The sequence below is a fragment of the Cupriavidus phytorum genome (assembly GCF_003254285.1).
Classification (GTDB): Bacteria; Pseudomonadota; Gammaproteobacteria; order Burkholderiales; family Burkholderiaceae; genus Cupriavidus; species Cupriavidus phytorum.
On sequence record NZ_QKZN01000005.1, the window covers coordinates 338136 to 504727 of the forward strand.

Genomic DNA, 166592 nt, shown 5'->3' on the forward strand with positions numbered 1-166592 from the left:
GCCACCAGCCGGCGCGAGTCGTCATAGATGCCGGCGGCGATGCAGCGCACCCCCAGTTCCAGCTCTTCGTTGTCGCGGGCATAGCCGTTGGTGCGGACCCAGTTGAGTTCGCGTTCCAGCTTGGCCAGGTCGGTGATCGAGGTGCGGGTGTGGCCCGCCAGCCCGGTGCGGGTGGCGTAGTTGCGCACGCGCGCCGACTCGTCGGCGGCCAGGAACAGCTTGCCCACCGAGGTCAGGTGCAGCGGGGCGCGGCCGCCGATGGCGCGCACCACCTGCATGCCCGAGCGCTCGCTGTACGCGCGCTCGATATAGACGATCTCGTCGCCCTGGCGCACCGACAGGTTGACGGTCTGGCCGGTGACACGGTGCAGCGCGCGCATCGGCGCCAGCGCCGCGTCGCGCACCGACAGGCGCGCCTTGACCAGGTTGCCCAGCTCCAGCAGCCGCATGCCGAGGCGGTAGCTGCCGGGATCGGAACGGTCGACGAAGCGGCACGCGACCATGTCGTTGAGGATGCGGTGCGCGGTGGAAGGATGCAGGCCGGTGGCCAGCGACAGCTCTTTCAGGCTGACCGGGTCTGCATGCTGCGCGAGGGCGTCCAGCAGGGTCATCATGCGCTCGATGACCTGGATGGACGTCTTGCCGGGTGACTTGTCTGCGTCGGACATGGTTGGGAAAAGTAAAAATGTTGCCTTGCGGCATTTTTAAGCGTCTGCCTGATTCTATCTCGCATCGTGAAAATTTCAATAGGTGAAATGACATTACGGTAAGAATCTGTCCGTGATGTCGCACCGCCGAGTGCCGTGCATGGCACCGCATTCATGGCGCCGATGAACGCTTTGTGCGCCACCCGCGGCGCCGAACGCGCATAATTGCGGAGTTTCAGGGTCTGGGAGAAGTCAACAATGCGAGTCGGTCTGTTCCACACCTGCCTGGTGGACCTGATGCGCCCGGAGATCGGTTTTTCGGTGCTCAAGCTGCTGGAAGCCGCCGGCTACGAGGTCATGGTGCCCGAGGCGCAGACCTGCTGCGGCCAGCCGGCCTACAACTCGGGGGAGCGCGCGGTATCGCGCGACCTGGCCGAGAAATTCCTGCGCGAGTTCGAGATGTTCGACTACATCGTGGTGCCGTCGGGCAGCTGCGGCGGCATGATCCGGCATCATTACGCCGACCTGCTGCGCGACGATCCCGAGCTGAACGGCCGCTACGAGCGCCTGCGCGAGCGCGTGTTCGAGCTGACCGATTTCCTTGCCAACGTAGCCCGGATCGAGACCCTGCCGTCGACGTTCGCCGGCCAGGTCACCTACCACGATTCGTGTTCCGGCCTGCGCGAGCTGGGGGTCAAGCAGCAGCCGCGCGCGTTGCTGTCGCGCCTGCCCGGCGTGCAGCTGACCGAGATGAAGGACTGCGAGGCCTGCTGCGGTTTCGGCGGCACCTTCTCGGTCAAGTACGGCAATATCTCCACGGCCATCGTCGACGAGAAGTGCGCCAACATCCAGGCCACCGGCGCCGATGCCGTGGTGCTGGGCGACCTGGGCTGCATGCTCAATATCGAAGGCCGCCTGCGCCGCACCGGCGACAGCCGCACCCGCGTGCTGCATATCGCGCAGGTGCTGGCGGGCGACGCCTGACCGCGCCGACACCATCAGGAATTCGCCACGATGCAAGTTCACAGCATGGAATTCAAGGCGCGCGCCGGGCAGAAGCTGGCCGACCAGCGCCTGCAGCAGAACCTGAAGAAGCTTTCGACCAAGTTCGTCACGGCGCGCGCCGATGCGATCCGCGATATCGATTTCGACGCCACGCGCGAGGCCCTGAAAGAGCGCCGCAACCGCGCGCTGGAAAACCTCGACGTCTGGCTCGCCACGTTCGAAGAAAACGCCACCCGCCGCGGCGCCACCGTGCTGTTTGCCGAAACCACCGCCGATGCCGCGCGGCTGGTCGCCGAGATCGCGCAGAAGCACGGCGTGAAGAAGGTCATCAAGAGCAAGTCGATGGTGACCGAGGAAATGCGCCTGAACCAGGTGCTCGGCGAGATGGGCGTGCAGAGCATCGAGACCGACCTGGGCGAGTACATCCTGCAGATCAACGACTCGGAGCCGCCGTCGCACATCATTGCGCCGGTGGTGCACAAGGACAAGGACGAGATCGCCGACCTGTTCGCGAAGGTCCACCACAAGCCGCGGCTGACCGAGATCCCGGAAATGACGCGCGAAGCGCGCGAAGTGCTGCGCCCGGAATTCCTCAGCGCCGACATGGGCGTCACCGGCGGCAACTTCATCATCGCCGAGACCGGCTCGGTGGCGGTGGTCACCAACGAGGGCAATGAAGGCATGTGCACGGTGATGCCGCGCGTGCACGTGGCGGTGACCGGCATCGAGAAGGTGCTGCCGACGCTGGAAGACCTGGCCACGGTGATGCGCCTGCTGCCGCGCTCGGCCACCGGCCAGGCGATTTCCAACTACTTTTCGCTGCTGACCGGGCCGCGCGCCGAGGGCGAGCGCGACGGCCCCGAGCATATGTATTTCGTGCTGGTCGATGGCGGCCGCAGCGGACTGATCGGCGGCGACTTCCAGGAGATGCTGCGCTGCATCCGCTGCGGCGCCTGCATGAACCACTGCCCGGTCTACCAGAAGATCGGCGGCCATGCCTATGGCTGGGTCTATCCCGGCCCGATGGGCAGCGTGCTGACGCCCAGCTACGTCGGGCTGGCCAGCACGGTCGACCTGCCGCAGGCGGCCACCATGTGCGGCGAATGCAATCGCGTCTGCCCGGCGTCGATCCCGTTGTCCGACCTGCTGCGCAAGCTGCGCGAGAAACAGATGGAACGCGGCCTGCGGCCATGGCAGGAGCGCTTTGCGCTGAAGGCCTGGGGCTACGTGGCGAAGCGGCCCGAACTCTACGCGCTGATTGCACGCATCGGCGCCTGGTTGCTGGGCCGCATGGGCGGCAGCAACGGACTGATTGCCAGCCTGCCGCTGGCGGGCAAGGGCTGGACCGAAACACGCGACATGCCGGCGCCGTCGGGCCGCACGTTCCGCGAACTCTACAAGGAAAGGAGGGCGCGTTCATGAGCGCTGAGAATTCGGAAGCGCTGGCGCGCATGCGCGCCGCGCTGGAGCAGCACGTGGCCGGCGCAAAGCCGGCGCAGGAGCTGGTGCGCGAATGGCGCGATGCCGGCCGCGCGCTGGCCTTGCCGCCGGTCTACGGTCAGGCCATGGAAGAGCTGCTGCGCCGGCTGGAGATGGCGGCGGTGTTCGCGCAGGACAGCTGCTCGTTTTCCAGCACCGCGGTCACCGACCAGCTGGCGCGGTGGCTGGACAAGGCGGCAACGGCCTAACGCTTCATCATCCCCGTCAGCGTCTCCACGAATTCCAGCGACAGCCGCGACAGCGGCTCGGTCTGCACATGGAAGATCTGCACCGAGGCATTGACCTTGGTGCGGATCGGCACGGCGACGATATTGGGCCAGTTCGCGCCGAAGACCGTCATGGCATCGACCAGCGCGATGCCGGCGCCGGCCTGCGCCAGCGCGCGCGCCACATGGGCCTGCTCGACCTGCACCCGCACATCGGGCTGGTCGCCATCGTTGCCGAACATCTCGTGCACCAGCAGCGCGAAGGGCACTTCCGGACCATAGCCGATCAGGTCTTCGCCGAGCAGCTCGGCGGGACGCACCCATTTACGCGTGGCCAGCCGATGCTCCACCGGCACCAGCGCGACGATCTCGTTCTTCACCAGCAGCCGCGCCTCCAGATTGGGATGCACCAGCGGCATGTTCGATACCGCCAGGTCGACCTGTCCCGATAGCAGCGCGCGCAGCATGTTGCCGGGAATCTGCGTGCGCACCACCACCCGCACCGCCGGGTGCGCGGCGCGGAAGCTGGCGATGGCGCGCGGCAGCACGGTCTGCCCCAGGTTGGGGCTGCAGGTGATGCGCAGGCTGCCGGTGCGGTTGGCGGCGAGGTCCTCGGCGATCTCGTTGACGCGCTCGATCCCTTCATAGACCGCATTGACTTCGCCCAGCAGTCGCCGCGCTTCGGGGGTGGGGTAGAGCCGCCCCTTGGTGCGCCGGAACAGCTCGAGGCCGAGCCGCTGTTCGGTGTGCGACATCAGCCGGCTGATCGCCGGTTGCGACACATAAAGCAGCTTCGACGCGCCGCTGATCGAGCCGGTCAGCATCACCGCGCGGAACACCTCGATCTGGCGCAGGTTCATTTTCATGGCATTAACCTGATGTTAAGGCAGGCGGACATATAAGCATATGACAGTCAATGGCGCCAACCCTACACTGGATTTCATCGAGATACCACACACACTGATCTGGAGAGCGGGGACCGCATGGCTGACATTCATCTCACCTACCTCAACGGCCGGGACATCGCGCGGCTGGAATTGACCGATGCCGAAATCATCGCCGCGGTGGAGCTGGCACTGGTGGCGCAGGGCAACGGCCAGACCGTGATCGAGCCGCGCGTGCACCTGATGCCGGACCCCGCCTTCAACGGCCACTTCAACGTGCTGCGCGGCTACGTGGCGCCGCTGGGGCTCGCCGGGGTCAAGGTGGTCGGCGATTTCGTCGACAACTACAAGCTCGGCCTGCCGTCGGAGATGGCGATGCTGAACCTGTTCGATCCGCGCACCGGCATGCCGGTGGCGATGATCGACGCGACCTTTATCACCGATGCCCGCACCGGCGCGCTGACCGCGCTCGGCGCAAGGCACCTGGCGCGCCGCGACAGCAAGGTGCTGGGCCATATCGGCGCGCGCGGCACCTCGTACTGGAACGTGCGCCTGCTGAACAGCCTCTATGACTTCGACGAGATCCGCGTGCATTCGCGCCGGCCCGAAAGCCGCAATGCCTTTGCCGCGCGGCTGGAGCGCGATCTCGGCAAGAAGATCGTGGTGACGGAGGACTGGGAGTCGTGCGTGCGCGGCGCCGATATCGTGGTCGAGGCCTCGCGGCTGGAGCGTCCGACGCCGATGCTCAAGACCGAATGGATCAAGCCCGGTGCCTTCGTCGTGCCCTACGGCACCATGAGCGCGGTCGAGCTGTCGCTGACCGACATCATGACGCGGATGGTGGTGGACGACTGGGGGCAGTGCAAGGGCGGCATGTTCGGCTCGCTGCGCGCGCATGTCGAAGCGGGCAAGCTGTCGGAACGGACGCTTTACGGCGAACTCGGCGAGATCGCGGCCGGGCGCAAGCCGGGCCGACAGAGCGACGATGAGACCAACCTGTTCTGGCACCGCGGCCTGTCGCTCAGCGATATCGCGCTGGGACATGCGATCCTGAAGAAGGCCGGCGAGCGCGGGCTGGGCCACAAGCTGGTGTACGCATGATCGCCAACGCCCGCATGTACGCAGTCACGCCGCGGGCCGAAGCGGCCTGGCGCGCGCTGCTGGCGCGCGTGTCCGAGCGCGCCGGCGTGGCGTTGCCGTATGTCGAGCATGCCGCGCCCGCGCCGGTCAGCGCGCTGTGGGCGCGGCCCGACTGCGGCTGCGTGTTCATGTGCGGCTATCCGTATGCGAGCGCGCCGGACACGCCGCAGTTGCTGGCCGCGCCGGTTCCGGCGCAGGCGCGTTACGACGGCAGGCCGGTCTATTTCACCGAGTTCATCGTGCGCGCCGATGCGCCGGCGCAGTCGCTGGCGCAGACCTTCGGCGGGCGATTGGCATGCATGTTGCCTGAGTCGAACTCGGGCTATAACGCGCCGCGCCATTACCTGATGCGGCTGGCCCCGGCAAGTACGCAGGCGCTGTACCGGCCCGCGGCCATGGCGACGCCAACGCCGCGCGAGGTCATCGAAGCGGTGCTTGTTGGCGATGCCGAGGTGGGTGTCGTCGACAGCTATGTGATGGACCTGCTGCGCCGCTATGACCCCGCGCTGACCGCGCAACTGAAGACGCTGGCGCTGACGCCGCCGGCTCCGATCCCGGTGCTGGTCGCATCGGCCAATGCCGATCCGCGGCAGTGCATGCGCGTGCGTGCGGCCTTGCTGGGCATGCATCAGGATGCCGCCGGCACCGCGCTGATGGCGTCGCTGGAGCTGGCGCGCTTCGTCGCGGTGCAGCCTGCCGACTATGCATGCCTATCCGCGATGGCGGACGAAGCCGACCGACTGGGCTTTGCATTGACCGATGCCGCAGCCGGGGCACCATCGCCTCATCACTGCCAATTGGGGGAACCGTCATGAAATCCGCTGTGAATGCCGCTGCAAAGCCCTTATTGCATCCTGACATCCGGCGCCTTGCCGTGCATGGGCTGTTCGCCTGCGCGGCGGCGTGCGCGACATGGCTCGGTGCGGGGTCGGCCGATGCCCAGCCGCCGGCCTATCCGGCAAAGCCGGTACGCCTGATCGTGCCGTTTGCCGCGGGAGGGCCGGCCGACGTGCTGGCGCGCGCGGTCGGGGAAGGGCTGGCCAAGGCCACCGGCCAGAGCGTGCTGGTCGAGAACAAGGCCGGTGCGGCCGGCACCATCGGTGTCGACATGGTGGCCAAGGCCGCACCGGACGGCTACACCGTCGCGCTGGTGCCGGTCGGCAATATCGCGGTGAATCCCACGCTGATGCCTAATCTGCCTTACAAGCCGTCCGACCTGGCGCCGGTGGCGATGCTCGCTACTGCCGAGAACGTGCTGGTGGTCAACGCGGCCACGCCGGTGAGGACGGTGGCAGAACTGCTCAAGCTGGCCGCGCAGAAGCCGGGCGAGCTGAGCTTTGCCTCCCCCGGCGCCGGCAGCCAGGCACACCTCGCCGGCGAGCTGCTGCAGCTCGATGCCGGCGTCAAGCTGAACCACGTGCCGTACAAGGGCGTGAGCCCGGCCATGACCGATGTGGTGGGCGGGCAGGTGACGATGATGTTTGCGCAGCTGTCGGCGGCGCTGCCCTATATCAAGGCGGGCAAGCTGCGCGCGCTGGGCGTGGCCAGCGCCAAACGCTCGACGGCGCTGCCCGATGTGCCGACGATCGCCGAGCAGGGCTTCCCGAAGTTCGAGGCGGTGTCGTGGTATGCGTTGATGGTGCCGGCGGGCACGCCGCCCGAGATCGTGCGCAAGCTCAGCCAGCATGCCGACGCGGTGCTGGCGGATGCGGCGCTGAAGGAAAAGCTGGCGACGCTGGGGATGGAGGCGGCGGCTGGCACGCCGCAGCAGCTGGCGGCGACCATCCAGAAGGAAAGTACGCGATGGGCGGGGGTGATCAAGCAGCGGCGCATCACGATCGACTGATCATCGGCAACATCGGGACGCGCAAGCGCCAACGAGCAAGAAAACGGGGAGCCGAAGCTCCCCGTTTTTCTTGCCAGCGCTATCAGCCCAGCAACAGCGCATCGTCATCCAGCTGCTCATGCCGCGTCTGCTCGAACATCTTGAGCAGGTCCGGCACATCGAGCCCCTTGCGCTTGTCGCCCGAGACATCCAGCACCACCTGGCCCTGGTGCAGCATCACCGTGCGCTGCCCGTAGTCGAGCGCCTGGCGCATGCTGTGCGTGACCATCATCGTCGTCAGCTTGCTTTCCTCGACGATGCGCGCGGTCAGTTCGAGCACGAACGCGGCGGTCTTCGGGTCGAGCGCGGCGGTGTGCTCGTCCAGCAGCAGGATGCGCGACGGCTGCAGCGAGGCCATCAGCAGGCTGACCGCCTGGCGTTGGCCGCCGGAGAGCAGGCCGATGCGGTCGGTCAGGCGGTTTTCCAGGCCCAGGTTGAGCAGGCGCAGCTTCTCGCGGAACAGCTCGCGCGAGGCGCGGTTCAGCGCCGGGCGGAAGCCGCGGCGGCTGCCACGGGCCATCGCCAGCGCCATGTTCTCCTCGATCGTCAGCGCTTCGCAGGTGCCGGCCATGGGGTCCTGGAACACGCGTGCCACCAGGTGGGCGCGGTCCCACGCAGGCTTGCGCGTGACGTCGGTGTCATCGATGGTAATGCGCCCGGCGTCGACCATCTGGTCGCCGCTGATCGCATTCAGGAAGGTCGACTTGCCGGCGCCGTTGGAACCGATCACGGCCACGAACTGGCCGCTCGGGATTTCCAGGCTGAGGCCGCGCAGCGCGCGGGTCTCGATCGGGGTGCCCGGGTTGAAGGTGAGCTTCAGGTCTTGTGCGCGCAGCATCTCAGGCACCTCCGTTCTTGCGGGCAAACAGCTTCTTGCGCGTCGCCGGCAGCACCAGCGCGATCGTCACCAGCGCGGCGGTGACCAGGTTCAGGTCCTGTGCCTTGAGGCCGATGAAGTCGCTGTTCAGTGCCAGCGCGATGAAGAAGCGGTACAGGATGGCGCCCAGCACCACGGCCAGCGTGGTCCAGATCAGCCGGCGTGCCGGCAGGATGGTCTCGCCGATGATCACCGCGGCCAGGCCGATCACGATGGTGCCGATGCCCATCGAGATATCGGAGCCGCCCTGGGTCTGCGCGAACAGCGCCCCGGCCAGCGCCACCAGCGCGTTGGACAGCGCCATGCCAGCCAGCGTGGCCCGGCCGGTCGGGATGCCCTGCGCGCGCGCCATGCGCGGGTTGGCGCCGGTGGCGCGCATTGCCAGGCCCAGCTGCGAGCTGAAGAACCAGTCCAGGCCGACCTTGGCCACCACCACCACCACGAACAGCACCAGCGGGCGCAGCACGTAGTCGGGCAGCCACTCGGGCTGCAGCACGGTGAACAGCGTCGGTTCGGTGATCAGCGGCACATTGGGGCGGCCCATGATGCGCAGGTTGACCGAGTACAGCGCGATCATCATCAGGATACTGGCGAGCAGGTCCATGATCTTGAGGCGCACGTTGAGCCAGCCGGTGATCCAGCCGGCCAGCGCGCCGGCGGCGATGGCCACCATGGTGGCCAGGAACGGGTCCTGGCCCGCGGCGATCAGCGTCGCGGCCACGGCGCCGCCCAGCGGGAAGCTGCCGTCGACGGTCAGGTCGGGAAAGTTGAGGATGCGGAAGGAAATCAGCACCCCGAGCGCCACCAGGCTGAAGATCAGGCCGATCTCCAGGGCGCCCAGAAGGGAAAAGAGGGACATGGGGGAATCCTGTTGCGGGGTCCGGCGTCTGCCCTGGCGCCGGTTTCGGGGCGGTGCGCCCGGCACGCCCGGGTGGGGCCGCCGGTCGTCTCGCCCTGGTCGGTCCGGCCGGGCCGGGTAGGCCTGGCCGGCGCATCCGCCGCCTTGCGGCGGCGGCATGGCAGGGCGTGGCTGTGCTTACTTGATGACCGTCTTGGCTTCCTTGACCAGCTCCGGCGACAGCGTGACGCCTTGCTTGGCGGCCGCGCCGGTGTTGACGAACAGTTCCAGGTTGTCGCTGGTCTGCGAGGCGATCGTGCCCGGCTTCTCGCCCTTCAGGATGCGCACCACCACCTTGCCGGTCTGGTGGCCCAGGTCGCCGTAGTTGACGCCCAGTGCCGCCACGGCGCCGCGCTTGACGCTGTCGGTATCGGCCGCAACCAGCGGGATCTTCGATTCGTTGGCGACCTTGACCAGCGCCTCGTACGCCGACACCACGTTGTTGTCGGTGTTGGTGTAGATCACGTCGACCTTGCCGATCAGGCTCTTGGCGGCCGGGCCGATGTCGACGGTACGGGGTGCGGCGGCTTCCTTCAGCGTCAGGCCTTCCTTGGCCAGCAGCGCGGTCAGTTCCTTGACCACCACCACCGAGTTGGCTTCGCCCGGGTTGTAGACCATGCCCACGGTCTTGGCCTTGGGCACCACGCGCTTGATCAGGGCCACCTGCTTGTCCAGCGGCAGCTTGTCCGACACGCCGGTGACGTTGGTGCCCGACGCCGACCAGCTCTTGACCAGCTGTGCGGCGACCGGATCGGTCACGCCCGAGTACACCACCGGCACGGTCTTGGTGGCGGCGACCACGGCCTGCGCCGACGGCGTGGCGATGGCGACGATGGCGTTGGGGTTGTCGCCGACGAACTTGCGGGCGATCTGCGCGGCGGTGCCGGTGTTGCCCTGGGCGCTCTGGTATTCCCACTTCAGGCTCTTGTCGGCGTCATAGCCGGCCGCCTTCAGCTCTGCGCGCACGCCGTCGCGGATGGCGTCCAGCGCGGGATGGTCGACGATCGACAGCACCTTGACGGTCTGGGCCTGCACGGCGCCGCCGTACAGCAGTGCCAGCGCCACGGCGCCGCCCAGGATGGACTTGGATGCTGCGAGACCCTTGGTGGATTTCATTATGTGTGCTCCCCCGAAACTCGGTTCTGGATTGGATACGGCCGCGGATGGTTCGGTCCGCCGTCCTGGACCGTGCGCCGGCTGGCGCGCGGTGCCGGTCCGGGCGGGCGCGGCGGCTTCCTGCGGCGGGAGGGAGCGTGCGCGGACGCGTCGGATGCGACAGCGATAAGCCTGCGAGGATACCACTTCCCGCGCACGAAATGGACAGTCATCATGCGGAAGTGGGGCATCCGATGCTGTCAGACGCCCGCTATCCGCCATCGAGGCGCATTTAATTGCGCGGGAACCGGGATTTGCTTGTGGATTACCCTGATTGCGGTGGCCGCATCTTCATGCAATTGCGCGCCACCAGGGCGTCGAGGTTTTCCTCGACCCGGGCGGTGCGGGTGGCGCATCGGCCGGGTGGGATCGGGGGGCCTTTGGCTGGCCCCGCCGGGCTCAGCCGCGCAGCGCGGCGGCGCACTCGCGCACCAGCGCCGGGCCGCGATAGATCAGGCCGCTGTAGAGCTGCACCAGTTGGGCGCCGGCGTCGGTCTTGGCGCGCGCATCGGCGCCGCCGAAGATGCCGCCCACGCCGATGATCGGCACCGCGTCGCCGACCACGCCGTGCAGCGCACGGACCACGCGGGTCGAGGCTTCGAACACCGGGCGCCCCGACAGGCCGCCGGCTTCGTCGGCATGCGGCAGGCCCTTGACCGCGTCGCGCGAGATGGTGGTGTTGGTGGCGATCACGCCATCGATCCGGTGGCGCACCAGCGCGTCGCCGATATTGCCGATCTGGTCGGCGTCGAGATCCGGCGCGATCTTCAGCGCCAGGGGCACATAGCGCTTGTGCTGGTCGGCCAGGCGCTGCTGCGCGGCCTTCAGCGTCGACAGCAGGCTGTCGAGCTCGCTCGCGCCCTGCAGCTGGCGCAAGTTCTTGGTGTTGGGCGACGAGATATTGACCGTCACATAGCTGGCGTGCGGATAGACGCGCTCCAGGCAGTACAGGTAGTCGTCGTTGGCGCGCTCGATCGGGGTATCGGCGTTCTTGCCGATATTCAGCCCCAGCACGCCGCCCTCGGCCTTCCAGCGCGACGCCTGCACGTTCGCGACGAAGGCATCGACGCCGCCGTTGTTGAAGCCCATGCGGTTGATCAGCGCATCCGCCTGCGGCAGCCGGAACATGCGCGGGCGCGGGTTGCCCGGCTGCGCGCGCGGCGTGACCGTGCCCACCTCGATAAAGCCGAAGCCGAGCGCGGCGAGGCCGTCGATATAGGCGCCGTCCTTGTCCAGCCCCGCAGCCAGGCCGACCGGGTTGGGAAAGCGCACCCCCATGACCGTGCGCGGATCGTCGGCGATGCGGTTGCCGATGCAGCCGCCCAGGCCCATGCGATGGGCGCGCAGCAGGTTGTTCAGCGTGAAATGGTGGGCGTCCTCGGCATCCATCGAGAACAGGGCGGGACGAAACAGGGGGTAGAGCGCGTTGAGCACGTGGGCAGGCGGCCGGCGGGGCGGCGCGGAAGTCGGGACCAGGGCGGCATTGTAGCGGCTGGCCCGTCCGCGAGGGCGGTAGTGGCGGCGGCCTCGCGGCCTGATGGGGCTACGGCTTCGTCGCGGGCGGCACCGGCGCGGTGGCTTCCGCGGCCTCGGCGGCGACGTCCTCGAACGCATGCCAGTGGTTGCCGGTCAGCACCTGCAGCGGCCGGAAGCGCGCCTTGTACGCCATCTTGCGGCTGTCGGCGATCCAGTAGCCCAGGTACAGGTGCGGCAGGCCCAGCGCATGGGTCTGGCGGATCTGCCACAGGATGTTGTAGGTGCCGTAGCTGGCGTTGCGCTCGAGCGGATCGTAGAAGGTGTAGACCGACGACAGCCCGTCGTCGAGCACGTCGATCATGCTGACCATGCGCAGCCGCCCGGCCTCGGGCGAGCCGGGCGGATCGCGGAATTCGACCAGGCGCGAGTTGACGCGGCTCTGCAGCAGGAACTGCTCGTACTGGTCGCGGCTGTCCTGGTCCATGCCGCCGCCGGCATGGCGCATCGACTGGTACAGCAGGTACAGCGAATAGTGCTCTTCGACGTAGGTCAGCGGCGCCACCAGTGCCTGCAGGTGCTGGTGGCGGTTCCATGCGCGGCGCTGCGAGCGGTCCGGCGTGAACTGGTCGACCAGCACGCGGCACGGCGTGCAGGCGTGGCAATCGTCGCAATACGGCCGGTAGGTAAAGATGCCGCTGCGGCGGAAGCCCGCGCGCACCAGGCGCGAATAGACGTCGGCATTGATCAGGTGCGCCGGCGTGGCCACCTGGGAGCGCGCCATGCGGCCGTCGAGATAGCTGCAAGCGTAGGGCGCCGTGGCATAGAACTGCAGCGCGGACAGCGGTAGTTCCTTCAGCTTGCTCATGACTCAGGGGGCTCCGGGCGGGACGGCGCGGTTTGCACGGTGGTCCGCCGCGTCAGCGTCGGCACCCGTGCCGGGATTCAGCCTGCCGGCGCGGCGGGTGTCCCGGCCCAGCGCTCCAGCACCGATTTGTCGAACCGCCACGGACTGATCGCCGGCTGTGCCGTTGCCGCGCGCACATGTGCCACGAATTCGGCGCGGGGGATGGGGCGCGCACCCAGCGAGGCCAGGTGGTCGGTTTCCTGCTGGCAGTCTATCATCGCCACGCCGTGGTTGCCGAGGAACGCGCACAGCGCCGCCAGCGCGATCTTGGACGCGTCGGTGCGGTGCGCAAACATGGATTCGCCAAAGAACATCCGTCCCAGCGCCACGCCATACAGGCCGCCGACGCGCTCGCCGCGGTACCAGCTTTCGACCGAGTGGGCCAGGCCGTTGCGGTGCAGGGTGCCGTACGCGGCGATGATGGCATCGGTGATCCAGGTGCCGTCCTGGCCCTCGCGCGGCGTGGTCGCGCAGGCGCGCATCACCGCCAGGAAATCGTGGTCGACGCGGATTTCCCAGTCGGCATCGCGCAGCACGCGCCGCAGCGTCTTGCGCAGGTTGGCCGAAACGCGCAGCGCCGCCGGCGGCAGCACCATGCGCGGATCGGTGCTCCACCACAGCACCGGCTGGCCGCTCGAATACCACGGGAAGATGCCCTGGCGATACGCCAGCAGCAGCCGCTGCGGCGACAGCTCGCGGCTGGCGGCCAGCAATCCGGGGGCCTCGGAATTGGGCCCGAGCGCGTGCTCGACCGGGGGAAACGGATCTTGCGGGTCCAGCCAGGCGATCATGCGGGCTGCGCCGGAGGGCGGTGCGCGGCGGGCCCGCCGCTCAGGGAGTGACCGTGGCCCGGCTGGTCAGCGGGCGCATGGGCTTGTCGATATCCAGGCTGTGCAGCCGGAAGCTGCCGTCCTGCAGGCGGCCGGCGGCGCGGTCGGCAAAGAAGCAGCGCAGGGTATGGATCACGGTGGGGAAGGCCAGTTCATCCCAGGGCACATCGGCCTCTGCCACCAGCTTCACTTCCAGGCTTTCCTCGCCGGGCGCGATGTCGAGGTCGTCGAGCGTGGCGAGGTAGAACAGGTGCACCTGGTGCACATGCGGCACGTTCAGGATCGAAAACAGCTCGCCCACCTGCACGCGCGCGCCGGCTTCTTCCAGCGTTTCGCGCGAGGCCGCCTGGGCGGTGGTCTCGCCGATCTCCATGAAGCCCGCCGGCAGGGTCCAGAAGCCGTAGCGCGGCTCGATCGCGCGCTTGCACAGCAGGATCTTGTCTTCCCAGACCGGGATGGTGCCGACCACGTTGCGGGGATTGACGTAGTGGATGGTGCCGCAGTTGTCGCAAACACTGCGCGGGCGGTTGTCGCCGTCAGGCACGCGCAACACGACCGCATGACCACAGTTCGAGCAGAATTTCATGAGGGGCGTCCGGGAGAATGGCGAAAGTGTATCACCCTCGCGGAGCGCACCGGCGGGCGGTAGGAGTGCTGGTGCACCATGCACCGGCAGTGTCGCGGAGGCACTGCCGCGATACCGGTTGGCGACCAAAACAAAAAACCCGCCTGGGCGGGTTTGTCTGCGTTGACGGCGTCACAGATGTGCATCTGTGCGGTTGGTTGCGGGGGCAGGACTTGAACCTGCGACCTTCGGGTTATGAGCCCGACGAGCTGCCAACTGCTCCACCCCGCGTCCGTCGAAGAAAAGATTATATGGCATCCGGTTGCGCAATGCAACACCTGTTTAACAAAACCTGGCGGCGATGCGCATTGCCGCGTGCCATAACGATTAGATCGCCGCGGCGGGGCAGAGGTTCAGCCGGCCTCGGGGGTATCGCTTGTGCGCTGCCACAGCGCGGCCTCGAACTCGAAGCTGTCGCGCTGCTGCAGGTCGTCGCGCTGCCACATCACGCGGTCGCGGCGCACGGTCAGCATCCATGTGGTGGTGGCGAGCGGGGTCGGGTGCGAGAACGCGCGCGGCGTCAGCACCGCGCCGCAGGGCCCATGCTGCGGATCGCGCACCGAGGTGTAGCGGATCATGCCGAGGCCGGCTTCGCGCGCGATGCGGCCGAACGACTGGCAGGGTTCGTGGTTGTCCGGATCGGTCCAGGCGGCGCGGTCCCGGTCGAACGGCGGCTGGTCGAGCGCCACCCCGGAGGTCTCGACGCGTACTTCGAACAGCGTCTGCGCGCGCGCATCGATGCGGGGCAGCGCCGGGCTGTCGTTGAGGAAGCGCCAGCGCCAGTAGCCCAGCTCGGCACAGGCGGTGCGGATTTCGTTGGCGCCATAGAACACGCCCGGGTCCTGGCTGGCGCGAAAGCGCGAGCCCCAGGGCGAAGGTGGATAGCGGAACGGGGTGAACAGCAGATAGTGCAGATGGCGTGCCTCGACTGGCACCACCGGTTTGCCGGCGTCCAGCACGGCTTCCAGGACCGCCTGTTCCTCCAGGCTGTCGACCAGCGGCATGGTCGAGACCACATGCTGGGCTTCCACCGCCCGCCACAGCGTGAGCGCGAACTGCCGGCGCTCAGATGCGACCGCGGGTGGCGTCCAGGTAGTGAACGACACGGACCAGACCTTCGGTGGTGCGGATCAGCTCGAGCGGCTTGCCGCCCAGCGCGAGGTTGTCGTGGGTAAGCCAAAGCCGGGCCTGGTCGCCATGGCCCAGGATGGCATCGAGCGAGCGGAACAGGCGCACGAACAGGACGCCGAACTCCCACTCCTTGCGGTGCGCGTCGAGCACATAGCCGCCCGACGCCATGCGCGAGACCGAGGCCGTGCTGATGCCCAGCACGCTTGCCACCATGGCCTGGCTGATGCCCAGGAAGCCGGCGGCGCGCATGACCGCCTTGGTCAGCGTGGTGCCGGGGTCGGGGCCGCCGGCGGGATCGGTTTCCGGAATCCGCCTCGATTGCATCGCCTATGCTCCTGTTTCTTCAGAAAGATTATAGGCGATGAATTTCAGAAGGGAAGGGGCTGCTGAAGGATTCCGTGCCTATGACGCGCCGCGCCGGTTTTGCGGGGGGACGCGACTAATAGGTTTCGATATGCAGCCGTCCTTCGGCCTTCATGGTGGTTTCCAGCGCCTTCCAGTTAAGACCGGCGCCGGCGCAGACCGTTTCAAATGCGGCCAGCACGCCTTCCTCCATGCCTTTCAGGCCGCAGATATAGACATGGCCGTTGGCGTCGCCCAGCAGCGCCGCGACGCTGCCCGCGGCTTCGCGGATCGCGTCCTGGACATAGCGGCGCGGCGTAGCCGGGTCGCGCGAGAAGGCGAAATGGATGTCGAGGAAATCCCTGGGCAGCTTCAGCAGCGGGCCAAAGTAGGGCAGTTCGGCGGCATTGCGGGCGCCGAAGAACAGCAGCCGGCGCCCGCTGAATTGCGCCAGGTTGCGGCGCATGCGCTCGGTCATGGCGCGCATCGGTGCCGAGCCGGTGCCGGTGCAGATCATCATCACGCTGGCCTCGGCGTGGTTGGGCATCAGGAAGGTCGAGCCGAACGGGCCCACCACCTGCACCGTGTCGCCCTTGGCCAGGTCGCACAGGTAGTTCGACGCCACGCCGCGCACTGCCTTGCCGTCGTGGTCCTGCTCGACCCGCTTCACCGTCAGCGCGAGGTTGTTATAGCCGGGGCGCTCGCCGTCGCGCGGGCTGGCGACCGAATACATGCGGATGTAGTGCGGCTTGCCCGCGGCATCGGTGCCGGGCGGGACGATGCCGATCGACTGGCCTTCCAGGATCGGGAAGAAGTGGGTGCCGAGATCCAGCACGATATGGTGGATGTCGCTGGACGCGTCCGCGGCGGTGAGCCGGTAGTTGCCGGCCACGGTGGCGGTTACCGGTGCGCGCACGCCGTGCAGGTTCACATAGGGATGGGCGGCCGACCATGGCGCGCGCGGCGAGGTATGGCGGCTGGTCTCGACGGCCTGGATGGCGGCGTCGTCGGTTGCGGTGGTGCCGCTGCCGGCGTTGGCCGGCGCGGCCTGGTCCGCGCTGTCCAGCTCCGGCAACGGCACCTCGGCCGGCAGCTCGTCCCACAGCAGCTGTGCGTCGATCGAATAGGCCTGGCCGCGCAGCATGGTGCGCCAGTTGTCGATGGCGCCGGTCGGGCACGGCGACAGGCAGGCGTTGCAGCCGTTGCAAACGTCGGCCCGGACCACGTAGTTGCGGTCGTCATGGGTGATGGCGTCGATCGGGCAGGTGTCTTCGCAGGTGTTGCAGCGAATGCAGATTTCCGGATCGATCAGGTGCTGCTTGATGATGTCGGGGGCGCCCATGGCGTGTCTGGTTTCAGTTGAAGCGCACGTATTCGAAATCCATCGGCTGGCGGTTGATGCCCACCGCCGGCGGGGCGATCCAGTTGGCATACTTGCCAGGCTCCGTGACGCGGCCCATCAGCGAGGCGACGAAGGCGCGGTCTTCGTCGGTCGCGAGCCAGTCGCGTTCGTGAGCCTGCCATTCGGCTTCCGATATCAGCCTGCCGTCGGGCGAGACATGGACGTTGGCCAGCGTGCCGATCTTGCGGTTGAAGGCCTTGTGCGGCACCGTCAGGCGGAAGGCGATGCCGGCCTTCTCGATGACCTTGTTCCAGCGCGCTACCCCGCCCATGCTGTCCTTGATGTAGTCGTCGCGCAGCACTTCGTTGAGCGCGTTGAGCATCGGCACCTCGCGCTCGCCGAGGCGGCCGTCGCGCACTTCCGGCACGCGGTAGACATCGTTCTTGAGCACATGGTCGTCGGCGCGCTTGCCTTCCTCGAAGCGTCCCTTCAGCCCCGCGCTGTAGAAGGTGGCGGCGTTCGACGACTGGTCGGCGCCGAACAGGTCGATGGTGACGCTGTAGTGGAAGTTCAGGTAGCGCTGGATGGTCGGCAGGTCGATCACGCCGGCGGCGCGCACCTCGGCCGGGTCTTCGATGCCGCGCTCGCGCATGACCTCGCAGGTGCGCTGGATCACGCGCGACACGCCCGATTCGCCGACGAACATGTGGTGCGCTTCCTCGGTCAGCATGAAGCGCGTGGTGCGCGCGAGCGGATCGAAGCCGGACTCGGCCAGCGCGCACAGCTGGAACTTGCCGTCGCGGTCGGTGAAGTAGGTGAACATGAAGAACGACAGCCAGTCCGGCGTGCGTTCGTTGAAGGCGCCGAGGATGCGCGGGTTGTCCTGGTCGCCGGAGCGGCGCTCCAGCAGCGCCTCGGCTTCCTCGCGCCCGTCGCGGCCGAAATAGCGGTGCAGCAGGTACACCATCGCCCACAGGTGGCGGCCCTCTTCCACGTTGACCTGGAACAGGTTGCGCAGATCGTACAGGCTGGGCGCGGTCAGGCCGAGGTGGCGCTGCTGCTCGACCGAGGCGGGCTCGGTGTCGCCCTGGGTCACGATGATGCGGCGCAGGTTGGCGCGATGCTCGCCCGGCACCTCCTGCCACGCGGCCTCGCCCTTGTGCTCGCCGAAGTGGATGCGGCGCTCGGGATCGGCCGGCTGCAGAAAGATGCCCCAGCGGTAGTCCGGCATCCTGACGTGGTCGAAATGCGCCCAGCCGGATGGATCGACCGACACCGCGGTGCGCAGGTACACCTCGAACCCGTGCGAACCGTCGGGTCCCATGTCGCGCCACCAGTCGAGGAAGGCCGGCTGCCAGTGCTCCAGCGCACGCTGCAGCGCGCGGTCGTCGGACAGGTTGACGTTGTTGGGGATCTTCTGGCTGTAGTCGATGCTCACGTCTTGGTCTCCTGTGTCTTGCGGGCGCGCTAGACGCGGTCCCAGTCGAAGCGGGCCTTGTTGCCGCTGCCGAAGACCTTCAGCGCGCCGTTCTCGCCGACGGCGTTGGGGCGCTGGAAGATCCAGTTCTGCCAGGCGGTTAGCCGGCCGAAGATGCGGGTCTCCATGGTCTCGGTGCCGCCGAAGCGCAGGTTGGCTTCCATCCCTGTCAGCGCATCCGGCGACAGGCTGGCGCGTTCCTCCAGCGCGATGCGGATCTCGTCTTCCCAGTCGATATCGTCCGGCGCCGCGGTGATCAGGCCGAGCGAATCGGCGCTGAGCGCGTCCAGCGGCGCGCCGATGTGGTCGCGCACCGGGCCCAGCGCAGCTTCGTCGCCGTAGAAGCGCGCGGCCAGCCGGGTCTGGCCGTTGGGCATGGGGTAGTGGCCGAAATTGAGCGGCGAGACGAACACGCGCGGCGCGTCGTCGGGCGCGTCGGGCAGGTGCAGCATGTAGCTGCGGTCGGCCGCCAGCGCCAGTTCCAGCAGCGTGCCGGCAAAGCAGGAATCGGGCTCGATCAGCGCGATCAGGCTGCGCGATGACACGTCCAGCCGTGCCAGCGTGCGGCGCAGCATGCCCAAAGTCTCGCGCACGAACCAGTGGCCGGCGTGCGCCTGCAGCAGGGCATCGGCCGCCATCACCGCGGCCGGGTCGCCATCGGTCTTGAGCACCCAGATGCCGATGTCGAGATGGTTGGTGCGCAGCGTCAGGATGGCGTCGTCGAGTTCGCGCGCCATCTTCAGCGGCCACCATTGCGCGCCCGCTGCGACCACGCCGGCAAGGTCGGCGGGCTGGTGCTTGTCGGGCCCGAACACGGTCAGCGTGGCCTTGCGCGCGGCGGCATCGACGTGCACGCGAACGGTCTCGTAGCGATAGCCGTCCGGCTCGACGGTGCGCGACAGCGGCGTCAGCGTGATGCCGTGATGGCCTTGCGGACGGTCGCTGGTGGCCGCCAGCGCCGTGGCGCGCTCGGCCACGTATTCGGCGAAGCGCGCCGGCTTGACCACTTCGTCGACCAGCTTCCAGTCTTTGGCGCGCTGGCCGCGCACGCCTTCGGTGGTGGTGCAGAAGATGTCGGCGTGGTCGCGGCGCACATGGCGCTTGTCGGTCACGCGCGTGAGTCCTCCGGTGCCGGGCAGCACCCCAAGCAGCGGCACCTCGGGCAGGCTCACCGCCGACGAGCGGTCGTCGACCAGCACGATCTCGTCGCACGCCAGCGCCAGCTCGTAGCCGCCGCCCGCGGTGGTGCCGTTGCACGCGGCGATGAACTTCAGCCCCGAGTGCCGGCTGGCGTCCTCGATGGCATTGCGGGTCTCGTTGGTGAACTTGCAGAAGTTGACCTTCCACGCGTGCGACGACTGCCCCAGCATGAAGATGTTGGCGCCCGAGCAGAAGATGCGCTCGCGTGCGCTGGTGAGCACCACGGTGCGGACCTCGGGATGCTCGAAGCGGATGCGCTGCAGCGCGTCGTGCAGTTCGATGTCGACGCCGAGGTCGTAGGAATTGAGCTTGAGCGCATAGCCCGGACGCAGGCCGCCTTCCTCATCGACATCCATCGCCAGCGTGGCGATGGGGCCGTTGAAGCTCAGCTTCCAGTGGCGGTACTGGTCGGGATGGCGCTCGAACGTGACCGGCGCGGGGGCGTCGGCCGAGCCGGGGTGGTGCGGGGCGATTGCCGGCGTGGACATGGCTGTCTCCAGAGTGCACTATCGTGCCTTGCGGCTTTTGATGAAATATAGTGCATGGAGACGGGTGGTGCAACGTCTTTGTCGGCCGGCGCCGGGGCGGCTCAGGCGCCCGCGGCCTCCAGCCGGGCGCGCAGTTGCTGCAGCGAGGTCGCGGCATCCTGGCCGCTGGTGTCGATCGAGAGGTCGGCGCGGTCATACAGCGGCGCACGCGCCTCGAGGATGCGGCGCAGGTCGGCCATGGCCTCGCGGTTGCCTTCCATCGGCCGCATGTCGCCCTGGGCCACCACGCGCGCCATGTGCTCTTCGGGCGAGGTGCGCACCCAGATGGTGTAGCACTGCGCCAGCAGCAGGTTGAAGGTGGCCGGTTCCGACACCAGGCTGCCGGGGGTGGCCAGCACCATGCGGTCGTGTTCGCGCAGGGTCCGCTCCAGCGCGCGCATTTCGTAGCGGCGATAGGCGGCCTGGCCGTACAGCGAGTGGATTTCGGACAGGCTGGCGCCGGCTTCCTGCTCGATCACGGTATTCAGTTCGACAAAGGGCACGTCACGCACCGCGGCGAGCGCGCGCCCGAGCGTCGACTTGCCGGCGCCGCGCAGGCCGATCAGCGCGATGCGGCGGTGGCGCGCATCGCCGGCCTGTTCCGGCGCCACCGCATGGCGGCAGGCTTCGCGCACGCGCGCGAGGTCGCCGGCGGGCAGTTGCGCCAGCCACTGCACCATCTGCGCGAACTCGGACGCCTGCTGGCCGTTGAGGGTGTCCACCTCGGCCAGCACCACCGGCAGCGGCACATCGAGCGCGCGCGCCACCTGCCGCAGCAGCAGCACCGAGGCATTGCCGGTGCCGGTTTCGAGGTTGGCCAGATAGCGTTCGGACACGGCCGCGCCGCGCGCCAGGTCCTTGCGCGACATGCCGCGCGAGGCGCGCAGCGAACGGATGCGCTCGCCCAGTCGGGTCAGGTAGGGGTCGCGTTCGGCATTGGCAGCGGGCGCGGCAGGGGTGTCGGCCTCGGCGGCGCTGGCGGCGGGCAGCGGTGCGGAATCGCGGCGCATGGTGTCGGTCGGGTTTGGGGCGGCCACAAAAGGCTCGGGCAAAAGCAGGGGCGCATTATACGTTCAGCGGCTCGCGCCAAGTGGTGCCAGAGGCGGCTGCGACCGCGAGCCCTGTCCTATAGTGCATTCCCTTGGTTGCATAATAGTTGATGTGAAATAAAATGCATCAACAAGCGGATCCCCGGCTGCATTCCGGCCGGTCCCCATAACAGCGACTGGCCTGGCGCCGGCGCGCGCCCGCCGGGCAGTAGCGGGCCGCGGCGCGCGACGCCGAGGAGTGCAGACATGACGCCCCCCACCCTTGCCGCGGCCGCGGCCGGCACCGCTGGTGCCATTGCGGCGCTGCCGTCACGCTATAACGCCGCCGACGACCTGCTGTCGCGCAATCTCGCGGCCGGCCGCGGGGCCAAGACCGCTTATCGCGACGACAGCACCGCGCTGACCTACGCCGAGCTCGACGAGCGGGCCCGCCGCTTCGCCGGCGCGCTGCGTGCGGCAGGCTTGCGCCAGGAAGAGCGCCTGTTGCTGTGCGCGCTGGATACGGTCGACTTTCCGGTGGTGTTCCTGGGCTGCCTGCTGGCGGGCGTGGTGCCGGTGGCGGTCAATACCCTGCTGACGGCCGACGACTACGCCTACATGCTCGAACACAGCGGCGCGCGCGCGGTGGTGGTGTCCGAGCCGCTGCTGCCGGCGATGCAGGCCGCGATCGACAAGAGCGGGCTGTCGCCGACCGTGATCCAGGCCGCACCGCACGCGGGCGCCGCACCGTCGTGCAGTGTCGGCGCGATGCTCGCGCGCACGCGCACGCCGGCACAGACCGCGAGCACGGGGCCCGACGACATGGCGTTCTGGCTGTACTCGTCCGGATCGACCGGCCGGCCCAAGGGCACCGTGCATACCCACGCCAACCTGTTCCATACCGCCGACCTGTATGCGCGGCAAGTGCTGGGCATCCGCGAGGACGACGTGGTGTTCTCCGCGGCCAAGCTGTTCTTTGCCTACGGGCTGGGCAATGCGCTGACTTTCCCGATGTCGGTCGGCGCCACCACCGTGCTGATGGCCGAGCGCCCCACGCCCGCGGCCGTGTTCAAACGGCTGTGCGAGCACAAGCCGACGGTGTTCTGCGGCGTGCCGACGCTGTTCGCCGGCATGCTGGCCGCGCCCGAGCTGCCGGCACGCGCGCAGGTGGCCCTGCGCGTTTGCACCTCGGCCGGCGAGGCGCTGCCGCGCGATATCGGCGAACGCTTCCTGGCGCATTTCGGCTGCGACATCCTCGACGGCATCGGCTCCACCGAGATGCTGCATATCTTCCTGTCGAACCGGCCGGGCGCGGTGCGCTACGGCACCACCGGCGTGCCGGTCCCCGGCTACGAAATCCGGCTGCTCGACGAGCAGGGCCAGCCCTGCGCCGCGGGCGAGATCGGCGAGCTCTACATCAAGGGCCCGAGCGCCGCGCTGATGTACTGGTGCAACCGCGACAAGAGCCGCGAGACCTTCGTCGGCGCCTGGACCCGCAGCGGCGACAAGTACCTGCGCGATGCGGACGGCTACTACACCTACGCCGGCCGCAGCGACGACATGCTCAAGGTCGGCGGCATCTACGTCTCGCCGTTCGAGGTCGAGGCCGCGCTGGCGCAGCATCCGGCCGTGCTCGAAGCCGCGGTGATCGGCGTGACCGATGCCGACCAGCTGGTCAAGCCCAAGGCCTTCGTGGTGCTGCGCCCCGGCCAGCAATGGCACGACGGCATGGCGGCGGAACTGCAGGCCTTTATCAAGTCGCGCCTGGCGCCGTACAAATACCCGCGCCAGATCGAATGCGTGCCGGAGCTGCCCAAGACCGCGACCGGCAAGATCCAGCGTTTCCGCCTGCGCCAGCGCGAGCAGGCCGCGCGCGGCTGAACTTCCTTAACCGATGCAACCAATGTCCATGCCCGGAAGCCTGGTCGAGATCCCGTTCGACAACCGCCGTATCCAGATCGAGTACCAGTGGCTGCGCCCGGAGCGCGCGCAGCGCCCGCTGGTGGTGTTCCTGCACGAGGGCCTCGGCTCGGTCAGCATGTGGCGCGACTTTCCACTGGACTTCTGCGAGGCCGGCGATTACCGCGGGCTGGTGTTCTCCCGCTACGGCTACGGCCGCTCGACGCCACGGCCGCACGACGAGAAGTGGCGCCCCGATTTCATGCACCGGCAGGCGCGCGAGGCGTTGCCCGCGCTGTTCGATGCGCTCGAAATCGGACCCGGCCGCGCGCACGGCACGCCCTGGCTGCTCGGCCACAGCGACGGCGGTTCGATCGCGCTGATCCACGCCGCCAGCTTTCCGCGTGCCGTGGCGGGCATCACCGTGCTGGCGCCGCATATCGTGGTGGAAGACCTGTCGGTGCAAAGCATCGCGGCGACGCGCCAGGCCTACCTGGAAACCGACCTGCGCGAGCGGCTGGCACGCCACCATGCGGATGTCGATTCCGCGTTCTGGGGCTGGAACGACATCTGGCTCGACCCGGAATTCCGCCGCTGGGACCTGCGGCCGCTGCTGTCCGGCATCCGATGCCCGGTGCTGGCGGTGCAGGGCGAGGACGACGAGTACGGCACCATGGCGCAGATCGAGGGTATCCATCGATATGCCCCCCAGACCACCTTGCTTAAACTCGCGCGATGCGGACATTCGCCCCATCGCGACCAAAAAGATCCGTTGACGCTGGCCGCGGTTCGGCATATAAACGCATATACTTCAAACCTAAAATAATTCGGCTTCCCGCCGATTGCGCAGGGGTTCCCGGTGCCAGATGCGCCGACGGCCCGTGGCAAGGGCAGGGGTGACCGGCAACGGTCCAGCGAGCCAACCGGCTTGACCACCAGGAGACACCATGCGTCGCTTCCCATCGCGCAGGCTTGCGCCTGCCTGCCTTGCCGTCGCCACCGTCTTTGCCATGGCCGGCGCGTCCGCGCAGACCGCGGCCCCTGCGGCCGGCGCCCCCGCCGGCGGCAAGATCAAGGTCGGCTTCATGCTGCCGTACACCGGCACCTACGCCGCGCTGGGCAACGCCATCGAGAACGGCTTCCGCATGTACGTGCAGCAGCAGGGCGGCAAGCTGGGCGGGCGCGAGATCGAATACTTCAAGGTCGACGACGAGTCCGATCCGGCCAAGGCCCCGGAGAATGCCACCAAGCTGGTCAAGCGCGACCAGGTCGACGTGGTGGTCGGCACGGTGCATTCCGGCGTGCAGATGGGCATCGTCAAGGTGGCCAAGGAAAACAACACGCTGCTGATCATTCCCAACGCCGGCGTCGACGAGGCCACCGGGCCGCTGTGCGGGCCCAATATCTTCCGCACCTCGTTCTCGAACTGGCAGCCGGGCTATGCCATGGGCCAGGTGCTGGGCGAGCGCGGCCTGAAGAAGGTGGTGACGCTGACCTGGAAGTACGCCGCCGGGGAGCAATCGGTCAAGGGCTTCAAGGAAGCGTTCGAGGCCAAGGGCGGCAAGGTGGTGAAGGAGCTGAGCCTGCCGTTCCCCAATGTCGAGTTCCAGGCGCTGATCACCGAAGTGGCATCGCTCAAGCCCGATGCCGTGTTCGTGTTCTTTGCCGGCGGCGGCGCGGTCAAGTTCGTCAAGGACTGGGCCGCGGCCGGGCTGAAGGACAAGATCCCGCTGTACGGCTCGGGCTTCCTGACCGACGGCACGCTCGAGGCGCAGGGCAACGCCGCGCAGGGGCTGGAAACCACGCTGCATTACGCCGATGGCCTGACCAACGCGCGCGACAAGAACTTCCGCCTGGACTACGCCAAGACCTACAAGCTGCAGCCCGACGTGTACGCGGTGCAGGGCTACGATGCCGCGCAACTGCTGGCGGCCGGCGCGACCGCGGTGAAGGGCGACATGACGCGCAAGGCCGACCTGTACAAGGCCATGGGCGGCGCCCGGATCGACAGCCCGCGCGGCACCTTCACGCTGTCCAAGGCGCACAACCCGGTGCAGGACTTCTACCTGCGCAAGGTCGACGGGCGCGAGAACAAGGTCAGCTCCGTGGCGGTGAAGGCGCTGGCCGATCCGGCGCGCGGGTGCAGGCTGTAAGTCTTTTTTCATCCGCATGTTTGCTCCCCTCTCCCGCTTGCGGGAGAGGGGCAGGGGGTGAGGGCAGGCGGATCAACGGCTGAGCGCGCAGATTTATAGAACCATTGGCCCCGCTTGACGTGGTTCCTAGCTAAACCCCCCCTCACCCCGACCCTCTCCCCATGCGGGGAGAGGGAGAACACCTTGCTGAGGCAAGTTCGGGCGGCTTGGGTGCACCCAAAACCGTCATCCTGTCGTAGTTTGCAGAAGTGCCCCGATGGACATCGTCTCCTTCCTCATCCAGTGCCTGAACAGCGTCCAGTACGGCCTGCTGCTGTTCCTGGTCGCCAGCGGCCTGACGCTGATCTTCGGCATCATGGGCGTGATCAACCTGGCGCACGGCAGCTTCTACATGCTGGGCGCCTACCTGGCCTTCACGCTGGCCGGACTGACCGGCAACCTGTTCATCGCCATTCCGCTGGGCATCGTGCTGGCGGTGGCGTTCGGCTATGTGCTGGAGTGGGCCTTCTTCAGCTACCTGTACGAGCGCGACCACCTGCAGCAGGTGCTGATGACCTATGGCCTGATCCTGGTGTTCGAGGAACTGCGCAGCATCCTGGTCGGCGACGACGTGCACGGCGTGCAGGTGCCGGCGCTGCTCGACGGCGCGCTGCCGATCGGCAACGACATGACGTATCCGGTGTACCGCCTGTTCATCTCCGCCGTCTGCCTGGTGGTGGCGCTGGCGATGTACTACGTGATCCGGCGCACGCGGCTGGGCATGATGATCCGCGCCGGCGCCACCAACCGCGAGATGGTGCAGTCGCTCGGCATCAATATCACGGTGCTGTACCGCTTCGTGTTCGCGCTCGGCGTGGCGCTGGCGGTGCTGGCCGGCATGATCGCCGCGCCGGTGTCGTCGGTCTATCCGGGCATGGGCGCGCAGGTGCTGATCGTCTGTTTCGTCGTGGTGGTGATCGGCGGCATCGGCTCGGTCAAGGGCGCGCTGGTGGCGTCGCTGTTGCTGGGCTTTGTCGATACCTTCGGCAAGGTGTTCTGGCAGGAGGCAGCCGGCGTGCTGATCTACCTGCTGATGGCGGTGATCCTGCTGTGGAAGCCGCAGGGGCTGTTCAAGGCGGGATGACATGAATCCGACGACATTGCCGGCGCGCGGGCACGCTGCGCGCAACGCCACGCTGGCCACCGCGCTGGGCTGGGTAGTGGCCTTCGCGGTGCTGGCCGGGCTGCCGCTGCTACTGACCGCGGACAGCCACAAGTTCTATATCGAGCTGCTCAGCAAGGTGATGATCATGGCGATCTTCGCGCTGTCGCTGCAGCTGCTGATCGGCTACACCGGGCTGGTCAGCCTGGGCCATGCCGCCTACTTCGCCATGGCCGCCTATGCCACCGCCATGCTGGCGCCGCAGAGCGGGCCCGGCAACGGCTGGGTGCTGCTGGCCGGCGCGCTGGCGGCATCGGCCGCGCTGGCGCTGGTGGTGGGCGCGCTGGTGCTGCGCACGCGCGGCGTGTATTTCATCATGGTGACGCTGGCGTTCGCGCAGATGGTGTATTTCGTGTTCCACGACACCAAGGTCGCAGGCGGCAGCGACGGCACCTATATCTACTTCCGCCCGGAATTTCCCGTGCCCGGCGAGCACCTGCTGACGGTGAACGACCCGATGCACTTCTACTGGCTGGTGTGGCTCGGGCTGGTGGCGACCGTGGCGGTGCTGATGCTGGTGCTGCGCTCGCGCTTCGGCCACGCGCTGGTCGGCATCCGCCACAACGAGCAGCGCATGCGCGCGGCCGGCTATGCCACCTATCGCTACCAGCTTGGCGCCTTTGTCGCGGGGGGGCTGCTGGCGGGGCTGGCCGGATTCCTCTATGCGATCCAGTTCGGCTTCGTCAATCCGGAGATCGCGTCGTGGCACCAGTCCGGCAACGCCATGCTGATGGTGATCCTGGGCGGCGTCGGCAGCCTGGCCGGCGCGGTGCTGGGCGCGTTCTCGTTCGTGCTGCTGGCCGAGTGGTTCAGTACCCTGACCAAGCACTGGCAGCTGCTGATGGGCGGCTTCATCATTGTCGCGGTGGCGCTGCTGCCGCGCGGGCTGGTGAGCCTGCCATCGGTGCTGCGGCACGGGCGCCGGCGCCGCCGCAATGGCGATGCCGGCTCCGGCACCGGCGAGACCCCTGCAGAGCCGCGCAGCCATACGGAGGCCGCATGAATGCGCCCGCCACCCCCATCCTCGAGGCGCAGCAGCTGACCCGGCGCTTCGGCGGTCTGACCGCCGTGGCTGCAGTCGACCTGACGCTGGCGCTGCATGAGATCCACGCCGTGATCGGCACCAACGGCGCCGGCAAGTCGACCCTGATCAATATGCTGTCCGGCGAATTGCCGCCTTCGTCGGGCCGGCTGCGCCTGAAGGGCGAGGACGTGACCGGCTGGTCGCAGCCGCGGCTGGCGCGCCATGGGGTGGGGCGCAGCTACCAGCGCAACAACATCTTCCTGCCGCTGACGGTGCGCGAGAACTGCCGGCTGGCGGCGCAGTCGCGCGCCCAGCGCGCCTGGCGGCTATGGGAAAGCGCCCAGGGCTGCCGCACCGCCGCGACGCTGGCCGACGAGGCCATGGAGCGCGCCGGGCTGGAGCACCTGGCGGACCGGCGCGCCAGCGATCTCGCGCACGGGCAGAAGCGCCAGCTGGAGGTGGCGATGTGCCTGGCCACGCAGCCGGTCGCGCTGCTGCTGGACGAGCCGCTGGCCGGCATGGGCGCGGAAGAATCGGCCCGGATGCTGGCACTGCTGCGCGGCCTGCGCGAAGGCCACGCCATCCTGCTGGTGGAGCACGACATGGACGCGGTGTTCTCGGTTGCCGACCGCATCACCGTGATGGTCAACGGCGCCGTGATCGCCACCGGCAGCCCCGAGGCGATCCGCACCAACCATGAGGTCCAGGTCGCCTACCTGGGCGAGGAAGAGGACGAGGCCGCATGAACCTGCCCAACACCGCTGCGGCGCAGCCGACGCCGATGATCGAGGCCACCGGCATCAACGCCTGGTATGGCTCCAGCCACGTGCTGCGCGACATCGACTTCACCGTCGGCGCGGGCGAGACGGTCGGGCTGCTGGGGCGCAACGGCATGGGCAAGAGCACGCTGTTGCGCACGCTGCTGGGGCATGTGCGCCAGCGCCAGGGCCGCATCCGTGTGGCCGGCCGCGACGTCTCGCGCGCGCAGCCGTTCGAGGTGGCACGCCTGGGCGTGGCCTACGTGCCGGAAGGGCGCGGCATCTTCCCGAGCCTGTCGGTGCGCGAGAACCTGCTGATGGCGGCGCGCAAGGGCTGCCATGGCCGCAGCGACTGGGACGAGGCGCGCGTGCTCGACCTGTTCCCGCGCCTGAAGGAACGCCTGTCCCATGGCGGCCAGCAGCTGTCGGGCGGCGAGCAGCAGATGCTGTCGATCGGCCGCGCGCTGATGACCAATCCGGACTGTCTGGTGCTGGACGAGGCCACCGAAGGACTGGCGCCGCGCATCGTGCGCGAGATCTGGGCCGTCATCGCCACCGTACGGGCCACCGGCATCGCGTCGGTGGTGGTCGACCGCAACTTCCGTTCGGTGCTGGCGCACGCCGACCGTGCCGTGGTGCTGGAAAAGGGCCGGGTGGTGCTGTCCGGACCCGCCTCGGACCTGGCCGGCAAGCCGGAAGCGCTGGACCGTTACCTCGGCGTCTGAACTCGTTGAAGTGTCCGATAAGGCACTATTGTTGCCCTGCCGCAACGGCACTTGCGGGCGCAAGGTATCGCTGTTTTGCTCTCGCGGGGCTTGACCATCCGCCACTTCCCTCCCATCCTTCCCAAGTCACGAAAGCGGCATCCCTGTTTGCCGCAGTGGTCGATAGTCGACAGTTCAACTAGAATTGCGCGCGTTTGTGCAATGCAATAAGAACCGCAACCAGCACCGGCCCCGCGCGCAGCAAGCTGTTGCGCCGGATCGGACCGGCCCGCGGCAGAGCCAACAAACCTGCCGGCGCTCCGGTCGAGCAGACCCAACTTCATGACCCAATCCACAACCAGCCACTATTTTGTCGAGAGCCCCAGCACGCGCGCGCTGGTGCTCGGCGCGGTAGGCGTCGTCTTCGGCGACATCGGCACCAGCCCGCTCTACGCCCTCAAGGAATGCTTCAGCAAGGAGCACGGCATCGCCTTCAGCACGGACGCCGTGCTGGGCGTGATCTCCATGCTGTTCTGGGCCATGATCATCGTGGTCTCGATCAAGTACGTGGTGTTCGTGATGCGGGCCGACAACGACGGCGAGGGTGGCGTGCTGGCGCTGATGGCGCTGGTGCTGCGCACCGTGGCGCCGCGCTCCGGCAAGGCCAAAGTGCTGATGATGCTGGGCATCTTCGGCGCCTGCATGTTCTACGGCGATGCGGTGATCACGCCGGCGATCTCGGTGCTGTCGGCGGTGGAGGGGCTGGAGATCGCCGCGCCGCAGCTGTCGCAATTCGTGATACCGATCACGCTGGTGATCCTGGCCGCACTGTTTCTGATCCAGCGCCACGGCACCGCGGCGGTGGGCAAGCTGTTCGGGCCGGTGATGTTGGCGTGGTTCCTCGCGCTGGGCGCATTGGGCGTCTACAACCTGGTGCAGGCGCCGGAGATCCTGAAGGCGGTGAATCCCTACTACGGCATCACCTTCCTGGTCGAGCACTCGCTGCAGGCGTTCATCGTGCTCGGCTCGGTGTTCCTGGTGCTGACCGGGGCCGAGGCCCTGTACGTCGACATGGGCCACTTCGGCGCGCGCCCGATCCGCATCGGCTGGTTCATCCTGGTGATGCCGTGCCTGATGCTGAACTACTTCGGCCAGGGCGCGATGCTGCTGAACAATCCGGCCGGCGCCGAGAACCCGTTCTACCTGATGGTGCCGGAGCTGTTGCTGATCCCGATGGTGCTGCTGGCCACCTGCGCCACCGTGATTGCCTCGCAGGCGGTGATCTCGGGCGCGTACTCGCTGACCAGCCAGGCGATCCAGTTGGGCTTCCTGCCGCGCATGCGGGTGCGCTATACCTCGGCGGCGGAGATCGGCCAGATCTACCTGCCGGTGGTCAACTGGATGCTGCTGGCGCTGGTATTCGGCGTGGTGATCTCGTTCAAGAAGTCGGAGAACCTGGCGGCGGCCTATGGCATCGCGGTGACCACCACCATGGTCATCACCACCATCCTGGCGACGGTGTGCATGCGCAACGTCTGGAAATGGAACCCGGCGCTGGTCGCAGTGCTGGGCGCGGCCTTCCTGGTGGTCGACCTGTCGTTCTTCGCGGCCAACCTGCTCAAGGTCGCCGAGGGCGGCTGGTTCCCGCTGCTGCTGGGCAGCAGCGCGTTCTTCCTGCTGATGACGTGGTACAGCGGGCGCAAGCTGCTGCGCGCGCGCAGCCTGGAAGACGGCATCCCGCTCGAGCCCTTCATCGCCGGCCTGCTGGCGCACCCGCCGCACCGGGTCGAGGGCACCGCGGTGTTCCTGACCGGCAACACCGACTCGGTGCCGGTCTCGCTGCTGCACAACCTGAAGCACAACCGCGTGCTGCATGAGCGCGTGGTGTTCCTGAACTTCATCACGCGCGACGTGCCGTACGTCGATGACGACCAGCGCCTGAGCTGCAAGGACCTCGGCGGCGGCGTGTTCATCCTCAAGTCCGAATACGGCTTCAAGGAAACGCCGGACGTGCAGAAGGTGCTGGACCTGGCCGATCGCAAGCTGGACATGCATTTCGAGCTGATGGAGACCTCGTTCTTCATCGCCCGCGAATCGGTGATCCCGTCCAAGCTGCCGGGCATGCCGATGTGGCGCGAAAGCCTGTTCGCGTGGATGCACCAGAACGGCGCCAAGCCGTCGGACTTCTTCCAGATCCCGGCCAACCGGGTCGTCGAACTGGGCACCAAGGTCGAGATCTGAGCGAGCGGGGGCGGCGCCCGCCGCCCGCCGCCCGCTCCGCCAGCCCCCGGTCGGCGCCGCCAGGCGCCCCGGGGGGCTTTTGTTTTGGCGGCGCTCTGGTCACGCGTTGGCCGCAACACCCGGCGGCGGGGCACAGGTCCCGGAAAACGGCCATGCGGCAGCCCGAACCGGGACCGTGGCCTCATGCGGCCAGCCGGTCCGCATCCGACAATGCGTCCCTCAGCTTGTCTCAGCCCCGCGCCTTGCGGCAGTTCCCTCGTCGGCGCGGCGGCCTCCAGACTGCCCCAGCACACCCCCGGAACCACGGAGTCCGGCGCCACGCCGCTGCCCTGATGGGATGGCAGCCGGCCGGCGCCAGGCCATGGCTTGCACGGCACGGGCGATCCCGTGCAGCCACGCCGTTTCGCCGCCGATCGCCTGAATGACGGAGCCGCCGCGGCTGACCCTGCCGCCGGCTACCGCAGTTGGAGATTGCAATGCACAGGAATCTTGCCTACACCCTCGTTGCCGCTGCCGCACTTGCCGCCGGCCTGAGCCAGCCGGCCAGCGCCGGTGCCTATGGCGAAGCGCTGGCCGCTGCCATGCCGCGCCACGCCGCGCAGCGCGATGCGTTTACCGAGGGCGCGCGCAGTCCGGACGCAAAGACCGCGGTGCTGCCCGTGGTGGCGCGCGGCAACCTTTCCGTGTGCCGGGTGCGCGGCTTCGACGCGAGCCAGGACGGCATGAGCAAGCCGGACCCCTATACGGATGGCGCGCGCATGGGCCGCTTCGATGTCTTTACCGAGGGCGCGCGCGTCCCCGCTCGTGACCCGTATGTCGACGGCGCGCGCAGCGATGCGCGCGGCAGCGGGGAATGCCTGTCCTGAACCCACGGCGGCGCTTTTGCGCCGCTCCTCCTTTGCCTAAGCTAGGGAAGTCACGCGGCGCGCCCGCATGGCGGCCGCGGCCCGCGGCCGCCGGCCGGCAGCTCCTGCCCGCGCGGCCCCGACATGCCGATGTTCAAGCAGCAGATCCGCCTGTGCACCAGCCGCGATGGCGTGCGGCTGGCCTATGCCGTCACCGGCAGCGGCGCGCCGCTGGTCAAGGCGGCCAACTGGATGAGCCATCTGGAGTTCGACGTCGGCAGCCCGGTGTGGAGCCACATGATCACGGCGCTGTCCGACACGCATACGCTGATCCGCTATGACGAGCGCGGCTGCGGGCTGTCCGACCGCGACATCGAGGACCTGTCCTTCGATGCCTGGCTGCGCGATCTCGAAACCATCGTCGACGCCACCGGCGTCGACCATTTCCCGCTGCTGGGTATCTCGCAGGGCGCATCGATCGCCGTGGCCTACGCGGTCGCGCATCCGCAGCGGGTCAGCCACCTGGTGCTGCACGGCGGCTACGCGCGCGGGCGCCTGAAGCGCGACCACCTGAGCCAGCGCCTGCTGGAAGAGGCCGAGCTGATGAACAAGCTGGCCGAACTGGGCTGGGGCCAGGAGAACCCCGCCTTCCGCCAGTTCTTCACCACCCAGTTCATTCCCGGCGGCACCGCCGAGCAGCATGCCTGGTTCAACGAACTCGAGCGGGTGTCGACCTCGCCGCTGAATGCCGCGCGCTTCATGCGCGTGTTCAACGACATCGACGTGGTGGCGCTGCTGCCGCGCGTATCGTGCCCGACGCTGGTGCTGCACGCGGTGCGCGACGCGCGCGTGCCGTTCGACGAAGGCCGCCTGATTGCCAGCGAGATTCCCGGCGCGCGCTTCGTGCCGCTGGAAAGCGGCAACCACCTGCTGCTGGAGGACGAGCCGGCGTGGCGCCGCTGGCTCGACGAGGTGCGCGCGTTCCTGCCGTCGGCGCAGCCGGCACGCTCTCCCGCGTTCGCCGCGTTCACCGCGCTCACGCGCCGCGAGCGCGATATCGTCGAACTGATCGCGCAGGGGCGCGACAACGCGCAGATCGCTGCCCACCTGGACCTGTGCGAAAAGACCGTGCGCAACCATATCACCAGCATCTTCGCCAAGCTGGAAGTGGAAAACCGCGGCCAGGCCATCGTGCTGGCGCGCAAGGCCGGCTTCGATCGCGCCGGTGCCTGAGGCGCCGGCCAGCCTGCACCAGGCCCTCTTGAAATCCTCCGGCCCGGACACTAATTAAGGATTGCCCAGCCGCTGCAGCAACGCGCTGTGGCTTCCCCGCCAGCCGGCGTACCGGCGGCCGGGAAACAAGGCGTCCGTGCGCCTCCCCGCTGCACAGAAGGAGGATCCAACCATGAGTGACTTCATTTTCGGGACTGATCTGTTCAGTGAATTCGACCGGATGCAACGGCAGATGGCGAGCCTGTTCGGCGGCTTTCCGTCCAGCCTGCGCTCCGGGCGTTTCGGTGCGTTTCCGCCGCTCAATATCGGCACCACCGACGACTCCATCGAGATCGTGGTGTTTGCCCCGGGCCTGAAGGCGGAGCAGTTCGAGGTGTCGGTCGACAAGGGCCTGCTGACTATCAGCGGCGAGCGCGCCGCGACCCAACCCGAGGGCGACGCCGAGGCGCGGCCCTATGCGCAGGAGCGCTTTGCGGGCAGCTTCCGCCGTGTGATCGAGCTGCCGCAGGCGGCCGATCCCGACAAGGTGCAGGCACGCTACGCCAACGGCTGCCTGTCGATCAGCGTCGGCAAGCGCGAGGCCTCGCGCCCGCGTGCCATCACCGTCAGCTAATGTGAGGAGGTAGCCATGACCGATTCGAATCAAGTCGTCCAGCGCGACCAGGCCAATGCGGCCGGGCAGGGTGGTGCCGTGGCGCAACACCGCGAAGAGGCCCCGGCCCCGGCCATGACGCTGATCCCCGCCGTCGACATCTTCGAGACCGCCGCGGGCGTTACGCTTTGGGCGGACCTGCCGGGGGTGCCGCGCGAGAAGCTGGAGGTCAACGTGCACGACAGCAGCCTGCGCATCGAGGGCGAGGCGGTGCTGCCAATGCCGTCGGGCCTGCGCGTGCAGCATGCCGAGGTACGTCAGCCGCGCTATGCGCGCACGTTCACGCTCAGCCCGGACCTGGACGCGTCCGCGATCGAGGCCAACCTGCAGGATGGCGTGCTGAAGCTGACCATCCCGCGCCGCGATGAAGCGCGGCCGCGCCGGATCGAGGTCTCGGTGGGCTAAGCGCGCCCGATGTAAGACGGCGGTGCCATGGCACCGCCGTCTTGCTTTGCACGCGCCGCGCGCTCAGCCCTGGTTGACCAGCACGCGGGCGTCGCTCACGTGCCCGCGGTAGGCCTCGAAGATCCGCCGCAGCGACACCTCCATCCCTATCCTCGGCTCCCACCCCAGTTCCTCGATGGTGTTGTCGATCTTCGGCACGCGGTGCTGCACGTCCTGGTAGCCCTTGCCGTAGAAGTCGCCCGACGAGGTCTCGACGATCTGCGTGTGGCGCGCTTGCTGCGCGTATTCCGGGTAGCTGCCGGCCATCTCCAGCATCATCTCGGCGAGCTCGCGCACCGAGTGGATATTGCCCGGGTTGCCGATGTTGTAGATCTTGCCGCTGGCCACGCCGCCGGGATTCTCGATGATGCGCATCAGCGCGCTGATGCCGTCGGCGATGTCGGCGAAGGCGCGTTGCTGCGCGCCGCCGTCGACCAGCCTGATCGGTTCGCCGCGCACGATATGGCCGAGGAACTGCGTTACCACGCGCGACGAGCCTTCCTTCGATTCGAAGATCGAGTCCAGCCCCGCGCCGATCCAGTTGAACGGGCGGAACAGCGTGTAGTTCAGCCCTTGCTCCATGCCATAGGCATGGATCACGCGGTCCATCAGCTGCTTGGAGCAGGCGTAGATCCAGCGCGGCTTGTTGATCGGGCCGTAGACCAGCGGCGAGGCGTCAGGGTCGAATTCCTCGTCGCCGCACATGCCGTAGACCTCGGAGGTCGACGGGAACACCAGGTGCTTGCGGTACTTGACCGCGGCGCGCACGATCGGCAGGTTGGCCTCGAAGTCCAGCTCGAACACGCGCAGCGGCTGGCGCACGTAGGTGGCCGGGGTGGCGATGGCGACCAGCGGCAGCACCGCGTCGCACTTGCGGATGTTGTACTCGATCCACTCCTTGTTGATGGTGATGTCGCCCTCGAAGAAGTGCATGCGCGGGTGGTCGACGAGGTCGCCCAGGCGGTCCGTGTTCATGTCCATGCCATAGACTTCCCATGGCGTGGTTTCCAGGATGCGGCGCGTCAGGTGGTGGCCGATGAAGCCGTTGACGCCGAGAATCAGTACTTTCTTGACTTGCATGCGTTAAAGGGTGGCTAGGGGAGTTGCAGCGGGAGTGGCAGGAGGGGCTGAAACAAGCCGGCGCGTCGCGAGCTCGCCGGCGAAGGCAAAGTTGGACACCGCGACGCGGCGCCAGTCGCGCGCGATGACATGCATCGGCACGCGCGCGCTCAGTTCGGCATACGCTTGCGGCGACAGCAGCGCGACGGCGCGCGGACCATGCCGCCAGGCGTCGAGGAAGGCGTCGATGGTTGGCAGCCATTTTTGCGGCTCCTGCGCGGCGCCGAAGGCCAGCTCGTCGGCCTGCGCCACCATGGTGAGCGGATGGCGCAGGTAGAACGGCAGCGTGTGGTCGAGCATGCCGACACCGTACAGCGGCATGCCGGGCCGCAGCACGCGCCCGACCGGCGCGACCAGATCGATGCCGGAGGCGGACCGGCCGATCGCTTCGTGGCCGAGCAGCGCGGTGGAAAATGCCAGCAGCATGCCGAACGCATAGCCCGTGACACTGGCCATGCGGCCGTGGCGCCGAAGCAGCCATAAGGCCGCAGCGGCACTGGCCATCACCAGCGCGCAAGCCAGCGCTGCCCAGATCGCGTAGTGGCGGTACAGCGCATTGGGCGTGTTGTTGGCATCGAGCGTGGCCACCACCGGGCTCGCCAGCAGGCCGATGGCCCCCAGCGCCAGCATGGCGCGCACTTGCCGGGTCCAGGCATGCTCCTGCGCGTGCGCCAGCGCCACGCCGCCCAGGATGCCGAGCGCGGGGAACACCGGCACGATATAGCCCGGCAGCTTCGAACCCGACAGGCTGAAGAAGCCGAAGATGGCCAGCGCCCATACCGCCGCCATCAGCGCGGGCTGGAACGGCGTGTCGGGGCCGGCCGCGGGTGCCACGCCGGCGCGCCGCGTGACCGCGTGTACCATGCCCGGCAGCAGACCCAGCCATGGCAGGAAGCCGCCAACCAGCAGCGGCACGAAGTACCACGGCGCGCCGGTGCGCGCATGCACGGTCGAGGTATAGCGGTGCCAGTGCTCATGGATGAAGAAGAAGCGCAGGAATTCCGGGTTGCGCCGCGCCACCAGCCAGTACCACGGCATGGCCACCAGCAGCATCAGCGCGATCCCGGCCGGCGCATGCAGGCGCCGCCACAGGGCCAGGTCGCGCGTGACGGCGGTGTACAGCACCAGCACCAGCCCCGGCAGCGCCACGCCGACCAGCCCCTTGGTCAGCACCGCCACGCCCATGGCCGCCCAGCACGCCAGCATCCACCGGCGGCGCACGGCCGGCGTTGTCGCCGGATGTTGCGCCAGCAGCAGGCTGGCCAGCGCGCACGCCATGGCGCCGGACAGCGTCATGTCGAGCGTGTTGAAATGCGCCGCGATATTCCACATCGGCGCACCGGCCAGCACCAGCCCGGCCATCAGCCCGGCGCGCGCGCCGAACCAGCGGGCGGCCGCGAGCATCGATACCGCCGTCCCCACGGCCCCGGAAAGCGCCACGCACAGCCGCGCCTGCCAGTCGCCGATGCCGAACAGCGCATACGACACCGCCGTCATCCACATGTGGAACGGTGGTTTCTCGAAGTACTTCAGGCCGTCGTAGCGGATCGTGACCCAGTCGCCGCGGCTCAGCATCTCGCGCGCGATCTCGGCATAGCGGCCTTCGTCAGGGCCGAGCAGGTGGCGCATGCCGAGCGTGCCGAACCACAGCAGCGCAAAGGCCAGCACCACCAGCGCCGGTGCCAGTGCCGGCATGCCGTCCACGCGCGGGGCGGCCCTGGTGGCGATTAGCCCGGGCTCGGCGGCAAGGCGATCGGAACGGTGCGGCATGCGGGGCGGCTTGGAAGGTGCGGAAAATCTGGCGCGGCAAGCGCGGACGGGCCGGCGCGAGCGGAGCATGTCCACGCCGGCGCTGTGCGCCGCGTTGTACGGACAGGCGCCTGAAAGGTGTGCCGAGCATAATTCGCCAACCTTAACGGCACATTAAGCCGCCGCGCTTTTTGCGCACCGGCTGCCGTGATACCTCCAGGCCACTCCAGAGCATGAGACTCCTTATCGTTGAAGACGACCCGATGCTGGGCGACGGGCTGCGCCGCGGCCTGCAGCTGCTCGACTACGCGGTCGACTGGTTCCGCAACGGCACCGATGCCGACCACGCGCTCGCGCTGGCCCACTACGATGCCGTGGTGCTCGACCTGGGCCTGCCCGGCGACGACGGCATGACGCTGCTGGCGCGCTGGCGCGGGCGCGGCTGCCGCATCCCGGTGATCGTGCTGACCGCGCGCGATGCCGTCGACAGCCGCATCGGCGGGCTCGATGCCGGTGCCGACGACTACCTGGTCAAGCCGGTCGCGCTCGACGAGCTGGCGGCGCGGCTGCGCGCGGTCACGCGCCGCGCGGCGGGCATGTCCGCGCCGGTGTGGCAGCACGGCGCGCTGGCCTTCCACCCGGCCGCGCGCCAGGCGTACTGGCAGGGCCAGCCGGTGGAGCTGACCAGCCGCGAAGCCATGCTGCTGGAGCTGCTGCTGGCGCATCCCAACCGTCTGCTGACGCGCGAGGTGCTGCGCGACAAACTCTACGACTGGCAGGGCGGCATCGAGAGCAACGCGCTCGAAGTCCATATCCACCACCTGCGCCGCAAGATCCATCCGAAGATCGTGCGCACCTTCCGCGGCGCCGGCTACACGCTGGGCGCGGCCGAGGACTGCGCATGACGCTGCAGCGCAGGCTGGTGCTGGCGGTGCTGGTGGTCGCGCCGGTGGTATGGCTGCTTACGCTGGGCATGACCTACGTACGCGCCCGGCACGAGATCAACGAGCTCTATGACACCGACATGGTGCGCATGGCGCTGCAGATGCAGTCGGTGGTGCCGCTGGTCGACATCGGCGCCGGCCTGTCGCGTGCGCGCGTGCCGCGTCTGGATGAGGGTGACCTGGGCGATGCCGGCCTGGGCGACCTCGCCATCGCCGCGTGGCTGCCCGACGGCAAGCCGCTTCATATCGATCCCGACGGCGACAAGCTGCCGCGCGCCGAAGGCGTCAAGGGCTTTACCGACGTCACGCTCGAGCGCCAGCGCTGGCGGCTCTATTATCTCGACGATCCCGACACCGGCTGGCGCGTGTGCGTGGGCCAGCAGCTGGGCGAGCGCAATGAGCTGATCCTGTCCTACATCGCCGCACAGGTGCTGCCGTGGGCGGTGGGCCTGCCGCTGCTGATCGGCCTGCTGATCGGCTTCATGCGGCGCGCGATGGCGCCGGTGCGCACGCTGTCCGCGGATATCGAGGCGCGTGCCACCGACGATCGCCGTCCGCTCAGCCTCGCTGCCGTACCCGGCGAACTGGTGCCGCTGGTGCATGCGATGAACCGGCTGCTGGCGCGCGTTTCCGATTCGATCGAGCATGAGCGGCGCCTGACCGCCGATGCCGCGCACGAGATGCGCACGCCGCTGGCCGCGCTCAAGGCGCAGTGGGAAATCGCCGAGCGCTCGCCCGACCGCGACGAACGTGCGCTGGCGCGGGCCAATGTCGCCGCCGGCATCGACCGCATCGGCCGGCTGGTGTCGCAGCTGCTGACGCTGAGCCGGCTCGAGGACGCCGCCGGGCTGCCGTCGCGCCAGCCGGTCAACTGGGTGCCGGTGGCGCAGCAGGCGTTGTCCGACTGCCTGGCGCTGGCGCAGCAGAAGCAGGTCGACGTGGAACTGGCCTGGCCGCCGCAAGGCCAGTCGCCGTTGCCCGTGGCGGGCGATCCCGCGCTGCTGTCGCTGCTGCTGCGCAACCTGCTCGACAACGCCATCCGCTACAGCCCGCCGGGCGCGCTGGTGCTGGTCGAGTTCCGGCGCGACAGCATCACCGTGCGCGACCAGGGGCCCGGCGTCGCGCCGGAACTGCTGGCGCGCCTCGGCGACCGCTTCTTCCGCGGCGCCGGGCAGCGCGAGCAGGGCCACGGCCTGGGCATTTCCATCGCGCGGCGGGTGGCGCGGCTGCATGGGCTGGAGATGGCGTTTGCCAACCGTGTCGAGGGCGCCGAGGGCTCCGGCAAAGGCCTGGTCGTGCGCATCGTCCACGGCGCGTGAAAAGACAACGCCCCGCACGGCTTCCCGTGCGGGGCGTTGTGTCCCAAGCAGGCGCGTCAGCGCTTGAGCTTGGCGAAGGCGGCGGCCATGGCACCGGCCGGCTCGGGCTCGCGGCGGCCGCCGCCGAAGCCCTTGCCGCCGCCATTGCGCTGGCCGCTGCGGTCACCACCACCCGCACGCGCCGCGGCCTGGCCGGGCTCGTCGTCGAGCCGCATCGACAGGCCGATGCGGTTGCGCTTGACGTCAACCTCCATCACCTTGACCTTGACGATCTGCCCGGCCTTGACCACCTCATGCGCGTCCTTGACGAACTTGTTCGACAGCGCCGAGATATGGACCAGGCCGTCCTGGTGCACGCCGATATCGACAAACGCGCCGAACGCGGCCACGTTGGTGACCACGCCTTCGAGCACCATGCCGGGCTGCAGGTCCTTGACGTCCTCCACGCCTTCCTGGAAGGTCGCGGTCTTGAATTCGGGGCGCGGGTCGCGGCCCGGCTTTTCCAGTTCGGACAGGATGTCGCGCACCGTGGGCAGGCCGAACGCATCGTCGGTGAACTTTTCCGGCGCCAGCCCGCGCAGCGCCTCGCGGTTGCCCATCACATCGCGCAGGCCCTTCTTGACGTGGTCCAGGATGCGCTGCACCACCGGGTACGCTTCCGGGTGCACCGACGAGCGGTCGAGCGGATTGTCGCCGTCGTTGATGCGCAGGAAGCCGGCGGCCTGCTCGAAGGTCTTGTCGCCCAGGCGCGGCACCTGCTTCAGCGCATTGCGGTTGGCGAAGGCGCCGTTGGCGTCGCGGAACTCGACGATATTGCGCGCCAGCACCGAATTCAGGCCCGACACGCGCGCCAGCAGCGGCGCCGAGGCGGTGTTGACGTCGACGCCGACGGCGTTGACGCAGTCCTCGACCACCGCGTCGAGCGCGCGCGCCAGCTCGCGCTGGTTGACGTCGTGCTGGTACTGGCCCACGCCGATCGACTTGGGATCGATCTTGACCAGCTCGGCGAGCGGATCCTGCAGCCGGCGCGCGATCGACACCGCCCCGCGCAGCGACACATCCAGGTCAGGGAATTCCTTGGCGGCCAGTTCGGACGCCGAGTAAACCGAAGCGCCGGCTTCGCTGACGACGATCTTGGTCAGCTTGAGCTCGGGCATCTGCTTCATCAGGTCCTGCACCAGCTTGTCGGTCTCGCGGCTGGCGGTGCCGTTGCCGATCGAGACCAGCGCCACGCCGTGCTGCCTTGCCAGGCGCGCCAGCACCGCCAGCGAGCCGTTCCAGTCGCGGCGCGGCTCGTGCGGATAAATGGTGGCGGTCTCCAGCAGCTTGCCGGTGCTGTCGACCACCGCCACCTTGCAGCCGGTGCGGATGCCGGGGTCGATGCCCATCACCGCCTTGGGACCGGCCGGCGCCGCCAGCAGCAGCTCATGCAGGTTGCGGCCGAACACCTTGATGGCCTCGCTCTCGGCGGTTTCGCGCAGCTGCGTCAGCAGCTCGGTCTCCAGGTGCGGCTGCACCTTGACGCGCCAGCACCAGCGGCACACGTCGCCGAGCCACTTGTCGGCTGGGCGGCCCAGCTGCTGGATGCCGACATGGCGCGCGATCATGCCTTCGCACGGGTGCGGCACCAGCGCGTCCTGCTCTTCGCCCAGGCCCAGCTTGACCATCAGCACGCCGGCATTGCGGCCGCGGAACAGCGCCAGCGCGCGATGCGACGGCACCGTGCGCAGGGTCTCGCTGTAGTTGTAGTAGTCGCGGAATTTCTCTTCTTCCGCGGTTTCCTTGCCTTCCATCACCGTGGAGGCCACCACGCCGTGGTTCCACAGGTGCTCGCGCAGCTTGCCCAGCAGCTCGGCGGTTTCGCCGAACTGTTCCGACAGGATGTCGCGCGCGCCGTCGAGCGCGGCCTTGACGTCGGGCACGCCGCCGTCGGCGGTGGGGTTGCCGTTGACGTACTTCGCTGCCTCGGCCTGCGGGTCGAGCGTGGGATCGGCCAGCAACGCCAGCGCCAGCGGCTCCAGCCCGCATTCGCGCGCGATCTGGGCGCGGGTGCGGCGCTTGGGCTTGTAGGGCAGGTAGAGGTCTTCCAGCGCCTGCTTGGTCTGCGCGGCTTCGATCGCGGCCTGCAGCTCGGGCGTGAGCTTGCCTTGCTCCTCGATCGACGCCAGGATCGCGGCGCGGCGGTCTTCCATGTCGCGCAGGTACAGCAGGCGCTCTTCCAGGTTGCGCAGCTGCGTATCGTCGAGGTTGCCGGTCACTTCCTTGCGGTAGCGGGCGATGAAGGGGACGGTCGCGCCTTCATCGAGCAGCGCCACGGCCGCGGCCACCTGGCGGGGCTGCACGGACAGTTCGGCCGCGATGAGCGCGACGATCTTTTGCGAGACGGATGCGGGCAGGTTGGACATCGTGGAACGCAGCGTGAGACGCAGTCAGTCGAAAGCGGGGCATTTTGCCACAAGCGCGCGGGCCTCCGGCAGGGCCGGCGGCGCGGCGCCCGCGGGAGGCGTTGCGCGCACGTGCGCGGGTGCCCGCGGGTGCCATCAGGCAGGCCCCGGACCGGCCCGGATGCTAGAATCCGGACATGATCGTCAAGTCCCGCCCGGCCGCCGACCAGGCCACCCATCCGGCCATGCCAACCATCGCCAACGTGCCCGAATTCACCTTGTTCCGCCGCGGCGCCCTGGCTGCCGTAGCCGTGGCGGCCTGCGCCGCGCTGATGCCGCTGCGCGCGGCACAGGCGCAGGCTTCGGCGCCCGCCGCGGCGCCCGCATCGGCTGGCGCGCGCGACTTTGCCGCCGAGCGCAAGGCCATCGGCGATTCGCGCGCGTGGACCAACTACCGCTTCGCCGCCGCCGAACGCGAGTGCTACAGCAAGTTCTTCGTCACCCGCTGCATCGACAACGCCAAGGAAATCCAGCGCGAGGAGCTGCAGGTGCTGCGCAAGCGCGAGCTGGAAGTAGGCGAGGCCGAGCGCGCCCACCGCGCCGCCGAGCGCGACCGCGAACAGGCCCTGCGCCGCGCCGAGTTTGAGGCCAGCCAGCCGCAGCGCGCCGCCAGCGAACAGTCCAGCCGCGAGGCGTTCGAGAAGAAGCAGCAGGAACAGCAGCTGCGCGACGCACAGCGCCAGGCCGAGGCCCCGCAGCGTGCCGCCAACGCGCAGGCCTATGAGCAGAAGCAGTCCGACTTCGATGCCCGCATGCGCGAGGCGCAGCAGAAGGGCGCGGAACAGGCCCGCCAGCGCGAGGAGAACGTGAAGGCATACGAAGCCAAGCAGCGCGACCTCGAACAGCGCCAAAAGGCGCTGGAGGAGCGGCGCGCCAAGGCTCGGGAGCAGCAACAGGGTCCGGCGTCGGCGCCGCGTCCGTTCGGCTTCTGAGCCCCGGCACCGTGATGGCAGCGGAGGCATAGATGGACAGCAACCTGAATACCCTGGAACGGCGCATCATGGAGCTGCAGATCGAGCACCGCGATCTCGACTTCCTGATCGACCGGCTGGCCGGCGATGTAGTCCATGACGAATTGCAGCTGCGCCGGCTGAAGAAGCGCCGGCTCAAGCTGAAGGACGCCATCACGCTGCTGCAGCTCCAGCTCGAACCCGACGTGCCGGCCTGAGCGCCGACGCGCCCCGGGCGCGGCGATGGCCGGCAAGCGCTGCCGGTTTGCCGCAGCCCATACAACATTCCCCACCTTGTCCGATCTTCCCGATTCCCGCCAGTTGTCCCTGGACAGCGACCCCAGCGACCCCAGCGAGTCCGCCGCGCCTGGCCATGCCGCGCAGGCCGATGCTGCCGCCAGCCGCGGCGCCGAGCTTGCCACCATCTTTGCAGATACCGGCACGCTGGCCCAGGCCATTCCCGGCTACCGCCCGCGCGCGTCGCAGCACAAGATGGCCGAGGCCGTCGCCGGCGCGATCGCGCAGAACGATTCCGTCATCGTCGAGGCCGGCACCGGCACCGGCAAGACCTACGCCTACCTGGTGCCGGCGATGCTGTGGGGCGGCAAGGTGATCCTGTCGACCGGCACCAAGAACCTGCAGGACCAGCTGTTCCTGCGCGACATCCCGACCGTGCGCCATGCGCTCAACGTGCCGGTCTCGGTGGCGCTGCTCAAGGGGCGCGCCAACTACGTCTGCCACTACCACCTGGAGCGCGCGCAGGCCGGCGGGCGCCTGGCCTCGCGCCAGGATGCGGCGTGGCTGCGCGAGATCGGGCGCTTCATCAAGGAAACCGCGACCGGCGACAAGGCGGAACTGGCGTCGGTGCCGGAGAACGCCCCGGTGTGGCAGATGGTGACCTCCACGCGCGACAACTGCCTCGGCTCGGAATGCCCGTATTACAAGGACTGCTTCGTGATGCGCGCGCGCAAGGAAGCGCAGCAGGCAGACGTGGTGGTGGTCAACCACCACCTGTTCTTTGCCGACGTGGTGCTGCGCGACACCGGCATGGCCGAGCTGCTGCCCGCCGCCAACACCGTGATCTTCGACGAGGCGCACCAGCTGCCCGAAACCGCGACGCTGTTCTTCGGCGAGACCCTGTCGACCAGCCAGCTGCTCGAGATCGCGCGCGACACCGTGGCAGAAGGCCTGTCGCATGCGCGCGATGCGGTCGACTGGGTGGCGCTGGGCGCGCCGCTGGAACGCGCCGCGCGCGACCTGCGCCTGGCCTTCGGCAAGGACAACGCGCGCCTGGCGCTGGGGCAGATCGAGGCCGACCGCCGCATCGCCGAACCCTTCAACGAGACCCTCGATGCGCTGGATGCGGCGCTGTCCGACTTCGTCGAGATGCTCGAGAGCCAGGCCGAGCGCGCCGAATCGCTGCAGCAATGCCACCGCCGCGCGCTCGAGCTGGCCAACAAGCTGGCCGCCTGGCGCACCGATGCCCCCGCTGCACCGGCGCCGCAGCTACAGGAGGGCGAGGAGCAGGGAGAGGCCGCGGCGGCGACCGGCCCGGAGACCGTGCGCTGGGTCGAAGTGTTCTCGCACACCGTGCAGCTGCACCGCACGCCGCTGTCGATCGCGCCGATCTTCACGCGCCAGCGCGGCGGCCAGCCGCGCGCGTGGGTTTTCACCTCGGCGACGCTGTCGGTGAAGGGCAATTTCACCCACTACGCCGCGCAGCTGGGCCTCGACAAGGAGCGCTCGCTGACGCTGCCCAGCCCGTTCGATTACGCGAAGCAGGGTCTGCTGTACGTGCCGCGCGACATGCCCGCGCCGCAGTCGCCGCAGTTCACCGATGCGGTGGTGCAGGCCGCGCTGCCGCTGATCGAGGCCGCCGGCGGGCGCACCTTCCTGCTGTGCACCACGCTGCGCGCGGTGCAGCGGGCCTCGGACCTTCTCTATGACGCCTTTGCCGAACGCGGGCTGAACCTGCCGCTGCTGGTGCAGGGCCAGGCCAGCCGCACCGAGCTGCTGGACCGCTTCCGCGAGCTGGGCAATGCGGTGCTGGTGGGCAGCCAGAGTTTCTGGGAGGGCGTGGACGTGCGCGGCGAGGCGCTGTCGCTGGTGATCATCGACAAGCTGCCGTTCGCGCCGCCCGACGATCCGGTGCTGGCCGCGCGCATGGAAGTGCTGCAGAAGAAGGGCTTGAGCCCGTTTGCCGTGCACCAGCTGCCGCATGCGGTGATCACGCTCAAGCAGGGGGCGGGGCGGCTGATCCGTTCCGAGTCGGATCGCGGCGTGCTGGCGATCTTCGATACGCGCCTGGTCGAGAAGCCCTACGGGCGCCAGATCTGGCAGAGCCTGCCGCCGTTCACGCGCACGCGCGAGGCGGCCACGGTGGTGCGCTTCCTCGAGTCGCTGCGCGGTTCGCCCGCCGGGCAGCAGGACGAAACCGGTGACGGGGATGCCGCCGCCGACTGATCACGACGGAGGACGGCAATAACCGCGGCAAAAGAAAAACGGGACGGTCATCCGACACGTCCCGTTTCTTATTGCTGCCGGCGCGGCGGCGTCAGAACACTTCCCACCAGGACTTGTCCTTGCGGCGTGCGCCGTACTTGATGAAGTCGCTCTCCGGGAAGTTCTTCTCCATCACGCGCGCGGTGTCGTCGCGCAGGTCCTTCATGCCCATCGCGTCGTACGAGCGGATCATGATGTACAGCGCCTCTTCGTTGGCCGGCGCGCCGTCGTAGTCCTTCAGCGACTGCTGGGCGCGGTTGACCGCGGCAAGGTAGGCGCCGCGCCGGTAGTAGTAGCGCGCGGCGTGCACTTCATGCTGGGCCAGCGAGTTGACGATGTACTGCATGCGCAGCGTGGCGTCCGGCGTGTACTTGCTTTCCGGGTAGCGCGTGATCAGCGTATGGAAGGCATCGTAGGCGGCGCGCGCGGCCTTGGGATCGCGCTCGCTCAGGTCCTGGCCCGAGAAGCGGCCCAGCCAGCCGAGGTTGTCGTTGAAGTTGATCAGCCCCTTCAGGTAGTAGGCGTAATCGATGGTGGGATGGTTCGGGTGCAGCTGGATGAAGCGATCCACCGCCGCCAGCGCGGCATCGGTCTCGCCGTCCTTGTAGTTGGCGTAGGCGGTGTCGATCTGCGCCTGCTGCGCATAGCGCCCGAACGGATAGCGGCCCTCGAGCTTTTCATACAGCTTGACGGCGCGGGTGTAGTCGCCGCCATCGAGGGCATCCTTGGCTTCCGAATATAATTTGTTGGCCGACCAGCCAGCGGTCTCGTCGGGCTGGTCCGCGAGCAGGCCGCATGCCGACAGCATGACGCAGCCGCCTGCGAGCAGAACCGCTCCAATTGTCGTGCGCCAGCGCGCGCGTTTCATGCTCTGCAATTGCATGGGCAATCGTATCCCGGATGAAGAAAAATAGCGTCAAGCATTATAGCCCAAGCCCCCAGCCCAACCCGCAAGCCGGAGATGGCGTAGGAGGACTGCCGCCCGAACGGGTGCGCGCCGCCGCGGTGGTGGCCGATTTCGAGGCCGGCGTGGAGGAATTCGACGATGCCGCCGACGCGCCCGGCGCTGCAGCCGATGCGGCCGACGCGGCCATGACCCTGTCGCTGGAGGTGGACAGCGCCTCGCATGGCGAGCGTCTCGACAAATTGCTGGCGCGTCACTTCAGCGAGTTTTCGCGCAGCCGCCTGCAGCAATGGATCGAGAGCGGCGCGGTGCGCGTCGACGGGCAGGTGCGCCGTCCGCGCGACGCGGTGCAGATGGGCAACCGGATCGAGGTCCGGCCCCAGGCCGCGCCGGAATCGTCGGCCTTTGCGCCCGAAAACGTGCCGCTCGACGTCGTCTACGAGGACGACACGCTGCTGGTGATCAACAAGCCCGCCGGGCTTGTGGTGCATCCCGCCGCCGGCAACTGGAGCGGCACCGTGCTCAATGGCCTGCTGCATCGGGACCCGGGCGCCGCGTCGCTGCCGCGCGCGGGCATCGTGCACCGGCTCGACAAGGAGACCTCGGGTTTGATGGTGGTGGCGCGCACGCTGACCGCGCAGACCGACCTGGTGCGGCAACTGCAGGCGCGCACGGTCAAGCGCACCTATATCGCGCTGGTCTGGGGCCGCACCTATGACGAGGGCACCATCGATGCGCCCATCGGCCGCGACCCGCGCGAGCGCACCCGCATGGCGATCGTGCAGACCGCCAGCGGCAAGCCGTCGCGCACGCATTTCCGCACGCTGGCCACGGTGCCGCTGGGGCGGGGCTTCGTGTCGATGGTGATGTGCAAGCTCGAGACCGGCCGCACCCACCAGATCCGCGTGCATTTCGAATCGATCGGCCATCCGCTGGTGGGCGATCCGGTCTATTTCCGCGCCACCCAGCGCGGCCAGCGTCCCGCGATCCGCGTGCCGCTGCCGGTGCCGTACGAGCGCCAGGCGCTGCATGCGTACAAGCTCGGCCTGGTGCATCCGGCCACCGGCAAGCACATGTCGTGGACCGCGCAGCCGCCCCAGGACCTGAAGGCGCTGATCGATGCGCTCGACTTCGAGAGCGCGCAGGCCGACGACGAAGACGAGGCCTGGGACGAAGTGTGGGAGGGCGGCGAGGCCCACTGGGAATACGCCGGCGATGATGACGATGACGACGACGGCGACGGCGATGAGCGCGACGCCTGATCCCGCCTGGCTGGTGCCCGACTGGCCGGCGCCGGCGCGCGTGCGCGCGCTGTCGACCACGCGCCAGGGCGGGGTCAGCCAGGGCCCGTACGGGCTGGCCGGCGGCATGCCGGGCGGCCTGAACCTGGGCACCCATGTTGGCGACGATGCGGGCGACGTCGCGCGCAACCGCGCGCGGCTGGCCGCGTGCCTGCCGTCGATGCCGCAATGGCTGGAACAGGTGCATGGCTGCGCGGTCGCGACGGTCGACCATGTGGCCGCACCGGGCGATCCTGTGCCGCAGGCCGATGCGAGCCTGGCGGTCACGCCGGGCCACGTCTGCGCCGTGATGACGGCCGACTGCCTGCCGGTGCTGCTGTGCGATGCGCAGGGAACGGTAGTGGGCGCTGCGCATGCGGGCTGGCGCGGCCTGTGCAATGGCGTGATCGAGGCCACGCTGGCGCGGATGCAGGCGGCCGCCGGCGGCGTTGCCACGCGCTGGCTGGCATGGCTGGGTCCGGCGATCGGCCCCGATGCGTTCGAGGTCGGCGCCGAGGTGCGCGAGGCCTTTCTCGCGCAGGCACGCCCGCACGAACAGGCCGCGGTGGCCGCGGCGTTCCGCGCCGGCGCCCCGGGCAAGTATTTTGCCGACATCTATGCGCTGGCGCGCACGCGCCTGGCCCGCGCCGGCTGCGTCGATATCCACGGCGGCGCTGCCTGCACCGTTGCCGATGCCGAGCGCTTCTACTCCTACCGGCGCGACGGCGTGACCGGCCGCATGGCCAGCCTGGTCTGGCTGGCCGACTGAGCAGTCGCGGCCTTACTCGTCCGCGCGCTTCGCCGCCTCGCTCGCCGGGGCGCCTGGCTCCAGCGCGCGTTCGGCCTCGGCCTTGCGCCGGCGCCGGCCGGGTGTGCCCATGATGTAGAGCACCAGCGCCACCGGCGCGACCCCATACATCAGGAAGGTGGCGACCCCCGCCACCACGTTGTGCTCGGTGATCGCCATCATCAGCGCCACGTAGAGCCAGCCAATGGCCACGATGTACATCAGAATTTCATCCTTCTCGACTATGCTCGATGGCCTCGGCAGGTGCGTGTGCTGCATTACCGTCCGGTAGGTCGGGCAGCGCGCGGCGCCGGGGCGGATTTCCGCATTGACAGCGCGCGCGTTGCAAGGCAACAATGGCCTCGAATGTCTCGGAATCGCTGACGATTCCCAGGTTTTTCCGGCAAGCATAACGCATGGCGCTGGCAACCAAGGCGCCGCGCCCGCCGGATAAAAGGGAGCCGCTATCGGAATGGATCCAAGCCTTGGCCGCAGCTTGTGCGAGCCGGGGTTCCAGGCCAGTTCCAGGGCAGATGTGCCGGCTGACCCTCCCGCTAGGGAAGGGCTGGAGCCGGATCCATTCGGATAGCATCTCCCCATGCATAGTGCCGGCCAGGGCAATGCCCGGAGCCGGTTCGAATAGTGACGGCAGAGAGACAAAACTGATCATGGCGACCGGCAAAGGTGCGGCAGCTTCCACGCAGGAAGGCAAGTCCCAACCACCCAAGTTCACGCCGGGGCCATTCGATCCAGCCACCTGGCTGGAATGGTCCCGCCAGTGGCAGGGCACTGAAGGCAACGGCCACGCGGCCGCATCCGGCATGATGGCCGGCATCCCGGGCCTCGATTCGCTGGCAGGCGTCAAGATCGCGCCGGGCCAGCTGGCCGATATCCAGCAGCGCTACATGAAGGACTTCGCCGCGCTCTGGCAGGCGCTGGCCGAGGGCAAGCCCGACGGCACCGGCCCGCTGCACGACCGCCGCTTTGCCGGCGACGCCTGGCGCAACAACGTGCCGTACCGTTACGCCGCCGCTTTCTACCTGCTCAACGCCCGCGCGCTGACCGAACTCGCCGACGCGGTCGAGGCCGATGCCAAGACGCGCCAGCGCATTCGCTTCGCGATCTCGCAGTGGGTCGACGCGATGTCGCCCGCCAACTTCCTTGCCACCAATCCGGAAGCGCAGCGCCTGCTGATCGAATCGGGCGGCGAATCGCTGCGCGCCGGCGTGCGCAACATGATGGAAGACCTGACGCGGGGCAAGATCTCGCAGACCGACGAGACCGCGTTCGAAGTGGGCCGCAATGTCGCGGTGACCGAAGGCGCGGTGGTCTACGAGAACGAATACTTCCAGCTGCTGCAGTACAAGCCGCTCACCGCCAAGGTCCATGCGCGCCCGCTGCTGATGGTGCCGCCTTGCATCAACAAGTACTACATCCTTGACCTGCAGCCCGAAAGCTCGCTGGTGCGGCACACGGTGGAGCAGGGCCATACGGTGTTTCTGGTGTCGTGGCGCAATCCCGATGCCAGCATGGCGTCGCGCACCTGGGACGACTACATCGAGCATGCCGCCATCCGCGCCATCGAAGTCGCGCGCGACATCAGCGGCGAGGACCAGATCAACGTGCTCGGCTTCTGCGTCGGCGGCACCATCATTTCCACCGCGCTCGCGGTGCTGGCCGCGCGCGGCGAGCATCCGGCGGCGAGCCTGACGCTGCTGACCACGCTGCTGGACTTTGCCGACACCGGCATCCTCGACGTCTTCGTCGACGAAGGCCACGTGAAGCTGCGCGAAGCCACGCTGGGTGGCGGTGCCGGCGCGCCATGCGCGCTGCTGCGCGGGCTGGAGCTGGCCAACACCTTCTCGTTCCTGCGCCCGAACGACCTGGTGTGGAACTACGTGGTCGACAACTACCTGAAGGGCAATACCCCGGTGCCGTTCGACCTGCTGTTCTGGAACGGCGACGCGACCAACCTGCCGGGGCCCTGGTACTGCTGGTACCTGCGCCACACCTACCTGCAGAACGAGCTGAAGGTGCCCGGCAAGCTGACCGTATGCGACGCCCCGGTGGACCTGGGCAGCATCGACGTGCCGACCTATCTCTACGGCTCGCGCGAGGACCATATCGTGCCGTGGACCGCAGCCTATGCCTCGATCGCGCTGCTGAAGAACAAGCTGCGCTTCGTGCTGGGCGCCTCCGGCCATATCGCCGGCGTGATCAATCCGCCGGCAAAGAAAAAGCGCAGCCACTGGACCAATGACGCCTTGCCGGCGTCGCCGCAGCAATGGCTGGCCGGCGCCACCGAGCATCCCGGCAGCTGGTGGCCTGACTGGTCGGCATGGCTGGCCAGCCATGCCGGCGCCAAGCGCGCCGCGCCTGCCGAGTACGGCAACGCGCGCTACCCTGCAATCGAACCCGCGCCTGGGCGATACGTCAAAGCCAAGGCTTGATGCCCGCGCGTCCGCCGGCGTGCGCCCAGCGCGTGGCGCCGGCGGACTGCGGGTCCCTGTTTCCATTGAGAGGACTACACCATGACTGACGTTGTCATCGTATCCGCGGCCCGTACCGCGGTTGGCAAATTTGGCGGCTCGCTGGCGAAGATTCCGGCGCCGGAACTGGGTGCCGTGGTGATCAAGGCCGCGCTCGAGCGCGCCGGCATCCAGCCGGAGCAGGTCAGCGAAGTGATCATGGGCCAGGTGCTCACCGCCGGCTCGGGCCAGAACCCGGCGCGCCAGGCTTCGATCAAGGCCGGCCTGCCGGCGATGGTGCCGGCCATGACCATCAACAAGGTGTGCGGCTCGGGCCTGAAGGCAGTGATGATGGCCGCCAACGCCATCATGGCGGGCGATGCCGAGATCGTGGTGGCCGGCGGCCAGGAGAACATGAGCGCCGCGCCGCACGTGCTGCCGGGCTCGCGCGACGGCTTCCGCATGGGCGACACCAAGCTGGTCGACACCATGATCGTCGATGGCCTGTGGGACGTGTACAACCAGTACCACATGGGCATCACCGCCGAGAACGTGGCCAAGGAATACGGCATCACGCGCGAAGCCCAGGATGAATTCGCGGTGGGCTCGCAGAACAAGGCCGAAGCCGCGCAGAAGGCCGGCAAGTTCGACGAAGAAATCGTGCCGGTGCTGATTCCGCAGCGCAAGGGCGACCCGGTGGCGTTCAAGACCGACGAGTTCGTGCGCCACGGCGCCACGCTCGACAGCATGGCCGGTCTCAAGCCCGCCTTCGACAAGGCCGGCTCGGTGACCGCGGCCAACGCTTCGGGCCTGAACGACGGCGCCGCCGCGGTGGTGGTGATGTCGGCCGCCAAGGCCAAGGAACTGGGCCTGACCCCGCTCGCCACCATCAAGAGCTACGCCAACGCCGGCGTGGACCCGAAGGTGATGGGCATGGGCCCGGTGCCGGCGTCCAAGCGCGCGCTGTCGCGCGCCGGCTGGACCCCGCAGGACCTGGACCTGATGGAGATCAACGAGGCCTTCGCCGCGCAGGCGCTGGCGGTGCACCAGCAGATGGGCTGGGATACCTCCAAGGTCAACGTCAACGGCGGCGCCATCGCCATCGGCCACCCGATCGGCGCGTCGGGCTGCCGTATCCTGGTGACGCTGCTGCACGAAATGAAGCGCCGCGATGCCAGGAAGGGCCTGGCGTCGCTGTGCATCGGCGGCGGCATGGGCGTGGCGCTGGCGGTCGAGCGCAATTAAGAAGCGGTGCGCCGGGCGCGCGCATGGCGCGGCCCGGCGGCAAATAACGAAAAGCCAATCAAGGAGTGGACATGACTCAGCGCATTGCGTATGTGACCGGCGGCATGGGTGGTATCGGGACCGCCATCTGCCAGCGGCTGGCCAGGGATGGCTTTCGCGTGGTGGCCGGCTGCGGCCCCAACTCGCCGCGCCGTGAAAAGTGGCTGGAGCAGCAGAAGGCCCTGGGCTTCGACTTCGTCGCTTCCGAAGGCAACGTGGCGGACTGGGACTCGACCAAGGCGGCTTTCGACAAGGTCAAGGCCGAGGTCGGCGAAGTCGATGTGCTGATCAACAATGCCGGCATCACGCGCGACGTGGTGTTTCGCAAGATGACCCGCGCCGACTGGGATGCGGTGATCGACACCAACCTGACCTCGCTGTTCAACGTCACCAAGCAGGTGATCGACGGCATGGCCGACCGCGGCTGGGGCCGCATCGTCAATATCTCGTCGGTGAACGGGCAGAAGGGCCAGTTCGGCCAGACCAACTACTCTACCGCCAAGGCCGGCCTGCACGGCTTCACCATGGCGCTGGCGCAGGAAGTGGCGACCAAGGGCGTGACGGTGAACACGGTTTCGCCGGGCTATATCGCCACCGACATGGTCAAGGCCATCCGCCAGGACGTGCTCGACAAGATCGTTGGCACGATTCCGGTGAAGCGCCTGGGCGAGCCGGAAGAGATCGCCTCGATCTGCGCCTGGCTGGCGTCGGAGGAGTCCGGGTTCTCGACCGGCGCCGACTTCTCGCTCAACGGCGGCCTGCACATGGGCTGACCCGGCGCTGAACCCGCCCGCCGGCGGCCGCGTTTTGCGGTGCAGCCAGCGCGGCGCACAAGGTGGCGGAAGCCGAGTTCCGCCGCCGCTTTCGCGGGCCGTGATGGCCCGCGAATCATTTCCGGGCGTGCGGGATCGGCTCCGCGGCGCGCCGGTCTACCGGGTTTTCCTTAAGCCCGGTCGCTTTTCTTAGTGCTTTGTTGGGCATAGAATCAGGGCAGCGGCGCCGCCGGCACCATAGTCGTGCAGCATGGCCCTCGCGGGGGCGAGACGGCGAGCCGCGGCGCGCAGCCATGCGCGAACAGCCGCAAGACAGCCGGCACGATAACAGCAGATGGCGCGGGCGGTACCGATTTGCGCACTGCACCCCATGCGGTGCAGCAGCGCGCAAACAGCGACGACACAAGGACAGAGCACCGATGGCCACGACCAAAAAAGGCGCAGAGCGACTGATCAAAAAGTATCCCAACCGCAGGCTCTACGATACCCAGACCAGCACCTACATCACCCTGGCGGACGTCAAGCAGCTGGTGATGGAGTCCGAGGACTTCAAGGTCGTCGACGCCAAGTCCGGTGACGAACTGACGCGCAGCATCCTGCTGCAGATCATCCTGGAAGAAGAGACCGGCGGCGTGCCGATGTTCTCCAGCGCGATGCTGTCGCAGATCATCCGCTTCTACGGCCATGCCATGCAGGGCATGATGGGCACCTACCTGGAAAAGAATATCCAGGCCTTCATCGACATCCAGAACAAGCTGGCCGAGAACTCCAAGGGCCTGTATTCCGGCGAAGCGTTCAGCCCCGACATGTGGTCGCAGTTCATGAACATGCAGGGCCCGATGATGCAGGGCATGATGAGCAACTACATCGAGCAGAGCAAGAACCTGTTCGTGCAGATGCAGGAGCAGATGCAGAACCAGGCCAAGAACATGTTCGGCACGTTCCCGTTCAACCAGCCGGACAAGAAGTAGCAACACGCGGCGGCGGGCCGGTCACCCGCCGCGCATCTAACCCGGGCCGGCGCTCAGCCGGCGCTTGCGTGCAGGCGAATCCCCAGCGCCCGCATCACCTTCCAGATCGTCCCGAATTCCGGATTGCCTTCGCCCGACAGCGAACGGTAGAGGCTTTCGCGCGACAGGCCGGTTTCGCGGGCCAGCCGCGTCATGCCGCGCGCGCGCGCGACCACGCCGAGCGCGTAGGCAATGAAGCGATCGTCGTCGCCGGCCTCGGCCAGGCAGGCGTCCAGGTAGGCGGCGATTTGCTGCTGGCTGCGCAGTTGCGCCGGCGAATTCCACGGGCGGGTTGGTTCTTTCATTGGCACATTCTCAGGTTCTTCGCGAGGTAGCGTGCACAGTCTGCGGCAGCGTGCGCGATTGACTGCCTCCGTGGAATCACCGATTCCCGAAAAACCGCCCCATCGCAAAGCAGGTAGAATGCGCGCTTTGCCCCCTCCGGGGCTCTGTATCGCATTTTTCGGCGGCGGCTCAGTTTGGGACTCGCCTTGTTTGCGCGGCGTCCCATGTCCTGCCTTCTCCAACCTTTCTCTCCGGCGCCGGTGCCCGCGGCGCGGTGCCTGCCATGAGCCGGCTGTTCCTGGCCCCGATGGAAGGGCTTGCCGACTATGTGCTGCGCGATGTGCTGACCGATACCGGTGGCTACGACGGCTGCGTGTCGGAGTTCGTGCGGGTGACGGGGTCGCTGCTGCCGGCGCGGGTCTATGAGCGCGACACGCCCGAGATCCTGTCCGGCGGCTATACCCGCAGTGGCACGCCGATGGTGATCCAGTTGCTCGGCAGCGATCCCGAGTGGCTGGCGCGCAATGCCGCCTATGCCGCGACCTTGTCGCCGCATGGCATCGACCTGAACTTCGGCTGCCCCGCCAAGGTTGTCAACCGGCATGGCGGCGGCGCGATGCTGCTGACCAACCCGGCGCTGCTGAACCGGATCGTCGCGTCGGTGCGCGCCGCGGTACCCGCCAATATTCCGGTCACTGCCAAGATGCGGCTGGGCGTCTCGGATACCGCGCTGGCCATCGATTGCGCCACCGCGCTGGCCGAAGGCGGCGCGGCCTCGCTGGTGGTGCATGCCCGTACTCGCGACCACGGCTACCGGCCGCCGGCCCACTGGGACTGGATCGCGCGCATTGCGGCGGCCGTCGACATCCCCGTGATAGCGAATGGCGACGTCTGGACCGTCGCGGACTGGGCGCGGTGCCGCGAGGTCAGCGGCTGTGACGACGTCATGATCGGGCGCGGCGCGGTCTCGGATCCGTTCCTGGCCCTGCGCATTCGCGGCCGGATGGCCAGCACGCCGTCGGCCGAAGAGTGGCCGCTGGTGCTGGGCCAGATCGCGGCCTACCTGAACAAGCTGCATGCCCGCATCGCCTCTTGCCACGAGCATGGACGCGTCAAGCTCTGGCTCAGCTACCTGAAGCGGACCTGGCCGCAGGCGGGCGAATTGCATGCGGCGATCCGGCGCATGCAGGACTCGCTGCAGATCGCGCAGGTCCTGCAAGGCTTGCAAAGCGCGGAGTGACGTCTGCGTAACCGTCGTCCGGTGCAGCATGTCGTGCGTCAGGCGCCGGCAAATTCCGGCAAACGGTTAAAATGCGCGATTGCCTGTTTTGCGCCCGGCGGCCTCGTCGCCGTGACCCGACGGTCCGGCCGCCCCGCGCCTTGCCCCACATTCGGATTCCAACGTGAAAAACCCCTCAGAAGCAACGAACCAGAAAGACCATAGTCCGCGTGTGGGATTCGTTTCCCTTGGCTGCCCGAAAGCGTTGGTCGACTCCGAGCAGATCATCACCCAGCTGCGCGCCGAGGGCTACGCCATCAGCGGCACCTATGACGGCGCCGACCTGGTGGTGGTCAACACCTGCGGCTTTATCGACGAAGCGGTGCAGGAGAGCCTGGACGCGATCGGCGAAGCGTTGACCGAGAACGGCAAGGTCATCGTCACCGGCTGCCTGGGCGCGAAGAAGGATGCCGCTGGCCACGACATCGTGTCGTCGGTGCATCCCAAGGTGCTGGCCGTGACCGGCCCGCACGCGCTGGGCGAGGTGATGCAGGCGGTGCACACGCACCTGCCCAAGCCGCACGACCCGTTCACCGACCTGGTGCCCGCCGCCGGCATCAAGCTCACGCCCAAGCACTACGCCTACCTGAAGATCTCCGAGGGCTGCAACCACCGCTGCTCGTTCTGCATCATCCCGTCGATGCGCGGCGACCTGGTCTCGCGCCCGGTGGCCGAGGTCATGCTGGAGGCCGAGAACCTGTTCAAAGCCGGGGTCAAGGAACTGCTGGTGATCTCGCAGGACACCAGCGCCTACGGTGTCGACGTCAAGTACCGCACCGGATTCTGGAACGGCCGTCCGCTCAAGACCCGCATGACCGAGCTGGTGGCGGCGCTGGGCGAGCTGGCCGCGCAGTACGGCGCCTGGGTGCGCCTGCATTATGTGTACCCGTACCCGCACGTCGACGAGATCATCCCGCTGATGAACAATGGCCACGTGCTGCCGTACCTCGATGTGCCGCTGCAGCATGCTCATCCGGACGTGCTCAAGCGCATGAAGCGCCCGGCCAATGCCGAAAAGACCATGGACCGCATCCGCGCCTGGCGCGAGATCTGTCCGGAACTGACCATCCGCAGCACCTTTATCGCCGGCTTCCCGGGCGAGACCGAGGCCGAGTTCCAGACGCTGCTGGACTTCATTGCCGAGGCCGAGCTGGACCGCGTCGGCTGCTTCGCGTATTCGCCGGTGGAGGGCGCCACCGCCAACGACCTGCCGGGCGCGCTGCCCGATGAAGTGCGCGAGGAACGCCGAGCCCGCTTCATGGAAGTGGCCGAGGCGGTGTCGGCGCGCCGGCTGCAGCGCAAGGTCGGCCAGACCCTGCGCGTGCTGGTCGACGAGGTCAACCAGGATGGCGGCATCGGCCGTTCGTCGGCGGATGCGCCGGAAATCGACGGCCTGGTCTATATCGCGCCGCCGCAACGGACTTCGCAACGCTACCGCGCCGGCGAGTTCGTCGAAGTGAAGATCACCGGCGCCGACGGCCACGACCTGTGGGGCGAGGTCTGAGCTAGTCCCGCCGGACGATGCCGGCACGGCTGCCATTAGGTAAAAGTACGACCGTTCGCTTCGGCTGCGCTGCGGCTATACTGTGCGGTGCAACATAACCTGGATGGAGACAGTCATGACGCGTGAAGTCGTAGTAGTGAGCGGTGTCCGTACCGCGATCGGAACCTTTGGCGGCAGCCTGAAGGACGTGGCCCCGGCCGAGCTGGGCGCGCTGGTGGTGCGCGAGGCGCTGGCCCGTGCGCAGGTGTCGGGTGACGACGTCGGCCACGTGGTGTTCGGCAACGTGATCCAGACCGAGCCGCGCGACATGTACCTGGGCCGCGTCGCCGCCGTCAACGGCGGCGTGTCGATCAACGCCCCGGCGCTGACCGTCAACCGGCTGTGCGGCTCGGGCCTGCAGGCCATCGTCAGCGCCGCGCAGACCATCCTGCTGGGCGATGCCGACGTCGCCATCGGCGGCGGCGCCGAAAGCATGAGCCGCGCCCCGTACCTGGCTCCGGCGGCACGCTGGGGCGCGCGCATGGGCGATGCCGGCCTGGTCGACATGATGCTGGGCGCGCTGCACGACCCGTTCCACCGCATCCACATGGGCGTGACCGCTGAGAACGTCGCCAAGGAATACGAGATCTCGCGCACGCAGCAGGACGAGGCCGCGCTGGAATCGCACCGCCGCGCCTCGGCCGCGATCAAGGCCGGCTACTTCAAGGACCAGATCGTCCCGGTGGTGACCAAGGGCCGCAAGGGCGAAGTCACCTTCGACACCGACGAGCATGTGCGCCATGACGCCACCATGGACGATATGACCAAGCTCAAGCCGGTCTTCGTCAAGGAAAACGGCACCGTCACCGCCGGCAATGCCTCGGGCCTGAACGACGCCGCCGCCGCGGTGGTGATGATGGAGCGCGCCGAGGCCGAGCGCCGCGGCCTGAAGCCGCTGGCGCGCCTGGTGTCCTACGGCCATGCCGGCGTCGATCCCAAGACCATGGGCATCGGCCCGGTGCCGGCGACGAAGATTGCGCTCGAGCGTGCCGGCCTGCAGGTGTCCGACCTGGACGTGATCGAAGCCAACGAGGCCTTTGCCGCGCAGGCGTGCGCGGTCAGCAAGGCGCTTGGCCTGGACCCGGCCAAGGTCAACCCGAACGGCTCGGGCATCTCGCTCGGCCACCCGATCGGCGCCACCGGCGCGCTGATCACGGTCAAGGCGCTGCATGAGCTGAACCGCGTGCAAGGCCGCTACGCACTGGTGACGATGTGCATCGGCGGCGGGCAGGGCATTGCCGCCATCTTCGAACGGATCTGAGGATTGCCTTGCGCGTGGCCCGGCTGACCGACCTTTGCACGACCCTTGGCGCCGCCGCCGTGTTCGCCCTGGCGGGCGCGGCGCAGGCGGCGCCCGCCACCGAGCTGTCGACCGGCCCGGTGAATGGCGCCACCGCTGGCGCTGAAGCGCTGGGCCTGAACCAGGCCATCCGCGACGGCGAGGCCCGCCGTGGCGCGGCGCTGTCGACCGGCGCCGCGCGGCCGCTGGCACCGCGGCCGGAGTATGCGTCACTGCCGGTGTATGTCGGCAAGGTCGGCGACCAGCCGGTGCGCCTGCGCCTGGGCCCCAAGCCCGACGAGCGCGACAGCGTGCGCGGCGAGTACAGCGGCCGCGGCGCCGGCGTGCGCCTGCTGGCCGGCGAGTGGGAGGACGGCGCCTTCCTGATGGAGGAGTCCGACGACGGCACCCGGGTCTCGGGCAACTGGGAAGGCACCATCGACGCCAGCGGCGCCGTGCGCGGCACCTGGACCGATGCCTTCAACCCGGCCATCGTGCTGCCGTTCTTCATCCGCCCGCTCGACATGCTGGTGATTCCCCCGTTCGACATGACGCCCAACAGCGGCGTCACCTACGCGCCGCCGCCGCCAAAGTCGTCGATTTCCGGCTGGTAGGCTTTTTCCGGCGCCACGCGCTGAAGCCTCCCGGTGGCGCGGGCGGCATTTGCTGGTAAGCTCGGAGGCTCATCGCGTCTCATGCCTGACCGTGCCGCACTCTGACGCACTCCGCCGCATTGGCCGGGTGACGCGGCCGCCGGGCAGCCAGCAAGGAAACCGCCGTGTCCGATTCCCCATCCGACAAGCCCGCATCCCATTCTGCATCCCATTACCTGCAGACCGTCGCGGTCCAGCCCGAGCTGGACATCGCCCCCGGCTTTGCCTCGTTCTCCCCGGCCACGCACCGCGGCTCGACCGTGGTGTTCCGCAACCTCGCCGAACTGCGCGCGCATGGCGACGGCGCCACCACCTACTGGCGCTACGGCCTGCATGCCACGCCGACCAGCGAGGCGCTGTGCCAGCACCTGGCGCTGCTCGAGGGCGCACGCCACACGCTGCTGCAGCCGTCGGGGCTGGCAGCGATCTCGCTGGTGTATTTCGCGCTGCTCAAGAGCGGCGACGACGTGCTGGTGCCGCATAACGTCTACGGCCCCAACCGCGACCACGGCGAGTGGCTGGCGCGCGACTTCGGCGTGACCGTGCGCTACTACGATCCCATGGATGCCGCCGCGGTGCCCGCGCTGATCCAGCCCAACACGCGCCTGATCTGGATGGAATCACCCGGCTCGGTGACGATGGAGGTGCCCGACTGCGGCGCCATCGTCGCCGCGGCGCGCGCGCGCGGCGTGCTGACCGCGATCGACAACACCTGGTCGGCCGGCGTCTATTTCCGCCCGTTCGAACTCGGCATCGATATCTCGGTGCAGGCGCTGACCAAGTACCAGTCCGGCGGCAGCGACGTGCTGATGGGCGCGGTGCTGACCTGCGACGACGGCCTGCACGGCCGGCTCAAGCGCGCCCGCATGCTGATGGGCTGGGGCGTGTCCGCCGACGACTGCCACCTGGTGCTGCGCGCGCTGCCGAGCCTGCCGGTGCGGCTGGCCGCGCATGACCGCGCCGCGCGCGAAGTGGCCGAATGGCTGCGCCAGCGGCCGGAGGTGGCGCGCGTGCTGCATCCCGCGCTGCCTGACTGTCCCGGCCATGCCAACTGGCGGCGCGAATTCACCGGCGCCAGCGGGCTGTTCGCCATCGTGCTGCGCGAGCGCTATACGCGCCAGCAGGTCGATGCCTTCGTCGAGGCCCTGCAACTGTTCGCCATCGGTTGGTCGTGGGGCGGCGCGCACAGCCTGGCGGTGCCGTACCACGTGGAGGGCATGCGCCCGGCGGGCAGCTGGCCGCCGGCCGGCTGGCACGATACCGGCGAGCTGGTGCGGCTCTATATCGGCCTGGAAGACACGCGCGACCTGATCGCCGACCTGCGCCAGGCGATCGAGGCCACGCTGGCCGCCTGATCGGTCGGCAATGTCAGGCCGGCTGTCGCAGCGCCAGGTTGAGCTGGTCGACGACTTCGGCCCAGTCGGCGTCGTCGAGCAGTTCGTCGCGCAGCAGGGCTGCCTGCGCTGGCGTCCAGAACGGGGCCTCGGCCAGGTCGAGGGTCTCGGGCAGCGGCGCGTGCTTGCCGATGAAGGCGCGGATGCTGGCTTCGTCGGACGCCAGGCCGAGCTGGTCGAATAGTTCTGAAAACTGGTGGAAGGTCGGTTCCATGATGGTCGGGCTCGCGGTGGTTGACCTCAGGTAGTGTAGGGCAGCCACGAAAACAAAAACGGACGCCGTGGCGTCCGTTTTTGTTTATGGCGGGGGTGCAGCGCGTCAGCGCGTCTCGGTGCCGGACATCGCCTTGGCCCCGGCGGCAGCGCTGGCGGCCGGTTGCGCCAGTCCTGCCCGCGGCATGGCCCAGACCGACTCCGCCGGCCCGCTGCGGGCGCGGCGCGCGGTGGCGCGGGCCAGCGCGACAAAACCCGCCGCCAGCGCGATCGCGCCGAGGTCGAAGCCGGCGATGATCCAGTGCCCGCTGGGGATGCTGTGCAGCAGGTGATCGCCGGTCAGGATCGCGTTCGACAGCGGCACCGTCAGCGCGGCCAGTGCGGCGGCATAGAGCAGCTCCACCGCGGCGCGCACCGGCGCGCGCAGCACTGCCCAGGCGCAGGCCAGGCCGAACGCGATGAAATAGGTCTGGCTGACGGCGCGCTCGGGCCAAAGCAGCGCCGCCGGGAAGCACAGCGCCACGCCGATGCAGCAGCCGATGCAGACGCCCACGGTGGCCTGCGCCAGCAGGCGATGCACGCGCGGCTGCTCGGCCTGGCGCAGCTTGCGCCGCGATTCGATCCACATCAGGTTGCCCGAATAGAACAGGAAGGCACCGGCCAGGCCGGCCAGCAGGTAGACCAGCCGCACCGGCAGCTCGCCGAAAGTGCCGAAATGCAGCGCATACAGCGCGCTGTAGAGGCCATGGTTGCTGTCGCGCGCGCCGGCGGTCTGGTTGGCCGTCAGCTGGCCGGCATTGGGTTCGCCGCTGGCGGCGTGGATGCCGACCGAGCCCAGGTTGCCGAGTGCCTGTGTGCTGGTGCCGCGCACTTCGACCACGGCGTTGGCGTCGCCGTAGCGCTGGAAGCGGAACGACTCCGGCGTGAAGCGCTCGCCGCCGTGTTCGCGCGCAATCTGCATCAGCGTCGCGGTGGGCAGCGTCGGCACCGCACGGCCTGCCGCGGCCACTTCCGGCACCGCGGTGGTGGCGGTCGGCACCGCCTCGAACAGGCGGCCGTCGAAGGTGAGCGTGTTGAACACCATCATCAGCACCAGCGACAGGCAGAACAGCGCGCCGGTGATGGCGAAAACCAGGTGGAAGGGCAGGCTGAACAGGCCCAGCACGTTGTGGGTGTCCATCCAGAAACGCTTGAGGTTGCGCCCCGGACGCACCGCGAACAGGTCCTTCTTCAGCCGCGGCAGGTGCAGCAGCACGCCGGACACCAGCGCCAGCCCGTACAGCACCGAGATCGCGCCCATGAAATAAATGCCGCCGACCGGGATGCCGAGCGAATAGTGCAGGCTGTTCAGGAACGCCGACAGCTCGCCCATGACGTGGTCGCGAGAGGTGTCGCGCTGCATCGCGGCGCTGCCGGCCAGGCGTGCGTCGGTGGTCATCTGCCACTCGCCGGCCTTGTCCTGCCAGTAGGCCGAGATATTGGGCTCGCCCTCCGACGGCATGATCACGTAGGCACTGGCCGCGGCTTCGGGATGGATCGCGACCAGCTTCTGCATGAAGCGGTCGACCGCGGCCGGGTCGGCCTTGGCCTCGACCGTCGCGCTGCCCTTGAGCCGCGTGGGCGACTGCCACACATGCAACTCGTGGTGGAACACGGTGATGGCCCCGGCAAAGAAGGCGATAAACAGGGCCCAGCCGGCCATCAGGCCGACCCAGGTGTGCAGCGTCTGGTACAGGCGCAGGGTTGCGGTTTTCATGATGGCAGTCTCAGGGAGTGGGCAGGGTGGCCAGTGCCGCCGGCGCCAGGCCGGCCAGGCGCAGCGCCCACAGCGCGCCGAAGCCGAGCAGGTTGGCGCCGCCCAGCCACAGCCACGCGCTGCGGCTGGAACGGAACAGCAGGCTGGCGCTGATGATCGCGACCCACACCGGCAGGCAGGCTGCCACCGCCGCGACGATGCCGGTTTGCCAGCCGCCCGGCAGGGCCAGGATCGCCAGCGTGCACAGCACCAGCGCCAGCGGCAGGCCAAGCAGTGCGCCGGCCAGCCACTTGGTGCCGATTCCGGATGCGTCCGCGCTCATGCCCGCTGCTCCCGTTCGCCTTGGCGCCTGCGCGCCGCATAGGTGCCGATGAACGGCCACACCGACAGCGCGCACGGCACCGTGACCAGGCTGGCGGCGATCGCGACCGGCCAGCCGTCGGTCAGGCTCCACAACCAGGTGCTGGCGCAGGTCAAGGCCAGCCCCAGCCAGCCGGCCAGCCGCGGGCGGGAGAGGGTGCCCGGCGACAGCAACACCTGGTTGGGCGCGGCCAGGTACAGGCACGCGGCCGCAGCCAGGCCAAGAAGGACGGCCAGAACTTGCATGGGGCAATGTCAGATCAACGAAACATTAATAATAATGATTCGCATTTGTACGCGCAAGCGCCAGGTCGAGAATGAGCGACCTGTGGGAACTTCACTGCACGTGGAAGGGCACGCGCGGCGACGGCGCGCGACTGGCGTCCGCGCGCTGCGGACGCTTCAGCAGGCGAGGTGCCTGGCGCGGATCAGTGCGGGAACAGCGCGAGCAGGCCGTCGAGCCCGACGTGGTTGAACGCGACGCTGGCCTGCGCGCGCACCACCGGCTTGGCGCGGAACGCCACCGACAGTCCGGCCACGGCCATCATCTTCAGGTCGTTCGAGCCATCGCCCATGACGATGGCCTGGTCCGGCGTGGCGCCGATCTGCGCGCAGATCTCCTGCACGGTGCGGGCCTTGACGTCGGCGTTGACGATCTCGCCGACGACGTTGCCGGTCAGCTTGCCGTCGACGATCTCGAGCGTGTTGGCGCGGGTGAAATCGAGCTGCAGCCGCGGCTTGAGCTGATCGGTGAAGTGCACGAACCCGCCGGACACCAGCAGCGTCTTCAGGCCCAGCGCGCGCACGGTTTCCAGCATGCGCTCCGCGCCCGGCGACAGCCGCAGGCGCTCGGCATAGACGCGCTCCAGCACGGCGGCGTCCAGCCCCTTGAGCAGCGCCACGCGGCGGCGCAGGCTTTCGTTGAAGTCGGTGATCTCGCCGCGCATGGCGGCTTCGGTGATGGCGGAGACCTCGGCCTTGAGGCCGCAGAAGTCGGCGATCTCGTCGATGCACTCGATCGTGATCAGGGTCGAGTCCATGTCCATCGCCACCAGGCGGAAGTCGGACAGCTTGCGCCCGGTCGGCACCACCGCCCAGTCGATCGCGCGCGGGCCGCAGAAGTCGTCGAGCGCGTCGCGCAGTGCCGGTGTCAGCGGCGCGCAGTCCTCGGCCACGGCCACGGTGTCGCTGCGCGGCACCAGCGCGGAAGCGCGGGCCAGGGTGCGGGCGGTGTCGAGGTCGGCGGGGGCAAGCGGGGCGAGGCTCTGCAGGATCAGGGGCATGACGGACGGGAATCGTGCGCTTGCCGCGGTTGCGGCAAGGCGGGGGATGCAAGGCGGCAAAAGCGCTATTGTAGCCCCCGCGGCGCCCGCGGGCGAAGCGCTCAGCGCTGCGCCATCACCATGTAGTCCACGGTCAGGCTGGACAGCGCGCGCACGCCGTTGATCAGCGCCGGCTCGTCCACATAGAACTCCGGCGAGTGATTCGACGGCGCCTTGGTGACGTCCTGCCCCTTGGGCGTCACGCCGAGATTGAAGAACAAGCCCGGCACCTTCTCCTGGTAGAACGAAAAGTCCTCTGACGCGGTGGCCTTGGGCGTGATCATCCAGTTGCCATCGCCGGCAACGCGCTGCAGCGTGGGCGCCATCTTCTCGGTCAGCGCCGGCTGGTTGATGGTGGCGTTGTACAGTTCGACCACGCGGAAATTCGCCTCGGCCCCGGCGCTGGAGGCGATGGCCTCGGTGGTGCGCTTCATGCGGGCATGGATGTCCTTCTTCATGCCTTCGTCATAGGTGCGGATGGTGCCCATCATCTCGACCTTTTCCGGCACGATATTCATGCGGTTGCCGCCGTGGAAGGTGCCCACGGTGATCACCGACGGCTCCAGCATGGCATTGACCTGGCGGCTCTGTATGGTCTGCAGGCCCATCACGATCTGCGACGCCACCACGATCGGGTCGATCCCGCCCCACGGCCGCGCGCCGTGCGTCTGGCGGCCCTTGACGTCGATCCAGAACTGGTCGGCCGCCGCCATCGACGCACCGCTGCGCCAGCCCAGCTTGCCCGACTCGATGCCGCTGGTGACGTGCAGGCCGAAGATCGCGTCGACCTTGGGATGGTCCAGCACGCCCTCGGCCACCATCTGCTTGGCGCCCCACATGTTCGAGCCGTTGGGCTCGAAGTCGGCCGGGCTTTCCTCGGCCGGCTGGAAGATGAACTTGACCGTGCCGGGCAGCTGGTCCTTCATGCCGGCCAGCACCTCGGCAGTGGCCATCAGGATCGCCACGTGGGTGTCATGGCCGCAGGCGTGCATCACGTCGACTTCCTTGCCCAGGTACTGGCCCTTGGCCTTCGACGCGAACGGCACGTCGACGCGCTCCTTCACCGGCAGCGCGTCCATGTCGGCGCGCAGCGCCACCACCGGGCCCGGCTTGCCGCCCTTGAGCACGCCGACCACGCCGGTCTTGGCCACACCGGTCTTCACCTCCATGCCGAGCTTGCGCAGGTGGTCCGCCACCAGCTTTGCGGTGCGGGTCTCGTAGTTGCCCAGTTCGGGATGCTGGTGGATATCGCGGCGCCAGGCGATCAGCTGCTTTTCGACCGCCTTGGCGCGGGTTTCGATCTGGGCATGCAGCGCATCGGCGCCGGCAGGTGCGGCCGGCGCCTGCGCCTGCACGCCGTGGCACAGCAGGCTGGCGGCCAGGGCCAGGCCGGCGACGGCGAAGCGGGTGGTGGAACGGGATGCGGTGCGACGTGCGGCCATGCAGGATCTCCTTCGTTGTTGTTGGTTTGGTGCTGGCGGTGTAATTGGCGCGCTGCGAAAAGCAATGCGCCAACGGAAGCGGAGTGGGGTCTCCCCTCTCCCTTTGGGAGAGGGGCGGGGGAGAGGGCAGGCGCATCTCGATGCGATGCGCGCAACTTTGTGGAAACGCCGGCCCTCTCCCCCATCCCCTCTCCCGCAAGCGGGCGAGGGGAGCAAGGTTTCGATACGCCGGCAGTCAGCTCACGCGCAGGCTGTCCACCACCTTGTGCAGGAACGCCTCGCACGCGGCCAGCTGCTCCAGCGCAACGAACTCGTCCGGCTTGTGCGCCTGCTGGATATCGCCGGGCCCACATACCACCGCCGGAATGCCCGCGCGCTGGAACAGGCCGGCCTCGGTGCCGTAGGCCACCTTGTTGGTGTCGCGGTCCGCGGTCAGCGCGCGCACCAGTTGCGTGATGGCTTCCTGCTCGGCCACGTCGAGCGACGGCGCGGCGGCGATCTTGCTCAGCGTCAGGTCGGCATCGGCATGTTCGGCGCGCATCTTCGGCAGCAGCACGTCATTGGCATAGGCCTGGATGCGCGCGTAGATCGCTTCCGGATCGACGCCCGGCAGGTTGCGGAACTCGAACACGAATTCGCACAGCGCCGGGATCGTGTTGAGCGCAATGCCGCCCTGGATGGTGCCGGTCTGCGCGGTGGTGTAGGGCACGTCGAAGGCCTGGTCGTAGGGGCCGTTGGCCTTGAACTCGTCGGCGATGTCGCGGATGAAACAGATCAGCCGCGCCGCGTATTCAATGGCATTGACGCCGCGCGGCGTCAGCGACGAATGCGCGGCCTGGCCGCGCACGCAGCAGCGGTAGGCGTTGATGCCCTTGTGCGCGACGATCACGCGCATGCTGGTGGGCTCGCCGACGATGCAGCCGCCGGGGGTCACGCCGCGCTCGCGCAGCTCGGCCAGCAGGTAGGGCGCGCCCATGCAGCCGATCTCTTCGTCAAACGACAGCGCGTAGTGCACCGGCTCGCGCAGCCGGGCGTCGAGGATGGCGGGCAGCAGCGACAGGCTGGTGCCGATAAAGCCCTTCATGTCGCAGGTGCCGCGGCCGTACAGCTTGCCGTCGCGCACCACCGGCTTGAACGGGTCGGTGGTCCAGGCCTGCCCGTCCACCGGCACCACGTCGGTATGGCCGGACAGCACGATGCCGCCGTTGGTGGCGCCGTTGGCCGCGGGCACGGTGACGAACAGGTTGGCCTTGTCGCGCTGCGGGTTGTAGCTCAGATGCGGCTTCAACCCCTTGGCCAGGAAATGGTCGCGCACCGACTCGATCAGTCCCAGGTTGGAATTGCGGCTGGTGGTGTCGTAGGCCACCAGCCGCTGGGTCCATTCCAGCGCGCTGCCGCGCGCGGCGGTTTCAGGGACAGGCTGGCGGGAAGGTCCGGCGGGGGCGGCTTGGATCGGCATGGGGCGGTATCGCTAACTTGTTAAGGAATCGATGCTACACCCGGCCGCGCGCCGCGTCCATGCGCGATCGGCATCGGGTCTACGCCAGTTGCCGCAGCGTATGCTTGATGGTCTGCGCGCGCACCGCCACGTCCGGCATCTTCGCCTCGATGCGCAGCTTGTCCTGTCCCGCCAGCTTGATATGCCGGTTCTTCTGCACCAGGTCGATGATGCGCATCGCGTCGATCGGCGGGTTGGGCACGAACTGCACGCTGATGGTGGCTTCGCCGGCGTCGATCTTGCGCACGCCCAGCGGCGCCGCGGCGATGCGCAGCCGGTGGGTCTCGACCAGCGCCTGCGCCTGCGCCGGCAGCCGGCCGAAGCGGTCGACCAGCTCTTCCTGGATATCGTCGACGCGCTCCGGGGTCTCGCAGTTGGCCAGCCGCTTGTACAGCGACAGGCGCTCGTGCACGTCGGCGCAGTAGTCGTTGGGCAGCAGCGCCGGGGTGCCCAGGTTGATCTCGGTGGTGGCGGCCAGCGGCGCCATCAGGTCGGGCTCCTTGCCGGCCTTCAGGGCCTTGACCGCGTGGTTGAGCATGTCGGTGTAGAGCTGGAAGCCGATCTCGTGGATCTCGCCCGACTGCTTGTCGCCCAGCACCTCGCCGGCGCCGCGGATTTCCAGGTCGTGCATGGCCAGGTAGAAGCCCGAGCCCAGTTCCTCCATCTGCTGGATCGCCTCGAGCCGGCGCTGCGCCTGCTTGGTCAGGCCGTCGACATCATGCACCAGCAGGTAGGCATAGGCCTGGTGGTGCGAGCGCCCGACGCGGCCGCGCAGCTGGTGCAGCTGCGCCAGCCCGAACTTGTCGGCGCGGTGGATCAGGATGGTGTTGGCGGTCGGCACGTCGATGCCGGTCTCGATGATGGTGGTGCACAGCAGGATGTTGTCGCGGCGCGAGACGAAGTCGCGCATCACGCGCTCCAGCTCGCGCTCGTGCATCTGGCCGTGCGCCACCGCGATGCGCGCCTCGGGCACCAGCTCGGCCAGCCTGGCGCGCTTGTTCTCGATGGTCTCGACCTCGTTGTGCAGGAAGTACACCTGGCCGCCGCGCTTGAGCTCGCGCAGGATGGCCTCGCGGATCACGCCGTCTTCCTCGCGCCGCACGAAGGTCTTGATCGCCAGCCGCTTCTGCGGCGCGGTGGCGATTACCGAGAAATCGCGCAGGCCTTCCAGCGCCATGCCCAGCGTGCGCGGGATCGGCGTGGCGGTCAGCGTCAGCACGTCGACCTCGGCGCGCAGCGACTTCAGCGCTTCCTTCTGGCGCACGCCGAAGCGGTGTTCCTCGTCGATGATGACCAGGCCCAGGCGCTGGAACCTGACCTGGTCGGACAGGATCTTGTGGGTGCCGATGACGATGTCGACGCTGCCCTCGTTGATCTGCTTGATGGCCGCGTCGATCTCCTTCTTGGTCTTGAAGCGCGACAACTCGACGATGCGCACCGGCCATTCGGCGAAGCGGTCGGATAGCGTCTGGAAATGCTGCTCGGCCAGCAGCGTGGTCGGCGCCAGCATCGCCACCTGCTTGCCGCCCAGCACCGCGACGAAGGCCGCGCGCAGCGCCACCTCGGTCTTGCCGAAGCCGACATCGCCGCACACCAGCCGGTCCATCGGCTTGCCCGAGGTCATGTCGGCGATCACCGCGGCGATGGCGGCGGCCTGGTCCGGGGTTTCCTCGAAGCCGAAGCTCTCGGCGAAAGTCTCGTAGTCCTTCGGCGACAGCGGGAAGGCGAAGCCCTCGCGCGCGGCACGGCGCGCGTACAGGTTGAGCAGTTCGGCGGCGGTGTCGCGGATCTGCTGCGCGGCCTTGCGCTTGGCCTTGTCCCACTGGCCGGAGCCCAGGTGGTGCAGCGGCGCGGTATCGGGATCGGCGCCCGAATAGCGCGAGATCACATGCAGCTGGTGCACCGGTACGTAGAGCTTGCTGCCCTTGTCGTAGTCCAGATGCAGGAATTCCTCGTCGCCCTGGCCCATGTCGAGCGTCACCAGGCCCTGGTAGCGGCCGATGCCGTGCTCGCTGTGCACCACCGGGTCGCCGATCTTCAGCTCGGCCAGGTCGCGCACCATCGAGTCGACCGCGGAAGCCTGCTCCTGCTTGCGGCGGCCGGTGCGGCGCGCGGTGCCGGCGTACAGCTCGGCTTCGGTGACGAAGGCCAGCCGCGCCTGCGGCAGCGCGAAGCCGCTCTGCAGCGGCGCCACCGCGATCGAGAAATGCGCGTCGCCGGCGAGGAACGCGGCAAAGTCTTCGACCGGATGCGGACGCAGGCCGCTTTCGGCAAAGAGCTGCAGCAGCGTCTCGCGCCGCCCGGCGGAGTCGGCGCACATCAGCACGCGGGTCTGCTTGTCGAGCAGCAGCGACTCCAGGTTGACCAGCGGGTCTTCGGCGCGGCGGTTGACCGCGACGTCGGGCAGGATGCCCGAGAATGCCGGCTGCTCCGCGCCGGCTTCTCCCTGCAGCACCAGCCGCGCCATCGGCTTGGCGGCGACGAAGAACTGCTCCTCGGACAGGAACAGGTCCGCCGGCGGCAGCAACGGGCGCTCGCGGTCGTGGCGCATGAAGTTGTAGCGCTGGGTGGTGTCGGCCCAGAAGCGGCGGATGGCCTCGTCGATGTTGCCGGCGAACACCAGCTGGGTGTCGGCGGGCAGGTAGTCGAACACGGTGGCGCTGTGCTCGAAGAACAGCGGCAGGTAATACTCGATGCCGGCCGACGGCACGCCGTTGCCGATGTCCTTGTAGATCGGCGACTTGGTCGGGTCGCCTTCGAAGACTTCGCGCCAGCGGCCGCGGAAGGCGGTGCGCGCGGCTTCGTCGAGCGGGAACTCGCGCCCCGGCAGCAGCCGCACTTCCTTGACCGGATACAGGCTGCGCTGGGTGTCCGGATCGAAGGCGCGGATGGTCTCGATCTCGTCGCCGAACAGGTCGATGCGGTATGGCAGCGCCGAGCCCATCGGGTACAGGTCGATCAGGCCGCCGCGCACGCTGTATTCGCCCGGCCGCATCACCGCGCTAACATGCTCGTAGCCCGCCAGCGTGAACTGCGCCTTGAGCGCGGCCTCGTCGAGCCGCTCGCCCTGCTTGAAGAAGAAGGTGTAGGCGGCCAGGAAGGCCGGTGGCGCGAGCCGGTACAGCGCGGTGGTGGCGGGCACCAGCATCACGTCGCACTGGCCGGTCTGGATGTCGTGCAGCGTCGCCAGCCGTTCGGAGACCAGGTCCTGGTGCGGCGAGAAGCTGTCGTAGGGCAGGGTTTCCCAGTCGGGCAGCAGGCGCACGCGCAGCTCCGGCGCGAACCACGGGATTTCCTCGGCCAGGCGCTGCGCATCGACGGCATGCGAGCACACCACCGCCAGCATCGGCGCGCGCTCGCGGTGCTGGCGCGCGTACGCGGCCACCGCCAGCGCATCGGCCGAGCCGCGCAGGCCGGCCACGCTGTGGCGCAGCCCCGGCTTGACCAGCGGCAGGTTGACAAAGGGAAAGGCGGGCGTGGCGTCAGGCATGTCGGCAGGGGCGTTCAAAAACGACGACGCCCCGCCGGCATCGCGGGCGGGGGTCGGAACCGGGACTTCAGGTGCCGGAGCGCCTGCCAGGCATGGTGGCACGGCATGGCGACGGGCAAGGGCCGTATTATAGAATGCGCACCGGTTGTCCCGCTGCCGCCCCGTGGTGCCGCACCATCGGCCGGGCCGGCGGGCAGTCCGCGCTTCTTTTCACTCCACGCCGATCCTGTGTCCGCTCGCCGCTTTGCCCTGATTCCCTGTGCCGGTACCGGCAGCCGCGCCGGCGGCACCGTGCCCAAGCAATACCAGACCGTGGCCGGCCGGCCGATGATCTGGTACGCGCTGGCGGCGTTCTCGGCGTGCGACGCCATCAATGCCACCGCGCTGGTGCTGGCACCCGACGACATGCCGCTGGAATCGCGCTTCGGCGCGGCCGCGTTCGCCGGGCTGCGCTTCGATACCGCCTTTGTCGGCGGCGACAGCCGCCATGCGTCGGTGCTGGCCGGCCTGCACCACCTGGCGCAGCTGGGCGCGACCGACGCCGACTGGGTGCTGGTGCACGATGCCGCGCGCCCGGGCCTGACCCCGGCGATGGTCCACGCGCTGGTGCGCGCGGTCGAAAGCGACGGCGACGACGACCCGGACGCCGCCATCGGCGGCATCCTGGCGGTGCCGGTGCCCGATACGCTCAAGCGCGCCCAGGACGATGCCCGCATCGGTGCCACGGTGCCGCGCGAAGGGCTGTGGCAGGCGCAGACGCCGCAGATGTTCCGCCTGGGCGTGCTGCGTCAGGCGCTGCAGGACGCCATGGCGGCCGGCGCGGTGGTGACCGACGAGGCCAGCGCGATCGAGCGCCTGGGCCTGCATCCGCGGCTGGTCAACGGCTCGCTGCGCAATTTCAAGGTGACCTACCCGGAGGACTTCGCGCTCGCCGAAGTGCTGCTGGGCAGCCACGCCAAAGGAGCATGACCGCATGATGCCTTTCGATATCCGGGTGGGACAGGGCTATGACGTCCACGCGCTGGTGCCCGGCCGCAAGCTGATCCTGGGCGGGGTCGAGATCCCGCACGACCGTGGCCTGCTGGGCCATTCCGATGCGGATGCGCTGCTGCACGCAGTCACCGACGCGCTCTTCGGCGCCGCCGCGCTGGGCGATATCGGCCGCCATTTCCCCGACACCGACGCGCAGTTCGCCGGTGCCGACAGCCGCGCGCTGTTGCGCGAGGCGGCGCGCCGCGTGCGCGAGGCCGGCTATGAGATCGGCAACGTCGATGCCACGGTGATCGCGCAGGCGCCCAAGCTGGCGCCGCATATCGGCGCCATGGTGGCCAACCTGGCCGAAGACCTGGCGATCGCGCGCGGGCGCTGCAACGTCAAGGCCAAGACCAACGAAAAGCTGGGCTTCGAGGGGCGCCAGGAGGGTATCGTGGCGCAGGCCGCGGTGTTGCTCTGGCGCGCCTCGCTGGCGGACGCGCAGGACTGAGCTCAGGGGCGCGGCGCGTCGGGCGCCGTGTCTTCTGGCGGGATGGCGTAGGTGTAGTCGATCAGCCGCGCCATCGCGCCGCTGCGCGCGCCGGCCTCGGTGCGCTTGGTGAATCCCATCTGCTGGCACAGCCGGTTGGCCGATGCCATTTCCGGCATGGTGCGCACCACCAGCGTCGACGCGCCGATATCGCGCGCGCGCTGGATGCAGATCTGCATCAGCGTGCGCCCCAGCCCCAGGCCGCGCGCCTGCGGGCTCACCGATAGCAGCCGCGCCTCGGGCTGGGTCAGGGTGATGGTGCTGCCGTCCAGCGCCGGCAGCGTCGCGCCCGGGTGGCAGAACAGCACCGCGCCCATGATGCCGTGATCGGTCTCCGCCACCCACCATTCCATGTCCGGGTGGCTGGTCGCCAGCACGGCCTGCATGCCGCGCTGGAACGAGGCGCGGCAATCTTCCATGATGGCCAGTTCATATTGCCCGTAGGCCTGTTGCGTGACGGCGGCGATATCGCCCCAGTCATGCACCGCCGCCAGGCGGTAGTGGAAGCGTGGGGAAGTCGGCGAAGGCAGGGTCATGGCAGGCTGAAAGTGCGGTTCCTGCCTGGATTGTAGGCGGATCGCCGCGCCCGCGCAGGATGCGGCCATGACGGTTGCAAGATGGGAACAGCCGGCAGGTTCCGATGGGAAGCTGCCGGCTGTTGTGCTACGGCGCCCGTTGCCGGGCCGCCAGGGAGGGCGCGGGGACGCGCGGATGCCTTACTGCGCCGCGATCACGTTGGCCGCGGCCACGATCACCGCGGCAATGCGGCCGACGTCGCGCAGCTGCTGCGCGGTCATGCCCTGTTCGTTCTTCAGCAGCTGGTAGTGCGACTTCACGCAGAAGTGGCACTTGCCCACGATCGATGCGGCCAGTGCGTACATCTCGAAGCGGCGCTTGTCCACGCCGCCATGGGTAGCGTAGGCGTTCATGCGCAGCCCGGCCGGCTGGCTGGCCAGGTCCGGATCGTCGGCCATCTCGACATACGGGTACCAGGTGTTGTTCATGCCCATCAGCGCGGCCGCGGTCAGCGCGCCGTTGGTTTCCTCGGGCGACAGCACGCCGGCATTGCGGATGGCGTCCACCAGCACCTTGCTCTGCGCCGCGAATGCCGCCGCCAGCGCCACGCCGACCGCATCGTTGCCTTCCAGCGAGGAACGGGCGATGGTGCCGTCGACGTTCAGGCGGATGTCCTTGGCGTAGTCGGGGATGAGGTTCTTAATCGTGCTGAGGAATTCCATTTATTTCTCCTATCGATCAGGGCTCAAAAAACCCGCGCAAGCGGGTTTCGATGCGGAGGGCGGGGCCCTCCGCGGATCGCCAAGGCGTCTGGCGACGGTCAGAAATTACAGCGTGGCGCCACCAACGGCACGGTTGCACGGGCACAGCTCGTCGGTCTGCAGGCCGTCCAGGATACGCAGGACTTCGTCCGGGTTGCGGCCGACGTTCAGGTTGTTCACAGAAACGTGCTGGATGGTGTTTTCCGGGTCGACGATGAAGGTCGCGCGCAGAGCCACGCCGGCAGCGTGGTCACGCACGCCCAGCTGGTCGATCAGCGAACCGGTCACGTCGGCGAATTGCCACTGGTTCAACTTGTTCAGGTCCTTGTGTTCGCGGCGCCATGCCAGCTTGACGAACTCGTTGTCGGTCGAGCCGCCCAGCACGATCGCATCGCGGTCGGCGAAGTCGCCGTTCAGCTTGGCGAAGGCCACGATTTCGGTCGGGCACACGAAGGTGAAGTCCTTCGGGTAGAAGTAGATGATCTTCCACTTGCCTTCGAACGACTTCTCAGTGATGTCTTCGAAAGCCGACTGGCCGTTCTCTTCGTGATTGTTGAAACCCGGCTTGACACCGACGACGTGGAAGGCTTCGAGCTTGTCACCAACGGTCTTCATAGACTTCTCCTGATACGGTTGCAATGAGAGCGGTGCCGCTGCCGCGTGCCCCGGCGTGGGACCGGTGATACGGCTGCTGCGGCGGCGTACCGCGACAAAACGTGATTATGCGTCATCATCCGGGCCCGGGCTAATTGATATTCTCAAACGGCCCGATAGGCAAAGGCATGGCAACGCATGTGGCACATGGTCGCGCCAGCGCGCCGCCGTTGCGATGGGCCAGTATGCCACGCGCGATGACACCGCTTATGGCAACTTGGTGACGATCGCGGGGAAATCAAGCCGCCTGCATTGCCGCCTCGCTGCCGCGGCGCGCGCGGAAGATCACCAGCGTCGCGACCAGCCCGCACAGCGCGGCGAACATCAGCCATAGGCCCGGGGCGGCCTTGTTGCCGGTGGCGTGGATCAGGTAGGTCGAGATCGCCGGCGTGAAGCCGCCGAACAGCGCGGTCGCCAGGCTGTAGGCCAGCGAGAAGCCGGTGGTGCGCACCGCGGGCGGCATGATCTCGGTCAGCGCCACCACCATCGCGCCGTTATAGCTGCCGTACAGGAACGACAGCCACAGCTCCACCGTCAGCAGCCGCGCGAACGACGGCTCGGCCACCAGCCACGACACCGCCGGATACGCCGTCAGCAGCGTCGCCACCGTGAAGCCCAGCAGCAGCGGCTTGCGCCCGACCCGGTCCGACAGCGCACCCATCAGCGGCAGCCAGATGAAGTTGGACAGGCCCACGCACATGGTGACGATCAGGTTGTCGGTGTCGTCGAGCCTGAGCACGGTCTTGCCGAAGGTCGGCGTGTACGCGGTGATCATGTAGAACGACACCGTGGTCATCACCACCATCATGCAGCCGGCCAGGATGATGCGCCAGTTCTCCAGCATCGAGCGGTAGATCTCGGCGATCGCCGGGCGGTGCTTGCGCGCCTTGAAGGCTTCGGTCTCTTCGAGCGAACGGCGGATCAGGAACAGGAACGGCACGATCAGGCAGCCGACCAGGAACGGGATGCGCCAGCCCCATTCGTCCATCTGCGCCGGCGCCAGCGTGCCATGGAGGATCACGCCAAGCAGCCCGGCGAAGATCACCGCGACCTGCTGGCTGCCCGACTGCCAGGCGACATAGAAGCCCTTGCGCCCGGGTTTGGCGATCTCGGACAGGTAGACCGAGACCCCGCCCAGCTCCACGCCCGCGGAAAAGCCCTGCAGCAGGCGCCCGGCCAGCACCAGCAGCGGCGCGGCCACGCCGATGCTGGCATAGCCGGGCACGCAGGCAATCAGCAGCGTGCCCATGGCCATCAGCACCAGCGTCAGGATCAGGCCCTTGCGGCGGCCGTGGTGGTCGATATACGCGCCCAGCACGATCGCGCCCAGCGGCCGCATCAGGAAGCCCGCGCCAAAGGTGGCGAGCGAAAGCATCAGCGAGGCAAACTCGTTGCCGCTCGGGAAGAACGTCCTGGCGATGGCGGCGGCATAGAAGCCGTACACCATGAAGTCATACATTTCCAGGAAGTTGCCGCTGACGACGCGGAACACGGTGCGGAACCCGTGCTGCGAGCCGGCGGACGCTGCGGTGGTCTCTGACATGGCTGTCTCTCAGGCACCGCCGGTGCGATCCGGCGGCATGATTGTCGGGAGGTATCAGCCAGGCGCGCGCGGGCCGCGCCATGTGGGAGGGGTGTTGCCGCGGGCCTGATGACGGGCGCCAGTGTGCGCCGCGCCGCTGTCATTGCCCTGTCAAATGCCTTTCAGGAAGCTATCAGCGGCTGTCGAAAACCTGTCAGCACGCCTGAGCCGCGCCGCTCAGGCGCGCCGGAAGCAGGCGCTGACCACCAGGCCGGTGGCCGGCGCGGCGCGGTTGGCCAGCAGCAGCCGGCCGCCGTTGCGCTGCATGATGCGGTTGACGATCGACATGCCCAGCCCCGCGCCCTTGGCCTCGCTGCGCGCGGCATCAAGCCGGTAGAACGGCCGCGTCAGCAGCGACAGCTGGCCGTCGGGCACGCCGTTGCCGTGGTCGGCCACGGTCAGCACCGCTTCCTTGTCGTCGACGCGCGTGGAGATTTCCACCACCGCCATGCCGGTCTGCTCGTCCTTGGCATAGCGGCGCGCGTTCTCGACCAGGTTGTCGAGGATGCGCTGCACCTCCATGCGGTTGGCCACCGCCATCACCGGCTCGTTGGCGCGCACATGCACGCGCACGTCGTCGTGCGCGGCATAGACGCCGACGGCATCGTGCACCAGCGCCGACAGGTCGACCGGCTCGACCGTCTCGAGCGGCGGGCGCGCGTAGTTGAGGAACTGGCCGATGATGGCGTCCATCTGCTCGATGTCGGCGATCATGGCGTCGCGCGTGGTGCCGTCCATCGGCGACATCTCGGTTTCCAGTCGCAGCCGCGTCAGCGGCGTGCGCAGGTCATGCGAGATGCCGGCCAGCATCACCACGCGGTCGTCGTCGAGCTGGCGCAGGTCGCGCACCATCTGGTTGAAGCTGTGGTTGGCCAGCGCCACTTCGCTGGCGCCGTGCTCGGGCAGCGGCGGCGGATCGCCGCCGGCGCCGATGGCGCGCGCGGCATTGGCCAGCCGCTTGAGCGGGTAGTTGACGCGCGCGGTGATAAAGGCCGCGCCGATGATCGACAGCAGCAGCGCGGCGATGCTCCACCACAGCCACTGGATGCCGGGCACGCGCTCGAAGCGCTCCGGGCTGATCGCCACCCAGTAGTCGTCACCCTCGATCTCGAAGCTGACCCACACGCCGGGAATGTCGTTGACGGTGGTGGCCAGTACGGTGTCCTCGCCCAGGCGGCTGCGGATCTCCTGCTGCACCAGCGAGGTCAGGAACGGATTGGCGGTGGGCGCGGCGAAGTCGTCGTCCTTCTCACGCGGATAGACCTTGATGCCTTCGTTCTGCACCAGGTCCAGCAGCAGGAAGCGGCGCCGCGCGGGATCGGAATAGAGCAGTGCGGCGCGCGTCAGCTTGACCACGCTGACCACCTGCATGGCGATCTGCTGCGCGCGCGGGGCGCGTTCGAACAGCCGGTAGCTCTGGAACCAGATGCCCAGCGAGATGGCCAGCAGCAGGGCGATCAGCATGAAGGTCCGCCAGAACAGCGAACCAAAGAACCGCGTTGCGGTACGGCCGATTACGGTCGCCACGATAGGAACAGCGGCCGCAATCGGTTATTTCACGCCATCGGGAATGAAGACGTAGCCCAGGCCCCACACCGTCTGGATGAAACGGGGGTTGCTGGGGTCCGGCTCGATCAGCTTGCGCAGGCGCGAGATCTGCACGTCCAGGCTGCGGTCGAACACTTCATATTCGCGGCCGCGCGCCATTTCCATCAGCTTTTCGCGCGACAGCGGCTGGCGCGGATGGCGCGCGAACACCTTCAGCACCGAGAACTCGCCGGTGGTCAGCGTGATTTCCTCGTCGTTCTTGGTCAGCGTGCGCGTGGCCAGGTTCAGCACGAAGTCGCCGAAGGCGAAGGTCTCGGGCGTTTCCGACGGGGCGCCGGGCACTTCGGCCGGCCCCTTGCGGCGCAGCACCGCGTGGATGCGCGCGATCAGCTCGCGCGGGTTGAAAGGCTTGGGCAGATAGTCGTCGGCGCCCATTTCCAGGCCGACGATGCGGTCCACGTCCTCGCCCTTGGCGGTGAGCATGATGATCGGGGTCTGGTCGTTGGCGCCGCGCAGCCGGCGGCAGATCGACAGGCCGTCTTCGCCGGGCATCATCAGGTCCAGCACCAGCAGGTCGAAACGCTCGCGCAGCCAGAGCTTGTTCATCGCGGTGGCGTTCTCCGCCACCAGCACGGTAAAACCCTGTTCGCCCAGATAGCGGCGCAGCAGATCGCGCAGACGCGGGTCATCGTCGACGACAAGAATCTTGTGGCTGGTATTTTCCATGGCGGTATCTTAGCGACTATCGCTTTCGCTCAAAATGGCTTAACAAAACGTTACATACTTTACCCCGTGGTATGGCAGTGTGCATCAATCGTGCGATTACACTGCGCAATCCGTCCATTTCGGCGCCGTGCGCGGCAGTTTTCCACGCATTTTCGCCGGACGATCCACGGCTTCCGCCAGCCCGTCCAGCGCCCGCTGGCGCAATGCTTGCAGAGGGCGCGGGCCGGACGGGGTACCGGAATTCCGGGCTTCAGGGCAGTCCAACCACTGCCTTTTCGCGAAGCCAAACCGCCATTATCAATGAAAGTGAACCGAACCCGGCACGGGCATCCGCAGCATGGTATCGCCGGCGCATGCCTTGCGCTGGCGCTGGCCGTGCTGGCGCTGGGCATGCCGGGCGGGACGGCGCTGGCGCAATCGGCGGGTATGGCCAACCTGCTCAAGCGCTACCCGTCGGCGCAGGCGAGCGATCCGGGCAACAGCCAGCGCGAAGCGCGCGCCCGTGCCGAGCGCCACCGCGCCGAACAGCGCGAGGCCGAGCGCCGGCGCGGCGAGGAACGCGGCGGCTCGCGACTGTCGCCGGACGAACGCCGCCGGCTACGCAAGAACCTCTACGACTTCGGACGCGACATCTACCAGGGCGGCTAGCCGCGCGGCTGGAAGTGGCGCAGGAAATCCACGAAGACCTCCGCGGCCAGCTGCGCATCGTCTGCGGTGATGGTTTCCAGCGGGTTGTGGCTGATGCCGCCGTTGCCGCAGCGCACGAACAGCATCGCCACGTCGGTGACACGCTGCATCATCATGGCGTCATGGCCGGCCCCGGACGGCAGCTCGAACGCCTGCAGGCCGCGCTTCTTCAGCACCGCCCCGAACTGATCCATCAGCCAGCGCGCGCACGGCGCGTTGTTGACCGGCGGCACGCGCTCCACCTGCGCGCTCAGGCCGCGGCGTTCGGCAATCTGCGCGATGCCGGCGACGATGTCTGCGATGGCGGCCTCGCGGATGGCGTCCTCGCCGGCGCGAATATCCATCGAGAAGGTGCAGGCCGCGGGGATGACATTGCTCGAGCCGTCCGGCACCTGCAACTGGCCCACGGTGCCGACCAGCGTCGGCGCCGCCGCGCAGCGCTGCTCCACCAGCAGGATCATCTCGGCCGCGCCCGCCGCGGCATCGCGGCGCATGCCCATGGGCGTGGTGCCGGCGTGGCTGGCCAGGCCTTCGACGCGCACCGAGAAACGGCTGCTGCCGGCGATCTGCGTGACCACGCCCAGCGGCAGACCATGGTGCAGCAGCACCGGACCCTGTTCGATATGCACTTCGACAAAGCCCAGCAGCGAGGCCGGGTCGAGCGCCGCGTCGCGCAGCGCCTGCAGCTCGCCGGCGCCGGGCAGGCCGGATGCCGCCAGCGCTTCGCGCAGGGTGATGCCGTCGGCGTCCTGGCGTTCGAGCAGCGCGGCGTCGAAGCGGCCGGCCAGCACGCTGCTGGCCAGGAAGCTGGTCTTGAAGCGCAGGCCTTCTTCCTCGGCGAAGGCCACCACGTCGACGTGATAGGGCAGGCGGATGCCGGCCTGGTTGAGCGCGCCGATCACGGCGATCGGCAGCAGGATGCCAAGCCGGCCGTCATAGCGTCCGCCATTGCGCACGGTGTCGAAATGCGAGCCGGTCAGCAGCACGCGCGCGTCGCCGACCGCCGGATCGGCGGCATAGCGGCCGATCACATTGCCGATGGCATCGATGCGCACCTGCATGCCGGCGGCCTCCATCCATTTCGCCAGCAGGGCCTGTGCGGCGCGGTGGGCCGGCGTCAGGTAGGCGCAGGTCAGGCCGCCCTCCATGTCGGAGAAACGGGCGAGTTCGTCGGCATGGGCGAGGATGGTGTCGCCGAGGGAGTCGGAGGTCTGCGTCATGGCGGTACGGCTGGTGGCAGTGGTCGGGAAAGGCGGCGTGCTCGGCGCGCTAGCTGTTGCGCACCCACGTCTTCCAGGCGATCCACAGCTTGCGCAGCGGCGTCAGCGCGATGCGCTGGTTCAGCACCTGGAACTGGCTGGCTTCGAGTTCGTCCAGCAGCGCGTGATAGATCGCGCCCATCAGCAGGCCGGCGCGCTGGGCGCGGCGGTCCTGCCGCGGCAGCAGCGCCAGCGCCTCATGGTACAGCGCGCGGGCCCGGCCGGCGTGGTATTGCATCAGCGCGACAAAGCGGCCGGAATGCTCGCCCTTGAGGATCTCGGAAGCCGGCACCTGGAATTGCTGCAGCGTATTGACCGGCAGGTAGATGCGCCCGCGCCGGGCGTCCTCGCCGACATCGCGCAGGATATTGACCAGCTGCAGCGACTGGCCCAGCTTTTCGGCAAACACCAGCGTCTGCGGATCGGTGTAGCCGAACAGGCGCGCGCTCAGCGTGCCGACCACGCCGGCGACGCAGTGGCAGTAGCGCGCCAGGCCGGCCTCGTCCAGGTAGCGGGTCTGGGTCAGGTCCATTTCCATGCCTTCCAGCACCTCGGCCATCTCGGCCTGGCTCAGGCCGGCGCTGGCGACATGCGGCTGCAGGGCCTGGGTGGTGGGGTGGGTCGGCGCGCCGTCGAACAGGCGGCGCAGTTCGGCACGCCACCAGTCGAGCTGCTGGTGCGCCAGGCCGGCGTCATGGGTGTCGTCGACCACGTCGTCGACTTCGCGGCACCACGCGTACAGCGCGGTGATCGCGCGGCGGCGCTCGGCCGGCAGGAACAGGAAGCTGTAATAGAAGCTCGAGCCGCTCTGGGCGACTTTCTCTTGGCAATACTGATCGGGCGTCACGCCGGTCTCGGGTCGAAGAAATGTGGAAACCGCTGGGGAACCGCGGCAAATCGCGGCAAATCACCGGACAAGCGGAGGTGCCAGGCCGATGGGGGTCGGTCGCGTCGCGGTGCGCCGCCGGCGCGCCGGATTGTAGCACCGCGGCCCGGCTGGCCCGGGCGCGTCCGGCGCGGTTCGCCCGCCTGTAGCGCCGCTGAAGCTTCCTTCCAGACGTTTCGTCGCCTGCCGTTTGACGCACCCCGGGGCGGTCGTTATATTACTGACCGGCAAGTTATTTAGCGCCCGTGCCGGCGTCCGGCCACCCGCCGGCCACCCGCCGGTCACCGTCACGCTGCCACCTCTGCCTGCCCGATCGGCGGCGTGAACCATGGTGGAGCGCGGCCCGCCCAGCAGTTGTACCCATTCCGACTCGTTGCCTACCGATGCCAGTGCTTTGCCAACTGCCGGAAGTTGCGGCTGCAGATATCCCGGTCACCCCCGTCGTCACCGCGCCGCACCGGCAGGCCAGGCGCCCCGGCCGCGGCACGGCCGTGGCGGCGCTGTCGCTGGCCGGTGCGCTGGTCCTGGCCCTGGCCGGTTGCGGCAAGGCGCCCGAGCCCGCGCCGGAGATCCGCCCGGTGCGCATGATGCAGCTCAGCCCGCACAGCGGCAAGACCATCTTCGAGTTTTCCGGCGACGTGCGCCCGCGCGTGGAGTCGCGGCTGGGTTTCCGCGTCGGCGGCAAGATCGCCGCGCGGCTGGTGGATGTCGGCGCCGTGGTCAGCAAGGGCCAGCCGCTGGCTCGGCTGGACCCGGCCGACCTGTCGCTGGCCGAAGCCGGGTCGCGCGCGCAGTTCGAGGCCGCCCGCACCGACCGCGACCTTGCTGCGGCCGACCTGAAGCGCTACAACGACCTGTTCGCCAAGGGCTTTATCAGCGCCGCCGAGCAGCAGCGGCGCCAGGCCAGCTTCGATGCCGCCGAAGCGCGGCTGCGCCAGGCGCAGGCAGGGCTGCGCAGCCAGTCCAACCAGACCGCCTATGCCGTGCTGCATGCCGACGCCGACGGCGTGGTCACCGCGATCGACGCCGAGGTGGGCCAGGTAGTCAGCGCCGGCCAGTCGGTGGTGCGGGTGGCGCAGACGGCCGAGAAGGAAGTCGCCATCGGCCTGCCCGAGGACCAGGTCGGCCTGCTGCGCGGGCTGACCGACGTGACCGTCCATACCTGGGCCGAGCCGCAGCGTGCGCTGCCCGGCCGCGTGCGCGAGATCGCCGCCGCGGCCGACCCGGTCACGCGCACCTACGCCACGCGCGTGAGCGTGCCCAACCCGCCCGCGGACCTCCAGCTTGGCATGACCGCGGTGGTGACCTTCGTGCGCAACGGCGCCGCGCCGGCGCTGCGCGTGCCGCTGACCGCGCTGCTGCAGGAGCAGGGCCGCGACATGGTCTGGGTCTACGACGCCGCGTCGGGCACGGTCAAGCCGGTGGCGGTGACGCTGGGCGAAGCCTTCGGCAATGAGATCGAAGTGCGCCAGGGCCTGGCGCCGGGCCAGACCATCGTCACCGCGGGCGTGCACCTGCTGCGCCCGGGGCAGAAGGTGCGACCGCTGCAGACGGTTGCGCCAGCGTCGGCGGCGGCCGCCACCCCGAAGCAGGGGTGAGCGGATGGACCATTCCCGCTTCAACCTGTCGCGCTGGGCGCTCGAACACCAGCCCCTGACCCGCTACCTGCTGGTGGTGCTGCTGCTCGGCGGCCTGCTGGCATTCTTCCAGCTCGGCCAGGACGAGGACCCGCCGTTTACCTTCCGCGTGATGGTGGTGCAGGCCTTCTGGCCCGGCGCCACCGCCGAGCAGATCGCGGTCCAGGTCACCGACAAGATCGAGCGCCAGCTGCAGGAAGTGCCGTATGCGGACAAGATCCGCAGCTTTTCCAAGCCTGGCGAGACCACGGTGATCTTCCAGCTCAAGGACACCTCGCCGGCGAAGGAGACCGCGCAGGTCTGGTACACCGTGCGCAAGAAGATCGGCGACATCCAGCAGACCCTGCCGGCCGGCGTGCGCGGGCCGTTCTTCAACGACGAGTTCGGCGACGTCTACGGCACCATCTACGCGCTCTCGGCCGATGGCTTCAATTACAAGGAGCTGCGCGAATATGCCGACCTGGTGCGCCAGGAACTGCTGCGCGTGCCGTCGGTGGCCAAGGTCTCTCTGATCGGGCTGCAGGACGAGAAGGTCTACATCGAATTCAACCAGGCACGCTTTGCCCAGCTGGGGCTGGACATCAACGCCATCGCCGACCAGATCTCGCAGCAGAACAACCTGACCGGCAGCGGCGTGCTGGTGACCCCGAGCGACAACCTGCAGGTGCGCCTGTCGGGCCAGTTCGCCAGCGTGGCAGACCTGGAGAACCTGGTGCTGCGCGGGCCCAACGGCATCGCCAATATCCGCCTGGGCGACATCGCCCACGTCTACCGCGGCTATGTCGACCCCACCCAGCAGCGCATGCGCTTCAACGGCAAGGACGTGATCGGGCTGGGCATCTCGATGCAGAAGGGCGGCGACATCATCGAGCTGGGCAAGAACCTGCGCAGCGCCTTCGAGCGGCTGCGCGGCCAGCTGCCGGTGGGCATCGAGATGGACCAGGTGCAGGACCAGCCCGAGGCGGTGCAGCGCTCGGTGGGCGAGTTCGTGCGGGTGCTGATCGAGGCGGTGGTGATCGTGCTGGCGGTGAGCTTCGTCTCGCTTGGGCTGCACACGCGGCCGCTGCGGCTCGATGTGCGCCCGGGCCTGGTGGTGGCGCTGACCATCCCGCTGGTGCTGGCGGTGACGTTCCTGTTCATGAACATCTTCGGCATCGGCCTGCACAAGATCTCGCTGGGAGCGCTGATCGTGGCGCTGGGGCTGCTGGTCGACGACGCCATCATCGCGGTCGAGATGATGGTGCGCAAGCTGGAAGAGGGTTTCTCCAAGATGGAGGCCGCCACCTTTGCCTATACCTCGACCGCGATGCCGATGCTGACCGGCACGCTGATCACCGCGGCCGGCTTCCTGCCGGTGGGGCTGGCACGTTCGACCGTGGGCGAGTACACCTTCGCCATCTTCGCGGTGACGGCGCTGGCGCTGGTGCTGTCGTGGCTGGCGGCGGTCTACTTCACGCCCTACCTGGGCTACCTGCTGCTCAAGACCCGCGGCGCGGGCGCGGGCGAGGCCCACGAGGTCTTCGACACGCCGTTCTACGCGCGCTTCCGCCGGCTGGTGGACTGGTGCGTCACCTGGCGCAAGCTGGTGATCGCGATCACGCTGGTGGCGTTCGCGCTGGGCATCTACGCCTTCAAGTTCGTCGAGAAGCAGTTCTTCCCGGATTCCAGCCGCCCGGAACTGATGGTGGAGCTGTGGATGCCGGAAGGCACCAGCTTCGCCCAGATGGAAACGGAAGCGAAACGCTTCGAGCAACGGATCGGCAAGGACCGCGACGTCGCCAGCCTGACCACCTTCGTCGGCACCGGCGCGCCGCGCTTCTACCTGCCGCTGGACCAGATCTTCCCGCAGTCCAACGTGGCGCAGGTGATCGTGATGCCGGCCAGCACCGAAGTGCGCGACGCGCTGCGGCGCCGCGTCATCCAGCTGCTCGATGCCGAGTTCCCGTACCTGCGCGGGCGCGTCAAGCTGCTGCCAAACGGCCCGCCGGTGGCCTATCCGGTGCAGTTCCGCGTGATCGGACCGGACGCCGCCGCGGTGCGCCGGCTGGCCGACCAGGTCAAGGCCGAGATGCGCGCCAACCCCAACACCGTCGGCGTCAACGACAACTGGAACGAGAACGTCAAGATGCTGCGCCTGGAGATCGACCAGGACAAGGCGCGCGCGCTCGGCGTGACCACGCAGGCCATCGCCCGCGTCACGCAGACGGTGCTGAGCGGCGTGCCGGTGGGGCAGTACCGCGACGGCGACAAGCTGATCGACATCCTGATGCGCACGCCACGCAACGAGCGCGACGCGATCTCGGACCTGAACAACATGCTGGTGCCGACCAGCAGCGGGCGCGTGGTGCCGCTGACGCAGGTGGCGCGCGTGGCGCTGCGCGCCGAGCCCGGCGTGGTCTGGCGCGAGAACCGCGACTTCGGCGTGACCGTGCAGGCCGACGTGGTCGACGGCATCCAGGGCCCGACCGTCACCGCGCAGATCAACCCGAAGCTGGACGCGCTGCGCGCGCAGCTGCCGCCGGGCTACCGCATCACCGTGGCCGGCGCGGAAGAGGAAAGCGGCAAGGCCGGGGCCTCGATCGCGGCGCAGCTGCCGCTGTGCATCTTCATCATCTTCACGCTGCTGATGCTGCAGCTCCACAGCTTCTCGCGCGCGGCCATGGTGTTCCTGACCGGCCCGCTCGGGCTGATCGGCGCCGCCGCCACGCTATTGCTGCTGCGGGCGCCGATGGGCTTCGTGGCGCAGCTGGGCATCACCGCGCTGCTTGGCATGATCATCCGCAACTCGGTGATCCTGGTCGACCAGATCGAGCAGGACATCCGCGCCGGCGTGCCGCAATGGACCGCCATCGTCGAAGCCGCGGTGCGCCGCTTCCGCCCGATCATCCTGACCGCGGCCGCGGCCGTGCTGGCGATGATCCCGCTGTCGCGCTCGATGTTCTGGGGGCCAATGGCGGTGGCCATCATGGGCGGACTGATCATCGCCACGGTGCTGACGCTGCTGTTCCTGCCGGCGCTGTACGCGGCATGGTTCCGCGTGCGGCGGCCCGAAGACGGACCGGGCGCCGTGGCCGTGTGACGGCCGGCGCCAGGGTCCTGCGCCACTGCACCAGGCCTGCGCCTAGTTGCAGATCGTGCCGGGGACCGGCTTGCCGGAGGCGGTCAGCCCCTGGCAGGCATCGCCGCTGGCCAGGCTGGTGTCCGACGCCGACGCCGGCGACAGCTTCAGCTTGCCGGCCACGGTGCAGCAGCCGCGCGGCGGTGGCGGGTTGGGGCTGCGTCTGACCGTGGTGCCGGTTATCGTGGCCGGAGCGCTCGGGGCGATCGAAGTGGTCGGCACCGGGGTCACCTCCGCCGCCGGCGTGGCAGACGCTGAGGCAGCACCGGACTTTGGTGGACCGCCTGCTTCGGCGGACTCGTCCACTTCAGGATAGACGCATTGCCCGTGGTGGCAGATCCGCTCACCTTTGCACTGCATGTCGTACTGGCATCCGGCGGCCTGTGCGAACGATGTCCAGCCAGCGGCCATCGACGCTGCCAACAGCAAGGCATGGAATTTCATATGCCCTCCGATCAGGGCTGAGGTGATCATGCCGGGCACCCCCTGCATAGTGCGCACGGCGGCTCCGACATCTTCAGCATAGATCGCCGCAAGGGTCCGCGAAAGGCGGTGCCACTCAGGTGTTCTACCACCTGCGGCAAGCGCCTCGAATCGGCGCAAACGCGCGCGTCATTGCTTCGACACGCAGCGGTTGCCGCATGGCCGATCGAAGTCGATCAAAGTCTTTTGGGGGGAAGGTTGTCAGCCCGCCACTTGGAAGGCGGGTGGTGCGAGGGAGGGGACTCGAACCCCTACACCATTGCTGGCGTCAGGACCTAAACCTGGTGCGTCTACCAATTTCGCCACCCTCGCGGTCCTTGCGGCGCTGCCCGGACGGACGGCCGCGATGCTCGTTGCCGGAGACGAAAGCAAAAAAGGCGGCTGGAAGTGCCCGCCTTTGCCGTCTTCTTGCCGGATCTGCCGCCGGCAGCCCGCAGTGCAACGAGGTTGCGGATTGTAGCGCAAGGCGCGGGGGGAATCCAGCCCCGCCGTGACTGCGCGTCCTGGCGGGCGCGTGCGGCTATATTGTCGGCTTTCCAGACCTTGGTCCCGCCCATGATTGCCGTTCCGACCCTGACCCCGCTGCGCTGGCGCCTGCTGTTCTGGGGCAGCGCCGCCACCGTGCTGGCGCTGTCGCTGATGCCGCCGACGCAGCCGCTGCCAACCACCGGCTGGGACAAGGCCAATCACGCGCTCGGGTTTGCGCTGCTGGGCCTGCTGGGCGCACGCGCCTACGCCGCGCGCGGTTGGCCGCTATGGCTGGGCCTGGTTGCGTATGGCGGCGTGATCGAGCTGCTGCAGGGGCAGACCGGCTACCGCGAGGCCGACTGGCTCGACCTGCTCGCCGACACGGTCGGCGTGGCCGCAGCCATGGCGCTGGACTGGCTGGTGCGCCGGCTCAGCGCTCCTCGGCTTCGAGCGTGAAGCCGGCGCCGTCATCCTGGCCGAGCAGGTCGGCCAGCACCGGCATGGCCTGCTGCAGCGATTCCTGCAGCCGCCACGGCGGGTTGACGATGAACATGCCGCTGCCGTGCAGGCCCAGCCCGCCCTCGACCGGGCGCTTGACCGTCAGGGTCACATGCAGCCAGCTCTTGAGCGGCAGGCCCTTCAGCTGCACCGGCAACTGCAGCGCTTCGCGCCGCTGCACCTGCGGGTACCAGACCGCATAGACGCCGGTGGCAAAACGCTCCAGCCCGTCGCGCACGGTCTGCACGGTGCGCGCGTAGTCCAGTTTGTCTTCGTACGACGGATCGACCAGCACCAGCGCGCGCCGCGGCGGCGGCGGCAGGATCGCCTTGATGCCGCCGAAGCCGTCGCCGTCGTACAGCATCACGCGGCGCCCGGCGCCGCGGAAGTTGTCGCGCAGCACCTGGATCTCGGTGCTGTGCAATTCGAACAGCCGCAAGCGGTCGTGCTCGCGCAGCATCTGCCAGGCCAACCAGGGCGAGCCCGGGTAGTGGCGCAGGTTGCCGTCCGGGTTGAGCGCGCGTACCTGGTCCAGGTATTCGTCCAGCATCGGCGGCAGCGGGGAACCGCTTGCCGCGGCGCGCCATAGCGGGGCGATGCCGGTCTCGAATTCGGCCTTCTTCTGCGCGTAGGCGTGGTCCAGCGCATAGAGGCCGGCACCGGCATGGGTGTCGATGTACCAGAACGCCTTGTCCTTCTGCGTCAGGTGCTCCAGCAGTTGCACCACGACGGCGTGCTTGAGGACATCGGCGTGATTGCCGGCATGGAAGGCGTGACGATAGCTGAGCATGTGGAGCAGGGCGCCTGGCGGCGCAAGATCGGAGGCGGACGGCGAGGCGGTCCGCGGCAAGGCCGCTATGCTACCATCCGGCGCCAGTTGCTCTTCCTGGCCCCTTCTTCCTGGTCCTTCCCACGACCGTGGTGCTCCGGGCGGGGCAATTCGCTTCCACAGAGTTTTCCATCCATGCCGCGCGCACTCGAGCCCGCCGAGCCGATCCTGTCGGCCGGGGGCACTCCGTATTCGCCCCGCTACGACGACGTCTACCACAGCACCGAAGGCGGCCTGGCGCAGGCGGCCCACGTCTTCCTCGGCGGCAATGGCTTGCCCGGGGCGTGGGCCGGCAAGCGGCAGTTCGTCATCGTCGAGACCGGCTTCGGCCAGGGGCTGAATTTCCTGGCGACCTGGCAGGCGTGGCGCGCCGATCCGCAGCGCTGCGGCACGCTGCATTTCGTCTCGATCGAAAAGCATCCGTTCACGCGTGAGGGGCTGGCGCAGCTGCATGCCGGCCTGGACGGGCTGCAGCCACTGGCGCAGGCGCTGCAGGCGCAATGGCCGCTGGCGCTGCCGGGCCTGCACCGGCTCGCGTTCGACCAGGGCCGCGTGGTGCTGACGCTGGCGCTGGGCGATGCCGAAGCGATGCTGCCGCGGCTGGCCGCCGGGGCCGATGCCTTCTACCTGGACGGCTTTTCGCCGGCGCGCAATGCCGAGATGTGGTCGGCGCCGGTGTTCCGCGGCCTGGCGCGGCTGGCGCGGCCCGGTGCCACGCTGGCGACGTATACCGCCGCGGGCTTTGTGCGGCGCGGGCTGAAGGAGGTCGGCTTCGAGGTCGGCAAGGTCCCCGGCTTTGGCGGCAAGCGCGACATGACCGTGGCGCGCTTTCGTCCGCAATGGAAATCGCGCCGCCACGCGCCGCCGTTGCCGGGGCAATGGTCCGACCGCCACGCCATCGTGATAGGCGCCGGACTGGCCGGCTGCGCCGTGACCGAGCGGCTGGCCGCGCGCGGCTGGCGCGTGACCCTGTTCGACGCCCACGACGGGCCGGCGCGGCAGACCTCGGCGCATCGTGCCGCGGCCATGCATGCGCATGTGTCGGCCGACGACAGCCTGCTGTCGCGGCTGTCGCGCGCCGGCAACCAGTACGCGCTGCGCGCCTGGGCGGCGCTGGCGGAGGCCGGGCATCCGGTCGGCTGGCACGGCTGCGGCGTGCTGCAGATCGGCGAGGACGAGGCCGAAGGCGAGGCCCAGCGCGCCGCGCTGGACGCCATGGGCTTGCCGCAGGAGTTCGTGCGCTGGATGAGCGCCGCCGAGGCGGCCGCGGCGCACCACGCCGGCGTGCCGCGCGGCGGCCTGTGGTTCGCGCAGGGCGGATGGGTCGCGCCGCCGGATATCTGCGCGGCGCAGCTGGCGCGTGCCGGCGATGCGGTGACGACACGCTTCGGCTGCCGGGTCGGCGCGATCGCGCGCGTCGACGGGCAATGGCAGGCACTTGCGCAGGACGGCGCCGTGCTGGCGTCGGCCCCGGTGCTGGTGTTGGCCAACGCACATGAGGCGCAGCAACTGCTGCCGCAGCAACACTGGACCCTGCGCCGCGTCCGCGGGCAGCTGACCACGCTGGCGGCCGCGCAGGTCGATGCGCTCGGTAGCTGGCCCGACTGCGTGGTGACCGGCGCGGGCTACCTGTTGCCGCGTGCCGCCGATGGCAGCGGCCGCGTCGGCTCAAGCTATGACGAGGACACCGGCCCGCTGGTGGAGCAGCCGGCGGTCCACGCCGCCAACCTGGCCCGGCTGGCCGGCCTGCTGCCGGGTCAGGCCGGCGCGGTAGCCTCGCTCGATACCGCCACGTTGTCGGGCTATGTCGGCGTGCGCACGGTCACGCACAACCGGCTGCCGCTGATCGGGCAAGTGCCCGACGAGGCTGCGGCGGTGGCGCAGGCGGCATCGCTGCGCGGCGCGCACCTGCGCGACCTGCCGCGCCTGCCCGGGCTTTTTGCGACGCTGGCCTATGCCTCGCGCGGGCTTACCTGGGCCGCGCTGGGCGCGGAACTGCTGGCCAGCCAGATCGAAGGCGAGCCGCTGCCGCTGGAGTCAGACCTGGCCGATGCGGTGGATCCGGCACGCCTGCTGCTGCGCGCGCTGCGCCATGGGCAGGCAGCGTAGCGCGGCGCGCCCGGACCGCGGGGTTGCGGTGCGTTCCGGGCAAAATCTGCCGGAAGCGAATCAAAACCGTGCGATAATCCCCGTTTTCCGTTTGCGCGGAGCTTTCCGTTCGCCGGTGCGCTGCCCCGGCCGTCCTTGTGGTGACGGCGCCGTGGCGGTAAAGCGGGCGGTACGCGTACAAGACGGCAGCACCTACGAACACAACTACATTTCTGGATTGGATCTACGACCATGTCGAACGTGATTGAGAACCTCGGCAAGCTGGACCGCAAGGTGACCCTGGCCATCCCCAAGGCCGAAGTGGAAAAGGAAAAGCAGGAGCGCCTGGTTCGCCTGTCGAAGACCGTGAAGATGTCGGGCTTCCGTCCGGGCAAGGTGCCGATGAAGATGGTCGAGAAGCAGTACGGCCAGCAGGTCGAGTTCGAAGTCCGCTTCGACAAGGCCGCGCGCAAGTTCTTCGACATCACCAAGGAACAGGACGTCAAGGTTGCCGGCCAGCCCAAGTTCGAGATCAAGAACGAAGGCGTGGGCGAGGATGAAGTGGCGTTCGACGCCACCTTCGAGGTCTACCCCGAAGTGACCATCGGCGACCTGTCGGCTGCCGAAGTCACCCGCACCAGCACCGAGATCACCGACGCCGAAGTCGACAAGACCATCGACATCCTGCGCAAGCAGCGCGTGCACTACCACGCCCGCGGCGAAGCCGGCGAGCATGGCGACGGCGGTGCCGACGTCAGCGCCCAGAACGGCGACCGCGTGACGCTGGACTTCGTCGGCAAGATCGACGGCGAAGAGTTCGCCGGCGGCAAGGCCGAGGACTTCCCGTTCGTGCTGGGCGAAGGCCGCATGCTGCCCGAGTTCGAGCAGGCCGCGCTGGGCCTGAAGGTCGGCGAAAGCAAGACCTTCCCGCTGGCCTTCCCGGCCGACTACCACGGCAAGGAAGTGGCCGGCAAGACCGCCGAATTCACCGTGACCCTGAAGAAGATCGAGTGGGCCCACCTGCCGGATGTGAATGAAGCCTTCGCCAAGTCGCTGGGCATCGCCGACGGCAGCGTCGACAAGATGCGCGCCGACATCCGCGAGAACCTCGAGCGCGAAGTGAAGCGCCGCACGCACGCCATGCTGAAGGACCAGGTCATGGAAGCGCTGCTGAAGGCGAGCGAGCTGGACGTGCCCAAGGCCCTGATCGAGCAGGACCAGGAGCGCCTGGTGGAAATGGCCCGCCGCGACCTGGAACAGCGTGGCATGCCCAACGCCAAGGACATGCCGATCCCGGCCGAGATGTTCGCGCAGCAGGCCGAGCGCCGCGTCAAGCTGGGCCTGATCCTGGCCGAGATCGTCAAGGCCAACGGCCTGGAAGCCAAGGCCGACCAGATCAAGGCCGAGATCGAGGACTTCGCCAAGAGCTACGAGGACCCGAAGGAAGTCATGCGCTGGTACTACGGCGACCAGCAGCGCCTGGCCGAAATGGAAGCCTACGTGCTCGAAAACAACGTGGTAAATTTCGTGTGCGGCAAGGCCAAGGTCACCGACAAGAAGGTGTCCTTCGAGGAACTCACCGCCGAAGGCAACCAGCAGCAGGCCTGAGGCCGGAAGTGACCGGCAGCCCCGCGCCACGGTGCGGGGCAGGGACTTCCCGAGTTACCCGGATTGCCTTGCGATCCGACGAATCCATGGAGAACATGCATGACCCGCAATGATTTGCTTGACCGTCTCGCCACCACGCAGGCTTCGGCACTGGAAACCCAGGGCCTGGGGCTGGTGCCGATGGTCGTCGAGCAGTCCGGCCGGGGCGAGCGCGCCTATGACATCTACTCGCGCCTGCTGAAGGAGCGCGTGGTGTTCATGGTGGGCGAGGTCAACGACCAGACCGCCAACCTGGTGGTGGCACAGCTGCTGTTCCTGGAAAGCGAGAACCCCGACAAGGACGTGTCCCTGTACATCAATTCGCCGGGCGGTTCGGTGTCGGCGGGGCTGGCCATCTACGACACCATGCAGTTCATCAAGCCGGACGTGTCGACGCTGTGCATGGGCATGGCTGCAAGCATGGGCGCCTTCCTGCTGGCGGCGGGTGCCAAGGGCAAGCGTTCGGCGCTGCCCAACTCGCGCATCATGATCCACCAGCCGCTGGGCGGCGCGCGCGGCCAGGCCTCGGATATCGAGATCCAGGCGCGCGAGATCCTGTACCTGCGCGAGCGGCTCAACACCATCCTGTCGGAAGTGACCGGCCAGCCGGTCGAGAAGATTGCGCGCGACACCGATCGCGACAACTTCATGAGCGGCGACCAGGCCGTCGACTACGGCCTGATCGACAAGGTGCTCGCCCGCCGCGGCTGATGCGGCGCGCCGCCGTGGCCCCTGGTGCGACGGCGGCCGGCCACACCGGCTGGGCTCAAATGGCGAAGGCTACACCGGAACGAGGCCCCGTGCCTCGTTTTTTGCATCGGAACCTGTGAAACGGGGCCTTGGCCCCACAGCCGGGGGGAACCGCCGGTGGTGCCAATTGTTTTGGCGTATGATGCGTTTGAAGCGTATCGCCGAGGAGCCTGTCGCCCCGCGGTGTGCGCACTGCAAAAGTGACTGATTCCTATGGCGGACAAAAAAGGTTCATCCAGCGAAAAGCTTCTGTACTGCTCCTTCTGCGGCAAAAGCCAGCATGAGGTCAAGAAGCTGATTGCCGGCCCGTCGGTGTTCATTTGCGACGAATGCATCGACCTGTGCAACGAGATCATTCGCGACGAGGCCACGGCATCCGAGAAAGACGCCGCCGCGGCCGCTCGCTCCGACCTGCCCACGCCCCACGAGATCCGCGAAAGCCTGGACCAGTATGTGATCGGCCAGGAACAGGCCAAGAAGATTCTGGCCGTGGCGGTCTACAACCACTACAAGCGCCTCAAGCACCTCGGCAAGAAGGATGACGTCGAGCTGTCCAAGAGCAACATCCTGCTGATCGGGCCCACCGGCTCGGGCAAGACGCTGCTCGCGCAGACGCTGGCGCGCCTGCTCAACGTTCCGTTCGTGATCGCCGACGCGACCACGCTGACCGAAGCCGGCTACGTGGGCGAGGACGTCGAGAACATCATCCAGAAGCTGCTGCAGAACTGCAATTACGAAGTCGAGAAGGCGCAGCGCGGCATTGTCTACATCGACGAGATCGACAAGATCTCGCGCAAGTCGGACAACCCGTCGATTACCCGCGACGTGTCGGGCGAAGGCGTGCAGCAGGCCCTGCTCAAGCTGATCGAAGGCACCATGGCATCGGTGCCGCCGCAGGGTGGCCGCAAGCATCCGAACCAGGACTTCCTGCAGGTGGACACGACCAACATCCTGTTCATCTGCGGCGGCGCCTTCGATGGCCTGGAGAAGGTCATCATGCAGCGCTCGGACAAGACCGGCATCGGCTTTGCCGCGCAGGTCAAGAGCAAGGAAGAGCGCGACGTCAGCGAAGTGCTGCCGCAGACCGAGCCGGAAGACCTGATCAAGTTCGGCCTGATTCCCGAGCTGATCGGCCGCCTGCCGGTGGTGGCGACGCTGGCCAAGCTGGACGAGGCCGCGCTGATGCAGATCCTGGTCGAGCCCAAGAATGCGCTGGTCAAGCAATACCAGAAGCTGCTGGCGATGGAAGGCGTCGAGCTCGAAATCCGCCCGGGTGCGCTGAGCGCCATCGCGCGCAAGGCGATCCGCCGCAAGACCGGTGCCCGCGGGCTGCGCTCGATCCTGGAGCAGTCGCTGATGGACGTCATGTATGACTTGCCTAATTACAAGGGCGTGCAAAAGGTGGTGATCGATGAAAATACGATCAACGGCGATGCACCGCCGCTGCTGATGTACGAAGAGCAGCAGCCCAAGGTGGCAGGGTCTAACTGACGCGAGGCCTGCCAGAGTGGTCAGAGGTCGGCACCACACCGGCAGCAGGGCGGAAAAGGCCGTTCGCGTAGAAGCGAGCGGCTTTTTTTGTTTATTTCTACCGACGAGAGGGAGGAAACGCGGGTATGCTGTTTCAGAGGGGCCACCAAGTGCAGGTAGCGGCATCTGCCTGCCTTGATGAATCGATTGGCACGTATCTTGTAATCGATTCGGGCGGCCCAATTTACGCCTTAAATGACTGACTTGGGGAAAATGATGTCCGGAACACAACTCCTCCCGGCCGAGCCGATTCGCCTCCCACTGTTGCCGCTGCGCGACGTGGTGGTGTTTCCGCACATGGTGATCCCGCTGTTCGTGGGACGCCCAAAGTCCATCAAGGCGCTTGAGACTGCGATGGAGGCGGGCAAGAGCATCATGCTCGTAGCCCAGAAGACGGCGGCCAAGGACGAGCCGACCGCCGACGACCTGTACGAGGTCGGCTGCATCGCCAATATCCTGCAAATGCTGAAGCTGCCCGACGGTACCGTGAAGGTGCTGGTCGAGGGCACCCAGCGCGCAAACATCCGCGAGGTGAGCGAGGACGATTCGCACTTCATGTGCGAAGCCGTACCCGTGCCGCCCGCACCTGGCGAAAGCGCCGAGACCGAGGCCCTGCGCCGCGCGATCGTGTCGCAGTTCGACCAGTACGTGAAGCTCAACAAGAAGATCCCGCCCGAGATCCTGACCTCGCTGTCGGGCATCGACGAGGCCGGGCGCCTGGCGGATACCATCGCCGCGCACCTGCCGATCAAGCTCGAGCAGAAGCAGAAGATCCTGGAGATGGTCAATGTGACCGAGCGCCTGGAAAGCCTGCTGTCGCAGCTCGAGGGCGAGATCGACATCCTGCAGGTCGAAAAGCGCATCCGTGGCCGCGTCAAGCGCCAGATGGAGAAGAGCCAGCGCGAGTACTACCTGAACGAGCAGGTCAAGGCCATCCAGAAGGAACTGGGCGAGGGCGAAGAAGGCGCCGACCTGGAAGAGCTCGACAAGCGCATCAAGGCTGCGCGCATGCCGAAGGAAGCCAAGAAGAAGGCCGACGCCGAATTCAAGAAGCTCAAGCTGATGTCGCCGATGTCGGCCGAGGCCACCGTCGTGCGCAACTACATCGACACGCTGGTGAACCTGCCGTGGCGCAAGAAGAGCAAGGTCAACAACGACCTCGCCAACGCCGAGCGCGTGCTGGATGAAGACCACTACGGCCTCGAGAAGGTCAAGGAACGCATTCTCGAGTACCTCGCGGTGCAACAGCGCGTGGACAAGGTGAAGGCCCCCATCCTCTGCCTGGTCGGGCCTCCCGGCGTGGGCAAGACCTCGCTCGGCCAGTCGGTGGCGCGCGCGACGAACCGCAAGTTCGTGCGCATGGCACTGGGTGGCGTGCGTGACGAGGCCGAGATCCGCGGCCACCGCCGGACCTACATCGGGTCGATGCCGGGCAAGATCCTGCAGAGCCTGTCGAAGGTCGGCGTGCGCAATCCGCTCTTCCTGCTCGACGAGATCGACAAGATGGGCCAGGATTTCCGCGGCGATCCGTCGTCGGCGCTGCTCGAGGTGCTGGACCCGGAACAGAACCACACGTTCCAGGACCACTACATCGAGGTCGACTTCGACCTGTCCGACGTGATGTTCGTGGCGACGTCGAACTCGCTGAACATTCCGCCGCCGCTGCTCGACCGTATGGAAGTGATCCGCCTGTCGGGTTACACCGAGGAAGAGAAGCTCAACATCGCCACGCGATACCTGCTGCCGAAGCAGATCAAGAACAATGGTCTGAAGCCGGGCGAGATCGAGGTCACCGATGCGGCGATCCGCGACATCATCCGCTACTACACGCGCGAAGCCGGTGTGCGTTCGCTCGAGCGCGAGGTGTCCAAGATTGCCCGCAAGGCGGTCAAGCTGCTGCTGCTGAAGAAGGAGTCGGGCACGATCAAGGTCGATTCCGATAACCTCGACAAGTTCCTGGGCGTGCGCAAGTACGACTTCGGCCTGGCCGGCAAGGAAAACCAGGTCGGCCAGGTGACTGGCTTGGCGTGGACCGAGGTGGGCGGCGACCTGCTGACCATCGAAGCCGCGATCATGCCGGGCAAGGGCAACATCACCCGTACCGGTTCGCTGGGCGATGTGATGAAGGAGTCGGTCGAGGCCGCGCGCTCGGTGGTGCGTTCGCGGGCACGTCGGCTGGGCATCACGGATGAGATGTTCGAGAAGCGCGACATCCACATCCACGTGCCCGAAGGCGCCACGCCCAAGGACGGCCCGTCTGCGGGCGGTGCCATGACCACGGCGCTGGTGTCGGTGCTGACCGGCATCCCGGTGCGCGCGGATGTCGCCATGACCGGCGAGATCACGCTGCGCGGCGAGGTGCTGCCGATCGGCGGCCTCAAGGAGAAGCTGCTGGCAGCCCACCGCGGCGGCATCAAGCTGGTGCTGATCCCCGAGGAAAACGTCAAGGACCTGGCCGAGATCCCGGACAACGTCAAGAACGCTATCGAGATCGTGCCGGTGCGCTGGATCGACAAGGTGCTGGAACTGGCGCTCGAGCGCAAGCCCGAGGCGCTGCCGGAAGAGGACGCCAAGCCCGCCGAGGTGGCCGACAAGGCCACCGCCAAGGTCGAGCGTCTGCACCACTGACGACGCCTTCGCCGCATGAACGAAACGCCGCAGGGCAGCGATGCCCGGCGGCGTTTTTTTGTCCGCGCGGGCCTTGGCAAACCGAAATCGGATGTATTAAACTTGCGCCCTCGCAACGCAAACCACGGCATCTGCCGCGAGGTGCGGAGCGTTCAGCAAGTTGCAGGCAGACAGCCTGCGATGGTCGAGCGGGTGCTTAGCTCAGTTGGTAGAGCGGCGCCCTTACAAGGCGTAGGTCGGGGGTTCGAACCCCTCAGCACCCACCACCGCTCCACCAGCAAGAATCAAGGACTTAGAGCAATCTGGGTCCTTTTTTTATGCCTGTTTCAACGCGCCAGCGCCACCTGCGCCAGCCCCTGCTCGGCAGCCTTAGTCGTACTGAAACCGCTTCACCACGCTCTCGTCCCACTCGATGCCAACGCCGGGCCTGTCCGGCACTACCAGTTGTCCATCTGCAAGCGCAAAAGGCTCCTTCAGCACCGGATAGGCCCAGTCCTGCCATTCCAGCCAGTGCGCCGTTTCGGTGATGCGCATCAGATGTGCGCAGACTTCCGGATACAGATGCGTGGAGACAGGGATTCCCGCCGCCGAAGCGATCGGCGCAGACCGCAGCCACCCCGACACGCCGCCGATCCGCATCATGTCCAGCATGACGCAGTCACACGCCTCGGCCTGCACTGCCTTCAATAACTCGCGCGGACCATAGAAGTTCTCGCCAAGCTGGATCGGCGTCTTGATCTCGCGGGCCAGGCGCGCATGGCCGCTGGTGTTGTTGTAGGCGAGGGGCTCCTCGAACCAGTACAGCCGCTCGTTGTCGAGGGCATGGCAGCGGCGCAGACCGTCATCAAGCGACAAGCCCTGGTTGAAATCCACCATTAGCTTGATGTCGTCGCCAGCCGCTTCGCGCACCGCGCGGAGGGCATCAAGGTCGTCTTGCAGCTTTTCGCGGCCCAGCCGCAGCTTTAGCGCGCTGAATGCTCCCTCTGCAACAAGCGAACCCGCTTCTTCGGCAAGGCCGTCCACGTGGCTCAACCACAGCCCGTTACTGTTGTACGCCTGCACCTTGCCCACTGTTCCGCCAAGCAATGCGGCCAGAGGCAGGCCTGCGGCCTTGCCGAGCGCATCCCAGGCGGCCATGTCGAGCCCTGCGATGGCGATCATCGTGATGCCTTCGTAGCCCAGCAGATGCGTTGAACCCCTGGCGTTCTGGAAGTCATCCAGCGGTGCGATCCTGCTACCGGTCCGTGATGCTGCAAGATCCCGGATCGCAGGCACGATGTACCTCGGCGCCTGTAGCAGATATGGCTCAAGATAACTGCGACCGACAATACCTTCCCGGGTGTGAAGATCGACCAGGATCAGCGGCCACTGGTCGAATGCGCCGACCTTCGAAATGATGGGTCGATTTAACGGAATGAGAACCGCACGGACCTCAACGCTTTGGTAAGTGAGGGGTTCGAATTCCATGGCGGCACCTCCCTGACATCTGTGCGGTCACGCCGGGACGCCGGACGCGCGTCGAGATGAAGGGCCAAAGCGCGCGGGCTTACTCGATCGTTACCTTGCCTTCCTTCACCAGGGTAGCAAACTTCGCCGTCTCGTCATTGACGCGTTTGCCGAAGGCGTCCGGTGTGCTGGACATTGGTTCCGCACCTGCGGCAAGCAGTCGTTGCTGGAAGTCCGGGGAGCCGACGATCTTGACGATTTCTGCGTTGAGGCGCGTGATGATCGGTTTCGGTGTGGCGGCCGGTGCGAGCACGCCGAACCAGGTACCGATATCAAAACCCTTCAGGTCTGCTTCTTCCATCGTCGGCACGTTCGGCAGGGCTGAGGAGCGCTTTGCCGTGGTAACGGCTAGGGCCGTCAGCTTGCCACCCTTAATGTGCGGCAGCACGGTCGTCAGCGTGTCGAACGACATGCTGACCTGGCCGCCCAGCAGATCGGTGGTCAGGGGGCCGCTGCCCTTGTACGGTACATGGAGCAGCTGCGCGCCCGTCGCTTTCTGGAACTGGGTTCCAATCAGGTGCTGGGCCGTTCCATTGCCGTTCGATCCGTAAGACATCTCGGGCGAGGCCTTCTTTGCGAGCGCGACGAGGTCCGCCACGTTCTTGGCCGGTGTCTTGGCACTGTTGATCACCAGTACGTTGGGGACCATGGCCAGCGTCGAGACCGGCGCGAAATCTCTTTCGAAGCTGTAGGGCAGCTTCTTGTACACGCTGGTGGCAATCGTATGATGGACAGCGCCCATCAGCAGGGTATAACCGTCCGGCTTCGCCTTGGCGACATAGTCCGCCCCGACAGTGGCGCCGGCACCTGGACGGTTTTCAACGATCACCGGTTGCCCGAGATTCTTCGACAGTTGATCCCCCAACGCGCGCGCCAGAATATCGGTCGTGCCCCCCGAGGGAAACGGAACGACCAGGCTAATGGGCTTGGTCGGCCAGGTCTGAGCCACAGCAAGTGTGCCAATGCCAAGACCGGCCACTGCCAGGAAAGCGCCGACGGTACCTTTTACGAACTGTGACTTACGCATGATGTGTCTCCTCTAATAGTGTTTGCGAAAGAACAGATTTACTTCAAGGCCGCAAAGGCAGTGCGTCCAATGTCGCAGCGCAGCCTAGTTCCGCCTCGATGACCAACAGACGGTAGAACGTCATAACCACGGACGTCTCGAATCACTGACACGATGCTTCCTCAGGAAACTTGCGCGATGCGCAGTAGATTAGTAGTGCCAGCCACCGTGAACGGGAGGCCGGCGGAGATCACGATCGATTGACCGCTTTCACCGAAGCCTTCGTTACGCACGGTGCGGCTGGCGAGATCCGTCATTTCCAACACGTCAACCACTTCGTGGCAAAGCACTGCGTGCACCCCCCACGCCAGCGCCAGACGGCGCGCCGTTGCCATACGCGGAGTCATGCCGAGGATGGGAACTTCCGGACGCTCACGAGCCATGCGGAGGGCGGAGTAGCCTGAACTGGTATATGCGACGGTCGCTGGTACTTTCAGCAGGCCGGCAATATGGCGTACCGCATAGCCGATAGCGTCGGCAGACTCGGCCCGCGGCGGGGTGTGCGATGCCTGGATGGCATCGTGGTAGAGCGGGTCTGACTCGGTTCGGGTGATGATGCTGTCCATCATCCTGACGGCTTCAACTGGGAAGCGCCCCGAGGCCGACTCCGCCGACAACATCACGGCATCCACGCCATCATAGATGGCGGTAGCCACGTCGGAAGCTTCCGCGCGCGTCGGAACGGGCGAGGAGATCATCGACTCAAGCATCTGCGTGGCGACGATGACCGGCTTGCCGGCCTTGCGGCACGCACGCACGATCTTCTTTTGCAACGACGGCACTTGTTCGGCTGGCATTTCGACACCGAGATCACCGCGTGCCACCATCACTGCGTCCGACTCGGCCACGATTGCCTCGAGGCTGTGTATGGCCGCAGGCTTCTCCAGCTTCGCGACGATGCCGGCACGGTTCTGCACGATATCCTTGATTTCCTGAATATCTTCGGGACGCTGCACGAAGGACAGGGCAATCCAGTCGACGCCCAGCGTCAGGCCAAAGTCGAGATCACGGCGGTCCTTTTCTGTCATGGCGGACAGCGGCAGGACGACACCAGGCACATTTACGCCCTTGCGGTCGGACAGCGTGCCACCATTGATGACGGTCATTTCTGCAAAGTCGGAGCCGCATCGATCCACGCGCAGTCGGAGCTTGCCGTCATCCAGAAGCAGTTCCGTTCCCTCTTGCAGTGCTGCAAAGATTTCAGGGTGGGGCAGACTCACGCGCTCGCTGGTTCCCGGCACGTTCTGGTCCAGGTCGAGTCGGAATTTTGCCTGGGCGGAGAGTTGAATTGGCCCCTCGGCAAACGTGCCGATGCGCAGTTTGGGACCTTGGAGATCGAGCAATACGCCGACGGGGCGCCTGCGCCGCTGTTCTACCTCTCGGATCGTAGCGAGACGCTGCTTGTGGTCGTCATGCGTGCCGTGGCTGAAGTTCAGACGAAATACGTCCGCGCCTGCCTCGAGCAGCGCATCGATGGTCTCGGCGGACGTGCTTGCCGGGCCGAGGGTAGCTACGATCTTTGCATTGCGTTGGCGTCTCATGTTCTCGTGCCTTTTAGTATGCGATCAGGATCGCGCGGAAATCGTTGACGTTGGTCAGGGTAGGGCCGGTCACCACGGAGTCGCCCAGTGCCTCAAAAAATCCATGGCCATCGTTGTTGTTGAGCGCATCCTTGGGACGCATCCCGAGTGCTCTCGCGCGTTGCAAGGTGTCTGGCGTAATGACCGCACCGGCAATTTCCTCTTGTCCATCGACCCCGTCGGTATCGCCGGCAAGCGCGTAGATAGTCGGATGCCCATGCAACGTAAGCGCGAGTGACAGAAGGAACTCGACATTGCGTCCGCCGCGCCCCGTGCCTCGAACCGTCACGGTGGTTTCGCCGCCAGAGAGCAATATGCAGGGCGGCCGGAAAGGCCGTTGATGATTCGCGGCTTCCAGTGCAATGGCGCCCAGTACGAGACCGACGTCGCGCGACTCGCCCTCAATCGCGTCGCCCAGCATGTGGACTGGTATCCCGGCGTCACGGGCCACCTTGGCGGCAGCCTCCAATGCCATACGTGGCGTGGCAACCATGGTGGTATGGAGGTTCGGCAATTGCGGGCTGTCTGGCTTGATGGTTTCTGCCGACTCCGTGGCGAGCACCGCCATGACGTGTTCAGGCACTTCGATCCCATAACGCCGGATAATGCCGAGCGCGTCCTCGCACGTGGTGGGATCGGCGACGGTGGGCCCTGAAGCGATGTCAATCGGGTCGTCGCCGGGTACATCGGAGAGCAACAGGTTGAAAACAGGAGCCGGGCGACAAGCCGCCGCCAAGCGGCCGCCCTTGATCGCCGAAAGATGGCGACGCACGCAGTTCATCTCGGTGATGGTGGCGCCTGACTTTAATAGCGCGCGATTAATGGCCTGCTTATCTTCCAGGGATACGCCCGCAAGCGGCAGCGGCAATAGTGAGGAGCCGCCTCCGGAAATCAGGCATACGACCAGATCGTCTTCAGTGAGGTTGGATACCAATTCGAGCAGACGACGAGCCGCGTTGTGTCCAGCACGATCCGGTACGGGATGCGAGGCTTCAACGATCTCGATGTGTTTGCAGGGCACGGCATATCCATAGCGCGTGACGACGAGACCTTCGACTGGCCACGGGCAGGCCGATTCGAACGCCTGTGCCATGGCGGCCGATGCTTTGCCGGCGCCGATCACGATGGTTCTGCCCTTTGGACGCTCCGGCATATGTTTAGCCAACGTGCAGGATGGCTGTGCGGCTGCAATCGCAGCATCGAACATTCCGCGCAGCAAGCCGCGTGCCTGATCCGCATTCATGATCATGTTGGAAATCTAATGGAGCAAATGGGAGTGGGCTTCGGCTGCCCTTTGAAAGAACTGGCGCATCTGCCCCGGAGGACGCTCAGGCCGCCTTGTTCTGCTGACCCTCGGCCAAGAAATCGCAGACGGCATTGGTAACGTCAACCGTCTTGGCCTTGCCGCCGAGGTCACCCGTATGCAGTGCGGGATTCGCCGTCACTGCTTCGATGGCGGCCATCAGGCGTTGAGCCGCCTCGTTCTCGCCGAGATGTTCCAGAAGCATGACGACCGACCAGAACGTGCCCACGGGATTTGCGAGGCCCTTGCCCATGATGTCGAAGGCGGAGCCGTGGATGGGCTCGAACATCGATGGATAGCGGCGCTCGGGGTCGATGTTGCCGGTGGGCGCGATGCCCAGGCTGCCGGCCAGCGCGGCAGCGAGGTCGCTAAGGATGTCGGCGTGCAGGTTGGTGGCGACGATGGTGTCCAGCGTCTTCGGACGGTTCACCATACGGGCGGTGGCTGCGTCGACCAGTTCCTTGTCCCAGGTCACATCCGGGAAGTCCTTCGCCACCTCCACAGCGACTTCGTCCCACATCACCATGGCGTGACGCTGGGCGTTCGATTTTGTAATGACAGTCAGCAGCTTGCGCGGACGCGATTGAGCCAGCTTGAACGCGAAGCGCAGAACGCGCTCCACGCCTACGCGTGTCATCACGCAAACATCGGTGGCGGCTTCGATCGGATGGCCTTGATGCACGCGGCCGCCCACGCCCGAGTATTCGCCTTCAGAGTTTTCGCGCACGATTACCCAGTTCAGATCTTCAGGCGCACAACGCTTGAGCGGGCCATCGATGCCGGGCAGAATGCGCGTGGGACGCACGTTGGCATATTGGTCGAAGCCCTGGCAGATCTTCAGCCGCAGGCCCCACAGGGTGATGTGATCGGGGATCTGGTTGTCGCCGGCCGAGCCGAACAGGATCGCGTCCTTGTCGCGCAGCGCATCCAGGCCGTCGGCGGGCATCATTACGCCGTGCTTGCGGTAGTAGTCGCCGCCCCAGTCGAAGTCCTCGAACTCGAAACGGAAGTTGGCACCTGCGGCCGCCAGCGCTTCCATGACTTCACGACCAGCCGGTACGACTTCCTTGCCAATACCGTCACCCGGGATCGTTGCGATCTTGTACGTCTTCATCTTTCGTCTCCTGTTTTCCAATCGAATCAGCCTTCACCCAAAACGTGTGAGACGGATTCTGGCGGCTAGACGCAAGTTTTTACTGCGGCTAAAGTTAAACCGTTTTTAACCACAGGTTGAAGATTCGATGGCCGCAGGTAGTGCAATCCAGCCCGCCGAGCTTGGCTTTTTCGTATCAGTAGCCGGAGCGGGGAGCCTCAGCGCGGCCGCACGGGATTTGGGTATTTCCACAGCGGCGGTCAGCAAGCGCCTGGCGCTGATGGAAACCCGCATTGGTATGCCGCTCGTCACGCGTACCACACGTCGCATGAGCCTGACACCGGAGGGGGAAGTGCTGCTTGAGCATGCCCGCCGTATCCTTGGCGAGATCGACGACCTCGAGCAGTTGCTGACCCGCTCGAAGGGTAGACCTAGCGGTCTTCTACGGGTAAACGCTACGCTGGGATTCGGAAGAATGCATGTAGCGCCGGTCATCTCGGGGTATTCGAGAATGTATCCGGATGTAGATGTTCAGTTGCAGCTCTCGGCTGATCCTCCAGCTCTGGTCGAGGATGCCTTCGACGTCTGCGTGCGTTTCGGCGAGCCGCCCGATGCCAGAGTCGTCGCGCGACACCTCGCACCCAATCGCCGCATCCTCTGCGCTTCACCGAAGTATCTACGTGAGCATGGCACACCGCAAATTCCACAGGAATTGCTGCGCCATAATTGCATTGGTATCCGGCAAGGCAGCGATGCCTACGGTGTATGGCGTCTCACTGCAACAAAAGGCGCCAAACAGCAACCGGAATCGATCCACGTGCGCGGCAAACTTACGACCAACGATGGCGAGATCGCTGTGCACTGGGCCCTCGAGGGGCATGGCATTGTGCTGCGCGCGGAGTGGGATGTTGAACGTTACTTGCGCAGCGGCAGACTGGTGCAGATTCTCTCTAACTACGTCACGCCCGAAGCAAATATATACGCGGTGTATCAGAAGCGGCACCAGTTGTCGTCACGCATCAGGCTGTTCGTAGAGCTCCTCGCCAAGAGGTTTGGCCAGTTCGGCAAGTAAGGCCTTCCACTTTGTCGCCGCTTGGCCGCGAGCCAGGGCGCCATGGGTTCTTGCGCCCCGTCATGCGCGCGCGAGACCTTCTGCCGGTCCAGCTTTACCGTTCTGCGGACGGAGTGGCTGCAACCTGTAGCGGAACCGTCAGGCGGGGCCGACAGACATCAAAGATCGCGGAGAAACTCGATCAGTGCCGAGTTGACGAAATCCGGCGCCTCTTGTTGTAGCCAATGCCCTGCTCGCGGAACGACTTGGGAGACCGAAAGTTTCGGCACGATCCTTGGCATGTTGGCAATGATTTCGTGCATGCCTGGCATTGCCAGACCTGTGTCTCGCTCGCCGACAAGGTACAGGGCGGGAACGTCGACCAGCAGTCCTTCCAAAGCAGCTTGCACTTCCCAATTTCGGTCGAGATTGTTGGTGCACGAGGTAACTTCGTTAAGGTCGCGCAAAAGGTCTTAGGAACATCGCGGAGCAACGATACGGTTGCAATGGCGGCATGCCGCGCGCGCTTTTCCGATCGCGAACTTGCTGCACGTACCACCTCGCGCCAGAAACGTTGCGATGGCGGAGGCGCCACGGTGGTCACAGGCAACGTCGAAACAGTTACGGCGTTCCTATCCCTAGCGGTTATGGATTTCGCGCCACTTCCTTGCCCGGAAAGCTAAGGCTGGCAAGGGCTACCGCCGGACCCCGGAATGTGCCAACTAATGCGCTTGAAATTTAGCTGGCGAGTGACTATTTTATTTTCGCTCAGGCAGTCGCGATGTCGCGCTGCGTGTTTCTGTTTGTTTGCGGCCAGCCAGGCAGGCGAACGGGAGCGCGTATGCCCCTTCGCCTCCTCGCTACGCCGAAGGAGGATACGACCATGAGTGACACCGTCTTTGGAGCCGACCTCTTCAGCGAACTGGACCGCCTGCAAAGGCAGATGGCTGAAATGTTTGGCGGCTTTCCTTCCAGCCTCCGTTCCGGCCGTTTCGGCGCCTTTCCACCGGTGAACGTAGGGTCGACGGATGACTCTATCGAAATAGTCGCGTTCGCGCCGGGCCTTAAACCGGAAAACCTGGACCTTTCTATCGACAAGGGACTGTTGACCATCAGCGGAGAGCGTGGCCAATCCGATGCCGAAGGAACGCCGGAAAGCAAGCGCTACGCGCGTGAACGTTTCGTTGGCACCTTCAGGCGGGTGGTTGAGTTGCCTGAGAGCGCAGACCCCGACAAGGTGAAGGCGCGCTACGCGAACGGCTGCCTCTCAATCAGCGTGGGCAAACGCGAAGCGTCGAAGCCTCGAGCGATTACCGTTCAGTGATGCAAGGAGACTGCCATGGCCGAGATGAATCAAGTCGTAGCGCGGCCAGACCATGCTATTGCGCAACGGCAAGACGACAAGACTACGCAGACCACGACGGTGCTGCCGCCTGTTGACATTATTGAGGACGCCAGCGGCGTCACCCTATGGGCCGACCTGCCCGGTGTGCCGCGGGAAAAGTTGGAAGTCAGCGTCCATGATGGGAGTCTTCGTATCGAGGCAGAAGCGGTCGTTCCGATGCCTTCCGGCCTGCGCGTCCAACACGCGGAGATCCGACAGCCGCATTTCGCCAGAGCTTTCTCACTGAGCCCGGACCTGGATGCGGCGAGGATTGAGGCGAATCTGCAGGATGGGGTATTGAAGCTGACGATTCCGCGCCGCGAGGAAGCGCGTCCGCGCCGCATCGCTATCGATATGGCATGAGCTTGTGACCTGATATTGCCCAAGCGAACGCGTTATACCAGGCGCCGCAGCGTCTGCATCGCGCGTTCGCGTTTTGGGCCGTATCCCTCGATGGGTGGAGGTGCAACATGAAAACCGAGCTCGGTAAGTGGAATCCATTCAAGTTCTTGCGGAAAACAACGGAAGAAAAGTCACCCGCGGACAACGCCGCGGCCGGCATGCCAACCAGACATCGGGGAGGCGAGTGGCCTGACGTCTCTCGCTTTTTCGCCGGGGAACCCTGGCGGGCGATGGGTGACTTCCTTCACGAACCGTTGGCGAATTTCGGTGGCCTGGATAGATGGTTTGGCGACTTCAGCTCTTCGCGTTTTCAACCCCGGATCGATGTGGTCGACGAGGGCGCGGCGTTACGTATCACCGCCGAGCTGCCGGGCATGGACCGCCAGGACGTGCAAACTACCATCGAGGACGGCGCATTGGTGATCCGGGGCGAGAAGAGGCAGGACGTTCAATCCGAGGAGAATGGCTGTTATCGGTTGGAACGTTCATACGGAGCATTCATGCGTAGCGTTCCTCTGCCGGACGGACTCGACCTGGACAACGTCGATGCGAAGTTCGAACGCGGTGTCTTGAGCCTGAGTTTTCCGAAGACCGGCTCGCCAACACCTGCGGCTCGAAAAATTGAAATCAAATGACGTCTACGGAAGCGGATTGAAAGGAGATTTCTGATGGAGTTTGATTCGGACTGGATGACCTTGGGCAAGCACCGCGTACGCCTCAGGTGCGTACGCGGCTTCCCGACAGAGAAGGCGCGAAGCATCGCTGAGGTCGCCAAGATTGCTATCGAAAACAATCTTAGTGCCGCGGCTCGCTTGGTTGAAGTCACCGCAGACGGCGAAAAAGCGTACACGATTAGCGTCGGCACGACCTTTCCGAAAGATAAAGCTGCTGCCACTCAGCTCGAGCTTGCGTTGGCCACGATGTTCGGGCTCAAACCGGAGCAGGTCAACTTCGAGGTCGTGGTAGTGAGTCAAGCGGAGGTGGATCTGCACTTCGGCGTCTACGAACGAATGCTGGCCGAGAAGCTTGGGATAGTCCCACCGATTCAGTGAGGCCGACTCGACAATAGTGCGAGGGCAGGCCCGGAGATGGTCTATCACGTTACGCACCAAACGCCGCAGGAGTCGCTTTGGGCAATAGCCGGTGCTCCGCAAAGGCGAGTGCCGTGACTCCTTGTGAGTGGGGCGCCGAAAAAGCTGACGCCGGAACGAAGTGGTGCAATAGCAATCTTGGTGCGGTAAGTTTCTTTTTGTGCGCATTTCACCGTTGCCGATCGGCAAACATGCTCATTGCACCTGGCGCATAAGCCTGCAGTATCATCGCTTTATCAACGCGCCATGGAGTACGGCATGCAGTTTCTCTGGCCGCAATTGCTCTGGCTGTTGTGCTTTCTCCCTTTGCTGGCAGGTGCTTACGTCTACCTGATGGCACGACGCAAGAAAGCAGCTCTGTTGTATGCCAGTCTGGCTCTGCCGCGCGCCGCGTTGGGGCACAGCCCACGCCTTCGGCGGCACATCCCGCCGGTGCTTTTTCTCCTGGCGTTGGGCGCGGCCCTGCTGGCGTGCGCCCGTCCTGCCGCGACCATCACCCTGCCGTCAGACATCATCACAGTGGTGCTGGCTGTCGATACCTCTCTCAGCATGAATTCAACCGACGTGGCGCCCAGTCGGATCAGTGCCGCGCAGCAGGCCGCACGAGATCTGGTCATCGGACTGCCTGCAAGCGTGCGCCTGGGCATTGTCTCGTTTGCCGCCACGGCCACCGTAGTGCAGCCTCCAACCGACAACCGTCAGGACATGCTCGATGCGATCGATCGCTTCCAGCTCCAACACGGCACGGCGACAGGCAGCGGACTGATCCAGGCCCTGGCGGTATTGTTTCCCGACGACGATGGCATCGACCTGGAAGCCATCCTTTTCCGCGGCGAGACCTTAGCGCCGGGACCTGGTGGAAGAACGCGGTCCGAAGCTGCTGCGGCGGACGCCGTTCGCAAGCGCGAACTGGAACAGCCACCGACGATGCCCGGCTCTTATCGGCACGGAGTGGTAATCCTGCTCAGCGATGGTCGCCGGACCACTGGGCCAGATCCGCTAGACGCCGCGCGCATGGCTGCCCAGCGTGGGGTTCGCGTCTATACCGTAGGCTACGGTACCCCGCACGGCCAAGAGGTGTCGAGCCAGTCTTCCTTCACACAACTGGATGAGCCGACTCTGCGCACGGTCGCGACGCTGACTGCTGGCGAGTACTTCCTGGCCGGCTCGGCCGCGGATCTGACGCGGGTATATCGGCAGCTTAGCGCCCGTTTCGCGTTGGAACGCAAGGAGACCGAAATCAGTTCTTTGCTGGCCGGGACCTCAGTTGTGCTGCTGATCGCTGCTTGTAGTCTGTCATTGCTGTGGTTCCGGCGGTGACCACCCCCTCAGCACATCAAGGCCGACTCTCAGGTGCCGAAGCAGGGTGCCTGTGCGTTGCTGCAGCAGATGCGCCTTGGCCGCTGTCAGCACGCTCCGGACTGCGGTCAACCTTGCTGTCCGCCTTTTTCGCACCCTGGCCGGCGGCACCGCTGGCAGCCTGCGCCGAAGGTTCCGCGCGCCTGCCAGTGTCGGTGCCTGGCGTTGGAGGCGAGCCGTAACGACCGCCCTGCGCCAGGGCCGCAACGCTTAGCGAGAGGGCGGCAACCAAGGCCAGCTTTTTCACGGCAGTCTCCAGATCGTCAAGCCATACCACTTCCATACTAGGCCGGATTCGCAAAGCCAAAGACCCGGATGGGCCGGCGTCACTCCGAGGCATGGCACGGGCGGGGCGATGTCTCATTACTTAGGAAGCCCCGGCTAACCATCAACGGCATGGGGCTGGCCTTTCACGGTCTGGAGAATCTGCCCAGGACAGGCCGCCTCGTGGTCATTGCGATCGGACCAGCCCGCGCTCGCCAAGGGCGGCAAACACGTGATTGACCACCGCATCGCAACGCGCGCCGGCAAAACTGAAGGTGCTCTGCAGATAGGGGCTTACCTCTTTGGCCAGGGATTCGCGCAGCATCATGCGGGCCCGCAGGAAGCGAGTCTTGACCACATCGCCGCTAACGCCTAGGCAATAAGCCGTTTCCTCCACACTCATGTCTTCGACGGCGCGCAGGATAAACACGCAGCGGTAGATCGGCGGCAACTTTTCGACCGCAAGCTGCAGCAGTTCTCGCACCTGACCGCGTTCGGCCATGGCTTCAGGGGATTCGTCGTCAGCGGCGCGGAAGGACATCATGTTCTCCTGTAAAGAGTCACCAGGAAAATCTTCTTCTTCACCCCGGGCTCCCATCTGGACCAGCCGGCGCTTCTTGCGCTGCGCTGTCAGGGCGACATTGATGGCAATGCGCGCCAGCCAGGTGCTCAGCGCGGCCTCGCCGCGAAACGAATCCAGGCTGGTAAAGGCGCGCAGGTAGGTTTCCTGCACGACATCCTGGGCTTCGGCATCATCCGGGACCACGCCGCGCGCCGTGCGGAATAACAGGCGGTTGTTGCGCCGCATGATGGCCTCGAAGGCGGACGCGGTGCCGGCGCGGGCGCTGGCAACCAGTTCGGCGTCTGTGGTGGCATTGGCGCCAGACGGCATGGGCGGCCTGAGATCCCGGTTCTTGTCCATTTGGAGATCTGGCTCCTTTCCCGTTGCTGATCATTAGACGGCACCCCTGGCAAAAGGTGACAGTCGACTGGGCGCATACCCGTCTGCCGTCCCTGGCCTGGGCCCGAACCACGCGTCAGCAATCATAGGCAAATGCATGCAGCCACAACCCATCGCAATGTGGCCCAGGCCTCGTGTCACCTTCCGGCACCTGCCAACGTCTAACGCCTATGCAACGGACAAATTCGAGCGACTGCCGGAGAGCTGTCGGTTGCCTTATTTCAGTTGCTGCATCTCATCCTGGCAAGGACGTCGATCATGAAAAGGCAACCCTCCGCAATGACACCCGAAACCGAAGTGCAGCCGGTACCGCTGCGGCAGTCGGCGATGCAGCAGATGCCTCGACGGAGGCTGGCCAATGCACTGATCATGGCAGCCGCGGTGGGGGCCGCCGCGGCGTGCGGCGGCAGTTCTGGAGGGGGAGGGACCGATGCGGCCAGCACGGAAGCGGCGCAGAAGACCCTGGTCGAGCAGGGCAAGCAGATATTTCGCTTCGACACCTTCGGGGACGAAGCGAAGTGGACCGATAACCTGAAGATGCACGAGGTCATCGCCAGCTCGGTGGATCCCTTGACCGCATTATCCGTCGGCCTCAAGGTGGACGCCGAGGCCTTGCCCGAGGCTGTCGTAAATGGCATCCGCAATGGCACGATCGACCTCAAGAGCCCGGCTACGACGGTGGCGCTGCTGAAACTGAATGCGGTCGTCGGCCTCCAGGGGACCGTCGAGACCGTCAATGGGGTCGACAAGCTGACCCGCGTCGGCACTACCTGCGCGCTCTGTCATTCGACGGTGGACAACTCGTTCGCGCCGGGCATCGGCAAGCGGCTGGACGGATGGCCCAACCGGGATCTGAATCCTGGCGCCATCATCGCGCTGTCACCGGCCATCGACGAGGCCATGAAGAAGGTCCTCAACGCCTGGGGTGCAGGCAAGTACGACCCTCGCCACAATATCGACGGCCTCAGCAAGCCGGTCGTGATACCGCCGGCCTTCGGGCTGGCCGGCATTCATCGCATCACCTTTACCGGCGATGGCGAAGACGTCATGTACTGGAACCGGTATGTCGCCGTGTCCCAGATGGGAGGCCTTGGCTCCGTATCCGAGCCGCGTCTGAATATCTCCATCACCAACGGCTCGGTGGATCTTGTCACCAGCAAGCTTGCGGCCCTGCAAGCGTATCAGCTATCCCTGGGTGCTCCGCCGCCACCGGCGGGAAGCTTCGACCCCGCGGCGGCATTGCGCGGCAAGGCTCTGTTCGAAGGCGCGGGCCGGTGCGCCACATGCCATAGTGGCCCGGCATTCACCGATGCCAACTCGCTGCTTCACCCGCCCGGCGACTCGATGGCGGAACCCGAGAGCCCAAGCTACGCCTCGCGCTCCGCAACAAAGCAATACCGGACCACGCCGCTGAAGGGTGCATGGCAACACCCTCCGTATTTCCATGACGGGTCTGCGGCGACTTTGTCGGATGTCGTGACGACCTACAACACAAAACGTGGACTGGGGCTGAGCAGCCAGGATATTGCCGACCTGACGGAGTATCTGAAGTCGCTGTGACCTGCAGCGACGCCGCGCTACAACCGCTTAGGGCAATGGCACGTCAATCAACCAGACCCGCGCCGCCACGGCAAAGGCCGAAGCCCGGGTAGCGAAACAGCAGGACCCCGGCATCGACGGCGCGGAGGCTTCCGGCCGATTGGTGCCGGGGTATTGCGAGGCCTGAAGTGGTCTATTTTCAACCCTGGGCTGCCGTGTGAGCAGCACAAATTTTTCTCCCCGCCTGCCCTGAAGCACGTTGCGAAATGGCGTCGCTGTGGTCTCTAATGATTGTTGTCGGACCAAGCGGCCAGAGGGCATATGCGGTGCATCAAGTGCGGATTCGATAACCCGGCAGGCGGACGATTCTGCGAGGCGTGCGGGCAGAGTCTTGCGCGAATCTGCCCGCAATGCGGCCATGAGTCGGGGACCGCGGCGAGATTCTGCGGCTATTGTGGCGTGCGGTTGCCCGACCTTCCCGCCGGTCACAACCTTGGGATGGCGCCGGTGATCTATACCCCGGCACATTTGGCCGAGCGCATCCTGGCTGAACAGGCGGCGATGGAAGCCAGGGGGCAAACCGCCGGCGAACGCAAGACCATTACCGCGCTATTTGCGGATATCGCTGATTCGACCGCCTTGATCCAGGACCTGGATCCAGAGGATGCGCGCGGATTGATCGACCCGGTTGTGTCCATGATGATGGAGGCGGTTCACCACTATGAGGGATACGTCGCCAAATCGCTTGGCGATGGCATCCTGGCGCTGTTTGGCGCGCCCATCGCGCATGAGGACCACCCCTTGCGCGCGCTCTACGCCGCGCTCCGGATGCAGGATGCGATACACCGTCATAACGGACGGCTGCCTCAGTCAACGGGCTTGCCGCTGCGCGTCCGGGTAGGCGTTCATACCGGCGAAGTGGTGGTGCGCGCGATTCGAAAGGATGACCTGCGCACGGACTACGATCCGGTGGGCCATACCATCCATATCGCCTCCCGGATGGAAGGGGTTGCGATGCCCTCATCGATCGCTGTCAGCGAAGCGACCCATCGGCTGACGGAGGGCTACTTTGAGTTTCGCGCGCTCGGGACAGCATCGGTAAAGGGTATTCAGCAACCGCTTGCCGTTTACGAAGTTGTCGGTCCTGGTGCTTTGCGCACGCGGCTGCAGGTGGCGTCGCATCGCGGGTTGTCGCGTTTTGTCGGCCGCCAGGACGAATTGCGGTGTATGCAGGAGGCACTGGAGTCGGCAAGGCGGGGCCACGGGCGCGTCCTTGGCGTGGCGGGCGAGGCAGGCGTCGGCAAGTCGCGCCTGTTTCACGAATTCCGTACGCGCGCGCAACCGGGCTGCAAGGTGCTCGAAACCTTCTCGGTTTCGCATGGCAAGGCGTTTCCCTATCTGCCATTGATCGATCTGATCAGGGCGTACTTCGATGTCGCGTCGCAGGATGACGACCGGCAGATTCGCGATAGGGTCACCGCCAGGTTGGTGGCGATCGGCTGTGCGCCGGACGACGTTCTTCCCTATCTGCTCTATCTGCTTGGCATCAAGGATCCGGCATCGACGCTTCCCCTGATGGAGGCCTCGGTGCGGCGCCAGAGAACCTTCGATGCGCTGGTGCGGTTGCTTGTGCGCGAGAGCGAGATCCAGCCGCTGATGGTGCTGTTCGACGATCTTCAATGGCTTGACAGTGAATCGGAAGCCTTTCTCTGTACCCTGGCTGATCACGTGCCCCGGGCAAGCATGCTGTTGCTCGTCAACTATCGCCCTGAATACGTCCATGACGGGGGCGTGCCATGCCACGTCAGGCTGGAGCTTGCGCCCCTGGGGCAGGGCGATGCGCAAGGCTTCCTCAGCGCGATGTTGGGTGACGACGCTTCGCTCGCGTCACTGAAGCGCGAAATCCTGTCCAAGACCGAAGGCAATCCTTTCTTCATGGAGGAGGTCGTCACAACGCTTATCGAGGAGAACGTCCTGCACGGAGAGCGGGGTAACTTCCGGCTGGACGACCGCGCGGTGTCACTACATATGCCGACCACCGTGCAAGGCGTGCTGGCCGCCCGCATCGACCGCCTGCCGCCGGCTCAAAAGGAACTGCTGCAGACGCTCGCGATTATTGGCAAGGAATTTTCGGTGAGCCTGGTCCGGCAGGTCACGGGGATGGCGGACAGTGCCCTCCATGCGATGCTGGTCGAGCTCCAGGCCGGAGATTTCATTTACGAGCGCCCGGCGTTTCCGGAAGTTGAGTATGTGTTCAAGCACGCCCTGACGCAGGAGGTCGCCGCCAGTTCGCTCTTGACTGACAGGCGCAGCGCACTGCATGAGCGCACAGCGCAGGCCCTGGAAACACTGTTTCCTGGCAGCCTGATGGATTACTGCAGCGAACTGGCACACCACTACAGCCGAAGTGGCAATACCCGCAAGGCAATCGAGTACCTCGGTCTTGCCGGGCAGCACGCTGCGAAGCATTCCGCGCAGCGCGAGGCGATCCGCCATCTCAATGCGGCGCTCGACTTGCTTAAAACCCTGCCGGACAACGCCGAGCGCGCACGTGACGAACTGGGCCTGCTGCTGAACCTCGGCATTGCATGCATCACGGCACGCGGCCATGGGGCACCGGAAGTCGAGACCATCTACACGCGGGCGCTGGCTTTATGCGAGCAAGGCGCGGAGACGCCGCAGCGTTTTTCCGCCCAACTGGGGCTCTGGTCCTTCTATCTGTTGCGCGGCAAGCTCCTGACGGCACAATCCCTGGCTGAAGGCTTGCACCAACTCGCGGAAGACAGCGGTGACCCGGAGCAGCGCGCAGAGGCGCAGCGCGTGCTGGGCGTGACACGGTTCCGGCGCGGCGATATCCGAATGGCCCGTACACACCTGGAGCAAGCGCTGGCGCTGCACCGACCCGACCAGCACGCCTATGGCCACCTGCTGCGCTACGCGCGCAACCCGGCGGTCCACATGCGCAGTTCGCTGAGCTGGGTGCTCTGGTACCTCGGCCTGTCACAACAAGCCGTGATCCGAAGCGAGGAGGCGCTGGCGCTGGCACGCCGGGCCGCCGATCCGTTCGGCCTGGCCCTGAGCCTGATCTTCGCGGCCGAGCTGCACCAGCGCCGTGGTGATGCGCAACGTGTGCTGGAATGCGCGGAGGCGGCGATCGCACTGTCGGAAGAGCATGGGTTCCAGCTGTACCGGAGCTGGGGATCAATATTGCGCGGGTGGGCACTGGCTGCAACGGGCACGGCAGAAGCGGGGATTGACCTGATGCGCCGTGGCTTGGAGGACCTGGAGGCCACCGGCGCGGTATTGGGGCGGCCCTCACTGCTGGGATTGCTGGCGGATGCGTATCGACGCTCCGCGCAAGGCGAGGATGCGATGCGCGTGTTGGACGACGCGCTGGCCCTGGCACGGCACACCGGGGAACGCTTTGACGAGCCCGCGCTGCTCCGGCTCAAAGGCGAGGTCCTGCTGCAGACGGCGGATCGGCAGGATGGTTCGTCGTCCGCAAGAGACCGCGAAGCCGAGGCTTGTTTTAGCTCGGCGATGGAACTGGCCCGTGGCGAAGGTGCCAGTTCCATCGAGCTTCGCTGTGCGATAAGCCTGGCCGGGCTATGGCATCGCCAGGGCAAGGACGATGAGGCGCGGCGGTTGCTTGTGCGCTTGTCCGGCCTTTGCGCCGAAGGCATGGATCCCGTTGATGCGCATCGGGCAGGGCAACTGCACGAGCAGCTGTCCTGAGCATTCGCGGCGCTTGCGATCAGCTTCCGGCCGCGGTCGGGAAATGGCTGGACGACGGCTATCCGGCGCTTGCCCAGCGTGCCAGGCGGGGGAGGCCGAGATTCCCCGCGGCGATGGAACCGGGCCTGCGATCAACGGATGGCATTATTTCCGTCGGTAACTTTGTATATCGCGGCGAGGTCGCATAAGTCCCAGTTTCCGCCAGTCAGGACCGCGCACACTTTCTCGTGGGGTTTAACCTTGATGCTGCCGGCGAGCAAGGCGCCGATACCAATCGAAGCGGCGGGCTCGGCAATCAATTTTGCATCATTGGCGAGCATGCGCATGCCAGCAACGATATGTTCGTCTTCAACCAGAACGATCTCGTCCACATATTTTTCAATAATAGGAAATGGATTCTGGCCGGGCACACTTATCCTCAGTCCGTCGGCGATGGTATGTTTCAAGGGGAGCGAGGTGCGCTCTTTATTCTTGCGGCTGTAAAAATACTTTGGTGTCAGCGCAGGCTCTACGCCGATGACGCGCACCGAAGGGGCGGTTTCCTTGATGGCGGTGGCGATCCCCGAAATGAGGCCGCCGCCACCCATGGGAACAATGACCGTGTCGATCTCCTCCAGATCCTCCAGTATTTCACAACCGATGGTGCCCTGGCCAGCCATTACCAAGGGGTCTTCAAAAGCATGGACCACTGCATAGCTGTGTTCCTGGGCGATCTCATTCACCCGTTTCCATCGGGCAGCGGTATCGCCATCGTAAAGAATGACTTCGGCGCCCAGGGATTGGGTATTGGCAATTTTGATCTTTGGTGTGGTAACTGGAAGAACCAATATGGCCTTGACGCCAAGCATCCTCGCGGCATACGCAAGTCCCTGTGCGTGATTGCCCGAGGAGGTGGCAATGATGCCATTAGCTATTTCAGCGCTTGCAAGCGATAGCGACTTATTCAGGGCGCCACGGATTTTAAATGCCCCGGTAATTTGCAGCATCTCCGGCTTCAGGTATAGCTGGCAACCCAAAGCTTGCTCCATCTTGTCCGCACGCAGTAACGGAGTACGTCTGATGTGGGGCTTTAGCCGTTCCTGCGCGGCTCGAATGTCCTGAATAGTCGGATAGCTAAGCATGTGAATTCTCACTTTTTCCGGCCGTCGGCGCTTTGACGGTTATTCAATAAATTCAAAGAAAGTTCCGACCTTGCCTTCCACTGCATTGCGATAGATTCTTGTCGCGGTGGTATTGTCCTGTATGGCCATGCCGGTGGAGTCGAAAATCGTGATCTCGTCTTCGTTTTCTCTACCTGGTTTTATGCCAAGCAGGATCTCGCCAATTTCACCGTGGATGTCCTCCTGGCTTATGATATTCCTGTTCAAAGGGTGCCAGGTCTCGCCTTTTTCAGTGCATTGGCCAATTGAGTCATTTACGATTTTTGCGTTCCTGAATATTTCCGGGTCCAGTTCCTGCTTGCCTTGCTGGTCTGTGCCAATTGCAACAATGTGGGTGCCCGGCTTTACCCATTCAGCTTCCACCAACGTGCCTTTTCCGCGGGTCGTGGTAATCAGAATATCTGCCTGTTCAACCGCTTCCTTTTTGGAGGCGGCCATCACTACAGGAATGCCAAACTCGCTTTCGATATCAGCTTTATATCTGGCAAGGGTGTCGGCGTTGTTGTCCCAGGCATGGATCACTTCAATTTTCATGATCTCTTTGATCGCCCGGATCTGCATCCGGGCCTGATTCCCGGTACCGATGGACGTGATTTTTTTTGCGTCCTTTCTTGCCAGTGCTTTCACCGAAACCGCACCAGAGGCGCCGGTTCTGAGGCCGGTGATCAGGCTGCCATCCATAACGCAGATCAAGGCACAGCTCTGCGCATCGAACAGCAGTATGGTTCCCATTCCGTTGGGGACCCCGTGAGACTCGGGGTTATCAATGAACCCTCCCGAAGATGCCTTCATGGAGATCATTTCATTGGCTTTGCAGTAACCCAGCTTGAAATCAATTTCGCCGCGCGGTGGCGGGAGATGGATGCCGATATAACCTGGTTGAACCACCTGCTTACTGTTAAAGGCCCGGTATGCCTCTTCCACCGTACCTATGACTTCACTCATGCAGATCAGGCTGCTTACTTGCTCCTTGTTAAGCAGTAACGTCTTCATTGGCGTCATCTCCAAGCATTGTCGAGCGTGCCGGGCGCATTAGCGAACGCCGGATCATTTCCGGTAACCATGCGCCGCTGTTATTCCGCTTCCACGATGCTGGCGATGGCTTCGCCCATTTCGGTGGTCGAAGCGTTGCCGCCCAGGTCCGCAGTGCGAGGACCGTGAATCAGTACGTGCTGGATGGCGGCAAGAATCGCATCGTGCGCCTTTCTTCCGGCGTCGTTGTCGGTATCGAGGAAGTCGAGCATCATGGCGCCTGACCAGATCATGCCGATCGGGTTGGCAATGTTCTTGCCATAGATATCGGGGGCTGAGCCATGCACCGGCTCAAACAGCGAAGGGAAGGTGCGCTCGGGATTCAGGTTGGCCGAAGGCGCGAGTCCCAGCGTACCGGTGCAGGCCGGGCCCAGGTCGGACAGGATGTCGCCAAACAGGTTGGACGCCACCACCACATCGAAGCGCTGCGGCTGCAACACGAAGCGGGCGCACAGAATGTCGATGTGCTGCTTTTCCCAGCCGACATCCGGATATTCGTCCGCGATGGCGGAGGCCCGCTGGTCCCACCATGGCATGCTGATGGCAATGCCGTTGCTCTTGGTCGCCACGGTAACGCGCTTGCGCTGCCGCTGCCGCGCCAGGTCGAATGCGAAGCGCAACGCGCGGTCGGTGCCATGCCGTGAAAAAATCGACTGCTGCATGACGACTTCGCGTTCGGTGCCTTCGTACATCACGCCGCCGACCGACGAGTATTCGCCCTCGGTATTCTCGCGCACGATGATCGTGTCGATATCGCCCGGCTTCCTGCCGGCCAGTGGGCACGGCACGCCTTCGAACAGGCGGGCGGGGCGCAGGTTGATGTACTGGTCGAACTCGCGGCGGAACTTCAGCAGCGAGCCCCACAGGGAGATATGGTCCGGCACGATATCGGGCCAGCCCACCGCGCCGAAGTAGATGGCATCCATGCCCGCCAGTTGCGCTTTCCAGTCATCCGGCAGCATCTTTCCGGTGGCTGCGTAGTAATCACAGCTTGCCCACTCGACATGGGTGAAGTTCAGGGCGATGCCGAAGCGGCTTGCGGCGGCACGGAGTACGCGCAAGCCTTCTGGCATGACCTCCTTGCCAATGCCATCGCCCGGGATCACGGCGATATTGAAAGTCTGGGTCGTCATGACGATTCCTGTGAAGTAACGAGGTTGCGCCATGGCCGCCACCAGGGACGCGAGTAGTGTCCCAAATTGTAGGGGTCGCATTTCGGCGGCAGATTGCGTATGCCGGGTGCGCGACAGAAGGAAATCCCGTATTCATCGCCGTGTTCGGCACGCTGTGCGTGGGGTTGGATCCCGGCCAGCATGACATCACATGAGCGCCCTTGCTACGCAGTCAGAACCGATGCCGCAGTCCGGCGACAAACTGGCGCCCCAGCCCTGGCACTACGGCAAGGTTGCCCCACGACGCGGGATAGTAGGTTTTGTCGAACACGTTGTGAATGTCGAGGAAAAGGCGCGTGCGGCGATCAATCTGCCAGTACGTGACAAGCTTCACCGTGGCGTAGGCCGGCAGCGAGTACGTGTCGGTGGCATTTCCGGATCGATTGCCGACGTAGACAAGGCCAGTGCCGATGCCATAGCGGCCGCCGAACTTCGGCATGGCATCTTCCCGGATGGCGAGCAGGCTCGCGCTGATCCTGGGGATATTGGTCAGGCGGGTGCCGGGGGCGATGGTATTGTCCTCGGTGACCCTGGCGTTCACCAGCGAAAAACTGCCGCTGATGCGCCAGTGCTCATCCAGGTTGCCGAATACGTCGAACTCCAGCCCCCGGCTCGCGGCCCGGCCCGCGGCAATGTTGAAGTTGGGATTGGCAGGGCTGCGTGTCAGGACGTTGTGCTTGCGAATGTCGAAGAGCGCAAGCGTTGCCCCTAGCCGCTCGTCCCGGGACTGCCACTTCAGCCCTGCCTCTACCGAGCGGGCGTACTGCGGATCAAAGGCGTTGCCGGCCTCGTCCACGCCGCTGTTCGGGCGGAAGGATTTGCCAAAGGATAAGTATGCGGAAAGCTGCGGGGTCGGGAGCCACGTCAAGCCGATCCGGGGCGACACGGCACTCTGGCTCTGGCGGGTCGATGCCGCGGTAAGAAGGTTATCCACTGACTGCTGGTAGTTGTCGAACCGGACGCCGGCAAGCAGCTTCCAGCGCTCGTCAATCAACACCTCGTCCTGCAGATAGGCGCCGAGATTGCGCTGGTTCTCGCGCGTCGATATGCCTGGCAAGACCGCCGGCTTCGCTTGCCCGTATACCGGCTCATAGATGTCGATCGCATACGCGTTGGCTGCGAGGCTGGAGTAGGCGATATCCATGCCCATGAACAGGCGCGACGCTTCGATGCCGACAAGCATGCGGTGGCCCAGCCCGGCCGTATGGAAGTTTCCCTCCACCTCTGCGCGGGCCGACGTGTCGCGCGAGGGCAATGTCCGCCAACTGTTGCGACGCGTGAGCGTACGCCCATCGGCGAGCAGACTGCCAAACTCCGCGGCGTATCCCTCGAAGCCGGATTCCTTGTAGCTCGCCCCGATGCGCGTGCGCCAGCCCGCGGAAAGCTGCCGCTCGAATGTCAGCTGATGCGTATCGCTGGAAAGATGGAGGTTTGGGTCGCTGGGCTCCTGCAGGTAGCGGTCGCGGGGAAGCGTGAGTCGGCCGTCCACATTGACCACGCCGCGGTCGAGCGGCGTACGCAAGCGCATGAATTCTCCCTCGTATTGCAGCAGCGTACGGTCGTCCGGTGCCCACGTCAGTGCCGGCGCCACGAGGTATTTGTGGCCGTCGATCAGGGGGCTGCGGCTGGCGCTGTCCTCCGCCATGACATTAAGGCGATAGGCCAGCGTCTTGCCCAGGGGGCCGGTGGTATCGATGGTGGCGCGCCGGAACCCGAACGTCCCGACGCTCACTTCGGCCGCGGTCGCCGCCGTGAACCTTGGCTTCTTCGTGACGATATTGATGGTGCCGCCCGGTTCGCTGCTGCCATAAAGCGCCGCCGCGGGGCCTTTGAGGAATTCGAAGCGCTCGACCGTGGCGGCGTCGCGCATCGGGTTGTACCCACGCGCGCCGGGAAAGCCGTTGACGAGGTATCCCATCTCCGTGCTGCTGAAGCCGCGGATGGCATAGTTGTCCCAGGTCCCGCCAAAGTCATTGAGGCGCGCGACTCCGCTGACATAGTCGACGGTGTCGGCAAGCCGCGTCGCACCCAGGTCATCAATGAGCTCCGAGGTAACCACGCGCACGGATTGCGGGACTTCACGCAACGGCGTGTCAGTACGCGTGGCGCCAGCGGCGTCGACAGCAACATATCCGCTGCCGCCGGCACTGGCGCTGACACGGACTTCGGGCAGGTCTGCCGCAAGCCCCGGCGGTTCGGCAAGCGCCGCATCCGATAGCGGGAACAACAGCAGGCTGGCGTGACAGGCATGGTGTGCGATGCGCCTGGCGCTTGAGCGAAATGATGGCATGTGCGTGGCATGAGTGACTCAGGGCCAGCAATGTAGCCGCGTGGATGAGATAGATTCTCATTCACTTACTCGCTGCCCGGGAATCATGCGGCTTGCCAGATTGCGTGTTACCGGCGCAAGCCGCTCAGGTCACGGAACAATCTGTTCACGCGGACGGGCAAAACGCAATTCAATGCGGTACGGCCCGCTGCGATCGGCACCATCGTTAGCGAGACTGCTTTTAAGCTGGCGGCGATGCAGTTCCTCTGGCGCTGCTGCGGCTTTCACTTTTGACATCCAATAACACGGGAGCACAGCGATGGATCTTTGGGATCTCGATGTCCTGTTCAACCATTCAATGCCTCGTCAGAGACAGCCTTTCAATGGAACGGGGGCCGGCTCGTGAGGTGGAACCAGATCGCGGAACCGGTGGCCGACTTGCTGCCGGACCTGATTGCGCTGCGCCGGGACCTGCACGCCAATCCTGAACTTGGCTATGAAGAGCACCGCACGGCTGGCATCGTGGCGCAGTCGTTGCGCATGCTGGGTCTCACGGTGCACGAGGGCATCGGCGGCACGGGCGTGGTCGGCACGCTGCGCGCCGGCAATGGCAAGCGCAGCGTGGGCCTGCGCGCGGATATGGATGCATTGCCGATGGTGGAACTGGGCCGCCCACCTTATGTCAGCCACGTGCCCGGCAAGCATCACGGCTGTGGCCACGACGGCCATACCAGCATGCTCGTGGGCGCCGCGCGTCAGCTTGCGCGCAGCGGCATCGATGGCACGGTGCATTTCATTTTCCAGCCGGCAGAGGAGGGCAAGGGCGGGGCCCGCCGCATGATCGAGGAGGGCCTGTTCGAGCGCTTTCCTTGCGATAGCGTTTATGCGCTGCACAACTGGCCAGACTTGCCGCTCGGCCACGCACAGACGCTGCCTGGCGCCATCATGGCGGCGGCGGATCGATTCGATATCGTGCTGCGCGGGCGAGGCGGTCATGCGGCGCAGCCGCATCACACCGCAGACGCCATCCTGGCTGCCAGCCAGCTCGTGTCGCAATTGCATACGATCGTGGCGCGTCGCATTGATCCCGCCGAATCCGCGGTGTTGTCCGTCACGCGTATCGAAGGTGGGCACAGCCATAACGTGTTACCGGCCGAAGTGCAGATCACCGGCACGGTGCGAAGCTTCGATATGGAGGCCCAGAGCCGGATCGAGACCGCGCTGCGTGCGATGGCGCACGGCGTGGCGACGGCGAGCGGCACCGAAGTCGAAGTGCATTACGACCGCTATTACCCGGCCACGGTGAACAGCCCGGAGGAAGCGGCAGTCGCCGCTGACGCGGCACGTGCCATCGGCCTGGAAGTGCGCATGGCTCCCCGGGCTGCCTTCACCTCCGAGGACTTCGCCTTCATGCTGCAGCAAAGGCCCGGCGCCTACCTGTGGCTGGGACAGGGACGGGCGGAACCCGGGCCCGATGGCGAGCGGCCCTTGCACCACCCTTGCTACGACTTCAACGACGACGCGCTGCCCCTCGGCGTGCGCTGGTTCTGCGAAGTTGCCCGGCGCGCGCTGGCGGCCGCCTGACGCGGCTAACCATTCTTATCACCCCCCACTTCAGACTCATCATGACCACTGCAGCGGCCACTCGCCAGGAGAAGGACCTACTCGGTGTGCGAGAGCTCGATCACACCTTGTACTACGGCGTGCAAACACTGCGCGCCAGGGAGAATTTCTATCTTTCCGGCCGTTGCATCGGGGAGTACCCGGACTTCATCAAGGCGCTGGCTATCGTCAAGCATGCGGCCGCCAATGCCAACCATCGGCTCGGCTTGCTGGACAGCGCCAGGCATGGCGCCATTACAAAAGCTTGCGCCGAAGTCATCGACGGAGCTTTCCATGACGCCTTTGTCGTTGACATGATCCAGGGTGGCGCCGGAACGTCGACGAACATGAACGCCAACGAGGTGCTGGCCAACCGCGCACTGGAACACCTGGGCGAGCAGAAGGGGAGTTACGGCCGGCTTCATCCAAACAACGATGTCAACTTGTCGCAATCGACCAATGATGCTTATCCGACCGCGATCCGGGTCGGATTGCTGTTGGCCCATCTGCCGCTGCTGGAGAGCCTGTGCCACCTTGCGGCAACCCTGGCCAACAAGGCGCAGCAGTTTGGCGGCATCCTGAAGATGGGACGTACCCAGCTCCAGGACGCGGTCCCCATGACGCTCGGTCAGGAGTTCCAGGCGATGGCCGATACCGTGTCGGCCGACCTCGAGCAGATGCGTACGCTCATTCCTGCGACGCTGTGCGCCGTCAATCTGGGCGGCACTGCGATCGGCACCGGCATCAACGCGGACCCGCGCTATCAGGCCATTGCCATCGAAGAACTGGCGGCGCTGTCCGGGTTTCCCGTCCGCGCCGCGCCCAACCTGATTGCCGCGACTTCGGACATGGGCGACTTCGTGCTGCTATCGGGACTCGTCAAGAGGACGGCGCTGCGCCTGTCGAAAATCAGCAATGACCTGCGCCTGCTTTCCAGCGGCCCTCGGACCGGCATTGCGGAAATCAACCTGCCGGCGCGCCAGCCCGGCAGTTCTATCATGCCCGGCAAGGTCAATCCGGTCATTCCGGAAGCGATGAACCAGGTCGCTTATGAGATCGCCGGCAACGATGCCGCGCTGACCCTCGCAGCCGAAGCCGGTCAATTGCAGCTCAACGCGATGGAGCCGCTCATCGCCTACAAGCTCTATGACTCGATCCGGCTGCTGTCCCGCGCCGTGCGCATGCTGGACCGCGAATGCATCGAGGGGATTAGCGCGAACCCGGACCGATGCTCTGCGCTGGTCCACCGTTCGATCGGTATCGTGACAGCGCTGAATCCGTATATCGGATATGAGAACGCTACGCGGATCGCCCGCCTGGCGCAGGACACCGGTCGAACCGTGGTAGAGCTGGTCCAGTCGGAACAGCTCCTCAGCAATGCGCTGCTGGCGGAGATTCTGCGGCCGGAGAATATGGTGGCTCCCCGTAGCCCATTGACGCGCTGAGCAATGGCAATGCGGAACCGCGCTTCGCCGGTTCCGCCAAGACGCATCCATTGCGCAGCGCTGCGGCTGCCTCGCCGCGATCGGCACAGCCGGAGTGCCATGCCGGGCGTCTTGCGATGTCGCGGTGCCAGCCTGGGTCTCAGGGTTTCTCCGGAGATTGGAAGATTCGTTCGCCTGGTGTGCCAGCTTTGCAATTCGCTGCGGTGGCGCACCCCGCAACAGGGACAAATTCTGGCGCTCCCCGTCTAGCATGGAAGCCATGAATCAACCCGGTGCCGAGCCCAGGCGCCCATCATGCTGAGGATCAGAAACCATGACCTTCCGACCCAAGTACGTGACTTTCGACTGCTACGGCACGCTCACGCGATTCCGCATGGGCGAGATGACGCGCGAGCTGTTCGCCGACCGGATTTCGCCCGAGCACATGGAGCAATTCATCGCCGACTTCAGCGCCTACCGCTTCGACGAGGTGCTGGGCGACTGGCAGCCGTATGAGGTGGTGCTGAAGAACGCCGTCCGCCGCCTGTGCAAGAAGTGGAAGATCCAGTACCTGGACAACGATGGTCAGGCGTACTACGACGCGGTTCCCACCTGGGGCCCGCACGAAGATGTGCCGGCGGGCCTGGCCAAGGTGGCCAAGGAGATTCCGCTGGTGATCCTGTCGAACGCCTCGGACGACCAGATCCAGAAGAACGTGGCGAAGCTGGGCGCGCCGTTCCACCGCGTCTACACCGCGCAGCAGGCGCAGGCCTACAAGCCGCGGCTGAAGGCCTTCGAGTACATGCTGGATTCGCTAGGCTGCAATCCTGAAGACGTGCTGCACGTGTCGTCGAGCCTGCGCTACGACCTGATGTCGGCCGATGACATCGGCATCGTCAACAAGGTGTTCGTGAATCGCGGCCACGGCCCGGGCAACGCGGCTTACCGTTACACCGAGATCCAGGACATCGGTGGCCTGCCTGGCGTCGTCGGTCTCTGAAAACCCTCAGCGGTCCCTCCCGTACATCACTATGAAGCTCGATTCCTATTGGAAAGATTCAGTGCCACCGCTGGCTCTGGATGCGTACGATCTGCCGTCCCAGGTCGATGTCGCCATCGTCGGCGGCGGTTTCACCGGGCTGTCGGCGGCGCTGGCGCTGGCCAGGCGTGGCGCGAGCGTCGTGGTGCTCGAGGCGGGGCCCGCCGTTGCGCCGGAGGCTTCCGGGCGCAACGGCGGACATGTCAACAATGGCCTTGCGGTGGATTACGTCGACGTTGCTGCCAGGGTTGGCGCGCAACGGGCCCGTGACTGGTACCACGCCTACGACGATGCGGTCGACACGGTGGCGCGCATCATCCGCGACGAGGACATCGCCTGCGACTTCGAGCGCAACGGCAAGCTGAAGCTCGCGACCCGTCCTTATCAGATGGAGGCGCTGCAACGCAGCGCGGACCGGCTGATCGCCGATGGCGTGGATACCGATGTGGAAATCCTCGACGCGCAGCGCGTGCGCGCCGAGGTCCAGAGCGAACGCTTCCACGGCGGCCTGCTGTACAAGCGCAGCGGACAGATGCATATGGGCCGATTCGCCCAAGGCCTGGCCGTGGCGGCGCAGCGTCATGGCGCACAGATTCATACCGGTACGTGCGTACAGCGCGTCGAGCGCACGCATGGACAGGTACACCGCCTGCACACCACGCGCGGCACGCTGCTGGCCCGGCAGGTGCTGCTCGCCACCGGCGCAAGCCGCCACGGCGGCTACGGCAGTTTTGGCTGGCTGCGCCGGCGCATCGTGCCGATCGGCAGCTTTATCGTGACCACGGAGCCGCTGGGTGCGGAGCGCGCGGCTGCACTGCTGGCCAAGCGCCGCACCTACACCACGGTGGCGAATATCCACCACTATTTCCGTCTCACGCCCGACCACCGGCTGGTGTTCGGCGGCAGGGCACGCTTTGCCATCTCCAGTCCGCAGCAGGACGCCGCCAGCGGCGAGATCCTGCGTGCCGGCCTGGCCGAAATCTTTCCTCAGCTGGCCGATGTCCGGCTGGATTATTGCTGGGGCGGGCTGGTCGACATGACACAGGACCGCCTGCCACATGCCGGCGAGCGCGACGGTCTCTTTTACTCGATGGGTTACAGCGGCCACGGCACTCAAATGTCGGTCTACATGGGGGAGCGCATGGCTGCCGTGATGGCCGGCGATGCGAGCGCCAACCCATGGCGTGAGCGCGAATGGCCCGCGATTCCCGGCCACTTCGGCCCGCCCTGGTTCCTGCCCGCCGTTGGCCTGTACTACCAGCTCAAAGATCGGCTGGCGTAAGACACACCACCGATCCTTTATTCAACGCGACTTGCATGCCTTTCCTAATCGATACACAGGAGTACAACCATGAGCGATAGCCGTAACCAGTTGGAAAATCTTGTCGGTCCCGGTGAAAGCCTTCGCATGATGGATGCGCTCGAACGCGGCGCCACCCGGCGCGATGTCCTGAAGATGCTGGTGGCGGGGGGCATGCAGGCCACGCTCGCCGGCGGCCTGGCCGGCGCTGCGGTCGGCGCGCATGCGCAGACGCCCAAGCGAGGCGGACGCATCCGCGTGGCGGTGGGCACGGCAGCGGCGTCCGATACCCTCGATCCGGCCAAGCAGTCGAACCAGAGCGACTATGTGCGCTGCAACATGGTGTACAACGGACTGACTTCGCTGGACCGGAGCCTGACGCCGCGGGCGGCGCTGGCGGAGACGTTCAACTCCACCGATGCCAAGACCTGGGTGTTCACGCTGCGCAAGGGCGTGACCTTCCACGACGGCAAGGCGCTCGCGCCGGCCGACGTGGTGTACTCGATCATGCGCCACAAAGATCCGGCGACTGCCTCCAAGGCCAAGGTGCTGGCCGAGCAGATCGAAAGCGTGAAGGCCACCGGCCCGAACGAGGTCACGGTGGTGCTGAACAGTCCCAATGCCGACCTGCCGGTCATTCTGGGTACGTTCCACTTCCACATCGTCAAGGACGGCACCACCGACTTCAGCGCCGGCATTGGCACCGGTCCCTACAAGATCAAGGAGTTCAAGCCCGGCGTGCGCACGCTGGTGGTGCGCAATGACGCGTACTGGAAGCCGGGCAAGCCCCACCTCGACGAGATCGAGCTCGTCGGCATTGCCGACGACAGTGCGCGGCTCAATGCGCTGTTGTCCGGCGGCATGGACCTGGTGGCGATGGTCAACCCGCGTTCCGTGTCGAGGGTGAAGGGGACCCCCGGCTACGCCATCATGACGACGCAATCCGGCCAGTACTCCGACCTGATCATGCGCAAGGACGTGGGCCCTGGCACGAACCCCGACTTCATTCTGGCAATGAAGTACTTGCTGGACCGCCAGCAGATGCGGCAAACCATCGCGCTCGGTAATGCGGTGGTTGGCAACGACCAGCCCATCGACCCCACCAACCGCTTCTACTTCAAGGATCTGCCGCAGCGGCCATTCGATCCGGAGAAGGCGAAGTTCCACCTGCGCAAGGCCGGCGTGTCTGGCAAGGTACAAGTGGTGACGTCCCCCGCAGCGCTGTATTCGGTCGAAACCGCGCTGGTGATGCAGCAAGCCGCGCAGCGTGTCGGCCTGGAGCTCGACATCAAGCGCATGCCGGCCGATGGCTACTGGTCGAACCACTGGCTCAATAGTCATGTGGGCTTTGGCAACGTGAATCCGCGGCCCAGCGCGGACACCATCTTCACGCAGTTCTTCAAGTCGGATGCGCCCTGGAACGAGTCGCGCTGGAAGAACCCGAAGTTCGACCAATTGCTGGTAGCGGCGCGGGGTGAGACCGATTTCGCAAAGCGCAAGCAGATGTATGCCGACATGCAGACCATGGTTCACGAGGATGCTGGCATCGGCATCCCGTTGTTCCTGTCCAGCATCGACGCCCATACGACCAGGCTCAAGGGGCTTTCGCCCATCCCGCTGGGCGGTCTGATGGGCTATATGTTCGCCGAGAACGTGTGGATCGATGCCTGATCCGGACGAGACATCCTATATGAGCACATTCCTTTACAAGGCAGATCCGGTGCGGGGTCAGGACTGGCGCACGGTGTTCGCGCGCGAGCGGCCCGATGTCGATTTCCGCATCTGGCCCGATGTCGGCGATCCGGAGCAGGTGCGCTACCTTGCGGTCTGGGAGCCGCCCGAAGATATCGGACAGCGCTTTCCTAACCTGCAGGCGGTGTTTTCAACGGGCGCAGGCGTTGACCAGTTCAATCTGAAGGCGATCCCGGAACATTTGCCGCTGGTGAGAATGATCGAGCCCGGTATCGTGGAGGGAATGGTCGAGTACGCGGTGTTTTCGGTGCTCGCGCTTCACCGCGACATGCCGGCATATCGGCGGCAACAGGCGCAAGCAGACTGGAGGCCTATCCCGGTGCAGCCGGCGCAAGAGCGGCGCGTCGGGGTGCTGGGACTGGGTTCGCTGGCGCAGGCGGTGCTGGCGCGCCTGGGCTTGTTCGGCTTCGATTGCGCGGGTTGGTCACGCTCGCGCCGCAGCCTCGACGGTGTGACGTGCTACGCCGGCCAGGAGGAACTCGACGCATTCCTCGCACGTACCGATATCCTCGTGTGCCTGTTGCCGCTGACAGACGAGACACGCGGCATGCTGGGCGCCAGGATGTTCAACATCTTGCCGCGTGGTGCCGGACTGGTGCATGTTGGCAGGGGTCAGCAACTCAACCACGCCGACCTGCTGGCCGCGCTGGAGTCGGGACAGCTTGGCGATGCCATTCTCGATGTCACGCATCCGGAGCCGCTGCCCGCGGATCATCCATTGTGGCGGCACCCCCGGGTATGGCTTACCCCCCATATTGCCAGCATGACCCGGCCCGATACCGCGGCCAGGACGGTGCTGGACAATCTGCGGCGCCTTGAAAACGGCGAGCCGGTTATCGGCGTTGTCGACCGTCAGAAGGGATACTGACCGCCCGTGAAGCGCTTCGACCCGACCATGTTTGCAGAAACTATCCAGCAGCGACTTCCCCGATAGAGCGAAGCGCGCCCGCTTCCAGCAGATCCCAGGTAAGGAAGAACAGACGGACGCCTGAACGGCGAGATCCGTGGCATTGCTGTGGCCGGCAGGAATGCGAATTTTTGTTTAAAGCATATCGATGCAGACTTCGCTTCACCCCGTGCATTTCATGCCACGGGTTAATCTAATAAATCGGAGGAGTTATTTCATGAAATACCGGATGTTGGCGTTGGCAGCGGCATGGCTGCTGGGTCCCGTTGCCTACGCCCAATCGAGCGTTACGCTTTATGGGGTCGCCGATGTGGGGTTCGAATACCTGAATCATGCGGTAGCGTCTACGGGCACCGTCGCCGCTGGCGCAGCCGCTCACAATCTCTGGGCATTGCAGTCGGGCAACCAGTCTGGCTCGCGCTGGGGCTTGCGTGGCGTCGAAGACCTGGGCGGCGGGCTGAAGAGCATTTTCCTGCTGGAAAGCGGATTCAACATCGATACCGGCACCATGGGGCAGGGCGGGCGCTTGTTTGGCCGCGGCGCCTATGTCGGCCTGCAGAACGAATGGGGCCAAGTTACGTTCGGCAGGCATACCACGCCCTTCTATGACTTTGGCGTGACCTACGACCCGATGGCCATTGCCAGCCGCTATTCGGTTGGCGCACAGGACCCGTACCTGGGCGGCGCGCGCGCCGACAACTCGGTCAAGTACATGGGAAAGTTCGGCGGGCTAAGCCTGAGCGGCCTGTATAGCTTCAACAGCAGCAACCAGGAAATCGCGGGGAATTTCACCAACGGACGTTCGTATTCGGCCTCGGCAAGTTATGCCGCCGGGCCGTTCGCCTTCGGTGCCATCTATGACCAGACGAACCGTTCGGCAGCCACCGCGCTGACGACCAACAGCCTGATCCGGCGCGCGGCAGCGGCGGCGACCTACTCGCTGGGTTCGGCCAAATTCTATGCCGGATATCGCTATGCGCACGCGTTCAACGGTGCCGTCCTGCCGGGCGTTGCGCTGGCCAACACGGTGTCGAACCTCGCCTGGCTTGGCGCTGCCTACCAGGTTACGCCGGCACTGTCGCTGGCCGGCTCTGCCTATTACCAGAACCTGCGCGAGTCGAATGCCGGCAATCCATGGCTGTTCGTGGCGCTGGTCGACTATGCGCTTTCGAAGCGAACCGACGTCTACAGCACGGTTTCGTACGCGCTGAACCGCGGCAAGTCGAACCTCGGCGTGAATGGGTTCAATGACCAGCTGGGCGTCAGCAGCGAAGCCGTGCGCCCCGGTGCCAACCAGTTTGGCGCCGTGGTCGGCATTCGCCACAAGTTCTGAACCTGCCGCGATGCCCGGATCGTAAGGGAATCCGGGCCCCAATGCTGAGCAGACCGCTGCGAGTACACCGTAGCAACCGGGCCGGACTCGCAGCCCCCCACGCTCTCATCGTCCACAGGAATTGCCAATGTCTGATATTGCACCGCTGCAACAGGAAATCGAGCTCATCCATCCACCCGCCCAGTTCGTGGATCAGGCGAACATTGCAGGCATGGCGGCCTATCGGGCCCACTGCGCGGCCGCAGAGGCGGACTACGAAGGCTTCTGGGCTCGGCACGCACGCGACTGCATCAGCTGGCACCGGCCTTTCACCAGGACGCTGAACGAGGACCATGCGCCGTTCTACCGCTGGTTCGAGGACGGGCAGCTCAACGTCTCGTACAACTGCCTGGACCGAAACCTGCAGCTGGGCAACGCGGACAAGACGGCGATCGTGTTCGAAGCCGACGATGGACTGGTCACGCGGATCACGTATGCGCAGTTGCACGCGAAGGTGTGCCAGCTGGCCAACGGCTTGCGGGCCATGGGCGTCGGAAAGGGGGATCGGGTTGTCATTTACATGCCGATGTCGATCGAGGGCATTGTCGCGATGCAGGCATGCGCACGCGTTGGGGCGGTGCATTCGGTGGTCTTCGCCGGATTCTCGGCGAAGTCGCTGCGCGAGCGCATCATCGATGCCGGCGCGGTGGCCGTGATCACCGCCGACGAGCAGGTGCGAGGCGGCAAGTCGCTGCCGCTGAAGTCCATTGTGGATGAAGCGCTCGCACCAGGCGGTTGCGAAATGGTCAGGCACGTTGTCGTTCACCGGCGTACTGGCGCGAGTGTTCCGCTGGTGGCGGGGCGCGACCTCTGGCTCGACGCGTTGATGGCGGCCCAGCCCGCAACCTGCGAGCCGGAATGGGTCGGCGCCGAGCACCCGCTGTTCATCTTGTATACCTCCGGCTCCACCGGGAAGCCCAAAGGGGTTCAGCATGCGTCCGCTGGCTACCTGCTATGGGCGGCGTTGACGATGAAGTGGACCTTCGACATCAAGCCTGACGACATCTTCTGGTGTACGGCAGACATCGGGTGGGTCACCGGCCATACCTACATCGCCTACGGCCCCCTCGCCGTCGGAGCCACCCAGATCGTGTTCGAAGGGGTACCAACCTATCCCAACGCCGGCCGCTTCTGGGACATGGTGGGCAAGCATCGGGCCACGATCTTCTATACGGCGCCGACGGCAATCCGTTCGCTGATCAAGGCCAGCGACAAGGATCCGGCAGTACATCCCGGGCGATACGATTTGTCCAGTCTGCGCTTGCTCGGCTCGGTGGGCGAGCCCATCGATCCGGACAGCTGGCGCTGGTACCACCGCAACGTCGGCAATGGCAACTGTCCGATCGTCGACACCTTCTGGCAAACCGAAACGGGCGGACACATGATCAGTCCGATGCCGGGCGCCATGCCATTGCAACCCGGCTCATGCGCGTTGCCGCTGCCAGGAATCATGGCCGCGGTGGTGGATGAGACCGGCAAGGAATTGCCACACGGGCAAGGCGGCATCCTGGTCATCAAGCGGCCATGGCCCTCGATGATCCGAACCGTCTGGGGGGATGCAGACCGGTTCTGGAGAAGCTACTTCCCGGCGGAGTTGGGCGGCAACCTGTACCTGGCCGGCGACGGGGCGGTGCGCAATGACGAGACCGGCTACTTCACGATTACCGGCCGCATCGATGATGTGCTGAATGTTTCCGGCCATCGCATGGGCACCATGGAGATCGAGTCGGTGCTGGCAGCCCACTGCGACGTGGCCGAGGCCGCGGTGGTGGGCAAGCCGGATGACACCACGGGCGAAGCGGTCTGTGCGTTCGTGGTCCTGAAGCGCACCCGCCCGCAGGGTGAAGAAGCCGCGCAGGTCGCGACGGCATTGCGCGAGTGGGTTGCGCGCGAGATCAGCCCGATCGCCAAGCCAAAGGAGATCCGCTTCGCCGACAACCTGCCCAAGACGCGCTCGGGCAAGGTCATGCGACGATTGCTGCGTGGCATCGCGAAGGGGGAGCAAATCACGCAGGACCTCTCCACCCTGGAGGATCCCGCGATCCTGGCTCAACTCAGGGACGCACAGTAAATCAGGCCGGCACGAACCTGCAACAAAGAGCGGAAGGAAAATGAACGCGGAGAAGGGCGACCACCTCGGGCGGGATATTGGAGGCGGCAATGTTGCGCCAATGTCCCCGAAAAGACGATGGGCAGCAATGCAGCGACGTTACCCGTCGCTCGGGGAATTCGGCTATATCAGCATGATGCTCAATTCATCCATGCATCCCCGGACACAGCACCGGGTGCTGGATTGCATCGAGGAACAGCGTGTATGGGAGTGGAGGGATCTGTCCAGGATCGGCGTCACGCGCTTCGGGCGCTTCGAGCATGCCTGCTGCGTGACGTTTGCGCGCCGCGGGCACTCCGCGATGTACTACGTCAGCCAGGATGAGCGCTATCGCATGGAAGCAGCGCCGGCGTTCGTATCCGAGTTCAATGCCGAGGCGGCATAAGCGCGCATGGACTGGCGCAAGACTCACCAGCGACCGCCGCGCAAGCCGGCGGTCGCGGTATGAGAAATCGCATGAAGATAATCTCCGGATCGCTGCTGGTGCGCTCGCTTAGCAGAGCGCCTGGCTGACGATTGCAAACTGCTGCAGCGTGCTATCCGACTGCGGTACACCGTGGCGTGCCATGGCCACCCCCGTGTCAACCTGAATTAGTCCTGCCTGCGCCAGCCAACCTTGCAGGCCGCTCGCGCCGGTGACGTCGATGCGCACGAAGGAGCCGGCGTAGGCTCCGCACCAATAGGCGATCAGGGCTTTCGCGTGATCCGTGTCAGACGCTACCACCGGCCCGATCGCATGGCCGCGTCCAAAGGGGCGCATGATGGAGAATCCGGCGACCTCGCCATGGCGCTCGAGCACGACCGTCTCGCCAGCCGCGAGCAGCGCCCCGAGGACCTCGTCGCGAGACATGCCAGTGGCCCGGTTTCCCAGCGCAATGATGGCCTCGGTATCGCCGGGGACGTACGGGCGCAGTGTTTCGCCTGGAAAGGACAGGGCGCGAGGGGGGGCTTTCAACGTTCCCTGGTGCTGGTGGATCGTGCCGGTCGCGATAAAGCCGAGCTGCTCGTACAGGGGCCGGCCGGCAGGCGTTGCGATCAGCAGCGTGGAACGCTCCCCCAGGGCTTCCAGCACCAGTTTCATCAACGCCTTGCCGATACCTTTGCCCTGGTGCTCCGGGGACACGATGATCATCCCGAGCGACGCCTGCTGTCCTTGTTTCCAGCACAGCGCGGTGCCAATCATCGCACCGGCCTCTTCGGCAACGAAGCCAGTGCCAAGGCCCAGGACAAAGCTCCAGTCCTCGAGGCGATGTGGCCAGCGCATGGTCTGCGACAGCGCATGGGCTGCAGGCAGGTCCTTTTCGTCCATCGCGCGATAGGTCACTGGAATAACGGTAGCTTGGCTTGGCATGATGTCTTCCTTTCTGGCACATTGAACCGGCCGCCGTGACTTGCTACGCGCTGCCATTGGCAGCATGGCCTGGCATCGTCGCGTCGGGCGGGTCCTGAGGTAATCTTGCCATAGCTATGGCGCCGCTTCGCGGCCTGGCAGAGATTCCGCACGATCATCTGGCTGCCGTGGCGTAACGAGGGTCTTATGCGGTCAAGCCGCAGGCAGACCGCATGAATTGCTAAGCCCATGGGCGTACCGTTGGCTTGCCGCGGGCAGGCGCATCGGCGAGTCGCGCGCGGTCGGCACCCCGGTAATCGGCGCATGCGAGGCTTGCAGCAACATATGCCGCCGCGCGTGGCGAATGCGATAGATTCTTTCCTTACGCCCTGGCCAAACACGATACGCCGGAAATCCGGTAGTGGTCTAATCCTCCTTGGATTACAGGAACGAGCGAAGATGCTTTCATGGTGCTCTGACCGTGCCTGTCCACCGATTTCTTCATTCCGAGACCCTGCGCCGACAGGCCATGCAGGCGCAATCTCATCGATCGCGGGAACAAGTCATGTCGAGTTTGCAGCAGCGCGCCACCCCGGCCACCTTTGTCGATCTGCGCGAGTTTGCGCGGGATCCTACCCGGGGCATCCCGGTCACCGCGCAGGATGGCGAAGATGCATTCCTGTCCAGCCGCCGGCTGCTCGACTTGCCGCCGGGTCCCGTCACGGTAGGGAAGATCGCGCTCGATGCTGGTGCGGGAGCCGTTGACGCCCTGCCGGCGGACGAGTTCATCATCGTCAGCGAGGGCAGCCTGACGTTGACGCGGATGGGCCAGACGGTCGTCCTCGGTGCCGGCAATAGTGCCGTCATCCTGCGCGATGCGTGGTTCGCGTGGCGTGCCGAAGCGCCTGCCACCATCATCTTCATGCGCTACAACCACAGCGTGGTTGGCTCGCGCGCACTGGTGCCGATCGCGCAGGCGCCGGAACTGCAACCATCCGGCACGCCACCGGCCGAGTTTATGCTTACGCCGGCGCCGGTTTGCCGCAACCATACCGACTATCGCTCGGAGGACGGGCAGTTCGTCTGCGGCACCTGGGATTCGACGCCGTACCACCGCCGTGTCATGCCATATATCCATTACGAACTGATGCACCTGTTGTCCGGCAGTGTGACGTTCCAGGACGAGACTGGCCGCAGCGGCACATTTTCAGAGGGCGATATTTTCCTGGTCGAACAGCATGCGCAATGCAGTTGGGAAAGCCGGGAGCATGTGGCGAAGGTCTATGCCATCTTCCGTCCGTCCTAGCCATCGATTTCCAGTCTCATTTTTCTTCAGCGGTCCCTGCTCCACTGGGAGGCGTTTGCCCACAGGCTGCGATGCCTGTGGGTCTTTTTTAAAGCAGCGCGCCGCGATGCTTAGCGGCACAGCGCCGGGGCACGGTCGCACGTCGAAGCAAGGGGCTCAGGCAACGGCTTTGTCGGCACTCCCGGTTCGCAATCAGCCTGCAAGCGCGGCGCGGACGTCGGGTGCGGCAAGCACGTCGTCCAGCGTCTTCTTCACGCGTGCGAACATCAGCTCGAACTCGGCCTCGGTATATGTCAGGGCGGGGGCAAAGCCCAGGATATTGTCGGCGAAGGCGCGGAACACAATGCCGTTGCGGTAGGCTGTCGCCGCGATCCGCTCGGCGAGGCGCAGCGACGGGTCGAAGCCGCGCTTGCTGTCCTTGTCGCTGACAAGCTCCAATGCGCCGAGCAGGCCGCGATGGCGCGAATCACCCACCAGCGGATGGCTGCGCAATGCATCCAGGCCGGCGGCAAACGGCGCTGCGCCCCGCTGACCATTGGCCAGGATGCCGCCTTCCTCATACAGGCGCAGCACCTCCAGGGCCACCGCGGCGCTGACCGGATGAGCAGAGTATGTCGCGCCATGGCCGACTGGCGCCCCATCGGGCGCGCCGTCGGCAATACCGGCATACACCTTCTCGGAGACCACTGTCGCCCCCATGGGCACGTAGCCGGCGGTGAGGCCCTTCGCGAGCGTCATGATGTCGGGCACCACCTCTTCAGCCTCGCAGGCGAACATGGGGCCGGTGCGCCCGAAGCCCGTAATGACTTCGTCGACGACAAACAGGATGTCCAGCTCGCGCGCCGCGTCACGCATGGCCTTGAGCCAGCCCCTGGGCGGCACAATCACTCCGCCCGAGCCCTGCACGGGTTCGCAGAAGAAGGCGGCCACCTTGTCCGCGCCCAGCTCCGCGACCTTGTTGCGCAGCGCCGCTACCGAGGCGTCGATGATTCCCTGGGCATCGTCGGGGTTGCTGGCGCGATAGGGATTGGGAGAGGGAATGTAATGCTGCGTTGGCAGGGGCAGGTCGAAGCCGCGGTGGAAGGCAGGCAGCGCGGTCAGTCCGGCGCCGGTGGAAGAAGAGCCGTGATAGCCGCGCTCCAGCGCGATGAAATGCTTCTTCGTTGGCCGCCCGGTGGCATTGAAGTATTGCGTAATGAAGCGCACGGCCGTATCCACCGCTTCGGAGCCGCCCAGTGTCAGATAGACGTGGTTCAGCGAGCCGGGCGTAAGCTGCGCGAGCTTCTCGGCGAGGCGGATGGCAGGCTCGCTGCTGAAGTGAAAGTAGCCGGTCGCATAGGGCAGGCGGCGCATCTGCCCGGCGGCGGCCTGCACCACGCTTTCCTGTCCGTAGCCGATATTGACGCACCAAAGACCAGCGAACGCGTCGAGGACTTCATTGCCGTTGGCATCCGTCAACCAGGCGCCGCGGCCGGAAGCCAGTACGGTAGGGCCGCGCTGCTCGTGCAGGCGCCACGGCGAGACGGGATGGATCAGGTGCGCGCGGTCCGCGGCGTCAAGCGCGGCGAGTTGGGGCAGGTCATTAATCAGGGTCATTGCGGTGTCCTTCGCATCCATTCGTGCCTGGCGCTGCCGGCTGGTTTGGAACAAGCTTAGCGGCGGCGGCGCACGGGATGGTGCTGCATTGTGGGGGCGCCACGATGAACGCTGCCGTTATGCGGGGCGAGACAGCAGATTGTTTGGCATGAGGGTTCGTCAGGCGCCTGAACGACGCTGTCCCGTATGGACTGGCTGTTCTGGCGACTCCGCCACAGCGGGCCCCGGAGTGGCGCCGGCTGCATCGGGCCGGCGCGGACCGGCTTCCATTGGCGGTAGGGGCATGGAGGCAGTCGACTCGCCGTACAGGAAGGACTGGAAAGGGCGCGTCGCACAGCGCATGATGCCTGATGACAGGATGCCAGCTTGCTGGAACGGGCTGGGGTTTATCCGTAGTTTGAAAGATTCGTCTGCCGGAGGCCCCAGCTTTGCAATTCGATACGGTCGCGCAGCCCCCAACGGAAACAAATGCTGGTGGGGTTGGCTAGCATGAAGCACCGAAGCCGATCCTGTAGTCGTCGGTTGCGGAAGAAAAAGGAAAATGCGGCGCAAGCCCGAGGGTCAATCGCATTCCGCCGGGGACACCGTCCTCGTGCCCCCGGCACCATAGGAGCAGACGATGAGCGATAGCCGTAACCAGTTGGAAAACTTTGTCGGCCCCAGCGAAAGCCTTCGCATGATGGAAGCGCTCAAACACGGCGCCACCCGGCGCGATGTCCTGAAGATGCTGCTGGCGGGGGGCATGCAGGCCACGCTGGCCGGCGGCCTGGCCGGCGCGGCGGTCGGCGCGCATGCGCAGACGCCCAAGCGCGGCGGACGCATCCGCGTGGCGGTGGGCACGGCCTCCGCCTCCGATACGCTCGATCCGGCCAAGCAGTCGAACCAGAACGACTATGTGCGCTGCAACATGGTCTACAACGGACTGACTTCGCTGGACCGAAGCCTGACGCCGCGGGCGGCGCTGGCGGAGACGTTCAACACCACCGATGCCAAGACCTGGGTCTTCACGCTGCGCAAGGGCGTGACCTTTCACGACGGCAAGGCGCTCTCGCCGGCCGACGTGGTGTACTCGATCATGCGCCACAAGGATCCGGCCACGGCCTCCAAGGCCAAGGTGCTGACCGAGCAGATCGAGAGCGTGAAGGCCACCGGCCCGAACGAGGTCACGGTGGTGCTGAACAGCCCCAATGCCGACCTGCCGGTCATTCTGGGTACGTTCCATTTCCACATCGTCAAGGACGGCACCACCGACTTCAGCGCCGGCATTGGCACCGGGCCTTACAGGATCAAGGAATTCAAGCCCGGCGTGCGCACGCTGGTGGTACGCAACGACGCATACTGGAAGCCGGGCAAGCCCCACCTCGACGAGATCGAGCTCGTCGGCATTACCGACGAGAGTGCGCGCGTCAACGCACTGCTGTCAGGCGGCATGGATCTGGTCGCGATGATCAACCCACGCGCCGTGGCGAGGATCAAGGGTACTCCCGGCTATGCCATCATGACGACGCAATCCGGCCAGTACTCCGACCTGATCATGCGAAAAGATGTGGGCCCTGGCACGAACCCTGACTTTATCCTGGGCATGAAGTACTTGCTGGACCGTCAGCAGATGAGGCAGTCCATCGCGCTCGGTAATGCGGTTATCGCCAACGACCAGCCCATCGACCCCACCAACCGCTTCTATTTCAAGGATCTGCCGCAGCGGCCGTTCGATCCCGAGAAGGCGAAGTTCCATCTGCGCAAGTCTGGCGTGACCGGCAAGGTACCGGTAGTGACATCGCCGGCCGCCCTGTATTCGGTCGAGATGGCGCTGGTGCTGCAACAGGCAGCGCAGCGCGCGGGTCTGGAGCTCGAAGTCAAGCGCATGCCGGCAGACGGGTATTGGTCCAATCACTGGCTCAATAGTCCCGTAGGGTTCGGCAACGTGAACCCGCGGCCCAGCGCCGATACCATCCTCACGCAGTTCTTCAAGTCCGACGCGCCATGGAACGAGTCCCGCTGGAAGAATCCAAAGTTCGACCAGTTGCTGCTGGCCGCGCGAGCCGAAACCGATAACGGCAAGCGCAGTCAGATGTATGCCGACATGCAGACCATGATTCACGAGGAGGCTGGCATCGGCATCCCGTTGTTCCTGGCAAGCATCGACGCGCATACGACCAGGCTCAAGGGGCTTTCGCCCATCCCGCTGGGCGGTTTGATGGGCTATATGTTTGCCGAGCACGTGTGGCTCGATGCCTGACTGGCCGCTGTAGCGGCAGATGATACGAAGGCTCCCTACGCGGTAGGGAGCCGAGGGGCTTTCTTGCGCGCCCCTCGACTGGACCCCGGCGTCGTGTCCATTCCGGTGCCAGGGTCTCCAGCGAAACTGCTATGTGCCGGGCGCCGTTCCCGGCGCCGGTGTCCTTGCTATTGCTCAGCCTTTGTAACCAGCGCAATGGCCGCGCGCAGGATCTCCAGGGCCTCCTGAGCGGTTTCCAGGCTGGTGTTCAGCGGTGCCAGGAGGCGCACGGTATTGCGATGCACGCCGCATTTGATCACCAGCAGGCCACCTTCGCGGCAGCGGTCGATAACCGCTTGCGCGAAGGCCGCGTCAGGCTGGAACGGGTCGCCGTTCCTGACGAATTCCAGCGCCAGCATGGGGCCCAGCCCGCGCACGGTGCCGATGGCGGGGAATTCCCGTGCGAGCTGCTCCAGGCCTGCACGCAGCGTTTCGCCAAGCCCGTGCGCCTTGGCGAGGAGCTGTTCCTCCTCGAATACGTCGAGCACGGCCAGCGCGGCGGCGCACGCGAGCGGGTTGCCACCATAGGTGCCACCCAGGCCTCCCGCTGCCGGCGCATCCATGATCTCGGCGCGCCCGACCACGCCGGACAGCGGCAAGCCACCGGCCAGGCTTTTCGCGACGGTGACCAGGTCCGGCTGGATGCCCGCATGCTGGAAGCCGAACGTCTTGCCGGTGCGGCCGAAGCCAGCCTGGATCTCATCCAGGATCAGCACGATGCCATGCTTTTCCGTCAGTGTGCGCAGCGCGCGCAGGAACTCGCTGCCGGCGGGGATGAAGCCTCCATCGCCCTGCACGGGCTCGAGAATGATGGCGGCAACGCGGTCGGGCGCGATCTGCGTGGCGAACAGGTCCTCGAGGGCGCGGATTGCATCGGCGCTGGAAAAGTCGCGGAACGCATCCGGGTAAGGCGTGTGGTACACCTCACCGGCGAGCGGGCCGAAGTTCTGCTTGTAGGGCGCGCTGATGCCGGTCAGGGTAGTGCCGAGCAAGGTGCGGCCATGGAATCCGCCACGGAAGGCGATGACGCCCGGCACGTTGCGATAAGCGCGTGCGATCTTGATCGCGTTCTCGACGGCCTCCGCGCCTGTGGTCGCGAAGAGCGTCTTGTATTGCGCCGTCCCGCCGACGAGCTGGTTCAGCCGCGCAGCGAGCTCGACATAACAGTCATAGCCAACGACCTGGAACGCCGCATGGGTAACGCGACCCAGTTGCTTGCGCACCGCCTCGACAATCCGTGGGTGGTTGTGGCCGATGTTCTGCACGCCAATTCCACCCACAAAGTCGATATAGCGGCGGCCTTCCACATCCCAGAGGTAAGAGCCTTCGGCCCGCTCAGCGAAAATCGGATGCGCGGTGACGATGCCGTGCGGCACATGTTGCGTACGGAACGCGATAAGGTCCTGGTTGGACTGGGTCATTGCACTACACCTCATTTTTTTCAGGTTCCGCGAAGCCGGGGTCGCGGTGAGTTGTGAAGGAACTGGAGCCGGCAAGCGTTTCGGCACGGGGCGGTTATCGCCGCCGTGCAGCCTTGTCGTTCACGCTGGCTGACGCTGATCGTGAAGACGAGTATAGGGAGGATGCCGGAGGCGCTTTGACGGATTTCGCGTCCTGTATTGGTAGCGAATCCTGTTGTTAGGAGGGGAACAGCAGTTCCTTCGTTGGCCGGATCATCGCGTCCGTCGCGACGTAGAAATGCAGAGCGGCCGGCAAGGCCGGCCGCTCTGCGTGCTGAAAGGGAAAGCCCTGGCCGGCCTCAGCCGCTCAGTCCAGCTGGCCCTGGCACACGTACTTGATGTGCATATACTCTTCGAGGCCGTGTCGCGAGCCTTCGCGCCCGTAGCCGGAATCCTTGACGCCGCCGAAGGGGGCCGCTTCCGCGGCCAGTGCGCCTTCGTTGACGCCAACAATACCCGTCTCCAGTGCATCTGCCAGGCGCCAGATCCGTCGAACGTCAGTCGAGTAGAAATAAGCGGCGAGGCCGAACGGCGTGGCATTGGCCGCCTCGACCACATCGGCCTCGGTATCGAAGCGGGTCACGGGCGCCACGGGGCCGAAGGTTTCCTCGCAAGAGCATTGCATCGATGCATCCGCATTCACCAGCACGGTCGGCGCGTAGTAATTCGGGCCGGTGCACTGCGCGTTGCGAACGCGCTGGCCGCCGACCACCACGCGGGCCCCACGGCCGAGCGCGTCCTGCACATGGCGTTCGATCTTGTCCACCGCGCGCGCGTTGATCATCGGGCCGATCTGCGCCGCCGGGTCGGTCGCGGGACCAACGACCAGCGCACCGACGCGGGCGGCGAGTTTGTCGACAAAGGCATCGTGGACCTTGTCCTGGACATAGATCCGGTTCGGGGACACGCAGGTCTGCCCGCCGTTGCGGAACTTTGCGGCCATCAGCCCGTCGACGGCCGCGTCCAGATCCGCATCGTCGAACACAATGAACGGCGCGTTGCCGCCAAGCTCCAGCGACAGCTTCTTCAGCGTATCGGCGGAGCGGCGTGCCAGGTGCTTGCCGACCGGCGTCGAGCCGGTAAAGGTAATCTTGCGCACGCGTGCATCATCCAGCCACACGTCGACGACTTCGGCAGCCCGCTCGCGCGAGGCCGTGACGATGTTCAATACGCCCGGCGGCACGCCTGCCTCCTGGGCAAGCTTTACCAGTGCGAGGGAGGTCAGCGGGGTATCTTCCGCCGGCTTGCAGACGACCGTGCAGCCGGCAGCCAGCGCGGGGGCGATCTTGCGCGCGATCATTGCGGCAGGGAAATTCCACGGCGTGATCGCGGCGACGACGCCAACCGGCTCGCGCAGCGCCAGCATGCGGCGGCCCTTCACCGGCGCCGCGATCACGTCGCCATCCGCGCGCGTGGCTTCTTCCGCAAACCATTCGATATAGCTGGCCGCGTACAGAACCTCGCCTTTGGCTTCCGCCAGCGGCTTGCCTTGCTCGCTCGAGATCAGCCGGCCAAGGTCTTCCTGGTGGCTGACGACGAGATCGTTCCAGCGCTTGATGATCTGCGCGCGCTGCTTGGCCGGGGTCTTGCGCCATGCGGTGAATGCGGCGTGGGCGGCGTCGACGGCGCGGAGCGCGTCGGCAGCGCCGCTATCCGGTGCGGTCGCGAAGGCTTCTTCGGTGGCGGGGTCCACCACGGCCACGGTGCGGTCATCGGCCGCATTGCACCATTCGCCGCCGACAAAGTTGCGGCCCGGGAGCAAGTGTTGATTCAGGGACAAAGGCATGAAAAGAAATCTCCGTGAGGAAGAGTCAAGCGGCACTGCGCACGCCTTGTGCCGCGCGCGCGCCTTCGATATGCAGGTCGACTTCGTCGATCCAGCCGCGGCGCAGCTCCGGCACGGAGCGGGCGAGCAGCGTGAAATAAGGATGATGCGGTCCGCGTTCGTAGTCGTCGTGCGCGACCTGCGTGACCTTGCGGCCGTGCTGCATCACCACGATCTCGTCGCAGATGGCGCGCACGGTATGCAGGTCGTGGCTGATGAACAGATACGAGACGCCCAGCTCCTTGCGCAGTTCTGCCATCAGATCGAGGATCGCGGCACCGACCACGGTGTCCAGTGCAGAGGTAATCTCATCGCAAAGGATCAGTTCCGGGTCGGCCGCCAGGGCGCGCGCCAGGTTCACACGCTGCTTTTGTCCGCCGGACAGTCCACCCGGCAGGCGTTGGGCCACGCCGGACGGCAGGCGCACCAGGTCAAGCAGTTGACGAATGCGGGCGCGTTGGGCTTCGCCGCGCAGTCCATGGAAGAACTGCAACGGACGCGCGAGGATATCCTCGATCGTGCGAGCCGGATTCAGCGCGGTATCGGCCATCTGGAACACGATCTGGATACGCCGCAGCTCTTCGCGGCTGCGCTGCGCGACGGTGGGCTTCAACGGATGGCCGTTGAACGCGATGCTGCCACGGCAGGGGGCGACCAGCCCGGCAATCGCACGCGCGAGCGTGGTCTTGCCGGAGCCGGATTCGCCGATGACGCCGATCGCCTGGCCGCGGTACAGCTTCAGGTCAACGCCCTCGAGGATCTTCGTGGCGGGTTGGCCGTGCGCGTCGAGCGCACCATAGCCGGCCGACAGGTCACGTACCTCCAGCAGCAGCGGGCTCTTGTCCGGATCGACGGGGGCCCCGGGGCGCTCGGCGGGCTTGGCGGCGGCAAGCAGGCAACGGGTGTAGTCGTCCACCGGCTGGTACAGGATCTGGTCGGTGTCGCCCAGTTCGCGCATCTTGCCGTCGCGCAGCACCAGGATATGGTCCGCGACCTGGGCCACCACGGCCAGGTCATGGCTGACATAGACCGCGGTGGTACGGCGTTCCTGCACGGCGCGGCGGAATACCCGCAGCACTTCCACCTGCGTGGTGACGTCCAGGGCCGTGGTCGGCTCGTCGAGGATCACCAGGTCGGGATCGGTGATCAGCGCCATCGCGGCCATCAGCCGCTGCAGCTGGCCGCCGGATACCTGGTGCGGATAACGCTCACCGATCGATTCCGGATCCGGCAGTGCCAGTTCGCGGAACAGTGCCACGGCTTTCGCTTCGGCAGCGTCGCGGTCCATGAGGCGATGGATCAACGCAGGCTCGACAACCTGGTCCATGATGGTGCGGGAGGGGTTGAACGACGCTGCCGCACTTTGCGCAATGTAAGTGATCTCGCGCCCGCGCAACCGGCGTTGTTCGCCCGGGAGCAGGCGCAGCACGTCATGGTGGCCGACCCGGATGTCGCCGGAAATCTCGCAGCCGTGGCGTGCATAGCCCATCAGCGCCAGCGCGGTAGTGGTCTTGCCGGAGCCGGACTCGCCGATCAGGGCGAGCACCTTGCCAGGCTCGATCTCAAAGTCGACGCGGTCGACCAGCGTCGCGGGCCCGGCGGTAATGCGGAGGTTGCTGACCTTGACAGACGTGCCCATTACTTGACTCCATTGCGTGCCGAGCGACCCGGCAAGTTGTCGATGACGAGGTTGACCGCAAGCGTCAGGCTGGCAATGGCCAGAGCCGGCGCCACCACGGCCATGCTGCCCTCGGACAGCGCGCCGATGTTCTCGCGTACCAGCGAACCCCAGTCGGCATCGGGAGGCTGGATCCCCAGGCCAAGGAAGCTCAGGCTGGCGAGCAGCAGCACGACGTAGACGAAGCGCAGACCCAGGTCGGCCAGCATCGGGCCGATGATGTTGGGCAGGATTTCCTGGCGCATGATGTAGGCGGTACCTTCACCGCGGGTGCGGGCGACGGTCACGTAATCCATGGCATTGATGTTGACCGCCAGCGAACGGGCAATGCGATAGGCGCCCGGAACGTAGATGATCGCTGCCGTGATGGCAAGCATCCAGACCGACGAGCCGAAGGCCGCGACCATGATCAGCGCGAACATCTTGCTTGGAATCGCCGTGAGCGTGTCGAGGCCGCGGCTCATGCAGGCATCGATCCAGCGGCCGCTGACCGTTGCCAGCAACGCCAGCGTGATGCCGATGCCGCTAGCGCACAGCGTGGATACCAGGGCCACGCAGACGGTATAGCGCGCCCCCAGGATCACCCGGGTCAGCATATCCCGGCCCAGGTAATCGGTACCCAGCCAGTGCTGCGCGCTGATCGGCCCGAAGACCTGGACCTCGCCAGTGGCCGAGCCGTCGGTGTTGATCAGGATCGGCCCGAGCACGGCGGCAAGCAGCCAGCCAAGCAGGATCAGGCAGCCGATCCAGGCGGTGAAGCCCATGCGGGGCAGGCGTAAACGTCGACAGCTCTTGCCGACGGCGCTCGCTGCGGCGGTGGCTTGCGTATTGGAAGTGGTGGACATGAGTAGCGGCTCCAGCATGCGTTCAGGGCATCAACGGTGACGCAGACGCGGGTTAGCGACAATGCCGCATACATCGGCAAGCGTGACGAGAGTCAGGAACGCGGCGCAGAAAATCATGGCGCAAACCTGGACAACGGGCATGTCGCGTTGGGCAACGCTGTCCACCATCAGCTTGGCGATTCCCGGATAGTTGAAAATGGTCTCGACGATGATGACGCCGCCGAGCAGGTAGGAAAGGCTCAGGGCGACCGCGTTGGCGATCGGGCCGATGGCATTGGGCAGCGCATGGAACAGCACCATGCGGGTGGGGGAGGCGCCTTTGAGCCGCACCATTTCGATGTACGGCGCATTGAGCTGATCGATCACCGCGGCCCGCGTCATGCGGAGCATTTGCGCAACGATCACACAGCAGAGGGTCAGCACCGGCATGGCCAGGGAGCGCAGCACCTTGTCCCAGGGTTCGTTGTTGCCGATATAAGCGAGGGCAGGCAGCCAGCGCAGCTGTACCGCGAACAGCAAGACCGCGAGAGTGGCGATCAGGAATTCCGGCACGGATACCACGGCTACGGCGCCCAGGCTGACGCTGCGGTCGAACCAGGTTCCGCGGTAGACCGCCGCCAGGATGCCAAGACCCAGCGCCACCGGGACCGAGATCAGTGCGGTCAGTCCTGCCAGCAGCAGCGAATTCGGCAGACGGCTGCCGATGGCTTCCGAAACGGGCATGCGCGTGACGAGGGACTCGCCAGCATTGCCCCCAACCATGCCGCCCAGCCATTGGGCGTAACGGACCGGCGCGGGCGCGTCGAGCCCCATCTGTGTGCGCAGCGCCGCCAGCGCTTCGGGCGTGGCGTCCTGGCCGAGTTGCTCCTGGGCGGCATCGCCGGGCAATACCGCGGTGATCGCGAAGACGATGGCCGAGACGGCCAGCAATGAGATCAGCGCCAGTCCGACGCGCCGCGCCAGCAGGCGCAGGATGAACAGGTTCACGGTGTCTCCTTTCATGGTTGATATTTATTGCTGCAAGCGACGGTGCCGCGGGCTGTGCAGCCGGATCTGGCGGTACCGCGCACCGGCTCCAAGCTCGTGCGTGATACCTCGTGCCCCGGGGCCGCGGCCCGGCGCAGACATCGCTCAATGCGGGCTCTGGTTGCTCAAAGTTCCCTGAACGGTGTCTTGCCAGACATGGCGCCAAATGCGATGGGGCCGCTGCAGTGCCGGCTTCATCGTGGGGCTCGACAGCGGCCGCGCTGCCTGTAAGGTGTCGGGTCGGCTTGCTTGCGCGCTACGTTGCATCTCCCTGACATTGAAGCATGTGCGACCAAGGGCTTTGTGGGGTATTCCGCGCCATGGCAGTCAAAGCTGCGGTTTCATGCAGGCGCTTTGGCATTGCGTGCCACGTGCACTTCCGCTGGGCAATGTGCACCGCAACATCCTTCGGGAATACCCTAGGCGATGCATCGTTTGGTGCATGGTCGACGCAGCAACTTTTTCCTATCCGGAGCCGGTGGTTCATCGCATGATCTACGCTACCAATTTGTCCGGCGACACCCATACCGCAATGAACTCCGCCAAGCATCCTCTGCATGCCACCGAACTGCTACCCGGGATTCGACCGATGGTCCTGGCAGACTTGCCTGTCGCGCTCTCTCTTTCTGAAGGGGAACGGTGGCCGCATCGTCCCAGCGACTGGAGGACGCTGTTCTCCATGGGCGAGGGTCGCGTGGCCGAGGTCGATGGCACCGTGGTGGGCGTAGGCATGCGCTGGCTCTGGGGCGAGCGTGCTGCGACGGTTGGCCTGGTCGTCGTCAAGCCCGATTTCCGAGAGCGCGGCATCGGCCGCAAGCTGCTGGAAGCATTGTGTGCGGGCCTGGACCGACGCACCGTGCTGCTTCACGCCGCCGGCACCATTCACCGCTTCTATGGAAGCATGGGCTTCGAACGGATCGGCGAAATTCGCCAGTACGAGGGCAAGGCCGTACAGCCACCCTTGATGGCGCTGCCTGAGAACAGTCGTCTGCGCCCCGGGGGGCGCAATGACATGCAGCTGCTGGTCGGGATGGACGAGCGCGCAGGAGGCGCGGTGCGCGAAAGATTGATCCAGACCTGGCTGCGCCATGCCACCGCCACCGTGGTGCTTGACCATCCCGACGGTCCACGAGGCTTTGCGATCCTGCGGCGCTTCGGTCGCGGCGCGACTATCGGCCCGGTGGTCGCCCCTTGCCCCATGGCGGCCAAGGCAATGATTGCGCACCTGGCGGGACTGGTCACCGGGCGCGCGCTGCGGCTGGACGTACAGGCCCATGGGGAACTCGAGGACTGGCTTCCCGGGCTGGGGCTGGCCAGCGTTGCCGATGCAACCGTTCTGCGCCGGGGCACCGCTCTTTCTCCTGCCAATCCGCTTCTTTCATTCGCGCTCGCCGATAAGGCGATCGGGTAGGGCGGTGAGCGAAAAAGAACACAAGCGCGCACATCGTTGCGGGATCAACTGAAGCGCTGTGCGCAAGGTACTGCCAACGGCCCGCCGGCTCGCGACGTTTACCCCAGGAGATCTCGCTCGGCGGGCTGCCTCCGGGTGCGCCCCGGTTGCCCCGAGCGGGGCATATGAAGACAATGTGATTCAGTCATCCTGCCTTGAAAGACCATGTCCGCCCCCATCAAACTTGACCGGCTTGACCTCCGCATCCTCGCCCAGCTGCAAAAGAACGGACGCATGACCAATGTGGACCTTGCCGACGCCGTTGGCCTTTCCGCCAGTCCTTGTCTGATACGCGTCAAGCGCCTGGAGCAGGCCGGTTATATCGGCGGATATAGCGCGCAAATCCGCATGGACAAGCTCGGCGACATCCTTACGGTGTTCACCGAGATCACGCTGGAGGACCACCATCGCGAAGATTTCGCGCGCTTTGAAAAGGCCGTGTATGCGATCGACGAGATCGTCGAATGCCATCTGGTCAGCGGGGGCTATGACTACTTGCTCAAGTTCATCACCCGTGGGGTCAACCATTACCAGGAGCTGATGGAAAGCCTGCTGGAGCGCAATATCGGCATTGAAAAGTACTTCAGCTTTATCGTCATCAAGTCGCCATTCATCAAGACTCACTATCCGATTGAACGGTTGTTTCCGCTGGCAACCTGAGATAACGGGACCCGGCGAGATGGAGCGGCGCCGGCAGATGCGGTTCTCATCGCCGTTTGAAACTGCCGCGGTGTCATGCCGCACTGGCTTTTCAGGCAGCGCGTCAGATGGCTCTGATCATAGAAGCCGCACTCGTGCGCCGCCAATGCCGGAGGGTGGCCCTGCCCAAGCAAGCACTGCGCGCGATGAATGCGCTTCAGGTAAATGTAGCGATGCGGGGTCACCCCCAGCGTCAGCCGAAACACGGTGACGAAGCGCCCGACACTCAACCGGGACAGCTGTGCCAGCAACGGCAGCCGCAATGGTTCGCCCAGGTGACGATGAATGTACTTTAGCGCGGCGTCGAGACGAGGATGAGCGTGTTCGTCTGAAGAGGGGGCGTTGGCGTGCATCAGGGGCGGGGGCAAGGTCAGGATCGTGCCACCCAGCATAAGAGCACCATCGCCGTGCAAGACGCTGATTTTGACGCTACCGCCAAGAGCAAATTGCAAACTGTATTGCCCGAAACGCAGAAACTGCGGTACCGGCGAGTCCGGCCGGCGTGCGCGGAGTCTGCCAGGCGGGGATGATTCCGATGGCGGAAGGGCGCCGTTCCGGAACGCCAAAGGAATTGAAAGCTAGACCTATGCAAAAAATCATGTCACAACATTTGCGTTCCTTGCTATTCGTGCCTGCTGATAGTGAAAGAAAACTCACCGCCTCACTCAAGGCCGGTGCCGATGGCCTGGTCTTTGATTTGGAAGATGCGGTCCCGGAGCATGGGAAAGACGAAGCCCGCGTGAAGCTGACAGGCTTTCTTGCCGAGCATCGTCTTTCGATAGACGCACAAGTGCTGGTGCGGGTCAATGGGCTGGCATCCGGGCATATTCTTCACGATCTGGCTGCAGTGTTGCCGTATCAACCCGATGCGATCGTGCTGCCAAAGTGCCGGGGAGTCGAGGACGTCCATCGTCTGTGCGATTTCCTTGCCGCGCTCGAGCATGTGTTGCTCAAGGGCGCATGGGAGACGGGCATTGTCGCCATGGCCACGGAATCATCGGAAGGTGTGTTTGGCCTGTCGTCGTACCGGAATGCGCCGATGCGTCTGCGCGCCCTGATGTGGGGCGTCGAGGACCTCGCGGCCGATCTGGGCATTCGCTCGTCCCATCAGGGAAGGGAGCTTACCTCGCCATTCTCGGTGGCACGAACGATGTGTCTGTTAGCCGCTGCTCAGGCGGGTATAGATGCCATCGATGCGGTCAGTACAAACTTGTCCCACAACTTCGAGATCGGCCACGAGGCGGCCCTTGCCCGGCGCGATGGCTTTGCCGCCAAGGCGGCAGCGCATCCGTCCCATGTTGCCGCGATCAATGAAGCTTTCATGCCTCATGCGGAAGAAATACAGTGGGCCAGACAAGTCATCGAAGCATTTTCAACAGTCGGAGCCTCCGGCGTTGCCAGGCTTGGCAATGCGATGATTGACCGCCCGCACCTGCGTTTGGCCCATCGCATTCTTTGTCGAGCCGAGGGAGCAGACTGATCTGCCGCGACCTGGCCTTGCCGGCATTCGTATCGCGTGGTCGACATCGAGCCGATGAACGAGGAAGCGCATCGACCGGCATCGCCCGGAACTGGGTGAGGCTTGACTAACTCGATGCGGGCGGCCAGAAGATGCGCATCCTGCACGCCATTCACCCGCTCGGCACGGCATGCTGGCAGCGTGTCATAAAACAGCAGCTTCGTGATGATCAGCCGTGCGTTTCGCGACAAGCGCATGGCAGCTCTATGTTGCAATGACAGTGACCGCAAAGTTCACTCATTCGCTACCTCAGCGAGACATAGAAGCGCCACTGCCATGAAACTCAATACGTACTGGATCGCTTTCCCAGTCGCGTGCACGCCCCCCGACCTGGATGATTCCATGCACCGGAAGGGCTTGTGCAAAGGACGGCTCTGATGAAACACGCCATCATTGAGCGCCTGACCAGCGCGGGTCATCTGGATCGTATCTTCATCGACGGCGAGTGGGTTCGCGCTGAGGGGCAAGCCCGGGCGGCCGTCACCGACCCGTCGAGCGAAGACGTTGTGGCAGAGATCGCTTTGGGCAGCAGGCAAGACGTCGCTGCTGCCGTGGCCGCCGCAAGGGCCGCCTTTGCCGGGTGGTCCGTCAGCTCCATACAGAGCCGGACGGCTCTCCTCGACCGTGTGCACCAGCTCATACTTGAGCGGGCCGAGTTGTTCGCCGAGGCAATCTCGCTGGAGATGGGCGCTGCCATCAGCGTGGCGCGCAGCGCGCAGGTGCCAGCCGGGGCAGCGCACATCCGGGTGGCCTGCGACGTCATGAGCCGTTATCCCTTTGTCTCGCAGCGAGACGGCATCACGATCGCGCGTGAAGCCATCGGCGTGTGTGGCCTCATCACGCCATGGAACTGGCCGCTCTATCAGATCACCGCCAAGGTAGGTCCTGCGCTGGCGGCAGGATGCACCGTGGTGCTGAAGCCGAGCGAGCTGTCACCCTTCAGCGCCTTGCTGTTTGCGCAGGTGATGCAGGACGCCGGCGCGCCTCCGGGCGTGTTCAACCTCGTCAACGGGGATGGACCGGAGGTCGGTGCCGCGCTGGCGGAGCACCCGGACGTGGACATGATTTCGATCACGGGCTCTACCCGGGCAGGTGTTCTGGTCGCGCAGGCGGCGGCTGTAACGGTCAAGCGTGTCGCGCAGGAGCTGGGTGGCAAGTCCCCCAATGTCATCCTGCCGGATGCGGACTTCGCGCGAGCCGTGCCGGCGGGTGTGGCGGCGGCCTTCCGCAACGTCGGCCAGTCCTGTAGCGCACCGACGCGCATGATCGTGCCGCGCGAACGCCTGGCCGAAGTGGAGCAGATCGCCCGCGACGCGGTAGCCCGCCTTGTGGTCGGCGACCCGCGCTCCGTGCAGACCACGCACGGCCCGGTGGCGAACCGCGCGCAGTTCAACCGTGTGCAAGACATGATCGGCGTCGGCATTGACGAGGGCGCGCGGCTCGTCTGCGGCGGCCCCGGCCGCCCGGCCGGCCTGGAGCGCGGGTTCTACGTACGGCCGACGATCTTCTCGGATGTGCATCCAAAAATGCGCATCGCTCAGGAAGAGATCTTCGGGCCGGTGCTTTCGATCATTGCCTACGACAGCGTCGACGAAGCGGTGGCAATCGCCAACGACACGATCTACGGCCTGGGCGCCCATGTGCAGGGCCGGGATCTCGACGCGGCGCGAGCCGTGGCTGCGCGGATCCGCGCCGGCCAGGTGCATATCAACTATCCGGCATGGAATGCCCACGCTCCCTTCGGCGGGTATAAGCACTCGGGGAATGGTCGCGAATACGGGTTGGAAGGCCTGGAAGAGTATCTCGAAACCAAGGCCATCCTTGAACACGGCGAGGAATAACCAGCATGAAAGCCGCCATGATGTTGCCGGACGGCGGAGCGCAGAGCGTGTCGCCGGGTTCAACTACAAAACGTGCAGGACAAATAATGCGAGGAGATCCATCCATGTCCCAGCCCTTGCGTCTTATCGAGAGTACCTCATCCCTGCCGACCCATGCCGACGCGGTGGTGATCGGCGGTGGCATCATCGGCGTCTTTGCTGCGTACTACCTGGCCCGGCGCGGCCTTTCGGTTACCGTAGTGGAAAAGGGCCGCATCGGCGCCGAACAATCGAGCCGCAACTGGGGCTGGTGCCGCCAGCAGAACCGTGACGCGCGTGAATTGCCGATGGCTACCAAAAGCCTCGAACTGTGGGAACGGTTCGCCCAGGACACTGGCGAGGACACGGGCTTCCACAGGTGTGGTTTGCTTTACCTCAGCAACGACGAAGACGAGATTGCACGCTGGGCCAGATGGCGAGACTTTGCCAGAACTGCCGGCGTGACCACCCACATGTTGAGCGGCAGCGAGGCCAGCGAACGGGGCCGCGATACCGGCCGCGCATGGAAGGGGGGCGTGTTCTCGCCCAGTGATGGAACCGCCGATCCGGCCAAGGCAGCTCCGTCGGTGGCTGCCGCGCTCATCAAGCTCGGCGGCACCGTGCTGCAGAATTGCGCCGCGCGGGGCATTGAGCTTGAGGGCGGCCGCGTCAGCGGCGTCGTCACCGAAGCCGGAACCATCAAGACCCGCGTCGCGGTGTACGCCGGCGGCGCGTGGGCGTCTTCGTTCTGCCGCCAACTGGGCATTCGCTTTCCCCAGGCTACCGTGCGCCAGTCCATCGTGCGGGTGTCCGGGGTGGCCGCGCATCTCCCCGACGCGCTGCACACCGCGCGCGTGTCCATCACCCGCCGCAGCGATGGCAGCTACAACCTTGCCATCAGCGGGCGTGGGCGCGTGGACCCGACGGCGCAACTGATGCGCTTCGCGCCGCAGTTCCTGCCCATGTTTGCGAAGCGCTGGCGTAACGTGTTTCCAGGCGGAATGGAGGGTATCCGCGCAGGCCACGAAACACTCGCGCGGTGGCGACTGGATGCACCGACCCCCATGGAGCGGATGCGGATACTCGATCCAAAGGCGGATACGGCGGCTGTCAAGCAAACCTATCGTCGTGCGGTCGAACTGATGCCTGCACTGGGACAGGCCGGCATCGCCAATGCCTGGGCCGGCTTTGTGGACAGCACGCCCGACGGTGTGCCGGGGATCGGCGAAGTGCCGGAAATCCCCGGTTTCATCCTGGCGGCGGGCTTCTCCGGGCATGGGTTCGGCATCGGCCCTGGCGCAGGCCACTTGATCGCCGACCTGGTGACCGGTGACGAGCCGATCTTCGATCCTGCCCCGTACAACCCGGCGCGCTTCAAGCACTCGGCCTGGGGCAAAGTGGCCGACTTCTGACGGTGCACTCAGCGTTTCGACGACCAGGCCAGGCCGTGTACTGGCATGGCTGAGCTTCACTCAGCCATGCCTCGATGCGCGCCTGCATTGGATCGCGCACTTCAATCGAGCCGATAACCCGCCCCCAGCAGCCGCTCCAGGCGCTGGGACAGTGCCATCGCGGCGGTTCGCGCAAAACCCTGCACCGACAGCACGTGACGTCGGTAGATGACACGGTGCACCAGCGTTGCCAGCACGCCCTGTACCTGCCATCCGTCGCCGGCGCCGGGCGCGAGCAGATGGCACAGCGCCATGTCGTCCGCCAACGAGATGACCGAACCCCGATCGCGAAACGTGAACCCGGCTACGGACTTGCCGGCGAGCACACGCGGCAAGGCCCTGGCCAGGTAAATGGCCTGCTGATGCGCGACCTGCGCTCGCGTGGGAAGCTCTGCTTGTTCCCCAGCCGGGCGGAAGCTCGCGCAATCACCCAGGGCATAAATATGCTCGTCCTCCAGGCTCTGGAGCGTATCTCCCACCCGGACGCGCCCGTTGCGGGTGACCTGCAGGCCGATGCTCGACAGCACGGGCGCTACGGTGACGCCGGCGGTCCACACCGTCACGTCCGCGGCAATGGGGGCCGCGCCCGCGACATGCAGGCAGTCGGGGCGGACCTCGGTGACGCGCGTGTTCAGCATGATCTCGATACCCTGGGCCCGCAGCTCGGCGGTGGTCCTGTCGGCGAGGCGACGATCCATGCCTGGCAGGATGTTTCCGGAAGCCTCGACAAGCCGTACATCGGTGCCGTGGTCAGGATCGAGGGAATGGATGCCATACTGGCTCAGCACACGCGACATCTGCCTCACCTGGGCCGCCAGCTGCACCCCGGTCGCTCCCGCACCGACGATGGCGACGCTGGCCCGCGCCGGCCGGTCGGCCGCTGTGGCCCGCGACGACACGCGCCGCAGCGCATCCACGATCCGGGTCCGCGCATGCTCCGCGCCTGCCACGCTGTCCAGCGCCAGCGCGTGCTCGCTCGCCCCCGGCACGCCAAAATACTGTGTGGTCCCGCCAATCGCCAACACCAGGGTGTCGTAGGCCAGCGTTGTCGCTTGCATGTCGCCATCGCTTCCGGACGTCGTGATCTCGAGCGTGCGGTTGTCGCGATCGAGAGAGGTGAACTCGCCCTGCACGAAGCGGAAACCGTAGCGGCGCGCCTGCAGGGCGAAGGACGTGTGGTGGATGTACGGTTCGAGCTTTCCCGTGGCGACTTCGTGCAGCAGGGGCTTCCACAGGTGTGTCCGATAGCGGTCCACCAGGACAACGTTGGCCAGTCCGCGCTGGCCCAGTTGCTTGCCCAGCCGGGCCGCCAGCTGAAGGCCGGCGGTTCCGCCGCCGACAATGACGATCGTCTTCATTCCATCCCTCTCTATGCGTTGGTGGTGCCACGCCGGCTCATGCCGGGGCGGTCAATGTCCCCAGGCGCGTGTAGCGCGACGGCTGGCCCAGTGCGCCTTGCGTGAAGCGCATCTCGATGTCGTCGAACGATGGCCACGACGCGGCGGGTGCGTCGGAAAGGAAGATTGCTCCATCGTCCTGCTGGCAGGCCACGCCGTTGTGCAGCCGCATCAGGGGCATGCCAAGCGCGGCCGCGGCGCAGGCCTCCCCGCCATTTGCAGCGATGAGCAACGCGCGGTCGGCAGGCACGTCGACGGCATGGAGCACCAGCCGCAGCAGGTCTGCGGGGCCGTCGCCGTGGCCCAGCGAATCCGCCGTGGCGGTCACGGTAAAGCGATCGGTGCGGGCCGGCTGGTCATAGCGGTCGAGCAGGGCGCTCAGCATGCGGGACGACATCATCGTCACGATGGCAAGCCTGGCTCCGGCTTGCTCGGCTTCGCGCATCAGCTGCTCGGTTTGCCGGCGCACGGATAGTTTCGCCCCCGTGCCTGCCTGGACGAACGCCTCCTGGTACGCCGCGCTGAAGTCTGCGCCCATTGCGCCGGCGGGCGCCGCTTCCGCCCGGGCCCCGGTGGCCGCTGCCAGGCCGGCTGCATGTTGCGCCTTGGTTTGGAACAGTACATGGTCGGCGGAAACAATCAGCAATTCGATCGACATGGTGGACTCCTGGATGGATTGGCGGAACGCGAAAAGGGCAGGGGGGATCAGGTCTTGACGTTTGCACTGTACGCGGGAAAACTCATATTGAATAATTGAGAAACAAAGCCGACCGATAGGTTTTTTTATATGAATAAGACCACTACCTTCCGACAGCTCAATGCGATCGACGCGGTAGCGCGCCTTGGCGGCGTATCCCGCGCCGCCGAGGAGCTGCACCTGACACAGCCCACGGTATCGCTGCAATTGCGACTGCTGGAAGAGGCCACGGGCACGCCGCTGGTGCAGCGTTCAGGCCGCGGCTTGCTGATGACGCCCGCCGGGGAAGTGATGGCGGGCTATGCCAGCCAGATCCTCAAGCTATGGCGCGATGCGGTGGAGGACGTGGCCGCCTTGCGCGGCGGCATTGCCGGGACCCTTCGCGTCGGCGCGATCACCACCGCCGAGTATCTGCTTCCGCAGATGCTGGTGGCGTTCACCCAATGCAATCCGGATGTGAAGATCGTGCTGCGGGTCGGCAACCGGGAAGAGATCGTGCGCATGCTGGGAATGCACGAGATCGATCTGGCCATCATCGGCCGCCCGCCTTCCGAGCTCAGGACGAATGCGGTGGCCTTTGCCAAGCATCCGATGGCCTTCATTGCCGCCCCTGACCACCCATTGATGTCACGGCGGCACAACACGTTGCACGATCTGCTGGCGGAAAACCTGCTGATCCGCGAACGCGGCTCAGGCACACGCGATACCGTCGAGCGCTTGTTCCGCGAGGCGGGGCTGCGCTTGCCGCATGGATCGGAGCTGTCCAGCAATGCCGCAATCAAGCGCATGGTCTCCGCAGGGCTTGGCATCGCGTTCCTGTCGCTGCATGCCTGCACGCTGGAGTTTGAAGCGGGACTGATCGGCGTGCTGCCGCTGGCAGGAAATCCGGTGGAGCGCGACTGGTATGTGGCACACCTGCCGGCGGTCCGCCTGCCGCCGGTCGCGTCGGCATTCCGCGCGTTCCTGGTCGAAAACGGGCCGGAGGAGATCCATCGGCAACTCGAATCGTTCGATGGCATTCTCAAGCGGCTGCATCAGTCCGAACGTCGGCGAACGAGGCTGAGGGGGAGCGCTCAGAAATAGGCCGGCACATTCCCGGGCGCTTCGTTCAAGTCGCAGCGCAGCCAGCCTGGACCAGGCGATCGAGCATGTTGGGAGGGCGTTCCGCAGAGTCTGCCGAGGTTGGCTCGAAGAAATGTCTTTTGTATCGACTGGCTCGAACTTTCAACGTCATATGCTGTTTTCACCGTGCTGTAATGAAGCCGTGGTGCTGCGACGTATCACCGCATTTATCGACGACCTTTCAGGACTGCCCAAATGAGCTTCATTCGCCCTAAATACCTCACCTTCGACTGTTACGGCACGCTGACCAACTTCCAGATGGGTCCGCTGACCCGCGAGCTGTTCGCCGATCGCGTTGCCCCCGAGCAGATGGACCAGTTCGTCAAGGATTTCGCTGCTTATCGCCTGGATCAGGTGATGGGAGACTGGCGCCCTTATGACGAGATCCTCGATACCGCCATTTCTCGCGTATGCAAGCGCTGGGGCGTGGAATATCGCGGCGAAGGACGGCTTTACTACAACGCCGTGCCGACCTGGGGCCCGCACCCCGACGTGACGGCCGGCCTGGCGAAGATCGCCGACAAGATCCCGCTGGTGATCTTCTCTAACGCGATGGACGCACAGATCATGTCCAACGTCGACAAGCTGGGCGTGCCTTTCCACAAGGTCTTTACCGCCCAACAGGCGCAGGCCTACAAGCCGCGCCTGCAGGCCTTCGAATACATGCTCGACAACCTCGGTTGCGGACCGGAAGACGTGCTGCACGTTTCTTCGAGCTTCCGCTACGACCTGATGCCGGCGGAAGACATGAAGATCAAGAACAAGGCCTTCGTCGCCCGTGGTCATGAACAGCCGGGTAACGCTTGCTACAACTACCGCCAGATCGCCGATATCGGCGGGCTGGCCGGTCTGGTCGGCCTCTGACCAGCAAGCGTCGCACCGCCTCGGCAAGAGGCGGTGCGACGTTGTGCCGTATCCCCGGCATGCTGTAACTCTGCCTTATCGAGTTTTCCCGAACCGTGGTGCACAAGGTGATCGCATGAGCGATAACGAAACAAAGAATGGTCGGCCGCTACGCAGCGCGCGCTGGTTTCGCAAGAATGATCTGCCTGGCTTCGTGCATCGTTCGACCTTGTCGACCGCCGGCTGGAGCCGCGAAGACCTGATGCAGCGCCCCGTCGTCGGCATTCTCAATACCTGGTCCGATATCAACCCGTGCAATCTGAATCTACGCACGCTTGCCGAAGAGGCAAGGGTCGGGATTCTCGAGGCAGGCGGTATCCCGTTCGAGGTGCCGTTGATGTCGATCAGCGAGAACATCATCAAGCCGACCTCCTTCCCGTTTCGCAACCTGCTGGCGATGGAAGCCGAGGAGACCATTCGCGGCTATCCCTTCGATGCGGTGGTGCTGCTCGGCGGATGTGACAAGACGCAGCCGGCACTGCTGATGGGGGCTGCCAGCGCCGGCGTTCCGTTCATATTCCTTGCCAGCGGGCCGGCCACGCCCCGCTCGGCGACTGGCGGAAATCTGGCGAACGCTACCGGTGTCTGGCGTCTGGTCGACCAGCTGCGTGCAGGAGAACTCTCGGAAGGCGATTTTGCCGCGTTCGAGCGAAACGTGATGGGGACGGCCGGCCACTGTGCGGAAATGGGTACCGCTTCTTCGATGGCGGTCATCTGCGAGGCCCTGGGTGTGTCGCTGCCCGGTAGCAGCCTGGTGCCGGCGGTCGACCGGCGTCGTCATCAGCTCGCCCGCGAGGCGGGGCGTCGTAGCGTGCGCATGGCCGCCGATGGCAGCCCGCGCCCGAGCGAGATTCTTGACGCGCGAGCCTTTGACAATGCCATTACCCTGCTGTGCGCGGTGGGTGGGTCGACCAACGTCATCATCCACCTGCTGGCGCTCGCCGGCCGCGTCGGCGTACCGCTGACGCTGGAGCGCTTCGACCAGATCGCCAGGCGCGTGCCTCTGATCGCCAACGTCCAGCCCGCCGGTGAACACCTGACTGAGCGACTGATGGCCGCGGGGGGCGTACCGGCCCTGCTCAAGACCCTCGGGCCCTTGCTTCATCTCGATGCGCGCACCGTCGACGGTCGCACGGTCGGCGCGATTCTCGATACGGCGGAAGTCTTCGATAGCGATGTGATCCGCCCGCTGGACCAACCGGTCAAGCCTGGCGAGACCATGGTCGTGGTCAAAGGCAACCTGGCGCCGGACGGTGCGGTGATGAAGACCTGTGCGGCGAATCCCAGGCTGTTCCGCCATCGCGGCCCGGCGGTGGTGTTCGAAGACGTACAGACGATCGCCGACCAGATCGATAACCCGGAACTCGGCATCGACGAGAACAGCGTGCTCATTCTGCGCAATGCCGGCCCCGTGGGCGCGGCGATGCCGGAGTGGGGCATGCTGCCCCTGCCGCGCCACCTGATGGAGCGTGGCGTGCGCGACATGCTCCGGATCTCCGATGCGCGAATGAGCGGCACCGCCTATGGTGCCGCCGTGCTGCATGTTTCTCCCGAGGCTGCGATCGGTGGTCCGCTGGCTCTGGTGCGTGACGGCGACATCATCGAGCTCGACGTCGCCGCGCGGCGACTGGAACTCTGCGTCGAACCGGATGAACTCGAACGTCGGCGCCAGGCCTGGCAGGCGCCGCCGTCCCGGCACGTGCGTGGCTACCGCAATCTATATAACCAACACATCGAGCAGGCTCATCGGGGCTGCGACTTCGATTTTCTCCGTGGCGCCAGCGAGGACACCCTTCCCGAGGGGCTGTTCGATGGCTGGGTAGGAGGCTGGTAGGACCCTGGCATGAGTATTCTTTATCGATCCGATGCCCCTCGCGCTGCAGCCTGGGTGCGCTACTTCGCCGAGCACGCACCCGACCTCGACTTTCGCGTCTGGCCCGATGCCGGCGACCTCGCCGAGGTCGAATACCTGATCGCCTGGCAGGCACCGGCGGAGTTCATCGCCAGGCTGCCTCGGCTGAAGGTGTTCTTCTCCTCCGGAGCCGGTGTCGACCATGTCGATTTTTCCGCGCTGCCCGGGCACGTTCCCATTGTCAGGATGGTCGAGCCGGGGATCATCAACGGCATGGTCGAATATGTCAGCCTGGCCGTTCTGGCGCTGCATCGCGACTTCTTCGACTACATGGCGGCGAAGGCGGCGCGCATCTGGGATCCGCTGGAGGTACCGCCTGCCTCGGCCCGCACGATCGGCGTGATGGGCATGGGCGCGTTGGGGTGTGCCGTGCTGGAGCGGCTGGCGAGCTACGGCTTCAACCTGCGCGGATGGAACCGCTCCCCGCGTGAGATCGAGGGCGTGGAGAGCTTCGCCGGCCCGGATCAGCTGCAACCCTTTCTCGCAGGATGCGACGTGCTGATCTGCCTGTTGCCGCTCACCGCGGCCACCAGGGGCATCCTGAACCGCGAACTGTTTTCGCTGCTGCCTGCCGGTGCGGCGCTGATCAATGTCGGGCGCGGTCCGCATCTGGTCGATGCGGATCTGCTCGAGGCCTTGGATTCGGGACGGCTATCGCGCGCGATTCTCGACGTGACCGAGCCTGAGCCCCTGCCTGCGGACCATCCATTCTGGGCCCATCCGCGGGTATTTCTGACGCCCCATGTGGCGAGCATGACCCAGCCCGAATCGGCGGCGCCGATCCTGCTGGAGAACGTTCGTCGACATCAGCGGGGTGAGCCGCTCGCGGACGTTATCGACCGCTGTCGCGGCTATTGAGGTGAGCGGCCCTTGCATGGGTCAGAACGAATGCGGCGGCAGTCAACTACGAGAATTTGCGGATCAGTTGCTGCAAGCGGTCGCAGGCAGCGGGAACCTGGTGTTCAATTGCCGTCGCGACACCAAGAAGCAGGCCGGACCGTTGCGTGGAGGCAGAGCAGAACCAGCCCGATAACGGTGCGGGCGCCAGCCCGTAGGCATAGGCCTCCCGGGCGATCCTCTGGTCGTCGGCGCCGTCCGGCAGTCTCACCACTACGGCGAGGCCTGCCGCATAGGCCTGGAAGTCCCGCACGTTGAGCGCGGCCAGCAGCGCATCGCTGCGGGCTGCGTAAATGCGCTTCATGCGGCGCAGGTGCCGCAGATAATGCCCATCCCGCATAAACTCGGCGGTCGCCATTTGCACCGCCGGCCCTGGCGCGGAAGCTAGGCAGGCGACGACTTCTTCGAAGCGCGATACCAGGCCAGGCGGCACGACCACGAAGCCGAGCCGCAGCGTCGGGCTGAGCGTCTTGCTGAAAGACCCGATATGGATCACCCGCCCGGCCCGATCCTGCGATGCCAGTGCGGGAGCCGCCCGCCGCCTGAGCTGGAGTTCGCCAAGGTAGTCGTCCTCGATGATCCACGCATCCGCGCGGCTGGCCCACTCGAGCAGTTGCACGCGGCGACCGAGTGACAGGGTCGGGCCCAGTGGCGCCTGCTGGCCCGCAGTGACCAGCGCCACCGCGGCATCCGGCGCATGCGCCTGGCCGTAGCCGACTTCGATGCCGTCTTCATCGACCGGGATGGGAACGATCGTGAGCCGGGACAGTGCCATGGCTCTGCGACTGGGAAGAAACCCCGGGTTCTCGACCCAGGCTTGCCGGCCCTCGGCCTGGATCACCCGCAGCGTGACACCGAGCGCGCCGGTAAAGCCCGCGGTGATGAAGACCTGCGAAGGCTGGCATTCAATTCCACGGGACAATGCCAGGTGCGCCGCGATCTCTCTGCGGAGTTCATGCTCGCCGCGCGGATCCGGGTAGGTCGCTGGTGCCTCGACCTCGTCACGTGCCGCCCGTGATCGCAGCCGTGCGAACAAGGGGGCAGGGAAGCAGTCCGATGCCGGCACGCCCATCTGGAACACCGCGGGACCCGGCAGGAAATGCTGGTACAGCGCCGAGCGCAGATCGGTCTCGACCGAACGCGCCTGTTCCGCGCGGGGCCGTGCCGCAGCGGCATGGTCGGAAACCCGGGTGCCGCCGGCCCGCGATGAGATCACCAGTTGCGCATCGGACAGCCGCTCGTAGGCGGTCCTGACAGTGCCTCGCGCCACGCCAAGCTGGGCAGCGAGGTCGATCCACGACGGCAACCTGGCGCCTGGAACCAGTACGCCACTCTCGATCGCACCGGTGATACCGAGCCGTATCTGTTCCGCCAGTGAGGTTCTGGACGCACGGTCCAGCTTCAGGTCGAGGATGCTGGTCATCGCCTCTGGTGCATTCAAAAATCGTGTTTTTGGTTCTTTTTTGTGAACCAGGTGAGGTGCATGATTCTAGCCTCCAAGGAGCCAAACATGAAACTGCAACGCATACTTCTATCCCTGCTGGCGGCAACGGGCATCGCCTTTAGCGGTGTCGCAGCGGCGCACGGCGCCGGCGACACGGTGAAGCCCAATTTCTCGAAGGAGATCCCCAATATCCCGGGCAAGTCGCTCGTCGCCGTCGAGGTCTTTTATCCGCCCGGGGGTGCATCGCTACCGCACACCCATGCCAGGTCGTCGTTCATCTATGCCTACGTCGTTTCGGGCAGCATCGCCAGTAAGGTGAACGACGAGCCGGAACGTGTCTACAAGGCCGGGGAGAGTTTCTTCGAGAATCCGGGCTCCCGCCATCCGGTGAGCCGCAATGCGAGCAAGACCCGGCCGGCCAAGCTGCTGGCCGTGTTCGTGGTCGATACGGCCGACCAGGAACTGACCATCAACGACAACTAGGAGTCTGAAATGAGACTGGACTACACCAAGGTATCGGCGGGCGGCGTCAAGGCATTTGGCGGCGTATACGGCTATGTCATGCAATCAGGCCTGGAAGACGTGCTGGTCGAACTGGTCTATCTGCGCGTAAGCCAGATCAATGGCTGCGCGTATTGCCTCGACATGCATACCCGCGACCTGATCAAGAAGGGCGTCACGCCGGCAAAGCTCGCGCTGGTGCAGGCCTGGCAGGAAGCGGGGCCGCTGTTCAGCGAGCGCGAGCAGGCGGCGCTGGCGTGGACGGAATCCGTCACGCGCGTCGCGGACACCCATGTGCCCGACGAAGAGTTTCGACGGGCCGCGGCGGTGTTCAGCGAAAAGGAACTCGCCGACCTCACCATGGCCATCGGGCTGATGAATGCCTATAATCGGCTCGCCATCAGCTTCCGCCGTGCCCCCGAGTCCGCCCTCGCTGCCGCAGCCTGAAGCGGCTGGGTCTCGAACACCGGGCGGATCTCGATGCCATCGCGGGAGCCACCAACGTGCAATCGACATCCCCAGATCACGTGCCGGGCCATGACGCGCACGAGCGCGCGTTGCAGGCGTCGGGCGACGCCGCCCGGCGCCTGTCCTGGGACGACCTGCGCATCATCAAGACCCTCAGCGAAAGCGGCAGTCGTGCGATCGCCGCCAGCAAGCTGGGCATCAACGTCTCCACGGTGTCGCGCCGGGTGGCGCAGGCCGAAGCGGCGCTGGGCGTCACGCTGTTCGACCGGCGGCGTGCCGGCTACCGGCTCACGGCCGAGGGATTGGAGTTGCGGGCGCTGTGCGAGCGCGTCGAGCTCGACGTCGTCAGCGTCGCCAGGCGTGTCTCGCGCGGCCTGCACGGACCGCTGGGGACATTGCGGATCACGACCAGCGACTCCCTGTTGCTGTACTTCCTCACGCCGATCATCGCGGACTTCAAGGCGCGCAATGCCGCGGTGGCGGTCGAGGTGCTGGTCGGCAACGGCGCCCTGAACCTTGCCCGCGACGAATCCGATATTGCATTCAGGGCGACCCGACGCCCGTCGGAAAGCCTGGTCGGGCGCAAGCTCGCGACCATCGCGTGGGCGCCTTACGGCTGCGCGACGCAGTTCGGCCGCAAGATGCCCGCGGCCGATGGCCTCTACGATCGCGCGTGGGTGTCCTATGCAGGCCAATTGTCCGGTCTCAAGGCATCTCAGTACGTCGAGCGCCGGGTCGCCTCCGGCAGTATTTCATACCGTTCCGACTCGGTCGCAGCGGTCAGCGCGGCCATCGCAGCCGGGCTCGGCCTGGGCTTTCTGCCGTGCATGCTGGGAGACATCATGCCCGGGCTGGTGCGCGTCGGTCCCGTCGTGCCCGAATTGCGGGATGAACTCTGGCTGCTCACCCATCCGGATATCCGAAGGTCCCGGCGCGTTCAGGCATTCATGAGCTTCTGCGCAGCCGCTGTCGCCGAACGCAAGGCATTGATCGAAGGCCGGGAGCCTGTCGGCGGCGCGTAGACCGAGGCCCGGCCGCCGCGGTCAGGCTGCCGCCGCCGGCCTCAGCACCGCCTTGCAGGCGATCTCGATCAATTGCGGTGCCATGGCCAGCCTGGAAACGCCGATCAGATTGCTTGCGCATTGCGGCCGTTCGGTACCGTAGGCCTCCTTGCGCACCGTGCCGGCGGCAGCGAATGCCGCATCCACGTCCAGCACATACAGCGTTTCTTCGACCACGTTGTCGAGTGTGGCGCCGAAGCGCGCAAGAATGCCCGACAGGTTTTCGTAGGTGGCGCGCATCTGGGCTTCCATCATGGAAAAATCGCGCGGCCGGCCGCTTGCATCGAGGGCTGCCGGTGCCACCAGGTTGCCGCTGCTGTCGTGGCTGAGCTGGCCGGAAACATAGATATCGTTGCCCACCTGCACCGCCTGCGCATAGCCGTATGCCTCTTCCCACGGGACACCCCAGTAGGTCGCTTTCTTTTCGATGGAACGCGCATTGCCAACCATGATCTGCTCCTTGAACGAAGGACCGCCAGGGAGAGACGATCCAGCACCCAGACTAGCATTGCGGGGCAATCCGATGCGGGGCATTTGTGCATTTTCAACGCGCAAAAATGCCATCGGATTTGCTGCGCCGGATATCCGGCTGTTGAAGGAGAGTGATCCAGATATGGGATGAGGTGTCTGATTTTTGTGGTCTACCGCCCGTATGCGGAACGGTCTAACGTTCACACCACGCGTCAGGCGCTATTCCATCCATCCTTCTGGAGCAATCAATGACCACCATCTGGGATCCGGTCCGCGTAGGGCGCATGACCCTGAAGCATCGACTGGCGATGTCTCCGCTTACGCGCAGTCGCGCGCTATCTGATGGCACGCCGGGACCGCTGGCTGCCGAATACTATGCACAACGGGCCTCGCTTGGACTGCTGATTACCGAAGGCACGCAGCCATCGGAGGACGGGCAGGGGTTTCCGAATTCCCCTGGCATCCATACCGAGGCGCATGTCGCCGGCTGGCGCAAGGTGGCCGATGCCGTGCACGCCAAAGGCGGTCACCTGTTCATCCAGCTTATGCATGCGGGCCGCATGTCGCACCCGGCCAATACACCGCACGGCCGGCAGGCCGTTGCGCCATCGGCAATCGCGCCGAACGTCGAGCTCTACACCCCCTCGGGCATGCTGCCGGTTCCGGTGCCGCGTGCCTTGACGCAAGTGGAGTTGCTGGCCACCGTTTCGGACTTTCGACGTGCTGCCGCCATGGCGGTGGAAGCGGGGGCCGACGGCGTGGAAATCCACGGCGCCAACGGCTACCTGATCCAGCAGTTCCTCGCTCCCAACGCCAACACGCGCATGGACAACTATGGCGGTTCGATCCCGAACCGGATCCGGTTTGCGATGGAAGTCGCGGCCGCGGTATCGGCCGAGATCGGCGCCGATCGCACCGCCATCCGCCTGTCGCCCGGATCGCGCCTGGGCGGCATCGATGAGGGCGAGCATTATGGCGACGTGTATCGCCATCTGGTTGGCGAACTGGCGAAGCTCGACCTTGCCTACCTGCACCTCGCGCACGGCGGCGACGAGTCGTTGCTGAAGGACATTCGCGCAATCTGGCGCGGAATACTGCTTGTCAATCGAATCAACCGGCCGATCGATGCTGTCGGCAAGGATATTGAAGCGGGACTGGCGGATATGGCCCCGATTGGCCGATGGGCGCTCGCCAATCCTGACGCCGTGGACCGGCTTCGCGCCGGCGAACCGATGAACGAGGCCGACCAGGGGACGTTCTACGGCGGCGGGGCCGAGGGTTACACCGACTATCCCAGGCTGACCACGTCGAACGTTGCGGCCAGGGTCGCCTGATCGCGGGCGATTCGGTTGCCGAGAGGGCGGAGACCCGTCCGTTCCGGATATGGGCGCCAGAATGGTGCTCCCTATGGAGCGTTGCGCCATCCTGCGGGATGGCTCTTTTTTCTTCCTCGCCGATCCGCGTGGCCACGTGACACGGCGGGTTCGATCCGTCGCCGCGACGGATTGACGGAATCATTCCGCCGCAAACAGCTTGCGTTCAGGAAACGCGTTGCTCAGATAGTCGACGAAGGCGTTGACTTTTGAACTCGAGAGCCGGCGGGATGAATGCAATACCCACAGCTCAATGGGGCGGTCCGGGACAGGACCCCATATGTTCAATGCGGCCTTGTCTACGGACGGCAAGCTGAGCAACGAGCGCGGCAGCAGGCCGACACCGGCACCAGCCAGCACCGCATCGCGAACCGGAATAAGCGACGACATGCGCAGGCGTTCCCGCGGATTGAGCGTGATCTGGCGGCCTTCATGCGTGAAGATCCAATGCCCGCTGTCGAAGCCACTGGCGAGCACCACCGCCGGCACATCGAAGACATCGCCGTCCTGACCTTCCGGAACGGGCATGGAGGCGGGCGCGACCACCAGCATCTCGTCACGCGCAAAGCAGCGCCCCACCAGCATTTCGTTGGGCCGGGGATTCACCCGAATGGCGACGTCGTAGTTCTCTTCGACCAACTCGACATTGCGGTCCTCGGCGTTGATCTCCAGTACCACATCGGGGTAGGCCCTGGCGAAGCCAGCAGCAAGCTTGCCGATCAGGGTATGGGAAAACAGCACCGGCGCGCTGATGCGCAGGCGTCCTCTGGGAGTCGACAAGCCTGTTGCGGCAAGGTCCCCGGCTTCCAGGATTTCCGCCACGAGCGGATGCGTGCGTTCGTATAGCGCGCGGCCTGCCTCGGTGAGCTTGAGCGATCGGGTGCCGCGTTCGAACAGCCGTACACCGAGGCTATCCTCCAGATCCATCACGCGTCGGGACAGCGTCGCCTTGGGACGGCCGCTGTACCGGCTGGCCTTGCCGAAGCCTCCTTGCGCAGCAACGAGATTGAAGTCAGCCAGCGCCGCCAGATCCACGGTAGGTCCAATGTTGAGCTTGTTGCCAAATCTTACCTTCGTTGTCCAGCAAATGAAAACGTTGTGCGGGTGCTTCAATGTCGGTGGGATCCGGACGGCGATGCCTGCGACGATCCCGAGGCCTTCACGTCAGGCACCGTGACGGCGACCACCTCGGTGGCGAGGATCTTGTGGCCGGGATCGGCCAGCTCCAGGCGCAGCCTGTGCGGCCCCGGCGTGAGCCCGACCACGATGATCGGATCGTCGCTGGTATGGGCCCAGGTGCCAGGAGTATCGTCGACCGTCACGTGCAGGTGCCCGATGCGAGGCGAGATCCCGGCGGCGGCATTGCCGAATACCGGCATGACGCGGAAATTCTCGGTGCGAAACTGGACGATGACGACGCCGCGCGCGAGCGGCTCAGGCAGAGCCGCGTAGGGGACCAGCTTTGGTGCGGGCTCGCTGCCGAGGGGAAGGATGGCAGGCGGGCGGATGGCGTCTGGTGCAGGTTGCGCGGAGACGCTCGCGCAGAACGCGGCTGCAATGCCGGCGGCGGAAAGCAACTTGAGGACAGGGTGCATGACGTTTTCCTTTGATGCGGAAGGTTGCCTCCACACGCACATCCGGGCCGGATGTGACGTGCGATTTCAGGATAGGCCTTGCATCTGAACACGCCGCCGCAGCGGGCTGTCGGGCGTTTTGTATGACAACGTAGCGGCGCAACCTGCTGATACGAACGAATACATTAAGTCCCGCGGTTCGCTACAGCCGGGATACATCCGCATCGTTCAATGCTGCTCAGGCAACGGTTATCCGCTGCTTGCATATATCCCAACCCGAAAAGAAAGGACACGTCCAAATGCATCTCGCCAAGTTTGCAACCGCCGCCATCACCGTCGCCTGCCTTGCCGCAACGTTCCACAACGCCCACGCACAAGCACCGGGGATCCATCGGGCCGACCTGGTTCGCGATGAACTCAGCGTCGCGGGCAAGGAAGGCATTCAGGTGCGCGTGGATTTTGAACCGGGCGCGTTCGCACCCAGGCACGCACATCCGGGTGAAGAGATCGCTCACGTGCTGCAGGGCAGCCTTGAGTATCAGCTTGGCGATCAGCCGCCGGTGACGCTGAAGGCCGGGGAATCGCTGTTCATCCCGGCAGGCACGCCGCATTCGGCACGGAATGTTGGCGGCGGCCTGGCATCGGAATTGGCAACCTATATCGTCACGAAGGGTTCGCCGCTGGTGGTGCCTGCGAAATAGGGGTTCCCGGCCTCTGGCCGGGAGGGGTGGAGGACTTGTGGTTCCACGTTTCACCACCCCGTATTGGCGTCTACCTGGCAGCGCTATGCAGCACGGCATTGCGCCGCGCATAGGCGAAGTAGATCACCAGCCCCAGCGCCAGCCACACCAGGAAGGCGGCCCAGGTCAGCGCCTGCAGG

144 protein-coding genes and 3 tRNA genes (1 of these 147 only partly in view) are annotated in these 166592 nt (G+C 66.1%); 79 read left to right on the forward strand and 68 right to left on the reverse strand.

Going from position 1 to position 166592, the window contains the following annotated elements; translation table 11 throughout:
* A protein-coding gene (locus C7416_RS15755; protein WP_012352591.1) for an IclR family transcriptional regulator crosses the window boundary here: on the reverse strand, positions 1–668 show its 5' portion. 118 nt of this gene lie to the left of the window's left edge; the window shows 668 of its 786 coding nt (coding positions 1–668); the start codon lies at positions 666–668; its stop codon lies beyond the left edge, outside the window.
* A 237-nt stretch (positions 669–905) separates the two neighbouring features.
* On the opposite strand from C7416_RS15755, the gene C7416_RS15760 reads away from it, so the two are divergent.
* From C7416_RS15760 to C7416_RS15770, 3 genes are read left to right on the forward strand one after another with little or no spacing between them, the layout of a single operon-like run.
* Positions 906–1631, forward strand: coding sequence for a (Fe-S)-binding protein (locus C7416_RS15760; RefSeq protein ID WP_111519773.1), 726 nt, complete (start codon positions 906–908; stop codon positions 1629–1631).
* A 30-nt stretch (positions 1632–1661) separates the two neighbouring features.
* Positions 1662–3074, forward strand: a complete 1413-nt coding sequence (locus tag C7416_RS15765) for a LutB/LldF family L-lactate oxidation iron-sulfur protein (protein ID WP_111519774.1) — start codon at positions 1662–1664, stop codon at positions 3072–3074.
* Entirely contained in the window at positions 3071–3340 is a 270-nt protein-coding gene (locus tag C7416_RS15770) for a hypothetical protein (protein ID WP_111519775.1), read from the forward strand. The genes C7416_RS15765 and C7416_RS15770 overlap by 4 nt, the downstream gene beginning before the upstream one ends.
* Here the strand turns inward: C7416_RS15770 and C7416_RS15775 are convergent.
* Positions 3337–4224, reverse strand: a complete 888-nt coding sequence (locus C7416_RS15775; RefSeq protein ID WP_111519776.1) for a LysR family transcriptional regulator — start codon at positions 4222–4224, stop codon at positions 3337–3339. The two genes, C7416_RS15770 and C7416_RS15775, sit on opposite strands and share 4 nt — an antisense overlap.
* 117 nt (positions 4225–4341) lie before the next feature.
* On the opposite strand from C7416_RS15775, the gene C7416_RS15780 reads away from it, so the two are divergent.
* The 3 genes from C7416_RS15780 to C7416_RS15790 are packed head-to-tail and all read left to right on the forward strand — an operon-like array spanning position 4342 to position 7228.
* Positions 4342–5343: an ornithine cyclodeaminase family protein gene (locus C7416_RS15780; RefSeq protein WP_111519777.1), complete on the forward strand. Its 1002-nt coding sequence runs from the start codon at positions 4342–4344 to the stop codon at positions 5341–5343.
* Positions 5340–6197: a phosphate/phosphite/phosphonate ABC transporter substrate-binding protein gene (locus C7416_RS15785; RefSeq protein WP_111519778.1), complete on the forward strand. Its 858-nt coding sequence runs from the start codon at positions 5340–5342 to the stop codon at positions 6195–6197. Before C7416_RS15780 ends, C7416_RS15785 begins: the two co-directional genes overlap by 4 nt.
* Complete coding sequence (locus C7416_RS15790) at positions 6194–7228, forward strand: Bug family tripartite tricarboxylate transporter substrate binding protein (protein WP_111519779.1); 1035 nt, start codon at positions 6194–6196, stop codon at positions 7226–7228. The genes C7416_RS15785 and C7416_RS15790 overlap by 4 nt, the downstream gene beginning before the upstream one ends.
* An 82-nt stretch (positions 7229–7310) precedes the next feature.
* On the opposite strand, the gene C7416_RS15795 is transcribed toward C7416_RS15790, so the two are convergent.
* From C7416_RS15795 to C7416_RS15860, 14 genes are all read right to left on the reverse strand, one after another.
* Positions 7311–8105, reverse strand: a complete 795-nt coding sequence (locus C7416_RS15795) for an ABC transporter ATP-binding protein (protein WP_062798235.1) — start codon at positions 8103–8105, stop codon at positions 7311–7313.
* Between the two features lies 1 nt (position 8106).
* On the reverse strand, positions 8107–9003 hold the full coding sequence (locus C7416_RS15800; protein ID WP_062798238.1) for an ABC transporter permease: 897 nt from the start codon (positions 9001–9003) through the stop codon (positions 8107–8109).
* Between the two features lie 177 nt (positions 9004–9180).
* A complete protein-coding gene (locus C7416_RS15805; protein ID WP_111519780.1) occupies positions 9181–10158 on the reverse strand; it encodes an ABC transporter substrate-binding protein in 978 nt (325 codons plus the stop codon).
* Positions 10159–10596: 438 nt separating this feature from the next.
* Entirely contained in the window at positions 10597–11631 is a 1035-nt protein-coding gene (locus tag C7416_RS15810; protein ID WP_111519781.1) for a quinone-dependent dihydroorotate dehydrogenase, read from the reverse strand.
* Between the two features lie 109 nt (positions 11632–11740).
* The gene (locus tag C7416_RS15815; RefSeq protein ID WP_111519782.1) at positions 11741–12538 is read right to left on the reverse strand and encodes an arginyltransferase; all 798 of its coding nucleotides are present in this window, start codon (positions 12536–12538) and stop codon (positions 11741–11743) included.
* A 77-nt stretch (positions 12539–12615) separates the two neighbouring features.
* Positions 12616–13368, reverse strand: coding sequence for a leucyl/phenylalanyl-tRNA--protein transferase (gene aat, locus C7416_RS15820; RefSeq protein ID WP_111519783.1), 753 nt, complete (start codon positions 13366–13368; stop codon positions 12616–12618).
* A gap of 40 nt (positions 13369–13408) precedes the next feature.
* Entirely contained in the window at positions 13409–13993 is a 585-nt protein-coding gene (locus C7416_RS15825; RefSeq protein WP_062798246.1) for an NUDIX hydrolase, read from the reverse strand.
* Positions 13994–14187: 194 nt separating this feature from the next.
* Positions 14188–14263 (reverse strand) — tRNA-Met (locus C7416_RS15830).
* A 122-nt stretch (positions 14264–14385) separates the two neighbouring features.
* Positions 14386–15138, reverse strand: a complete 753-nt coding sequence (locus tag C7416_RS15835) for an RES family NAD+ phosphorylase (RefSeq protein ID WP_111519784.1) — start codon at positions 15136–15138, stop codon at positions 14386–14388.
* Positions 15098–15487, reverse strand: a complete 390-nt coding sequence (locus C7416_RS15840; RefSeq protein WP_018004354.1) for an MbcA/ParS/Xre antitoxin family protein — start codon at positions 15485–15487, stop codon at positions 15098–15100. The genes C7416_RS15835 and C7416_RS15840 overlap by 41 nt, the downstream gene beginning before the upstream one ends.
* Before the next feature lie 115 nt (positions 15488–15602).
* Positions 15603–16847, reverse strand: coding sequence for a benzoyl-CoA 2,3-epoxidase subunit BoxA (boxA, locus tag C7416_RS15845; RefSeq protein ID WP_111519785.1), 1245 nt, complete (start codon positions 16845–16847; stop codon positions 15603–15605).
* A 13-nt stretch (positions 16848–16860) separates the two neighbouring features.
* Positions 16861–18285 (reverse strand): benzoyl-CoA 2,3-epoxidase subunit BoxB, encoded by a 1425-nt coding sequence (gene boxB, locus C7416_RS15850; RefSeq protein ID WP_111519786.1) that lies wholly within the window; start codon positions 18283–18285, stop codon positions 16861–16863.
* Positions 18286–18314: 29 nt separating this feature from the next.
* A complete protein-coding gene (gene boxC, locus C7416_RS15855; protein WP_111519787.1) occupies positions 18315–20012 on the reverse strand; it encodes a 2,3-epoxybenzoyl-CoA dihydrolase in 1698 nt (565 codons plus the stop codon).
* A 101-nt stretch (positions 20013–20113) separates the two neighbouring features.
* A complete protein-coding gene (locus tag C7416_RS15860) occupies positions 20114–21061 on the reverse strand; it encodes a helix-turn-helix transcriptional regulator (protein WP_111519900.1) in 948 nt (315 codons plus the stop codon).
* A gap of 285 nt (positions 21062–21346) precedes the next feature.
* On the opposite strand from C7416_RS15860, the gene C7416_RS15865 reads away from it, so the two are divergent.
* The 12 genes from C7416_RS15865 to C7416_RS15920 all read left to right on the forward strand — a co-directional run bounded on the left by C7416_RS15865 (position 21347) and on the right by C7416_RS15920 (position 34194).
* On the forward strand, positions 21347–22960 hold the full coding sequence (locus tag C7416_RS15865; RefSeq protein WP_111519788.1) for a benzoate-CoA ligase family protein: 1614 nt from the start codon (positions 21347–21349) through the stop codon (positions 22958–22960).
* A gap of 13 nt (positions 22961–22973) precedes the next feature.
* Positions 22974–23804: an alpha/beta fold hydrolase gene (locus tag C7416_RS15870; RefSeq protein ID WP_111519789.1), complete on the forward strand. Its 831-nt coding sequence runs from the start codon at positions 22974–22976 to the stop codon at positions 23802–23804.
* A 121-nt stretch (positions 23805–23925) separates the two neighbouring features.
* On the forward strand, positions 23926–25131 hold the full coding sequence (locus C7416_RS15875) for an ABC transporter substrate-binding protein (protein ID WP_111519790.1): 1206 nt from the start codon (positions 23926–23928) through the stop codon (positions 25129–25131).
* 256 nt (positions 25132–25387) lie between these two features.
* Positions 25388–26254 carry a branched-chain amino acid ABC transporter permease gene (locus tag C7416_RS15880; protein WP_012352611.1) on the forward strand — a complete coding sequence of 289 codons (867 nt, stop codon included), beginning with the start codon at positions 25388–25390 and terminating at the stop codon, positions 26252–26254.
* A 1-nt stretch (position 26255) separates the two neighbouring features.
* On the forward strand, positions 26256–27335 hold the full coding sequence (locus tag C7416_RS15885; RefSeq protein WP_111519791.1) for a branched-chain amino acid ABC transporter permease: 1080 nt from the start codon (positions 26256–26258) through the stop codon (positions 27333–27335).
* On the forward strand, positions 27332–28102 hold the full coding sequence (locus C7416_RS15890) for an ABC transporter ATP-binding protein (RefSeq protein ID WP_111519792.1): 771 nt from the start codon (positions 27332–27334) through the stop codon (positions 28100–28102). The genes C7416_RS15885 and C7416_RS15890 overlap by 4 nt, the downstream gene beginning before the upstream one ends.
* Positions 28099–28839, forward strand: a complete 741-nt coding sequence (locus C7416_RS15895; protein WP_111519793.1) for an ABC transporter ATP-binding protein — start codon at positions 28099–28101, stop codon at positions 28837–28839. Before C7416_RS15890 ends, C7416_RS15895 begins: the two co-directional genes overlap by 4 nt.
* A 321-nt stretch (positions 28840–29160) precedes the next feature.
* Entirely contained in the window at positions 29161–31059 is a 1899-nt protein-coding gene (locus C7416_RS15900) for a potassium transporter Kup (RefSeq protein ID WP_111519794.1), read from the forward strand.
* A 476-nt stretch (positions 31060–31535) separates the two neighbouring features.
* Positions 31536–31925, forward strand: a complete 390-nt coding sequence (locus C7416_RS15905) for a hypothetical protein (protein WP_111519795.1) — start codon at positions 31536–31538, stop codon at positions 31923–31925.
* A 123-nt stretch (positions 31926–32048) separates the two neighbouring features.
* The gene (locus C7416_RS15910) at positions 32049–33137 is read left to right on the forward strand and encodes an alpha/beta fold hydrolase (RefSeq protein WP_062798945.1); all 1089 of its coding nucleotides are present in this window, start codon (positions 32049–32051) and stop codon (positions 33135–33137) included.
* Positions 33138–33309: 172 nt separating this feature from the next.
* Complete coding sequence (locus tag C7416_RS15915; RefSeq protein WP_026163953.1) at positions 33310–33750, forward strand: Hsp20/alpha crystallin family protein; 441 nt, start codon at positions 33310–33312, stop codon at positions 33748–33750.
* Between the two features lie 15 nt (positions 33751–33765).
* On the forward strand, positions 33766–34194 hold the full coding sequence (locus C7416_RS15920; RefSeq protein WP_111519796.1) for an Hsp20/alpha crystallin family protein: 429 nt from the start codon (positions 33766–33768) through the stop codon (positions 34192–34194).
* 63 nt (positions 34195–34257) lie between these two features.
* Here C7416_RS15920 and C7416_RS15925 read toward each other — a convergent pair whose 3' ends face one another.
* Together C7416_RS15925 and C7416_RS15930 are read right to left on the reverse strand one after the other, a co-directional pair.
* Positions 34258–35313 carry a bifunctional UDP-4-keto-pentose/UDP-xylose synthase gene (locus tag C7416_RS15925; RefSeq protein WP_111519797.1) on the reverse strand — a complete coding sequence of 352 codons (1056 nt, stop codon included), beginning with the start codon at positions 35311–35313 and terminating at the stop codon, positions 34258–34260.
* Positions 35314–35316: 3 nt separating this feature from the next.
* On the reverse strand, positions 35317–37122 hold the full coding sequence (locus tag C7416_RS15930; RefSeq protein WP_111519798.1) for a glycosyltransferase family 39 protein: 1806 nt from the start codon (positions 37120–37122) through the stop codon (positions 35317–35319).
* A 212-nt stretch (positions 37123–37334) separates the two neighbouring features.
* Here C7416_RS15930 and C7416_RS15935 point away from each other — a divergent pair, with 212 nt between their 5' ends.
* Both C7416_RS15935 and C7416_RS15940 read left to right on the forward strand, forming a co-directional pair.
* Positions 37335–38006, forward strand: coding sequence for a response regulator (locus C7416_RS15935; RefSeq protein ID WP_111519799.1), 672 nt, complete (start codon positions 37335–37337; stop codon positions 38004–38006).
* Positions 38003–39364, forward strand: coding sequence for an ATP-binding protein (locus C7416_RS15940; protein WP_111519800.1), 1362 nt, complete (start codon positions 38003–38005; stop codon positions 39362–39364). Before C7416_RS15935 ends, C7416_RS15940 begins: the two co-directional genes overlap by 4 nt.
* A 56-nt stretch (positions 39365–39420) precedes the next feature.
* On the opposite strand, the gene C7416_RS15945 is transcribed toward C7416_RS15940, so the two are convergent.
* Positions 39421–41769 carry a Tex family protein gene (locus C7416_RS15945; RefSeq protein WP_111519801.1) on the reverse strand — a complete coding sequence of 783 codons (2349 nt, stop codon included), beginning with the start codon at positions 41767–41769 and terminating at the stop codon, positions 39421–39423.
* A gap of 176 nt (positions 41770–41945) precedes the next feature.
* On the opposite strand from C7416_RS15945, the gene C7416_RS15950 reads away from it, so the two are divergent.
* The 3 genes from C7416_RS15950 to C7416_RS15960 all read left to right on the forward strand — a co-directional run bounded on the left by C7416_RS15950 (position 41946) and on the right by C7416_RS15960 (position 45221).
* Positions 41946–42740, forward strand: a complete 795-nt coding sequence (locus tag C7416_RS15950) for a hypothetical protein (protein ID WP_111519802.1) — start codon at positions 41946–41948, stop codon at positions 42738–42740.
* Between the two features lie 32 nt (positions 42741–42772).
* Positions 42773–42976 (forward strand): DUF465 domain-containing protein, encoded by a 204-nt coding sequence (locus C7416_RS15955; protein WP_018004489.1) that lies wholly within the window; start codon positions 42773–42775, stop codon positions 42974–42976.
* A 76-nt stretch (positions 42977–43052) separates the two neighbouring features.
* Positions 43053–45221, forward strand: coding sequence for a DNA repair helicase YoaA (locus tag C7416_RS15960; protein ID WP_111519901.1), 2169 nt, complete (start codon positions 43053–43055; stop codon positions 45219–45221).
* Positions 45222–45312: 91 nt separating this feature from the next.
* Here C7416_RS15960 and C7416_RS15965 read toward each other — a convergent pair whose 3' ends face one another.
* The gene (locus C7416_RS15965) at positions 45313–46143 is read right to left on the reverse strand and encodes an outer membrane protein assembly factor BamD (RefSeq protein WP_111519803.1); all 831 of its coding nucleotides are present in this window, start codon (positions 46141–46143) and stop codon (positions 45313–45315) included.
* 17 nt (positions 46144–46160) lie between these two features.
* Between C7416_RS15965 and C7416_RS15970 the strand changes: the two genes are divergently transcribed.
* Both C7416_RS15970 and pgeF read left to right on the forward strand, forming a co-directional pair.
* Positions 46161–47426 (forward strand): RluA family pseudouridine synthase, encoded by a 1266-nt coding sequence (locus C7416_RS15970; protein WP_111519804.1) that lies wholly within the window; start codon positions 46161–46163, stop codon positions 47424–47426.
* Positions 47410–48213 carry a peptidoglycan editing factor PgeF gene (pgeF, locus tag C7416_RS15975; RefSeq protein ID WP_111519805.1) on the forward strand — a complete coding sequence of 268 codons (804 nt, stop codon included), beginning with the start codon at positions 47410–47412 and terminating at the stop codon, positions 48211–48213. Before C7416_RS15970 ends, pgeF begins: the two co-directional genes overlap by 17 nt.
* A gap of 12 nt (positions 48214–48225) precedes the next feature.
* On the opposite strand, the gene C7416_RS15980 is transcribed toward pgeF, so the two are convergent.
* Positions 48226–48453: a hypothetical protein gene (locus C7416_RS15980; protein WP_111519806.1), complete on the reverse strand. Its 228-nt coding sequence runs from the start codon at positions 48451–48453 to the stop codon at positions 48226–48228.
* A gap of 446 nt (positions 48454–48899) precedes the next feature.
* Here C7416_RS15980 and phaC point away from each other — a divergent pair, with 446 nt between their 5' ends.
* From phaC to phaR, 4 genes are all read left to right on the forward strand, one after another.
* Positions 48900–50681, forward strand: coding sequence for a class I poly(R)-hydroxyalkanoic acid synthase (phaC, locus tag C7416_RS15985; RefSeq protein WP_111519807.1), 1782 nt, complete (start codon positions 48900–48902; stop codon positions 50679–50681).
* Positions 50682–50762: 81 nt separating this feature from the next.
* Positions 50763–51944, forward strand: a complete 1182-nt coding sequence (locus C7416_RS15990; protein WP_111519808.1) for an acetyl-CoA C-acetyltransferase — start codon at positions 50763–50765, stop codon at positions 51942–51944.
* 71 nt (positions 51945–52015) lie between these two features.
* Positions 52016–52756: a 3-ketoacyl-ACP reductase gene (locus tag C7416_RS15995; protein WP_012352634.1), complete on the forward strand. Its 741-nt coding sequence runs from the start codon at positions 52016–52018 to the stop codon at positions 52754–52756.
* 419 nt (positions 52757–53175) lie between these two features.
* Positions 53176–53727, forward strand: a complete 552-nt coding sequence (gene phaR / locus C7416_RS16000) for a polyhydroxyalkanoate synthesis repressor PhaR (RefSeq protein WP_111519809.1) — start codon at positions 53176–53178, stop codon at positions 53725–53727.
* 53 nt (positions 53728–53780) lie between these two features.
* Here phaR and C7416_RS16005 read toward each other — a convergent pair whose 3' ends face one another.
* Positions 53781–54071 (reverse strand): addiction module antidote protein, encoded by a 291-nt coding sequence (locus C7416_RS16005; RefSeq protein WP_111519810.1) that lies wholly within the window; start codon positions 54069–54071, stop codon positions 53781–53783.
* A 263-nt stretch (positions 54072–54334) separates the two neighbouring features.
* Here C7416_RS16005 and C7416_RS16010 point away from each other — a divergent pair, with 263 nt between their 5' ends.
* From C7416_RS16010 to C7416_RS16030, 5 genes are all read left to right on the forward strand, one after another.
* Entirely contained in the window at positions 54335–55291 is a 957-nt protein-coding gene (locus tag C7416_RS16010) for a tRNA dihydrouridine synthase (protein WP_111519811.1), read from the forward strand.
* 163 nt (positions 55292–55454) lie between these two features.
* Positions 55455–56834, forward strand: coding sequence for a 30S ribosomal protein S12 methylthiotransferase RimO (gene rimO / locus C7416_RS16015; protein ID WP_111519812.1), 1380 nt, complete (start codon positions 55455–55457; stop codon positions 56832–56834).
* A gap of 115 nt (positions 56835–56949) precedes the next feature.
* Entirely contained in the window at positions 56950–58134 is a 1185-nt protein-coding gene (gene bktB / locus C7416_RS16020; protein ID WP_111519813.1) for a beta-ketothiolase BktB, read from the forward strand.
* An 8-nt stretch (positions 58135–58142) separates the two neighbouring features.
* On the forward strand, positions 58143–58766 hold the full coding sequence (locus C7416_RS16025; protein WP_111519814.1) for a hypothetical protein: 624 nt from the start codon (positions 58143–58145) through the stop codon (positions 58764–58766).
* Positions 58767–58930: 164 nt separating this feature from the next.
* A complete protein-coding gene (locus C7416_RS16030; protein WP_111519815.1) occupies positions 58931–60160 on the forward strand; it encodes a cystathionine beta-lyase in 1230 nt (409 codons plus the stop codon).
* 13 nt (positions 60161–60173) lie between these two features.
* Here the strand turns inward: C7416_RS16030 and C7416_RS16035 are convergent, their stop codons facing one another.
* The 8 genes from C7416_RS16035 to mfd form a co-directional block, all read right to left on the reverse strand.
* A complete protein-coding gene (locus tag C7416_RS16035; RefSeq protein WP_111519816.1) occupies positions 60174–60413 on the reverse strand; it encodes a DUF2789 domain-containing protein in 240 nt (79 codons plus the stop codon).
* 105 nt (positions 60414–60518) lie between these two features.
* Entirely contained in the window at positions 60519–62168 is a 1650-nt protein-coding gene (locus tag C7416_RS16040) for a PepSY-associated TM helix domain-containing protein (RefSeq protein ID WP_111519817.1), read from the reverse strand.
* A 10-nt stretch (positions 62169–62178) separates the two neighbouring features.
* The gene (locus tag C7416_RS16045) at positions 62179–62490 is read right to left on the reverse strand and encodes a hypothetical protein (protein ID WP_111519818.1); all 312 of its coding nucleotides are present in this window, start codon (positions 62488–62490) and stop codon (positions 62179–62181) included.
* Positions 62487–62774: a hypothetical protein gene (locus C7416_RS16050; protein ID WP_111519819.1), complete on the reverse strand. Its 288-nt coding sequence runs from the start codon at positions 62772–62774 to the stop codon at positions 62487–62489. Before C7416_RS16050 ends, C7416_RS16045 begins: the two co-directional genes overlap by 4 nt.
* 182 nt (positions 62775–62956) lie before the next feature.
* On the reverse strand, positions 62957–63811 hold the full coding sequence (serB, locus tag C7416_RS16055) for a phosphoserine phosphatase SerB (RefSeq protein ID WP_111519820.1): 855 nt from the start codon (positions 63809–63811) through the stop codon (positions 62957–62959).
* A 101-nt stretch (positions 63812–63912) separates the two neighbouring features.
* A complete protein-coding gene (locus tag C7416_RS16060) occupies positions 63913–65292 on the reverse strand; it encodes an amidohydrolase (protein WP_111519821.1) in 1380 nt (459 codons plus the stop codon).
* A 235-nt stretch (positions 65293–65527) separates the two neighbouring features.
* Entirely contained in the window at positions 65528–66751 is a 1224-nt protein-coding gene (gene argE, locus C7416_RS16065) for an acetylornithine deacetylase (RefSeq protein WP_111519822.1), read from the reverse strand.
* 79 nt (positions 66752–66830) lie between these two features.
* On the reverse strand, positions 66831–70280 hold the full coding sequence (gene mfd, locus C7416_RS16070) for a transcription-repair coupling factor (protein WP_111519823.1): 3450 nt from the start codon (positions 70278–70280) through the stop codon (positions 66831–66833).
* Between the two features lie 228 nt (positions 70281–70508).
* On the opposite strand from mfd, the gene ispD reads away from it, so the two are divergent.
* Positions 70509–71249: a 2-C-methyl-D-erythritol 4-phosphate cytidylyltransferase gene (gene ispD / locus C7416_RS16075; protein WP_026163977.1), complete on the forward strand. Its 741-nt coding sequence runs from the start codon at positions 70509–70511 to the stop codon at positions 71247–71249.
* A gap of 4 nt (positions 71250–71253) precedes the next feature.
* Positions 71254–71763, forward strand: a complete 510-nt coding sequence (ispF, locus tag C7416_RS16080; RefSeq protein ID WP_111519825.1) for a 2-C-methyl-D-erythritol 2,4-cyclodiphosphate synthase — start codon at positions 71254–71256, stop codon at positions 71761–71763.
* 2 nt (positions 71764–71765) lie between these two features.
* Here ispF and C7416_RS16085 read toward each other — a convergent pair whose 3' ends face one another.
* The 6 genes from C7416_RS16085 to ompR all read right to left on the reverse strand — a co-directional run bounded on the left by C7416_RS16085 (position 71766) and on the right by ompR (position 77589).
* On the reverse strand, positions 71766–72338 hold the full coding sequence (locus C7416_RS16085) for a GNAT family N-acetyltransferase (RefSeq protein ID WP_062799008.1): 573 nt from the start codon (positions 72336–72338) through the stop codon (positions 71766–71768).
* 180 nt (positions 72339–72518) lie between these two features.
* Complete coding sequence (locus C7416_RS16090) at positions 72519–73040, reverse strand: carboxymuconolactone decarboxylase family protein (protein ID WP_010810111.1); 522 nt, start codon at positions 73038–73040, stop codon at positions 72519–72521.
* Positions 73041–73145: 105 nt separating this feature from the next.
* Positions 73146–73694: a peroxiredoxin gene (locus C7416_RS16095; protein WP_092317241.1), complete on the reverse strand. Its 549-nt coding sequence runs from the start codon at positions 73692–73694 to the stop codon at positions 73146–73148.
* Positions 73695–73971: 277 nt separating this feature from the next.
* Complete coding sequence (tcuC, locus tag C7416_RS16100) at positions 73972–75276, reverse strand: MFS transporter (RefSeq protein WP_111519826.1); 1305 nt, start codon at positions 75274–75276, stop codon at positions 73972–73974.
* A gap of 216 nt (positions 75277–75492) precedes the next feature.
* Positions 75493–76842: an ATP-binding protein gene (locus C7416_RS16105; protein WP_018004459.1), complete on the reverse strand. Its 1350-nt coding sequence runs from the start codon at positions 76840–76842 to the stop codon at positions 75493–75495.
* Between the two features lie 24 nt (positions 76843–76866).
* Positions 76867–77589, reverse strand: coding sequence for an osmolarity response regulator transcription factor OmpR (ompR, locus tag C7416_RS16110; RefSeq protein WP_010810107.1), 723 nt, complete (start codon positions 77587–77589; stop codon positions 76867–76869).
* 300 nt (positions 77590–77889) lie between these two features.
* Here ompR and C7416_RS16115 point away from each other — a divergent pair, with 300 nt between their 5' ends.
* Complete coding sequence (locus C7416_RS16115) at positions 77890–78237, forward strand: hypothetical protein (RefSeq protein WP_111519827.1); 348 nt, start codon at positions 77890–77892, stop codon at positions 78235–78237.
* Here C7416_RS16115 and C7416_RS16120 read toward each other — a convergent pair.
* On the reverse strand, positions 78234–79496 hold the full coding sequence (locus tag C7416_RS16120; RefSeq protein ID WP_111519828.1) for a Zn-dependent hydrolase: 1263 nt from the start codon (positions 79494–79496) through the stop codon (positions 78234–78236). The genes C7416_RS16115 and C7416_RS16120 overlap by 4 nt on opposite strands.
* 49 nt (positions 79497–79545) lie before the next feature.
* Positions 79546–80382, reverse strand: coding sequence for a presqualene diphosphate synthase HpnD (gene hpnD, locus C7416_RS16125; protein WP_111519829.1), 837 nt, complete (start codon positions 80380–80382; stop codon positions 79546–79548).
* Between the two features lie 422 nt (positions 80383–80804).
* Here hpnD and C7416_RS16130 point away from each other — a divergent pair, with 422 nt between their 5' ends.
* Positions 80805–82019 carry an efflux RND transporter periplasmic adaptor subunit gene (locus C7416_RS16130; RefSeq protein ID WP_111519830.1) on the forward strand — a complete coding sequence of 405 codons (1215 nt, stop codon included), beginning with the start codon at positions 80805–80807 and terminating at the stop codon, positions 82017–82019.
* A gap of 4 nt (positions 82020–82023) precedes the next feature.
* Positions 82024–85137 carry an efflux RND transporter permease subunit gene (locus C7416_RS16135; RefSeq protein ID WP_111519831.1) on the forward strand — a complete coding sequence of 1038 codons (3114 nt, stop codon included), beginning with the start codon at positions 82024–82026 and terminating at the stop codon, positions 85135–85137.
* 42 nt (positions 85138–85179) lie between these two features.
* On the opposite strand, the gene C7416_RS16140 is transcribed toward C7416_RS16135, so the two are convergent.
* Both C7416_RS16140 and C7416_RS16145 read right to left on the reverse strand, forming a co-directional pair.
* Entirely contained in the window at positions 85180–85620 is a 441-nt protein-coding gene (locus C7416_RS16140) for a hypothetical protein (RefSeq protein WP_111519832.1), read from the reverse strand.
* A 264-nt stretch (positions 85621–85884) separates the two neighbouring features.
* Positions 85885–85971 (reverse strand) — tRNA-Leu (locus C7416_RS16145).
* Between the two features lie 243 nt (positions 85972–86214).
* On the opposite strand from C7416_RS16145, the gene C7416_RS16150 reads away from it, so the two are divergent.
* Positions 86215–86583 (forward strand): VanZ family protein, encoded by a 369-nt coding sequence (locus C7416_RS16150; protein ID WP_111519833.1) that lies wholly within the window; start codon positions 86215–86217, stop codon positions 86581–86583.
* On the opposite strand, the gene C7416_RS16155 is transcribed toward C7416_RS16150, so the two are convergent.
* Complete coding sequence (locus tag C7416_RS16155) at positions 86558–87415, reverse strand: 23S rRNA (adenine(2030)-N(6))-methyltransferase RlmJ (protein WP_111519834.1); 858 nt, start codon at positions 87413–87415, stop codon at positions 86558–86560. The two genes, C7416_RS16150 and C7416_RS16155, sit on opposite strands and share 26 nt — an antisense overlap.
* Before the next feature lie 174 nt (positions 87416–87589).
* Here C7416_RS16155 and mnmC point away from each other — a divergent pair, with 174 nt between their 5' ends.
* The 6 genes from mnmC (at position 87590) to C7416_RS16185 (ending at position 96363) form a co-directional block, all read left to right on the forward strand.
* Complete coding sequence (gene mnmC / locus C7416_RS16160; RefSeq protein WP_111519835.1) at positions 87590–89563, forward strand: bifunctional tRNA (5-methylaminomethyl-2-thiouridine)(34)-methyltransferase MnmC2/FAD-dependent 5-carboxymethylaminomethyl-2-thiouridine(34) oxidoreductase MnmC1; 1974 nt, start codon at positions 87590–87592, stop codon at positions 89561–89563.
* A 231-nt stretch (positions 89564–89794) separates the two neighbouring features.
* Positions 89795–91150, forward strand: a complete 1356-nt coding sequence (gene tig, locus C7416_RS16165; RefSeq protein WP_111519836.1) for a trigger factor — start codon at positions 89795–89797, stop codon at positions 91148–91150.
* Positions 91151–91249: 99 nt separating this feature from the next.
* The gene (gene clpP, locus C7416_RS16170) at positions 91250–91900 is read left to right on the forward strand and encodes an ATP-dependent Clp endopeptidase proteolytic subunit ClpP (protein ID WP_011615108.1); all 651 of its coding nucleotides are present in this window, start codon (positions 91250–91252) and stop codon (positions 91898–91900) included.
* Positions 91901–92152: 252 nt separating this feature from the next.
* Entirely contained in the window at positions 92153–93430 is a 1278-nt protein-coding gene (gene clpX / locus C7416_RS16175) for an ATP-dependent Clp protease ATP-binding subunit ClpX (protein WP_012352668.1), read from the forward strand.
* Between the two features lie 255 nt (positions 93431–93685).
* Positions 93686–96097, forward strand: a complete 2412-nt coding sequence (lon, locus tag C7416_RS16180; protein ID WP_062799032.1) for an endopeptidase La — start codon at positions 93686–93688, stop codon at positions 96095–96097.
* A 190-nt stretch (positions 96098–96287) separates the two neighbouring features.
* Positions 96288–96363 (forward strand) — tRNA-Val (locus C7416_RS16185).
* 103 nt (positions 96364–96466) lie between these two features.
* Here C7416_RS16185 and C7416_RS16190 read toward each other — a convergent pair.
* The 5 genes from C7416_RS16190 to C7416_RS16210 form a co-directional block, all read right to left on the reverse strand.
* Complete coding sequence (locus C7416_RS16190; RefSeq protein ID WP_111519837.1) at positions 96467–97564, reverse strand: enolase C-terminal domain-like protein; 1098 nt, start codon at positions 97562–97564, stop codon at positions 96467–96469.
* 79 nt (positions 97565–97643) lie between these two features.
* A complete protein-coding gene (locus tag C7416_RS16195) occupies positions 97644–98630 on the reverse strand; it encodes a Bug family tripartite tricarboxylate transporter substrate binding protein (protein ID WP_111519838.1) in 987 nt (328 codons plus the stop codon).
* A gap of 161 nt (positions 98631–98791) precedes the next feature.
* Complete coding sequence (gene pyk / locus C7416_RS16200; RefSeq protein WP_111519839.1) at positions 98792–100210, reverse strand: pyruvate kinase; 1419 nt, start codon at positions 100208–100210, stop codon at positions 98792–98794.
* Positions 100211–100223: 13 nt separating this feature from the next.
* Positions 100224–101492, reverse strand: a complete 1269-nt coding sequence (locus C7416_RS16205; protein WP_181461251.1) for a glycerate kinase type-2 family protein — start codon at positions 101490–101492, stop codon at positions 100224–100226.
* 85 nt (positions 101493–101577) lie between these two features.
* On the reverse strand, positions 101578–102666 hold the full coding sequence (locus C7416_RS16210) for a tartrate dehydrogenase (RefSeq protein ID WP_111519840.1): 1089 nt from the start codon (positions 102664–102666) through the stop codon (positions 101578–101580).
* 127 nt (positions 102667–102793) lie between these two features.
* On the opposite strand from C7416_RS16210, the gene C7416_RS16215 reads away from it, so the two are divergent.
* Positions 102794–103717, forward strand: a complete 924-nt coding sequence (locus C7416_RS16215; protein WP_111519841.1) for a LysR substrate-binding domain-containing protein — start codon at positions 102794–102796, stop codon at positions 103715–103717.
* A gap of 158 nt (positions 103718–103875) precedes the next feature.
* On the opposite strand, the gene C7416_RS16220 is transcribed toward C7416_RS16215, so the two are convergent.
* The gene (locus tag C7416_RS16220; protein ID WP_306437555.1) at positions 103876–104163 is read right to left on the reverse strand and encodes an alpha/beta fold hydrolase; all 288 of its coding nucleotides are present in this window, start codon (positions 104161–104163) and stop codon (positions 103876–103878) included.
* Between the two features lie 416 nt (positions 104164–104579).
* On the opposite strand from C7416_RS16220, the gene C7416_RS16225 reads away from it, so the two are divergent.
* The 5 genes from C7416_RS16225 to C7416_RS16245 all read left to right on the forward strand — a co-directional run bounded on the left by C7416_RS16225 (position 104580) and on the right by C7416_RS16245 (position 107893).
* Positions 104580–105020: an Hsp20/alpha crystallin family protein gene (locus C7416_RS16225; protein WP_111519903.1), complete on the forward strand. Its 441-nt coding sequence runs from the start codon at positions 104580–104582 to the stop codon at positions 105018–105020.
* Between the two features lie 15 nt (positions 105021–105035).
* Positions 105036–105443 carry an Hsp20/alpha crystallin family protein gene (locus C7416_RS16230; protein ID WP_111519842.1) on the forward strand — a complete coding sequence of 136 codons (408 nt, stop codon included), beginning with the start codon at positions 105036–105038 and terminating at the stop codon, positions 105441–105443.
* Positions 105444–105550: 107 nt separating this feature from the next.
* Complete coding sequence (locus C7416_RS16235) at positions 105551–106117, forward strand: Hsp20/alpha crystallin family protein (RefSeq protein WP_111519843.1); 567 nt, start codon at positions 105551–105553, stop codon at positions 106115–106117.
* 33 nt (positions 106118–106150) lie between these two features.
* A complete protein-coding gene (locus tag C7416_RS16240; RefSeq protein ID WP_111519844.1) occupies positions 106151–106534 on the forward strand; it encodes a hypothetical protein in 384 nt (127 codons plus the stop codon).
* A gap of 297 nt (positions 106535–106831) precedes the next feature.
* The gene (locus C7416_RS16245; protein ID WP_111519904.1) at positions 106832–107893 is read left to right on the forward strand and encodes a VWA domain-containing protein; all 1062 of its coding nucleotides are present in this window, start codon (positions 106832–106834) and stop codon (positions 107891–107893) included.
* Positions 107894–108383: 490 nt separating this feature from the next.
* On the opposite strand, the gene C7416_RS16250 is transcribed toward C7416_RS16245, so the two are convergent.
* A complete protein-coding gene (locus C7416_RS16250; protein WP_111519845.1) occupies positions 108384–109118 on the reverse strand; it encodes an RNA polymerase sigma factor in 735 nt (244 codons plus the stop codon).
* A 297-nt stretch (positions 109119–109415) separates the two neighbouring features.
* Between C7416_RS16250 and C7416_RS16255 the strand changes: the two genes are divergently transcribed.
* On the forward strand, positions 109416–110717 hold the full coding sequence (locus tag C7416_RS16255) for a c-type cytochrome (RefSeq protein ID WP_240988157.1): 1302 nt from the start codon (positions 109416–109418) through the stop codon (positions 110715–110717).
* Between the two features lie 300 nt (positions 110718–111017).
* Positions 111018–114431 (forward strand): adenylate/guanylate cyclase domain-containing protein, encoded by a 3414-nt coding sequence (locus tag C7416_RS16260; protein WP_111519846.1) that lies wholly within the window; start codon positions 111018–111020, stop codon positions 114429–114431.
* 131 nt (positions 114432–114562) lie between these two features.
* On the opposite strand, the gene C7416_RS16265 is transcribed toward C7416_RS16260, so the two are convergent.
* The 5 genes from C7416_RS16265 to C7416_RS29175 all read right to left on the reverse strand — a co-directional run bounded on the left by C7416_RS16265 (position 114563) and on the right by C7416_RS29175 (position 120361).
* On the reverse strand, positions 114563–115552 hold the full coding sequence (locus C7416_RS16265; protein ID WP_111519847.1) for a threonine/serine dehydratase family protein: 990 nt from the start codon (positions 115550–115552) through the stop codon (positions 114563–114565).
* Positions 115553–115591: 39 nt separating this feature from the next.
* Positions 115592–116584, reverse strand: a complete 993-nt coding sequence (locus C7416_RS16270; RefSeq protein ID WP_111519848.1) for an ornithine cyclodeaminase family protein — start codon at positions 116582–116584, stop codon at positions 115592–115594.
* 80 nt (positions 116585–116664) lie between these two features.
* Complete coding sequence (locus tag C7416_RS16275) at positions 116665–117756, reverse strand: tartrate dehydrogenase (RefSeq protein WP_111519849.1); 1092 nt, start codon at positions 117754–117756, stop codon at positions 116665–116667.
* Between the two features lie 211 nt (positions 117757–117967).
* Positions 117968–120085: a TonB-dependent siderophore receptor gene (locus C7416_RS16280; RefSeq protein WP_111519850.1), complete on the reverse strand. Its 2118-nt coding sequence runs from the start codon at positions 120083–120085 to the stop codon at positions 117968–117970.
* 129 nt (positions 120086–120214) lie between these two features.
* Positions 120215–120361 (reverse strand): hypothetical protein, encoded by a 147-nt coding sequence (locus C7416_RS29175; protein WP_181461250.1) that lies wholly within the window; start codon positions 120359–120361, stop codon positions 120215–120217.
* Positions 120362–120466: 105 nt separating this feature from the next.
* Between C7416_RS29175 and C7416_RS16285 the strand changes: the two genes are divergently transcribed.
* The 9 genes from C7416_RS16285 to C7416_RS16325 all read left to right on the forward strand — a co-directional run bounded on the left by C7416_RS16285 (position 120467) and on the right by C7416_RS16325 (position 131955).
* Positions 120467–121648, forward strand: a complete 1182-nt coding sequence (locus tag C7416_RS16285) for an amidohydrolase (RefSeq protein WP_111519851.1) — start codon at positions 120467–120469, stop codon at positions 121646–121648.
* Positions 121649–121689: 41 nt separating this feature from the next.
* On the forward strand, positions 121690–123111 hold the full coding sequence (locus C7416_RS16290; RefSeq protein ID WP_111519852.1) for an aspartate ammonia-lyase: 1422 nt from the start codon (positions 121690–121692) through the stop codon (positions 123109–123111).
* Between the two features lie 313 nt (positions 123112–123424).
* Positions 123425–124090 (forward strand): haloacid dehalogenase type II, encoded by a 666-nt coding sequence (locus C7416_RS16295; protein WP_111519853.1) that lies wholly within the window; start codon positions 123425–123427, stop codon positions 124088–124090.
* 31 nt (positions 124091–124121) lie between these two features.
* The gene (locus C7416_RS16300; RefSeq protein ID WP_111519854.1) at positions 124122–125411 is read left to right on the forward strand and encodes an NAD(P)/FAD-dependent oxidoreductase; all 1290 of its coding nucleotides are present in this window, start codon (positions 124122–124124) and stop codon (positions 125409–125411) included.
* Positions 125412–125480: 69 nt separating this feature from the next.
* Positions 125481–127100, forward strand: a complete 1620-nt coding sequence (locus tag C7416_RS16305; protein ID WP_111519855.1) for an ABC transporter substrate-binding protein — start codon at positions 125481–125483, stop codon at positions 127098–127100.
* Positions 127101–127119: 19 nt separating this feature from the next.
* Positions 127120–128049 (forward strand): 2-hydroxyacid dehydrogenase, encoded by a 930-nt coding sequence (locus C7416_RS16310; protein ID WP_111519906.1) that lies wholly within the window; start codon positions 127120–127122, stop codon positions 128047–128049.
* Between the two features lie 256 nt (positions 128050–128305).
* Positions 128306–129421, forward strand: coding sequence for a porin (locus C7416_RS16315; protein WP_111519856.1), 1116 nt, complete (start codon positions 128306–128308; stop codon positions 129419–129421).
* Positions 129422–129548: 127 nt separating this feature from the next.
* Entirely contained in the window at positions 129549–131531 is a 1983-nt protein-coding gene (acs, locus tag C7416_RS16320) for an acetate--CoA ligase (RefSeq protein WP_111519857.1), read from the forward strand.
* Positions 131532–131658: 127 nt separating this feature from the next.
* A complete protein-coding gene (locus C7416_RS16325) occupies positions 131659–131955 on the forward strand; it encodes a hypothetical protein (protein ID WP_111519858.1) in 297 nt (98 codons plus the stop codon).
* Between the two features lie 108 nt (positions 131956–132063).
* On the opposite strand, the gene C7416_RS16330 is transcribed toward C7416_RS16325, so the two are convergent.
* A complete protein-coding gene (locus C7416_RS16330; protein ID WP_111519859.1) occupies positions 132064–132921 on the reverse strand; it encodes a GNAT family N-acetyltransferase in 858 nt (285 codons plus the stop codon).
* A gap of 544 nt (positions 132922–133465) precedes the next feature.
* On the opposite strand from C7416_RS16330, the gene C7416_RS16335 reads away from it, so the two are divergent.
* Positions 133466–134206, forward strand: a complete 741-nt coding sequence (locus C7416_RS16335) for a cupin domain-containing protein (RefSeq protein WP_111519860.1) — start codon at positions 133466–133468, stop codon at positions 134204–134206.
* A gap of 192 nt (positions 134207–134398) precedes the next feature.
* Here C7416_RS16335 and C7416_RS16340 read toward each other — a convergent pair whose 3' ends face one another.
* A complete protein-coding gene (locus C7416_RS16340; protein WP_111519907.1) occupies positions 134399–135802 on the reverse strand; it encodes an aspartate aminotransferase family protein in 1404 nt (467 codons plus the stop codon).
* A gap of 619 nt (positions 135803–136421) precedes the next feature.
* On the opposite strand from C7416_RS16340, the gene C7416_RS16345 reads away from it, so the two are divergent.
* Entirely contained in the window at positions 136422–138041 is a 1620-nt protein-coding gene (locus tag C7416_RS16345) for an ABC transporter substrate-binding protein (RefSeq protein WP_111519861.1), read from the forward strand.
* Between the two features lie 167 nt (positions 138042–138208).
* Here the strand turns inward: C7416_RS16345 and gabT are convergent, their stop codons facing one another.
* The 5 genes from gabT to C7416_RS16370 all read right to left on the reverse strand — a co-directional run bounded on the left by gabT (position 138209) and on the right by C7416_RS16370 (position 144875).
* A complete protein-coding gene (gene gabT, locus C7416_RS16350) occupies positions 138209–139501 on the reverse strand; it encodes a 4-aminobutyrate--2-oxoglutarate transaminase (protein ID WP_111519862.1) in 1293 nt (430 codons plus the stop codon).
* Between the two features lie 346 nt (positions 139502–139847).
* Positions 139848–141326 carry an NAD-dependent succinate-semialdehyde dehydrogenase gene (locus tag C7416_RS16355; protein WP_111519863.1) on the reverse strand — a complete coding sequence of 493 codons (1479 nt, stop codon included), beginning with the start codon at positions 141324–141326 and terminating at the stop codon, positions 139848–139850.
* A gap of 25 nt (positions 141327–141351) precedes the next feature.
* A complete protein-coding gene (locus C7416_RS16360; protein WP_111519864.1) occupies positions 141352–143004 on the reverse strand; it encodes an ABC transporter ATP-binding protein in 1653 nt (550 codons plus the stop codon).
* On the reverse strand, positions 143004–143888 hold the full coding sequence (locus C7416_RS16365) for an ABC transporter permease (RefSeq protein ID WP_111519865.1): 885 nt from the start codon (positions 143886–143888) through the stop codon (positions 143004–143006). The genes C7416_RS16360 and C7416_RS16365 overlap by 1 nt, the downstream gene beginning before the upstream one ends.
* 30 nt (positions 143889–143918) lie before the next feature.
* Complete coding sequence (locus C7416_RS16370; RefSeq protein ID WP_111519866.1) at positions 143919–144875, reverse strand: ABC transporter permease; 957 nt, start codon at positions 144873–144875, stop codon at positions 143919–143921.
* A gap of 481 nt (positions 144876–145356) precedes the next feature.
* On the opposite strand from C7416_RS16370, the gene C7416_RS16375 reads away from it, so the two are divergent.
* Both C7416_RS16375 and C7416_RS16380 read left to right on the forward strand, forming a co-directional pair.
* The gene (locus C7416_RS16375; RefSeq protein ID WP_111519867.1) at positions 145357–146325 is read left to right on the forward strand and encodes a GNAT family N-acetyltransferase; all 969 of its coding nucleotides are present in this window, start codon (positions 145357–145359) and stop codon (positions 146323–146325) included.
* Between the two features lie 204 nt (positions 146326–146529).
* Positions 146530–147024, forward strand: a complete 495-nt coding sequence (locus C7416_RS16380) for an Lrp/AsnC family transcriptional regulator (RefSeq protein WP_111519868.1) — start codon at positions 146530–146532, stop codon at positions 147022–147024.
* Here C7416_RS16380 and C7416_RS16385 read toward each other — a convergent pair.
* Entirely contained in the window at positions 146988–147515 is a 528-nt protein-coding gene (locus C7416_RS16385) for an AraC family transcriptional regulator (RefSeq protein ID WP_240988158.1), read from the reverse strand. The two genes, C7416_RS16380 and C7416_RS16385, sit on opposite strands and share 37 nt — an antisense overlap.
* Positions 147516–147649: 134 nt before the next feature.
* Here C7416_RS16385 and C7416_RS16390 point away from each other — a divergent pair, with 134 nt between their 5' ends.
* From C7416_RS16390 to C7416_RS16400, 3 genes are all read left to right on the forward strand, one after another.
* Positions 147650–148543, forward strand: coding sequence for an HpcH/HpaI aldolase/citrate lyase family protein (locus tag C7416_RS16390; protein WP_111519869.1), 894 nt, complete (start codon positions 147650–147652; stop codon positions 148541–148543).
* 416 nt (positions 148544–148959) lie between these two features.
* The gene (locus C7416_RS16395; RefSeq protein WP_111519870.1) at positions 148960–150423 is read left to right on the forward strand and encodes an aldehyde dehydrogenase family protein; all 1464 of its coding nucleotides are present in this window, start codon (positions 148960–148962) and stop codon (positions 150421–150423) included.
* Between the two features lie 104 nt (positions 150424–150527).
* Positions 150528–151853 (forward strand): NAD(P)/FAD-dependent oxidoreductase, encoded by a 1326-nt coding sequence (locus tag C7416_RS16400; RefSeq protein ID WP_111519871.1) that lies wholly within the window; start codon positions 150528–150530, stop codon positions 151851–151853.
* A gap of 101 nt (positions 151854–151954) precedes the next feature.
* Here C7416_RS16400 and C7416_RS16405 read toward each other — a convergent pair whose 3' ends face one another.
* Together C7416_RS16405 and C7416_RS16410 are read right to left on the reverse strand one after the other, a co-directional pair.
* Positions 151955–153250, reverse strand: coding sequence for an NAD(P)/FAD-dependent oxidoreductase (locus C7416_RS16405; protein ID WP_111519872.1), 1296 nt, complete (start codon positions 153248–153250; stop codon positions 151955–151957).
* Positions 153251–153287: 37 nt separating this feature from the next.
* Positions 153288–154193, reverse strand: coding sequence for an HAD family hydrolase (locus C7416_RS16410; RefSeq protein ID WP_181461252.1), 906 nt, complete (start codon positions 154191–154193; stop codon positions 153288–153290).
* On the opposite strand from C7416_RS16410, the gene C7416_RS16415 reads away from it, so the two are divergent.
* The 4 genes from C7416_RS16415 to C7416_RS16430 all read left to right on the forward strand — a co-directional run bounded on the left by C7416_RS16415 (position 154077) and on the right by C7416_RS16430 (position 158781).
* Complete coding sequence (locus C7416_RS16415; RefSeq protein WP_111519874.1) at positions 154077–155069, forward strand: LysR family transcriptional regulator; 993 nt, start codon at positions 154077–154079, stop codon at positions 155067–155069. The two genes, C7416_RS16410 and C7416_RS16415, sit on opposite strands and share 117 nt — an antisense overlap.
* Positions 155070–155303: 234 nt before the next feature.
* Positions 155304–155972: a haloacid dehalogenase type II gene (locus C7416_RS16420; protein ID WP_111519875.1), complete on the forward strand. Its 669-nt coding sequence runs from the start codon at positions 155304–155306 to the stop codon at positions 155970–155972.
* Between the two features lie 115 nt (positions 155973–156087).
* Positions 156088–157845 (forward strand): dihydroxy-acid dehydratase, encoded by a 1758-nt coding sequence (locus C7416_RS16425; protein ID WP_111519876.1) that lies wholly within the window; start codon positions 156088–156090, stop codon positions 157843–157845.
* 9 nt (positions 157846–157854) lie between these two features.
* Positions 157855–158781: a 2-hydroxyacid dehydrogenase gene (locus tag C7416_RS16430; protein ID WP_111519877.1), complete on the forward strand. Its 927-nt coding sequence runs from the start codon at positions 157855–157857 to the stop codon at positions 158779–158781.
* Between the two features lie 46 nt (positions 158782–158827).
* On the opposite strand, the gene pdxR is transcribed toward C7416_RS16430, so the two are convergent.
* On the reverse strand, positions 158828–160243 hold the full coding sequence (pdxR, locus tag C7416_RS16435; RefSeq protein WP_111519878.1) for a MocR-like pyridoxine biosynthesis transcription factor PdxR: 1416 nt from the start codon (positions 160241–160243) through the stop codon (positions 158828–158830).
* Positions 160244–160330: 87 nt separating this feature from the next.
* Here pdxR and C7416_RS16440 point away from each other — a divergent pair, with 87 nt between their 5' ends.
* The 3 genes from C7416_RS16440 to C7416_RS16450 are packed head-to-tail and all read left to right on the forward strand — an operon-like array spanning position 160331 to position 162255.
* The gene (locus C7416_RS16440; RefSeq protein ID WP_111519879.1) at positions 160331–160747 is read left to right on the forward strand and encodes a cupin domain-containing protein; all 417 of its coding nucleotides are present in this window, start codon (positions 160331–160333) and stop codon (positions 160745–160747) included.
* A gap of 9 nt (positions 160748–160756) precedes the next feature.
* A complete protein-coding gene (locus C7416_RS16445; protein ID WP_111519880.1) occupies positions 160757–161212 on the forward strand; it encodes a carboxymuconolactone decarboxylase family protein in 456 nt (151 codons plus the stop codon).
* Between the two features lie 56 nt (positions 161213–161268).
* Positions 161269–162255, forward strand: coding sequence for a LysR family transcriptional regulator (locus C7416_RS16450; RefSeq protein WP_198035604.1), 987 nt, complete (start codon positions 161269–161271; stop codon positions 162253–162255).
* A 21-nt stretch (positions 162256–162276) separates the two neighbouring features.
* Here C7416_RS16450 and C7416_RS16455 read toward each other — a convergent pair whose 3' ends face one another.
* The gene (locus tag C7416_RS16455) at positions 162277–162858 is read right to left on the reverse strand and encodes a Rid family hydrolase (RefSeq protein WP_240988159.1); all 582 of its coding nucleotides are present in this window, start codon (positions 162856–162858) and stop codon (positions 162277–162279) included.
* 155 nt (positions 162859–163013) lie between these two features.
* Here C7416_RS16455 and C7416_RS16460 point away from each other — a divergent pair, with 155 nt between their 5' ends.
* A complete protein-coding gene (locus C7416_RS16460; protein WP_111519882.1) occupies positions 163014–164099 on the forward strand; it encodes an alkene reductase in 1086 nt (361 codons plus the stop codon).
* 180 nt (positions 164100–164279) lie between these two features.
* Here C7416_RS16460 and C7416_RS16465 read toward each other — a convergent pair whose 3' ends face one another.
* Positions 164280–165173: a LysR family transcriptional regulator gene (locus tag C7416_RS16465; RefSeq protein ID WP_111519883.1), complete on the reverse strand. Its 894-nt coding sequence runs from the start codon at positions 165171–165173 to the stop codon at positions 164280–164282.
* A 74-nt stretch (positions 165174–165247) separates the two neighbouring features.
* The gene (locus tag C7416_RS16470; protein WP_111519884.1) at positions 165248–165733 is read right to left on the reverse strand and encodes a DUF6130 family protein; all 486 of its coding nucleotides are present in this window, start codon (positions 165731–165733) and stop codon (positions 165248–165250) included.
* A gap of 278 nt (positions 165734–166011) precedes the next feature.
* Here C7416_RS16470 and C7416_RS16475 point away from each other — a divergent pair, with 278 nt between their 5' ends.
* Positions 166012–166413 (forward strand): cupin domain-containing protein, encoded by a 402-nt coding sequence (locus C7416_RS16475; protein ID WP_111519885.1) that lies wholly within the window; start codon positions 166012–166014, stop codon positions 166411–166413.
* A 70-nt stretch (positions 166414–166483) separates the two neighbouring features.
* Here the strand turns inward: C7416_RS16475 and C7416_RS16480 are convergent.
* Positions 166484–166592 (reverse strand): amino acid permease C-terminal domain-containing protein (locus tag C7416_RS16480; protein ID WP_146604282.1); only part of this gene is annotated, 109 nt, incomplete at its 5' end.

What these genes read in the sequence shown, in the direction of transcription:
- C7416_RS16050 (WP_111519819.1), bottom strand. Translation starts at nt 62,774, where the DNA reads ATGCAAGTTCTGGCCGTCCTTCTTGGCCTGGCTGCGGCCGCGTGCCTG.
- C7416_RS16255 (WP_240988157.1), top strand. Translation starts at nt 109,416, where the DNA reads ATGAAAAGGCAACCCTCCGCAATGACACCCGAAACCGAAGTGCAGCCG.
- C7416_RS16430 (WP_111519877.1), top strand. Translation starts at nt 157,855, where the DNA reads ATGAGTATTCTTTATCGATCCGATGCCCCTCGCGCTGCAGCCTGGGTG.
- tig (WP_111519836.1), top strand. Translation starts at nt 89,795, where the DNA reads ATGTCGAACGTGATTGAGAACCTCGGCAAGCTGGACCGCAAGGTGACC.
- acs (WP_111519857.1), top strand. Translation starts at nt 129,549, where the DNA reads ATGTCTGATATTGCACCGCTGCAACAGGAAATCGAGCTCATCCATCCA.
- C7416_RS15825 (WP_062798246.1), bottom strand. Translation starts at nt 13,993, where the DNA reads ATGAAATTCTGCTCGAACTGTGGTCATGCGGTCGTGTTGCGCGTGCCT.
- C7416_RS16440 (WP_111519879.1), top strand. Translation starts at nt 160,331, where the DNA reads ATGAAACTGCAACGCATACTTCTATCCCTGCTGGCGGCAACGGGCATC.
- C7416_RS16340 (WP_111519907.1), bottom strand. Translation starts at nt 135,802, where the DNA reads ATGACCCTGATTAATGACCTGCCCCAACTCGCCGCGCTTGACGCCGCG.
- C7416_RS15950 (WP_111519802.1), top strand. Translation starts at nt 41,946, where the DNA reads ATGATCGTCAAGTCCCGCCCGGCCGCCGACCAGGCCACCCATCCGGCC.
- C7416_RS15925 (WP_111519797.1), bottom strand. Translation starts at nt 35,313, where the DNA reads ATGCAAGTCAAGAAAGTACTGATTCTCGGCGTCAACGGCTTCATCGGC.
- C7416_RS16315 (WP_111519856.1), top strand. Translation starts at nt 128,306, where the DNA reads ATGAAATACCGGATGTTGGCGTTGGCAGCGGCATGGCTGCTGGGTCCC.
- C7416_RS15895 (WP_111519793.1), top strand. Translation starts at nt 28,099, where the DNA reads ATGAACCTGCCCAACACCGCTGCGGCGCAGCCGACGCCGATGATCGAG.
- ispF (WP_111519825.1), top strand. Translation starts at nt 71,254, where the DNA reads ATGATGCCTTTCGATATCCGGGTGGGACAGGGCTATGACGTCCACGCG.
- gabT (WP_111519862.1), bottom strand. Translation starts at nt 139,501, where the DNA reads ATGACCCAGTCCAACCAGGACCTTATCGCGTTCCGTACGCAACATGTG.
- ompR (WP_010810107.1), bottom strand. Translation starts at nt 77,589, where the DNA reads ATGGAAAATACCAGCCACAAGATTCTTGTCGTCGACGATGACCCGCGT.
- C7416_RS16240 (WP_111519844.1), top strand. Translation starts at nt 106,151, where the DNA reads ATGGAGTTTGATTCGGACTGGATGACCTTGGGCAAGCACCGCGTACGC.
- C7416_RS16265 (WP_111519847.1), bottom strand. Translation starts at nt 115,552, where the DNA reads ATGCTTAGCTATCCGACTATTCAGGACATTCGAGCCGCGCAGGAACGG.
- C7416_RS15930 (WP_111519798.1), bottom strand. Translation starts at nt 37,122, where the DNA reads ATGCCGCACCGTTCCGATCGCCTTGCCGCCGAGCCCGGGCTAATCGCC.
- C7416_RS16140 (WP_111519832.1), bottom strand. Translation starts at nt 85,620, where the DNA reads ATGAAATTCCATGCCTTGCTGTTGGCAGCGTCGATGGCCGCTGGCTGG.
- C7416_RS16375 (WP_111519867.1), top strand. Translation starts at nt 145,357, where the DNA reads ATGGTCGACGCAGCAACTTTTTCCTATCCGGAGCCGGTGGTTCATCGC.
- C7416_RS16060 (WP_111519821.1), bottom strand. Translation starts at nt 65,292, where the DNA reads ATGGCCGCACGTCGCACCGCATCCCGTTCCACCACCCGCTTCGCCGTC.
- serB (WP_111519820.1), bottom strand. Translation starts at nt 63,811, where the DNA reads ATGCCCCTGATCCTGCAGAGCCTCGCCCCGCTTGCCCCCGCCGACCTC.
- C7416_RS15780 (WP_111519777.1), top strand. Translation starts at nt 4,342, where the DNA reads ATGGCTGACATTCATCTCACCTACCTCAACGGCCGGGACATCGCGCGG.
- C7416_RS15945 (WP_111519801.1), bottom strand. Translation starts at nt 41,769, where the DNA reads ATGTCCAACCTGCCCGCATCCGTCTCGCAAAAGATCGTCGCGCTCATC.
- C7416_RS15800 (WP_062798238.1), bottom strand. Translation starts at nt 9,003, where the DNA reads ATGTCCCTCTTTTCCCTTCTGGGCGCCCTGGAGATCGGCCTGATCTTC.
- C7416_RS16090 (WP_010810111.1), bottom strand. Translation starts at nt 73,040, where the DNA reads ATGGAATTCCTCAGCACGATTAAGAACCTCATCCCCGACTACGCCAAG.
- C7416_RS16400 (WP_111519871.1), top strand. Translation starts at nt 150,528, where the DNA reads ATGTCCCAGCCCTTGCGTCTTATCGAGAGTACCTCATCCCTGCCGACC.
- mnmC (WP_111519835.1), top strand. Translation starts at nt 87,590, where the DNA reads ATGCCGCGCGCACTCGAGCCCGCCGAGCCGATCCTGTCGGCCGGGGGC.
- C7416_RS15840 (WP_018004354.1), bottom strand. Translation starts at nt 15,487, where the DNA reads ATGCAATCGAGGCGGATTCCGGAAACCGATCCCGCCGGCGGCCCCGAC.
- C7416_RS15860 (WP_111519900.1), bottom strand. Translation starts at nt 21,061, where the DNA reads ATGCGCCGCGATTCCGCACCGCTGCCCGCCGCCAGCGCCGCCGAGGCC.
- pdxR (WP_111519878.1), bottom strand. Translation starts at nt 160,243, where the DNA reads ATGACCAGCATCCTCGACCTGAAGCTGGACCGTGCGTCCAGAACCTCA.
- C7416_RS15920 (WP_111519796.1), top strand. Translation starts at nt 33,766, where the DNA reads ATGACCGATTCGAATCAAGTCGTCCAGCGCGACCAGGCCAATGCGGCC.
- C7416_RS15865 (WP_111519788.1), top strand. Translation starts at nt 21,347, where the DNA reads ATGACGCCCCCCACCCTTGCCGCGGCCGCGGCCGGCACCGCTGGTGCC.
- bktB (WP_111519813.1), top strand. Translation starts at nt 56,950, where the DNA reads ATGACGCGTGAAGTCGTAGTAGTGAGCGGTGTCCGTACCGCGATCGGA.
- C7416_RS16290 (WP_111519852.1), top strand. Translation starts at nt 121,690, where the DNA reads ATGACCACTGCAGCGGCCACTCGCCAGGAGAAGGACCTACTCGGTGTG.
- C7416_RS16005 (WP_111519810.1), bottom strand. Translation starts at nt 54,071, where the DNA reads ATGAAAGAACCAACCCGCCCGTGGAATTCGCCGGCGCAACTGCGCAGC.
- C7416_RS16300 (WP_111519854.1), top strand. Translation starts at nt 124,122, where the DNA reads ATGAAGCTCGATTCCTATTGGAAAGATTCAGTGCCACCGCTGGCTCTG.
- C7416_RS16405 (WP_111519872.1), bottom strand. Translation starts at nt 153,250, where the DNA reads ATGAAGACGATCGTCATTGTCGGCGGCGGAACCGCCGGCCTTCAGCTG.
- phaR (WP_111519809.1), top strand. Translation starts at nt 53,176, where the DNA reads ATGGCCACGACCAAAAAAGGCGCAGAGCGACTGATCAAAAAGTATCCC.
- C7416_RS16035 (WP_111519816.1), bottom strand. Translation starts at nt 60,413, where the DNA reads ATGGAACCGACCTTCCACCAGTTTTCAGAACTATTCGACCAGCTCGGC.
- C7416_RS16155 (WP_111519834.1), bottom strand. Translation starts at nt 87,415, where the DNA reads ATGCTCAGCTATCGTCACGCCTTCCATGCCGGCAATCACGCCGATGTC.
- C7416_RS15915 (WP_026163953.1), top strand. Translation starts at nt 33,310, where the DNA reads ATGAGTGACTTCATTTTCGGGACTGATCTGTTCAGTGAATTCGACCGG.
- C7416_RS16205 (WP_181461251.1), bottom strand. Translation starts at nt 101,492, where the DNA reads ATGAATGCGGATCAGGCACGCGGCTTGCTGCGCGGAATGTTCGATGCT.
- C7416_RS16040 (WP_111519817.1), bottom strand. Translation starts at nt 62,168, where the DNA reads ATGAAAACCGCAACCCTGCGCCTGTACCAGACGCTGCACACCTGGGTC.
- C7416_RS15805 (WP_111519780.1), bottom strand. Translation starts at nt 10,158, where the DNA reads ATGAAATCCACCAAGGGTCTCGCAGCATCCAAGTCCATCCTGGGCGGC.
- C7416_RS16095 (WP_092317241.1), bottom strand. Translation starts at nt 73,694, where the DNA reads ATGAAGACCGTTGGTGACAAGCTCGAAGCCTTCCACGTCGTCGGTGTC.
- C7416_RS15795 (WP_062798235.1), bottom strand. Translation starts at nt 8,105, where the DNA reads ATGCTGCGCGCACAAGACCTGAAGCTCACCTTCAACCCGGGCACCCCG.
- C7416_RS29175 (WP_181461250.1), bottom strand. Translation starts at nt 120,361, where the DNA reads ATGTCAAAAGTGAAAGCCGCAGCAGCGCCAGAGGAACTGCATCGCCGC.
- C7416_RS15970 (WP_111519804.1), top strand. Translation starts at nt 46,161, where the DNA reads ATGAAGAAAAATAGCGTCAAGCATTATAGCCCAAGCCCCCAGCCCAAC.
- C7416_RS15980 (WP_111519806.1), bottom strand. Translation starts at nt 48,453, where the DNA reads ATGTACATCGTGGCCATTGGCTGGCTCTACGTGGCGCTGATGATGGCG.
- C7416_RS16275 (WP_111519849.1), bottom strand. Translation starts at nt 117,756, where the DNA reads ATGACGACCCAGACTTTCAATATCGCCGTGATCCCGGGCGATGGCATT.
- C7416_RS16380 (WP_111519868.1), top strand. Translation starts at nt 146,530, where the DNA reads ATGTCCGCCCCCATCAAACTTGACCGGCTTGACCTCCGCATCCTCGCC.
- C7416_RS15765 (WP_111519774.1), top strand. Translation starts at nt 1,662, where the DNA reads ATGCAAGTTCACAGCATGGAATTCAAGGCGCGCGCCGGGCAGAAGCTG.
- C7416_RS15890 (WP_111519792.1), top strand. Translation starts at nt 27,332, where the DNA reads ATGAATGCGCCCGCCACCCCCATCCTCGAGGCGCAGCAGCTGACCCGG.
- C7416_RS16325 (WP_111519858.1), top strand. Translation starts at nt 131,659, where the DNA reads ATGCAGCGACGTTACCCGTCGCTCGGGGAATTCGGCTATATCAGCATG.
- C7416_RS15790 (WP_111519779.1), top strand. Translation starts at nt 6,194, where the DNA reads ATGAAATCCGCTGTGAATGCCGCTGCAAAGCCCTTATTGCATCCTGAC.
- mfd (WP_111519823.1), bottom strand. Translation starts at nt 70,280, where the DNA reads ATGCCTGACGCCACGCCCGCCTTTCCCTTTGTCAACCTGCCGCTGGTC.
- C7416_RS16305 (WP_111519855.1), top strand. Translation starts at nt 125,481, where the DNA reads ATGAGCGATAGCCGTAACCAGTTGGAAAATCTTGTCGGTCCCGGTGAA.
- C7416_RS16310 (WP_111519906.1), top strand. Translation starts at nt 127,120, where the DNA reads ATGAGCACATTCCTTTACAAGGCAGATCCGGTGCGGGGTCAGGACTGG.
- C7416_RS15870 (WP_111519789.1), top strand. Translation starts at nt 22,974, where the DNA reads ATGCAACCAATGTCCATGCCCGGAAGCCTGGTCGAGATCCCGTTCGAC.
- C7416_RS16085 (WP_062799008.1), bottom strand. Translation starts at nt 72,338, where the DNA reads ATGACCCTGCCTTCGCCGACTTCCCCACGCTTCCACTACCGCCTGGCG.
- C7416_RS16210 (WP_111519840.1), bottom strand. Translation starts at nt 102,666, where the DNA reads ATGAAGACGTACAAGATCGCAACGATCCCGGGTGACGGTATTGGCAAG.
- C7416_RS16455 (WP_240988159.1), bottom strand. Translation starts at nt 162,858, where the DNA reads ATGGCATTTTTGCGCGTTGAAAATGCACAAATGCCCCGCATCGGATTG.
- C7416_RS16460 (WP_111519882.1), top strand. Translation starts at nt 163,014, where the DNA reads ATGACCACCATCTGGGATCCGGTCCGCGTAGGGCGCATGACCCTGAAG.
- C7416_RS16225 (WP_111519903.1), top strand. Translation starts at nt 104,580, where the DNA reads ATGAGTGACACCGTCTTTGGAGCCGACCTCTTCAGCGAACTGGACCGC.
- pyk (WP_111519839.1), bottom strand. Translation starts at nt 100,210, where the DNA reads ATGAGACGCCAACGCAATGCAAAGATCGTAGCTACCCTCGGCCCGGCA.
- C7416_RS16355 (WP_111519863.1), bottom strand. Translation starts at nt 141,326, where the DNA reads ATGCCTTTGTCCCTGAATCAACACTTGCTCCCGGGCCGCAACTTTGTC.
- boxC (WP_111519787.1), bottom strand. Translation starts at nt 20,012, where the DNA reads ATGTCCACGCCGGCAATCGCCCCGCACCACCCCGGCTCGGCCGACGCC.
- lon (WP_062799032.1), top strand. Translation starts at nt 93,686, where the DNA reads ATGTCCGGAACACAACTCCTCCCGGCCGAGCCGATTCGCCTCCCACTG.
- C7416_RS16250 (WP_111519845.1), bottom strand. Translation starts at nt 109,118, where the DNA reads ATGGACAAGAACCGGGATCTCAGGCCGCCCATGCCGTCTGGCGCCAAT.
- C7416_RS15760 (WP_111519773.1), top strand. Translation starts at nt 906, where the DNA reads ATGCGAGTCGGTCTGTTCCACACCTGCCTGGTGGACCTGATGCGCCCG.
- C7416_RS16335 (WP_111519860.1), top strand. Translation starts at nt 133,466, where the DNA reads ATGTCGAGTTTGCAGCAGCGCGCCACCCCGGCCACCTTTGTCGATCTG.
- C7416_RS16475 (WP_111519885.1), top strand. Translation starts at nt 166,012, where the DNA reads ATGCATCTCGCCAAGTTTGCAACCGCCGCCATCACCGTCGCCTGCCTT.
- C7416_RS15935 (WP_111519799.1), top strand. Translation starts at nt 37,335, where the DNA reads ATGAGACTCCTTATCGTTGAAGACGACCCGATGCTGGGCGACGGGCTG.
- C7416_RS16045 (WP_111519818.1), bottom strand. Translation starts at nt 62,490, where the DNA reads ATGAGCGCGGACGCATCCGGAATCGGCACCAAGTGGCTGGCCGGCGCA.
- C7416_RS15875 (WP_111519790.1), top strand. Translation starts at nt 23,926, where the DNA reads ATGCGTCGCTTCCCATCGCGCAGGCTTGCGCCTGCCTGCCTTGCCGTC.
- argE (WP_111519822.1), bottom strand. Translation starts at nt 66,751, where the DNA reads ATGCCGATCCAAGCCGCCCCCGCCGGACCTTCCCGCCAGCCTGTCCCT.
- C7416_RS16295 (WP_111519853.1), top strand. Translation starts at nt 123,425, where the DNA reads ATGACCTTCCGACCCAAGTACGTGACTTTCGACTGCTACGGCACGCTC.
- C7416_RS15770 (WP_111519775.1), top strand. Translation starts at nt 3,071, where the DNA reads ATGAGCGCTGAGAATTCGGAAGCGCTGGCGCGCATGCGCGCCGCGCTG.
- C7416_RS16470 (WP_111519884.1), bottom strand. Translation starts at nt 165,733, where the DNA reads ATGCACCCTGTCCTCAAGTTGCTTTCCGCCGCCGGCATTGCAGCCGCG.
- C7416_RS15990 (WP_111519808.1), top strand. Translation starts at nt 50,763, where the DNA reads ATGACTGACGTTGTCATCGTATCCGCGGCCCGTACCGCGGTTGGCAAA.
- C7416_RS15900 (WP_111519794.1), top strand. Translation starts at nt 29,161, where the DNA reads ATGACCCAATCCACAACCAGCCACTATTTTGTCGAGAGCCCCAGCACG.
- C7416_RS16130 (WP_111519830.1), top strand. Translation starts at nt 80,805, where the DNA reads ATGCCAGTGCTTTGCCAACTGCCGGAAGTTGCGGCTGCAGATATCCCG.
- C7416_RS15885 (WP_111519791.1), top strand. Translation starts at nt 26,256, where the DNA reads ATGAATCCGACGACATTGCCGGCGCGCGGGCACGCTGCGCGCAACGCC.
- clpX (WP_012352668.1), top strand. Translation starts at nt 92,153, where the DNA reads ATGGCGGACAAAAAAGGTTCATCCAGCGAAAAGCTTCTGTACTGCTCC.
- phaC (WP_111519807.1), top strand. Translation starts at nt 48,900, where the DNA reads ATGGCGACCGGCAAAGGTGCGGCAGCTTCCACGCAGGAAGGCAAGTCC.
- C7416_RS16280 (WP_111519850.1), bottom strand. Translation starts at nt 120,085, where the DNA reads ATGCCATCATTTCGCTCAAGCGCCAGGCGCATCGCACACCATGCCTGT.
- C7416_RS15815 (WP_111519782.1), bottom strand. Translation starts at nt 12,538, where the DNA reads ATGAGCAAGCTGAAGGAACTACCGCTGTCCGCGCTGCAGTTCTATGCC.
- C7416_RS16260 (WP_111519846.1), top strand. Translation starts at nt 111,018, where the DNA reads ATGCGGTGCATCAAGTGCGGATTCGATAACCCGGCAGGCGGACGATTC.
- C7416_RS16360 (WP_111519864.1), bottom strand. Translation starts at nt 143,004, where the DNA reads ATGGGCACGTCTGTCAAGGTCAGCAACCTCCGCATTACCGCCGGGCCC.
- C7416_RS15940 (WP_111519800.1), top strand. Translation starts at nt 38,003, where the DNA reads ATGACGCTGCAGCGCAGGCTGGTGCTGGCGGTGCTGGTGGTCGCGCCG.
- C7416_RS16135 (WP_111519831.1), top strand. Translation starts at nt 82,024, where the DNA reads ATGGACCATTCCCGCTTCAACCTGTCGCGCTGGGCGCTCGAACACCAG.
- aat (WP_111519783.1), bottom strand. Translation starts at nt 13,368, where the DNA reads ATGATCGCCTGGCTGGACCCGCAAGATCCGTTTCCCCCGGTCGAGCAC.
- C7416_RS15965 (WP_111519803.1), bottom strand. Translation starts at nt 46,143, where the DNA reads ATGCAATTGCAGAGCATGAAACGCGCGCGCTGGCGCACGACAATTGGA.
- C7416_RS16120 (WP_111519828.1), bottom strand. Translation starts at nt 79,496, where the DNA reads ATGACGCAGACCTCCGACTCCCTCGGCGACACCATCCTCGCCCATGCC.
- C7416_RS16425 (WP_111519876.1), top strand. Translation starts at nt 156,088, where the DNA reads ATGAGCGATAACGAAACAAAGAATGGTCGGCCGCTACGCAGCGCGCGC.
- C7416_RS16345 (WP_111519861.1), top strand. Translation starts at nt 136,422, where the DNA reads ATGAGCGATAGCCGTAACCAGTTGGAAAACTTTGTCGGCCCCAGCGAA.
- C7416_RS16150 (WP_111519833.1), top strand. Translation starts at nt 86,215, where the DNA reads ATGATTGCCGTTCCGACCCTGACCCCGCTGCGCTGGCGCCTGCTGTTC.
- clpP (WP_011615108.1), top strand. Translation starts at nt 91,250, where the DNA reads ATGACCCGCAATGATTTGCTTGACCGTCTCGCCACCACGCAGGCTTCG.
- C7416_RS16445 (WP_111519880.1), top strand. Translation starts at nt 160,757, where the DNA reads ATGAGACTGGACTACACCAAGGTATCGGCGGGCGGCGTCAAGGCATTT.
- C7416_RS16420 (WP_111519875.1), top strand. Translation starts at nt 155,304, where the DNA reads ATGAGCTTCATTCGCCCTAAATACCTCACCTTCGACTGTTACGGCACG.
- C7416_RS16395 (WP_111519870.1), top strand. Translation starts at nt 148,960, where the DNA reads ATGAAACACGCCATCATTGAGCGCCTGACCAGCGCGGGTCATCTGGAT.
- C7416_RS16365 (WP_111519865.1), bottom strand. Translation starts at nt 143,888, where the DNA reads ATGTCCACCACTTCCAATACGCAAGCCACCGCCGCAGCGAGCGCCGTC.
- C7416_RS16390 (WP_111519869.1), top strand. Translation starts at nt 147,650, where the DNA reads ATGCAAAAAATCATGTCACAACATTTGCGTTCCTTGCTATTCGTGCCT.
- C7416_RS16245 (WP_111519904.1), top strand. Translation starts at nt 106,832, where the DNA reads ATGCAGTTTCTCTGGCCGCAATTGCTCTGGCTGTTGTGCTTTCTCCCT.
- C7416_RS15955 (WP_018004489.1), top strand. Translation starts at nt 42,773, where the DNA reads ATGGACAGCAACCTGAATACCCTGGAACGGCGCATCATGGAGCTGCAG.
- C7416_RS15905 (WP_111519795.1), top strand. Translation starts at nt 31,536, where the DNA reads ATGCACAGGAATCTTGCCTACACCCTCGTTGCCGCTGCCGCACTTGCC.
- C7416_RS16415 (WP_111519874.1), top strand. Translation starts at nt 154,077, where the DNA reads ATGAATAAGACCACTACCTTCCGACAGCTCAATGCGATCGACGCGGTA.
- C7416_RS16330 (WP_111519859.1), bottom strand. Translation starts at nt 132,921, where the DNA reads ATGCCAAGCCAAGCTACCGTTATTCCAGTGACCTATCGCGCGATGGAC.
- C7416_RS15910 (WP_062798945.1), top strand. Translation starts at nt 32,049, where the DNA reads ATGCCGATGTTCAAGCAGCAGATCCGCCTGTGCACCAGCCGCGATGGC.
- C7416_RS15775 (WP_111519776.1), bottom strand. Translation starts at nt 4,224, where the DNA reads ATGAAAATGAACCTGCGCCAGATCGAGGTGTTCCGCGCGGTGATGCTG.
- boxA (WP_111519785.1), bottom strand. Translation starts at nt 16,847, where the DNA reads ATGGGCGCCCCCGACATCATCAAGCAGCACCTGATCGATCCGGAAATC.
- C7416_RS16115 (WP_111519827.1), top strand. Translation starts at nt 77,890, where the DNA reads ATGAAAGTGAACCGAACCCGGCACGGGCATCCGCAGCATGGTATCGCC.
- tcuC (WP_111519826.1), bottom strand. Translation starts at nt 75,276, where the DNA reads ATGTCAGAGACCACCGCAGCGTCCGCCGGCTCGCAGCACGGGTTCCGC.
- C7416_RS16230 (WP_111519842.1), top strand. Translation starts at nt 105,036, where the DNA reads ATGGCCGAGATGAATCAAGTCGTAGCGCGGCCAGACCATGCTATTGCG.
- pgeF (WP_111519805.1), top strand. Translation starts at nt 47,410, where the DNA reads ATGAGCGCGACGCCTGATCCCGCCTGGCTGGTGCCCGACTGGCCGGCG.
- C7416_RS15995 (WP_012352634.1), top strand. Translation starts at nt 52,016, where the DNA reads ATGACTCAGCGCATTGCGTATGTGACCGGCGGCATGGGTGGTATCGGG.
- C7416_RS16010 (WP_111519811.1), top strand. Translation starts at nt 54,335, where the DNA reads ATGAGCCGGCTGTTCCTGGCCCCGATGGAAGGGCTTGCCGACTATGTG.
- C7416_RS15880 (WP_012352611.1), top strand. Translation starts at nt 25,388, where the DNA reads ATGGACATCGTCTCCTTCCTCATCCAGTGCCTGAACAGCGTCCAGTAC.
- C7416_RS16215 (WP_111519841.1), top strand. Translation starts at nt 102,794, where the DNA reads ATGGCCGCAGGTAGTGCAATCCAGCCCGCCGAGCTTGGCTTTTTCGTA.
- C7416_RS16190 (WP_111519837.1), bottom strand. Translation starts at nt 97,564, where the DNA reads ATGGAATTCGAACCCCTCACTTACCAAAGCGTTGAGGTCCGTGCGGTT.
- C7416_RS15785 (WP_111519778.1), top strand. Translation starts at nt 5,340, where the DNA reads ATGATCGCCAACGCCCGCATGTACGCAGTCACGCCGCGGGCCGAAGCG.
- C7416_RS16270 (WP_111519848.1), bottom strand. Translation starts at nt 116,584, where the DNA reads ATGAAGACGTTACTGCTTAACAAGGAGCAAGTAAGCAGCCTGATCTGC.
- C7416_RS16195 (WP_111519838.1), bottom strand. Translation starts at nt 98,630, where the DNA reads ATGCGTAAGTCACAGTTCGTAAAAGGTACCGTCGGCGCTTTCCTGGCA.
- C7416_RS16235 (WP_111519843.1), top strand. Translation starts at nt 105,551, where the DNA reads ATGAAAACCGAGCTCGGTAAGTGGAATCCATTCAAGTTCTTGCGGAAA.